Below are 230,686 nucleotides of genomic sequence, written 5' to 3'. Positions count from 1 at the left end.
CGACACACCCTGCGCCGCGAGCTTTTCACAAAGTGCCGGCAGCCCCTCTGGCGCCCAGGCTTCATTGGCATCAATCACCAGCTCGCACCCCGGTGCCGCACGGCGCACGGCGGCTACCCGTTCCAACACCAACTGGCGATCCAGTTTGAGCTTGAGCACCGACGCACCCGCGCTCTCGGCGGTGCGCGCGGCTTCCGCCATCGCCTCGGGTTCCGCGATCACCAGCGTCTGCACGGTAGGCAAGGACTCGGGACCGGTAAAACCTGCGCCACTTTTCTTCTGCAACCAATCTGCCAGCGCGCAGTCCACCGCGTTCCTTGCGGCGCCGGCAAGCATCAATTCCTGTAATTGACCGCGGGTAATTCCACGCTGTAGCGCTGGCAGAATCGAGTGTATTTCCGCCAGCACGGACTCCAGGCTTTCGCCGTAACGCGGATAGGGGGTGCACTCACCGATACCGGTCACACCACCAGCGAAGACCTCGACCACCACCACCCGTGCCTCGGTGCGTGCACCGCGGGATATCACAAATGCCGTGTTGAGTGGCCAGCTTTCCGCATAGCACCGCACTTCAAATCTGTGGGGCCCAACTGACGCCGCTTGACCTGTCATCCCTGCATCTCCGATCAGTTCCATTATTGCTTTGTGCGATACCGCGATAGTGCGTACCGACGGGTCAGCATTCAGTGTAGAAACTACTGGGGAATCAGCGGGTAAATCTCCGCATAAATCAATCGCGACATCGGCGTGATGGGGTCGGCTCCCCATAGCCAGAGCCGGCTACCGCGGAAGCATCGGTTAAATGGCGAGGAAAGGACGAAGAAAGCGGCGGGATAGAGGTAATCAGGAGATCGGTGAAACCGGGATGGCACAGGGCGCACCCTGCTCACAGCGCAAAAACTGGGGCGCAAACGCGCGATTGCCGCGGTGGAAATGACTATACAAACGCACCACTGCCGCGCCCGCACCCAACCCCAAAAATGCACCAGCAATCGCCAATGGCTCAGAGCCCAGGGTCTGCCCCGCCAGGGCACCCAGCACCAGCGCTATCAGCGGCACCAGATACACCACAAGCGAGCTGGTTGCCAATACCCGCTCGCCGATACCGATAACCACCGTGTCGTGCAATTGCAGCGCTTCCGCCTCGGCCGGAGAAACCTGAACGCGCACACGGGACGCGTTGGCCCAGAAGTCGCCCAGCAGCCCAGTGCCACAACCAGGCTTGGCCGCACAGCTGTGGCACCCACTGCGTTGCACAGTCTCCACCCACACTGCGGATTTCTCGATGGCGACGATCTTGCCACGCTCTTCAATCATGATTGGACACTTCCGCTTACTGTTTTTCGGTAACCGCCTTGGCCACCAGCTGCGCAGTATTGTCCGGGATTTCCCCTACCACTGTCACGGTATAGCGGGCGCCATCCACGTCGAGGTGATCCATATACGCCACTGTTGCGCCGCGCACTGCCCGCCCCTTGTAATTCATATCCGGCAACTGCTGTACAAACACGGTGAACGCACTGAGACCATCACTGAACACCAGCATCTGACCATCTGCCAGAGCCTGAACCGCCACCGGTTTGAACCCCTCAGGGGCCCAACCCAAACGCCAGCGACTTTCCGCAGGGGTACAGGCGATCGCACCAGGCTCTTCGCGAACCGATGGTGAGCGCGGCTGCAACTCGCTATCGGTCACCGGCGTCAGATCCAGCTCCACAAACTGAAAGCGCTCCAGCACTCGCCCCGCAGGGGCGACCAGCATGGACTTGAGAGGCAACCCCGTTTCCTTGTCGACACTGATGACCATACCAAAGCGGTGCAGATCCCTTGGGCGCGCCTCCACGACAACCGCTTCGCGGTCGGCGATCCGCTCCTCTCCGCGAATCAGAAACACGTAGCTGGCCTGCACATCCCGCAGTCCCGCTGCGCTGTGCAGCCCGGGGCGCGTGAGCGGGTTGCCCTCGCGATGACACTGGCGGTCACCGCTGCGAGTGACCATTTCCCGCGGGCTACCGGTGAGATAGCGAATGCGCTCGACCTGCTCGCCATCGCGAATGCCGTGTACCACCTCCAGAGTTTCCATGGACCCCACATGCTCGAATGTCGCCAGACCGCGGTACTCCAGACTGGAGACAGCCTGAGCGAGTTTTGCCAGCAGTGTGCGGGTCACTTCCGCAGTTTCTCCGACAGCCTGCGGCACTGAGGGCTTTTGCCCCGTAGCGGACGGCGCAGCAGATACACCGCTGGGGGCCTCTCGCCGTGCCGCCTCGGTATCGTCGGGGTCGGTGCTTTGCGCACTTACACCGGGTACCGTAAATGGCGCAGCCAATAGTAAAAAAGCCAACAGCGAGCTGTTGGCTTTGCGGGTATTACGGGAGATAAATTTCGCCATATTCATGCTTAATTTCGTTATGCATCTATCTGCTACGCACCAGAGGCCGGTGCAAACACCGGCCATCACAATCACTCCGACGGACGCTCCCCATAGGTTGCACGCGCGTGGGGCACCATACCCTGACTGCCCACTCGGGCCGCCTGCTCAGAATGCTCCACCATTACCCGGTTGAGGTGTCGCATCAACTCCGGAGTTGGAACCATCTGCACCTGCGGTGCCGGGCCAACCCGTTGCTCGGGAACCAGCTGGGGTGCGGTACTCACCGCGCGGGTGTTCAGGGTCGGCGCCAGAAAACCGCTCGGCTGCGGCATGGACGCCACCGGCGCCTGCTGCGGACGCTCGGTTTCTGCTACCAGGTCGCCCTGAGTCTGCGGTGCCTGTATCTGCTGCACCCCCAGCACTGCCGCAAAGGCTACCGTCGCTGCCACAGCACCGCGAGAAAGCGGGCGCCACCAACGGCTGCGCGATGCGTTGTGATGGGTGTCATTGGCCGGTAAGGGTTCTGCAGATTGCAGCGGTGGCTCATCGGCAATGGCCGCGGAAATACTGGCGGCGAGACCGACATCCACCGGGGCCACCTTTTCACCGCGCATCACGCTGGCGGCCAGCTGATAGCGGGACCAGCGCGCATTCAGGTCACCGCCAGAAGCGCTGCCCGCGGCATCACTTTCTTTGAGCAGACGCTGAATTTCCAACTCATTGGCCTCACCATCCATCAAGGCGGACAGTGACTCATTCAGGCGCTGCTGATGATTCCCGTGAGACATACGGGTCAACCCTCTTTCAGTGCAATTCTTTGGGCGTGCATTACACCCTGTTTGTTAATACGTCAGACCGGGGCCTGTCGAAAAAGTTTTACCGGGCAGACAAAATTTGTGTGAATTCGTCGAATATTTTATCTGCCGTCCCGGTCACCGGGAAGATTTAGACCAGAAACCCCTCAACGGGTTCTGGCTTGAAACAGAACTGACTAAAGAATAGTCAGCGCCTTCTACTCGGTACATCGCCTCGGTACATCGCCACTTTCTAACCGCGCCCGTCTACCGGTTCCGGTTCGCCGGCCATGGTTGCCTGAACCGCGCGGTCAATGGATTCCCGGGCGCGGAAGATCCGCGAGCGCACAGTACCAACCGGGCACCCCATCACTTCGGCAATTTCCTCATAGCTCAGCCCTTCCATTTCCCGCAGCGTCACCGCGGAGCGCAGGTCTTCCGGCAGTTCTCGGATCGCGCGGTGCACGGCGGCCTCAAGCTGGTCGCGAAACAGTTGGTTTTCCGGGGTCTCGTTGTCACGTAGCAAATCCGCGCCGGAATAGAATTCGGCGTCGTCCAGATCCACATCGGATGACGGCGGGCGGCGGCTGCGGGATACCAGGTGGTTCTTGGCGGTATTGATCGCAATTCGGTACATCCAGGTGTAAAAGGCACTTTCTCCACGGAAATTGCCCAGTGCGCGGTACGCCTTGATAAAGGCCTCCTGCACCACATCGTGTACCTCGGCGTGGTCGTTGATATAGCGGCTGACCACCGCCATGATCTTATGTTGGTATTTGAGCACCAGCAGGTCGAAGGCCCGCTTGTCCCCTTTCTGTACCCGCTCTACCAGCTGGCGATCACTTGGTGACGCCTGTTGCCCTGTCATCCCCTACTCCAAACCGCGGCACGGGCGCCGGAATGCGCCATAGCCAAGCTTATTCTGTTGTGTTCAAGACACCGGATTTTGGTCATAAGTTCCTGACAAATCGGTAATTTTTGAAGATGGCGTATACTACGCGCCCCCTAATATGAATAAAACTCCATGAGAGAGAAGGCAAACGGACCTGTGACCCCGAACGAGAACCACTACGACGTCCTGGTAATTGGCAGTGGCGCCGCCGGCCTGACCCTGGCACTGCACCTTGCCGCGCGCCACCGCGTGGCCCTGCTATCCAAACAGCGCCTGCAGGACGGCTCCACCTGGTTTGCCCAGGGCGGCATCGCCGGCGTGCTGGACGAAACCGACTCGGTAGACGCACACATAGCCGATACATTAGATGCAGGAGCCGGACTCTGCCACCCGGAGGCGGTGCGCTTCACCGTAGAAAACAGCCGCGACGCCATTCACTGGTTGATCAATCAGGGCGTGGACTTCACCCGCGAAGACGACGGCGACTACCACCTGACCAAGGAAGGCGGCCACAGCCACCGGCGCATCATTCACAGCGCCGACGCCACCGGCCGCGCGGTGCACAGCACCCTGATTGAGCAGGTGCGCAACACCCCCAATATCGACTGCTTCGAACACCATATCGCCCTGGACCTGATTCGCCAGCCAGACGCCTCTACCGGGCGCTTCCGCTGTGCCGGATCCTACGTGTACAACAAGGAAACCGAAGAGGTTGAGGTGTTTCAGGGCAAGGCCGTGGTACTCGCCACCGGCGGGGCCGCCAAGGCATACTTGTACACGAGCAACCCGGACGGTGCCAGCGGCGACGGCATCGCTATGGCCTGGCGTGCCGGCTGCCGGGTGGCAAACATGGAATTCAACCAGTTCCACCCGACCTGCCTGTACCACCCAAAAGCCAAATCCATGCTGATCACCGAGGCGCTCCGTGGCGAGGGCGCCCTGCTGAAGCTGCCGAACGGCGAGCGTTTTATGCACCGCTTCGACAAGCGCGGCGAGCTGGCGCCGCGGGACATTGTCGCCCGCGCCATCGACCATGAGATGAAGCGCCTGGGTGCGGACTGTGTCTATCTGGACATCTCCCACAAGGACCCGGAATTTGTCCGCGAGCACTTCCCCACTGTGTATAAAAACTGCCTGAAGTACGGCATTGATATCACCCGTGAAGCCATCCCTGTGGTGCCAGCCGCCCACTACACCTGCGGCGGCGTGATGGTGGACCAGCACGGCCGCAGTGATCTGGATCAGCTGTACGCCATTGGAGAAACCACCTTTACCGGCCTGCACGGCGCCAACCGCCTGGCCAGCAACTCCCTGCTGGAATGCGTGGTATACGCGCGCTCCGCGGCCATGCATATCGACAGTACCATCGACCAGGTCGCGCCACCGAAGGCTGCCCTGGCCTGGGACGCCTCGCGGGTGACGGATTCCGATGAAGACGTGGTGATCTCGCACAACTGGGATGAGTTGCGCCGCTTTATGTGGGACTTCGTGGGGATTGTACGCACCCGCAAGCGCCTGTTACGGGCGGAGCATCGGGTGAAACTGCTGCAGCAGGAGATTCTGGAGTTCTACGCCAATTACCGCATTACCAGCGACCTGATCGAACTGCGCAACCTGGCGGTGGTATCCGAGCTGATTATCCGTTCCGCTCTGGACCGCCGCGAGAGTCGCGGCCTCCACTACTCACTGGACTACCCGGGGTTGCGGGAACTGGCGATGGACACCATCCTGGTGCCGGAAAATTTTGCCGATCAGCGGCACTTTATCGGTCCTTAAAGCGCCTCCTGAACCTGTGCCGGGAAAGTGGTCTAACGGGAGTGGCGCAGTGCGACCAGCAAACGCCGCCAGTCATCCGCACTGGCGGCGTCCCGTGCCAATACCAACCGCAATCGGCGCCCTTCGAGATCCCGGCCGTTGATCACGATCAGCCAACGCCACAGGGTCAACTCCCCCACCAGCTGAAACTCCCGCCGCGCTCCGCCCTTTACCTGCCAGTACCAGCGTCGCTCAGTGGTCGAAAGGCGCCCGACCGACACCGCCAGCCGACGCCATTCAGACACCCCATAAAGTACTATTACGGGAACCAGTGCGCACACAGCAATCCACGGGAGACGGGAAAGAAACAGCAGCAGAATCGACTGCAGGAGAACAAGCAGCAGGAAAATGCGCAGTAGCCGCGACGGTGCCAGATCACACACCAGCCGTGCACTGCGGTCTGCACGCTTCAGCCCCGCCGAGCGGGACTGAGCGGAATCGGAAGCAGGGAAACCGGAAGCGACTTTCGCTCCCGTATTATTCCTGCAGGCCGGTGTTGTCGCGGATAATCTGGACAATATGCTTCAACTCCGGATCCTGCGGATCTTCCCGACGCAGGAACCAGGCAAACAAGTCCTGATCCTGTTCATCCAGCAATTTGATATAGCGCTGCTTGTCTTCCTCGGGCAATGTCTCGTACACATTATCGAGAAAAGGCAGCAGCACCAGATCCAGCTCCAACATGCCGCGACGGCTGGCCCAAAACAGGCGGTTGCGATCCATACTTCGTACTCAAGCCATAATTCAAAGTGCGCGCAGTATAGCGGTAGTTGAAATCCCGCGGCAAAACCCCAATTTAGGTAGTCGACTCAGCGCGCCCGCCGGCGCAGTAAGAAACGTACAATTCAGGTAGTGAGCGCAACATGGACCAGCAGCAGTGGCAGGATTTTCTCAGCACCCAGGGCGCAAGCTGGCAGGGCGACAGCGCCCTCTTCCCCAAGACAGAGCCGGCCAGTGAAACTGAAGTCGGCGGAAAACTGCAGCTGATCGACCTCAGTCCCATGGGCGCCATCTCCGTAAAGGGTCCGGACAGCCAGAAGTTCCTGCAGGGCCAGCTGACCTGCGATCTGGTCAACCTGCCCGATGAGCAGCTCACCCTGGGCAGCCACTGCAACCCAAAAGGCCGGATGATCAGCGCCTTCTACGCACTGAAAATCGAGCAGACTGAATTCCTCCTGCTGATGCCCCGGGACCTGGTAGCTACCGCCCTCGCCGCACTGAAAAAGTATGCGGTGTTCTTCAAAGCCGAACTGAACGATGTCAGCGACAGCCATCGCTGGCTCGCCCTGTGCGGCCGCGACGCCTGCCGCACCGCCAGCCAGTTGCTCAGCCTGTCCAACAGCGAAGCCACCGACCTGCTCCCCCACCAGCTACGCCCCTTCGACCACAATGGTGAGCGGGCTCTGGCAGCGGGCTTGAGCGAGCGTAATGTAATACTGCAGATCCCTGCAGATCAGGCTGCAGATTTCTGGCAGAAACTCGCCAGCAATGACACAGAAGCCGCCAGCTACAGCCAATGGCTGTCACAGTTGGTGGAAGCCGGCACCCCGCTGGTATATCAGAGCACCAGTGAAGAATTTATTCCGCAGATGGTCAACCTGCACCTGCTCGGTGGCGTCAGCTTCAAGAAAGGATGTTATACCGGACAGGAGGTGGTCGCGCGCATGCAGTACCTGGGTGCTTCCAAACGCCGCATGTACCGGGCGCAGATCGACAATGGCGAACTGCCCGCACCGGGCGCAGAGATTTTCTCTGGCGAAGGTAAATCCAGTGTGGGAAATATCGTACTGGCCAGCCCGCAGAACGGTGAAACAGCCCTGCTGGCAGTGCTCACCAAAAGCAAGGTCGCGGATGGGGAAAGTCTGCAACTCGAGGACGGCCGCGTACTGGAAGTGCTTGAATTGCCCTACGACGCAGACGCCGATCCCCTCGCCTGATCAGATCTCTACCGCAACCCTACGCAGTGCTCCTGCTGCAGGCAGCGCCCATTCAATGGGCGCGACACCCCGGCTTTGTAGATAGCTATTCGCCTTAGAGAACGGCCGCGTGCCGAAAAATCCACGGTGCGCGGACAGCGGCGACGGATGCGGGCCGCGCAATACCAGATGCTTGCGCTGATCGATAAAGCCGCCCTTTTTCTGCGCGTAGCTTCCCCACAAAACGAACACCAATCCTTCCCGCTGCTCTGCCAGTGCGTGTACCGCGGCGTCGGTAAACTGCTCCCAGCCGCGTCCCTGGTGTGCACCCGCTTTACGCTCTTCCACGGTGAGTGTCGCATTCAGCAATAACACCCCCTGCTCCGCCCAGGGCTGCAGGCATCCGTGATCCGGCGCGACGATACCCAGATCCGACTCCATTTCCTTGTAAATGTTTCTCAGTGATGGCGGCACACGCACACCAGGCATGACCGAAAAACACAAGCCGTGGGCCTGGCCCGCGCCGTGGTAGGGATCCTGCCCGAGTATCACCACCTTTACCTGATCAAACGGTGTGGAGTTGAACGCGTTGAAGATCTGGCCGCCCGGGGGAAAGATGGTCTTGCCGGCCTGTTTTTCCTGCCGCAGGAATTCTCGCAGATCACCCATATAGGGTTTATGAAACTCCGGCTCGAGCACGGAGTACCAGGATGGGTGAATTCTAATATTTTCGGGAACCTGCATCGTCAACCTTTCAATACGCTCTGAACTTGCGCGCGCAATGCCGGCACCACCTCTTCCTCAAACCAGGGGCGGCGCTTCAGCCACAGGGTATTTCTCGGGCTCGGATGGGGAAGCGGAAAGAATCCGTGAGGCAACGCATCGGTAAAATGGCGCACGTTTTCCGTAATGCTGCCATACCAGTGGGGGAGATAGTAGCGCTGGGCATACTGGCCGATCAGCAGGGTCAGTTGAATATCCGGCATCTGATCCAGTATGCGCTGATGCCAGGTCGGTGCGCACTCCGGGCGCGGCGGCAGGTCGCCACCCTTGCCACGCCCAGGGTAACAGAAGCCCATGGGCATAATGGCAATCTGGGATTCATCGTAGAAGGCATCGCGATCCAGCTGCAGCCAGTCACGGAGGCGCTCGCCGGAAGGATCGTTCCAGGGAATACCGGTTTCATGCACCCGCGTACCGGGCGCCTGCCCCACAATCAACAGACGCGCAGAGCGAGCCGCGCTCACAACAGGCCGGGGGCCAAGGGGCAGATTGGCCTCGCATAAGCAGCAGGCGCGAACCTCTTTTAACAATATCGCCAGTGAAGAATCCGACAAACTCAAACTTCGCTAATTCGTTACGGCATCTCGATATGCGGCATTATCAGGGAATGCCAAGCGCAATAACAGGCCGCGATTATCTTCCGGGTCTGCCGCACGGGCCACACCATTGTTATCCAGTACTACATACATACCTTGATCATTGATCGCCAAACCCTCACCTTTGCCAAAGCGGGTTTCCTGATAAACGTACTCAGGCCCCTCTTCCACATCCCGGTATTGAACACACCACTCGGCACGGAGACTCTGGAGATCCCGCCGACAAACCGCAAATGCATTGCGCTCCAGGGTAAACAGCGCACCATCGAAAAAGGCCAATGCCGTCAGGTCCTCAGACCGGCCACGGAAATCCAGGTCAGGCACCTCTGGCAGGGAGTAAAACGCCCTACCCTCAGGCTCCCCAGGTGTTAGCCGGAGCAACCCCCTCGGCTGTCGCTCCAGCGCAACCCAGAAATCGTCTTTGGCCTTTACCAGTCCCTCGCTCTCCGCGTTGTCCACCTGCAGATACCCCTGTGCTTTTGCAGCTTCAGACCAGCGCTGAGGCAGCCAATGCGCCTGCTTGCTGGCAATATCCAATCGCGCGATACGATTGTGGCGCTCGCTCAACAGGTAAGTCGCACTGGCATCGCAGGTTACGCCCTCAAAGTCCATGCTTAGCGGCACACTCGCATAGTGGAGTGCACGCGCTTTTACTGTGACCGGCTGATCATCGGGTAACGAAGGGCGAGAAAACGATGCCCAGGTTTCCAGAGCGGTACTGGTCTGCCCCGGGTGCGGCTTGAGGCGATACACCCGTTCGGAAGACTTATCCGCAACCGCAAGCAGTTCACCATGGCAAAAGCCAAGGCCGGAAATATCCAGCCCTTCACTACCATCGATCCACCAGGCATCGAGCAGTTGCGCAGGCAAAACAGGAATTCGCTGTCCGGGCAGAGGTTTTCCCTGTGCACTCGATGCGACAAGTATCAGACACAGGCCTTTGAATAGGGTCGAGATCTTCAAGGGATTCTCCTCGTTGAGATCGCCACCCTCCAAGGAGCAATCTCCCAAATTTAATCGCGGAAGTTATTGAACTGCAGCGGCTGCTCCAGCTCCTTACCCCGCAACATGGCAATGACTTGCTGCAGGTCGTCGCGTTTCTTACCGGTAACCCGGACAGAGTCACCCTGAATCGCCGCCTGCACCTTCAGTTTCTCTTCCTTGATGATCTTAACGATCTTTTTTGACAGATCTTTGTCGAGACCATTTTTCAGGGTCACACCGACTTTCACCTGTTTGCCGGACTGCTCCTCTTCGCCCACCTCCATTGCCAGAGGATCAATATTGCACTTGATCAGCGCGGCGCGCAGCATATCGACCATCTGATTGACCTGCATATCGGACTCCGCCCTGAGTGTCAGAGAGAACTCGCTCATCTCTACTTCCGCATCCACTCCCTTGAAATCAAACCGGTTGGTAATGGTGCGGTTTACCTGATCCACCGCATTAGTCAGCTGGTGTTTATCGACTTCAGAAACTATGTCAAAAGAAGGCATCGTTATCTCCACTCAAAAAGTCCCGCGCCCCGCGGGATTGCTACATTATTTCCAGCGCTGAGGCTGGACCTCCACCGTGTGGTTCTCACTGGCCAGCCAAAGCTGCCCATCCTGGATAGTGGCGGTGAGCTCCATATTTCGCTCCGCCAAAGAAGCCAGTTCCGCGCACTGCTCTGCAGGTAAAAAGAATACCCGCAGGTTGTCAAAGCGCGCACTGGCTGCCTCCATCTTCTGCCACCACACCGGTGCCATACGCTGCCCGTAGGCGTAAATGGTTGCTCGCCGGGCCCGACCGCAAGCCTTGCGCACCCGCTCTTCTGCAGGGACTCCCACCTCAATCCAATGCTCAATTTCGCCACTCAGGCTGTGCTGCCACAAATCAGCCTCCTCATCACTGGAAAGCCCACGGGTAAAGGCCATTTGATCATTTCCATTCAGGGCAAACGCCAGTAGCCGAATCATCATGCGCTCATCGGTCTCTGATGGATGGCGCGCCAAAGTCAGGACGTGCTCGGCATAGTAGTCCCGATCCATATCAGCAATCTGTAACCGGGCCTTGAAGATAGTCGCTTTAAGTGCCATTACTACTCTCTATCGCTTCCTCCGGAAAGATCTTGCGCGGATCCACCGGATTGAAGACTATTATTGTCTGGTTCGAAACCCACAGGGATGGAAGGAATGAACGCACCTACAACAAGATTGCGCCAGAAAAATACCTCACATTCTGGCTCTCGCCCCTGGCAACTGCTGCTCACTATTCTGATTGCTTTCGGGCTGAGCGGCTGCGGTATCAATAACATTCCCACCTACGATGAAAATGTGAAAGCCAACTGGGCCCAGGTGCAGAACCAGTACCAGCGCCGGGCAGACCTGATTCCCAATCTGGTGAAAACAGTCAAGGCTTACGCCGCCCATGAAAAAGAGACGCTGGAGGCCGTCACCGAAGCACGCGCCAAGGTCAACTCCATGCAAGTCGACTCAAACATCATCAATGATCCGGCGAAGCTGCAACAGTTTGAGGCGGCCCAGTCACAGCTGAGTAGCGCCCTGTCCCGCCTGATGGTGGTGGTTGAGCGCTACCCGGACCTCAAAGCCAACCAGAACTTCCTGGCACTGCAGTCACAGCTGGAGGGCACCGAAAACCGCATCAGCGTAGCCCGCCGCGATTATATCGCCGCCGTAGAGCGCTACAACCGCGAGATTCGCACCTTTCCTGGGCGAATCTGGCATACCGTTCTGTACAGCGACATGCCCCTACGCGACACCTTTGAAGCCACCTCGGAAGGTGCCGACAAAGCACCGGAAGTCGACTTCCAGTAATCTCGACCACGGGGCCTGTTTATGACGATCCGGCGGATCGCCCTTCTACTACTCCTGTGCCCTACTCTGTTGTGGGCGGCAACTGCGGTGGCGAACATCCAGTTTCCGCCCCTGTCTGGCCGGGTAGTGGACAATGCGAACCTGCTTAGCCAAAGCACTCGATACCAGCTCACTGAGCGCCTGCAACAGCAGGAGAAAACCACCAGCAACCAGATAGTGGTGGTGACTTTGCCGGACCTACAGGGCCTGACCATCGAGGAATATGGCTACCAGTTAGGCCGTCACTGGAAGATTGGGCAAAAAGACAAGGATAACGGTGTACTGCTGATTGTGGCTCCGGCTGAGCGCAAAGTGCGTATCGAGGTGGGCTACGGTCTGGAAGGGGCCCTTACTGATGCCCTCTCCTCAAACATCATTCATACCAAAATTCTGCCTCAATTTCGCAATGGTAATTTTGATGGCGGAATTGTCGCTGGCGTCGACTCAATCATTGCAGCGATCAACAACGAATATGTTGCCGAAAGCACCGATTCCAACGACAACCGTCAGCTGGCACTGCTTGTCGGGGTATTTCTGCTGTTTGTGATGCTGCAGATCTTTGGATCTTCAGCATTGGGGGCACCCACCGGCAGCAACAGATACCGGCGCGGTCGCTACGGCGGCTATTACGGCGGTGGCGGTTTCGGAGGCTATGGCGGCGGAGGCTCGGGCGGTTTTGGTGGCGGCTTCGGTGGCGGAGGTGGCGGCTTCGGCGGTGGTGGCGCGTCCGGTGGCTGGTAAACTGCACCGGCACACCCGCAACCCCATACCTCGATTACAACGGGAATAATTCACGAGCGGCTATACACATGCTAAATGCGCAGGAAAGACGCCAGCTTGCAGACACCATCAAGGCTGTGGAATCCACGACGGATGCGGAGGTGGTAACGGTACTGGCACGCCAGTCCGATAACTACCTTTACATATCCACCCTGTGGGCGGCCTTTATCGCACTGCTCACTGCACCGCTCATGCAGTTTTTACCCTGGTGGATCGAGTACCAGCAGGCGTTTACCCTGCAATGGATACTGTTTATCGTCCTCGCGGTACTGTTTCGCTGGCGCCCCCTCACCATGTGGCTGGTTCCCAAGAAGGTTAAATTCTGGCGCGCCGCCAACCTCGCCCGCCGCCAGTTTCTGGAGCACGAGCTGCACAGCACCAAGGACCGTCTGGGTCTACTCATTTTCGTGTCGCAAGCGGAACACTACGTAGAAATTCTCGCCGACCGCGGGCTGGCCGAGCAGATCACCAATGAGACATGGCAGGAGATCGTGGAAAACTTTATCCACGAGGTCAAAAAAGGCAAAACTGGCGAAGCTTTTGTGCACTGTGTCGAGAAGTGTGGCGAGCTGTTGCAGGAAGCGGCACCCGCCACAGTAATCAAGAACGAGCTGCCCAACCATCTGGTACTTCTATAATCAGCTACACACGGCAAACTAGAAGTTCACGAGTGTCCCCATGCAGTCTAACGTTCACCCCCTTCACAGATACCGGGTCCCCGTCACAGTGGTACTGCTATTGATCATCGGCAGCGCAGCCACACACTGGCTCCCTCTCGGTGCCGATACCGAGGCCAGCGCGGACACTTCCACTCCCCCCTCAGAAAGTCCGCAAAGCGTGGAAACCCGCCTGGCGACTCTGGAGCGCACCCTGGATCAAACGCTGAAAATCCAGGGGCAACTTCTCGACCTGGTCAACGAGTTGAGCGCCAGACTCGATCCTGAGTCCGAGCCGCCACAGACCCGCCACGCGAGCGTGGTCATGGAAAGCGCCGATGTTCAGCCAGCCCCAGAACCCAACCGCTCGCAACGCATCAGAAATCGTTTCGAACGGCAACGACAAAATCAGGTGCAACAACTGGTGGACGCCGGCTTCAGTCACGGCCGGGCGACGGCTATTGTGGAAAAGCAGGAGCGCCTGCAATACGAGCAGATGCAGTACAGTTACGAGTATCACCATCTTCAGGATAAGCGCTCGGACCGCGCAAAAGAGCTGCAGGAAAAGCTTCAGACCTACAGCAATCCGCGCCGGGTTTTTGAGCAGGAATTGAGCACAGAAGAATTTGAGCAGTATCTCAATGCCTATGGCGGTCGTACGGAATTGGAAATTGGCGACCTTGTGGACTCGGCCCCGGCTTACGAGGCAGGACTAAGGCCGGGCGACAAAATAATCCGCTACAACAACAAGCGTGTATTTCATATGGGGGATCTGCGCACGCAGGTTTACCAGGCCAAACCGGGAGAGTCGGTGGCGGTCGAGGTTCAGCGTCAGGGCAGCTCGTCGACAGAAACGATTTACTTGCCCGCGGGGCCCCTGGGCATTCGCGGATAAGCGACCCGGACCACACAAAAAAGGGCGATGGCTGCGAAGCCATCGCCCTTTTTAATCCGCTTTGCTTCTATAAACCGTTATTCAGCGGACGCTTCCGGGCGCATATGCGGGAACAGCAGCACGTCGCGGATGGATGGCGAGTTGGTGAGCAGCATTACCAGGCGGTCAATACCAATACCCTCACCAGCGGTGGGCGGCAGGCCGTACTCCAGTGCGCGGATATAGTCGGCGTCGTAGTGCATGGCTTCGTCGTCACCGGCATCTTTCTCGGCCACCTGGGCCTTGAAGCGCTCGGCCTGGTCTTCGGCGTCATTCAGCTCGGAGAAGCCGTTGGCAATCTCGCGGCCACCGACGAAGAACTCGAAGCGGTCGGTGACGAACGGGTTGTCGTCGTTACGGCGCGCCAGCGGTGACACCTCGGTCGGGTATTCGGTGATAAATGTCGGCTGGTCCAGGCGATGCTCGACGGTTTTCTCGAAGATTTCGATCTGAATCTTGCCAAGACCCCAGATATCCTTCAGCGGAATATCCAGGCCTTCTGCTACTTTCTTCGCGCTTTCGATATTGTCGATATCGGACGCTTTCAGTTCCGGGTTGTACTTCAGGATGGAATCGAAAACGCTGATACGGTCGAACGGCTTGGCAAAGTCGTAGCTGCTGTCCTGATACTGAACGGTGGTGCTGCCCAGTACGTCGGTGCAGATGCCGCGAATCATGTTTTCGGTCAGGTCCATCAGGTCGTTGTAGTCCGCGTACGCCTGGTAGAACTCGAGCATGGTAAATTCGGGATTGTGACGGGTGGACAGACCTTCGTTACGGAAGTTGCGGTTGATCTCGTAGACGCGTTCGAAGCCACCGACCACCAGGCGCTTGAGGTACAGCTCCGGTGCGATGCGCAGGTACATGTCGATGTCGAGCGCATTGTGGTGGGTAACGAACGGACGCGCAGTGGCGCCGCCGGGAATGACCTGCAACATGGGGGTTTCCACTTCCATGAAGTGGTTGTTGTTGAGGTAGCTGCGGATGTAGCTGATGACTTCGGAGCGGATACGGAAGACGTCGCGGGACTCCGGGGTGGCAATCAGGTCTACGTAGCGCTGGCGGTAACGCATTTCCTGGTCGGCGATACCGTGGAATTTTTCCGGCAGTGGACGCAGAGCTTTGGTGAGCAGGCTGTACTCTTCGCAGTTGACGTAGAGGTCGCCTTTGCCGGATTTGTGCAGCGTGCCTTTGACGCCGACGATGTCGCCAATGTCCCAGGTGCCCCAGCGCTCTTTGATATCTTTCTGTGCGGTTTTGTCGGCGTACAGCTGGATGCGGTCGGAGACGTCCTGGATGACCATGAAAGGGCCGCGTTTGGCGAGGATACGGCCGGCGACGCAGGCGGTGTTGCCTTCGCTTTCCAATTCTTCCTTGGTCTTTTCACCAAACTCTTTTTGCAGGTCGGCGGCGAGGTGTTCGCGGCGAAAGCTGTTCGGGAAGGCGTTGCCCTTCTCGCGCATGGCACTCAGTTTGGCGCGGCGCTCGGCGATCAGTTTGTTTTCGTCTTGCTGAGTTGGTGTGTTGCTCATGATCTATCACATGTCTTTTGGGTGTGGTGCGCGCTTCGTAGCTTTTACTAAGCTCTGTCTAGGTACCGTGGCGGCTGAGCACCGGGTATCCCTTTTCGAAACCGCTGTGAATACATCCCTGTACGCTGCGTCGGCGACGTCCATGTCGCCGACGCTTTCGAAAAGGGATACCCGGCACTCCGCCTTCACTTTGAAGTGTTTTACTTCGTAAGCCGGTGGAGCCCGATGCTTGGGTTACAAGCCTGCTTTTAAGCTCGCTTCAATAAACTGGTCCAGGTCCCCATCCAACACTGCTTGGCAGTTGCTGGTCTGGACGCTGGTGCGCAGGTCTTTGATGCGCTGGTCGTCCAGTACGTAGGAGCGGATCTGGCTGCCCCAGCCGATGTCGGATTTGCTTTCTTCCATCGCCTGTTTTTCGGCGTTGCGCTTCTGCATTTCCTGTTCGTAGAGTTTGGCCCGCAGCATTTTCCACGCTTTATCGCGGTTTTGGTGCTGGGAGCGCTCGCTCTGACAGGCGACGACGATGCCGGATTCGATGTGGGTCAAACGTACGGCGGAGTCGGTTTTGTTGACGTGCTGACCACCGGCGCCGGAGGCGCGGTAGGTGTCTTCGCGCACCTGAGATTTGTCCACTTCGATTTCGATGTTGTCGTCGATCTCCGGGGAGACGAAGACGGAGGTGAACGAGGTGTGACGACGGTTGCCGGAGTCGAACGGGCTTTTGCGCACGAGGCGGTGCACGCCGGTTTCGGTGCGCAGCCAGCCGAAGGCGTATTCACCCTGGAAGTGGATGGTGGCACTTTTGATACCGGCGACTTCGCCAGCGGAGGCTTCTTCCAGGGTGGTTTTGAAGCCGTGGGCTTCGCCCCAGCGCAGGTACATGCGCAGCAGCATTTCGGCCCAGTCCTGGGCTTCGGTGCCGCCGGAGCCGGCCTGGATGTCCAGGTAGGCGTTGTTGGGGTCGGTCTGTCCGGAGAACATGCGGCGGAATTCGAGGGTTTCCAGTTGTTGCTGGAGGTTTTCGAGTTCGCTGGCGACTTCGGCGACGGAATCTTCATCGTCCTCTTCCACAGCCATATCGAGCAGCTCGCGGCTGTCGTTGATACCGGCGTCGAGGTCTTCGATGGTTTTTACGACGGCTTCCAGGGAGGAGCGTTCACGCCCCAGATCCTGGGCGCGGTCGGGGTCGTCCCAGACACTGGGCTCGGCCAGTTCCAGTTCAACTTCGGTCAGGCGTTCTTTCTTGCCAGCATAGTCAAAGATACCCCCTGAGAACGTCGGTGCGCTCTGCGAGGTCTTTCATCTGGTTGAGAAGCGGATTAATTTCCATAGATGCGTCGGCTTCTGTCGGTTAAATCGGGCGCGCATTCTACCTCAGGACGGGCCCGGAAATAAGGGGGCGCAGTGATAGATCCCGCTAGATGGGCGACGGTAGTTGGCTTGAGCGAAAACAACAAGTGGGGATAGAATGGCCTGACCAATAAAAACACACCATCAGGCCAATTTCATTCAGAGCGTTGAGAGATGCTATACCACCCTACCCAATACAAACCCACGCCTTCCGCACTGTGGACGTGGACGTGGACGGTATGTCGTACCGGGCAATCAAAGTGGCTAGCCAGTTTACTGAGCTTGCTTGCCCTGCTCAGCCTTTCCGCCTGCGCAAATGAGGCACGATTTGACGCAATGATAGGAATAGCGCCTTCGGAAATTTCGGCTGCACGCCGGTTTGACTCCCTTCAATCCGCTCTCGAGGCCGCTCCCGCAGATGGCGATACACCCTATTCCATTTTCCTGCCCGCCGGTATCTACAATGAAAAAGTGCTGGTGCGTAAACCCAATGTGCACCTGGTTGGCGCCGGTCGCGATGAGACGGTGATACGCTACGGTGACTATGCCGGGATGGCCGCTCCCGGATTTCCCGCGGATTCCGGTGAAAAGTTGGGCACCTTTGCCACGGCCACAGTAACCGTCGAGGCTACAGACTTTCGCGCGGAAAACCTGACCATCGAAAACAGCTTCGATTTCCTTACCACCGATGCCCTGCCGAAGGGTCACACGGACAAGGTCAGCGGCACCCAGGCGGTGGCTCTGGAAACCGGGTTGAACAGCGACCGCTCCGCCTTCCGCAACGTGCGTCTGCTGGGCTACCAGGACACCCTGTTTGTACAGGGAGGCCGTAGCTATTTTCTGGACAGCGTGATCGAGGGAAACGTGGATTTTATCTTCGGGGCGGGCCAGGCGCTGTTTGAGAACAGCGATATTGTCACTCGCCCCCGTGGTAGCAGGCGGGAAACCGTGGGCTACGTGACCGCACCGAGTACCGATATCGGGAATGAATATGGCCTAGTGTTCCTGAATTGCCGGCTTTTGAAAGCCGATGGTGTTCCGGCCAATTCGTCGCCGCTGGGTCGCCCCTGGCACCCTACCACCACCTTCGCCGACGGACGCTACGCGGACCCGAATGCCGTTGGTGCTGCGGTATTCATCCGTACCTTTATGGACGACCACATCACCGGCGATGGCTGGGCATCCATGCGCGGCACCAGCCGCGACGGCACCAAGTCCACGGTATTTCCCCCCGAGAGCGCACGCTTTTATGAATATCAGAGTCATGGCCCGGGCGCACAGGTCAATGAACGGCGGCGGCAGCTGACGGAGACCGAAGCAGAGCGTTATACCAGGGAGCGGATTCTCGCAGACTGGAAAGCGCCGTTCTAAGCAACGCCGTGAGTGAAGCGCCTTTTTCCAGTCGCACCAGGCCCACTACCGCTATGGATCACCTATGGATCGCATAAGGGCCAAGGGCGGGGGCATCAGTAGACTGAGGAGCCTCCGCCCGACGCCTCCTTCGGGCAATCGCCAAACTGGTAGGCGCCAGGCTTGACGGGGTCGAAACCCAGCTCCAGAGCCGCGTCGAGAAAGCTTGCAGGAATACGATGCACCAGCAGGTCACCGGTGGCACCGCCACAGACGCTGGGATACATGCGGTCGGTGCGGGTGGCACAGCGACTTTCCTGTACTTTGATGCCGTTTTGCACAAGTTGCGCCGCACTCGCTTCGAGCGTACGGCCACCACCCTCACACTGGCGATTGCCCCGGGGCTGCATCACCCAGAGGTTACTGTCGCCGGTAGCGGAATCGGGAGATACCGCGTCAGCACTACCTCCCTGCGCACTACCGGAAGGAGAATCCGGCTTGTCAGCGGGCATCTCTTTTACTTCCTCCGCCGGCGATGTATCGGCGCTTCCATCAGACTTGTTGTGCGAGGCGTCACAGCCTGCCATCACCACCGTCATTAGGGCCATACACAGCATGTGAATCCACGGCTGGCGCATTGTTGCACTCCTTTTCCTGTTGCCATTCAAAACGCTCTATCCCGTTCAGCTTAGCGCGAGCCAGCCCCCTACGCCCAACATCAGGGTACCGGCGATCCGGTTCATCAGCCTGACATTTTCTCCCCGATGCAGCAAGCGACTCAAAGTGCGCCCACCACTCGCGTAAATCAGCATGCAGATAAACTCCAGCAGCAGGATCACGCTGAGCAATACCGTCATTTGTGGCAGGAGCGGCTTGGCCTGATTGATAAACGGCGGCAACAGGGCAATAAAAAATGCCCAGCCTTTCGGATTGGCTACCGCGGTAACAAACCCCTGAGACGCCAGAGAGAATGCGGAGACGGGCGCGGGCGCCTCGCCGGAAGATTCCACCAACACCATCCGCCCCCGCGCGCGCCACATCTGTATGCCCAGATACGCCAGATAGATGGCACCGCAGTATTTGAAGATCTGAAAGGCCTGCGGGTATTTCAGCATAAACGCCGCAATACCCAGCACAGCGGCAATTGCTACCAGGGCGACGCCACACAGCTCGCCCAGCATCATCCACAGGGTGCGCTTTACCCCAAACGCCATCCCCATGGTCAGCGCCAGGGTCATACACATCCCCGGAGTAATGGATACGAAAAAGAAGGTCGGCACAAACAGCGCCAGTACGGAAAAGTCGACTACGCCCATATCAGCAGACTCAGTGATGCGTGCCGGCGTGAGCGCCGTAGCGACTCAGCAGCATACCCGCCAGCATCAGGCCGCAACCCAGTAGTTCGTGGCCGGTAAACACCTCGCTCAAAATCAACCAGCCGGCAATCAGTGCAAACACCGACTCCAGACTCATGATCACCGTAGCGTGAGAGGTGGCCGCGTGGCGAAGTCCCAGTAGCTGGAACGTAAACGCGATAGCGGTGGAGAAAATCATCATGTAGGCGATGGGCCAGGCAGCATCAATGGCCCCCTGCAACGTGGCCTGCTCGATCATCAACGATGCGACTGTCGAAAACAGCCCGCAGAAAATAAACTGGATGGCCGCCAGTCGCAGGGCGTGATAGCGCTTAACCAGGCGATCGGCGGTCAATACCTGCAGGGCGAACGCGAAGGCGCCGGAAAATACCAGCAGATCCCCGATCATCTGGGACTCTTGCGAGAAGTCGCCGAGGATATAGAGGCCAATCAAGGCCACACCGATCCCCGCCCAGGTCCAGCGGTTGGTCGCCACACCCAGGGACAGGCCAATCACCGAAACCAGCAGCATTTCCATGCCGGAAATAAACCCGGCGCGCCCGGCGCCCGTATACACCAGACCCCATTGCTGCAACGCAGCCCCCAGAAACAGCCAGAAACCGAGAATGGCCCCGCCGGGCAGACACTGGCGCCACCCCATTTTCACCGAGGCCCCCTCTTCCGGCGTGGCAATTTCCTTACGAGAAGACAGCCAGTACACCAGCGGAATTAGGATCAGTCCGCCCAGCAGAAAACGCCAGGCGTTGAAGGCCAGTGGTGGCAGGTGTTCCATGGCCATTTTCTGGGGTACAAAAGCGATCCCCCAGAAAAGCGCTGCCAGTAACAGCAAAAGTTCTGCGCGCGTTTGTTTTTGATGCATATAAATTCTAAGTTGTTAAAAGCTATAAGCCCGCAAGGGTTTAAAGTGGACTGATATGGCTGACCATCAGCTGCAGTGACTGGCGCCCGCGGAATTCGTTGATATCGAGTTTGTACGCCAGCTGGACTTTGTCCACCTGCGCAGGCCAGAAATCCGTATCGATATTGAAAGCGATGGCATCGATCGCCTGTTGCGGCGCGGCAACCGGTGCCACGGTCATTTTCAGATGGCGCTCGCCAACAATGCGCTGCTGCAGTATCAAAAACTCTCCGTCAAACTCCGGCTCGGGGAACGCCTGGCCCCAGGGCGCACAGGCGCGCAGCAGCGCGGCGGTTTCCATGGAAAATTCGTGAGGCCGCAATTCACCATCGGTCTCAATAATCGCCTGCAACTGGGATTCATTCAGGCGGCTGCGCACAGCCACTTCAAACGCGTCGGTGAATGCCGCGAGATTTTCTGCCGGCAGGCTGAGGCCAGCGGCCATGGCATGGCCGCCAAACTTGCTGATCAGATCCGGGTGCGCCGCTGCCACATCGCTGAGCGCATCACGAATATGCAAACCGGGGATAGAACGCGCGGACCCCTTCACCAGATTGTTATCGCCGTCGGCAAAGGCGATCACCGGGCGGTGAAACTTTTCCTTGATGCGACTGGCGAGAATGCCCACCACGCCCTGGTGCCAATCGCCATCGTACAGGCACAGACTCCAGGGCAATCCCTCTTCCGCCAGCTGCAGTTTTTCCAGGGCAGCCATGGCTTCCCGCTGCATACCCGCTTCAATGGCCTTGCGGTCGCGATTCAGGCCGTCGAGTTCCGCTGCCAGTTCCCGGGCTTCCAGCGGATCCTGGGTCAACAGACAGCGAATACCGGTACCAATATCGTCTAGGCGCCCGGCGGCGTTAATGCGCGGACCAAGGATAAAACCGATATCGGTGGTGGAAAGCCGGCTGCGATCGCGCCCGGCCACTTCCATCAGCGCCTGTATACCCACACGGCAGCGGCCCGCGCGAATACGCGCGATGCCCTGATGTACCAGTACGCGGTTGTTCTGATCCAGCGGCACCAGGTCGGCCACGGTGCCAAGGGCGACCAGATCCAGATATTCCGCCATATTGGGCGGTGTAACGCCGGTCTCTTCAAACCAGCCCTCCGCCTGCAGTGCACTTTTGACACGACTGAGGAGATAGAAAATTACCCCGACACCCGCCAGGTTCTTGCTCGGGAATTCGCAATTGGGCTGGTTGGGATTGACGATGGCGTCCGCCTCGGGAAGCACTTCGCCGGGCAGATGGTGGTCGGTGACAATGACTTTCAGGCCCGCTTCGCGCGCAGCCTTAACACCATCGATACTGCTGATGCCGTTGTCCACGGTAATCAGCAGATCCGGATCGTACTCCTTCGCCACCTCGACGATTTCCGGGGTCAGGCCGTAGCCGAATTCGAAGCGATTAGGCACGAGAAAATCCACGGGACCGGCGCCCAGTGCGCCGAGGGCGAGTACTGCGAGGGTACTGCTTGTCGCGCCATCCGCATCGAAGTCACCGATGATGAGGATTTTGTGTTGTGCGCGTATGGCGTCGGTAAGCAGCGCAACCGCCGCCTCCAGGCCACGCATGGACATTGGGCTGTGCAGGCGCGCCAGCTGGTGATCCAGCGCGTCGTCGCTGTGGACACCGCGGCCCAGCAATACGCGCTGGAGAATTTCGGGGGTGGAGGACGTAAAACGGCCAGCGGAAAAATCCACTGGCCGTCGTCGAATAATCGCGTTCATCGCATCCGGTCGCTTAGATTCCTAGGATACCGGTGTCGCACCGGCTTTCCCAACATTCTACCCGGACAGCGATGCCAAGGTTAACCCAGGGCGTGCGCGATAAAATCGTGTACCGCAGAAAGCTCGTTTGGCAGGACTTGTAACCGCTCCTCCCGCTCCAGCAGATCCTCCATATGGTGCGGCAACGGCACCTTGGTGCCAGGCAGTGCCTTGTCGACGGCCTCACTGAATTTGGCCGGGTGCGCGGTGGCCAGACAGACCATGGGCTCGGCACTGGACTTGCGCGCGCGGCGCGCCGCTTCCACACCAATGGCGGTATGGGGATCAAGCAGGTACTCCGTGGACTCGTACACATCGCGGATCACTTCCACGGTGCGCTCGTCACCGACACGCTCGGAGGCGAACAGGGTACGCGCTTTTTCCAGCACCTTTTCATCCAGCTTCAGCGGCGCACTGCGGTCCGCCAGCAGATCCGAGACCGCTGCGCCGTCGCGATCATACAGATCAAACAGCAGGCGTTCGAAGTTGCTGGATACCATGATGTCCATACTCGGCGACAGGCTGTGCACCAAAGGCTTGGGGGAGTGGTCGTTGGCACTGATACAACGGTGCAGAATATCGTTGGCGTTGGTGGCGATCACCAGTTGATTGATCGGCAACCCCATACTCTTCGCCAGGTAACCGGCAAAAATATCGCCGAAATTCCCCGTGGGCACGGAGAAATTCACCGCTCGATGCGGGCCGCCCAGGCTCAGGGAGGCATGGAAGTAGTAGACGATCTGGGCCATGATCCGCGCCCAGTTGATGGAGTTCACCGCGACCAGGCGGCGACCATCGGGCAGAAACGACTGGTCAGCGAAGCTCGCCTTCACCATATTCTGGCAATCGTCGAAATTACCTTCCAGGGCGATATTGAATACGTTGTCCGACAGTACCGAGGTCATCTGCTTGCGCTGCACTTCCGATACGCGGTTGTGCGGGTGCATGATGAAAATATCGATATTGTCGCAGTGGCGGCACCCCTCGATGGCGGCAGAGCCGGTATCGCCAGAGGTTGCACCCAGTACCACCACTTTTTCACCGCGTTTTTTCAGCAGCAGATCGAACAGCTGGCCAAGGAACTGCAGAGCAAAATCCTTGAACGCCAGGGTTGGCCCCTGAAACAGCTCCAACACCCACTCGTTGTGACCGGTCTGCACCAGCGGTGCGATGGCGCTGTGACGGAAGCTGCCGTAAGCACGATCAATGATCCCGCGCATTTCGTCTTCACTCAGATCCTCCGAGACAAACGGCCACATAATACGAAAGGCCAGCTCCTGATAACTCAGGCCAGCCATATCCGCGATTTCTTCGCGGGTAAAAGTGGGCAATTTTTCCGGTACGTACAGGCCACCGTCACTGGCAAGTCCGGTAAGAACGGTGTCGGCAAAACTCAAAGACGGCGCGCGGCCGCGGGTGCTGATAAATTTCACGGTAATTCGATATAGCGCAATTAATGAATTGAAATCTGGCGAGCGGGGATCGCTCGCCAGCTTAAAGGTTGTCCCGCAGGATGCGATCAGCCGAGCGATTCGACGCGAATACGTACTACCGGCCCCTGAATGCTATCCAGGGCTTCGATCTGATTTACCGCTTCCTGCAACTGTGCCTCGCGGGCACGGCTGGTGAGCAGAACCACAGGCACCAGCTCCTCGTCTTCCGCCGGCTCGTGCTGAATCAATGCCTCGATGCTGATGCCCTGCTCACTGCAGATGGTCGCCACCTTGGACATGACGCCGGGTTTGTCGAACGCCGAAATACGCATGTAGTAGCTGGTTTCCGCGTCGCTCATGGGCAGGACATCGTCCAGGTTACCCTGGCTGTCCTGAGTGACGCCCGCCAGCGGTACACGCTGGTCCGGACGCACGTTCAGAGTACGCGCCACATCGACGATATCCGCAATGACCGCAGAGGCGGTAGCCTCGGCACCGGCACCAGCACCGTAATAGAGGGTCGGACCCACGGCATCCCCATTAACCAGTACCGCGTTCATCACGCCGTTCACATTGGCAATCAGGCGACGCTGGGGAATCAGGGTCGGGTGTACCCGCAGTTCCACCCCATCGCTGGTACGGCGGGCAATGCCCAGATGTTTGATACGGTAGCCCAGCTCATCCGCATACTGGATGTCTTCCTTGGCCACACCGCTGATGCCTTCGGTATATACCTTGTCGAACGCCAACGGCATACCAAACGCCAGGGACGCCATGATCACCAGCTTGTGGGCCGCATCGATACCTTCCACGTCGAATGTGGGATCTGCTTCTGCATAACCCAGCGCCTGGGCCTGGGCCAGAGCTTCGTCAAAGCTGCGGCCCTTCTCACGCATCTCGGTGAGGATATAGTTGCCGGTTCCGTTGATGATACCGGCCAACCACTGAATGCGATTGCCGACCAGGCCTTCGCGCAGAGATTTGATAATGGGGATACCGCCCGCAACGGCGGCTTCATAGGCAATGGTCACGCCCCGCTCCGCCGCGGCCGCAAACAGTTCGTTGCCGTGCTCGGCGATCAGCGCCTTGTTGGCGGTCACTACGTGCTTGCCATTGGCAATGGCGGTCAGAACCAGTTCGCGGGCCACAGTGGTACCGCCAATCAGTTCCACCAGCACGTCTACGTCGGGATTATTAGCGACATCAAAAATATCGCGGGTGATAGTCATCTGACTGGTGTCGCAATCGGGGTTGTCCCGACGGGCACCGACCTGGACGATTTCGACCGGGCGGCCACAGCGCGCAGCGATCTCTTCGCAGTTGCGCGCCATTACATTGACCGTACCGCCACCTACGGTCCCGAGACCGCAAATGCCGATACGTACGGCAGGCGAACGGCCTGCTACTGATAACTTTTCTGAGACCTGAGTGGCTTCGTCGGCGAATGCGCTCACAACTTCCCTCCGCGCATGACTTGATGGTACACAGCGCAATAACTGGCGTAAAAATCGAAAAAAGGTCGACAACCTTACTGAGATACGGGGGAAAAAGTCAATTAAATTGCGCAGGCCGGTCATAAGTTCATCAAACCGGCCAGGCATTAATCCAATCCCGCCCAAATACCCTCGACAACACTGCCAGAAACAACAAGGGCCGGCAAAGCCGACCCTCGTTCATCGCAAACCGGACAATAATTCCGGATCAGATACCCAGCGCCTTGACAAGGGTATCCGGCGGCAGATAGCCGGGCACCACGGTGCCATCCTGCATCACTATCGTAGGCGTTCCGCGCACATCAATTGCTTCATTACCCAGCTTGTACTGGGCCGCGACTGGATTGTCTTTGCACACCTTAAGGGGCACGTTCTTGCGGTTCTTCAGGTCAGTCAGGGTCTTGTTGGGATCATCCGCACACCAGGCGGTAGCGACCTTGCGATACCCCACAGAATTGAGACCTGCCCGCGGGAAGGCGAGATAGCGCACCTCAATACCGCGACGATTCAGCTCAGGCACGTCATCGTGCAATTTGCGGCAGTAACCACAGTCCACATCGGTGAACACGTAGACGTGCGCTTTGGTCTCTCCCTTTGGCGAGAAGACAATCATGTCGTCCAGGCTCTGCTCGCTCATCACTTTCGCGCGACTCTTGCCGCGGCGTTGCTCGGACAGATTTACCACGCGCTGTGGAGTCACCTCGAACAGGTCGCCGGCAATAAAGTGCCCACCGTCTTTGGACACAAACAACACGTTACCGCCATTGATATCCACCTCGTAGATACCAGGCATGGCGCTTTCGCGAACCTCACCAAAACTGGCATTGGGGTTTCCCGCCGCCAGCTTGGCCTTGATCTGCTTCGCCACATTGTCGTCGACGGCTACGGCGGACTGCCCCAGCAACAGCGCAGTGGTGGCCACCAATGCGGCGAGAGGCTTGAGTGGCTTGGCTAGAAAATTCATTTTGGGAGTTACTCCGGTGTTATTCGTCACTGTTGACCCGTGAAAGTCGATACTCAGACCCTACCCGCGGGTGCCGGTTCCAGCCCAGTATGGCATCCGACCGTATCCACGGGATGGCATTGGCGCACGTTTGACGCGTTTTACTACACAATCATCGTAAACGCTAACCTGCATCACCCATAAAAAGCCCGGGTGATCCGAGACTGGCCGAACCAGCCACCATCAATAAGACGTCTCAGAGCCCCCTCCTCCAAACCACAGGCATAAAAAAACCGGAGCCAGGCTCCGGTTTTCTCGATCAATAAAAGCTTACTTGGCCAGCTTTTCTTTGATTCGTGCCGCTTTACCAGTCAGGCTGCGCAGGTAGTACAGCTTGGCCTGACGAACGTCACCGCGACGTTTCACAGTGATGCTGTCAACCAGCGGACTGTGAGTCTGGAAAGTACGCTCAACACCAACGCCGTGAGAGATTTTGCGCACGGTGAAGGAGGAGTTCAGGCCGCGGTTACGCTTGCCAATTACAACACCTTCAAACGCCTGCAGACGCTCGCGGTTACCTTCTTTTACTTTTACCTGAACAACGATGGTGTCGCCCGGAGCAAAGGCCGGCAGTTCCGCTTTCAGCTGTTCAGTTTCCAGCTGCTGAATGATTTTGTTGGTCATTTGGAGTTCTCCAAAAGGGTTTTATGTAGCCTCTCGGCTAGATGGCCGAATTACTCTCGCCTCACGGCGAATTCGACGTTATTTCTGTTCGCCGGATCCAGACTCCTGTCCAGTTTCCCGAAGGAACTCGTCCAACAGTTTCGTCTGCTCCGAGGACAGCGCTAGCGATTCCAGCAGATCCGGGCGGCGCTGCTGCGTCCGGCCCAGGGCCTGCTTGAGGCGCCAGCGGCGAATCTTCTCGTGGTTACCGGAAAGCAATACCTCCGGCACCGTCATGCCCGCAAATTCTTCCGGGCGAGTGTAGTGCGGGCAATCCAACAGTCCCTGGGCGAAGGAGTCCTCCACCGCAGACAGGTTGTGTCCGAGTGCACCGGGGATCAGACGGGTCACCGCATCCACCAGTACCATGGCAGCAAGTTCACCACCACTCAGTACGTAATCGCCTATCGACCACTCTTCATCGATCAGGGTATCGACGATACGCTCGTCAATCCCCTCATAACGGCCCGCCAGCAATACCAGATTGCCACTGCCGGAGAGCTGCTCAACGCCCTGCTGATCCAACTGCCGCCCCTGAGGGGACAGGTAGATAGATCTTGCGGGGCCGGTTTCTTCTGCCCAGTTACGCGCCTCACTCAAGGCCTGGGAAAGAGGCTCTGCCAGCATCACCATGCCGGGGCCACCGCCGTAAGGGCGGTCGTCCACGGTGCGGTGGCGGTCACTGGTGAAATCCCGAGGATTCCAGCAGCGCACTTCCAGCAAACCGTCTTTCACTGCCCGGCCACTGATACCGTAGTCGGTCAGTGCCGCGAACATCTCTGGAAAGATGCTCACCAGCGCAATGCGCTTGGCAGCCATCAGAACTCCGGATCCCAATCGACCGTGATCACACCAGTAGTGAGATCTACATTGGTGATGAATTCACCGGGAAGGTACGGAATCAGGCGCTCACGCCCGTCGCTCCCCCCACGCACCACCATCACATCGTTGGCACCGGTTTCCATCAGTCGCACCACTTCCCCGAAGGGAGTCTCACGACCTTCAAACACACTCACCACCTGCAGGCCCTGCAGCTGATGCCAGTAGTACTCACCCTCTTCCAGCTGGGGCATTTCACCACCGATAACGGCGATGTCCCGCTGGCAAAGCTGCGCGGCGATATCCCGATCGTCCACATCCTTGATATGAATGATCAAGCCCTTGCCGTGATGCTTACCAGCATCAATCTCCAGGGGCTGCCACTGGGAATCACCCTTAGCGGCGGGATTGTGCAGCCACCACTGGGAGTACTGCAGTATGTTTTCCATCGGTTCGGTATAGGAATGCACCTTGACCCAACCGCGTACGCCATACACCGAGGTAATGCGCCCTACCGTGACCAACGCTTCGCTAGTTACCGAACTTTCAGTCACAGGGACACCCCGGAATACAGCCAATCAGGGATCGAAGAATCAGGCAGATTCTTTCATCAGCTTGCTGACGCGATCAGACAGTTGCGCGCCCTGGCCTACCCAGAACTCAACGCGATCACGGTCGATGCGCAGACGCTCTTCCTGACCACGTGCAACCGGGTTGAAGAAGCCAACACGCTCAATGAAACGACCGTCGCGGGATTTGCGGCTGTCGGTCACAGTCAGGTGATAAAACGGGCGCTTCTTCGCACCGCCACGAGCCAAACGAATGGTTACCATGTAGCTATCCTGTAGTTTCAACACTAACCGGTCAGGGATTATGACCGGAACATCCCGCCTCTCGGCGGTATTTCAGACACCGCCGAGGCGGAAATCTGCTTTTAAATCAATGTTCAACGAGCCGGAGCTCGCTGAAAGGCGGCGTATTCTAATGCACGCAACCGGGTTTGTATAGCGGCGAATCCGCCGCCAGCGAGCAGATGCAACGCACCCGCTCCACTTACTTCTTCTTGAAGCCGGGAGGCAGGCCACCGGGCATCCCACCCATACCAGCACCACCCATACCACCACCCATTCCGGGCAGGCCGCCAAGGCCGCGCATCATCTTGCTCATACCACCGCCCTTGAGCTTCTTCATCATTTTGCCCATCTGCTTGTGCTGCTTGAGAAGACGATTCAGATCCTGAATCTGGGTGCCAGAGCCTGCGGTAATCCGACGTTTGCGGGAACCGCTGAGAATATCGGGATTGCGGCGCTCATCCGGCGTCATGGAGCTGATAATCGCATCCATACGGCGGAACTCCTTACCCATATCCGCCTGCTGTGCCGCCTGGGCCAGACCGCCCATACCCGGCATCTTGTCCATCAGCGCACCAAGACCGCCCATGTTCTGCATCTGTTGCAGCTGGTCGCGCAGATCTTCCAGGTCAAAACCCTTGCCCTTCTGTACCTTCTTGACGAGCTTTTCGGCCTTCGACTTATCGATGGTCTGCTCGGCCTGCTCGATCAGGGACAGGATGTCCCCCATACCGAGAATTCGGGAAGCAATACGGTCCGGATGGAAGGTTTCCAGAGCGTCGGTCTTCTCCCCGACACCGATAAACTTGATGGGTTTGCCGGTCACATGACGCACCGACAGCGCGGCACCACCACGGGCATCACCATCGGCCTTGGTCAATACCACGCCGGTCAGCGGCAAGGCATCATTAAAGGCACTGGCGGTATTCACCGCATCCTGACCGATCATGGCATCGATCACGAAGAGGGTTTCTGCGGGCTCGAGGAACTCGTGCAGCTCACGAATCTCCCCCATCAGCTCCTCGTCCACATGCAAACGACCGGCGGTATCCACGATCAGCACATCAGCAAATTGTTTGCGTGCCGCGTCCACCGCCTGGCGGGCGATCTCCACCGGCTTCTGGTCCGCCTCTGACGGCTGGAACAGTGCACCCACCTCACCGGCGAGGGTTTCCAGCTGCTTGATGGCCGCAGGGCGATACACGTCCGCACTGACCACCATCACTTTTTTCTTTTCCCGCTCCTGCAGATACTTGGCGAGCTTGGCCACGCTGGTCGTCTTACCCGCACCCTGCAGGCCAGCCATCAGGATCACTGCCGGCGGCTGCACCGCCAGGTTTAGCGGCGTAGCCGCCTCTCCCATTACCTTGACCAGTTCATCCTGTACGATTTTGACAAACTGCTGACCGGGGTTGAGCGCCTTGCTGACCTTCTGCCCCACCGCGGCGGTGCGTACCTGCTGCACAAAGGCTTTGACCACGGGCAGCGCCACGTCTGCCTCGAGCAGCGCTTTGCGCACTTCGCGCAGGGTGTCGCGGATATTGTCATCTGTCAGGCGGGCTTTACCTGTGACTTTCTTCAGTGCCGACGATAATCGGTCGCTCAGGTTATCGAACATATCACCTTCTCAAATCGTAAAAGCCGGGCTGGGGAATTCGAGCCCTATCCACACCCACTGTGGTGCCCGCCCCCAAAAACGCGGCAGTATAGCCCAGCCGGGCTTTCCAGCACAGGCGCGCTGTGACACACTGCCCGCCCGGATGAATAATGAAACTGTAAGACGGACACACCCCAATGGCGGCATTCGCCCACTGGATGGCTATCGCACTGTATATCGCTAGCACAGGTGTAGCGGCGGCTACCCTGTCGCGCCAATCGCAGTCCAACAGACAACCACTGCTGCTGGCCCTGTTTGCCTGCGCCCTGGCGGCCCACGCTATCTCCCTGAAATTCACCCTAATCACCGCAGGCGGCTTCCGCTTCGACCTGCTTGCGGTCATGTCACTGATTACCTGGTCCGTCGGCCTGCTTTTACTCTGCCTGTCACTGCGACACCGGCTGACGCTGCTGATTCTCGTCATGGCCCCTCTGGCCGCGCTGGCAGAGCTGGGGGCGATACACGCCTGGGGCGGCGCCACACCGCGCGACCAGATATCCCCGGGCATCGCCGCACACGCGTTTTTATCCATTGCGGCCTATTCGCTTCTGACTCTGGCCACGTTGCAGGCCATCTATCTGTACTGGCTCAACCAACAGTTGCACAACCACCGACCTGGTGGCATCAGCCGATTGCTTCCGCCGCTGCAAACCATGGAAAGCCTGCTGTTTGGCCTGGTGGCCTTTGGCCAGCTGTTGCTCACTGCTGCACTTGTTACCGGCACTCTGTTCATCGATGACCTTTTTGGGCAGCATCTGGTTCACAAAACTGCACTGTCGTTTCTGGCCTGGGTTCTGTACACCATTCTGCTTTGGGGACACTGGAAAAAAGGCTGGCGCGGCAATACCGCCGTACGCTGGACACTATCCGCCTTCGCCATTCTGATGCTGGCTTTTTTTGGCAGTAAGCTGGCTTTGGAAGTCATCTTTCCCAAACAGTAGCACGCGCGTATCAATGCACCGCTGGGCCGCAGCCAAATCACGAAAGTTGCGAGCTCAGCCGTTCTGATCCAATATCGCCCTATCCAAATAGAAAGAGCTCTCCCTTGAACGATCTGCCTCCCGGCCTGCTATTTGCGTTGATAGGCCTGCTGATAGTTATTTCTGCGTTTTTCTCCAGCTCCGAAACCAGCATGATGGCGCTGAACCGCTATCGCCTGCGCCACCAGGCCAAAACCGGCCACCGCGGTGCCAAGCGGGCCATGGAGCTGCTTGCGCGCCCAGACAAACTGATCGGCGTCATCCTGATTGGTAATAACATTGTCAACATCCTGGCCTCGGTGATTGCCGGAGCGGTGTTCACCCGACTCTATGGTGAGGCTGGAGTGTGGTACGCCACCGCGGCACTCACGCTTGTTGTACTGATTTTTGCGGAAATCACCCCAAAAACCATCGCCGCACTGCACCCGGAAAAAATCGCCTTTCCCGCCAGTGTGGTACTGCGCCCCTTACTGTGGCTACTTACCCCCTTTGTGCGACTGATCGGGGGTATCTCCAACGGCCTGGCGCGACTCGTCGGAGTACAGGCAGACAAGGAAGCTGAAGCGGAGCATCTGGCTCCGGAAGAGCTGCGCTCCGTTGTTTTTGAATCCGGTGCCCTGCTGCCGACCAAGCACAAAGGGATGCTGCTGAACGTACTGGACCTGGACCAGGCCACAGTGGAAGACATCATGATTCCGCGCAACGAGGTCATCGGCGTAGACCTGGACAACAGTGCCGAGGCGATTCTGCAGCAATTGGCAGAAAGCAGCTACACCCGGCTGCCGGTCTACCGCGGGGACATCAACCACGTCGTCGGTATATTACACCTGCGCCGCGCCGCACAAATCCTGCGCGACGGACCCGATACACTGACCGCCGAAACCCTGAAATCACACCTGAACGAACCCTACTTCGTCCCGGAAGCCACACCCTTGCCTACCCTGCTGATGAATTTTCAACAGAAGAAACGGCGCATGGGACTGGTGGTGGACGAGTACGGCGAGGTGATGGGGATTGTGACCCTGGAAGATCTGCTGGAAGAAATTGTCGGCGACTTTACCGCAAGCCCGGTACCCAGTGACGATGAAGAAATCATCGAGCAGGACAACGGCTGGTATCTGGTTGACGGTGGCACTTCCATTCGCGAGATCAACCGCACCCTGCACTGGGACCTGCCCACCGATGGCCCGAAAACATTTAACGGGCTGATCATGGAACACCTGGAAAGCATCCCGGAGGGTAATATCAGCCTGTATATCCAGGACTACCTGATCGAGATTGTGGAAGTCTCAGACAAGATGATTACCAGCGCCCGCGTGAAAAAAGCAGGTTAAACCGTGGTGGTCCGTGCGGACAGCTGCCAACTGCTTCCACGAGCCGCCAACACCACGTAGCGCTCTAGATCAGCGCCAGCTGCCGCTTTACTGGTGCGAAGCTCTTGCGGTGTACTGGGGTCGCCCCCAAACGCTCAAGCGCATCCATATGCGCCCTGGTGGGATACCCTTTATGTCCCGCCAAGCCATAGCCCGGATAGACAGCATCCAACGCGACCATTTCCCGATCCCGAGTGACCTTCGCCAGAATGGAGGCCGCCGCGATGGCGGCGACCCGATCATCACCTTTCACCACCGTATCGCATTCGTACCGCCACTGGGGCTTGCGATTGCCATCCACAAGCACAAACTCCGGCTGCACCGATAGCTGCTCTACCGCCCGCTTCATCGCCAGCAGGCTCGCATGAAGAATATTGAGCTGATCAATCTCCTCAACCGTGGCCCGAGCAATAGCAAAACTCAATGCTTTTGCCCGAATCTCATCAAACAGGATTTCGCGTTTTTTTTCACTGAGCTTTTTCGAATCCGCCAAACCTTCAATCGGGCTACCCGGGTCGAGAATTACCGCGGAGGCAACCACATCGCCAGCAAGAGGACCGCGGCCCACTTCATCAACCCCCGCCAGCAATGACCCGGTATAAGAACAGATATAGGGAGGCAATGACGACTTTGGCATATCAGATAAAAGATCAATTGATAGGTGGTAGAGGCTGGGAGTCGGGCTACCTGGACAGCAGCGCGCACACTGCGTCTGCGGCCTTGTCTGAAGCGTTGCGGCGCAGCTCCTGGTGCATCTCGCTGAACTCACGACGCAATTGGTCTCCCAGCAGCGGATCGTGGAAGTAATTCAGCAGCGCCGCACCGAGCGTTTCGGGGGTTGCATCGTCCTGAAGAATTTCCGGCACCAGCTCTTTTTGGGCGAGCAGGTTGGGTAGAGAAACCCAGGGTGTGTGCAGCATGCGCGAGAAAATAGCATAGGAAAGTGCCGCCATTTTGTACGCCACGACCATGGGCTTGTTCATCAACATGGTTTCCAGCGTGGCAGTCCCGGAGGCAATCAACACCGCATCCGCCGCTGCCAGGGCTTGCTGGGAGTTCCCATCCAGAATGGTCAGCGACAGCTCTTGCAGGGCTGGTGTCTGAGCGAGCTGCTGCTCCAGTTGATCCCGACGCTCGGGGCTCGCCGCCGGAAGGACAAACTTGAGCCCCGGCCGCCGCTGCTGACACCAGAGTGCCGCCTGCATGAACAAGGGCCCCAGCAAGCGCACCTCCCCACCACGACTACCGGGCAAGAGCGCGATAACCTCATCCTGCTGAGTCAATCCCAGGGCACGGCGAGCACCTGCGACGTCCACATCCAGCGGAATTTCATCGGCCAATGGATGGCCGACAAAGGTCACCGGCACCTGGTGCTCGCGATAAAAATCGGCCTCGAACGGCAACAGCGTCAGCATATGGTCCACCGCCCGGGCAATCTTCTTGATTCGCCCGCGGCGCCAAGCCCAGACCGAAGGGCTCACATAGTGCACCGTAGGAATTCCCGCAGAGCGCAGCGCCTCTTCCAAACCAAGATTAAAGTCGGGGGAGTCTATGCCGATAAAAACATCTGGCGGATTGGCAATAAAATGTTCGCGCAGAGTGCGACGAATTTTCAGCAGTTCAGGTAATCGCTTCAGCGGCTCGACCAGCCCCATGACGGAAAGGCGCTCCATGGGGAATAGCGATTCCGCACCCAGGGCAAGCATACGAGACCCGGCGATACCAACCACCTCAACGGTGCGAAATCGCTGTTGCAGGGCCTCAATCAGTCCGGCACCCAGGATGTCACCAGAGGCCTCGCCGGCCAACATGCCTACCCGTATGGTCCGGTTTGAATCCAGTGAAGTACCGCTCAACGCACGATTCCGCGTGTCGAGTTTTGCAGCGAATCAATCCACGGCTGGATGACCTCGGACTCCTGTCGCAATTGTGCCAGGGACTCCAGCGCTTCATCCGCGGTCAATCCGCGGCGATACACAATTTTGTAAGCCTTGTTGATCAGGGAAATTTCCTCGCGAGAAAAACCCCGACGGCGCAGCCCTTCCGCATTGATGGTTTTGGCTTCCGCCGGATTACCCGCCACCATCACATAGGCAGGGACATCCTTGCCGATCCCCGCCCCCATACCGGTAAAGGCGTGCTCGCCAATCGTGCAGTGCTGATGCACCAGGGTGTACCCGCTGAGTATTGCCCAGTCGCGCACGTAGACGTGGCCCGCCAGAGCGACGTTATTGACGAGAATGGTGTGATTACCAATGACACTGTCATGACCGATATGGGCATACGCCATCAGCAGATTATCGTTGCCGATGGTCGTCTCGCCCCGGTCCTGGACGGTGCCGCGGTGAATGGTGACCCCTTCACGGATCACATTGTCATCACCAATCACCAGCGTGGTGGGCTCCCCCTGATATTTTTTATCCGGGGTATCCTGACCAACGGTTGCGAACTGATAGATATGATTGTTCTTGCCGAGCTTGGTTGGCCCACTCAGCACCACATGAGACGCGATCTGGCACCCATCGCCAATTTCCACACCAGGCCCCACAATACTGTACGGGCCAATCTGCACCCCATCACCGATAACTGCCGAATCGTCGACAATCGCGGTCGGATGAATACTGGTCTGCATGCTGTGGCTATCTCCTCACCGGCTCGATGGTTGATCGGCTATCAGCGAGGTACCTCCTCGCCATGGCGCCAGAAACGACGACAATACTTTACCCGCGAATCGCGAATATAAAAAACAATTTGGTCACACTGACAGGAGGATGGGCCCCATCAGACCATGCAACCGGCACGCAACCGGTCTTAGATTTTCTTGACCGCACACAGGATGTCAGCAGAAGCGGCCAGACTCCCATCTACGGTTGCCTTTCCGGCAAACTTCCAGATGCCTCGACGCTCCGAAACAACTTCGGATTCCAATTGCAGGCAATCACCGGGAACTACCTGACGCTTGAAGCGCACATTGTCGATACCCGCAAACAAATACAGGTACCCGTCTTCCGGCTTTTGTCCCAGCGTCTTGAATCCAAGAATGCCCGACACCTGCGCCAGGGCCTCCACGATCATTACACCCGGAAAGATCGGCACTTCGGGAAAGTGGCCATTGAACACCTCTTCATTGATCGAGATATTCTTGTAACCCCTGATCGATTTGCCCTCTTCCAGCTCAACCACCCGATCCACCAAAAGGAAAGGATAGCGGTGTGGAAGGTATTGACGAATTTCCTGTACGTCCATCATGACGATTTGTCCCCAGAAACCACTTCGGGGCGTTGAACGCCCCGAACTTTCGATTAAATCTTGTATCTGCAATCAATGAAGCAGGTCTATCTATTCCGGTGCCTGCTGTTGCTTGAACGCAGACTCCAGCGCTTTGAGACGCCGGGCCATCTGATCCAGCTGGCCGTAACGCACGGCATTGCGGCGCCAGCTACGGCTCTCCATAAAGGGCACTCCGCTAGAGTAGGAGCCGGCCTCTTCGATGGATTTGGTAACCAGGGTACGCGCAGTGACATGGCTGCGATCTGCAATGGTGACGTGGCCAACAATGCCCGCACCGCCCGCAATGGTGCAGTGCCTGCCGATAACCGCACTACCCGCCACCGCAGAGCAGGCTGCCATGGCTGAGTAGTCACCAATCTGCACATTGTGCGCGATTTGCACCATATTGTCGATCTTCACCCCGCGTCCGATAACCGTATTGCCAAGTGCACCACGGTCAATACAGGTGCAGGAGCCGATCTCCACCTCGTCCCCAATCTCTACACCACCTAGCTGGTGGATTTTGGTCCACTGCCCCTGAGCCGGTGCAAAGCCAAACCCGTCGGCGCCAATGACCGTATTGCTATGTACCGTGCAATCCGCACCAATTGAGCAACCGTGGTAGACCACCACATTAGGGAACAGGCGGGTACGGGGGCCAATTTCACTGCCCTCTCCTACCACACAACCGGATCCGATAATGGCACCCTGCCCGACTCTGGCGTGCGCTTCAACCACAACCCCTGGGCCGACACTGGCATCCGCAGCGACATCTGCACTGGCATGGATTGTGGCTGAAGGATCAATCCCCGACGCCGGGGTCGGTGTGCGATCGTAAATAGCGGTTGCCTTGGCGAAGGCAAGATAGGGATTGGGAACGATCAGAGCTGTGCCGGGACAGGCTTCCACATCCTCAGCAGAAACCAATACCGCACATGCATTGGTTGCAGCCAGAAAGCGGCGATAATTCGCACTGGCGAGAAAGCTGACCTCGCTATTCACCGCATCCTGTAACGTATTGAGGCCAGTCGGCACCTGATCGCCGCTGGCCCCAACCGCAAGGCGCAACTCTGCACCCAGCTCTTCAGCCAACTGCGCCAGCGTTGGCTGTGCATTTTTCATCATGGTCGTGCTGTCGAAATTACTTGGCCGCGTTCAGGCGTTTGACCAGCTCTTCGGTCAGATTGGCCGTTTTACCCGCATAGACAGCAGCACTGGCATCCAACACCAGGTCGAGCTTCTGCTCCTTGATCACCTCTTCCAATGCGGCCTTGGCTTTCGGCAGCAGGTCTTTCTGCAGGTCTTGCACCGCCTGACCTTCCATCGCACGCAGCTTTTTAACCGTTGTTTCAAAGTCAGAGCGTTTAAAGTTGATCTTGCGCTGCTGCTCCGCCTTCTTCTCTTCAGACCAGGTCACGCCATTCTTCTGCGCGTCTTCGGCCATCTTCTGCACTTCCGCACGGATACTCTCGGCACTGTTCTGCAACTGGGAGTATTCGGAGCTGGTCTTCAGAGCATTGATCTTGGAGGTCGCCTTCTCAGTGCTCATAATCGCAGCCTGGATATTTACTACGGCCACCTTTGACTGTGCGCTCGCGGTTCCCGCAAACAGCAGGCCAGCCAGCAGAATCGCACTTACTTTCACAAATTTGAACACTTTTTATTCTCCGTATTTCTGTAAATTTACGGCCGCTTCCACAGAGGCCGCTTCATCTGGAAGGCCACCGCTCGCCGCTAGGAGTGAACCCTAAACAGTTGCGGCGGCAATTTCCAGTGGTCAGAAGCTATTACCCAGTGAGAACTGGAATACTTCGATCTCGTCGTCCTCATTTTCCTGCAGGGCTTTGGACAGGCTGAAGGTCAGCGGGCCAAACCCGGTAATCCAGGTCAGGCCGATGCCCGCGGAAACGTTGATATGATCGATATCGATGTCGTAACAATTGAGCTGGGAGACACCGCAATTGGTGCTGAAAACATTACCCGCATCGATAAAGAAGGCAGATTGCATGGACCGCTGATCCTTCACGAAAGGAATCGGGAAGATGATTTCTGCACTTCCCTCCACCAGGATATTGCCACCGAATGGATCGGGGCGGCGGCTGCTGACCGGTGTGGTTTCCAGCTCGCCCGTCGCGTCGTCCAGAACATAGCAGTATTCGGTGATGTCGCCTTCCGCATCCACCGCACAGGGCGTGGTGCGATAATTCACTGCCGGGGTTGAACGCGGGCCCAGTGTGTTTCGCTCGAAGCCGCGCACGGAGCCAAAGCCACCGGCGTAGAAGTTCTCGAAGAACGGCAGCTCGTCGGTTTCACCGTAGCCTTCGGCATAGCCCAAACGAGTGCGCAGACGCAGGGTCAAGTCTTTGGTCAATGGACGGAAATACTGCCCGGTATAAATAAATTTGTAATATTCGAGATCACCACCAGGCAGGGCAATCTCGATAGAGGCGCGCTGTGACGCACCGCGGGTGGCGAGAATGCCCCGGTTCAGAGTGGAACGGGCGTAAGAGGTCGTCAGGGACCAGGAATCAAATTCATCGCCATACAGATCAACGAAGCCATCCGGGTTAGTGTTCAGCAACCCGGTATCCACGGGCATACTGAGGTCCAGCGCAATACCGTCCTCGACAGCCATCTCAAGCTCTTCGAGAATATCCGCTTCGTCGTCGGAATTGATTTCTCCATTCACCCCACTGATCGGCACAGGGCTGTCTTTGATCTCCTGGACAGAGCTACTATGGGTGCTCAACTCCAGGTGATTGAAACCGATATTCAGACCGATGCGCGAAATTTCAGAAATCGGGTAACCAAAGCTCAACCCGGCACCGTAAGTGGTGGTGTTATAGCTGGACAGGTTGATCTCGGAATAATCGCGCTCCTGATAGAACACGTTGAAACCACGACTGACACCGTCTGGCGTGAAATACGGATCGGTATAGGAGAAGTTAAGTACCGTCTGATAGGTAGAGGTGTTGACCGCAAAACCCACAGACTTACCGGTGCCCAGCCAGTTATTTTCCTGCACGTTGGCACCCAGCACCAGGCCACTGCCCTGCGCGTAACCTACGGTACCACCGATGGTACCGGAAGGCTGCTCTTCTACGGTGTACTCCACATCGATCTGGTCGGATGTGCCGGGAACCTCAGTGGTTTCCACCTGCACTTCCTTGAAGTAACCCAGACGTTCCAGGCGCACCTTGGACTGTTCGATACGGGCGGAGGATGCGGAGGCGGATTCCATCTGACGCATCTCGCGACGCAACACGTCATCAGAGGTACGGGTATTGCCACGAAAATTGATCCGGCGCACGTAGGCGCGCTTACCAGGATCGATAAAGAAGGTCACCTTTACGGTTTTATCTTCCTCATTGGCCTCCGGAATGCCATTCACTTCAGCGAAGGTATAACCCTCGTTACCCAGGCGCTTGGTGATGTAATCGGACGTCGTGGTCATCAGTACCTGAGAGAAAGTCTGCCCCTTCCGCACCAGCAGCAGGCGACGGATTTCCTCTTCCGACACAACCGGGTCACCCGCAAGTTCCACTTCAGAAACGGAGTAAACATCGCCCTCACTGATATTGACCGTAATAAAAACGCTCTGCTTATCAGGGCTCAGAGAGACTTGCGTGGAATCGATTTTGAATTCGAGATAACCGCGGTCGAGGTAGTATGACTCGAGCCGCTCCAGGTCACCGGTCAGCTTCTCGCGGGAGTACTTGTCATCACTGTTAAGCCAGGACAACCAACCGGTGGTCTGCAGTTCAAATATTTCCGCCAGTTCATCATCGGAAAACGCCTGGTTGCCGACGATATTGATATGTTTGATGGCAGCAACAGAGCCTTCATCCACCACCACCTTCAGCTCCACCTGGTTGCGTGGCAGCTCTTTCACTTCGGTGGTGACACTGGCGCCATAGCGGCCCTGAGCCACATACTGGCGCTGCAACTCCTGCGCCAGACCTTCGAGGGTCGCGCGCTTGAAAATCTGCCCTTCCGCCAGACCGTTATCATTCATGCCCTTGAGCAGATCTTCGGTCTTGATAGCCTTGTTACCGGTAATCTCGATCTTGGAGATTGCCGGGCGCTCGCGTACCGTGATTACCAGGACGCCATTTTCACGGCCGATCTGAATATCCTGGAAATATCCGGTGCGGAACAGGGCGCGGGTAGCACTCTGAATTTCGACACTTTCAATCTGGTCGCCAACCCGAACAGGCAACGCGGCAAAAACCGAACCGGCGGAAACACGCTGAAGCCCCTCAACGCGAATATCGTTGACCACAAACGATTGCGCGTATGCGGCAATAGGCATTGCCAGACCGAGGCTCGCCGCCTTCAGGAAATCTTTCATCTACTAATTCCGAGTGTTTATTCGCAATTCCATCAGGGCAATATGCCCGACATCACAGAGGCGCAGGCCCCGTCGACCCCAACCGAGCAGGCCTGGCCAGCACGATCGAAGCAACCGCCGCCCTCGTTACAGAGCCCTCAATCAGGAACCCTTGATTTCAACAAAATGTAGGACAGAGAGCGCGGGTAAAAATTCATTAAAGGCGCAGAATATCGTTGTACAGCGCCAGTGCCATAATTCCCAGCACCATGGCCATACCCACCTGCAACCCAATCATCTGCACTTTTTCAGATACCGGGGAACCCTTTATCGCTTCAATACCGTAGTAAAGGAGATGACCGCCGTCGAGTACGGGAATTGGCAAGAGGTTCAACACACCAAGACTGATACTCAGGAGTGCCAGCAATGACAGGAATGACTGCCAGCCCGCATCCGCCGAAGTGCCGGCAACTTTAGCAATGGTGATAGGGCCACTCAAGTTGCGGGTCGAGATCTCTCCAAACAGCAGTTTTTTGAGGCTGTTAAGGGTAAATACCGTCTTGCTCCAGGTCTCTTCCAACCCCTTGCTGAAGGCGCCCATCACCCCGTAGTGATAGCGGCGCACCTTGTCCTCGGGCCAGGATGCAGCAACCGGCAGTACACCGATACGACCGATTTTCTCTCCGCTGTCGAGGGTTACCAGATCCGGGGTAATCGTGACCGACTGCTCCGCCCCATCCCGGAGTACGGTAACCTGCACGGCCTGGTCGGGATGCGCTTTGATATAGCTGGTCCACTGATCCCAGTCGCGGTAGTCGCGGCCATCGGTGGCGATGATTTCATCACCGGCCTTGAGACCACCTTTCGCTGCGGGACTGTCATCTACCACCTGAGCCAGCGTCATGCTGATCTTCGGGATCCACAGTTTGACACCAATCTCGTCCAGCGGATCAGGAACTTCCTGCCCCGCCAGCCAGCGGTCAATATCCGCGTACATATGGTATTCGAGGGTCGAGTCCGGGTATCGCACGGAAAATTTTATATGCCCTGTGTCCCCCAGTCGGTTGGCCAGGCGCCAGTTGAGCGCCTGCCAGGTGGGCGTGGGTTGATCGTCCACAGCAATGATTTCCTGCCCGGCCTCCAGGCCGGCATAGGCAGCAATACTGCGCGGCTCCACCTGATCCACGATAGGCACCGGGCCGGAGGTCCCCCCCATAAACACCCCCCAGAAAAGGGCGATGGCCAAAAGGAAATTGAATACTGGACCGGCAGCGGCGATTGCCATTCGCTGCCAGACATTTTTGCGGTTGAAGGCACCATCCAGCTCCTCTGGCGCTACAGTGCCTTCACGTTCATCGAGGAATTTGACGTAGCCACCGAGCGGAATAGCTGACACAGTAAACTCTGTGCCGTGGCGATCGTACCGGGATACCAGACGCTTGCCGAAACCGACGGAAAAGCGCAACACTTTCACTCCACACCAGCGCGCCACAATAAAGTGACCGAACTCATGGAAGCTCACCAGTACGCCGAGGGCAACCAGGGCCCAGGCTGCAGTTTGAAGAAAATCTAGCATGGGGTCAGTTTACATTGATCTCGTTTGCGGGCGCTGTCCGTCGTCACTGTTATCGCCGACGCCACCGTCGTGGACGCCGCACAGCTCACTCAGTACTTCTTGAGCCCGCGCACGCGCTTCCCGATCAGCCCGTTCGACTACCTCCAGATCCGCCAGTTCAACGCGATTGGTGGAATCCATGACCTTTTCGATCAGCCCGGCAATTCCGGTGAATGGCAGCCTACCCTCAAGAAATGCTGCGACGGCCACTTCATTGGCCGCATTGAGCACCGTGGGTGCACTGCCACCCTGCTCCATGGCTTCCCGCGCCAGGCGCAGGCAAGGAAACCGGGTCTCATCCGGCGCTTCAAAATCCAGGCGTCCGGCAGCGATCAAATCCAGGGCACTCACGCCACTATCAATTCGCTGAGGAAAAGCCAAAGCATGCGCGATTGGCGTCCGCATGTCCGGGTTCCCCATCTGCGCCAACAGGGAGCCATCCCGGTACTGCACCATGGAGTGCACGATGCTCTGCGGGTGGACCACCACTTGGATATCCGCAGGCGCCGCGTGAAAAAGGTAGCAAGCCTCGATAAATTCCAGCCCTTTATTCATCATGGTTGCGGAATCCACGGAGATTTTACGCCCCATGGACCAGTTGGGATGATTACACGCTTCATCCGGCGTTACGCGGTGTAAAGATTCCGGGTCTGCGGTGCGGAAAGGCCCCCCGGAACCGGTGAGCAGTATCCGCTCAACACCCGCTTCGACCAGGTTGTCACAAGGGTACGGCAGGCACTGGAAAATGGCATTGTGCTCGCTATCGATGGGCAACAGTGAAGCATCGCTTTGCGCCAGAGCCGACATAAATAACGGCCCAGCCATTACCAGCGACTCCTTGTTCGCCAACAGCACTTTTTTACCTGCCTGAACCGCCGCCAGCGTCGGTTTCAACCCGGCCGCTCCCACGATTGCAGCCATGACAATGCTTACCTCGGGGGCGGACGCCACCTGACAAAGCCCTTCGACACCACTCAAAACTTCAGTGACCAACCCCTCGGCGGCAAAGTCACGACGCAGCTGCGCTGCTTTCTCAGCCTCCAGAACCACAGCATAACGGGGCCTGAAGCGGCGACATTGCTGCGCAAGTTCTGCCACCCGCTCACGGGCGGTTAACGCAAATACGGAGTAATCCTGAGGGTGGCGGGCGAGTACATCCAAGGTACTCACCCCGATGGAACCGGTGGACCCGAGCACACAGACAGGTTGTGGGGTCATGGTTTGCATGAAATCGAAATACCTCTGCGCCCAAATCAACTAAAAGAGATTAAAGATATTTGGGCAATTCACTGGCAAGTGCCGCCATAGTAAATACCGGCAGCGCCGCAGTAAGACTGTCCAGGCGATCGAGAATACCGCCGTGGCCCGGCAAAATCCGGCTACTGTCTTTGATCCCACGGTGGCGCTTGAACATGCTCTCCACCAGGTCGCCAATCACCGATGCCAGGGCGGTCACCAGGACACCGATGGTAAACAGGATCGTATTTTTGGTGGGCAGATCAAACGCGGCAGACACACCCAGAGCCAGAACCAGACAAGCAGCCAGCCCACCGAAAAAACCCTCCCAGGACTTACCCGGGCTGACTTCCCGTGCCAGCTTGTGCTTGCCGAATTTGCGCCCGACAAAATAAGCGCCTACATCAGCGGCCACCACAACGGCGACCACAAACAGCACCAGCCAGGCGCCGTGTTCCTGCCCCTGCAGAATAACCACAGACAACCACGCGGGCACTAGAACCACCAGGCCAATCAACCCGCGCGCCCAACGATTCCCCCACAACATGGCACTGGCGGGATAGCCCTGCACCCACAGGAAGGCCAACGCCCACCATCCGCAGGCCACCGCGAGGATCTGACGTGCCCGATCGGTATCCGGAGAGGAAAAGTCAAAATTGAACACATAGCTGGCAGTGGCGATCAACGCGGTGCCCAGCGCGGCGAGAAATACAAAACGTAAAGCACGGTTCAGGTTGGAAAGGTTAGCCCACTCCCAACCACCCAGCAGAATGACCCCCGCAATCACGATGGAAAACCACTGAAGGGGCACGAAGAACAGCAACCCCAGGAAAAGAGCCACCAACACCAGCGCGGTAATTATTCTTTGTTTTAGCACCGTTAAACCCTTAAAAACCTTTAACTATTATCATTCGGTAATCTGTGCTCACCAGCCTGGCAGGTCTGGCATTTCAGGCCTGAGCCTCCAGGCCATCCTCTTTACGCCCACCGTAACGTCTATCGCGCAGCCGAAAAGCCTCCAGCGCCAGATCCAGCGCAGGCACATCAAAATCGGGCCACAGCGTATCCGTGAAATAGAATTCGCTATAGGCAGTCTGCCACAGAACAAAATTGCTGATTCGCTGCTCCCCACTGGAGCGAATCAGTAAATCCACCGGCGGCAGGTCTGCCAACTGAATATGCGCACCCAAAGCTTCCTCGTCGATGGAGTCCGCAGAGCGCAGGCCACTGGCCACCTCTTCTGCAACTGCGCGCGCAGCTTGCGCAATATCCCACCGGCCACCGTAATCGGCGGCAATCACCAGTGTCCCGTGTTGGCCATCGCGGGTCATGGCCTCAGCCTCAATAATGGCGCGCTGCACCCGCGAAGAGAATCGGTCGCGACGACCGATCACGCGCAACCGAACCCCCTGCTCCTGCATGCGCCGCGCTTCCCGGCGTAAATAGGAGTGGAACAGGCTCATCAACAGCTCCACCTCTTTGGGAGGTCGCTGCCAGTTCTCACTGGAGAAGGCGAAAAGAGTCAGAACCTCGATCTGGCGCTCCTTGCACGCTTCAATCAGATCTCTGATTCGCTCCACGCCCGCCTTGTGGCCGGCAGATGGTGACAGCCCACGACGCGCAGCCCAGCGTCCATTCCCATCCATAATGATGGCGACATGTCGCGGCCCCGCCTGCTTGTGCGCTGTCGCACCAGTACCGCCAGAAGACATCAGATTTCCATCAGGTCTTTTTCTTTTGCCGCCAGCGCCTTTTCCACCTCGGCAATGTATTTGTCGGTCAGTTTCTGGATCTCGTCCGCTGCACGACGCTCGTCGTCTTCGGAGATTTCCTTGTCCTTAACCAGCGCCTTCACTTCCGCCAGCGCATCGCGACGGTTGTTACGGATGGAGACCCGCGCACTTTCCGCTTCGCCTTTGGCCTGCTTGATGAAATTCTTACGGGTTTCCTCGGTCAGCATCGGCATCGGAATACGGATAACCGCGCCCGCTGTGCTGGGGTTGAGCCCCAGGTCGGATTTCATGATGGCCTTTTCGATTTCCGGCACCAGGTTTTTTTCCCAGGGGGAAACGGACAGGGTACGCGCATCTTCCACGGTCACATTCGCCACCTGAGACAGTGGCGTATCAGAACCGTAGTACGACACCTGAATACCATCCAGAATGCTCGGGTGGGCGCGGCCGGTACGGATTTTATTGAAGTTGGTGCCCAGCGCATCGATCGCTTTGCCCATGCGCGCTTCGGCTTGCTTTTTGATATCGTTAATCACGATTCACTTCCTCTTCGATCAGTGTGCCCTCTTCACCACCCACAACTATATTGAGTAGTGCGCCGGTCTTATCCATGCGGAATACCCGCACAGGCATATTGTGTTCGCGGCAGAGGCAGATTGCGGTTAAATCCATTACACCGAGTTTCTTGTCCAGAACCTCGTCGTAAGTAAGTTGGTCGTAGCGGGTGGCGTCAGGCACCAGTTTCGGGTCCGCGGAGTAAACGCCATCGACTTTGGTGGCCTTCAGCACCATTTCCGCCTCGATCTCGATACCGCGCAGACAGGCAGCGGAATCGGTGGTGAAGAAGGGGTTGCCGGTGCCGGCGGCAAAAATAAGCACTTCACCGCGCTCCAGGTAACGGATGGCGGCGCGGCGGTCGTAGTGGTCCACGATACCGCTCATCTGAATGGCAGACATGACGCGGGAGGAAATATTGGAGCGCTCCAGGGCATCACGCAGAGCCAGCGCGTTCATTACCGTAGCCAGCATACCCATATGGTCACCGGTTACCCGGTCGAGGCCTGCAGCGTTCAGCGCGGCGCCACGAAACAGGTTTCCGCCGCCGACCACCAGTCCAACCTGAACACCAATACCCACCAGCTGGCCGATCTCCAGGGCCATTTTGTCGAGCACTTTGGGGCTGATACCAAACCCCTGTTCGCCCATCAGCTCTTCGCCGCTGAGCTTTAACAGGATTCGCTTGTACTTGCGGTCTTTAATACCTGGCATCCCTTATTCCTCAACTGTTACGGGCTAAATTCTCTGTTGAGACGCAACCGGCGTTCCGGGTCGCGCCCGCCGAACATTACAACAAATTCGGCGCTTTACCTATGGCTATACCGATCTGGCCTGGTTCAAAGTGCGGGATAGCCTCACCCGCCCCCAATTTCGCTCAAATATCGAGCAGAAAATCCCTGGTGGCCCATGCGGAAAGTCCGGTAACTAAGGAGCACAGCCAAAGTATTCAGATCAAGGCGAGAGAGCGCAGGAATAGTGGTTCTATTTCAAGCTTTCTCAACGCAGAGCTGGACGCTTTGGTGAAGCGAACAGTTACACGACTTTCCGCATGGGCCACTAGGCGCCAGATACAACAGCGGGGCGCCCCGGACGTATTCTAATGAACACACCGGGTGCACCCCGCTGGCGCCGGCGACCGAATGGTCACCGGCTGATTCAGACATCAAGAGCTGGCTTTAACCTGAGCGGCCACTTCCGCTGCAAAGTCAACCTCTTCCTTCTCGATACCTTCACCCACCTCAAAACGCACGAAGCTGGCAACGTCGCCACCGGCATCTTTCACCAGCTTGCCAACGTTAACGTCCGGGTTCTTAACGAAAGGCTGTTCCACCAGGCTGTTTTCCTTCAGGAACTTCTTGATGCGGCCGCCCATCATCTTCTCAACGATCTCGGCGGGCTTGCCTTCCATATCCGGCTGCGCCTTGATGATGTCTTTTTCCTTCTCCAGCACGTCAGCCGGCATATCTTCTGGCTTAACGACCTGCGGGTTCACCGCAGTCACGTGCATAGCCACGTCCCGTGCGGTTTCAACATCACCGCCACTCAGAGCAACGATGGCAGCGATACGGTTGTTGGAGTGCACATAGGCACCAACTACCGGCGCTTCAACCAGCTGAATGCGACGAACACCGATGTTCTCACCGATTTTCTGTACCAGCGCTTCGCGCGCCTCTTCCAGCTCGCCTTCCATCAGTACAGCAACATCTTCCTGACGATCAGCAAATGCCTTGTCGACAACCTTGCCAACGAACGCTTTGAAGCCTTCGTCACGGGCAACGAAGTCGGTCTCGGAGTTCACTTCAACCAGAACACCGTAGCTGCCATCTTCAGCAACCTTGGCAGCAACAACACCGTCAGCAGCGGTACGACCAGCCTTCTTGGCCGCTTTCAGGCCGGAAGCTTTACGCAGATCTTCGATCGCTTTCTCGATGTCGCCATCTGCCTCGTTCAGTGCTTTTTTGCACTCCATCATCGGCAGGCCAGTGCGCTCACGCAGTTCTTTTACCATTGACGCGGTAATCGCCATGATTCAATCCTCGGGTTCAGATTCAAATTCTTTGTTGGATTTGAAAAAAAGGGGCCGGTTAAGTGGCCCCTTTTCCCTGCAGCGTAACCGAAAAATGTTACACCGCCAGTAGCCTGCGGCTATTACTCCGAATTAGGAGTCCGCAGCTTGCTGATCGTCTTCTGCTTCAACGTATTCGCTTTGAGCAGCAGCGCCACCAGCTTCGGCAGTGCCAGCCAGTACAGCGTCGGCTACCGCAGTGGTGTACAGCTTGATGGCACGGATCGCGTCATCGTTACCAGGGATGATGTAGTCAACACCTTCCGGGCTGCTGTTGGTATCGACGATACCGATGACAGGGATACCCAGTTTATTGGCTTCCTGGATCGCGATGCGCTCGTGCTCAACGTCGATCACGAACAGTACGTCCGGCAGACCACCCATGTCTTTGATACCACCGATGGAGCGCTCGAGCTTCTCCATGGTGCGGGTGCGCATCAGGGCTTCTTTCTTGGTCAGCTTCTCGAAGGTGCCGTCCTGAGACTGGGCTTCGAGATCGCGGAAACGCTTGATGGAAGCGCGGATGGTTTTGTAGTTGGTGAGCATACCACCCAGCCAGCGGTTGCTGACGTAGGGCTGACCTGCACGCTCGGCCTGCTCTTTGATGGACTTCTGCGCTGCGCGCTTGGTACCAACAAACAGAATCTTCTTCTTCTGGGCAGCCATACCTTTGATGACTTGCAGAGCTTCGTTGAAGGCCGGAACAGTGTGCTCCAGGTTGATGATGTGAATCTTGTTGCGAGCACCAAAGATGTATTCACCCATCTTCGGGTTCCAATAGCGAGTCTGGTGACCAAAGTGGACACCAGCCTGCAGCATATCGCGCATGCTGACTTGCGGCATAATAAACCTCAATAACAATAACGGAGGCAACCGACCGTAACTTGAAGGCCGAATGCTTCCCGGGTTTGATCCTCCATATACCCCATTCACCAATCCTCGGACTTCACCATCAGATGGGGAACCACAAAGACACCCAGGAGAATGTGCCGGTATATGTGCGGCGTTTGTTAAGTGCGGTGAAATTCACCACCCTTTGTTTAGTTTCACTTCGGGCACTGCCCAAAGCGGCGCGCTTTATACCATATTCCTCAGGAAGCGGGAAGCGTGACGGGCGCCACGAAAGCGGAATAATGGGATTTCGATAGCATGGGGACCAGCTGCGACAATCGGGTCACCTAATGCCCTGCCCCTGTAATTCCGCTACAATACCGCGCCGTTTCCGGGCCCCGCGGAACAGACTGCCAGCTCAGGGGCCGATTTACACCAAGTGTGCCGCCAGATCGCGCGCATTTACCAACGACACTCTGTCCAGAAATAGCCACGAACAGTCGGGAATATTCATGACCAACGCCGTAAAGACACCAGAACAGATCGCCAAAATGCGCACTGCCGGCCGCCTGGCCGCCGAAGTGCTGGAAATGATTGGCGAATACGTGGTTCCCGGTGTCACCACGGAAGAGCTTGACCGCCGCTGCCATGACTATATCGTCAATGTTCAGGAGGCGATCCCCGCCTGCCTGGGTTATCGCGGCTTTCCCAAATCAATCTGTACCTCGGTCAACGAGGTGATCTGCCACGGAATCCCCTCGGAATCCAAGGTGCTAAAGAAGGGTGACATCATCAATATTGACGTCACCGTTATCAAAGATGGCTGGTACGGCGACACCTCCAAAATGTATTTCGTTGGCAAGCCAGCGGCCCACGCCCAGCGCCTGGTCAAAGTGACCCAGGAATGCCTGTACAAGGCGATCGAAATCGTGCGCCCTGGCACCACCCTCGGCGACATCGGCCATGTGATCCAACAGCACGCGGAAAAGAACTATTACTCGGTGGTCAAGGACTTCTGTGGTCACGGCATTGGCGACGTTTTCCACGAGGACCCGCAAATCCTGCATTACGGTAAGCCGGGCACCGGCCAGGTTCTGGAAGAAGGCATGACCTTCACCATTGAACCGATGATCAATGCCGGCAAACCCGGCAGCCGTGTATTGCGCGATGGCTGGACCGCCGTCACCGTCGATCGCCGGCTCTCCGCCCAGTGGGAGCACACCATGGCGGTTACCAGTGACGGCGTCGAAATCCTTACCGCGCGCAAGGAAGAGTCTTTCTGATTTCAAGCCACTCCAAGACACTATTCAGCGCTCGCGCTGGCCGACAGGGTTAACCGGATTCCGCATCTATGAATTCCAAGCAGCTGGCGCAGTTACCGCATTTCGAAAAACCCCTGTTTTTCTTCGACCAGTCCCGGTTCCGGAGAGATCTGGCAGAGGGCGCCCGCCCGACCCTGGAAATCTTCAAGGATGCGGTGGGTGCCGCAGATACCCATATGGCGCGCCGCTTCAGCGAAGGTGAAGACGTCCGCACACTGGTCTATGAGCGCGCCCTGTTTGTGGATTGCCTGATGCACTATGCGTGGTACCAATTTCAGTGGCCGGACACCATCAGCCTGCTGGCGGTGGGCGGCTACGGTCGCGGCGAATTACATCCGAAATCCGATATCGACCTGCTGATTCTCACCACCGAAAAGCCCGATGAAACCGTCGTCGACAATATCGAGCGCCTGGTCGCCTTCCTGTGGGACCTGAAACTGGATATCGGCCACGCGGTACGTACCGTGGATCAGTGTGTGGAAATGGCGGAGGAAGACATCACTGTCGCCACCAACCTGATGGAATGCCGTACGGTGGTCGGCAACCCGGCCCTGTGCGAGACGCTTGCCGAACGAATGACGCCCGACAAACTGTGGCCAGCGGATGCGTTTTTCAGCGCGAAGTATGCAGAACAGGAGGCGCGCCACAGCAAACAGCAGGGTGCCGAATACAACCTGGAGCCCAATATCAAAAACGCCCCCGGCGGCCTGAGGGATATCCAGACCATTAATTGGGTGGCCAAACGCTACTTCCATGTGCGGACATTAAAACAGTTGCAGGGCAAGGGCTTCTTCACCGAGGAAGAATTTGCCATTCTCCAGTCCGGTGAAGACTTCCTGTGGCGGGTACGCTATGGCCTGCACCTGCTGGCCGGGCGCCCGGAAGAAAGACTGCTGTTCGATTACCAGCGGGAACTGGCACGGGATTTCGGCTACAAGGACAATGAGACCCACCTGGCGGTGGAACAGTTCATGCACACCTACTACCGTATCGTCATGGCGCTGCGAGAGTTGAACGATGTAATGCTGCAGTTCCTGGACGAGGTGATCCTGCAGCGTGGCAAGCACCTGCCCGTGACCCCCATCAATGAGCGTTTCCAGTTACGCGGTAACACCATTGAGGTCGCAGTCACCCGCACCTTTATCGAACACCCACCTGCCCTGCTGGAAATCTTCGTACTGATGGCCAGCAATCCGGAAATACACGGTGTCCGGGCCTCTACGATCCGGCTGTTGCGTGAGCACCGCCACTTGATCGACGATCAGTTCCGTGCCGACCCTGCCAACGCGCGGCTGTTTATGCAGTTGCTGCGCAGCCCCCGCGGCCTGTCCACTCAACTTACCCGCATGACTCGCTACGGCATCCTCGGCCGTTACCTGCCGGAATTTGGCCGCGTCACCGGGCAGATGCAACACGACCTATTCCATATCTATACCGTGGATGCGCACACCCTGCAGGTAGTGCGCAATATGCGCGGTTTTCGTAGCGAAGAGGCCTGGGAAAAATTCCCACTGGCTGCGGAAATTCTGTCACGGATGCGCAAGCCGGAACTGCTGTATATCGCCGGTCTCTACCACGATATTGCCAAGGGTCGCGGTGGCGACCACTCCAAGCTGGGCGTGATCGATGCAGACGCCTTCTGTCGACGCCACGGGCTTTCCGCCCGAGACCGCCGCCTGGTGTGCTGGCTGGTGGAAAAGCACCTGCTGATGAGTGCGGTATCGCAGAAGCAGGATATTACCGACCCCGAAGTAGTCCACGCGTTTGCCGCCGAAGTGGGCGACCGCGAACACCTGGACTACCTCTACGCCCTGACGGTGGCGGACATCAACGCCACCAATCCCGATCTGTGGAACAGCTGGCGCGCCAGCCTGATGCGCCAACTGTACCAATACACTCAGCGCGCCCTGCGCCGGGGCCTTGAGAACCCCATCGACCGCGACGAAATCTACCTGGAAACCCAGGCACAGGCGCGCAATATGCTGCGCGCTATGGGTGTACCCAGCAATGCGGTGGAAGACATCTGGTCGGAAATGGGTGAAGACTACTTTGTGCGCGAAAGTGCCGACAGCATCACCTGGCACACCGCCGCCATCTACCAGCTGCAGAAAGATCCGGCACGGGACGAGGACAGCGATTCCGTGGTGCTGACCCGCAACTCCGGCCCCGGCGAACACGATGGTGCCACCGAAGTGTTCGTCTACACCCCGGACAGACCCAACGTGTTTGCCGCAGTGGTCACCGGCCTCGATATGCTCAACCTGAACATTCACGACGCGCGCCTGTATAGCTCCGCTGGCGGTTATACCCTGGATACCTTCTACGTGCTGGATGAATCCGGCCAGCCACTCCTGGATGAGCCACACCGCCTGGAACAGATCCGCAATACCCTGCAAAAAGAACTCAAGCTGGTAGAGGATTACTCCAAGGTCATCAAGCGCCGCACTCCGCGCCGCCTGAAAATGTTTCACCTTCCCAGCCAGGCCCATATTTCCACTGAGCCCGGCGACACTTACAGTACCCTGGAAATTACCAGTGCAGACCGCCCCGGGTTACTCGCACGTATTGCGAGAATTTTCATCACCCACGATCTGCGATTGCACAATGCGAAGATTTCCACACTTGGGGAACGGGTCGAAGATATTTTCCATATTACCGACGGTGACGATCAACCGCTCACCAACGACAGCCTGATCGAACTGTTGGAACAGGCCATTTGTCAGGAACTGGACGCACACCAGGCAACGCTACCGCCGCAACCTTGAATGTCGCCGAAAAAATGCGCTAAAGCAGACAACAATATGAACCCAAATTTGCAACAGCTGCAGCCCTATCCCTTTGCCAAACTGGCAAAACTGAAAGAAGGCATCGACGCGCCGGAAGCGCTCGCACCGATCGCCCTGTCCATCGGTGAACCCAAACACACCCCGCCAGCGTTTGTGCGCGACGAGCTGATCGACAACCTGGAAAAGCTCGCCGCCTACCCGCTCACCAAAGGGCTGGACGCGCTACGTGACACCATCGCCAATTGGCTGTGTAGTCGGTTCAAGCTCTCGTCGCTGAGTCCGGAATCGGAAGTGATTCCGGTCAATGGCACTCGCGAAGCGCTGTTTGCCTTCGCACAGACCGTAGTGACGCCAGGGTCGAAGGTGGTGATGCCAAACCCCTTCTACCAGATCTACGAAGGCGCCGCGTTTCTTGCCGGCGCCACACCATTTTTTGTCAATTGCAGGGCGGAAAACGGCTTCAAGCCCGATTTTGCCTCAGTGCCGGAAAGCGTCTGGCAAGAGTGCAGCCTCCTGTATCTCTGCACCCCGGGAAACCCTACCGGCGCTCTGCTGGATACAGACGACCTGACGCAACTGATCGCGCTGGCCGACCAATACGATTTCATCATCGCCTCCGACGAGTGTTACTCGGAACTCTACTTCGATGAAGCCAATCCACCGACGGGTCTGCTACAGGCCTGCGCGGAGCTGGGGCGTGATGACTATCGCCGCTGCGTGGTATTTCATAGCCTCTCCAAGCGCTCCAATCTGCCCGGTCTGCGCTCCGGCTTTGTCGCCGGCGATGGTGAAATTCTGGAAAAATTTCTGCTGTACCGCACCTATCACGGCTGCGCCATGCCGGTACCTACCCAGTACGCGTCCATTGCGGCTTGGCAGGATGAGCAGCACGTGAAAGCTAACCGAGACCTGTACCGTCAGAAATTTGATGCCGTACTGGAAATCCTCGACGGGTGCCTCGAGGTGCAAAAGCCCGAAGCAAGTTTTTATCTGTGGCCGCGAGTGGGCGATGGCGAGACCTTTGCTCGCGAACTGTTCCGTCAGCAACACATTACTGTGCTGCCCGGCGCCTACCTGGCCCGCGAGGCCAATGGCGTAAACCCGGGCGCAGCGTATGTACGCATGGCCCTGGTCGCCACCCTGGAAGAATGTATCGAAGCAGCGAAGCGCATTCGCAGCTTCTACGGAAAGAGTCTGTCGTAGGAGCCTGCTTGCAGGCGAGCAGAATGACCGAAGAAATTACAGTGAAGAGAAACCTGCTCAAGCAGGAACGGGTAGATTACATCCTCCATCGACTGGAAGAGCTGTACCCGGAAACACCCGTGCCTCTGGATCACTTTGATGCCTACTCCCTGCTGGTGGCAGTGCTACTGTCTGCCCAATGCACCGACGAACGGGTAAACCAGATTACACCTGCACTGTGGGCACTCGCGGACAATCCCTACGACATGGCCAAGGTGCCGGTAGAGAAAATCCGCGAAGTGATCCGCCCCTGCGGCCTTTCGCCACAAAAATCCAAAGCGATCCAGAAGCTGTCCGAGATTCTGGTCAATGAATACCACGGCCAGGTACCGGAAAACATGGCTGCCCTGGAGACCCTGCCGGGTGTCGGCCACAAGACCGCAAGCGTGGTCATGGCACAGGCCTTCGGTCACCCAGCGTTTCCGGTGGACACCCACATCCACCGTCTGGCCCAACGCTGGGGGCTCACCTCCGGCAAAAATGTGGCGCAGACGGAGAAGGACTTAAAGCGGGTTTTCCCGCGGGAGAAATGGAACAAACTGCACTTGCAGATTATCTTCTACGGTCGTGAATACTGCTCCGCCCGCGGCTGCGATGGCACCGTGTGCGAGATTTGCACCACCTGCTACCCCGCGCGCAAAAATCCGAAGAAAACCAAAAAAGCCTGAGCCCACAGATTCAGGCCCGAAACAACTGGAAGATCGATGATTACCCTCTACGGCATCAAAAACTGCGACACCGTAAAAAAGGCCCGCAAGTGGCTGGAACAAAACGATGTGGAATACACCTTCCACGACTTCCGCGATGACGGCATGGACAGTGTACCGCTGACCCAGTGGCTGCAAGAGTTTGGCTGGGAGCAGGTATTGAACCGCCGTTCCACCAGTTGGCGCGCCCTGGATGAAGCGCAAAAAGACGGGATGGACAACGGCAGTGCAAAGGCGCTGGCCCTCGAGACCCCAACCCTAATCAAGCGCCCGGTGATGACCAAAGGCAACGACACCCTGTTCGGGTTCAAGGCCGATAGCTACGCCAGCTTCGTCAAATAAAGACCGGCAACTAACCCCGACAACAACACGTTAAAAAATTCAGACTCAGGAAAAGGAAACCATCATGAGCAACCTGTACAGCATTGGCTTCGGCGTCGGCACCTGCAACAGCAAGGGCGAGTGGCTGGAGGTTTACTTCCCGCAACCGCTGCTGAACCCGAGCGAAGAAGTCGCCAAGGCCGTGACCGGCACTCTCGATATCAATGGCGGCAACGTAGCCGTTGCTCTGGAAGAAGCACAATTGCAGCCGCTGGCAGACCAACTGGCCAGCGCTGGTGCCGAAGAGCAGGCAGCCATCCTGCGTCAGTTCGCCAGCAGTCAGCGCCCACTGGTGGCGGTAGTACTGCACAGTGATGACGCGCCGCAGTCTGTCCCGGAGGCTTACCTGAAGCTGCACCTGCTGTCCCACCGCCTGGTAAAACCTCACGGCACCAAGTTGGACGGTATCTTCGGCCAGTTGGCCAATGTAGCCTGGACCAACCAAGGCGCGATCGACCTGGCAGAACTGCCCCAGCGTCAGTTGGAAGCGCGCCTCAAGGGCGAACTGCTGGAAGTTTCCTGCGTGGACAAGTTCCCGAAAATGACCAACTACGTTGTGCCGACTGGCGTGCGTATTGCACACACTGCCCGCGTTCGTCTGGGTGCTTACCTGGGTGAAGGCACCACCATCATGCACGAAGGTTTCGTAAACTTTAATGCGGGCACCGAAGGCCCGGGCATGATCGAAGGTCGTATTTCTGCCGGTGTATTCGTTGGCGCCGGTTCCGATCTGGGCGGCGGCAGCTCCACCATGGGCACTCTGTCTGGCGGTGGCAATATCGTTATTTCCCTGGGCGAAGGCTGCCTGCTGGGCGCTAACTCTGGCACCGGTATTCCGCTGGGTGACCGCTGTACCGTTGAATCCGGCCTGTACATTACTTCCGGTACCAAAGTAGCCCTCCTGGATGACAAGGGAGAAGTCGCCGAATCCGTAAAAGCGCGCGACCTCGCTGGCAAGTCCGACCTGTTGTTCCGTCGCAACTCTGCCACTGGTGCGGTTGAGTGTTTGACCAACAAAAGTGCCGTAGAACTGAACGCGGAGCTACATAGCAATTAATTTGTAGCTTTCGCTTGCTGCGCTGCTACCGGGCCCACTTCAACCTCGCCCGGTGGCGGCAAAGCACCTGGTGGAAGGTTTCGGAATCGCTGTGAATACCCGCAAGCGGGGCCGGCCGCCAATCATAGATTGGCGTCGTTAGGCTGCTCGCGAAGCGTTGCTTCGCATACGTTTGCCTAACCCCTGTACGCTCCGTCGGTGCCATCCATGGCACCGACGGTTCCGAAACCTTCCACCAGGCACTTCGCCTTCAATCGAAGTTCAGTACTTCGTAGTGAATAACCGGGCAACCAGCTAAATACGTTAAGAACTGGATACTTCAATGCGCAGGCCCGGCTGGCGGGGACTCCTTGCGAGACCTTCCGCGAGAGGGACCTCGCGGAAGAGCCCCCATGGATGGGTTCACGGCGTGTCTCGCAAGGAGTCACCGCCAGCCGGGCCGCCACCAAACAGGAACAGTGCTCCCAAAACCACGGAGCCAAAAGACAATGACCCCGACAGTACAACTTACCTGCGACCTGATTAGTAAAAGATCCGTAACTCCTGAAGACGCAGGCTGTATGGAATTAATGCTCGAACGCCTGGAAAAGATCGGTTTTAAAACCGAGCACCTGCGTTTTGGCGATACCGATAACTTCTGGTCCGTGCGCGGCGAAGAAGGCCCCCTGTTTGCCTTCGCCGGCCACACCGACGTAGTGCCAACCGGCCCGGAAGCAAACTGGAAATACCCACCGTTCGAACCTCAAGTGGTCGACGGCATGCTGTATGGCCGCGGTGCAGCCGATATGAAAGGCTCGCTAGCTGCCATGGTGGTCGCCTGTGAAGAATTTGTCGCGGCACACCCAGACCACAAAGGCCGCATCGCTTTTCTGATCACCAGCGACGAAGAAGGTCCGGCCAAACACGGTACCGTGAAAGTCGTCGAGTGGCTGGAAGAGCGCAATGAAAAAATCGACTGGTGTCTGGTGGGCGAGCCGTCCAGTACTAGCCTCGCCGGCGATGTGATAAAGAATGGCCGTCGTGGCTCTCTCGGACTGGAGCTCACCGTATTCGGCATCCAGGGCCACGTCGCCTACCCGCACCTGGCTGAAAACCCCGTGCACAAACTGGCACCGGCCCTCGCCGAACTGGCTGCAGAAGAATGGGATCAGGGTAATGATTTCTTCCCGGCTACCAGCTTCCAGGTCTCCAATATCAACGGCGGCACCGGTGCCACCAACGTGATTCCTGGAGACGTGAAAGTGGTGTGCAACTGGCGCTTCTCCACGGAAACTACCGCGGAAGCACTGGAAAGCCGCGCCCGTGCCATTTTCGACAAACACGGCCTCAAATACGAAGCCAACTTTAACCTCAGCGGCCAACCCTTCCTGACCGCCGAAGGCCCGCTGGTAGAGTCTGCCCAGGCCGCCATTCGCAAAGTCACCGGGCGGGAAACCGAACTCTCCACCGCCGGCGGCACCTCTGATGGCCGCTTTATCGCACCGACAGGCGCGCAGGTGGTAGAGCTCGGCCCCGTAAATGCCACTATCCATAAAGTGGATGAATGCGTAAAAGCCGAAGATCTCGACCTGGTAAAGGATATGTACCGGGAGATACTGAAAGGCTTATTGGCGTAGCCACTCGCCACACTAAAAGCGAGACGTGCATCACTCAGATGCCGCCCGATCTGTTTTCCATTAGACTGGTGTTTTGAGGGTCGACGCTGTTCGGTCGTCAAATAATGGATACGGGCGGCCTTGTGCCCCAGGTGATGAACTGACCGGTACTCCGCCCCCCCGGAAGAATCTAAGAAGTACACGGAGTCACCATGCGTTTTATTTCCGCGTTGAGCATAGCCCTGTTGACAATGGTCAGCCCTCTTTTCGCCTCAGCCGCCACCGTTCCCCTCGAAGACCTGATCCGCCACCCGGAAGTGCACCAGGTTAAAATATCTCCCACTGGGTCTCATATGGCTGTTGCCCGTAGTTACGAGGGTGAGCGGGTTCTGGTGATAATGAGTTTATCCCCGCTGAAAATTACCGGTTCCCTGCGGTTTCGCGGTAAGGAAGAAGTCGGTGAATTTTACTGGGCGAATAACGAGCGGGTTGTTGCCGAAGTGATGAGCCGGCGCGCCGCGCTGGAATCCCCGGTCAACTATGGATCGCTGTTTGCGATCAACGCGGACGGTAGCCGCGGCAAAAACATTTTTGGCTACGCTGCCGGTGAGCAGCAATTGGGGAGTCGGATTAAAAAAGCGGAGGCCACTTACGCCCACGCAACTATTATTGACCCGCTGGTGGATGATAAAAATGAAATTCTTATCTCCACCTCTCCCTGGGCGCGAGATTTTGAAAGTCATGGCGATGTGTACCGGCTGAATATTTACACCGGGGTACGAAAAGAAGTCGTGGGCCTACCGCAAGTGGGCGGGCGGGCGTTTACTGATGGTAAGGGTAACCTGCTATTTGCCAACGGAACAAATCGCGACAACGAATACGAGCTGTACGCAAAAGCCGACAATGGCTGGACGCGGATTACCCACCCACTTCTGCGCCACGCCTACCCGGTCGGCTACGATCACGCACGCAGCTTGAGCTATCTGGTGGTGGACACCCCCAATACCACAGAAACTCTGGTGACCTGGGACGCCGAAAACAAAACCCTCGAAAAGGTACTGCAACATGATATTGCCGATATCAGCAATGTCATCCACCACCCACGTACCCGAAAACCCCTGGGCGCTTACCTCAACCCCGACTATCCCACAGCGCAGTTTTTCGATGAGGGCGAAGGCTTTGCGCCCTTCTACCGGGGCTTAAAAAAGGCGTTTGAGGGTTACCACATCGACTTCACCAGTTTTACCCGAGACGGTAAAAAGGGCGTGCTGCAGGTATCGGGTGACCGTTTGCCCAGCGATTATTTTCTCGTCGATCTGGAGTCAAAAAAGGTCGACTTCCTGCTTTCATCCGCCGACTGGCTGGACCCGCAAACCCTGAATCCGATGCGCGCAGAGTCCTTCGAAGCATCCGATGGGCTGCGAATCAGTACTTATCTCACCTTCCCCGCCGGTGGCGAAGCATCCGGCAAACTGCCCATGGTGGTGGTACCCCACGGTGGTCCCCACGCCCGCGACTTCTGGGGGTTCACCCGGGACGCTCAGATTCTTTCCCAGAATGGCTATCTGGTACTACAGGTAAACTTCCGCGGATCTACCGGCTTCGGCAACCACTTCCTTGATGCCGGTAAAAATGAATGGGGCGGTGCCATTCAGCGGGACATCGCTGAAGCCGTGCACTGGGCTGTGGACCAAGGCTACGCGGATGCCGATCGGGTGTGTATTTACGGGGCCAGCTTCGGTGGCTACTCCGCTTTAATGAACCCTATCCGCTACCCGGAACTGTACCAGTGTGCAGCGGGCTACGTGGGTGTTTACGATCTGGAGCTATTGTACAAAAAGGGCGATATTCGCCGGCGAGACCGGGGTGTCGCCTACCTCGGTGAAACCATTGGCCAGGACCCAGAAGTCATGCGCGCGAATTCCCCGCTGTATCACACGGACAAGCTGGACTTGCCGCTGTTTATCATTCACGGAGAAGAAGATGAGCGGGCGCCAGTGGCCCACGCAGAAGCGATGCTCGAAGAGCTGGAGAAAAATGGCAAGCCGGCCCAGTCCCTTATCGTCAAACACGAAGGGCACGGATTTTACAACGAAGACAATCGGCGTCTGATGTACACCCAGTTACTCAGTTTCCTGGATGCCCATATCGGAATCGGATCTGCTGAGCGGTAATATCGGCAAGAAAAGCCCGGTAAGCTCTTTATACTGTTCAATTAACGTTGCTGAGGGCGAAGGTGACGATACCGGGTGCGGTCTTGTGGACCTTCACCGCCAGGGATGGCGAGCACCAGGGGTGGGTTTACGGCCGTTTAATGCAGCCGACCGTGCCGTACCAAAGGTTCTGAGGGGGTGTGTCCGTCATAACCGTGGGCCATGACAAAGTAGTAGAGTACCTGCTCTTCCCCATCGGCTTCGGCCACCAGATCGAAAATCACTTCGTCCTTTTCACCGGGTGTCATGCGCACGGAGCTGACCAGATCAGGCTCCAGGAACACCTCACCAATCAGGCGTTTACCGCGCACCAACTGGACCAGCAGTGTGCGTGGATTTTCCTGGGTAAAACGCCAGTGGAAATCATCGTCATCGTACAGAATGGAATCCGGAGTACCGGCGCGGAGAATACAGTTACAGTGATCGGCGAGCCAGGGCCAGAAGTCCTGTAATCCCATGGAGGCAGTATGCATTTCCGTTTGCGTCATGGCCGGTTCAGTCCTCGAGTACCGCGACGCTAGCCGCACCGCCTTCCAGGCCCAGTTCCTCAGCAATCTGCTGACACCACTCATTCAGGCGTGCACAGGTCATTTCCTCCTGCTGATCCTCATCAATTGCCAGCCCCACAAACAGGTTCTGCCCGGTAATTTCCGCTTTTGACGCTTCGAACTCATATCCCGCAGTCGACCAGTGGCCGACGATGGTGGCGCCATTGGCGACGATCACATCGTGCAGCATCCCCATCGCATCGAGGAAATAGTCTCCATAGCCAAACTGGTCACCAAGACCGAATAACGCCACCGTCTTGCCGGTGAAATCGATTTCCTGCACGTCTTCCCAGAAGTCTTCCCAGTCCGACTGGATCTGGCCGAAATCCCAGGTGGGAATGCCGAAGATCAGCTGTTCGTAATCGGCAATTTCCAACTGGGTAACGTCCGCAATATCGTGGACCTCAACCCGGTGTTCTCCCAGGCGCGCGGCGATGCGCTGGGCCACACCTTCGGTGTTACCTTCGTCGCTACCGTAAAACAGGCCGATCTTGCTCACTGTATATCCTCAACTGCCAATAACTGCCCTGAGCGACACGATACTGCTGACAGAAGCCGGTCGACGCTCATGGGGCGGGCATTTTCCCAACAATGGGCGGCTTCAGCAAGGCGCATGGTAGCCAGTGTGCATAACAAAAAAGCCCCTGCGGAGCAGGGGCGTAAGGGGGTGGACCCACCGGCGGTTGGGGTGGTTGCCGGCGAGTCCGCTGCCGCAGTTGCAGCAGGATGGTGTGACTGACTGATATCACATGGGTTTGCAGGTAGCGAGGTATCAGTAGCGCTTAGTCTGCCTGTTTTTCGGCCCGACGGGCTTTGCGCTCTTCAAAGCGCGCCTTGCGTTCTGCCTTCAGCTCCTGCAGCTTGGCCTTCTGCTCATCGGTCAGGATGGATTCGAACTGCTGGCGTTTCTCATGCATACGCTGCATTTTTGCGACTTCCAGCTTGCCCAGTTGCGCACCCAGACTATCCAGTGTTGCCTGATCGGCACCGGACTCAATCGCTTCGCGCAGCTGCTTGTGCAGATCACGCATCGCCTTACGGTCCGCCTTGTGCGCCTCTTTATCCGCTTCGCGATTGGCTTTCAGCTGCGCTTTCTGACCTTCCGTAAGGTCGAGTTCTTCCGCCAGACGCTCGAACATACGCCCCTTGTGATCACCGCGATGGTGTTCGCCTTTATGGTGCCGCGGACCGTGGTCGCCGTCGGGAAAGGCCATCACCATTCCTGAGGTGGTCAGTGCGCTGCCCAGGATCAGGGTGCCAGCGAGTGCTTTCCATTTGTTCATAGTCAGATGTTTCATGTTGTAATCCTCAATTGACGCTGTGCTGTAAGGCAAACCTCCTGGCCACACTGTGTATCTTGTGTGCCGTACCGAGGGTTTGCGTGTTTCCCGAGTCGGTATGTGCATACTAGGCTCGCGCACTGTAAATAGGGGCTAATGGCGGTAAACATTTGTTAAGAACGGTAAAACCCGCAAATCCTATTCCCGATTCCCCGGGCCACTGCGCATATAATTCTTCCAACCACTGAGCAGTAACCCTGCACCACCCGGAAATGAGAGTGCTATTTCATGAGTCATATCCTGCTGGTCGACGACGACACTGAGCTGACTGAATTACTGGAAGAGTTCCTGGTAGGGGAAGGTTTTGACGTAACCGTGGCCAACGACGGCGGCCGCGGACTGGAACTGGCGCGCAGCGTGCCCTTCGACGCCCTGGTGCTGGACGTCATGCTGCCGGTACACAACGGCTTTGATGTACTGCGCAAGTTACGTGAAGACGCGGCCAACCCCGGCCATTCTCTACCAGTCGTGATGCTCACCGCCAAGGGTGACACCGTTGACCGCATCGTCGGCCTGGAAATGGGTGCCGACGACTACCTCCCCAAACCCTGTAATCCGCGGGAGCTGGCGGCGCGCCTGCGCGCCATTTTGCGCCGCGGGCGCAATGAGACAGAAACCGGCAGTGACGAGCTGGTAAATGGCCCCCTGCGCCTGCTCCCCCGCGAACACCTGTGCCAATGGAACGGTCAGGCGGTCACCCTTACCGGCGCAGAATTTTCCGTGCTCAAAGTTCTGACCGAAGGGGCCGGGCAGGTAGTGAGCAAAGAAGTACTCACCCAGCAGGCGCTCGGGCGCAAACTGATGCCCTACGATCGCTCTATCGATGTGCATGTCAGTAATATCCGCAAGAAGCTCACGGAACAGGGCGCAAGCCGGGAACTGATCATCAATATCCGCGGCGCCGGCTATATGCTGACCCGCACACAAGGCTGATGCCATGAGCAGCCTGTTTGGACGCGTTTTCTTCGGCGCATGGCTTACCGCCATCATCATGGTTTTGGCCGCGGTGTATATCACGCACATACGCGAATTCGGCGATCCAGCCCAAAGGGATCGCTGGGAAGGGCCGGAACTGTTCCGTGAGATCACTCATAACCTGCGCATGGCCCGCCGCCACGGCGTCGAGCACTTCCAGCACTGGCTCGAACAGCAGCCAAAAGATGTGCAAAAACGCGTGTACGCCATCGACGGAGCCGGCCAGGAAATTCTGCAGCGCCCTATCCCCAAAGATATGGCCCCCCTGTTCGCCGGTCTGAATTTCCGCAACCGCGAGGCACGCGGGTTGGTAGACAGGAAGCCCAGTGTGGGGTTTTTTGTCCATCAGCGCGGCGGAGAGTCCCTGCGCGTAGTGTTTATTGCCGGTAAAAGCAAAGAAGAGTTGTTGCTGCGATTTATTCTGCGCAGCTTCTGGCCAATCCTGGTGCTCACCACCCTCGCTTCCGGCCTGGCCTGCTATCTGCTGGCACGCTACCTGAGCAAGCCCCTGGACAACCTGCGCGTCGCCACCCGGCGCGTGGCTGCGGGGGATCTCAGTTATCGGGTGACGCCGACCCTGCGCGGTCACGGCCGTGAACTGGGCGAGCTAGCGGCGGACTTTGACTCCATGACGGCGCAACTTCAGGAATCCATGGCGGAGCAGCGGCGCCTGATCAAGGACGTCTCACACGAGTTGCGATCTCCCCTCGCCCGTCTGCAGGTTGCATTGGGGATCGCGCGCCAGAAACAGGTGCAGGAGCTGGACCCCGAACTCGATAAGATCGGAAAGGCGGCGGACTATCTCGAAGACATCATTGCCGACATATTGTCCCTGCCGGTGAGTGGCGACGAAGAGCGCCCGTTGGACGATGTGGTGGAAATCAACAGCCTGCTGCAGGCTCTGAGTGATGAATTGACAGATGAGGCAGACCGCAAACAAGTAGCCGTATCGCTCCGTGGTGAGGGCAGCGAGCTGCTGGTCGCCACGCGCGGCAGCTCCCTTACCGCGGCGCTGGAAAACATTCTGCGCAACGCAATCAAGTACAGTCCCGAGGGCGGGCGCGTGACGGTCACGGTGGATACGGTGGCCTCCACCGCGGTCGACCCGGCCGGGTCCACCGATGCCGGACATTGCCAGATCCTGGTCACCGACTCCGGCCGCGGCGTACCCGAATCTGAATTGGAAGCGATCTTCCGCCCGTTCTACCGCACCGACGAGGCCCGTAGCCGCGAGAGTGGCGGCTTCGGCTTGGGTCTGGCCATCGCTCAGCGTACTGTGGCCCAGCATCGCGGGCAGATTGAAGCGTTCAACGCACCCTCAGCCGGTCTCGCGGTGCGCATTACACTGCCGATACTGGACACCCAGTTTTGATTTCACGCGGGCGGATGGGGAATCAGATTCTCGTGTCCGCCCGCTGGCGAAGCTGAAATTCTCCCAGTACACTTTCCTGCAGGCTTCGCTGGCCGGTGATTCCGCAGTTCCCCAGCGCCGCTAAAGCACCGTCTTTAACCTCAAACGGGGGTCCGCCATGCGCTGGATACTGTACATCCTGCTCTTTCTCGCCCTGCTGGTACTGGCCGGTTTTCTCTTCCCGCGGGTCGCCACTACCGAGCGCAGCGTCTACATTGCCGAGCCACCGGAAGTCGTCTTTCCCTATCTGAACAACTTCCGCAACTTCAACAAGTGGTCGCCGTGGTACCAGATTGATCCGAACACCGAATACACCTACGAGGGCTTCCCCGAGGGTAATGGTGCGATCATGAACTGGAAGAGTGATAACCCAAGCGTCGGTAACGGCTCCCAGACCATTACCGCAAGTGAACCCTACTCGCGCGTGGCCACAGATCTGGATTTTGGGTCTCAGGGGCAGGCCAAAGCGGAATTCACCCTGCAGCCGCAGGGCAGCGGCACCAACGTAACCTGGTCCTTTGAGTCGGAGATGGGAGGAAGCCCCATCGCCCGCTGGATGGGACTGATGGTTTCGCGAATGGTGGGTAAGTCCTTTGAGGACGGCCTGCAGAAGCTGAAAAACCTGGTGGAATCGGAAGCCAGCGCCGGTGCCCCACCAGTTTCTGCTGATGAGGCGGTCCCCTCCGACGGAGGGAACATTGAACCAGAGGTTACCGACCCGGGGATGGAAAACCAGATTATCGAAGGAGACGAGATTGAAATACCGGATTCCGACGGTGATGCCATCGAGGACTTCGAGCAGGAAGAGCAGCCCTGAGCGGCGACTGCGGCCCTTCCGTACCGGTACAAAAAAGGCAGCCTGAAGCTGCCTTTTTTATCCGCGCCCAATACTCATTGGCTTTTGCGCTTGGGTACACGCCCGCCCGCGGGTACCGGGGATTTGCGTAACTTGCGGCGCTGCCGTTGTAACACTTCTTTCTCAGCCTGGGTAAGTGCCCGCTGCCCCAGCTTGGGCAGACCGGCGGTGACGCACAGGTCGTCGATCTCCTTCGGCTCCATTTCAATCCACTGCCCCACACGAACATGCGAGGGAATAAAAACGCTGCCGTAGCGCACGCGCTTCAGACGACTGACCCGCACACCCTGAGACTCCCAAAGACGACGAACTTCCCGATTGCGTCCCTCCATGACCACACAGTAGAACCAGCGGTTGGTTCCTTCGCCGCCACTCTCCACAATATCGGTAAAGCGGGCATCGCCATCGTCCAGTGAAACCCCTTTGATCAGGCGCTTCTTCATGTCGTCGTCCACCTGCCCCTGGATCCGAACCAGATACTCGCGATCAATCACTGAGGAGGGGTGCATGAGCTTATTCGCCAGCTCACCGCTATTGGTAAACAGCAGCAGTCCGCTGGTATTGAAATCCAGCCGCCCGACCGAGATCCAGCGCCCGGTTTTCAGACGCGGCAAGCGATCGTAGACCGTAGGGCGGCCTTCCGGGTCGTGGCGCGAGCAGATTTCGCCAGTGGGCTTGTTGTAAAGGATCACGCGCACGCGGTTTTCATCACCGCCGGTGATACGCTTACCGTCGAATTCGATCTGGTCATCTTCGCTGACCCGCTCACCCAGCCCGGCTACTTCGCCGTTAACGGTGACGCGGCCAGCCTCAATGGCACGCTCCATTTCCCGGCGCGAGCCGAGACCGGCCCTGGCCAGTACTTTTTGCAGTTTTTCGCCCAATGGCGCTGCGTCATCACTCATGGGTGGAGATTTTCCGGGGATTGCTGTTCATCTTCATCCTGTTCGTCGCGCGGCTCATCATAGTCCGCAACGTCTTCTTCACCGGCTTCCACCGGTTCATTGGTTTGCTCCACTGACAGCTCGCGCTCTTGTGCCACAGGTGCCCCTTCAGGGTAGCCCTGGTCACCGCGACCGTGCGTGGTTTCTGTCGGTAGATCGTCAGGTTCGCCTGCGACCTCGCCTTCGCCCGGCTCCGCGAATGCCTGACCGAAGTCTCGTTCAGCGTCATCCTGCTCACCCGTTAACGGTTCACCCGCCTTGGCAGCTTCGTCGAATTCGTCGCCGCTAGCCTGTTCCTGATCCGCACTCTCTGCAGCTTCGGAATTCTCACCGGCTGCTTCATCCGTCGCTTCATCGGAGTCAGGGCCTGCGCCATCTGCGTCTTCACTGCCAGCGCTTGCACTGTCTGCCGGCGCCGGCGCGCCGTCACCCAGATCCAGCGCGGCATTGAGGCTTTCGATATCGCGGATTTCCGCCAGTGTCGGCAAGTCATCCAGGCTCTTCAGATTGAAGTAGTCGAGAAATTCGCGAGTTGTGGCATAGAGCGAGGGTTTGCCGGGTACATCCCGTTGGCCAACCACTTTGATCCAACCTCGTTCCGAAAGGCTCTTCACAATATGCGAGCTCACTGCGACACCGCGAATTTCCTCGATATCACCACGGGTTATCGGCTGGCGGTAAGCAATGATCGCCAGGGTCTCCAGGGTCGCGCGGGAATATTTCTGCGGCTTTTCCTCCCACAGCTTATTCACCCATGGGGCCAGGTCTTCTGGCACCTGAAAGCGCCAGCCGCTGGCGACCTGTTTCAATTCAAAACCGCGTTCGGCGCAGCTTTCTGCGATATCTTCCAGAGCCTGCTTGAGCTCGGCTTTCTCCGGGCGCTCGCCCTCGTCAATCAACGACAGAAGCTTGTCCTCCGACAGCGGTTGCGCCGCCGCCAGCAAGGCTCCTTCGACAATCCGGCGCAGTAGTTCCGGGGCGATACTCATCGTATTGGGTTCACTCACTCTTCACTGGACTCCGGTGCCGTACGCAGGGGTAGTCCGGTACTGATTTCCTGTTCGTCCTCCCGGCCCGCGGCAAACTCGCCACCGGAGGGAGACATCTCGCTTTCCTGCGCCAGTTCATCGCCATGGGTGACGCGCATTTCATTAGCCCCGGTCACCGCAGCCCCGGTCACCGCGTCTTCGGTGTCGCTAGTATCGTCGGTGTGGCGAAACGGCTCGACTTCACCACTTTCGCCTTCGCCCACCTCTTCAGGCGCCTCCGATACTTCGCCCCGGGCGCGCACGTGGATAGGCCCGAACGCGTCGTTCTGAACCAGCTCCAGAAGGGATTCTTTCACCAGTTCCATCACCGCCAGAAAAGTCACCACGACGCCAAGGCGCCCTTCCTCCGCCCGGAAAAGGCTTACAAAGGGCACGAACTGGCGGTGTTTGATCTTGTCGAGCACCTGGGTCATGCGCTCCCGGGTGGAGAGCTTTTCTTTTTCCACCTGGTGGCTTTCAAACATGTCCGCACGACGCAGCACATCCGCCAGGGCGACCAGCACTTCCTTCAGATCAACCTCGGGTTCAGGGCGGGTCAGCTTGCGATCCGGGCCGCTGGCACTAGCCTGGTGGATATCGCGGCCCACCCGGGGCAGCTCATCCATGTCCTCCGCAGCGGTTTTAAAGCGCTCGTATTCCTGCAGGCGACGAATCAGCGCCGCACGCGGATCTTCGCCCTCTTCTTCCTCGGCCTCAGGTGGTCGCGGCAGCAACATACGGGATTTGATTTCCGCCAGCATCGCCGCCATCACCAGGTACTCGGCCGCCAATTCAAAGCGCATGGAGGTCATCATCTCCACATAGGCCATGTACTGGCGAGTGATGTCCGCCACATTGATCTCGAGAATATCCAGATTCTGCCGGCGAATCAGATAAAGCAGTAGGTCGAGGGGGCCTTCGAAGGCCTCAAGAATCACCTCAAGTGCATCCGGGGGGATATACAGATCACTGGGAAGATCGGTGAATGCCTTGCCTTCGACCATGGCAAATGGCATTTCCCCCTGACGGGGACCTGCGGGCGCCGCCACCTGGCCTTCATCCGGCGTGCTGTCGCCGTGGCTGTCTGGCTCGCTTGCAACTTCTGCCGCCTCTTCGGACGCTTCGCCAGGCTCGCTCGCAGGGGCGCGCATTTCCGTTGCAGGAAGCTCATCGACCACTGGCCCAGCCTGTGCCACGTCGGAACCGGCTGCCACGACTTCTTCTAATTCTTCACTGGACACACAATCACCGGACATCTGAGGAAATGGGCGACCCCGCGGGACACGCCAAACGCGCGATTATACATCAGCGTCAGCCGAGAATTTCATCAATTGCACCACATCCCTGACGCACCAGTACTGGCTCGTCGCCGGTGAGATCGACCACGGTTGTGGCCTCAAGGCCACAAAAACCACCATCGATCACCAGCTCCACCTGGTGCTCCAGGGTGTCACGGATATCGTATGGGTCCGTGAGCGGTTGCTCGTCGCCGGGCAGGATCAGACTGCAACTCATCAGGGGTTCACCGAGGGCACTGATAATACCCTGCACGATGGGGTTGTCCGGCACACGCAGACCGATGGTTTTGCGCTTGGCATGGGCGAGACGGCGCGGCACCTCGGAGGTCGCCGGCATGATAAATGTATAGGGGCCCGGGGTGTGGTTCTTGAGCAGGCGGAACATCTGATTGTCCACCTTGGCGTAACTGGCCAGCTCCGAGAGATCGCGGCACATCAGGGTAAAATTGTGGTTTTTATCCAACTGACGCAGGGCGCGAATACGCTCAACCGCCATTTTTTCGCCCAGCCGACAGCCGACCGCGTAGGCAGAATCAGTGGGAAATACGATGACACCGCCCGATGCGACGATATCGGCGGCCTGACTGATCAGACGCGCTTGCGGATTTTCCGGATGTATCTGGAAGAATTGCGCCACGGCTACCCCCTTGCTCAGAAAGCGCAGTTAGCACCTGCGCGAATACTCTTAATTGGCGCCAGTTTGCCACAAACACCTCTGACGAGCAGCCACCGGAAACAGGCTACGATTGCCAAAGAGCCCAGACCGGCTCCGCGCCCACCGGCAGGTGCACGCTGCCGAGAGCCCGCCAGGGCTGCTCCGGCTGGTGAAAGTCACTGCCAACGGAGGCCAGAAGATTCGGCCTGTGCAGGCCTGCCTGAACACCGGCATCCGCCATCAGTGCCTGAATTTCCCGGGTTTGGACCGGGTTTTGCTGCCCACATACCACTTCTGCCGCATCCCCGCCCGCCGACTGAAAGTCCTTCAACAGTGCCAGAAGGCGGGTACGGGTGAGACCGTACTTCAGGGGATGGGCCAGAACCGCCGCCCCCTTGGCTGCGTGAATGGCGGCGACCGTTTCCGCGAGCGCCGGCCAGGGCACTGAAACATCCCCGATTTTGCCCTGCCCCAAATACCGCTTGAAAGCTTTCGCCGTATCGCTCACATACCCCTGTGCCACCATCCAGCGCGCGAAATGCGGGCGGCCGATTTCATCCCCGCCAGAGAAGCTCCTCGCGCCGTCGAACGCCCCCGTAAAGCCTCGCTTTTCCAGCCGTGCTGCGATTTCGCGGGCTCTCTGGCGCCGCAGCCGGGCACGCTCGGAAATGGCGTCGGTCAGCGCGTCGGACCCACGGTCAATATTGAGCCCAACCACGTGAATCACACGCCGTCCCCAGCGTGCGGTCAGCTCAATGCCGGGCATCAGGGTAACCCCTTGCTCCCTCGCCGTCGCCGCAGCTTCGTCAATCCCCGCTACAGTGTCGTGATCGGTAAGCGCCAATAGCGTCACACCAGCGGATTTCGCCCTCGACACCAGCGCCGCAGGGCTTAAAATACCGTCGGATGCAGTGCTGTGGCAGTGCAGATCAACCTGACCAGATAGTGTATCGCTGGTCACGGTAACGCGGGCAGTGTCCATATCACAGTCCATAACTCGTGCTAATTTGATTCGCATTGGGGCCAACCCGGGCGGCTCTCACACGGTACGCCGAACCAGTAAACCTGGCCAGCACACCCCGGTAGACGCCGAATGGAACCGTCTGCCACAGTAGCTGTCTCAGTAACTCGCAGGCTAAACCGCCCACGCAGCTGTTGCGATGGTGCGCGGCAGATGCCAGAAGCGCGGATCTGCCGTTTCAACCGGTTCACCGGTTTCAGGGATAAGGCCCCGCACGGGGGAAAGTAACTTCGCCACTGACAGCTGTAGGGTCAGCCAGCGGGCATTATCACCGGAACAGAAGATGACTGATAGCAACCAGACGAATTCGGGGGCAGCGACGTCCAGCAGCGCCGCGGAAACCTCCACCGACAAGCCCCACAAGGAAAGCCTGCTGGGCAACCTTCTCCTCAACATTGTCATCCCAACTTTGATCCTGACCAAGTTGTCTGGCGACGAGTGGCTCGGTACCAAGTGGGCCATCGTTGTGGCGCTGGCATTTCCGCTCATATATGGCCTGCGCGATCTGCAACGCTCCGGCAAGGTCAATTTCTTTTCAGCGCTGGGTGTTGTCAGTATTCTGCTGACCGGCGGCATGAGCCTGCTGGAACTGGATGCAAAATACATCGCCATCAAGGAAGCTGCCATTCCCGGCCTCCTTGGCGTGCTCACGATCGCCAGCCTGTACACCCGCTGGCCGCTGGTGCGGACCCTGATTTACAACGACCGAATTCTCGACACTGGCAAAATTGCCAACCGTCTCGCAGCCAAAAACAATGAGAGCGCGTTTAATCGCACCCTGCAGCAGGCTTCCTGGATGATTGCCGGGTCATTCTTTTTATCTTCGACCCTGAACTACATTCTCGCCGAAGTGCTGTTGCAAAGCCCTCCCGGCACCGCAGCGTTCAATGAAGAACTGGGAAAAATGACTGCGCTCAGTTTCCCGGTGATTGCACTGCCTGCCACCATCATTCTGATGCTGGTGCTGGTGTTCCTGTTTCGCCGTATTGGCAAACTGACCGGGCTGACCCTTGAAGAAATCATGGTACAGCAGTAACTCCATGCGGGCTGCACCGTACCTTTACATCGCCGAAAACAGATCGCAGAAAACGATAACGAATCAGGAATCCGATACGCACCATGTGGTATGCCATCATCAGCCAGGACGTCGAAAACAGCCTGCCGCTGCGCAAGACTGCGCGCCCTGAGCACATTGCTCGCCTCACTAGCCTGAAAGACGAGGGGCGCCTGTTGATCGCCGGTCCACACCCGGCCATCGACAGTGAAGATCCCGGCGAAGCCGGTTTCACCGGCAGCCTGGTGGTTGCCGAATTCGCCTCACTTGCAGACGCGCAGAAGTGGGCGGACCAAGACCCCTATATGGCGGCGGGGGTTTACGCCTCGGTCACCGTCAAACCCTACAAGCTGGTGCTGCCCTGAGGCAGCCTGTAGCACGATAAAAATGAGCCCCCCGACTCTCCAAGGCCGATTTTCCCAGACCATGAAGAAACTGATTTCCGCACTCACCGCCTCTCTGATTACCCTGGCCACCAGCCACAGCCAGGCAATCAGCTCCGATCGCTATATTACCGATGAACTGCACGTGCCTATGCGCTCCGGCCAGGGCAACGAATTCCGTATTCTGCATCGCGGCCTGCCCAGTGGCACCAAGTTGACACTTCTGCAAGACTCACCGGATACCGGCTGGGCGCAGGTACGTACGCCCGGGGGTGAGGAAGGCTGGGTACGCCGCCAATATCTGGAATCCGAACCTGTCGCCAAAATCAAACTGGCACAGGCAGAGCAGCGCCTGCAGCATATCGAAAGCATGCAGGGGGACCTTGGCGGAGAAGTACGACGCCTGGAAGAAGACAACACCAAACTCACCACCGCGTTAAAGATCGAGCGGGAGCGCGCCGAGGCTCTGGCGAAAGAACTGAAGGAACTGAAATCCCTGTCGGCGGATGCGGTCGCACTGAACCAGCGCCACCAGAAGCTGCTGAATCAGCACGAACTGCTGAAGCAGAAGCAGTCCATGAGCCAGGCGGAAATTCAACGCCTGTCTTCCAGTGAGTCCCAGAAATGGTATATGTACGGCGCCGTGTCTGTACTCCTAGGCGCAATACTGGCCATGGTGGCACCGCACTTCAAACCGCGCAAACGCAATTCCGAATGGGCCAACTGACAGCGCCGAATTTTCCCTATACCCAGTGCTGCGGTTAGAATTCCAAGGCCCGGTCACCGACCGGGCCTTTTTTGTGTTCGACATTTGTATTCACTACCGGAAAAGAAGATGAAATACCTCTCCAGCTGTCGTGCCCCACTCAACACTCTGCTCGCCTTTGTCCTGTTGAGTCTTTCCAGCCTCACACTGGCGGTAACCAACAACCCCCGTGTCGAACTGGAAACGGATCTCGGCACCATTGAGCTGGTGCTGTACGCGGACAAAGCGCCAGCCACGGTGGAAAATTTCCTGAACTATGTAGACAGTGGTTTCTACAACGGCACAATTTTTCACCGGGTAATTCCAGGCTTTATGGCTCAGGGGGGCGGCTTCACCTTCGATTTTCAAGAGAAACCGACGAACGACCCGGTCAAAAATGAATCGAATAATGGCTTGTCCAATCAGCGCGGCACCATAGCCATGGCGCGCACCAATAACCCGGACAGCGCTACCTCGCAGTTTTTTATCAACCTCGTGGACAACAGCCGTCTTGATGGCAGTGCCGACAAGCCCGGCTACACCGTATTCGGCAAGGTACTGTTAGGTATGAGCGTGGTACAGCAGATCGCTGCTGAGCCCCGCGGCCAGCACAAGGCCTTCCGCGACGCACCAAACATGTCAGTGCGTATACTGAAAGCCAGACGTAAAGACTCGGACAGTACTCCGTCTTCCGCCTCCCCCAGCCCAGTGGAGAACAAATCCAGTGATTGATCTCAGTGTCAACCTGAACAAAATTGCCCTGATTCGCAATTCCCGCGAAGGCAACTTTCCGGATGTGGTCGCCCACGGGCGCACTTGCCTGGATGCCGGCGCCAACGGTATTACCGTGCACCCGCGCCCGGATCAGCGGCATATTCGCCCGGGAGATGTGCGCGACCTCGCGGCACTCTGCTCCGCGCGGGGCGTTGAATTCAATGTGGAGGGCAACCCCTTTGCCGGCGCCCTGGGAAGCTATCCCGGGCTGCTGCCGCTGGTCATGGAAACCCGGCCCCAGCAGTGCACCCTGGTGCCCGACAGCAACGACCAGCTGACCTCCGACCACGGCTTTGACCTGACGCGCGACGGCACACGTCTTGAACCAATTATCCAGCAGCTTAAAGACGCGGGAATTCGTGTCAGCCTGTTTATGGATCCAGTCAAGGCACAGATCAGCCTGGCGAAAGAAGTCGGGGCCGATCGTATCGAACTGTATACCGGCCCCTTTGCCGAAGCGGTGACCAACCAGAGTGCCGACGTCGATCGCATTTTTGCCGAACACTGGGCGGCTGCAGAACACGCCCTGCACCTGGGGCTCGGAGTCAATGCGGGCCACGACCTGAATCTCATCAACCTGCGCCGCTACCGCACACTGCCCGGCTTGCAGGAAGTCTCCATCGGCCACGCGCTGACCGTAGATGCCATCAGTATGGGCCTGTCCAACGCGGTGGCCGCCTATGTTAGCTGCCTGGCAGGTGACTGATTGCGCACTCTGAACATCATTGGCGCTGGCAGACTGGGGCAGACCCTGGCCGCCCTGTGGCACCGGCGCGGTGTCTTCGCGATCGGTGGCATTCTCAATCGCCAGACCGCTAGCGCCACCCGAGCGCGGGCATTTATCGGCGCGGGCACGGTAATTGATACCTTACACGCAATGCCCCCCGCGGAGATCTGGCTACTGGCAGTGCCGGATGATCGAATCGAGGCAACAGCGACAGCACTCGCGCCGATTTTCCAAACACAGGCTGCACATCCATTGGTATTTCACTGCAGTGGTGCCCTGCCCGCCGCTGTGCTCACCCATTGCGGTGAGGCCAACCTGGCAAGCGCACACCCGGTACACAGTTTTGCCGACCCACGGCGCTCACTGACGGACCTGCCCGGTGCCACAGTCGCGCTGGAAGGCGCTCCGCAGGGCGTAAAGGTACTGGAAAGTGCGTTTCTCGCGCTGGATTGCCGCTGCATTCACCTCAGCCCCGAACAAAAAGTGCTGTACCACGCGGGCTCGGTGATGGCCTGTAACTACCTGACAGTGTTATTGGAGCAGAGCCTACAGCTGTTTGATGCAGCGGGTATTGATCGCGAGACCGCCATGCGATTACTGGAGCCGATTGTGCTGCAGACCGCGCGCAACAACTTCGCCCTCGGCCCGGAGCAGGCGCTCACGGGCCCACTGGTAAGGGGTGATCTCGCGACCGTCGCGCGACAGCTAAGCGCTCTACAGCATGCGAGCCCGGAAACAGAGCGACTCTATCGCACCTTAGGACTGGCAGCGTTACCGCTGGCGAAAAAGACCGGCTTGAGCGAAGATGCGCTCCGCCAACTGCAAACCATTCTTGACGAACCGCTATCGTGACCGACTCCCCCGAATACCTGAAAAAACGCGCCTTCTTCGACAGCCTCCTCACGATCTACGGGCGCAAACCGGTACTGGAGGCGCTGGAAGACAATTCGCTGCCGGTGCACAAGCTGCATCTGGCAGACAGCAACCGCAAGGATCAGCTGATTACCCGCATCGAGCAGCTAGCGCAGGAGCGGGGAATCGCGGTCGCCCACTGGGACCGCAAAGGCCTGTCGCGCATCTCCAAGAATGCCCGCCAGGATCAGGGGGTGGCACTGGATCTGGCCTTGCCGAAATACGGCAGCGCGGAGACTTTTCTGCAGGAAAATGACGGCACACACTTTGAGCTGTTGGCGCTTGACGGCATCACCAACCCCCAGAATCTCGGCATGATTATCCGCTCGGCATGCGCGGGCGGCATCGATGGCATCCTGCTGCCAAAGAAGGGCTGCGCGCAAATCGACCCACTGGTAATCAAAGCCAGCGTCGGCACACTGTTCAGGACCCGAATTCTGCGCTGTGACCAGCTGGGAAGCACCCTGCAAAAATTCAGTGATCGGGGGGCGCGTGTTTGCGCACTCTCCTCCCACGCAGAAGATACACTGGGCACTCTGGACTCAACGGCGGCAACCATTTTTGTTCTGGGCAATGAAACCCACGGTGTGAGCCCTGCGGTCGCGAAATCCTGCACCCATCGTATTCGCATTCCCATGCAGAATGATGTTGAAAGCCTGAATGTAGCCATCACCGCGGCCCTGATCAGTTTTCGACACCAGTTCTGATCCGCAGACGTTTCCCGCGCGATTTTTCTCACAGGACACTCCCTCGCCGGCCACAGACATCCGGGCGGACTCGCGCACCTGAAGTTCTGCGCAAGTCGTGGTTCATGATCAACACGTTAACTTTCCCGCCAATTATTGCCCTCCCCCTAGCACAGCACTGGCAAAGTCGCCGAGATCAACTAAAAGTAACGGGAAGAAGTAAAAGTGCCCAGAACAGCAACGAGCTTCTAATTTTTTTCTGACATGGAGTGCGTTCGATCTCAAGAGTTCTTAACGCGCGTACCATAAACCAACGCCTCTGACACCAGCGTAAAAAAACGATCTCTGCTAATGAAAATGCCAAGGAAGACTTCTATGCCTTTCAAATTCTTTACTCCCAAAACCTCCGCGGGGATCACGCTCGCCGCCGCACTGATTGCCAGCACACAGGTTGCCGCGCAGGAAACCAGCTATATCGACCTGATGGCGGTGGGTACCCGCGTAGATAAAGACCGCCACACCGAGCGCCAGGGCGCCGGTGCACGAGCCGCCTACGGCTGGCAGACCAGTGGCAACTGGTTCACCGAAGTGCAACTGTTTGGTGTGAAGTTGGATGAAGATGACAATCAGTTTCAACCTGAGCTCCAACCCACCGATAACCCCTACATTTTTACCGGTAACCTGACTCCGTCGGGGGATGTAGAGTTAGCGGGCCTGGGTATGGATGTGGTGTATCACTTCAACGGCCGCCAGGGGTATTCCCCCTTCCTGCTGGGCGGTGTCGGCGTATCTCACAACAACACCAAGTTCGACTATGGGATCCAGGAAACCAACGCCTTTTTCAACCTTGGTGCCGGTATTGTCAGCGGCCCGATCAGCGACAACGGCCTGAAGGTACGCGCGGAAGTACGCTACCTGCGCGACTTTTTCGCTGGTGATATGAACGATTACCAGTTCGGTATTGGCATTAGCATCCCACTGAACTGCCCGCCTCCACCCGCACCTACTGTGGCCTATGCGCCGCCTCCCAAAGAGGAACCCGTAGAGCAGATCAATCTGGATGACGATGGCGATGGCGTACTCAACCAGAACGACCGCTGCCCAAATACCCTGCCGGGTGCAGAGGTGGATGAGTTTGGTTGCGTGGTTGCGGATCAGACCATCACCCTGGAAAACATCCAGTTTGAATTTAACTCTGCCAAGCTGACCCCACGGGCGGAAACCGCGCTGGATATGGTGGTTCAGTCCCTGCGCAGCCAGCCGAACACCCTGGTGGAAGTTGCCGGACACACCGACAGCCAGGGCAACGATGGATATAACCTTCGCCTGTCCGGTCAACGTGCCGAATCGGTGCGTCGCTATCTGGTTTCCCGCGGGGTGAACACCTCGCGGATTACCGCCAAAGGCTACGGCGAGACCAAACCTGTCGCTTCCAATGCAACAGAAGCCGGGCGCGCGCAGAACCGCCGGGTGGAACTGAACTTCCGCTGATCTGACCAATTAGTTCAGAAACCCTCACTGCGGAACCTCCCCGGGGAGGGCACCCAGCTCCGTAGTACAAAAGCCGGCAAATTGCCGGCTTTTTTATTCACAATCCACAGAAACTGTGGATATGTCTGTGCGCAACATACGGGAAAACGCCGCCAGCCCGCATGACTCCGTTGTAACCACTTTGTGAAGAAAATTTAACCAAATTAAATTTTCATTACAAATCAGTCACTTACAAATGGTTTCAAATCAGACTTGACAAATTTCTGCTGTAACTAAACAACCTGATCCGTTCACCCTTCACTGTGGAAAGCTTTTTCGGGTAGCCCCAAAGAGCTATCGAATTTCAAGGTTTTTTTGCTACAGGAGGCGCCAGAGCGGTAACTGCCCGCGCAGCGGGCACAGATTGGCCAGCGGTCAGGCAACAGCACCAAGTGGTCACATATAATGTGTGAAATAGGCGCCGCAAAAGTGCTACCGGGCAAAGGCAGCCAGTGGATGGGTGGTGGTAATTGCCATTTGCACACGGGCTCCGGGCTCCGCCTGCACTTCGTGGCTGGTGCGCACCTTGAGTTGCACGCCGTCGGCGATCTGAACAGCAAACAGGCGCGAGCACCCCTCGTAACGGACCCAGTCCACTACCCCGTTGCCCATTTGTGAGGGAACCAGAGACAGATCATCCGGGCGCAACAACAAATCTACAGCACCACTGGCACCATGAATCGGAATGCCCGGTGCCGGTCCCAATGCAGTGGTTACCTGATGCCCGTCGAGCATTCCGGGGAGGAAACTGGCTTCACCGAGAAAGCGCGCCACAAACCGGCTCGCAGGCTCAGCAAAACATTTTTCCGGGGTATCCAGCTGCTCCAGCTTGCCACCGTTCAATATCCCCACCCGATCGCCCACGGAAAGCGCTTCTTCCTGATCGTGGGTGACCCAGATAGCGGGGATACCAGCGGCTTTAAGCGCTTCGCGGATTTCCCAGCGAAGACTGTCTTTTAAAGCGGCATCCAGATTGGAAAGTGGCTCGTCCAATAGAATAAATGCGGGCTGATGTGCAATGGTCCGCGCCAGGGCAACACGCTGTTTTTGCCCCCCCGACAGGCTTGCCGGTTTGGCCTGACGGAAATTTTCCAGCCCCAGCAGCTTCAGCCAGTGATCTGCCAGCGCGGTATCTTTGAGGCGAAAGCAGACGTTCTCCTGAACAGTAAGATGCGGGAACAGGGCAAAGTCCTGAAACACCATCCCCACATTGCGTTTTTCCGGTGGCACAGGTTGCTTTGCGGTGGATCGCCAGCTCCCCAGAGTGATCTCACCTTCTGATACTGGTATCAGTCCGGCCAGCGCCTGCAGGATGGTGGTCTTACCGCATCCTGTGGGGCCCACCAGCATCAATACCTCATCCTTTCCCAGGGCGAGATTGAGGTCGTCCACCACGCGAGTGGAACCGTAATCGATAGACAGGTGGCTTACGTTCAGCATTACCGCGGTTACTTTCCTGAAACTTCAAGTTCGGCCCGGCGCTCCCCGGACAACATCAGAGCCAACCCAAATGCCGACATCAACACCAGCAACAGCCCGGGGATGGCCGCGCGGCCAAAATACCCTGCTTCGTATACCCGCCACAAGTAGGTCGCCAGCGTTTCAAACCCGGTGGGGCCCAGCATCAGCGTGGCGGGCAGCTCGCGCATGGCCTCGAGAAACACCAGCGCCGCACCAGCAATCATGCCGCGCAGGGTCAATGGCAGGGTAATTCGCTGGAACGCCTCCCGCGGGCTGGCCCCCAGTACCCGAGCGGCTTTCACCAGACTGGAATCCAAGCCTTCCGCAGTAGACCGCACGGAGCCCACCGCCAGAGGTAGAAAACGCAATACGTAACACAGCACCAGCAAGCCCAGTGTCTGATACAGGAATGGCAGCTTGAGACCAACGTAAACCAGCGCAGTCCCCATTACGATTCCCGGAACACCAAAGCCAAAGTAAGTCACGCGCTCCATAATACGTCCTGCACGACCGGCTATCGCCGCATGCGCCACTGGTATCGCCAACACCACCGCGCACAATGCCGCCAGAAAGGATGCATGGGCCGAGTTCCAGGCGTATCTGGGATCGAATCCAGCACTGCCCTCGCGCACCAGCCAGACTGCGAAAATCGCCAGCGGCAATACCACCGCCAGCAATATGACCGGCGACACCGTCAATCCGATAAGCAACCGCTGGGCAGGACTTGGCCATAGGGTCAAATGTCGCCCCGGCTTTTCCCGACTGCCGCGAACCCGAGATTCGAGAAAGAGTACTAGGCCGACAATAACCAGCAACTGCAGGGAAAGCATCGCCGCCTGGCTCAGGCCGAACGCGTTGTATTCAACAAAAATTACACGGGTAAATGTATCCAGGCGCATGATCGCCGGGGTGCCAAAATCTGAAAGTGTATACAAGGCTACAAGTAACCCGCCGGCAGCAATACCGGTGGCAACCCGAGGCAGCACCACTTTCCAGAGGCTCATTCCCAGTGACATTCCAAGCGTGCGCGCCGCGTTTACCAGACTTGCATCCAGACTCAACAGCGAAGCCCGGGTGGTCAGCATGACAAACGGATAGGAATATAGAATCATCACCAATGACGCGCCGAGCAAGCCATCCATTGCAGGCAGCGGAATCCCCAGGAGATTATGAATTTCCCCACCCCGACCAAATGCCGCGTAAATGGTGAAGGCACCGATGTAGCTGGGAATTGCCAGCGGTGCCGCAAGAATCACCAGCCACAGTCGGCGCCAGGGAAACTGCACGTAGGCCGTCGCCAATGCCAGTGGTACGCCGATCAGCACGGAGCCCAGTACCGTAAACGCCATCAGTAACAGCGTATTGGAGAGCACGCGCAGGTTGTGAGCATCGAACAGCGCCGCCTCATCCGCGGCCAGGTCAATCAATACCCCAATAGGCAGAATGGCCAGTAGCGCAATCAGCGCCGCCAGTGGGTAGGAGCTGGGCCAGCGGGTCATAACACCCCGACACGGCGCATCAGATTGAGAGTGGGACGCAAGTCCGCCAGCTGGGTGAGATCAATCTTGGGAGGTGAAATGGTATTGAGTGGCGGCAGGCCTTGTGGCGGCTGCACACTGTTCACCAGGGGAATTTCATAGGCTTCGCTGGCCAGATAAGACTGCACTTCACGGGTCAGCAGGTAGCGAATGAAATTGATTGGCAGGTCGCCCTCGCTCAGTGCCAGTATTCCCGACGCATTGACCAGGCAGCCCGCGTCGTTCTTGGTGAATGCCAGATCCACGTTCGCATCTGGCTTACCGTTTTTCAGACGTAAGGTGTAGTAGTGATTGGCAAAGCCAAGATCCACTTCACCGCGCTCCACTCCCATAACGACGCCGAGTTCACCGGCGTAGCTTTTTGCCCGCTTGCTCACGCCCTTCAGCCAGTCAGTAGTAGCCTGCTCCCCTTCCAGCAGGCGCATCGCGGTCACAAAAGACTGGAAGGAAGCGTAGGCCGGCGCCCAGCCGATACTCAGATCACTGTCTGCCAGCGCCATAACGCTGTCGGGGATACGGTCGGGAGTCACCCGCTCCGTGTTGTACGGCAGTGTACGAATTCGGCCGGTAACCGGCGCCCACTGAGGATACTGGAAGCCGGGTTTCAACTGCGCAGTCACATCCGCAGGAAGTGGTCGCGCCAAGCCCGCATCCGCAACTAGGCCGATAGCACCGGAATCCACCGCCCAGAAAACATCGGCGCGACGTACTCCGGCCTTGGATTCAGCAACGATGGTATTGGCGAGCGCCGCAGTCACCCCACGGCGGATTTGCAGATTAAACCCTGGGTTTCGCTTGCGGATTGCCTCGAGAACATTCTCGTACAGTCCCCCTTCTCCGCGCCCCAGATAGAGAGTGAGGTCACCCTTCAACGGCGGAAGCTGATCCACAGATTGCGCCACGCTGTTTGACTCTGCCGCCAATGCGGAAACCGGCAGACACCCCATGGCGCCAGCCACGGCAAAACTATTTAAACAGGCACTACGTAAAAAAGCTCTGCGCTGCACGGATGGTCCTTATTCGAATCTCTCGGAGGCTTGGGCCGAAAGCCGCGCGGCGGCTTTCATCTTCAGGGCCCTTGGGTAAATGAATGCGCGCGCGTTAAAAAACGTCCTTGCGCTTTTTCTCGGCCGCCACCAGTAGCTCTTTGGCGCGGTTGATTTTTGCTTGCATGGATTCCACCACCTTACGCACGTCATCTACGCTGGTTTTTCCATTGAGCGCCTGTGGCAGGGTCACATTGAAATCTTTCTCGAGGTCTTCCACCAAAGCAGCGTCCTGCTCAATCAGCGCACCTTCCACACCCTCAAAACGATGCAGGTAGGTATCGTGGACAATTGTGGTTGCTGCTTCCGGTAGCTTTTCCGCGTATTTGGCGACGACCCGGTCCAGACGATGATTGATGTCATCCAGGGTCTCCGGCATGGTGGTAGGCTCGGATTCGGTTGTCTGAACCTTTGCCAGTAACCCTTTCTCCTGATATTGAGAGGCGAGCTTCACCGCACCCAGGGCCTGCCAGAAGGCTGCGTTCAGTTTATCCTGCTCGGCGCGCACTTCCGCCGCCGGCTTGCCGGCTTCAATGGCCTGCTTGATGCCGTAAATGCCCTGCCAGATGTTCGCGTAAACAGGGACGTAATTGGTTTCGATAGCGGAGTGGAAATCCACTTCTTCCCAGAAATCGATCAATTGCTGAGTCTCTACGGCCGCCTTACCCTTGGCCTCATAGGTATCGACCACACCGTCGTATTTGCCAACCAGCCAGCTCACTTCTTCCGAGTACTGCCCCAGATGGCCTTTCAGATCATTTACGTGGTCGCCGATTTCGCCATTGGCGGAAACCTGGGCCGTGGTCAACAACGCGGTAAGGCCGACTGCCAGCCCCAGGCCGCGATGCTTACGGAGAAAGGAATTAGCTTGCATGGTTCTATACTCTCTTTGCGTTAACTTCGCAAATGATACTCATTATCAAAAATGGAATAAAGCGTGTCCTGTGATAACAGGAAATGCGGAAAGTTCCCTTCTTCTACTGCGGTGCGCTCCCGGAAAGCCACTCGGATGATGGCGAATCACGCTAAATATCGCGACGGGATACTATCAGCACGGCTCTGTTTTTTCACCTGTCTCACCCTGCTATCCTCTCCTCCCGACGGAGGGCACCGCCTTTCATTCACGGCAATACCGAGAGTGAATAGCCAAGAGCTGGTATAGTTCTTAACCACAACACCCTTTTTCTCAGCCCTCCCCAAATTCACACGAGCACGCACTTGACCACCAAGACCAAATCGACAATGAAGCACGTTATTGCCGGTCTACAGGTGAATCTGGCTCGACTGCGCCCACGCCACGTCCCCATCGCTTTCAAATTGGCGTTGGCCATGACCCTGTTGCTGGTTCTGGGCATGACCACCCTCGGCCTGTTGATCAGTGACAAGCAAAATCACCTTATCCGCACCCAGCTCCACGATTTTGGCAGCGCCATGGCACTCCAGCTGGCAAGCCAGGCCAGCGAACCCATTCTTTCCGAGAACAGTCTGAGCCTGAGCCTACTGACGGCCAATCTGGGGCAGGAGGCGAAAGTGCTCGGCGCGGGAATCTATGCGCACAGCGGAGCGCTGCTGTCGGCATCCGGTATACAGCCTACCCTGCCAACCTCTACGCTGGCTTCCACCGAAGCAAGTGCACACCCCTGGTTTCACCAGGAAGCAGAAGCCGCTTCGGAGCGTGTGATCTCCTTTGTGGCGCCCGCTATGTACCAGGGCGTCCGCGTAGGCTCAGTGGTGGTGACGCTATCCGCGTCACTGATGGATCGCGCCGCCAGTGAGGCCCGCACTGCGGTCATCTACGCAACTCTTGCCATGATCCTTTTGGCCTCCCTGCTAGCCTACTGGCTGAGCCGCCGTTTATCGCTCCCGATTCATCACCTGATGGAGGCGACCGAGGCTATCGGCCGCGGCGACCTGGCCACGCGAATCGATGCGCAACGCAACGACGAAATCGGCTACCTGTTTGAAGGCTTTAACAATATGGCCGCCGGGCTGTTGAAAAAATCCCAGGTTGAGCAGGTGTTTTCCCGCTACGTCTCAAAAAGTGTTGCGGACAAGGTGCTCGCCAACCTGGATGAGGTGCGTCTGGTGGATCGGCCGATCGAGGCGACTGTGCTGTTTGCTGACATCACAGGCTTTACCGCCATGTCGGAAAAACTGGAACCCTGCCAGGTGTCCGAGCTGTTGAATGAGTACTTCTCATACATCTCTCGCGCCTGCGCACTCTATGGCGGCGTTGTCGACAAGTTTATTGGCGACTGTGCAATGCTGGTGTTCGGGGTGCTGGAAGATGATACCGACCACGCATTCAACGCGGTCAGTTGCGGCGTTCTGATTCAGCAGTTGGCGGCCAGACTGAACGAACAACGGCGCGCCGACGGACGTCCGGAAGTCCACTTCCGCATCGGCATTAACTGCGGTGCCATGCTGGCGGGAAACCTAGGCTCGGACGAGCGTATGGAATACACCGTGGTCGGCGACGCCGTAAACCTTGCTTCTCGTCTCTGCTGCGAGGCGGCTCCGAACCAGATCATAATCCGGGAGCAGCTATTCAGTATGCTGCAGCCGCGCATTGTCGCTCAAATGGAGCAGACCCTGTCGATACGCGGTAAATCGGTACCCGTGCAGGTCTATTCCGTGCGGGATATCCGCACGGATGCCCGTTTGACCCTGGAGGCCAACCTGAACCAGCTCCTGCAGAATGACATTCAGTCACCAGACCGAAGAGCGGTTGATCATGCCTGACCACAGGTGTACAAGCGCGTGGTATCTGACTGGTTTTTTACTGCTGTCGCTATTTCCCGGCTGCAGCCTGGTCCCCACGACGCCAGAAACACTACCGGGCTACTCGCGGGAGGCACTGGCTCAGGTTCGTCAGCAATCCGCGGATCTGAAACAGCTCCAGCAATACCCACAACCCTCTCCCACGCAACAGCAGCAGATCGCCCGGCTGGAGAAAGAGCTGCAACAGTTTGAGCGCGATGTGATCCGCGCAGCGGGCGCACTCCAAGTGCAAAATGACTGGCACGGTGCCATGCAATTACTCAAAGGCGCCGCCCGCCTGCGGCCCCACAGCCAATCACTCAGTAGCGCTCAACAACAACTGCGGGAACGCCGTCAACTCCATGAGGAGCGTGTGCGCATGGAAATGGCGATCCACCAGGGTGAACAACTGCTAAAAGATGCCCAAGCCTATCAGCGCCTGCAACAATTGCAGGGGCCCGGTGTGCTGAACTGGCTGGAACTAAAGAACTTTGATCGTAAACGCAATGCATCCGCACAATCACTGCTGGAATTCTCCCAGCGGGCTCTAGAGCGAGAGGAGAAAACCGACGACCAATTAGTACAGCGCGCGTTGAAAGTCGCCAGAGGGCTCTATGGCGAAGAGCTTCTGCTGCCGCAAAATGAACACCTTCGGAATGAGATTGAGCAAGAACTGGCTGCGGTAAACAACCGGCTCCGTCCACCACAACCGCGGCGCACACCACAGCCCCGTAAAAAAATTGAACGGCTGCCCATCGCAGAGCTTCAGCAGGCGTTAGCCAGCGGCGACCTGGTCAGCGCTCAGCAACATATAGACCGACTTCAACAAAAAGCGCCGCAACACCCTCAACTGACTCCATTAAAGTCGCAGTTCAACATGCAGTTGAACGCACGGGTAGACACTGCCCTCAAAACCGGCAATGACCTCTACAGCCAGGGACACATTGAAGAGGCGCTGACAGTATGGCGTGAAGCGGAAGCCATCGCCCCGGAAAATGTCGAGCTTCGAGCCAACATAGCCCGGGCTCAGAAATTGCTGGAAAACCTCAGAGCACTATCGGCCCCCTTCGGGAAAAAACACTAAGTGCTGCGCTTCCCCCACTGTCATAAAATTACCGGTGCCCAGGGTGAAGCACGCCATGTTCGGCAAGATTGCAATACTGCCCTTTAAAATACAGCAGTGGCTGGTCTACAGTACCCCCTTGCTGTGCCAGCGCTTTTACCTCTCCAATGACGATCAGGTGGTCACCGGCAGTGTGCTCGGCGTGTATTTCGCAATCCAGCCAGTGCAGACTACCCGTAATAATCGGGTTGCCGAGCGGTGACTCTTTCCGGTCGACGCCACGCCATTTGTCCGCGCCCCGCCGCGCAAACTGATTGGAAATTTCTACCTGAGCGCCAGACAGAATATTGACCGCGAATCGGCCGGCGCGACGTATTTTGGGATAACTACAAGAGCTCGACATCACACTGAACGAAACCAGGGGCGGGGCCATCGATACGCTATAAAACGACTGACAGGTAAAGCCTACCGGGTCGTTGTCCAGTTGCGATGTAATGACGGTAATACCGGAGGCATAGTGCCCCAGCGCCTGGCGAAAGTGCAGTGGCTCTATTGCCGCATTGTGAATTGACATGATTGGTTCCGAACTAGCTGGCCGAAAGCTCTGTGCGAATAATCTCGGCACCGGCATTCAGTGCTTGCAATTTACCCCTGGCCACCTCGCGGGATAGCGGCGCCATACCGCAGTTAGTGCAAGGGTAAAGCTTGTCGGCACCCACAAATTGCAGCGCTTTGCGCAGGGTTGTGGCAACCTCTTCCGGTGACTCGATACTATCCGTCGCCACATCAATGGCTCCCACCATCACTTTCTTTCCTCGAATCAGTTCCAGCAGATCCATTGGAACCCGGGAGTTATGGCACTCCAGAGAAATGATATCGATACTCGACTGCTGCAGCCTGGGGAAAACCTCCTCGTACTGCCGCCACTCGGAACCCAGCGTTTTCTTCCAATCCGTGTTGGCCTTGATACCATAGCCATAACAAATATGAACCGCTGTTTCACAGCGTAGACCTTCGACAGCTCTTTCCAGCGCCGCCACCCCCCAGTCATTTACCTCGTCAAAAAAAACATTGAAGGCGGGCTCATCGAACTGAATGATATCGACACCCGCCGCCTCGAGCTCCCGAGCCTCCTGATTAAGTATCCGGGCAAATTCCCAGGCCAGTTTTTCGCGACTCTTATAGTGACCGTCATATAGTGTGTCAATCATCGTCATGGGACCCGGCAGGGCCCATTTGATCAGCTTGCTGGTTTTCCGTCGCAAAAATCTGGCGTCCTCGACAAAAACTGATTTTGGTCGGGACACGGCTCCCACAACCGTCGGTACACTGGCATCATATCGATCACGAATTCGCACAGTCTCACGCTTATCAAAATCAACACCGCTGAGATGTTCAATAAACGTGGTTACAAAATGTTGCCGGGTCTGCTCACCGTCACTGACAATATCAATACCTGCCTGTTGCTGTTCCTGCAGCGCGAGGCTCAGTGCATCCCGCTTGCCCTCCGTTAATTGAGCAGCCTCCAGCTTCCAGGGAGACCAGAGTTTTTCCGGTTCGGCCAGCCATGACGGTTTGGGCAGACTGCCCGCGGTAGAGGTCGGCAATAATTTTTGCATAGTAAAAATCTTATTTTCCGGGTAATCAAACAGCGCAATTGGCTGCCCACTGATCGAGGATACGTTTATACGGCTTTATGAACCGCTCTTCGGTGAACTTCCCCTGCTTTAACGCCAACTGTTTACGCTCTTCCCGGTCGTACTGAACCTGGGTCAAAGAATAATCGGCATGCTTCAAGCTGGGCCGAAAGATTTTCCCTGCGGCTGAATTCGCGTTATATATTTCGGGCCGGTAGATTTTCTGAAAAGTTTCCATGGTGCTGATAGTGCTCACAAGCTCAAGATTTGAATAATTTTCCAGCAAATCACCAGCGAAATAAAACGCCAGGGGAGCAACACTACCCGGAGGCATAAAATAACGAACCCGCAATCCCATCTTTGCGAAGTATTCATCCGTTAATGAATACTCATCGTTCCTGTACTCAAAACCCAGCACCGGGTGCTGATTTTCTGTGCGGTAGTATGTCTTGCTGCTTGACACGCTCAGACAGATTACCGGTGGCTTTTTAAAACTTTCTTTATACGCATTGGATCCCAAGAAAGACTTGAATATTTTTCCGTGAAGATCACCATAGTTTTCCGGCAGGCTGAATTCCTGTTTCCCCTTATTGTGCTCCGACAGCAATACGCTGAAATCATAGTCCCGCACGTAAGACGAGAAATTGTTGCCCACGATACCTTCAATACGCCTGCCGGCTTTGCGATCGACAATATTCGTTTTCAGAATTTCTATCGTCGGAAAAGTCTCTCCATTACCTTCGACATCGATGTCCACAGAAATGATTTCCAGTGCCACGGAATAGCGATCCCCATTGGGATTATCCCAGTGCGCAAGTGCATTGAAGCGGTTGTCAATCATTCGCAAAGTATTGCGCAGATTCTCCTGCCGACGCTCCCCTCGGGCCAGATTGGCGAAGTTGGTTGTAATTCGTGAGCTGTCCGATGGACGATAGTGTTCATCGAAAGCAATACGCTTGATGGCGAATGTAAGCTCTTTACTCATAGCGGTCCGTATCCTGAGTCCACAATTAAGCCTGAATCAGACTCCCGTACTTCAGTATCTCACCCTGCACGGGAAGCCCTCTGGCATCCGGTTTTCCGGCCTGCCGTCAGTCGATGTGCGCATTCTATGCTGAGCCGATCTTGAATAAAATTGAAATAAAATCACAATAACTTTAGAAAAGCTCACCATTCGAATAGCCTTGGACGGGCAGATGTGGGGGCAATATCGGGTTTACAGATTGCCAATGGAGCGGGTTTAACACCGGGAAGCGGAATAGCGGTAGAGATCCCCTCCATCCGCGGCCAGGAGGCAGAGCCAGGGGGCCAGGGGTTGTAGAGAATCAATCTCTAGGATATGGTTGTTACTAACAACATAGGCAATGACATTCAGATGGAATCCAAGCTCAAGCGTGCAGAAGCCCTTTACGAAGCGGTCAACCAGCTGATCCGTGTGCATCAATTCCGTGATCGCGAAAGTATTTGCTGCCACAACGTGTCAGTCGCTCAATGCTATGCACTCGAAACCCTGGTAAAGCTTGGCCCCTTGAGACTGAAAGGCTTAGCGGACGAGATGTGTCTCGATAAAAGCACTACAAGCCGTGTAGTTGACGCCCTGCTTCGTAAAGGCTATGTGCTCAAGACCCCGGATCCGATGGATCAGCGTGCGGTTCAGCTGTCGCTGACTCCCGACGGCCGCGAGCTCTATCAAACCATACGCAAAAGTCTGATCGCAGAAGAGGCATTGATGATCACGGATATGCCTCCAGAAGCAGTCGATGCCGCGCTTGAGCTGTTGGAAAAACTTACCGTAGCGGCACGGGCTCGTCTCGGCACCTAAGCCTTTTTTTAACCACATTGTTGTTACTACCAACCTTTACTGGAGATATATGCATGACATCTAACGCAAAAGACTTACCGGTTGCAGTCATTGGTGCGGGCCCTATTGGTTTGAGTGCTGCAGCGAACCTGATTGATGTCGGTCTCACCCCCATTATTTTTGAGTCAGGCAATCGCGCTGGCGCAAACCTAGCGAACTGGGGCCATGTGCGTATGTTTTCACCCTGGTCATACAATATGGACCCTGTTGCAATGTCTCTTCTTGAGAATACGGACTGGGCCGCGCCAGCCCCGACAGAGTTTCCCACCGGACGACAGCTACTGGAGCGCTACGTACTTCCTCTAGCGTCCCATGAAGCGATTGCTCCCCACCTGCATTTGAATACCCGCGTTGAAGCTGTAAGCCGTCAATATCACGATATTCTCCGAAATGCAGAACGGCCTCTCGCGCCCTTCGTAATACGCACCTCCAACACCGAAGGCGAAGGCGACATTATTGTTCAGGCAGTAATCGACGCGTCCGGTACGTATCAGACCCCCAACTGGCTTGGTGCTCATGGTATTCCAGCAATTGGAGAGCTTGCGGCTTCCCAACAGATTACCTATGGAGTACCTGATATTTTGGGCGCCGCCAGTGAACGGTTCGCAGGCAGATCCGTACTTGTGGTCGGCGGCGGCCATTCGGCATTCAACGCCCTACAGGACTTAGTCAAACTTTCAGATCAATCTGAGGGCATGCGAATCCTGTGGGGAGTACGTGGCTCTTCAGTAACAAATATCGTACGCTCACCTGAAAATGACGAGCTGCAAGAGCGTCGGCGACTGGAAATCTACATTCAAAAGTTACTTACCGAGGGAAGAATCGAGGTATTTACCGATCTAGCAATCGAAAATATTAGAACTGAAAACGGCAAATTATTCGTACAAAGCCGTTCTGGGCAACTGCCGCCGGTGGATCAGCTCATTGCCGCAACCGGGTTTAGGCCGGATCTTGCTCTATTGTCTGAGTTGCGCACCTCGCTTGACCCGGCCACAGAAAGCCCGGCGGGCCTGGGCCCGCTTATTGACCCAACCTTACATACGTGTGGTTCGGTCCCGGAACATGGCTCTGCTGAGCTTTCACACCCTGAGTCCGGTCTTTATATTGTGGGAATCAAAAGCTACGGGCGCGCACCAACGTTTCTACTGAAAACTGGCTACCGGCAAGTGAAGTCAGTAACAACCGCCCTGGCGAATCCAAAAGACAATCACCTCCCTGCTGCCAAACGCACCACTCCTTGTGATGCCTTGGCGGTTAACGGAGCTTGCTCACAATAAGAACCCAGCCCTCTGCTTGAAGTTGTACCGTGGCCCACAATTTCAACCAGAGGACACCCTATCTGTCACTTTAAATATGGTGAGGTGCAGTGCCAAACTTGATTCAGCGTTTCCCGCTATTCCTTATTGTGTTCGCCCAACTATGTGGTACCTCACTTTGGTTCTCCGTAAATGGCGCGGGCCTGGCCCTGATTCACGATATAGGATTAACCGAAGCTGATCTTGGGTGGCTGACCCTGGCTGTGCAGGCCGGTTTTATTACCGGCACGCTCGCAATTGCCACTACCGGCCTAGCAGATCGATTGCCTGCCAGCCGCATATTCGCGATTTCGTGTCTGGCAGGTGCCCTGGCGAATGCCGGCTTTGCGCTGGTGGCGGCTTATCAGCCATTTGATCTGCTCCTCCGGTTTCTCACAGGTCTAAGCCTGGCGGGGATCTACCCCCTGGGTATGAAGTTGGTGATCAGCTGGACGCCTAAATATGTGGGGGCCGCGATGGCCTGGCTCGTTGGAATGCTAACGTTAGGCACTGCCCTGCCCCATTTACTGCGCGGCGCGACATTGGGACTCCCCTGGGAATGGACACTTCTGGGTGCTTCCGGATTAGCATTACTTGGCGGAGCGGCTATTTTCGCTCTGGGTGATGGTCCGCACTTACCGCCATCGAGTGGCAAAGCACAGCTGCGAGAAGGGTTTGCCGCTTTCCGGGAAAGGCGTTTCCGCGCCGTTGCCATTGGCTACTTTGGGCACAGCTGGGAGCTTTATGCGTTCTGGACACTTGTCCCATTTTTGGTGACACGCGAGATGCTCCGTCTCAACGCGCCGGATTCCTCAATTCCGTTATTGTCATTCGCCATCATTGCAATTGGGCTGCTGGGCTGTGTGGGCGGCGGGGTACTGAGCCGACACGTAGGAAGCCTGCCAGTGGCGCGCCTGGCCCTGGCGTCCTCCGGGCTAGTCTGTATGGCGTATCCATTTCTTGCGTTTTTGCCACCCATAACGGTCCTCGTTTTACTCGCCATCTGGGGGCTCACTGCAATTGCGGATTCTCCTCAGCTGTCGGCTCTGGCCGCGGAAACAGCTCCGAGAGAGCGAATCGGTTCAACCCTGGCCATGTTAAATACCGTGGGCTTTGCTTTGACTATCCCGTCCATTGCAGTAACTACAGCACTGTGGCAATGGCAAGGGGTTTGGGTAACCTGGTGGTTACTTCCGGGGCCAGTGTTCGGGCTCTGGGCAATGCGCAGGCTGGGTCGACAAAAACCCGGCATAGATGTCTGCGGCACCTCCTTTCATCTGCCTCCGGAGAGGTAAATCACCAAGCTTTACCCTGCCAATCACTGCTGGAAACCACGCGCTTTAAACACAAAAAAGCCCATGAAAACATGGGCTTTTTTGTCATTTCTTGCTGGTTAGGAACAGCAGCTACCAAATGAGTACTTATTCCCACTCAATCGTAGCCGGTGGCTTACTGGAGACGTCGTAAGCCACCCGCGAAATGTGCTCGATCTCATTGATGATGCGGTTGGAAACCTTCTCAATCAATTCGTAGGGGAGATGTGCCCAGCGCGCGGTCATAAAGTCCACAGTTTCCACGGCACGCAGCGCCACTACGTACTCGTAGCGACGGCCGTCGCCGACAACACCCACGGATTTCACCGGCAGGAACACCACGAACGCCTGACTGGTCTTGTGGTACCAGTCCGCGTTGTGCAGCTCTTCGATAAAGATGGCGTCCGCTTCGCGCAGGATATCCGCGTACTCTTTTTTCACTTCCCCGAGAATGCGCACGCCCAGACCCGGGCCCGGGAAGGGGTGACGGTAAACCATGTCATAGGGCAGACCCAGCTCGAGGCCGATCTTGCGCACTTCGTCCTTGAACAGTTCGCGCAACGGTTCCACCAGTTCAAACGCCATATCCTCCGGCAGCCCGCCCACATTGTGGTGGGACTTGATCACGTGGGCCTTGCCGGTTTTTGCCGCAGCGGACTCGATCACGTCCGGATAGATAGTGCCCTGGGCCAGGAACTTCACATCCTTCAGTTTGGTCGCTTCCTGGTCGAAGATCTCGATAAAGGTATTACCGATAATCTTGCGCTTGGCTTCCGGCTCATCCACCCCAGCGAGACGGGACAGGAACTCCTCCTCTGCGTCAGCGCGGATCACCCGTACACCCATATTGTCGGCAAACATCTGCATGACCTGATCGCCTTCGTTCTTGCGCAACAGGCCGTTGTCAACGAACACACAGGTCAGCTGATCACCGATGGCCTTGTGCAACAGCGCGGCTACCACGGAACTGTCGACACCACCGGACAGGCCCAACAGGACTTTCTGATCCCCCACCTGTGCACGCACCTTGGCAATGGAATCTTCGATAATATTTTCCGGTGTCCACAACTTCTCACAGCCACACAGCTGAATGACAAAATGTTCGTAGATACGAGTGCCCTGCAGGGTATGGGTCACTTCCGGGTGGAACTGTACACCGAAGAAATTCTTTTCCGCGTTGTACATACCGGCAATCGGGCAGGACGGGGTGGAAGCCATCAACTCGAAGCCTTCTGGCATTTTCACCACTTTGTCACCGTGGCTCATCCACACGTCCAGCAGTGCATTGCCGGCGTCATCCAGGTGATCCTTGATGTCGTGCAGCAGTGCGGATTCACCTTCCACTTTCACCTGCGCGTAGCCAAATTCACGCACGTTACTGCCCTCTACAGCGCCGCCCAGCTGGTGTGCCATGGTCTGCATGCCGTAACAGATACCCAGTACCGGCACGCCCAGATCAAACACCGCCTGCGGCGCGCGCGGGGAGCCGGCTTCCGGTACAGATTCCGGGCCACCGGCGAGAATAATACCTTGGGGGTTGTACTCGCGGATCTCTTCGTCGCTCATGTCGAACGCACGGATTTCGGAGAATACACCCAGCTCACGCACGCGACGGGCAATCAGCTGGGTGTACTGGGAGCCGAAGTCGAGGATCAGGATTCGGCTGGAATGAATGTCTTGGCTCATGGCTTACTCGTAGGGGTTAATAAACGGCAAACGGACCCTGAGAGGTCCGTTTGCGGTTCACTTTAATAGTGCACTTCTATTTTTCGGAAAACATTCTGCGCGGCTTTGATTCGCGAATGGAACGTTACGCAAATGAAAATTAACGACCACCCACCGGGTAGTTCGGCGCTTCCTTGGTGATCTGCACGTCGTGAACGTGAGACTCGCCCATGCCAGCGGCGGTAACACGCACAAACTGAGGCTTGGTACGCATGGTTTCCATGTCGACGCTGCCGGTATAGCCCATGGCTGAACGCAGGCCACCCATCATCTGGTGAACAATGGCTGAGATCGGGCCTTTGTACGGCACGCGACCCTCGATACCTTCCGGCACCAGTTTCTCGGCGCCCTTACTGGCGTCCTGGAAGTAACGGTCGGAGGAGCCCTGGGTACGGGACATGGCGCCCAGAGAACCCATGCCACGATAGGACTTGTAGGTTCGGCCCTGATACAGCTCGACTTCGCCGGGGGCTTCTTCGGTGCCCGCCAGCATGGAGCCCATCATTACCGAGTAGGCACCCGCAACGATGGCTTTGGAAATATCACCGGAGAAGCGAATACCGCCATCGGCAATCAGCGGCACACCGGTACCTTCCAGCGCCTTGGCCACTTCCGCGATCGCGGAAATCTGCGGTACACCGATACCGGTCACGATACGGGTAGTACAGATAGAGCCGGGACCGATACCGACTTTTACTGCGTCAGCACCCGCTTCCATCAGCGCGGTGGCCGCCTCACCAGTGGCAATGTTGCCTCCGATCACGTCGACCTGCGGGTGCATTTCCTTGATTCGGCGCACTCGCTCGATCACATTCTTGCTATGACCGTGAGCAGTATCCACTACCAGCACGTCGACGCCGGCCTCAACCAGCGCGGCAACGCGGTCGTCGGTGTCCGGACTAGTACCGACGGAAGCACCGACACGCAGTCGGCCATCGGCGTCCTTACAGGAGTTGGGGTACTGCTCTGCCTTGTTGTAATCCTTGACGGTGATCAGGCCGCGCAGCTCGAACTTGTCATTGACGACAAGCACTTTCTCGATACGGTGCTTGTGCAGCAACTCACGCACTTCCTGGGGGGAGGCGCCTTCGTCACAGGTTACCAGACGCTCTTTCGGCGTCATGATCTTGGCAACAGGAATATCCAGGTTGGTCTGGAAACGCACGTCACGGCTGGTAACGATGCCGACCAGGTCACCCTTCTCCATCACCGGTACACCGGAAATGTTGTGGTGGCCCGTGAGCGCGATCAGCTCGCGTACGGTAGCGTCCGATTCGATGGTAATCGGGTCTTTTACAACACCCGCTTCGAATTTCTTGACCGCGCGTACCGCAAGCGCCTGCTCTTCAATAGACATGCTCTTGTGGATGATGCCGATACCGCCTTCCTGAGCCAGGGCAATGGCCAGGCGCGATTCGGTCACGGTATCCATCGCGGCGGACACCAGCGGAATATTCAGGGTGATATTGCGAGACAGTTTTGTCTTCAGGGAAACGTCTTTGGCCGTGACCTCGGAATAACCGGGCACAAGGAGGACGTCGTCAAAAGTGAGGGCTTCGCGTGCAATACGCAGAGATTCAGACATGGACACTCAAACCTCTAGGGAGCGGGATTGGGTATCGGCGCGATTATAGCCGCAACCCGCCCCGAAACAAAAGCCTATTTCTACAGGAATGGCAAAACTCTTTACGTGAACCCTCATCCTTGCAATATTGCCCGCCCAAGCCAGCCCAGTTGAGACGTAAATGCTAAATACTCCCCCCGGCACACCCAATCCACTCCCCACCGACGGCCGTCCGGTCATGACCGTCAGCGAACTGAATCGGGAAGTGAAACAGCTGTTAGAGGGAAATGTGCCGCTGTTATGGGTCGGAGGCGAGATTTCCAACTTTGCCGCCCCCAGCTCCGGACACTGGTACTTCACCCTCAAAGACGCCCGCGCCCAGGTGCGCTGTGCCATGTTCCGTGGGCGCAACCGCAGCGTGCGCTTCCAGCCCGGTAACGGTCGCGAGGTCCTGGCGCGGGCACGGGTGAGCCTGTACGAGGGGCGCGGCGAATTCCAGCTGATCATCGAACACCTGGAAGAAGCGGGCTTCGGGGCCCTGATGCGCCAGCTGGAGATGCTGAAGGCGAAATTGCAGGCCGATGGACTGTTCGATCTCGAGCGCAAGAAACCCCTGCCCTACCTGCCCGCCACCATCGGCATCATTACCTCTCCCACCGGTGCCGCTGTGCGGGACATGATCCAAGTATTGGGGCGGCGCTACCCGGCCGCGAAGATAGAACTCATTCCCGTGTCGGTACAGGGTCAAGGGTCGGCCCAGCAGATCGCTGACGCCATTCACATGGCCGGACGGCTGCAGCGCCACGACCTGTTGATCGTGGGTCGCGGCGGAGGGTCACTGGAGGACCTGTGGTCCTTTAACGAAGAGATCGTGGCACGCGCACTGGCGGCGTGTCCGATTCCAACAATTTCCGCGGTGGGACACGAAACGGATACCACCATTGCCGACCTGGTAGCGGATGTACGCGCACCGACACCGTCCGCGGCGGCAGAGATCGCCAGCGCCAATGCAGCCGCACTGTGTGAGGAAGTCGAGGGGTATCGCTGGCGCTTGACCCGCGCCATGGAAATTCAGCTGCGCCATCAGCGGCAGCAAATCCAGCTGGTAAGTAATCGTATCCGCCACCCCAGGGAGCAGCTGCAAAATCACGCGCAGCGATTGGACCACCTGGAAATGCGCCTGAAGGCCGCGGTGCGCACCCGCTCCCAGTCTCATGCCCAGCGACTGACACAGTTGGAACGCGCCCTGAATCAGGTACACCCCCGCCAGAGAATTGCGGTTGCGCACAGCCAGCTGGCCCATCAGACCCAACGCCTGCACAAATCGGTAGAGGCACTGCTACAACACAAGAAGGAGCAGGCAGCCTATACCGGCCAGTTGCTGAACAGTGTCAGCCCCCTGGCGGTGCTCGATCGCGGCTATGCCATTCTGCTTGATGAAAACCAACGGGTCATTCGACAGCCAGACGATGTAAAGTCAGGGCAGAAGATCACCGCGAAACTGAGCCGTGGACAAATCGCCGCACGGGTCGAGTAACAGTGACTTTCTCCTATTTCTTTTATCACCTCCTACTGCCCGGCAGATTGGAAACACCATTTCCGCTGTCGGGACATTAGCATTGCGGGCTATGCGATTCTGGAATTGCGGAGCTGCCCATGCGAATGCAACCCCACACTACAAGCTTCTACACCTACCTCCTGCACCTGACTCTGCTGTGTGCAGTGGCGGTGAGCGGCTGTCATAAGGACCCGACAGATCCCCAGGCAGATTCTCAGGTAGACGCCAAATCAGAGAGCCAACCGGAAAAACAACCACCCACAGAGCGCAAGTTTCACAAAGGCCCGTTTGAAAACTATATCGAGAAAGGTGACCTGGATGCCCTGGAGAAACGCGGTTCCATACGCTTTGTAAATCTCGTTACAGGTTTCGACACCATGCTGCCCCGCGCCACCATCGTCACACAACTGTACTTTGATCTCTCTGCAGATCTGGCCAAACGACTTGGTCTGGAGCCTTACTGGGTGACCGCTACAACCCCGGAAGAGGCGCTACAGATGCTGAATGATGGCCGTGCCGATGTGGTCGCCGCCAACCTCACCCGGACAGACGAGCGTGAAGAACGTTACGATCTCAGTGAAAATATCTACCGCGTTCGGCAACAGCTGATCACCGGAAAAGATGGCCCGAATATCAGTTCAGTGGAGGCATTAAAAGGCATCACGATTATCGCGCTCGCCGATAGCACTTACATGGATACCGCCAAACAACTGGTGGACAAGATCCCCGATGCCAAACTGGAAACCCTGGTTTTACAGGTCGGTGAACCCCTCGACCGCGTGTTCGATAAAATGAAGGCAAGAAAAAATGCGGTTATGATCCTGGACAGCAATATCGTCGAGGGATTTCTGTCGTATCGAGACGACCTGAAAGCTGGCGCTATGGTCAGCGGTGATCAGGATATTGTATGGGCCATGCGCAAAGACTCCTCTGAATTGCGTCTTCGCATCAATAATTTTCTCACAAAAAAACTGATCAAGGCCCCGGTCGAACGCACCGCGGATTGGGAAGCCATCAAGAAATCGGATATTATCCGCTTTCTTACTTACAACGGTCCTACCAGTTACTTTATGTGGAAAGGCGAACTGATGGGCTTCGACTACGATCTCGCCAAGGCTTTTGCGAAAAAGCACGACCTCGAGCTGCAATTGATCGCCGTCCCGCCCGAGGAGTCCCTGATTGAATGGCTGAAAAAAGGCCGTGGTGACTTCGCCGGTGCGTCCATGACCATCACGCCTGAGCGCAAGGCGCAGGGTGTAGCCTTCACCACACCCTACTTCGAAACCGCTCAGCAGATTCTCAGCAACAACGCCAAACCGGAGATCAAGACCCTTGATGATCTCAACGGGCGCACCCTCACACTGCGCCCGACAACCGCCTTTGTCGAAACCGCAAAAACGCTGCAGAAACGCGGCATCAAACTGAAGATCGAATTCACCCCACCGGAAATCAGCTATGAATCCATCATGAATATGGTGGCCAATGGTGAGGCGGATGTGACCATCGTCGATGCGCACGCCGCCAAAATACAGTCCATGCTCCGCGATACGTTGTCCGCAGGCCCGCTGGTCAGCGATCCGCTACCGCAGGGCTGGATGGTAGAGAAAAAGAGCCACGCGCTGCTGAAAAAACTGGATGCGTTTCTGTCCGATTATGTGAAAAGCGAGAGTTACGCCAAAAAAATCAAAACGTATTTCGAGCCTGACCGCACCGCAACCGCCAAACTATTGGAAAGCCTGACCCCGGACGGGGATCTCTCCCCCTTCGACAAACTGGTGAAGCGCTCGGCACGCAAGCACGAGTTCGATTGGCGCCTTATCGTTGCGCAGATGTGGCAGGAAAGCAGTTTTAACCCCAAGGCAGAATCACCGGTGGGCGCTCAGGGACTACTGCAGGTAATGCCGCGCACCGCTGATGAGGTCGGTTATCCTCACCCGCTTTTCGAACCCAAGCGCGGGATCGAGGCCGGTGTCAAATATCTCAACTGGGTACGCGATCGATTTGACGAGGACCTGACACTGGAAAACAAACTCTGGTTCTCACTGGCATCCTACAACGCCGGAATTGGCCACCTGTACGACGCCCAGCGGCTGGCGGAAGAACTGGGATTGGATCCAAACGTGTGGTTCGATAACGTGGAAAAAGCGATGCTCAAGCTTTCCGAGCCGCGCTATTTCAAAAAAGCCCGCTACGGCTATGTGCGCGGTGCGGAACCCGTGCATTACGTGCAGAATATCAGCAACATCTACAAAGCCTACACCGATCTGAAACCCGGTGATGTGGGTCATATCCGGCTTCAGGAACTGCCCACCGTTGCCAATCTCTCTGCACGGCTGGAGCATCTGTTGCAACAAGTGAAGATATCCCTCAATTCACCAGCACTATCTTGCCAATACTCTCACCAGATTCCATTTTCCGGTGGGCATCGGCTACCGATTGCAGCGGATATGTGGCCGTCACATGTGGACGGATCTTGCCAGCGGCAATCAGCGGCCACACATGCTGCTCCAGGTCCCGGGCGATTGCTTCCTTCACCTCGGGCGGCTGGGGGCGCAGGGTTGAACCGGTCAGCGTCAGGCGCTTCAGCATCACTGGTAGCATATTGACCTCCACTTTCGCGCCATTGAGGAAAGCGATATTGACGATGCGACCATCGCGAGCGGCACACTGGATATTGCGATCGACATAGGCGCCGCCCACCATATCCAGAATCACATTGGCACCATTGCCGCCGGTGGCCGAGAGTACAGTCTCCACGAAATCCTGCTCGCGATAATTGATTGCCTGTTCTGCGCCGAGCTGCTCGCATACTGCACATTTGCGATCACTGCCTGCGGTGGTGAACACACGCACACCTAAATTGGCCGCAATCTGGATCGCGGTGGTGCCGATTCCGGAGGAACCGCCGTGCACCAACAACACTTCACCGGACTGTAGGTGCGCGCGGTGCATCAGATTGCTCCATACCGTGAAGAACGTCTCCGGTAGCGCCGCGGCTTCGATGTCACCCAGTCCCTCGGGAATCGGCAGGCACTGCCCTTGGGGCGCAACCGCATATTCGGCGTAACCACCACCGTTGGTCAATGCGCACACCCGGTCACCGATCTTCCAGCGCTGCACACCACCACCGACTGCGGCAACCTCACCTGCCACTTCCAGCCCCATTACCGGAGATGCACCCGGTGGCGGCGGGTAATATCCGGCACGCTGCACAATATCCGGGCGGTTGACACCAGCCGCAGCTACACGAATCAACACCTCGCCAGCGCCAGCCTTTGGCAACTCGCCTTCGGCGACCACCATTTTTTCCGGACCACCGTGCTCTGGCAGGTCAATATATCGCATGTGATAACTCCGTTTTCCTGATACCTGAGCCCTAGTACGAAAAAGCCCGGCAGTGCCGGGCTCATAAAAACGAACGGTTATAGCTCGTAAGTTAATTCGAGGCCCCACACCCGCCCCTTATTCAGCGGGGTAAAGCTCGCACCGGGCCCACCCAATGTCGAGGGTAGTTGCGTGTTGTTGCCTTCGGTGACCTCATTAAGCATATTTTTCCCGAACAGTGCGAGACGATAGTTGCCGGAGTCGGGCACAAATCCGAGACTTACATCGAGCATATCCGCTTCCGACAGCATGCCTACATTATTGTCGGTATAGGGCGCCGCGTCACGGTGATTGAAGTTCAGCCGCGAGGTCAACACACCCAGACTACCCATCTGCAGATCATGCACCACGCCGACTCCGTAAGTCCAGGGCGCGAGACGCGGTATATCAAGGGCAAGATCCTGTTCATCAACCATCCCGTCGCCGCTGATGTCACCACGAACGCTATCGTAAGCACCATCAACATATCCCACGTTTGCAGTGAACAGCAGATTCTCGCTAGCCACTGCCATCAATTCGAACTCCGCCCCCTGAATGGTGGCATCCGCGGTATTGCGAATATACTGAACAACCGAAAATACGGGATCCGTCAGGTTTTCCTCACGCTGCATATCGTCAATGGTGTTGTGGAACAGGGCTACGTTGGTGCGCAGCCGCCCATCCAGCCACTCCGCTTTTCCGCCGATCTCAAACGATGTCTGCTCCTCCTGATCCGTGGGGCCAGGTTCATGTAACAGCCCGGTATTCCGCATGTTGTATCCGCCACTGCGGAACCCTTTGGTCCAGTAGCTGTAGATCTGTGCGGTGTCCGATAGATTCCACTGAAGGCCTACTTTGGGCGTAAACGCATTCCAGCGCGCACTGTCGTCGAAATCATAAAATGCACAGCCTTCCAGATCGCATAGGGTCGACGCCGTCACCACAGGATTAATGGTGGCAACTTTTGCGGATTTTTCTTCGGTGGAATAACGCCCGCCCAGAGTCAGTACCCAGGCTTCGTTCAGGTCGATATCCGCCTGGGCGAACACACCCAGCGCCTCATGTTCCTGCAAACCGCCACCGGTAATATCAAGACCATTGAGGGGCAACTGGCGATTTTCAAAGTAGGCCAGGTCCTGGCTGAACCAGTACAACCCGGTGGTCACGGCGGCCGCACCGAAACGGCCGGCGTAGCGCAACTCATTACTCAACTGGCTCTGGTCGATACTGGTATGGGCGTGAAACGCGGTAATAGGCAAAGAGTCGATATCACCCAGGCCAATCGCCGCATATTCACGCCAGGCCAGAATATTGGTAATGGTACCGTCACCAAAGGCGACATCCTGATTGAACTCGGTAATCACCTGCGACCATTCGTCGTTTTGATAGCCCGGTTCGTTCTGGGCAATTTCAAACGAGCCTTCGCCGTTATCCCAATCAGAGACATCGACTCCAAATAGTGGGTAGGCCGGGAAATTAGCGGCCAGTGCGCCGCGGTTCTGCGCCACCACGCCGGCGGCGTCCATGCGTCCGTGCTCCATCCGCACCAACAATTCAGCTGACTCACTCAGGGCGATACTCAGGCTCGGCCGCACAAACCAGGTATCCGAGGCACCGGCCTGGTCATCACCAGTGTATACATTCTCGAACCAGCCCTGATCATCATTGTAATAGGCAGTGATTCGACCATTAACCCGCTCGGAAATAGCACCGTTTACGGTGGCCGCAGCAACGGTATCGAGATTGTCCGTCGTTGAGAGTTTGAACTTGCTGGAGAACTCTTCGGATGGACGCGCGGTTTTTATCACCACAGCACCACCAGTCACATTGCGGCCAAACAACAGTCCCTGCGGCCCGCGCAGCACCTCGATACCTTCCAGGTCAAACATGTCGGTGACAACCCCGGCATTCACCCCCATGTACATTCCGTCGACAAACACTCCTACAGTAGGATCAATGGAGGGAATCGAGCTGTTTACTCCCAGACCGCGCACGGTAAAGTTGGCCGTATTCTTGACGGTACCGATATCCTCCAGTTGCACGTTTGGCATCTTGAAAGAGAGACTTTGCAGATCTCGCGTCTGTAGTGCCTCCAGTTGGTCCCCGGAATAGGCAGTAGCAGCCACGGGCACTTGCTGCAGCTGTTCAGCCTCCGCGCGCTTGCGCGCAGTAACCTGAACCTCTTCCATCAAAGTATTGACAGAACTCTCCACTGCGCGCGCATCACCGGAACCACACACAACCGAAAGTACAAATACAGAACAGGCCGAAGCCAGGGTCAGGCTCGCGCTTTTCTTTCGTTCACAGGTGGAATTAAAGGGGGTAATAGGCGTATTGAAAGCATTGGAATCGCTTCCCATAATCTCTCTCCATTGCACTGAGTTATTTTTATGTAATTTCCAGCAACAGATTCACTATGACCGGTATTGCTTGTCGCCAATACCTCTGACAACCCGATCTGAAACCGCGCTGTTTTTGCCGACACTCTCCAATGCCGGCAATCAAAGACTACAAGAGCTGTCCGAGTTTCAAAAGTTTATTTTTAGATATTCACTCAGGCTATTGCACACTCGTCCAACCATAGCTTTCAGGGATAACCATAGCTTTCAGGGATAATAGCAGCGAGGCGGATCAGGGGCTCAGCCGTTCCAGCTGCCATTCCCCACTCTGCATGGTGCGATAGACGAAACGATCGTGTAGCCGGGACGCCCTGCCCTGCCAGAACTCGATGGCGTGAGGCACAACCCGATAACCACCCCAGAAGTCCGGGCGCGGCACCGCGGAGTCTGCAAACTTTTTCGCGCAGGCCGCGAACTGATCCTCCAATACCTGACGCGACACTATGGCATCACTCTGATGCGATGCCCAGGCGGCAATCTGGCTCTCTCTGGGGCGCGTACTGAAATACGCGTCCGCCTCGCTATCGGCCACCTGCTCAGCGACGCCGCGCACGATGACCTGGCGCTCGAGAAAATGCCAGGGAAATAATAGGGATACCTGCGGATTCGCGGCGATATCCCAGGCCTTCTGGCTTTTCAGGTTGGTATAGAAAACAAAGCCCGCCTCGTCAAACCCTTTCAACAACACGATACGTTGTGATGGCTGACCGCTGGCATCGGCGGTACCCAGGCACATGGCGCTGGGGTCCGAGATATTCGTTTTGACCACCTCTTCCAGCCAACTGCGAAACTGGCTGATCGGATCATCCGCCAGGTCTTCCCGCTGCAGGCCACCTTGCAGGTAATCTCTACGCCACTGATCAATTTCCATCGCTGTCATTTCCTTTACAACTCATTACATACAGCTCAACTTAACCATTGAAGACCAATCTATCGCAACACCGGGTCCAGTGGTCGCCATCGGCTTCGACATCGCCCGCAAGTGTACGCAGTTTGGTCTCCGATCCCCAATCTGTATACCACACCGGAGGGCTACTTCTGCCGGCGCAGATGTTCCTCACGGCTTTTTCGATAATTGATCACGTGCGTGCCGCTGAGGCGGTCGTGCATCAGGTTGCCGCCGAGGAAACAATTGATAAACCAGCCAATCTTGTAGGTAACCAGGGTGAGAGTGAAGCTGAGAGTGCGCCAAAGACCGCGCCCGTACCCCAGCCGTTGAAAATTTTTGTTGGTGACCTTGTACCCCATCACCCATTTCCCCGGTGTGGTCTGCCATCGGGAGCACTCGCACAGCCAAGAACCCACCAAATAGAGTCCACCGGTCACAACGATACCGAGGACGGTCGCATCGGACTCCGCCCGGCCGGAGACTTTCATGATGATTGCCGTAGCCATGACCCCCATCATCAGGTGCACCAGCATCATGTCCAGTAACACGGCAACGGAGCGCCCCAGCAGTGAACCAAAAAAGTATTGGCCCAGCTGCTCTTCGGCCACCTTGGGCTTCTCGCGAACCAGCTTGCTACCACCCCGGATTGCCGTCGTTGGGTCACGCTCTGTGTCAATCGGCTGCATGGCATCAAACAGGGTATCCGCGAGCGCTTCGTCAAACTGCTGGTAATAGGCCGGCGCATTGCCAGACCAGCCAAATAACTGATCACAGTAAGCCAGTACATTCCCGGTGACATGGGTATTGTGTTTGCCCCCGTGCTTTGCGGCATCCTGATTGAAGCGCGCAAAACGCTCAAACACCGCCAGCCCGAGATTCCAGTTGTACTCTTCTTCCAGCATATAGCGGGATTCAGCGAGGAAGTGCCAGCGCTCCTCACGGTGAATACGCAGGGGGTCTTCAAGCACCTGCTCCACCAGAACAAGCACACGGCGGTATTCTTCGATGCGCAATTGCCGGGCCGCGTCCTCTTCCGCTTCAGACCCGATCTCTACCCCAGCCTCTTCCGGTTCCAATGGAGCGGACTGCTCTACCGGAGATACCTGCGGAGACGACTCGATCAGCGGTGGTACCGCTTCCCGAGCCGGCTCGACAACAGATTCCGTCGCTGCCCCGGCAGGCTCCTCGATAAGGACCTCTGTAAGCTCCTCGGCCACCGGCGCACTGCGCCGGGCCTGAGCCTGAGCCAGCTTCAGTGCCATTTTGTACGCACTGTGCAGCTGTTGAAATTCTTCCGGTTTTTCGTCGGGACGGTTGAGCTTCAGCTTGGCCGCATAGGCTCGCTTGACCGCACGGGGGTCATCACAGGGCTCGATGCCAAGGTGTGCCCAGGGGTTCATCAGATCCAGTCCTCGCCGTCGAAGCGGTCGAGAAACGCCTGCAGCCCCGCCTGCGCTTTTTTGATTTCCGCCGGGTTTTGTCCGTTCAGCACCCGGTCGAATTCCCCCAGTGCATGGGAAATGGCATCCCGCTGCGGACCGAGACTGGCTTCGTACAGACGCTCTCCGCGGGCAATCAGTGCGCGGTTGACTTCGTCCTCCCGCGGGTGGAATTTCAGAGCAGCCAGTTTTTCCAGTGCCGCCGCTTTCGCTTTGTCATCCAGTGCACCGGGAGTAAATTCAATCAGCTTGTTGTAGGTGTTTCCGGTGGAGACCACAGTGACATCCACTTCCAGCAAGCCGTTCATATCGTAGCTGTAGCGAATATCCACCGCCTCTTTGCCCCGCGGCCCTTTGGGCACCGGCACACTCATCTCACCAAGAAATACGTTTTTCTTTACCAGGCGGTTTTCCCCCTGGTAGACATCGATACGCAGTTCGGTCTGGTTGTCGCTGGCCGTGCACACCTGCCGCACCACGCTGACCGGCACTACCGTATTGCGTTCGATAATTGGCAGGAAGTAACTGCCCTGATCCGGGCTGTCTTCATTCACAATGCCGGTGCCCAGGGTGTAGGGGCAGACGTCGGTAAGCACGATATCGTCCAGCGCAGCATTGCGGGATTTCAGTCCACCCTGAATCGCCGCGCCGATGGCAACCACGGTGTCCGGATCCAGATGGCAGGACGGCAGGCGCCCGAACATACGCCCCACCATGGAGCGGAACAGGGCCATGCGGGTGGAGCCCCCCACCAGTACCACTTCATCGATAGATTGCGGCGGCATGTCCGCGTCGCGCATGGCGCGCTCGATCGGACGTTTGGCGCGCAGTAATAGCGGAGTCGCCACTTTTTCAAACCATTCACTGGTAGCGGCCCACTGGAATTTTTGTTTGCCCAGGTCCAGCTCCAGGGGTTGGGAGGCCTGCTGGCCAATCCGGCGCTTGACGCTCTCCATCTGCATATACAGATTCTGCTGCTGCCGGGCAGTCAGTGCAGACTTCTCCAGGTCGAGCTCTTTCAGCACGCTGTCGATCATCGCCTCGACAAAATCCTCACCGCCGAGAAAATTGTCACCGGCGCTGGCATGCACTTCCATAATGCCGTCAAAAAACTCGAGGATAGACACATCAAAGGTGCCGCCCCCCATATCGAGAATCAGGAAGTTTCCTTCGCGTTTGTCATGCAGTCCGTAGGCCACGGCTGCAGCGGTGGGTTCGTTGATAAGGCGCTCAACCTTGAGCCCGGCCAGCTCGCCCGCCAGCTTGGTGGCGTGACGCTGGTTGTCGTTGAAATAGGCAGGCACGCTGATTACCGCTTCGCTAACCGGCTCGCCCAGATGCGCTTCGGCGTCTTCTTTCAGAGAGCGCAATACCAGCGCAGAAAGCTCCGTGGCGCTGTACAACTGACGTCCCAGCTTGACCTTGTGATCGGTGCCCATGAGGCGCTTGAATGCGGCGACGGTACGATCACTGTGATTGATCAGGCGCTCCTTTGCCGTGCGCCCGACTACCAGCTCGCCAGCGTCATCCAGCCCCACTACCGAGGGCGTAAGTAATTCCCCCAACCGGTTCGGGATCAGGGTGACAGCCTCATCCGTCAAAATTCCGCATGCACTGTTGGTCGTACCCAGATCAATCCCGACAATGGCCATTGTTCCCCCTGAACATAAAACCGGCTGAAATGTTTTTATCGTTGTGCGCCATTGAACCATATTTCAGGCGCCAGGCACTATTTGACGAGCCGCCCTGCGAGGACACTATCTCACCCCCAACCTGCAACCCCGGCAGGATTCACAAATATCCTGCCGCCAAGGCAGCCCTATCTTAATTTTCCTGCGTTTAATCCCGCAGGGATGCAGACTCTGCGGACGCTTGCAGCCCCCGCGGCGCAAGACTAGGCTCCGTTGCATACCCGCTTGCGCAGGCAAGCCAACACAAGAAAGAACAGGCAGGAACAAGGCATGTCTTCCGCAACTTCTCAAACCCCACAGAATACCGGAGCACCAAGCTGCGCACAGGTACTGATGCACCTGTTAAAAGGTTACGGTGTGGATACCGTATTTGGCATCCCCGGGGTACACACTATCGAACTGTACCGCGGTCTACCGGGCAGCGGCCTGACCCACATCACGCCGCGCCATGAACAGGGTGCAGCGTTTATGGCGGATGGCTACGCCCGTGCCAGCGGCAAACCCGGTGTGTGTTTTCTGATCACCGGACCCGGTGTAACCAATGCCGCTACGGCCATGGCCCAGGCCTATTCCGACTCTATTCCGATGCTGGTGATCAGTGCGGTCAACCGCCGTGAAGATCTCGGCAGTGGTCGCGGTCGCCTGCACGAACTGCCGCGGCAACAGGATGTCACCCGCGGTTTCTGCGTGTGGCAACACGCCCTGACCAGTGCCGAGCAACTGCCGGAAACCCTGGCCCGCGCCTTCCAGGTGATGCACGCGCCGCGGCCGGGTCCCGTGCATATCGAAATTCCCATCGATCTTTTTCCCGCGGCCATGTCCCACGGGATAGCGGACTATCGGGCAGTGGCGCCCACCGCCCTGCCTGCCGCACCGGCAGACACCATTGACCGCGCGGCGAAACTGTTAGCGAAAGCGGAGCGGCCAGTGATTCTGCTGGGGGGCGGCGCGCAGCAGGCTGGCGCAGAGGCCACCGCGCTGGCGGAAAAAATTGCCGCACCGGTATTTGAATCCCTCGCCGCAAAAGGCATCGTCGACGAACGCCACCCGCTGTGCGGCGGCGCCAACCTGAGTTTTTCCAATGTGCGCGAGCGGATTGAAAACGCGGACGTGGTACTGGCAGTGGCGACGGAACTGGCAGAAACCGACCGCAACCTGGTGCGTGACAATTATCATTTCAAAGGCAAGCTGATTCGCGTAGATCTGGACCCGGCGCAACTGGTCTGTAACGCCAATCCGGACCTGGCAATCTGTGCCGATGCCAAAGCCGCCCTGCAACAGCTGGTCGATGCAATGGCTGCGGTCGACAGAACTGCGCAAGCGAAACATGCCGCCGACGAAGTCGCGCAATTGCTGCGCGAATGCCGCAGCGAATGGTGGCCGGGTTCCGAAGATCGCTACCCCTGGGTGCAGGCTCTGCGCGACGCGCTGCCGGATGACGGCATCCTCGTGACAGACTCCACCCAGCTGGCCTACAACACCAACCATGCATTACGTCTGTTTCAGGCGCGCAGCCACATTACCTGCACCACCGGCTACGGCACCCTGGGCTTCGCCCTGCCCGCCGCCATCGGCGCCGCACTGGCGAGCCGGCGCCCGGTAATCGGCCTGATTGGCGATGGCGGCATCATGTTTACCCTGGGTGAACTGGCCGCCGCTGTGGAGCAGAAGCTCGCGCTGCCAATACTGGTTTGGAACAACAGCGGTTACGGCGAGATTCGCGATTTCATGGACGAGGCGGCGGTGGAGCAAGAAGGTGTCAATCTGCATGCGCCGGACTTTGTCGCACTCGCCCGCGCCTTCGGTGCCGAGGGCTGCCGCATCGAGCAACCGGAGCAACTGGGCGAAGCGGTGGCACAAGCCTTCGGCCGCCAGGGCCCGACCCTGATTGAAATTACTGCGCCCTGAACGGACGCGCTGCTGGAGCCTGCCGGCAGGCGAAATAGTCAGAGCTCTGTAGCGGTTCCCATGGCGGCAAGCTCCTACAGAAGAAACACAGAGAAATTTGGAATTAATTCATGACAACAATCAGTCAACTGCCCACGAAAAAACTGTACATCAACGGTGAATGGCGCGATTCAAAAGGCGGCAGCCTGCACCCGGTGATCAACCCTGCCACCGAAGAAGCCCTGTGCGAAGTCATTCAGGGCTCCATGGAAGATGTGGACGACGCCGTAGCGGCTGCCAAGGTGGCGTTCAAAGAGTGGCGCCACACCCGCGCTGCCAAACGCCAGGCTCTGATGCACACTATTGCCGACGGTATGGAAGCGCGCAAGCAGGACCTGATCGACGCCGTATCCCAGGCGCTCGGTTGTCCCGCGCATATCACTGAATGGTTGCATATCGATGGCCCCATCTACGCCATGCGCTACTACGCCGACCGCGCCGCGCTGATGGAAGAAACCGAAAAGGCCGGGCACTCTGTCGTGCTCAGGGAACCGGTGGGCGTGTGTGGATTTATCACCCCGTGGAATTACCCGTTGCACCAGTTTGTCGGCAAGGTCGCCCCCGCCCTCGCCGCCGGCTGCACCATGATCCAGAAACCCTCGGAGATGACCCCGCTACAGGATTACGTGATGGCGGAAATCATCGACGCCGCCGGCCTCCCCGCCGGTGTATTCAACCTGGTTCCCGGCGCCGGCCCCATTGTCGGTGCGGCGCTTTCCAGCCACGTGGACATCGACATGGTGTCCTTCACCGGCTCTACCCGCGCCGGTATCGAGGTGGCCAAGTCCGCGGCGCCCACGGTCAAACGTGTGTGCCAGGAGCTGGGCGGTAAATCCCCGTTTATCATCACCCCCGACGCCGACCTCGAAGCCGCCGTACGCTGGGGCTGTGAAGACGTGTTCATCAACAGCGGACAAACCTGCACCGCACTGACCCGCATGCTGGTACCGGCCGAGCGCTACGAAGAAGCGGTGAACATTGCCAAACGCGTGGCCGAAGAAGTGGCCATGGGCACCGGTGCCGACGACTTTATGGGCCCCCTTTCCTCCGCCCGCCAGCGCGACATCGTGCGCGGCTACATCGATAAAGGCATCGCCGAAGGCGCACGCCTGGTTGCCGGCGGCAGCGAAATTCCCGAAGGCTTCGCCAAAGGCTTCTACGTCAAGCCCACCGTCTTTGCCGACGTCACCAACGACATGACCATCGCCCGCGAAGAGATCTTCGGTCCGGTCACCTGCATGATTCCGTACAAGGATATGGACGAAGCCATCGCCATCGCCAACGACACCGAATACGGCCTCTCCAGCGGTGTCTGGGCTAAAGACGCAGAATCCGCAATGCACGTCGTGCGCCGTATCGAAGCCGGCCTGTGCTTCGTCAACGGCGGCGAGTTCAATTACGACGCCCCATTCGGCGGTGTAAAGCGTTCCGGCAATGGGCGCGAATTTGGCGCCGCCGGCCTGGACGAGTTTATTGAACTGAAATCCGTGCAACTTCCGGCATAAAACTCTGACGCGCCGTCGCCCGCGGCGGCGCTGTTGACTGGCTGTTCCGCCATCGCTATCTTTGCCCCCGACATCAAGAGAGTGGCTGACGCCAACGCCAACCTGCCTACCGGGGCAAGGTGGTTTCTCGTCACGGAACGTACCAGCGTACGGCCCGTGTAGAGGATGGGGCTCTCGCTGAACCGCATTGGTTACAGCGTTGCAATCCTACCGGGATGCGATTTTTTTAACTGACGAATCGCCTCTTCCGCCGTCAGCCCTCCAGAATTTTTGGAGGGAACATGTCCGAATTACAGCTATCCAGCACCGACGTTATCGAAATCCAGATCGCGCCCCAGCGCGCCCGAACCGCCGTCCGGGCAGTGAAACGCAGCGATCGGCAACTGCTGTGGCAACTACTGTTCGACACAACGGAAGACGCGCTGGCCTTCGCTACCCACTGCCGCGCCAGCGACGCACCGGTCACGGCTCACAAGGCCTGTGAACTGGTGGGATGACACTACACTAGGCACGGATTGAAAAAGTGGATATACAGACTCTTTCCACTTTACTGGATTGATAACCTATAGGGTTGCCGATAAGGCTGCGATAGCGGGTATAGCCTTGTGAGACCTTCAAAAACAGGATGTTTTTGCAGAGCCCCCAGGGATGGGTTCACGGCGTGTCTCACAAGGCTATACCCGCTAGCGCTGCCGCCACAGATCGCGAACAAGCGGTACCACCGACGCCTGAAATAGTCCTACTGCCAAAAGCACTGACAGGAGCCAATAACAACGCCATGTCCAAGCCCGAGCAATTTTTCCAGCACCTGCGCGACGAACTGAAACAGATCGAGGCCGATGGCCTCTACAAGCGCGAGCGCATCATTACCTCGCAGCAGAGTGCAGAGATCCAGGTCAATAACGAAGACCAGGTCCTCAACTTCTGCGCCAACAACTACCTCGGGCTCGCCAACCACCCGGACTTGATCGAAGCCGCCAAAGAAGGCCTCGACCAGTACGGCTTCGGCATGGCCTCCGTGCGCTTTATCTGCGGCACCCAGGACATCCACAAAGCCCTGGAATTCCAGCTGTCTGAATTTTTACAGACCGAAGACACCATCCTTTACACCTCCTGTTTCGACGCCAACGGCGGCCTCTTCGAAACATTACTGGGCCCAGACGATGCCATCATCTCCGACGCCCTCAACCACGCCTCCATCATCGACGGCGTGCGCCTGTGTAAAGCCAAACGCTTCCGCTACGCCAACAACGACCTGGCCGATCTCGAAGCGCAACTGCAGGCCGCTGACGCCGCCGGCGCCAAAACCAAACTGATCGCCACCGACGGCGTCTTCTCCATGGACGGCGTCATCGCCAACCTCAAAGGCATCTGCGACCTGGCGGACAAATACAATGCACTGGTAATGGTCGACGACTCCCACGCCGTCGGCTTCCTTGGCCAACACGGCCGCGGTACTCACGAATACTGCGACGTGGTCGAGCGCGTCGACATCATCACCGGCACCCTCGGCAAAGCCCTCGGCGGCGCCTCCGGCGGATTCACCTCCGGCCGCAAGGAAATCATCGACCTGCTGCGCCAGCGCTCGCGCCCCTACCTGTTCTCCAACTCCGTCGCGCCCGCCATCGTCACCGCGTCGTTGAAGGTGCTGGACATGCTGGTGGAAGGTGGCGAACTGCGCGACCAGCTGCAGGAAAACTCCCAGTACTTCCGCAAGCGCATGACCGACGCCGGCTTCACCCTCGCCGGTGCGGACCACGCGATTATTCCGGTAATGATCGGTGACGCCGCCCTGGCACAGAAAATGGCCGACAAGATGCTGGAGAAAGGCATTTACGTGGTGGGCTTCTTCTACCCGGTGGTCCCCAAAGGTCAGGCCCGCATCCGCACCCAGATGTCCGCCGCGCACACCCGCGAACAGCTGGATCGCTGCATCGATGCATTTATTGAAGTCGGTAAAGAACTCGAGATTATCTAAGCAGTATTTATGAAAGCATTATCCAAATTAAAGTCCGAACCCGGCATCTGGATGACCGACGTTGAGGTACCGGAACCGGGCCACAACGACCTGCTGATCAAGATCCGTAAAACCGCGATCTGCGGCACCGACATGCACATTTACCACTGGGACGAATGGTCGCAGAAAACCATTCCCGTCCCCATGGTGGTGGGCCACGAGTATGTGGGTGAAGTTGTTGGCATGGGCCAGGAAGTCGCCGGTTTCAAGATCGGTGACAGAGTGAGTGGCGAAGGCCATATCACCTGTGGCCACTGCCGCAACTGCCGCGCCGGCCGCCGCCACCTGTGCCGCAATACCTACGGTGTGGGCGTAGACCGCCAGGGCGCGTTTGCGGAATACCTGGTAATCCCGGCTCTCAACGCCTTCAAGATTCCGGACAATATTTCCGATGAGCTCGCCTCCATCTTCGATCCGTTTGGCAATGCGGTGCACACGGCACTGTCGTTTGATCTCGTCGGTGAAGACGTTCTGATTACCGGTGCCGGCCCCATCGGGATCATGGCCGCGGCCGTCGCCCGCCACGTCGGTGCACGCCATGTGGTGATTACCGATATCAACGACTACCGTCTGGAACTGGCAAAGAAAATGGGCGCGACGCGCACCGTCAATGTCAGCAGGGAAAAACTGTCGGATGTAATGAAAGACATCGGCATGACCGAAGGCTTTGACGTGGGCCTGGAAATGTCCGGCGTCGCCGTCGCCTTCCGCGATATGCTCTCCGCCATGAACCACGGCGGCAAGATTGCCATGCTGGGGATTCCCCCGGGCGAAATGGCCATCGACTGGAGTCAGGTGATCTTTAAAGGCCTGATTCTCAAGGGTATCTACGGACGGGAAATGTTCGAGACCTGGTACAAAATGGCCAGCCTGATCCAATCCGGCCTCGACCTCTCCCCCATAATCACCCACCAATTTTCCGTGGACGAATTCCAGCAGGGTTTTGACACCATGGGTTCCGGGGAATCAGGCAAGGTTATTCTGAATTGGGCGTCCTAAATGCCCTGGCTATCTACCTGACCACCTACGGGCAGCGATATCGCTGCCCGTATTCAAAGCCCCAGTTTATTGATCAATCGCGTACTGGTTGTCCCCTGTATCAGTAACGAAAACAACACCACGCCAAATACCATCGACTGCACCGTCCACCAGTACGGCAGTTCCGTGGGCAGTGACAGCACCAGCGCCACCGCTATTACACCCCGCAAACCGCCCCAGCTCAAAATCAAACGCCAGCTGTTTGGAATCGGCGGCCCCACAAAACGCGCAAAGGGCGCCACCAGAAACACCGCCAGTGCCCGCGCTCCGATTGCAGCAACAATCGCAATAATCATCGCCAGCCATTGATGGGTGAACATCTCGAAGGTGATCACCAGCCCCATGATCACGAAGATCAACGCATTGAAAAATAACCCCAGCCACTCCCAGGTCGGTGCCGCATGGGCCAGGTAGGTTTCCTGCTGCTCGCGCAGACAGGCGCGAGCCACAATGGCGCAGATCATGACCGACAGGATTCCTGAGACCCCGACCACGTGCTCCGCCAGATAAAAGCTGCCGAAGGCCGCCAGCACCAGAACCATCAGCGCAGCGCCCGCCGAGCCGAGAAACAGAATCACGATAGCGGTAACCAGCCCACAGATGGTGCCCACCGCAAGGCCACCAAAAAATACCGCCGCAAAATACAGCGCAAAACCGCCCACGCCACTGATCGCCTCGCCGGTGGCCACACTGCCTTCCATCGCACTGTGACTGGCAATACCCAGCGCAAAAGCAAACAGCACAATTGCGACCGCATCGTTAAACAGGCTTTCCCCTTCCACCAGGGTTAACAACTCTTCATTTGCGCGACTCTGGCGCAAACGCGCCACCACCGCCACCGGATCGGTGGCGGCCAGTATGGCGCCAGTGAGAAACGCGGCCAGCCAGGGAAAACCGGTGGGATGGTGAATACCGTAGAAGACAAGCAGCGCCGTAATCAGACAACAGATCAACACGCCGAGGGTCGCCAGCAGCAGTACCGGCCCCAGCCAGCGAAACAGGATATCCGGATCAATCTTCCACGCGGACTGAAAAATCAGTACCGGCAGGATGACGAAAAATACCAGCTGATGCAGGTTTTCCGCGCGCAGCCCGGTGTCGTAGTCGAATACCGGTAACAGCATCCCGGCCAGCACGCCTGCGATCAGACAACCAAGGGTGTTATCGCGCTTCAGAACACGGGCGATACCGAGACCGACCACTGCGGCCACCGCCATATACAGCCCCTGCCCAACCAGTGTGGTGACGCCTTCCATGCTCGCGGTCTCTCTGTTGTGCGTATGTATGTTGTGCCTATGTAGAGCGTAACGCGGCTCAGATCTGATCGCGATCGCTGGCGATCACCGCCTTGGGCCTACCTTCCGGCGCCAGGGTGGTCAGCGGTACCGGCACACCGCGTTCGTTGATGACCTCAACGTGTGCGCGACGCAACTGGCGCGGTTCCGGTACGCCACAGGAGTGCGCGATGGTTCCCACCTCGTATTCCATATTGTGCGCGTAGTGATAGACACGCTCCGCTTTGTCCATGGGGTCCAGCCCCTGCTGTAAATCCGGGTTGTGTGTAGTGACGCCGGTCGGGCAGGTGTTTTTGTTGCACTGCATGGCCTGAATACAGCCGAGGGCGAACATAAATCCCCGCGCGCAGTTGACGAAGTCGGCCCCCATGGCGAGCGCCCAGGCCACCATCGACGGAGTGAGCAGTTTGCCCGCACAAATGATTTTAATGCGGTCGCGCAGACCGTATTCGGCAATCAGATCCACCACCAGGGGCAGGCTGCGATTCAGTGGCAGACCCATGTAGTCCATCAGGCTCTGCGGCGCGGCACCGCTGCCGCCATCGGCACTGTCGATGGTGATGAAGTCCGGCGCGCTCTCGGCGCCGCGGCGCAAAATGGCCTCACACAGTTCGTGCAGCCAGTCGCTATTGCCGATCACACATTTGAACCCGGTGGGCTTGCCGGTGACTTCGCGAATATGATTGAGCATATCCAGCAGCCCCTCGACGTCCTTGATTTCCGGGTGGCCGTTGGGGCTGATTGAATCTTCTCCCACCGGTATGCCGCGCACATGGGCAATCTCCGGTGTCACCTTCACCCCCGGCAGGATACCGCCCTTACCGGGTTTTGCCCCTTGCGAGAGTTTCAGCTCGAACATTTTCACCTGCTCGTGCCCGGCAACCTCGCGCAGCTTTGCATCGGACAGATTGCCCTCGGCATCGCGCACGCCGTATTTGGCTGTGCCAATCTGAAACACGATGTCACAACCACCGGCCAGATGATGGGAAGACAGGCCCCCTTCCCCGGTGTTCAGCCAGATACCGGCTTTCGCCGCGCCTTTGGAAAGCGCAGTCACCGCCGGTACCGACAGGGCGCCAAAGCTCATTCCGGAAATATTGAAAATCGAGCGGGTGGTATAGGGTCTGCGTGCAACACCCTCCCCCAGAGTGACCTCCCGCGCTGGTACTGCATCCTTGGCCAGAGTGGGAAACGGATGATTGAGAAATACTATATCGCCGGGCTGATTCAGGGGGCGGGTGGAACCAAAGGCCAGGGTGGAATCCACATTCTTCGCTGCCCGATACACCCAGCTGCGCTGGGCGCGATTGAACGGCATCTCCTCCCGGTCGAGGGCAAAGAAATACTGGCGGAAGAACTCGCCCAGGTGCTCGAACTGATAGCGGAAACGCCCCAGTACCGGAAAATTGCGGCGGATCGCCTGTTTGGTCTGGCTGATATCCGACAGATACAGATACACCACATACAGCACCAGCACCACCAGCCCGAAAGCAAACAGCATGGCGAATATCTGGAGCACCTTGACCGCAAACGCATAAATAGCGGCGACAGATTGAAGATCCATTCCCTAGTTCCTGATGGCTGGTTTTTAGCGCGTACTGGTCGGTCATTGTAAGTGCTGGGGAACGCTCTTGCACCGTCTGCGGCCTGGCAATAAACTGTACAAACATACAGCCAAGCACCGAATACCCACCGTGGCCAATGACGCTCCCGACAACCCCACCCAATCCCTCAAGGGCCGCGGAGCCACCAGTAACCTGGCGGGACGCTTTGTAGATCAGGTTAGCAGCCGCGAGAGTGACGGCTGGGAGACCCTGCTGGAACCTCAGGAGCGGATCGAGACGGTAGCGATTGAGGAGAAGGCGAAATCGATCATCGCCACCAATAACTCACCGGATATTCCCTTCACCCAGTCGATCAACGCCTACCGGGGCTGTGAGCATGGCTGTGTTTATTGCTACGCCCGTCCGGCCCACGCTTATATGGACCTGTCGCCCGGGCTCGATTTTGAAACCCGGCTGTTCTACAAGCCCAATGCGGTGGAACTGCTGGAATCGGCACTGCGCAAAAAGAGCTACCGGTGCAGCCCCATCGCCATGGGTACCAATACCGACCCCTACCAGCCGCTCGAGAAAGACAAACAGATCACCCGCCGGATACTGGAAACCCTGCAGCGCTATCGCCACCCGGTCACCCTCGTCACCAAGAGCCAGCTGATCCTGCGTGACCTGCCAATACTGGCGGAAATGGCCCGGGACAATCTGGTACACGTGGGCATCAGCGTAACCACACTGGACCACGAACTGAAACGCAGGCTGGAGCCACGCACCGCGGGACCGGCGGCGCGCCTGCGCACCATTGAAGCGCTGGCCAATGCCGGCATTCCCGCCGCTGTGATGGCCGCGCCGATGATTCCCGCCCTCAACGATTCGGAACTGGAGCAGATACTCACTCAAGCCCACGGGGCGGGTGCCATCCACGCCGCCTATATTCTGCTGCGGCTGCCCTACGAGGTGGCGCCGCTGTTCCGCCAGTGGCTAGCGGAACACTATCCGGAGCGCGCGCAGCATGTGATGAGCCTGGTGCAACAGAGCCGCGGCGGTAAGGACAACCAGACGGAATTTGGCCAGCGCCAGCGCGGTACCGGCGTATTTGCCCAGTTACTGCAGCAGCGATTTCGGATAACCTGTCGCAAACTGGGGCTGAATGCACGCAAGCTGGACCTGGACTGCAGCCAGTTCACCCTGCCACCCCAGTCCGGGGATCAGCAGAGTCTGTTTTAATAGCTTTTTATCGACGGTAGTGTTTTGTCCGACTGGTTTATTTACCTGATTCGCACCAACAATGGGTCGCTCTACACCGGCATTACCCGGGATGTGGCGCGGCGCTTCGAAGAACACAACAGTAGTGGCCCAAAAGCGGCAAAGGCACTGCGTGGGCGCGGCCCTCTGACCCTGGAATTCCAGCAGGGTGTCGACAGCCATTCCGAAGCGCTCAAACTGGAGCTGCAGATTAAAAAATGGAGCAAGGCACGCAAAGAGGCGCTGATCGCCGGTGCACTCAGTCTGCCGACGCAAACGCTGAACTCGCCTTCCGAAACCCCCTAACCCGACTTACCCAAGAAGTACCCGATGGAAATCACCCTGACCCTGCTGTTGATCCTGTTTGCCGTGGCCATGCTGGCTGGCTGGGTGGATACCCTGGCCGGCGGCGGCGGCCTGCTGACGGTACCCGCCTTACTACTCGCCGGCGTACCGCCGGTGGCCGCTCTGGCCACCAACAAGAGCCAGGCCATTCTGGGAACCTTTACCGCTACCGCCACCCTGTATTCCAAGGGGCACTTACGCGAGCGCTCATTGATCTTCCCCATAATTACCGCCGGGATTGGCGCGGGCGTGGGTGCCTGGCTGATTCAGCGGGTGGATACCAGCTGGCTCAACTGGGTTATCCCCCTGTTGCTGCTGAGCGTCGCGCTGTACGTGTGGTTCACTCCCAACATGGGCAATAGCGAGCGCGAGGGGAAAATGAGTGAAAAACAGTGGGCGCTGACCTGTGTCCCTGCAGTGGGAGTGTACGACGGGGCCTTTGGTCCGGGAACCGGCACCTTCTTCGCCGCCTCCGGGGTCGCATTTCGCGGGCAGACCCTGCTCACCGCCACTATCCGCGCAAAGCTGTTCAACCTCACCACCAACATGGTTTCCCTCGCGCTGTTTGCCGCCGGTGGCAAGGTGATCTGGACCATTGGCGGTGCCATGATGGTCGGACAGATGCTGGGTGCCTTTATCGGCAGTCACACCATGCTCGCCGGCGGTACCCGCCTGATTCGCCCCCTGGTGATCACCATGTGCATATTGATGTCGCTGGGGCAGATCGCTCAGTATCTGGGTGTTATTCCTCAACCTTGAGCAAAGTGGACACTGGTAACTTTGGTCTTCCCTGTGGCGCCTCCGTCACCCGCCGCTGCCACCTGTCTTCCAGCGCCTGCTTAAACTGCTTGCTACCCAGTGCCAGCCCTTTGTTCACGGATTTCCGAATTTCATCTATCAGCTCTCCGTCAAGCTGGCTACGAAATAGAGACCGATAACGCTCACACCGCTGCTCCGTGTCACGACCAAGAGCCAGATACTCCGCATGCGGTGTAACGACAGAAGACTGTTTACCCAATCCGTTGCAGGAATAGCTGGACCAATAATAATCTGCCGGGTCCTCCACCATATTTGCCCGAACTGGATTGAGCTCGATATACCGGTAGCATTGCAACAGATACTCTTTCGATTGCACCAGGCAGGATTTATACCTTCCTTCCCACAGAGTCCCAGAGCGGCGATATTCTCGGTTGAAATATCGCACATAAATTCTTCCGATGGCCTGCATCATCCGGCTAACAGCATTTTCTCGCTGCGGTGTAACCAGCAAGTGCACATGATTGGTCATAAACACCCAAGCATGTACCTGAACACCAAACTCTTTAGAGTACTCTTTCAGCCAGCCCGCGTATGCAATCAAATCCTGCTCAGATAAAAAGCATGCTTGGCGATTATTTCCGCGCTGGATAACATGCTGTGGAATTCCTACCGGGTTTAGGCGAGGTAATCTGGCCATCATAAAGTCCTTTTTCTGATGTCCAGATTCTAACCGGCTAGGGGTGGTGAGATGTTAGATCAAGTGTCAGAAATTTGATCTGACCCCATTTATTGACCCCATTTATTTAAAGCATGCCTGGCGATTATTTCCGCGCTGGATAATATGCTGTGGAATTCCTACCGGGTTTAGGCGAGGAAATCTGGCCATCATAAAGTCCTTTTTCTGACGTCCAGATTCTAACCGGCTAGGGGTGGTGAGATGTTAGATCAAGTGTCAGAAATTTGATCTGACCCCATTTATTGGGACTTTCTTCGCTGCATCCGGGGTCGCGTTTCGCGGGCAAACCCTGCTGACCGCCACTATTCGCGCAAAGCTGTTCAACCTCACCACCAACGTGGTTTCCCTCGCCCTGTTTGCCGCGGGCGGCAAAGTAATCTGGGTAATCGGCGGTGCCATGATGGTCGGACAGATGCTGGGAGCCTTTATCGGCAGTCACACCATGCTCGCAGGCGGTACCCGCCTGATTCGCCCACTGGTGATCACAATGTGCATACTGATGTCGCTGGGGCAGATCGCTCAGCACCTGGGGTTTATTCCTCAGCCTTGAATAACTTGCTAACGGAATTTTCACGCTGCGGTATAACCAGCAAGTGCACATGATTGGTCATAAACACCCCAGCATGCACCTGAACACCAAACTCTTTAGAGTACCCTTTCAGCAAGCGCACGTATGCAATCAAATCCTGCTCAGATAAAAAGCATGCCTGGCGATTATGTCCACGCTGGATAACATGCTGTGGAATTCCTACCGGGTTTAGTCGGGGCAATCTGGCCATCATAAAGTCCTTTTTCTGATGTCCAGATACTAACCAGCTAGGGGTGGTGAGATGTTAGATCAAGTGTCAGAATGTTGATCTGACCTCATTTATTTTATTCCGGACGCGCCAGCGTCCGGAGGGGCATTGCTGGCTAGGGCATCAAGCATTCCACTAGCGGCCTAGCCTGCTCGTAGCAGATCAACGCCGCCTGCACAGGTTCATAACAGAACCAACCCAACATGGCGCCGGCCAGTATCGACATTGGCAGGTGGGCGATAATCCGTTCCCGCGGAGGGTTGTCACCGCCATCGCTCCAATTGAAGAACCGCCGAACCTGGCGGTAGCCCAGATACAAGGCGCCAGTTATCACCGCACCAGCTGCTGCGTACAAATACACCATATTTCATCTCCTGTTGGATCTTTGCGTTTTGCCCGACCGGGCAAGCCCATTCTGCCGCTTTTTCTCTCGCCCCATGCTCGCGAGCGCCAGCGCTCAGCCCCCTTCTCAGTTCTTTTTAGCTGCCCTGCGGGGGGCAGCAGCACGAGGTGGGCAGGCTTTGGCTGGCAGTTTCCACGCTGTACGCCCTGGCGCAGTGACTGCACATCGGCATTGACGAGCTGCTTAGCAACGAGAGTAAGACCGCCGGCAAGCGCGGCCCCACTTCCAGGCTACAGCAACACATGGAGCAGATCAGTCAACTGCCCAGAAGTCGGCAGAAACTGATTTCGGAGATGCTGGACGGGGTGATCGGGCAGCGGACGTCGGCCTGATTGCCTGCCTCCCGAACGACAAAGCCCCAGCAGACCACTCTGCCGGGGTATTGTTTAAAAGGGCATCAAAATTTTGAACTGACCCCATTTATTTTTGCATTTATTGAATGACCCCATTTAATGCAAATGTTGATCTGACCCCATTTATTCATATGCTGTGGAATTCCTACCGGGTTTAGGCGAGGAAATCTGGCCATCATAAAGTCCTTTTTCTGATGCCCAGATTCTAACCGGCCACGGGTGGTGAGAGGTTAGGTCAAGTGTCAAAATGTTGATCTGACCCCATTTATTATCAAAATGTTGATCTTATTAACCCCATTTATTAAGTGTCAAAATGTTGATCTGACCCTATTTATTCCATTTATTCATCTCTTATTGATTCGACCTTATTTCATCTTGCTCGAGAAACATACCCTGAAGATCGCCATTAATCAGAGTGCCACGAGAATGCTCTTGCGATAGACAGAAGTCCGACTCCTGTCCCTCCAACCAAGAAACACCATCTAAAACAGCAAAAATATGTGAAACTGTATCAACCGAAACCTGCCGCATCATTTGCAACAGCACTTCCTTATCATCTGAACTTAGACCTTGATAAAAGCAAATTGCCTTTCTTCCAAATTCATCGGATGCTCGTTCCGGATTAGCTTTCTCATACATCTCTCGATATTGAGAAACACTATTTTCCACTAATTCTGCATAAACTTTAGAGACAAATTCCTGACCTTTCATATCACTCACTTTCTAAATGGATCTGGATACATAGTTTTGTTCATTTGTATTAATTTTTGTAATTGACTGTTAGGGGGAGAATATACACGACGTAATTCTCTAATATCCCGTGCGAGAACTTGTCGAGCATTGGTTAGGCCTGTAGTGCTTCGAGAGACAATCCCCCTCTCAACATCTCTACGCGTGTGGCCCACGCGAGGGACTAAGATTGCAGGGGCTGAGTTTCGATCATATCCGTCGATAAATTGTCTCATCAATGCCGCTTGACCAACATGATGAGAGTCGTGGCCGGCTAACGTACCTTTAAGCTCTCTATGCAAACCAACATCGAAAACTCTGGCTGCTGACTTCTCTATTCCAGCGGGGCTTCTAGCAACCAGCCCAAACACTATCGAAGCCGGCAAAGCCATGTCATGGCCAAGCTGTGCTTCTGGAGAAACTGGTGCTTCAAATGGAGACTCATAATCCGCCCCCTCTAAATTTGCAGGTGACAACTCCCCAGGGTAAAGCTCAACAAAAGGATTAGGTGAGTCATACCAAGCCGCAGAAGCAAAGAGATCGAAAATACCTTTCGCAAAACCACTACCGAAGCCATCCGAACTGTTATTACTCTGCCCAGTAACACTGATCTCATAAATGGCCCCCTGCTGCCCCGGCATATCAGATCGGTTGCTTATCTGACTAATTTCTGATGCAACAGTCTGCCCAAGATTTACTCCACTTGCAGAATTTCCCTTACCATTATTTAGTTTATTTCGCTCAGTGGGTCCATCTTCGCCACTACTGAATTGATTCCAATTATCATTCCATGGCTTATTCCAATTATCAAAACATGTTGTAGTCGCACAGGCCACATATCCACTGGGATCCCTCCCCGCCAATGGATTGTTCATGATATAGCTATACGGATTCAGACTCTGGCTATTTCCAGGCTCTTGGATAAACGGATCGACGGACAAAAACCGGCCCAGATTGTAATCATAAGCCCGCCCATTCATATGAATCAGCTCAACATCATCCAGATGCTCATGATCCGTAAACCCGCGAGTGGTCAGAGTGCTCTCCAGCCTCGCCACCGCCTTGTCCATGATATTGCCAAGCCGCGGTTTGCCAAACGGGTCGAAGCTGTGGGTTTCCAACAGGTTACCCGATTCGTCCCCAATCGCCACGGTAGAACCCAGGCGGTCTCGGTGAGTGAAACCAATTTTATGAGTGAGATCCGTACCGTTGTCGGTGGTGGTTACTACTGCAATATCGTCAATAAAGTGACGATATTGCGTATCGCCACCACCGCTAATATGCTCAAAGAGTTTGTCAATATAGATCGTGGTTTTGCCTGCGGCCTGATTGACCTGCTTGTAGCGCATCTGATCCGCGCCATAGGAGAAATACAGGTCCGCACCATTGCGACTGATCCGGATCGGCTTGTTGAAGGCGTTGTACCAGACCTGCTGGCTCCCGCCCTCATGGGTACGGTTGCCATTGTCGTCGTAACCATAGCTGAGTGTGCCTCCACCCACCAATGTGACGCTTTTGACCGCACTCGGTCCACCGGTAGTGCCACCGGTATACTCATAACTACTAGCGAAATCATCCTTCTTAAGCAGGTTTCCGATAGCGTCATAGTCATAGTCGATGGCCGGTCCATCAGTTCTGGTAGTGTAGTCGAGGCGATTCAGCGCGTCGTAGAAGTGATTCTCCACGTTCATGGACGGACTTTCGCTGGGCACACTGACGGTGGCCTGCTCTAAATTGCCAAAGCTATCGTAGCTGTCATACGACAACATCTGATGTTGCAGGACCAGGCTATCGAAGGCTGTTCCCAGCATCTGGCCAGTTTCCGCATGGAATGCACGCCCGATTACGTAGTTGTCCGCGGCAACATTGGCGAACTCCCATTCACCCCAGGCGTCCATATGAGTGATTTCGCGGTAGGTATAACCACTGGCGGCATTACTGGTTCGGAACTGATAGCCGGCATCATTATAGCCATACTGGACCGTTAACCCGGACGGATAGCTCAACCCCTTGAGGCGTCCATAGCTACTATCAAAGTGGCTAACTGTGACAAAGTCTTGGCCATCAATCGTTGTAGTAACTTGATCGGGGCGACCCAAGGCATCATAGCGGTAACTACGGCTGTAATTCGCATCACTACGGTGCTCGCTGGACAGTAGCCCCTTACCGTTCGGCACTGCGTCATATACCCAATTGGCCTCTTCCACTCCATTGACGCTACGGCTTTCCATTCGCCCGAGGCGGTCATAGGTGAGACTCACAATATCCAGATTGCCATCGGTTTCCGTCTCGACCTCGCCGAACCCGTTATAGGTGAAAGACTTGACTCCCATATTGGGGTCATTTACCCAGTCTTTCTGGCCCAGCGCGTTGTATTTGGCAATGATACGATTTGTCGCAGCATCCTGGAGCACGATCGGGTTACCGGCACCATCGTAGGCATACTTGGTGCTACCACTTAGCGCGTCAACGGTTTCCGTTAATTGCTGTAAGCCGTTATAGGTGCGGCTCATAGTGCGGCCATTCACCAAGATACTGGTGGTGAAGCCTGTACCCTGCTCGTGGGTATAGTCGACATCCAAAATCTGGCTATTGGTTTGATCCACGGTTTTGCCCAATACACGACCGAGCGTATCGTAGTCTTCGTACCGCGTACCGTAGCTATTGGGGCTGCTGGCGTAATACGGCACCGACTCAAAGGTCACTTGCCCCAGCTCATTGAACTCAGTTTTTCGAACCACCCAGTCAGTGCCATCAAATGCCTGCACTTCCGTGCGGATAACACGACCGAACTGATCGTGATAGCTAAGTGTGGTGGGCGTCCCGGCCTGTTGTTGCACTATTTTGTAAACAGCTCCCGGTGCGGTGACACAGCTGGCATTACACCACTCCATGGCAGTATTAGCTTCCGGCGCCAGCCGCAGACCCAGTGCCGACGGCGCGGAGACAGTGATTAAGCGACCAAAAGCATCGTACTCGTAGTTTGTGGTCAAGCCATTGACGTCGCTCACAGAGTCCGGCTTACCATGCTTGGGATTGGTAATGGTGGTTACCGTGTGACCCAGTGCATTCTTGACCGTTTTCGGGAAATAACCGTCGCCGCTGAATTCTGTGGTTTCCACAAAACGGGAAGTTGCTACACCTTCATCGTTTTCCTCTCCCTCTGCGGTTGTGACAACCTTCTCTGGTAGCCCGTAATCTGAATAGCTCGTTTCCACTCTGCTCCATTTTCCGGTGGAGGGGTCGGTGAGAACACTAGTCGGTTTACGGGCGTCGCTATCCCAGGATTCATAGGAGACTTCTATCTGTTGTTGCAGGTCAGTATTCGGTTCTATTGCTACACCACTACGGCTCTGAATTGGGAGCTTGGTGACCGTCTGCTTTTCCAATTTATTGAGCCACCAGATGGTCTCGTCCGCAGGGGCGTATTTCGTACTCGTGCTGCTCCTAACAATATGAGAGCTTCCCACCTCTTCATATCGGTTGGTGGCGAGCAATATGTTACCCCATTCATCGAAGCTACTGCTTTGGGTCTGCTTATAAAGGAAGGAGCGCGCACCGTTCAAGGTACGGTACGTTGTACTCTGCTCCTTCGGACCCACGAAATATGGGTCATTAGCAGCAACGGAAGAGCTATCCGTCAAGTCTTCCACCACAATTGGGGAGCCGTGCCCACCCGCTGGCCAGAATTGCCACGAAAAGTCGGAATCGATAAAAGCTTGCGTAATATCGGTGTCTGAGTCCCGATCATTCAACTCCCATTTTCGTTGTCGATGCAACTTACCCGCAAGTGGGAATATCTGGTGGAAATCGGATTGGGTCTCGATATTAGCCGCTTCATCCTCTTCGATGATAGTGTGAAAGCCTTGAAATCCTCGGCCGCGGCTATTAAACACGGCACCTTTATAGCGGTACTGCTTTGTATTCAGGCCGCCGATACCATTCGACTGTCGGTGCTCTGCGACAACGTACATACTAGATGTAAATTCAAGGTGATCAGCTCGCACTGCCTCAGCGAGGCTATTAAGATATCCGCCACGCTCATAAAAGGGCTTGTCTTGCGTATGATAACGGTCGTCGCGAGAGGACAAAGGGCGATAGTCCCATTCGTGCTCTACACCAAAACCGCTTTTAACCCCGACTAATACATCGATTGGAGCGTATCGTTCACCCTCAGTTGCGGATCCCCGGTTTCGATTAATATAAACACCGGTAGATTTCCCATCCATAACACCACTTGTGCTGTGGTAAGAACAGCCAGCGGTTCGGCAACCATAGGTAAACACCAAATCTTGTAATCCATTACCAAAACCATCAAATGACGCAGTTTGGGTAGCGGAGCCGTACAAATCTGTCGCCACGAGACTTGCGGAAATATTCCCAGAAGCATCTTCACTGAACCGAATAGCTTGGTATTTGTAAACACTGTCATCGTGATTATCCACATCAATGGATTTCCCTTCGAGTGGATGCCCGCCATTGGTAGGGTCCAGCAATTTGCTGTACAAGCCATCTCCACAAATGGTCAAACTTTGCACTGTGGATCCCTGCTCGAAGCTCGATTCAATATGGCAACCTATTGCCACCCTAATACCGGGAACGAGAATCTCTGCGCGCCCGTCAGCATCAAGGTCCATTTGCCTGTAGTTACTCGCGTATTTTGCGTAGACCGCACGCCGCCACTCGGAACTGCTTTGATGGTAATACGGGAAAGGGCGAGTTTCGATTAGCCCACTACTATTCTCTATGACTCTCCAGCCGCCAAAAATCCCGCTACCTTTATTCATGCTTACCAGCAGATCAGCATCATTATCCCAACTAACCCAATCCTGAAGTCCGTCTCCATTGATATCTATAAAATAATGGAAGAAGTAAGTTCCATTACCAGAATCTGGATTTGCGTGTAGGGAGAGATTTACTTCGTTAAATGTGACCTGAGAGGGGGAACTACTCTCGGCCAAGTGCAATCTGTACGGCATTGGCTGGCGAGATAAGTTACTGCCATTATTAATGGGTAAGTCGTTGGTAAACTCCATGAAATCTGGCAAACCATTCCCATCCATATCACCCATAAACTGAATAGAGGTATAACGGTAGTTACTTTCACCGTCATACTGATACAGGTGTTTTCCGTTATTTACAAAGGGCGCAGAATCGTTGCCCGTATGGAGATAAAGATAGATATCTCCACTACTGTCAGTACCTCGCTCTATGACAATATCCGGGCGTCCGTCGCGATTGTAGTCGTCGATGTTGGCAACTATCTGCTTAGGGTAATGGCCTTCATTCATTGGAATTCCGGTCGAAACCCAGCTTCCCGGCTCATAGGAAACTTGTAAAACGTTATTGTGGGACCGCCAACTATCTGTAGCACCGTCCCCATTGAAATCCCCAGAGATGCAATAAGGTTTGTGGGTAATGAAACTGATTTCGCAAGTTTGCAAAGGCACTAAACCTGTCTCGCGCACTTCACCTTCCGCATCATGCTGCCAAGTAGGCCAATCTAGTACACCATCTGCATTCGCGTCACCCTGGGGGCTCACATCTACAATATGCCGCTTGCTTTGCAACATAGGGACAAGCGAATCATTTTCTCGGTAGCCGACCTTCTCCAACTCGAATTGGGGCTCCGCATCCTGCCACGTCAACAACGTAGGCGCCTGACATATGTGGATTGTGCCTTCGTAGCCACATAGCTCTATGCTTTCCAACAAGCTCCTACCGGATGCATCGCTTTGCTTGTAATGAGTGTTGTATTCAAGTATTTCTTCTGAGGCAACGTATGTAATCAACTTATCCAAACGCTTGGTCTGCCGCGTTAGACCACCAGCTATGTACTTAGAGCTGACATCATCTCTGGATTCATAAACAAAGTTAACTCGACGATTGCCTTTGGTAGTACCAACCCCGCTGTAATAAATATCAGTTAGTAGATATTCGCCCCAACCGACATGCTGGTACTGGTAGTCAATTGAATTCTTATTCGTCGTTCGGTCTTCTTCTCGGCTTATCGCCCAGCTCAGCACTCCTGATGCACCTTGCGGAGTATGCCGACTATCAGATGTTCCACCATAATAGCGAATCCGCCCATTCTTAAGCTCTGCGGTAAAGGAACTACCAGAGGAATTGATAGCGCCGGACTGCGTGATTCTTGTAAACTCATCTATCTCGGTCCGATAAACTGCCCCAGAACTTCCGTAAGTACCACTTACTAGAATCAACCGCTTTCCGTCTAGGCACAACCTGTCGTGAGTAGCGTCATACTGCACTGTTCGGTAAATACCGTCATGGGCTAGTGTCTTACCACAACGACTAATCGCTGAGCTCGAGCTGAGTGACCAACCCATACCGAGAATTCCATTCCCGCTTTGACTGGAGTAGTTAAAGCTGAGGTTTGGCTGGACATTACCTCTTCCCGGTGGAACTTGAATCTGTAAGCGATAACTCGCTTGTCCACCAGCCACACCACCCTCAGAGGGCAGTGCGCCTACGCTTCCGTCATGATCGGGAGCCCCTCCCGGAGAAATTAAATGGTCATCTGCCGGCACAAAGTCAGCGCTCGCCCAATCAGGGGCCGGAACGACTTCTACCGAAACAGATGCCTCGCTATAATCACTGCATGACCAGTCGAACTTGTTACACGCTCTGACTGAGAATTGCCAATCAGCTTCAGTCAGCCCCCGCACAGTAGTATCATTTTTATCAATTTTACCAAGTCCTGACGGGATCCAATCTCCATCGACTTCACGCTTATTCAGTTCGTAATAGATATTATTTCCTGGGGCAACTCCCCATTGCACATAGACGGCTCCATTACTCGAATCCGCATGCGTCGGTGCATCGGGGCGACCAGGGATATGAGCAACATTAAATGAAACTGGTGCGCTAGGATTAGAACAGCCAGCCGGGTTACACGCGACAACAGTGTAAGTGTAAGTACCATCTGCAAGCTCTGCTGGCCCATATTCATGTGGTGTGGTCGGTGCTTTTCTATTACCGGACGAGTTTTCGACAGCGTACTTCGGAGACTGCCCACCGTTTTCATAGATCTTGTACAATCCTGCAAATTCAGGTGTCAGATCTTGCCATTCGATATTAATGAGTCCATCAACACTATTTTCTATCTCGTTAACGACCGGATCGGACGGCGGATCTATTTTCCATACTTCAACTTCTACGGTATCGCTCCAACTCGAGCTACACCCTTCGGAGTTACAGTTTTTGCTACGAAATTCGTAATTGCCATCCGGAATTTGGGTAACTTCAAATACTGAAGTCGTAGCCGTCTGGGATTGAGCTGGCCAAGACTGCCCGGTTAACCTCTTCTGCCAAAGGACCTGATCAATTGGGCCCGTACTTTCGGAGCTAATAGTTAGATTTCCACTATACGATGTAGCCTCTCCGCTACCAGTATCAATACCCAATTGCGGTACGCTGGGCTTGATTATCACATTGGCAGAGACCGGTCCACGGACACCGGTAAGATCCTTATCGACACACCCGCCGTCAGTATCTTCCTGGTGACATGTCCAGCCTTGTAATGAGTATACATAGGTGCCACTTACAGTCCGCGTGTCAGAATACGCTTTCCCCTGTCCGTTATAGCTCCAACCTGAGTCATAAATATCGACTCCATCCCTGAGAAGGACTACACGATCAACCGCCCAGTTCTTCCAAAATAAATTGACTTCCCCACTGTCAATAGAGTCAATCCGAATTTCAGGAAGCGTAACTATTGTCGACTGAGCTGAAACCCAGCCGCTACAAGCGGTAACACCTTCATAAACGCTACAGGCCTTCACCTGATAGGTGTAGGTCCCGTCAATTGTTTTCGAAAACGACTTAATAATTCCCGACTGGGTCCAGCTATTAGCGGTAGCACCGCTCTCATTCAGGATATAATGCTCTGCAGCCGAGACTGCCCCCCAACTTACCGAATAGCCGCCATTGGAAGTAGCTGGCACGGAGAAATTCGAGGGCTTTGCCGGCGCCCGTGAAACGATGACATTACCCGACGTTTTATAGTTGCCTGTCACCCCATTTTCGACCGCCGCAACCCGATAGCGATATATACCATTATCACGATCAGTTACTGTTTCCTGGACAGCTGCTCCTTCGTAAACTTCCACCCAGTTACCACTATTTTTTTGCTCCTGCAAAATATAGCTATCTGCGCCGCTAACACTCCCCCAGGACACGGCGACGGAACCATTTGTACTAGAGGCCGGCACGTCGATTGATCCAGGCGTCAACACAACCGTAACTGTCGCGGTATTCGAGTAGAGGCTGCACCCACTAAAACACGCTCTGACCCGATAACTGTATACGCCGGTAGTCCGCGAGGACCGAGTCAGTGATGTAGAAGAAACCCCATGCACATCACTTGACCAAGCACCATTATCTTTTTTCTCTTGAACTTCATAACGGCTAGGGGAGCCAGTTGCCGCAACCCAACTTACCGGGAAACTACCCGTTTTGTTGGTGGATGCAAGAGTGATCGCGCCCGTGGTGGGAATATCGACGACCACAGTGTGTTGCCCCTGCAAGGTCAAGAACCCTGGTTCTACACAATTTCCCTGAGTGCCATATTGGAGGCATTCATCGCCTGAATAGTGCTTGTATTCCCAAGTCCCCGTATCAGCACCGCCTACGTTGAAAGTGCCACCTGCAGTACTCACTGTAGGATCTCCGTATAGGGATCCGCCTTTATAGACTTTCAACTGAGCATCTGGACCCGCAACACTCGCATAGGTTAGAGCGTATGCACCTGTATTACTTGTCGTGGGACCGGTGATCGATGGGACATCAACCTGGACGGATTTCTTTGAGGTCCAACCGCCACATGACGTAACCCCTCCGTAGACATTACAAGCCCTAACCCGGTAAGAAAAACTGCCGTCACTGGACTTTGTGAATTGCTTACTGGTACCGCTTTGTGTCCATGATCCGCCAGCATCCCCACTTTGTTCAATTTTGTAATTTTCTGCACCAGACACTTGCCCCCAACTGACCGTATAAGTGCCAGTCGTTGAGGATGAAGGTACAACCAGACCGGAGGGTACTCCCGGCGCTCGAGAAACAGTGACATTCGCGGAGTTTTTGTAACCTCCAGTATAACTACTGATGACAGCCGCAACGCGATAGCTGTAGGTTCCGGTACCCCGACCGCTCAATGAGGTGCTTGTTGAAGACCCGGTGTAAACGTCCGACCAGCTGCCACTATCTTTCTTTTCTTGCAACTTATAGCTGGATGCTGCAGATACGGAGCTCCAAGATATTGCGATGGTGCCATTGGTACTGCTTGACGGTACTGAAATAGATGCAGGAGGTAGCGCAACAACGACAGTACTTTTAGCAGTATAGCCACTGCACGCTTTTACCTCTGAGTAAATACTGCAAGCTCGAACTCGGTATGAATAACTACCACTGGCTGTCTTTGTGAGGCTTTTTTGAGTACTGGTTTGTATCCAGCTTGCAGTGCTCGCATTACTCTCTTCGAGTTGATACTCGCTTGCATTAGTAACACTGCTCCAACTGACAGTGTAAGCACCATTACCGGACCCCGATGGCACCGTAATGGCTGAAGGGGCCGCCGGCGCTCGAGACACGATCACATCTGAAGAGGTTCGGTACCCGCCCGAAATACTATTCTCGACCGCTGCAACCCGATAACGATAAGTTCCAGTTCCGCGTCCAGTTAAAGATTTCGACGTGGCCGTGCCACTATATTTTGTTGACCAAGAGCCGCCGTTTTTTTGTTCCTGGAGTACATAGCTAGCAGCTCCGGAAACTGACGCCCATGAGATAGCAACTGAGCCATTGGTACTGGACGCAGGCGTTGAAATTGAACCAGGTGTACGAATTACTGTAATAGATTTTGTAGACGTATAGGTACTGCATCCGCTGTAGCAGGCCCTCACTCGGTAAGAGTACACTCCAGTGGACTTACCCGAGAGGGATTTGGAGCGCGAAGCTCCACTATGTATAGTTGACCAGCTCCCTCCATCCTTCTGTTCCTGCAGCTCATACCGGCTTGGGCTACCTGAGGCGGCACCCCAACTGACGCTATAGTCGCCACTCGTATTACTTGAGGAAAGTGAAATAGCTCCCGGTGATGGGATTGTCACCGTAACCTTGTGCTCACCTTTATAACTAAGAAACCCTGGCTCCGTACAGCGCCCTTGGGCGTTATATTGCAAACATTCTGTTCCGGCATAGTGCTTATACACCCAACTAGCGGTATCTGCTCCACCGACGACAAAAGTACCACCCGATATATTTACACCAGATGTACCGTAGTGGGAACCATTGCGGTAAACGCGAACCTCAGCATCATCCCCTGAGGCAGACGAGTACGATAACGAATAACTGCCAGTCGAACTCGTACTCGGTCCGGAGATAGAGGCATGGGCGTAGTTGGCCGAAATCGACAAGATTGAGGCCAGAAAAAAGAATAGGCCACGATATTTTAATGTTGAAAGCACTCTATTTCCTTCAGAATAACGCTTAATGGTCAACCCGGAAGAATAGCTGCTACACGTAATTACGCGCCATTAAAATTACGAGACGTAAATCACTATATGGTTAATAAAAAGATAAATATAACTGTAGATTGTTACTAACCTGCCAATTGCGCACTTTCCCATTTGACCTTAACCCGAGTTTTGCACCTGGGACTTTTAAATGTTTGGCAATAGTGAAAGTACCTACACAAGCCCGCCGCCGAGCACATTTTAATTTCCGAGAAATGCAGCATGTGGCGAATCAACTCTTTTTGACCGCCATGCGATGCTAATGTCTTGACCCGGACCATTGACGAATATGGCTCCTCCAATTGGACCGCAGGACTTCCTTGGTACTACGGCCCCTGAGCCTGCGCTTCACGCTCTTACGTACTTTTTCTCCATACTGAGTGCGCATGTCTTCCGCTAGTACCGCGAGTTCTATGTGCTCCTCGCTGGCCATACAGGAACGCAAAGTCACCATATGGAGCGATTGTTGCTATAAATTGGCTGCCGCTTAGAGAGCCTGATTTCAGCAAGGTGTGTAAACAAACCCGATTTCCATTTGTGGACTGGATGAACACGGTTTTGAGTTAAAGCAGCAGCGGTGACTTCCCCAATCGTATCCGCCTACTATCTCCATCGACGCTCGCTCAACCAAACAATACCCGTTGCTGGCCCACTCCCGCACACCAACAACCGAATGCGGTTTCATGCGGCCGCAATCGGCAAGCTTCCTAAAATATGAACAATCTGAGTCAAACAGCAGCGATACCTCCTACGGACGCACCTTTCTCGACTCCCAGCAAAACAAAGGCATAACCAGTAATTCTGGTTGAATAATTAAAAAGTGGATCTTAGTAGAATCGGACAAGATTTAAGCATCTGAACTGCCGGTACAAGACGGGAAATGGACTGGGGTGGTTTGAGAAGGATGGGACTGAACAGCCGGAGAGTAGAATAGCGATGCCCCTGTACTATTTCCCAGGGAGATACGCGACCACACGAGACCCATTCTCTCGAGAATCGATCAGCAATCAACCAAACTTTCGATAAAGCAGTAAAGGCTATTCAGCATTTTACATGACGCCCGACCTAACCGCATGTTATCAGGTACCTGTGAGTGTTTCAGAACGCAGGGCTATTGGAAACTCGTTAAAGCCAGTGGCACAAACTAGATGATGTAACTATCTAGCAGGTTCTAATGAGTATCAGAATGTTAATCTAACCCAATTAATTAAAATTATGTATTGATGGCCAGCGCTTAACTGGCAAAGAAATTTGAATTTTTAGAGCAAGTGTCGGATTAACGATCGGACCCCATATATTTTCTCTTTCAACCAACCTGCGTATGCGATCAAGTCCTGCTCGGATAAAAGGCATACTTGTCGATTAATTCCGTGCAGAACAACATGCTGCGGGATACCTATTGGGTTTAGACGAGGTAGTTTGACCATCATAAAATCCTTTTTATGATGGCCAAAGTCTAACCGGCGAGATGAAACGAGATGTTAGATCAAGTGTCAAAATGTTGATCTAACCTCATTTATTCAGAGTTTTGAACCCACTCAAAATCTAGCTTGGACTTTAGCCTCTTGAGACAAACATGAAGCTCTGAACTCTCTCAAAAATTACAGTGATAAATATTAAATTTATCGACTTCAGTGCTTCTCTATTTTTAATGAACGCTGAACCGTAGAAACTTGGTTTTCTCACCTTTATCCTTACCACTTACTTCTAACATAAGCACTGTTTTGATTTGATCAGAAACCGTAACCTCAAGTAAATTATTACTTGAGGTATCAAAGCATTCTATTACTGCTAGCAAATCATCCTCCCCAGCCAACAGCACCTTCAGCTTGGTAGTGTTCGGATCAAACATCTCGGAGTCAATTTTTACACTGACCTTTAAGTTGCCCGACCACCCATCAGAATCCATTTTCTTCACTGCTGCACCAATACCCAAGGCGGCCAGATCTTTTGAATCTATATCTTCCACCAGGTAAGCATCTTCATTTGTGACAATCTCATATGAATAACACGAAGCTGTAAAATAACAAAAAGAGAGAAAGAAAAATAAAGTTTTGGATTTCATTGTCTTGACCTTCTTATAGCTTCGAATTCTCTTTTCTTCATTTTAGGACCATGATCAATATTATTTCTATGGCCTGTTTCATGTGCAATAACGGCTAGCACACTCTCTGCTCCTGTCAGTTCTGTATACTTTGGACGTCTTAATGCAAAAGCCTTATAGAGCTCTCGGGAACCCGCCGGGTAGGAGAAATTTCTACTTACAGTGGCTGCCGGATAGACTGTTATAGATCCGGCGAATTCTGTACCTAAAAGTAGACCGTAATCTGGGTTATTATTTAGGAACTCAATCGCTTCCATTTTTGAGGACCGATACTGTATTGTATTAATGGTACAAGTCTCGGGGCAAAATGCATGCCTAGGATCAAAACTCAATAAACCGTTTGCTTCTAACCATGTTTGTTTCTCGGCTAAACTTTGACCTTCCTTGAAAACCTCCTCCGAATTTTCAGGCAAACTGTTTAACGTATTAACACTCTCCTCAACAGAGGTAGTTTCATTTCTGTTAATAACGCTTCCCGCCCTGCTTGTGTTTGACCACCCTTCACCCGCACTAATAATCGGTTTCTGGCCAGAAAACTGCGTAACGGACAGCAAAGTATTTCCATTACCATCAACAAGCGCAACTTGCTCCCCTTTACGTTCGATTCGACTACCCGGAATCTTTTGTTTTACTACACCTCTCTTGATTTGGATACGCTGCGCTTGTTGCCCTTCTGCAGTGTAAAACGGCGTACCTTCCACAGCAGCATCCGGCACCTGTCCAGTATCCCCACCTTGCGAGGCGTACCCTGTAGGATCCGTCCCTGCCAGCGGATTGTTCATAATGTAGCTATAGGCATTCAAGCTTTGGCTGTTCTGCGGATCCTGAATAATAGGATCCGGCGACAGGAACCGGCCTAACTGGTAGTCGTACACCCGACCGCGCATATGAATCAGCTTCTGGTCATTCAGGTGCCGGTGACCGGTAAACCCCTGATCCGTAGTGGTAAACGAACTCAGGTGATCCTGCCCCTGGAAATCCCGGCTCTGGCCGAAGGGATCGTAACTGCGGAACTGCCGCACAAAGCCCGTTTCACCCGGCTGTTTATTGGCATCCACAATTGTGGTGACACTGCCCAGGCGGTCCATTAGCAGAACGCTCTGCTCGGTAGCGCCACCTTCTCTTGCGATGACAAAGTAACCGCCGAAGGTCAGACGCGTGTTGGTCGCGCCATCGCTGGTCGATATCTGCTCGAAATTGCCGATATACAGGGTGGTTGTGCTGCTGGTGCCTTCGGTTTCCGTCTTCTTGTAGGCATCAATACCTGTACCGTATTTGTACTCGGTGACAATGCCATTGCGCTCGATGCGGTTGGCCTGGTTGTAATTGTCGTAGCCGACGATAAGGCCGTTGATACCGGTGATGAGGTTGCCCGCGTTGTCGTAAACCAGGTTATGGCTCTGGCCATCCAGAGTGGTGACCTGACGCACGGCATGTGGGCCGGCATTGCCGCCGGCGGTGCGCGTCGGATTCCCATACTGCAGGGCGGTAGCGTAATCACTCTTCTCAATCAGGTTACCGACGGCATCGTAGTCGTAGTCCACTGAGCGGTTGAACTGCGGGTAGCTACTGGAACTGACGGTCTGGGTGTCCAGACGGTGCAGGTTGTCGTGGGTGTAGGCGTAATCTAGCCCGTTGTGTTGATGCCCCTCACCCACCACGCTACCCCAAGCATTGTGCCGGTAGCCGATGGACTGCACCGTATCGGATTGCAGGCAATTGATACCGCCAGCACAGATGTCGTCAATAATATCACTGCCGGCATAGCGGTTAATCTTCTGCTCAATGCCCCCCATAAACCGCTGCAATACCGGCGCACCATTGGCGGTCGCGTTATCCAGAGTCCAGGTACTCACCCAACTCTGGTCCGACTGATAGTGCTGATGCTGGTACTCATAACCGCGGGCGTTGTAACGGCTGCGGAAAATATCGCCGCTTGCGGCCAAAGTGACGGTGGGTCGGTGATATTGGTTATCCCAGGCGGTTTTTTCTTCAAAGACCTTATCGCCATCGATCACCGTGAACGTGGCACTGGGGTGCAGGCTACCCGGTTTGTAATCGAACAGGCGAATATAGTCCTCGTTGCGCGCTTCGGTAGTAAGCAGGCCGTAGAGGCCGTTCTGATCATAGTACTTTGCGGTAGCATCGGTGCCGCTGACAGTACCGGTGACGCGGCCCAGTTTGTCATAGAAGGTATCAATGACCTTGTTGTTGCCGTCGGTACTGACATCCCGCTCACCAAAAGCGTTATAGCTAAAGCTGGAGCGCCCAGCATTGGGGTCGTCCACCGCAGTCAGCTCGCCGAAGCCGTTATATTCGTATGTGGTGTCATTGGTGGCAGCATCCACCAGTGAAACCAAGCGCCCGGCCCCATCGTAGCGATAGTACGTTTTGCCACCCATGGCATCCTGGGTATAGACAAGCTTTTTATTCGCGGCAAAGGCCTTGAACATAGACAGGCTGCTGCCATCACCATTGACCACACTCACGGAAACACCACTGCCACTGTAGCCATAGGTGGTGGTGAAACTGAGCGGGTTGCTATAGCGCTGGTGCTCACCGGCGCGACCCAGGTCGTCGAAGTTGGACCAGGTTTCGTAGGCAACCGTACTGCCGTCATAGTGGGGGCGCTCCGTACGTGTCAGGTGGCCACGGGCATTGTAAGTCTTGTTACTTACTACCAGGCGGCCATCAAAGCCTTCGGTCTCACTGCGGACAACACGGTCCAGGCTGTCCATAAACGCGGTCACCGGCGCACTGCCTTCGCTCCAGCTCACGGCCTTGCGCACCGCAAATTGCGGACACCCGGCATCACACCAAGTCCGGCGACTGTGTGTGGTCGGTGCCGCATCTGAGGTTGCGGTCAGTGGCTGGCCGAAATCGTTGAGGCTCGTACTCACTTCCCGGCTATTGGGGTCAATTGCTGACACTACGGTTCCGAACCAAGGATCTGTGGTCTGGTAGCTGCGCACGCTATTGCCCCACTCATTATTGTATGTGGCCTCAACGAAATACCCTTCCGGATCAAAGATATTGGTTGCTACACGATCAGCGTCGGCACCACCCTGCTGAGTGCTACTGAGTACATTGCCGTACTGATCGAAGGTAACTATGGCGACCTTGGGATGCTCTCCTCCTAAGGCACTCTGCTCGGTTCGCTTGGGTGCACAGCTTTCGAAATCCGAATAATCGGTGCGTACAAATTGCTCAGAGCTGCTCAGGACACCTGCGCCAATATCAAAATTGTCACGTTGAACACGTACTTCCGAGTAGGCCGGCGTGCTGCGACAACCTCCTGCTGTGTCAAATTCCGCCACGGTAGTCTTTGTTGTCTCTCCGTAACTGTCCAGCTCGACTGATGTACCGCTGATCTGGTTACCAAGCGCATCGAACCCCGCCCCGGTCGTGACCGTAGATAGCAGTGTGCTGTCGGTTATTTCATATTCTTTGGTCTCATCGGCCGTGACCCGCGGCAAGAATGTGCCTGCGGGCTGCCCGAAGTTATGGTTTTGACCCGTTACCCGATAATCAAAGAAGAGTACATCGTCACCAGTGTACTGCTGACGACTTTCTAACATTCCGCCATAGGGGAATGTTTGCAGAAAGTTCGTAATATCTCGATTGCCAGTGACCATTTCTTCACGGGTGATACGCCGGAAGCCGGCAAAACCTCTGCCCTCCAGATTCGCCACAGCACCCTCGTAGCGGTAACGCTCCTCATTAAATCCGCCAACCCCGTTGTCGGACTCCACGCTCTTGACCACACGCATGCCATTCACAAAGTTGGTATACGGGTATGCCCTCGGCTCGGCATTGGGCGTATAGATACGCTGGCCATCAGCGTGTTGTTCGGCGAGGCCTGCATAGTGGAAGCGATACCGCTCAAGCCGCTCGTCAGCCAGCTCAATACCAGCGACAAGATCGTCATGGTCGCGATTACCCAGGTAGATATAGACCCCCGGAGTTGGCCCGCGATAGGTATAGGTCAGACCATTTGCACCGAGAAAGGAGCCATAGTCCATCACGCCATCGCCATTCACATCTGCTTGCCAGAGCGTTTCTTGATGGGACTGAATACCCAGGGGCTTCTCCGTATACTGCAGCCCATTCTCATCAAACTTGGCGATGTACGCGGACCACTCGTATACATCGTACTGAACCGGAGCACCCTCTAAGTCTGTATCGATATTGCAGGGGTTATTCTGGTAACTGCCATTTTCGCAAGAAGCCTTATAGGCGATACCGCTAGGCGCCATCAAATCTTCAATACCGTCGTGGTTGATATCGACAGCGAACGCGAGGTGGTTCCAGGCAAAAGCACCCATGGATGTCGTCTGCCCAACTCCGGCAGTTGCTTGCGTGCGGAACAATGCAAACTCTGGCAAGCCTGTCTGGCTGAAAGTGGTGAATGTACCGTCACCTCTGTTCAGGGCGTAATACCACTCATACTCCAGCCCGCTCGGGACACCGAGAGACAGCAGGTCCTGCAGACCATCGCCATTAACGTCCGCCCACTTTATGGTGCCACGGCCATCCATATACGGGTCACCCGGGAGCCCTGAAAGCGCGATGGTTTTCTCGGCGCTGATCGACCAGGCATCGCCATTTACGGTGACTTTGTACCAATGCAACAGTTTATCGCTGCGCACCTGCGAGGCATTAATCAGGACGTCTTTGGTACCGTCGCCGTCAATATCTCGCATACTGATGGCACCAAAGGCGCCCGCCTCAAACTGTGCCTTGCTAACTAATGTGCCGTTTACGTTTTTATAGAGGTGATAGCGGTAAACAAAGTCACTAACTTTCTCGTAAGGCATCAGTACATCAATAGCACCATCGCCATCAATATCAGATGCCGCACTCTCGCAAAAATTCGCCTTGGCTACAGCGGAGGGGTGACTGGGGATTGCAACTGCAAAATCACACAGGGATATGATTCCGGTATAGACGTAGGCAAATTTCCCGGCAGCAGAATCCCAAGTAGCGTACTTCAGCTTTTTATCACTGGTAGTGAATAGCAAGTCATCCCGGCCGTCCAGATTGATATCAATCCGCGACTCGTCAAACTGATTGGCGAGACTCGTCAGGTCGTTGATCTCGGGATCCACAACCCACTGCTGCAGCGACGACAGATATATTCCCTGGTCCCTTGCCCAGACATCGAACAAACCATCACCGTCGAAATCCCGGCCGCCTACAGCGCGTGTATATAGCCCATCATCCGAATGTGCCAGAATATCGACCGCGGGGACATTTGAACCAATAAGCCCTTCGGTATCCCCCCAATTGATGGTATTGGTCGTACAACTGTTGCTCGCCGGGCAATAGCTCAAGCTTTCCAAGCGATCAATATTCTCATCGCTTAGATAATTGAAGCGATATTCATGACCGGTTGTGCCATTGATCGAAATGACAAGTTTCTGCAACCGGCTGGTGCTTAGAGTTTCGCCGCCGTGGAGATATTGGCGTCGATAGCGATTTGCCGACTCGTACACGAAATCCACTACCCTGCTGCCCGCTGTCCCCTGATAGCCGGTGTAGTAAATCTTGTTCAGACGATGCTCGCCCGCAGCAGTCTCGTATTCCCAAAGAATATTGTTTCCGAAGGAATCCTCCTGCTTCGACTGTTTCCAGCTAAGGGGCGATCCGGCGCCTGTGGGAGTGAGTACCGCACCCGCAGACTGACCGAATACAAGGAGCTGGTTAGTCTTGGTTTCCACCTCAAAGTAAGCGGATGAAGAACTGAATGCCCCCCCCTTCTGGGTGACCTTGCTACCATCGTAAGTCTCTGTCGCATACACAGCACCAGACTGGCCATAACTACCGGAAACCAGGATCAGGCGCTGACCATTCAGGCACAAGGCATCAGAATTATCGAAATTAACTGGTCGCGACTCTCCATCAATGGCGAAGATTTTCTGACATCGACTGATTGATCCTCCGCTGCTTATAGACCATCCAAAACCAAGATTTCCGTAGCCAGACTGGCTACTGTAACTGGCACTCAGCGAAGGCCGCACTCCTTTACGACCGGGAGGCAACGCAATAGGGAATGCGTAATTTATCGCGCCGCCATTAATAGACAGGTCTCCCTCCCAAATAATCACCGACTCATCGACTGGTAAAGTGAAAGAGAGGTCTTCTGTTGGCGCCGCCAAGCCGGAAATGTTTTGAACCGAAGCACTACTACTTAGCGAGTGAGAAGTCTGCCCCCCGGAAAACTCAGAGCAATACTCCATAGCAGAAAGACATGCGGCGATCCGGTACTCCTGCCTACCAGCTGAAACGTTGGGAACCGTGTAGCTATTTCCGGTCAGTTCTCCCGGGTCCGAAAAGTTCGGATCTGTAGGACTTACCAGAGTAAAATAATCTGCATCTCCACCAGACTCCACCCAACGTAAATCCACCTCGCCATCTTCACCTATGTGATCGGCATATAGTTCTGGGGGTAACGGCTTATCGTAGGTTTCTGTACGAGCTTCGCTCCAGGGGCCGGGGCCAGAGTCGTTCACGGCACGAACCCGAAAGTTGTAGACCCCTTTATCGTTAAGGGTAAGGTCTCCTTCAATTAGTGGATTCCAGGAACCACCAGATGAAAACTCCAGTTCATAGGTGTCGACATGGACACTCGATAGCGGCGTATAGCTAACGACCACCTGATCATTAACCCAGTTATGCGCACTACTGACACTGAGCGGTACTGTGCCAGGCTGAGGCAACAGAACATCGACACTCACTGTACCAACGGTGAACCACTGGAGCTGGCTACCATCTCCTGACACATCGACCTGTTGCTCGATTACATAGTGATAAGTGCCATTTTTGGTTTTTTCATAGGCCTTACTCTGCGTATATTTGTTAAAAGATTCCTCGAAAACGGTACTGCCGAAAGTCTCAGTCACACGATAACTCACGCCATTGTCCGCATCGTAATTAGCCCATGTGAGCGTGTAGCTACCATCGGACGGAGTTGGTTCGACTATTACAGTGCTGGCTACCACTGTCACGGCATTTGATACGCCACCACAACCGGAAGCATTGCAGGCCGAAATTCGGTATTGGTAGGACCCAACACCGGAAACGTCGAGAACCTCGGAAGTTTTACTTGAGTCGACCGTTAACGGGTTCCCCCAGCCCTCACCGGCGAAATTTTCTTCGATTTTGTAATGCGCGATGGTTCCACTGGCAGCGCTCCACTGAAGCGTAAATCTAGCCGTGGTTTGTGAAACGTTTGACACCAAGCCAGTTACGGGTGTCGGTTTATAGAGCACCTCCACATCAGCACTTTGTGCCGAGCCACTACACCCCGTTGCATTACACGCTTTTACTTCATAACGGTATACTGCTTCGTCTTGGGAATTTACTTCCTTAAAAAGTACTGTTCCTTCAGACTGCCAAGCGCCCCAATTACCATTGACACTTTCTCTAAGCTCATAGCGATCGACGGTCTCTCCAGACTGAGCCCAACTCACTGTATACTCTCCAGAGGAGTTGTAACCTGGCGGGACGGTAATGGTCGCCGGAGTAGTGGGGCGCTTCAGTACATTGAAGTAGCCACTTGTCTTAGCTCCGCCACAGCCAGAGTCATTGCACGACCGTGCCTGATAGCGATATAAACCGTCTTCCTGATTGGAAAACGGTTCTGAGTTATCTTTTTCTTTATTTTTCCACGCACCCCAAGAGCCATTCTTTTCTTCACGATATTCAAAGTAATCCGTATAGCCAGAACCTGCGCCCCAGCTAACATCGTACTCTCCGGAGGCCACGGTTCCCGTCGGAACGGTGATGACATTCATCGTACCCGGTTTCGGGATAGTGACAGTGACGTCGATTGAGCCCACTGTAAACCACTGAAAAGTTGTACCTTCGCCACTTACATCGATATTTTGCTCGATCTGGTAGCTGTATGTACCGTTCTGGTATTTTTGATAGCTATGACTCCGAGCGTTCTTACTAAAAGTCTGCTCGGTAGTTTCTCCTTCAAATACCTCTGTGACGCGAAAATTCCACCCTTCGTTAGAGGTGTCGTACTTTGTCCATCGCAATGTATAGCTGCCATCAGAAGGAGATGGTTCGACCATAACCGTTGATGCAGTTAGTGTTACCGTATTCGAGACGCTGCCACAAGCGGCTGCATTACAGGCAGATATGCGATACTGATACTGTCCAGGATTGTCGACACTGAGATTCGCAGTCGTAGACCCACTACTAACCGTTACCTTGTCAGCCCAACTATTACTCTCATATTTTTCTTCGATTTTATATGAGCTGATCACGCCACTCGCTGCGGACCAGCTCAGGTCGAAATCAGAGATTGTCTGCGCCACCGAAGCTACTAAGCCTGAAGTACCACTCGGTGCGAATAGAACTGTAAAAGTCCCACTTGTTCTGGCACTTCCGCACCCTGACGTGTTACATGCGCGCACCTGATAAGCGTAATCCGCCTCGACATGACCACCGATGGTTTTTGAGCGAGAGGCACCATTGGAAGCCCAAGATCCCCAAGAGCCATTCTTTTGCTGGCGGTACTCATACCGGTCGACACTCCCGGATGATACCCCCCAACTGATAGAAGCACTTGCACTCGAATGGTAGTCCGTAGGTACAGAGATCGAAGCCGGTATTCCTGGCTTTTTCAATACATTGAAAGTGCCGCTAGTCCTCACTCCGCCACAGCCAGAGTCATTACAGGCACGGGCTTGGTATTGATACGTACCATCCCCCTTACCGCTGAGCTGTTCAGATCGACTTGTTCCGTTACCAACCCAATCTCCCCAATTGCCACTTACCGACTCTCGAAATTCATAGCGATCGACGACACCCGAAGACGTACCCCAACTAATCGTGAAAGAACCATCGGTATTTGTTGAGGTCGGCACAGTAATTGAAGCAGGAGTACCCGGTTTATTGAGCACATCGAATGTGCTACTCGTTCGGCTGCCACTACAACCGGTCGCATTGCACGCTTTCACTTGATACTGATAAGTACCATCAGTTCGCCCACTTAGCGGCTTTGAACGGCTTGTGCCGTGACTGAGCCAGCTACCCCAGGAGCCATTCTTGGACTCCCGGTATTCATACCTCGCAACCGTGCCAGTTGAAGCTCCCCAGCCAATTGTGTAGCTACCATCTCCATCGGTACCTGTGGGAACTGTAATGGAGGAAGGGGTTCCAGGGGCTTTTAGGACATCGAAATAGCCGCTTGTTTTCGCACTGCCACAACCAGAGTCATTGCAACCTCGGGCCTGATAGCGATATGTTCCGTCGCCTCTTCCGCTGTATGTCTTCGACCGACCGGTGCCGGTACTTACCCAACCTCCCCAGCTACCGTTTTTCGATTCTCGAACCTCGTATCGCGTCACGATGCCGCTAGAAGAACCCCAACTTACAGTGAATATTCCATCCGTATCAGTGGAACCCGGTACCGAAATAGATGCTGGAGTACCTGGCTTTGGCACCGTGACTGTCACCACTGCCGAACCCGCTGAATAATCTTTGGGGAAATATTCGCCTATCTGTGCGTTGTAGTACTCGCCCCTAGCGATAATTTCATACGCATAAGAACCATTTTCGGTCTTAGTGAAGCTTTTGGAGCGGGTACCAACACTAACCGAGTATGTGGTACTTGACCCGCCGTAAGTTTCAACAACTTTATAGCCAAATCTGACTGAGGGATGGGCGTCCCAACTTACGGTAAAGCTGCCGGTAGAAGGGCTGGGGGAAATACTCACCGCTGCTTTCAGCTGCAAAGCGTATACCGTCGAAAAAACGAACAGCAGCAGAGCAAAATATCGTCTCATTTGAAATTTTCCCCAAGAACGTCTTGTTATTATTAAAAATGCTGGGGAATCTACCAAACTAGAATTAGCTACAAAAGCAGAAAGGAATTATCACGCCAAAAACGCGAGGCACATCACAAACCGAAAGCTATATCTATATCGAAACGAATAGAGCACTCAAATTTCAACTGAATCGACAGTGATTTACCAGGGAATTTCCGAGCCGTCGTAATTGAAGAAACAACCGCTGTCTTCCGGTGTCGCGTTCAGCAGTAGATGCTTCAGTCCTTGCACGCTTTGCTGAGTGGAAATCAATGCGTTGGGACCACCCATTTCCGTTTGCACCCAACCGGGGTGAAACGCGAGCGCCCGGATGCCCTGTTCCGCCAGGTCGATGGACAGGCTCTTAACAACCTGATTGACCGCCGTTTTGGAAGAGCGGTACAGGTAACCACCGCCGGAACCATTGTCATCGATACTGCCTACCTTGCTGCTCAGCACACCGAACACTTTGCGCTTGCCGGCGGCCAGGTGGGGAGCAAATGCTTCCACCAGTTTGTAGGGTGCGATGGTGTTGACCTCCAGCACCTTGCGCCACTCTTCCACGTCCACACTGCCAAAGGTCACCCCTTTCGGGCCGTAATAGCCCGCGTTGCTGACCAGTACATCCAGCGGAAGCTCTTCTAAACTGTGCGCGAGTTCCTCGAGCTGCTGATAATCGGTCACGTCCAGCCCGTGTACCTGCAGATTTTCATGGGACTCCGCCAGTTCGCTCAATTCCCAGGCGGCGGAGGGGTTACGGCAGGTAGCGATCACTTTCCAACCATCCGCGGCAAATTGGCGGGCCATTTCCAGTCCGATGCCGCGGTTGCAGCCAGTGATGAGAATCGTGCCAGACATGTATCCTCCTGTGGTGGTATTCTTGCGCGGTTCGATGATAGCAACTGCAACGCTTATGTATTACTCGCTCGGCGACCTCTTCTGGATTTCTCTCCTGGCACTGCCCGCCTGGTATTTCTGGGCCGGTATGGCGGCCAAGGATCGGGTGCGGCGCATTGTAAAAGATCACTGTGCAAAAACCGGTGTGCAGTTGCTGGACGATACGGTGATGCTGAACCGCACCCGCCTGAAGCGCGACCGGCGCGGTCATGTGCGACTGCAGCGGCAGTACGAATTTGAATTCACCTCTACCGGCGAACGCCGCTACAGTGGCATTGCCGTGCTGCACGGACAGCGTATTACCCAGATTCAGCTCTCTCCTTTTCATATGGACTAAACCACGTGAGTTCTATGCAAGCCCCACAAAAAGGTATCTACCGGCACTACAAAGGCAACCTGTATCACCTGATGGAAATTGCCACCCACAGCGAGACCGGGGAACAACTGGCGATCTACCGCGCTCTGTATGATGAGTTCGGTGTGTGGGCACGCCCCCTCACCATGTTTATGGAAACCATCGAGAAAGACGGCGAGACGATCGCGCGCTTTGCCCTGGAACGCCCACTCGACTGATACCGGGCTTCGCCCAAAAAAGACAATAAGGACACTCGGTGAACAACTCGGATAACAAAAAGCACATCCTGATTTACGGCGCCTACGGGTATACCGGCGAGCTGATTGCCCGCAAAGCCGTGGCCAGGGGCCTGAAGCCCATATTGTCCGGTCGCAGTGCAGCCAAGTTGCAGCCGCTGGCCACAGAGCTTGGCCTGCCCGCCATTGCCGTTTCTCTGGACGATGAAGACGCGCTCGCACATACCCTGAGGGATGTGGCGGCGGTGATTCACTGTGCGGGACCATTCTCCAGCACCGCCGAACCGATGATCCGCGCCTGTATTGCCAGCGGCACTCACTACCAGGACATCACCGGGGAAATGTCGGTGTACCAACTGGCCCACGGCCTGGATGCGGAAGCCCGCGCCGCCGGCGTGGTACTGTGCCCGGGCACCGGCTTTGATGTGATTCCTACAGACTGCCTGGCGGCCGCTCTGCACAAGGAAATGTACAGCGCTACGCACCTGACCCTGGGATTCGATTCGGATTCCGGCCTCAGCCCCGGTACCGCCAAGACCTCGATCGAAAGCCTCGGCGTGGGTGGAGCGGTGCGTCGCAACGGCAAGATCGAGGTGACTCCCCACGCCGAGCTGACCCGCAAGATCAATTTCGGCCGCGGTGAAAAGTTCGCCGTCGCCATTCCCTGGGGTGACGTCGCCACCGCCTACTACTCCACCGAGATTCCCAATATCGAGGTGTACATCCCCATGAGCCCGCGCCGGGCTAAAAAAATGCAGAAGCTGAACGCCTTCCGCTGGCTGTTGCGCATGAAATGGGTGCAGAACTGGCTCAAGGGCAAGGTCGACAACAAGGTCCGCGGCCCCAGCGAAAACCAGCGCGCAGAGCAGCAAACCTGGGTGTGGGGCGAAGTGCGCAATGACCGCCGCGGCGAGCGCCGGGTGGGACGTGTGGTTACCGCCAACGGCTACGATGTGACCGTGCACGGCTCCCTGGCGGTGGTGGAGTTCCTGCTCGACTATCAGGGGGAAGGCGGTTATTTCACCCCTTCAAAACTGTGTGGTCACGAGCTGGTGGAAAAACTGCCCGGCTCCGGGGTCATCAAAATCGGCATCGACTGATCACATTTCGGCGGCGCGCGGCCACGGTTTTACGTGGCTTATCGCGCCGCCGCCCCTCTCCGCACCTCTCCGCCCCTGTAAAAGGGGCAGATTTCACAGACCTGACATATTTTGTTCAAGTCTGCGCAACATAGGCTTCGTACTTTTACCGTATGCGAAGCTTACCTATCACACTGAAAACCGTCGACGTGTCGCTGGTGCTGCGAATGGCAGAACGGGCAACACGGCCGGCATCCCGCAGAAACTATCTGCTGCTGTCCCGCTCGGCGGATGGCTGGCTCTACCTGCTGTCACCACTGGTGGTGGCGGCCATGAGCCTGAGTGCCGCACTGCAGTTCTTCACCGTGTGCGGTGCTGCGTTTGCCATCGAGCGCTCCCTCTACTGGACCATCAAGAACACCACCCGCCGCAACCGGCCGCCGGAATCCATTCCGGGACTGCGCTCCATCGTGGTGGCCAACGACCGCTTCAGCCTGCCCTCGGGCCACACCTCCGGCGCCTTCCTGTTTGTGACCATGCTCGCCCAGTGCCTTAACCCATTGTGGGCACTTGGTTACTTGTGGGCCGCGGGTGTGGGCACTTCCCGTGTAGGTCTCGGCGTGCACTTCCCCACGGATGTGTTTGCCGGTGCGCTACTTGGCACCAGTGTTGGCTTCGCGGTGAGCGGCGTACTGCTATAACTATTGCGCAGCACCACCCTGCTCCAGAAATAGACAATCCTCGCATTCCTCCCGGAGAAGCAACTTGAAAATTTTGTACGGTGTTCAAGGTACTGGTAACGGTCATATCTCCCGCGCCCGCGCCATGGCGGAAGCCTTTCAGCAATTCCCCGATCTCGAAGTACAGTGGCTTTTCTCCGGTCGCCCGCCGGAAAAACTTTTCGCCATGGAAGCCTTCGGTGACTACTGGTGGCGAGAAGGCCTGACCTTTGTGCACAAGGAAGGCAAGATCGACAAATTGGCGACCGCCAGACAACTGGATCTGCGCAAGCTGCTGAAAGATATTCGCGATCTGCCGGTGAACGATTTTGACCTGGTCATCAGCGATTTCGAGCCGGTTACCGCCTGGGCGGCGAAAAAGCGCAAATGTCCGAGTCTCGGGCTGGGCCACCAGTATGCATTCAACTTCGCCATTCCGACCCCGGCCTTCGGCTGGGTTGCGCGCAGCATCATGAAAGCCTTCGCGCCGGTCCCGGTAAGCCTGGGCATGCACTGGTATCACTTTGGCCACCCGATCCTGCCCCCCATCGCCCACGCGCACGAAGAACCGGCCCCGGCGGAACAGGACCATATCCTGGTGTACCTGCCGTTTGAGCATGCAGCACCACTGCTGCAACACCTGGCACAACTGCCACAGCAATTTATCGTCTACGGCCTACCCACAGACCTGCCCAAAGCGGACAATATCACTCTGAAAGCGCCATCGGTGGAAGGCTTCCGTCACGACGTAGCCACCGCCCGTGCAGTCATTTGCAATAGCGGTTTTGAACTGATTGCCGAAACCCTGACCCTGGGCAAGCCCATTCTGACCCGCCCGCTGAAGGGACAGTTCGAGCAGGAAGCGAATGGAATGGCATTAAAGGAGCTGCAACTGGCCAAAGTGGTCGAGCATATTGATGCACTGACCATTGGTCGCTGGCTCGAAGAGCAGCCGAGAGGCGTGCGCATCGCCTGGCCGGATGTGGCGCACGCGATCGTGCAGTGGATCGCAGACGGTCGCAGCGAGTCGCCACAAGCCCTCGCAGACACATTGTGGCAGGGTGTCGTTCCAGGTCAGCGCCGCGCGGAGCAGGCCAGTACCAATATTCCGCTGGAAACCGCGGAGGAAATTGAAGGCGCCAAGGGAAGCGAAAGCTCCTGAGCGCCGCCGGATAGACCTTCCATCGGTCTACGCCCTGTGGGCGTAGACCGATGGAAGGTCAGCGGTTTTGTCGCAATTGCTCTTTCTTCAGATGCGCTACCGCCTCGCGCATGGTGGCCACCCAGTAGCGACCCGGATGCGCCGCCAGGTGCGCCAATAGCGCCTGATGGTCTTCCTCCGATACGGTTATGTAATCCCCACCCACACCGTGGAACATAAAGCCCACCAGGCTGTTGTTTTGTCGCGCGGCTTCCACCACCGCGATCAATTCATCCGCGCTTTTCTCAGCGCCATCAAATGATGCCACCCGGTAAAAATCCCTGTCATCGGGATGATGTTGGCCATCAGCGGAAAACAGTCGCGCCGCCGGTACCAGTTTTTTCAGTTCCGGCACCACATCCTGCCCGCCGGCCACCATATCGCCGCAGGGATAAGCGAAAGTCCGTTGCTGCTGACCATCGATGGCCTCAAGCATGCTGTTGGTGGCCTGCACTTCGTCAATAAACTGCTCCAGGGTGTATTTATCCAGGTCCTGCCAGGGCTTTACCCAGCTGCGATTGGCGACGGATTTTCGGCAAGGATGGTAAAGCATGTGGTTGCCGAGCTCGTGGCCGGACTGGGCGGCCCGGCGCCACTCGTGCAAGCGCATACGGATTGAGGGGCGCGCGCCACTCAAATAGAAGGTGCCCGGGAGTTTATGCTCGTTTAGCTGGGGGATGGCCACATCCAGATGGGAATCCAGTGCGTCATCATAGGTCAGTACCACTGCGACTTCGGCACCACCAGGCCAGGGTGAAGATACCTCAGTGGCAGACGCCGATGCGGCGATAGAACCGGCCATCAGCAACGCAGCGGTCAAGCTGCGCGACGACCTCTTGAGTGATCGGAAAAACATACCAACTCCATTTGCTTGTTATTTCTTTTTTAAAGGGCGACGCGCAGGGTAAGTCCCCCAAGATCCACGTCCCCGAAGTACTCATCATCCCGTTGGGCAGGAGGTACTATGCCTATAGTACCGTGGTAACTTTCCACAATATCCACCACCACCGCAAGCCCGATCCCCTGCCCCTGCTGTTTCTGGTCCGCGCGCACACCGCGCTGGATTACCTGCTGCCACTGGGACTCGGACAGGCCGGGGCCGTTGTCGCTGACAATAATTTCGAGCCCGCGACGACCCTCGGTATTTCGGATTTTTGCCACAAGTTTGCCACCACCGTACTTGTATCCGTTATCCAAAAGATTGCCGAGCATTTCCATCAGATCCCCCTCGTCGCCATAAAACAGCACAGAGTCATCACATAGCAATTCCGCGTCGACCGTTTTATGGCGATAGGCCTTGTCCAGGGCCGAGAGAATTTTTTCCGCGAGGGGCTTCACCGGCACACCGCGCAAGATCGACTTGGGTGAAGACGTAACCGCCCGTTTCAGCTGGTAGCTGATAATACTGTCCATCCGCTCTACCTGCTCTGCCAGAGCGCGCTGCGCACCCTCTGGATCGGCCGCCACGTCCATGCCCTTCAATACCGCCAGAGGTGTTTTCAGGCTGTGCGCCAGATCACCGAGAGTGTGCCGGGTCTTTTCCCGCTGGCGGCGCTCATTCTCGATCAGCAGGTTCAGGTTATCGGTAAGCGGAACCAGCTCCTGGGGAAAGTGGCCCTGCAGGCGATCGGCGCCGCCGTGCTGCATGTTTTTCAGCGCGCGGGTCAGCCCGCGCAACGGCGCCAGCCCCCATTGCAGCACCAGCAATTGCACTGCGATCAACGCCAGAGAACCAACCCCCAGCCAACGCCACAGAGTGGTATTGAACTGCTTGAGCTGGGCATACAACGGCGCCGCGTCTTCCAGTACCACAAAGGTAAATTGCAGCTCGTTATCCAGTCCCCAGGCGATGCCCTGGCGAAAACTGGTGTATGGCTGATTCAGGTCTGGCATCTGCACTTCGGCAAATACCTGCTGGCCCTGGCGTAATGGCAGGGGAAGAGGAAGGGCAGAAAAATTCGGCAGACTGAGTGCCGAGGGGGAGCGCCAGATTACCCGACCACGGGCATCCATCACCGCGCCGATCAGGCCCGAGTCCGGTTGGTTGAAGCGGGGCTCTGGAAGGCTCAGAGGCAACTGCAGGGTATCACCATCGGGCTCCGCCACCGCCAGCAGGGTGTAAACATGCAGCTGCAGCTCCCGCGCCTTGGCTTCGTCCAGAGAGGTACGGAACGCGCGTTCCAACACCCCGGAAAATACCGCCAGGAAGACCAGCAGCACCAGTGTCGCCATCAGAGAAAGACGGCCGGACAAAGAGTGTACCCAACGGAATAGCAGCTGCCGCGGGCGGTGCAGCCGCCTCAACCAGTCCATCAGCCCGCCGGACTAAAGCGGTAACCGCGCCCGCGCAGGGTTTCGATCGGTTTTACGCCGCCGGCGGCATCCAGCTTTTTTCGCAGGCGGCCAATAAACACTTCGATGACATTGCTGTCGCGGTCACAGTCCTGCTCGTAGATATGTTCGGTAAGGGTGGTCTTGGATACCACTTCATCCGGGTGCAGCATCAGGTATTCAAGTACCTTGTATTCGAACGAAGTGAGTTCCAGCTCACTGCCGGAGACCTTTACCCGCTGGGCGCTGGTATCCAGCTCGATGGGGCCCGCATTGATGGTAGGCGAGGAAAATCCTGCAGAGCGGCGCACCAGTGCGTTGAGTCGGGCCAGCAGTTCTTCGGTGTGAAAGGGTTTGGTGAGATAGTCATCACCACCGGCTTCCAGTCCGCGCACCCGTTCCTGCCAGTGGCCGCGAGCCGTAAGGATCAGAATCGGGAAATGACGGGACTCCTTGCGCAGGGTCTCGATCACCTGGATACCGTCCACCTTGGGCAGCCCCAAGTCCATCACCGCGACGTCGTAGGGAAATTCTCGCCCCAGATACAGGGCTTCTTCCCCGTCTGGCGCTTCGTCAACAGTGTACCCCCCCTTGCGCAGGGAGGTCGCCAATTGTTCACGCAAGGCGTGCTCATCTTCCACCAGCAGTGCGCGCATGGTTGTTCCTCGGTCAATTCTATTCGGCAGTTGTTCTGCGGGCGAGTGGTCGTTTAACGGGAGATACGCCCACTCTGTTTATCGACGAATACGACATAGACCTGACTCTGGTCAGAAAGTCCCTTAACCCGGTAGGCAGCTTTGCCTTTTCGCTGGACCTCACTGATCGCCAGAATCTTGCCGCCGAACTGCCGCTTTACGATCGCGGCGGCCTCATTTTTGGAAATGCCCTTGTTCTGCACCCGAAAACTGGCCAGAGGCTGCATATGCAGTTTGTGAACGCTGGCGATCCGAGGGGCAGGTGTATCCACCTGATACCGCGAGGATGCGGAAACCGGCGCGGCAACCAGAATGGCCACCCACAGACAAACCAATGCAACTTTCACTAATCTGCTCCTGTCAATTCCACTTCGCCGCTGAATGGACACTTTTTGGTCACAATACCGGCGTGACGTCTACGCGAACCCGAATTCTATCGCCAGGATGGTGGTCAGTGCGAATCAGATATTCCTGGCCGTTGTAACGGTAGTTCACGTCGTAGCCGATCAGTTCCCGGCGGGTGCTCACTTCTTCCACTACCTGGCAGCGTTGCTCGGTGCCGTATTGCACCGGCGCCTGATGGCGGCTGATGGCACTGCCAATAATCGCGCCCACCGCAGCGCCCGCTACCATACCCGCGCCCTTGTTGGCGCGGTGGTGGTGGCGATAGTGATGGCGGCCGTAATGACGATAGTTTCGATGCTTGTGCCCCTTCACCACATTGCGGCCCACAGCCGCGCCCACAAGGCCGCCAATAATGGCGCCGGCGGGTGAAGGTTGCTGGTAGGTGACGGTCTGGTCCCAGCATTGGGTTCTGGGTTCAACTACGCGGATATCATTGTAAATGGGGGTAACGCCCGTAACCGTGGCATAGTGATAGCCCTGCTGGCCCACGTACTGGCCTTCATACGGCTCGGGATAGCCGCTTTCACCGGCGGTAGCCGAAACACTGACGCCCACCAGAGCGGCGGTGAGACCGGCAAATGCCAACTGCTGTAACCAATTGTTTACTGTCGCCATATTCAGTACTCCCAGAGACCCGGACTCTGGCGCCCTGGCGTGACCATGAGCTGCATTTAGTCGCTACCGGGTGCCTCGTTGTGGCCACAAGCGGCCGATGGGAGCACTTTACGAGGGACAGGCTGAATCGAAACTGAACTCTGCGGAAAAATTGCGCGGGGCTATGCCTCCGGCCATTGAGCGCTTTGCCGCGGGAGCACTATCGGCAGTAGCCCTTAAGCGGTCAATCACTCGACTCCTTGCGCTGGCGGCGCGCCCGAAATCGCTGGCGCTGTTCCGGGGTCATATTCTGCCAGCGCTCACGCAGGCGCCGCTGCCGCTCCGGTGACAGTTGACGAAAGCGCTGGCGGGCCTCTCGGATTTTCTGCCGCTGCTCCAGCGGCAGGGCCTTGAAGCGTCGGTAGGCGTCACGCAGTTTCTCCCGTTGTTCAGGGGTAAGCCGCTGCCATTTGCCAAACTCCTGGCGCGCCCGCTGGCGCTGCTCCGGGGTCATGGAGGTCCAGCGCTCCGCCCCCTGGCGCAGGCGTGCCTGCTGCTCCGGAGTGAATTCATTCCAGCGGTTCTCGAATCGTTGCAGCAGCTGACGCTCACTCTCGCTCAATTGCTGCCAGGTCACGGGATCTGCCCAGGTCAGACTACTCATCGCCGTCAAAACCAGCGCTAGCAGCAAGGGAAATCCGAAACCGCGGCGCAACTCTTTTCGTACCCTCTGTACTTTCATTCGCATTGTGGCGTTACTCATCTGGCTCACCTTGCTTGTTCTGCTCTCCCTGTTCGGCGTCTGCCGCTTGCTGGGATGGTGCCTGCGGCGATTGGGGTTCCGCGTATACGGATGCACCGGCCCAACTTTCGTCCATGTCGCTGGGCGAAACAAACTCGCCGGTATCATCGGTCCAGTCGGACAGGAACAGTAAAAAATCTTCATCCAGTGATTCGTTGGCAAATGCCGCGGGAAACGCCAACAGCGTCCAGGCCAAAACCAGGCGCGATAGCCGCGGCTTGCCCAGGCGCTTTTGAAAGTAGCGGCCAGCACGATTAGCCATCCAGCTCTTCCTCTGCCAGCCACTGGTAAAACTCCACATCTTCGATCAGTTCCAATTCCGCCTCCTCATCCAGAATCCAAGCGTCCGCAAGAAAATCCACCTCCTTTGCCTGAGAAGCGTGATATTGCTCCAGCAGTAATACCACTGCCACTGCAGCCGCCGTAGATGCCAGGCTTGCGGGTAACCACAGACCTGTGCGTGGACGCAAGCCGGGTCTGGCGTCTAGCGCAGCCGAGCGCGCGCGGCGCAGGCGGGACAGGGTTTCCCCGTCGATAGATTCATCACGGCGGCTCATCACCTCACGGGTTCCGGCAATCAGTTTCCCCTGGTCACTGTGACCGTTTGCTCGATCTTTTGACGAGCTCATCGCACTTCCTCCAATTGTGTACGCAGGGCGGCGAGCGCCCGTGAAAGGTGGGTTTTTACACTACCGGCACTGCACGCCATGACGCTAGCCGTTTCGGTGATATCGAAGCCCTCCACGCAGCGCAGTAAAAACGCCTGTTGTTGACGAGGTGGCAAACGACCGACCGCCGCTTCAATCGCGTCGAGGGTGTATTGGGAAAAAACGCCCTGCTCCGGTCTCGGACCAGCGGTGTCTTCGAGAATGCCCGGATCAAAGCCGTCTTCGTCACCATCATCACCGGCAAACTTTTCTCGCAACAGTTGCCAGCGGGAAACCATTTTGTGGCGGCGGTGCCAGTCGGTGATGCGGTTATTGAGAATGGTAAAAAACAGCGGGCGCCATTGCTCCCGCTGTTTGTGGCTGTATCGGCGCACCAGAGCAAACATCGCATCCTGTACGATGTCCAATGCATCTTCGCGGTTTCCTACCGCCATGGCTGCCATGGAATAGGCTCGCTTTTCCACCGAGGCAAGAAATTGATCCATGCAGTGCGCGGCACCCTTTTCCGAGAGGTGTCTTGTGAGCATCAATGTGATTGTTTCAATCAGGACAAGCGCTGGTTTCTTAGCACCGCCCTGAACGCGGTGATTATTTTTTCACGCGCTGACTGCGACGGTCCATACGCCGGTCAATACCTTGTCCCTTGCGGTCGAGGCGACGGTCAATACGATCGCCCTTGCGATCCAGGCGATTGTCGATTTTGTCGCCCTTGCGGTCCAAACGTCGATCAATACGGTCGCCCTTTTTGTCCAGATAGGTGGCCCGCTTATCGTTGCCGTTGGCTTCGGCGCGTTCCGAGGCCCGGTCCAGCCGGTTATCGATCCGGTCGCCCTTGTTGTCGAGCCGGTTGTCGATGCGATCACCTTTATTATCCAGACGGCTATCGATGCGATCACCGCGGCGGTCCAGACGATTTTCTATACGGTCGCCCTTGTTATCCAGGTGCTTCGACAGCGCCTCGCCATCTTCGGCCAGTGCGGCGCCGGAAAACAGCATGGTTGCAGTGAAAAAGAGAGTCGATTTATTGATCAGTTTCATCGGTGGTTTCCTTGTTGTATTCCCCGCTGTACGGGTGAGAACTGCTCTGTTCTCTTATCAAAACGCACGGGTGCGCTATTGGTTGACACAACGATGAAAAAATTTTGGATTAACTGGCTTCGCTCGCTTCTTCTCTGCCGTGGTCATCGCCACCGCTGCTTTCACCCGTACTATCACCCAGCCAGCGCTGAGTCAGGGTGCCGGCAGTCATGGCACCATTCACATTGAGCGCGGTGCGCGCCATATCAATCAGCGGCTCCACAGAAATCAGCAGCGCGGCTATCTGTACCGGCAGCCCCATGGCAGGCAGCACCACAAGAGCCGCAAAGGTTGCGCCGCCGCCGACGCCGGCAATACCAAAAGAGCTGATCACAATGACGGCAATAAGAGAGGCCAACCAGACCGGGTCAAACACATTGATCCCTAATGGTACCGCCACCATTACCGCCAGCATCGCAGGATAAATACCTGCACAACCATTCTGGCCGATGGTTGCCCCAAAGGAGGCAGAAAAGTTAGCAATGGCCGGGGAGTTTTTCAGCTCGTCGATCTGGGTTTCCACGTTCAACGGAATCGTCGCTGCACTGGAACGGGAGCTGAAGGCAAACACCAGCACCGGCCATACCTTGGCGAAATAGTGCAAAGGGCTAATGCCGTTCACCAGTAGGAGCACCGCGTGCACCACAAACATCAGCGCAATGGCGACAAATGAGGCCAACACGAAATTGAACAGGTTGAAGATATCCGCCCAGCTGGATTTGGCCACCAGCGCCGTGACCAGCGCCATTACGCCGTACGGGGTAAACGCCATAATCAGGCGCACCAGCTTCATTACCCAGGCTTGAGCCACGGAAACGAAATGTTCGATAGCCGCGCCCTGCTCCGGGTTTTCCCTACGCACCGCCAGTGCCGCCAGCCCCAGCAATACCGCAAAGACCACCACGGCAATCACCGAAGTGTCCCGCTGGCCCGCGAGGTCGGCAAAAATATTGCGCGGGATAAATGAAGTCAGAATTTCCGGAATACTGAGGTCGCTGACACGACCGATGCGCTCGTTGAGCACTTCCGCTCGTGCCGCTTCCCGCGCGCCTTCCACCAGCCCCTCGGCAGAAAGGCCAAACAGGTGGGCGATCATTACGCCGATCAATGCGGCGATGGCAGTGGTACCGAGTAGAACTGCCAGCACGGATACGCTGATCTTGCCCAGCGAGCGGGTATTACTGACCTTTACCACCGCTCCCAGAATCGAAATCAGCACCAGCGGCATCACCAGCAAATGCAAAAGGTTTACATAGCCGTCACCAATCAGCCCCACCCAGTCCAACACCCAGGGCACATCCACGCCCCAGCCTTCCGCCAGGTGCATAAAGCCACCCAGCAATACGCCCAGCAACAAGCCGGCAAATACCGCCGGAGCCAGGGAGTCGCGACTGCGGTGCCAGCGCGCCAGAGGCCAGAGAAGGAACAGGTAAAACGCCAGCAGTAGAAATGCACCCAATTGCATTGAATTTGAGTCCCAGTTTGCGTGTTCGAGGTTAAAAAATCGCAGACATCCTAACAGCTGGCGCAGTTTTCCCTAAAAGACGCTTTGGTTATACCGGTAGAAGCAAGCGCGGCGGCTGATTGCGCGGCGACCTACTGCTCCAGATAAGGACGGATTGCTTCCTGCAGCGAGGTGGCCGTCTGCGGCCCTACCAGGGTACGCCGCCACTGGCCATTGCGATCAATAATGAAGGTAGATGGCAGAACCTGAGGAACCGCCTGCCCCCAGCGACCTTCCGGTGCCGCGGCGAGCAGCGGGAAGGCGATGCCAAACTTTTCTGCCTGGCGTTGTACTTCCTCCGCGGGCGGCTGATCAAAATTGATCCCCAGCACCAGTACCTGCTCACCATGCTCGCGATAAAAATCATTGAGCTCGGGTATTTCCTCTCGACACGGGGCACACCACTCGGCCCAGTAATTCACCAGCAGCACCTTGCCGCCGGTCTCCAGTCGGTCGCCATTCAGTGCGGTAAGCCCGCCACTACGGGATTCGCAACCGCCAATTGCCAGCGCGATCAGCAACAGTAGCGCGGCAACCGGGTTAAGATTTGGCCGTTTTGCTGGACGACTTGCTACTACGGGCATTGCGGCTGCTTCCCTTGTTGGCAGATTTGCTAGCGCTGGATTTGTTGTCGACGGAATCGTCCACCGTTTCCACCGAAGCAGGCAGCTTGGCCGGTTCCAGATTGCCGGTATCCACGGTTTTCTCCAGCATCTCCTTGGACATGGACTCCCGGAACAGGTCCCCAAGGCTCTGCGACAGATGCTCGCGGGAGAACTCCCGCGCCTCGCGGAAACGGGTTTCCACGTCTCGGTACCAGGGGCGCACCTGCAACTCGCGGTGACCGCTCTCCGGTACCGGCGCCGGGTGCAGCCAGTCCAGCATCTGCTGCAGAGTGACTGAATCCAGATCCCGCACCAGAACGTAATCGTTGCGGTCTGTCTGCCCGATCACCTTGTTGTTCTGCAAAACTTCCCGGATACGGCGCCACTGGGCGGGGCGTATCCCTACGCGGGAAATATCCTGATCGCTGATGGTCTGGCCCTGCTGATACTTGCTGAAAAACTTCCACAGGATGGAAAGCGTCGCCACCAGATCGGAGTAATTTCGCCCCTGGGCCGCCGCGTGATAGGCCGACAGAGTCCGCACCAGCACACAACCCGCCAACACAATCATCCACATCAGGTAGATCCAGATCAGGAACATGGGCACAAAGGCGAAGGCACCGTAAATCGCCTGTACCGAGCTGCGCGCGACAATGGCACCAAACAGATACTTGGCCGCCTCAAAGGCAAACGCGGTAATCACCCCCCCGGCGAGACCGTGGCGCAACGGCACCCGGCAGTTGGGAACCGCAACAAACAACAGCGTGAACGCGATGGCGGTAAATACCCAGGGCAATACCCGCAACACTATCGGCAGTAGTCCGAGGCTGTCGTTCTGGGCGAGTACTTTTTGAGAGAAGAGATAAGTGGTGGCAGCCATACCGGCACCGAGCAGAATCGGCCCCAGGCTCAGGATCGCCCAGTACAGCAGGAAGCTGGAGACACCCCGGCGCCCCTTGGGAATATCCCAGATGGCATTAAAGGTGTTCTCGATATTCTTCAGCATAAAACCCGCGGTCAGTAGCAGCAGGCCGATACCCACCCCGGTAAGGCGCTGGGCCTGGGTGGAAAAACTGTTGATGTACTCCTGCACCTCGCGCCCGCTTTCCGGCACAAAGTGGGAAAAGATCTGGTGCTGAATCTTGCTCTCGAGCCCCGCGAAATCCGGAAACAGTGACAGCATGGCATAGCTCACCGTTACCAGTGGCACTATGGCGAACAGCGTCATATAAGTGAGCGCCGCCGCATTCTGTCTGCAGTTCTTTTCGTTGAATACGGTCCACAGGGAAGTAAAAAAGCGCCGCCAGCGGTGCACCATTTCAGTCATGGGTCTTCTCAGTTTGTTATACGGCTTGCCAAACCATTTTTTCAAAGAGGAGCTGTCCGCCATTTTCCGGTGAATCTGGCGGGTAAATCCGTGTATTTTGTCTAAAAAGTACGCCATACCTCAGCGTAGACGACTAACAGAGTGCTGTTAGAATACGCCAAACCTTAACAGGATACGCTTTCGATGTGGACGATCTACCATAACCCCCGCTGTTCAAAATCTCGCCAGACCCTGCAACTGCTGCAGGAAAACAATATCGAGCCGGAAATCGTGCTCTACCTGGAAACCCCGCCAGACGCTGAAGCGCTGAAAGACATCCTCGGCAAATTGGGCATTGCCCCGCGGGACCTGCTACGCAAAGGGGAAGACGCCTACAAAGAGCTCAACCTCAAAGACGCCGCCCACAGCGACGCGGCTCTGATCGACGCCATGGTAAGTCACCCCAAACTGATCGAGCGCCCCATCGTCATCAAGGGCAATAAAGCCGTACTCGGCCGCCCGCCGGAAAATGTGCTGGAGCTGATCTAGTGGCTTCCGCACCAACTGCACCGTACATCCTTGTTCTTTATTACAGCCGTAACGGAGCCACCGCCAAAATGGCCGCGGAACTCGGTCGCGGTATTGAAGAAACCGGACTGGAAGCCCGCCTGCGCACCGTGCCCGCGGTTTCCCCCAACACCGAAGCCAGCGAACCGCCGGTACCCGACAGCGGCGCCCCCTTTTGCACCGCCGACGACCTACGTAAATGCGCGGGCCTGCTCATGGGCAGCCCCACCCGCTTCGGCAATATGGCCTCGCCCCTGCGCTACTTCCTGGATCAGACCAGCGACATGTGGCTCGACGGCAGCCTAAGCGGCAAACCCGCCGCCGTATTCACCTCCACCGGCAGCCTCCATGGCGGCCAGGAGACCACCCTGCTCTCCATGATGCTGCCGCTCATGCATCACGGCATGATCATCGCCGGCATTCCCTACTCCGAAGGCGCCCTCATGCACACCACCACCGGCGGCACCCCCTACGGTGCCTCCCACTGGGCCGGCGGCAATGAAGGCGAACTGAGCCACGACGAAACCACCCTGTGCCGCGCCCTCGGCAAACGCATTGCCACCCTCGCCGAAAAACTGGGAGACCACCGTGGCTAAACAGAAAAAACAGCGCACACCCATCGACCCCACCAGCCTCACCCGCAAACTGGACGTCGCGCGCAAGCTCAACTGGTTCTGCTACGGCGGCCTTCTGCTACTGTTCGCGGTATGGAACCTGTTCCTCGACGGCTCACTCAAGTGGTGGATACTACAGACCTTCCCCCTGCTGCTGGTATTGCCGGGCCTGCTCAAACAGCACCAACGCGCCTATCTATGGCTATGTTTTATCCTGCTGCTCTATATCACCGCCGGTATCGTCGACGTAATGATGCCTACACGCGGCTGGCAGCATGGCGCGCTAACCGCTTTGAGCCTTATTCTGTTTGTATCTGCAATGATGACCAGCCGTTGGCAGGTGCAGTTGCAAAACAACCAAGCAAGTAACAACACGAACACTTGAGCACTTATTAATCGCACTGAAAGTCAGTGCGAAGGCGCTGATACCGGGTACAGCCTTGTGAGACCTTCCGCGAGAAGGACCTCGCGGAAGAGCCCCCATGGATGGGTTGAGGGGGGGCGCCTAGCCCGTGTCTCGCGAGGCTATACCCGGCAGTAGTGACGCCACAGTGCTAATTAAGAACTTCCAAGGGCCACAAGAAAGAAGCCCCATAGACCGAACAACAAGGAGTTTCAGGTTTGACCGAATCAACACGACGTCGCGGCCTTATTCGTCGCTTTTTTGGCGCCATTGGTGGAGCCATCACCTGGCTGCGCCGGGTATTCACCAACATCCTCTTCCTTCTTTTGCTCCTGTTTATCGGCATGGCCATCTTCGGCGGTGAAGAGCGCATCACCGTACCCCAGGGCGGCGCCCTCAAAGTTGCCCCCGGCGGCTTCCTCGTCGACGAAGTCAGCCAACCCAGTGGCGTTCCCAGTTTCCTGGGCGGCCCCGCCTCACCACCGGAAACCCGCGTAAAAGACCTCGTCGACGCCATCGACGCCGCCGCCAACGACAACCGTATCAGCGCACTCGTGCTCGAACTCGATCACCTCGCCGGCGCCAGCCTCAGCAAACTCGAAGAAGTCGGCGAAGCCGTACAGCGCTTCAAAGCCAGTGAAAAACCGGTCTACGCCATCGGCGACAACTACACCCAGGGGCAGTACTTCCTCGCCAGCCACGCCGACAAGGTCTACATGAACCCCATGGGCTCCCTACTGCTCACCGGCTTCGGCAGCTACCGCAACTACTACAAAAGCGCCCTGGATAAGCTGAAAATCAACTTCCACGTGTTCCGTGTGGGCGATTACAAAGACTTTATCGAACCCTACACCCGCGACGACATGTCTCCCGCCTCCCGGGAAAACAACGCCCGCTGGTTGCACCAGCTGTGGAACGAGTACACCGAACAGGTCACCGGCCTGCGCAACCTGCCGCCCAACGCCATCGACAGCTACATTGCCGACCTGCCGCAAAACCTACGCGCAGAAGGCGGAAGCTGGGCCAAGGCCGCACTGGCCAACAAGTTTGTCGACAAGCTGCTCACCCGCCGCGCCGCCATCGAAGAGCTGCAGGAAGTGGTTGGCGTCGCCAACGACGACAAATCCCAGTACAGCGGCATCTACGCCCACGATTACCTGCGTCAGGTCAAACTCACCAACCTGCCGGACCCCCGTCTGCAGAAAGATAAAATTGGCCTGATCAGTGCCGCCGGCGCCATCATCGATGGCGAAGCGCCTGCGGGACAGATCGGTAGTACCACGCTCGGTAAACTGATTGCCGAGGCCCGCGAGAAAAACGTCAAGGCGCTGGTACTGCGTATTGACAGCCCCGGCGGCTCCGCCTTCGCTTCCGAGGCCATTCGCCAGGAGCTACTCGCTACCCGCGAAGCCGGTATTCCCGTAGTGATCTCCATGGGCAGCGTCGCCGCCTCCGGTGGCTACTGGATTTCTGCCGGCGGCGATCGCATCTGGGCATCCCCCTCCACCATTACCGGCTCCATTGGTGTGTTTGGCGCCTTCCCCACTTTCGAAGACTCCCTGGAACACCTGGGCATCTACAACGACGGCGTGGGCACCACCGAACTAGCGGGCACCATGCGCCTCGACCGCGCCCTGCCAGAGGCCGCCGCAAACATCCTGCAACAGGGCGTGGAGCACACCTACGCGCAATTCCTGCAGTTGGTCGCGGAAGCGCGCAACAGTACGCCGGAGGAAATTCATAAAATCGCCCAGGGCCAGGTCTGGACCGGCCGCGCCGCCCACGAACTGGGTCTGGTAGATGAACTGGGCAACCTCAACGATGCCATCGCCGATGCCGCGCAGCTGGCCGAGCTGGAAAAGTATGAAGTGATGGAAATTCAGCGCGAGCTGACCCCGAGCGAAAAAATCATGCGCGCCCTGGCGGAAAATGTGGACGCCCATGTCTCTGCCAGCGTGGAGCGCAACCTGCCGCTGGGTGCCTGGCTGAACAGCGTTCGTCCGGCGGTACAGCCCCTGGCGGAACTGCAAACCTTTAAAGATCCCCGCGCACTCTATGCGCGCTGCCTGGGGTGCTCCGCGCCCTGATCGCCTTTTAAAGCCTCACCGGCTGTGCCGGTGGGGCTTTCCCTCCCTCCTGCGCGCACCACTGCGGTGCAATCATAAAATTAGCCTGCAGTGTGCTCACCAATACGATGCAGGTTCCGCACATTTCTGGCCCGACAAATCCGAACTAAAAGATTCTGACGCCAATCCACTGCTCTGAACCGGTGCAATGGCTCGTTTTCCTCTGACTGGCACTATTTTTGGATTACCTAATTAGCGCACGCATTTTTTCGTGCCGACGCCAGGCCAGAAAAAGAAGCCAGAAAAACGGAATCGAATGACGACAATAGCGAGCCCGAAAACCCAATGGCTAATCGCCAGTGATCTGGACGGCACTCTGCTGGATCATTTCAGCTACTCCCACCAGCCTGCCGATGCCACCCTGCAACAGCTGGAATCCGCCGGTATACCGGTGATCCTCAACAGCAGTAAAACCCGCGATGAAATGCTGGCCCTGCGGGATGCGCTGCAGAACCAGCACCCGTTTATTGTTGAAAACGGATCGGCGATTTTTATACCCGCGGGATATTTTCCGAATAAGCCGGAGTTGGCACGGGAAGAGGATGGTTACTGGGTGCTGGAGCCAGGCGCACAGCGCCAGAGCATTGTGGACTTTCTGCACAACGACGGCGAAAGCCACGGTGTGCCCTACCTGAGTTTTTCCTCCGCCAGCAATGAGGAAATCGTCGCAGCTACGGGCCTGAACGCCAGTGAAGCGGAACAGGCCAACCGCCGCGGCTATTCCGAGCCGCTGTTATGGCGCGGTAACGAACAAGAAAAAGCTGCCTTTGCCGCCCGTGCCAATGCCGCCGGCTTCGCCACTCTCCAGGGCGGACGTTTCCTGCATGTGTTGGGACAAACCGACAAAGGCCAGGCGACAAAGTTGCTGAAGAAGACCTACCAGCACTACACCGACCGTTCGTGCAAGCTGATCGCCAGTGGCGACGGGCCCAATGATCTGGACATGCTGAAGATTGCCGACGTCGCTGTTATCGTGCGCTCGCCCTCCCACGCGCCCCCCGAATTACCTCATCATCCTGAACTGATCGTTACCCAGGAAACTGGCCCGTTGGGCTGGGCACTGGCCATTCAGGACATTCTCGCCACCGAACTTCTACCCTTGTAAAAACTTCTACCGTCGTAAAACAGGAAGCAAACCGTGACCGATTTTTTTCAGAATGGTGACATCACGACCCTGCACAATCTTTCCAACCGCAGCCTGGAGGATATGGAAGCGGACCTGATTCGCTTCTCTAAACACCGCCCTATGTCCCTGCTGCTTCCCTCTCTTTATTCAGAGCTCGAAGGCGAGGCGCTACCCAAGATTCTCGAAATACTGGCAGAAGTACCTTACCTTTCAGAAATTGTGATCGGGCTGGACCGCGCCAATGAAGACCAGTATCGGGATGCACTAAAGCAATTCAAAATCCTGCCGCAGCACGTACGGGTATTGTGGAATGATGGCCCGCGCCTGCGCGAACTGGATGCACAGCTACAGCGAGACGGCCTCGCTCCCCAAGATGCGGGGAAAGGTCGAAACGTGTGGTACTGCCTGGGTTATATTCTCGCATCCCGTCGTGGCGAGGCCATTGCGCTACATGACTGTGACATCGTCACATATAACCGCATGATGCTCGCACGCCTGTTTTATCCAGTGGCCAATCCACAATTCAGTTACGAATTCTGCAAGGGTTATTACTCCCGCGTCGCCAACGGCAAAATCAACGGCCGCGTGTGCCGTCTCCTTGTCACTCCGCTGATCCGCACATTAAAGAAAATATACGGCCACACCAAATATCTGGAGTACATGGACAGCTTCCGCTATTCGCTCGCTGGTGAATTTTCCTTCCGCCGCGATGTTATCAACGACCTGCGCATCCCCAGTGACTGGGGCCTGGAAATCGGTGTGCTATCTGAAATGCACCGGAACTACTCCACCAACCGACTGTGCCAAGTAGATATTGCCCACGCCTACGACCACAAGCACCAGGATGTATCCTTTGACGACGAACATTGCGGCCTATCAAAAATGTCCATTGATATAGCCAAATCGTTTTTCCGCAAGTTGGCCACCCAGGGCACCGTCTTTTCCTCGGAAACCTTCCGCAGCATCAAGGCTACCTACTTCCGTATTGCGCTGGATTTCGTGGAAACCTATCGCAATGATGCCCTCATAAACGGCCTCAATTTCGACATTCACAAAGAAGAGCAGACCGTCGAATTGTTTGCCAGCAATCTGGTAAAAGCCGGACAGGCATTTCTGGACAATCCAATGGAAACACCTTTTATACCAAGCTGGAACCGTATCACCAGTGCCGAACCCGGATTCCTGAAGCAACTGAAACAGGCCGTGGAAGCGGACTACGAAGAATACAACGCATAACAAAAAACAACGGCAAGACCAGCATCACAATGCAACGGGGGACACAGTGAATCAACCGACGGCGAACTTACCAATCGAGGAAGTTTTACATCAGAAGGTGGTGGATCACCTGGCATTTATCTATCCGGAACTCGAGGTCGAACCCATTGCTCAGGAACTGATTCGGACCATGCGTCTGGACGAAGACTGCCAGAGTCCCATCGCCCATAAGAATCTCTGGGACCAGACAGATATCGCGGTGATAACCTACGGGAACAGTATCCTGAACGATAACCAGCCACCGCTGAAAACCCTGCACCACTTCCTGCAGGCGCATTTTCCAATGCTGATCAACACGGTGCATATATTACCGTTCTTCCCCTATTCCAGTGACGACGGCTTTGCGGTGTCCGCCTATAAGCAGGTAGACCCAAGCCTCGGTGACTGGAGCGATATCCTGCGGATCAGTACCGACTTCCACCTGATGGCCGATCTGGTCATCAATCACTGCTCCGCCCAGCATGAATGGTTCTTGAATTATCAGGAAGGTATTGATCCAGGTAGCGACTTTTTTGTTGAGGCGGACCCGAAAGAAGACCTCACGAAAGTAGTGCGCCCGAGGGTTACCCCCCTACTGCGCGCCACCGATACGCCACGGGGTACCCGGCATGTGTGGTGTACATTTGGTCACGACCAGGTTGACCTGAATTTTGCCAACCCCAAAGTCCTGGCCAAGATCGTGGATATTATCCGCATGTATCTGGATATGGGGGTACGGGTATTCCGCCTGGATGCGGTTGCCTTTATCTGGAAAACTCTTGGCACCAACTGTCTGAATCTCGCAGAAACCCACGAAATCGTACGGTTATTGCGGACACTGATTGAACATGCCAACCCCAACGCGGTAATCATTACCGAGACCAATATTCCCAATCAGGAGAACCTGTCGTACTTCGGCAATGCCAACGAAGCACATTGCATCTACAACTTCTCCCTGCCCCCGCTACTGGTCAACACCCTGGTGACCGGAAACTGCCGCTATCTGAAAAACTGGCTGATGAGCATGCCACCGGCCCAGAACGGTACAACCTATTTCAATTTTATCGCCTCTCACGACGGTATCGGATTGAGGCCAGTAGAAGGTCTGCTGGATGACAGCGAGCAGGAAGCCCTGATTCAGACCATGGAGAATTTTGGCGGGCAGATTTCCTGGCGTGCACTGGATGACGGCAGCAATAAACCCTACGAGATCAACATTTCCCTATTTGACGCGTTAAAGGGAACTACCGAGGGGGAAGATAGCTGGCAACTGAACCGATTTATTTGCGCCCATGCGATTATGCTGGCACTTGAGGGCATTCCGGCGTTTTACCTGCACAGTCTTGTGGGCACCACCAATGACTATGAGCGCATGAAGGAACACGGCCACAACCGCGCCATCAATCGTCGTCAGTGGCAGGAACAGGAGTTGAATGAACGTCTGGCCAATCCGGAGACCCATCACCACCAGGTGTTTCACAAACTGCGCCGGCTGATCCAGTTGCGCCGTGAACAGCCGGCGTTCCACCCGAACGCGACCCAGTTTACCCTGCACCTTGGTGATCAGGTGTTTGCGTTCTGGCGCCAGAGTCTGGATCGCCGGCAGAGTATTTTCTGCCTGAACAATATTTCCGATCAGCCCCACACCATTCATCTGAACGCCATCAACCTGATTGGCACAGACCAATGGAAAGATTTGATCAGTGATGCGATATTCGACGATATGCTGGCGACAGTGACGCTGGATCCGTATCAGACCATGTGGATCAGCAACCGCTGGTAGTGACGTCTATTAAGCACAGGCAGTGCGACGGACCTCCGTCATTCGGGGTGTTCGTCGTCCACACTATCGCGGGATTTTACCCAGTGCCCGCCCTTCAGCTGCACTTCGAAGCGCGCCCACTGACGAAACTCCTCACGCAGGCAGATACCGGTATCGTAGGCGCCTTCCCCGGCGAGGACTTTATAAATGACGCGGTCCTTGGTCGGCGGTGGTTCCTGAGATTCGTCCACCACCTGCCGCACACTCCACAGTTTGCCCAACTTGCCATTACTGTAACAACGCCCGCCCACAATCTCCTGTGGGTGAACCACGTTGCGCTCCGCATGCTGCTTGGCCAATTCCAGTAATTCGGTAAGCCCTTCGGCTGTGATGTCCACGTAAGAATCCTGTTCCTGAATCGCCGCGGCAAAATCTTCCTGGGTAATTTCGGTTTCACGAGATTCAGGCTCCGCAGTAACGGGAGATTTTCGCCGCCGCCCGAGATGCACCGGGTAACGGCGCCAGTGAAACAGGCTGTTAAACGCAACCGCCACGGCGAGGATCAACAGGGCATTGGTCAAAATCGGTACCAGCAGAAAATCAAACCCCAATTGATACACCGCTTCACCGCCGGTAACGGCTGTCAGGGCCGTGGCACCGCCAGGTGGGTGGATACAACGGAGGTAGTACATGGCCGCAACCGCAACCCCTACCGCCATGGCCGCCGCCAGCAGCTCGACACCAATCCAGCGGTGACAGAGAACACCCACCAGGGCCGAGACCAGATGCCCACCCACCAGCGACCACGGCTGGGAAAGTGCGCCATGGGGAACCGCAAACAGCAATACGGCACTGGCCCCCATGGAAGCAATGATGAAATAGCTGGTGGAGATATCGATGACACCCGCAGACAGCGCCCGCTGAGTCACCCAGAACACCCCGAGAATTGCCAGTGCCGCTCCCAGGGCCGAAATCAGTTTTTCGCGATGGCTGGTGTTGTTTTTTTCAATACCCAGATAGGCGCGCAGCTCGCTGATCAGACGCAAAGTAACCCCCGTTGGTCAAAATGGCGCTATGAATTGATGTGGACGTTAAGGTTTCGGATTATCGTAGGAGCGGACGTTCAAGTGGCGCAGTGCGCCGCTTAGCCAGACCAGCACAAAGGCAAGCAGGCTGAAGATTCCCGCCCACCACAATGTGGCCAGTGGCGCGGTAAATTCACTTATGATACCTGCAGCAAGCGCACCGATGGCGGCAGAACCAAACAGGGAAAACTGATAAATGGAAATAATTCGGCTGCGCACCTGTTCCGGTGCCAGTAGTTGGACAATGGATTTACCAAGCGCCGCGGAGGCCGCCGCCACCGCACCCCAGCAGGCACACAACAGCATCAGACCAAGTGCGGTGGGGCCAAAACTGATGGCAATCAGTAATGCCGCGCTGTACAGCAGGCACATCAGAACACCGCGCCCCGGTTGGTCCCCCTGTCCCCGCCGTAACATAGTGATGGTGGCCAATACAGTACCCACCACAAAGGCAATCTGCAGCGACGCGTAGTAGCTGGCGCCGCGGCCGTAACTTTCAGCCATCAATGGCAACACCACCAAAAACACACCGATATGTACCAGGCCGTTAAAGCCCACCAGCAACACCAGTTCAAAAATGGCGCGACTCTTACGCACTTCCGCAAACCCTTCCAGCAACGCAGACGGTAATTTTTTCGCAGACACTTGCTTAGCCGGATCATTTTCGCGCAGGCAATAGAACAATACCGCTGCCCCAATCAGCACACCCACCTGGACCATCAGCAGCGGTTCTGCCCCCCAGTGATCGAAGCGGCTGGCCAGAAGCATCCCCATTGCCTGACCGCCGTATTGAGCCATCATCATCCAGGTCACCAGATGTTGCACATGACTCTCCTGAAGCGGCGTACCCACGTCCGGCTTGCGGGCTCCGCGCTGTACCAGGTTTTCCCGTGCAGGCTGCAGAAAAGCGGTGAAAAAACCGAGGCTGACTCCGTACGCCAGCAGTAACGTCAAACTGGGTATGGAATCCACAAGAAAAAATGCCAGCGCCCCATGACACAGAGCCAACCCGAGGCAAGATAACGCGGCGACACGCGCAGCATCGAAGCGATCCGCCAGGGCGCCACCAAATAGAAGAAAAATCAGATTGGGAAGTAAAACGGATGCCTGCACCCAGCTCAATTGCAAAGCGGGCAACTCCACTACCGACACGGCAATCCACGGCAGCAATATCACCTGCAGGCCAGTAGCCAGAGAGGTGCCGCTGAAGCCGAGCAGGAAGGTGCGTAGTCGAGCCGCCAGTGCGGGAAAAGCCATTGCAGAATCCGGAAAATCAATCACTCACCGCGGCCGCCCCTGAGCTTTGCCAGCAGTTGCAAAAATGGGGCGCTATTGTCCCACACTTTTACCCGGTGTTTTTACCTCGTACGCGCTCCAGCTCAACTTACCGATCAACGTGCCGACGTCGGTAGAGAATTGGTGGAAATACCAGAGCGCGCGGAAAGCCGCAGCGGCCAGAAGACTCGCACCAGACGCCGCAGCTGTTTGAGTGCTCCAGTGTCATCGGCGAAAGCGGCCTTCTCATAGGCGAGGGTGATACGTAGAACCATGAGACCAAGTGCCGGCCATTCCCGTTCGACCCTCCGTGCGTAATCTCCCGGGGCCTCACCGGGGTTGCGCGGCAATCCTGCACGCGCCATGCGCTTGCAAAAGCGCAGGTACACCCGGTCCGCCGGCGCTAGCGCGGGACCACGACTGGACAGTTTCAGCCAGATCAGCAATGCCACCAGAGCGATTGCCATCGGAGTCCCCAGGAAGATCGCCACACGCAAGGGGGATATTTCTCCCAGAAGGCGACGCAACAGGCCTTCCTGGCGCTCGGCATCGAAGCTCACCACCGTGCGATACCAACGGTAATTGATCATGTCCCACTGCAGCCGCAGGCGCGTAACAAAGGGAATTTTATGCAGTGGCAAAAACGCATCCTGCATGAATTCTTCGGCCGCGGCACTCTGCAGGCCGTCGCGAATTCGCTGGGGCGCTACGGAAGCGGTGGGATCCACACGTACCCAGCCGCGCTCCGGCAGCCAGATTTCCGCCCAGGCGTGCGCGTCGTACTGGCGCACCAGCAGATATTCCTGCTGCTCTACCCACTCGCCTCCCTGATAGCCCGCCACCACCCGAGCAGGCACGCCGGCGGCGCGCATGGTAAATACGTAGCTGTTGGCGAAATGTTCACAGAATCCCTGCCGGGTACCGAACAGAAACTCGTCCACCGTGTTGGCGCCCAAGGCAGGTGGCTGCAGGGTGTAGGTAAAACTGCGGTTATACATGGTCAGCAGTGCCTGGGAAATGGCTTCCGCATCCATTCCCTCTTGCCGCCGCGCGACTGCCCAGGCCCGGGCCTCTGGGTTTCCAGAATCCGGCAGCTGCAGATGGCGGCGCAGCTCAGCCGCGCTCAATTGAGACTGTGCGGGAATACTGTCCCGGGGCCAGGAGCGCACATCGTAGGCCAGCCGGCTACCCACCGGATTCCGATATATCAGGGTATCTTCGTCAGTGGTACGCACCCCCCGGGTACCGGAATGGGGGGTTGCCATGGCAAACAGCCAGGGATTGTGACTGGCTTCCTGAATGACCTGATAACGATAGCGTGGCCCTACCGCGGGCAGACTTTGTTCGCCCTCACCCCGCACACGGGAACGGCGACCGGCCCAGCGATTACCGGTAATCCCCGGTTCACTCCAGCGGCGGCCGTCAAAGTGGGTGTACACCAACCCACGCCAGTAGCGCTGCTCCGGCGGCGGTACCGGGCCGTCGAAAGAGATGCGCAGTGCGGGCTTGTCGGATTTGGACAGGCGGCTGAAATCCCCCGGGCTCATGGAGTCACTGATTCCGGTGGAAGCAGCGGAGGTATTTTGCGGTACCGCCCACAGAGGCCCGAGGCGGGGCATGACCACAAACAGCACCAGCATTACCGGCACCGCCTGCGCAAGTAGCTTTGCAGACAGCCCCAAAGCCCGACCGGCACGCGCACTACCACTGCCCTGCTGCGCTACCAGGGCGGCGGTGATCACCAGCAGGCTGAACACACCATAGAGCGCATAGGGAATCGTCTGATCGAATACAAACAGGGTCGCGGCAAGAAAGTAGGCCAACATCAGGCTGAGCATTGCATCTCGCCGACTCAGGAGTTCGATATTTTTTAGAGTGAAAGACACCGCCAGCAGCGCCACCATGGGCTCAAGCGCAAACCAGCGCCGATACGTCATCGCCAAACCCGCCACCGCCAGACTGACCGCCACCAGTTTGACCACACGCCCGGGAATTTCCCGCCGCCCGCGAAACACTTCAAGGCGCCAGTAAACGGCGATACACCAGGCAAATACTAACCAGATGGGAAGATGAGCGAAGTGCGGCAACAGCACCACCAGTTGCGCGGCGAAGACCCAGAGCAGGCTCTCTCGCGGCAACAATGTCTGTAATTGCCCACTATGCACACTCATCCGACAACGCCTTTTACCGGAAACAGCGCCAACGCACTCAGCACTTTGTGCCGATGGGCGCTACCCAGTGCAGGTTCCACCGTCAGGCCGGGAAGCCGCAATCCATAGGCTACCTGAGCACGCTCCGCCTCCAGCACCCAGGCACACAGATTGCTCAGGCGGACCTCGGGCTCGCGCCCTGCCAGAAGATCCCAGTCCAGCCACAGGCGGGCATCACTGCCGGAGGCGTATTCCTTGCTGTACAGGTCACGTCCCCCGGCAAACTGTTTCCACGCGACGTGCCGCAGTGAGTCACCCGGCTGATAATTTTTCAGGCCGGCGAAATCATCGCCGCCGGCAGAAAAGCTTTTCTCCTGCTCCCCCTCGCCCACACTGACGCCCCAGGGCAGTGGGCCCGATGACTTCGGTTGTGGGTACGCCAGAAATTCCACATCCAGGTCCACCCAGCTCCAGCACTTGAACAACCCCAGGGGAAAGCGGCTCTCTACCCGAATACGCGGAGCGCGCACCTTGCCACGCCGGACCAGCGGCAGGTCCAGGCGGACTTCGACAGGCTCACCACCACTAACATCCACCAATCCTCCCTCTTCCGGTGGCCAGTTCAGGCGCACTCTTTCGTGTGTGCGCTTGCCGGTTTTTTCCACTGCGATTTTCGCAATGCCGAAATCCCCGGCAAAGGCGGGATCAACGTCCTGCAGGCGCAGTTTAAGACCGGAAAGATTGGCAAAGGTGTGCACCGGCAAGACGACCATCAACCCCACCAACAGGAATACCAGTGCAAGCACCAGATTATTTTCATAATTGGTGCCGAGTAGCCACAACAGCAAAATCAGTAACAGGAAACCCATGCCCGCGGCAGTGGGCAGAACGAACAGTTTGCGATGGTTGAGCGTGACACTGGGCGCCGCCGGCAGGCGCCGGTCCAGCCAGCGGAGCCAACGCCGGTTTAGAGCACCAGCACTCAAAGAGCCAGAGGGTTCGCTGGCAGAGGCTTCAAAAGAGACTTTATCGAGCACGTGTGCGAAAACCCCATTTGCCTCAGGCGGCGATGATGTCTACCTGGTGCATCATACGCTCCACCAATTGGGTACCATCGGTACCGTCACTCTGCAATCGATGGCCGGCGACAGATGGTAGCACCGCCTGCAGATCCTCCGGCAGCAGGTGGCTGCGGTTGTGAATCAATGCCCAGGCGCGCGCGGCGTGCAGTAGTGCCAGCGCACCCCGCGGAGATAGGCCGACACCACATTCTGCACTCTGACGCGTGTGCTGTACCAGACGCTCCAGATAATCCAGCAGGGAGTCGGAGGCCTTGACCTGGTTCACCAGGCTCTGAAGTTTGCGCAACCCATCGGTATTGATACGTGGCTTGATCTGCGCCAGCTGCGCGCGTGGATCAACGCCTTTGAACAGGGCGCGTTCGGCTTCGCGGGTGGGGTAACCGAGGCTGATGCGCATCAGGAATCGGTCGAGCTGGGATTCCGGCAGAACAAACGTACCGGACTGCTGTAGCGGGTTCTGGGTAGCAATCACGAAGAACGGCTCGGGCAGCGGGCGGGTTTCACCATCGACACTGACCTGGCGTTCCTCCATCGCTTCCAGCAACGCACTCTGGGTTTTCGGCGAGCTGCGGTTGATTTCGTCGGCGAGCAGCACCTGGCTGAACACCGGGCCCTCGTGGAAACGGAACTGACCGGATTCCCGCTCAAAAATACTGACACCGATAATATCCGCAGGGAGCATATCGCTGGTGAACTGGACACGCTTGTAGCTGAGCCCCAGCACCTGAGCGAGTGCGTGCGCCAGGGTGGTCTTGCCCATACCCGGCAGGTCTTCGATCAACAGGTGGCCGCGGGCCAGCAGACAGGCCAGCGCCAACTTCACCTGATGTTCTTTTCCTAACAGGACCTTGCCGATGTCATCGACAATAGCGGAGATGATTTTTTGCACGGCAAATCCATTACTGCTCGGTTTTTCTTCAGTAAATGATAGGCCCCGGGATAAACGGGGCCATATATCATGTCACATTCCGCGCCATTGTGACTCTTTTACGCGAGTGCCGACAAGCCTCGCGCCAGATCGGCTTTCAGGTCTTCGACATTTTCCAGCCCGACGGAGACGCGGATCAGGTTCTCGGTAATACCTGCCTTCTCTTTATCCTCATCGCTCAAACGGCCGTGAGTGGTGGTGGCCGGGTGCACGATGGTGCTTTTGGCGTCACCCAGGTTAGCGGTTACCGAGAAGATCTTGCAGGCATCGATCACCTTCCAGGCTTCCTCACGACTACCGGCAACGGTGAAACTGAATACCGCGCCAAAGCCACTCTGCTGCGCCGCCGCAAGCTGGTGGTTGGGATGGCTGGGCAGGCCGACGTAATTGACCTTCTCCACCGCCCCCTGCTCCTTCAGCCACCAGGCGATATCCAGTGCGCTGGTACAGTGGGCGCGCATCCGCAGGTTTAGCGTTTCCAGACCTTTCAAGAAGACCCAGGCATTGAATGGGCTCAGGCTGGGGCCACAGGTGCGCAGGAATATGACGACTTCGTCCATTACCTCTTTCTTGCCCACAACTACACCGCCCAGACAACGGCCCTGGCCGTCGAGGAATTTGGTGGCGGAGTGCACAACAATGTCGGCGCCCAGCTCCAGCGGGCGCTGCAGTGCGGGGGTACAGAAGCAGTTATCAACCACCAGTTGCGCACCTGCGCTGTGGGCAAGATCCGCCATGGCGCGGATATCGGCGACTTCGCACAGAGGGTTGGACGGCGTTTCCATAAACAGCAGTTTGGTATCGCCATCCAGCGCGTCTTTCCAGGCCTGGAAGTCGGTCAGTTCCACGAAGCTGACTTTCACCCCGAATTTGATCATGTAGCGGGTAAACAGCGCGGTGGTGGTACCGAATACGCTGCGGGAACAGATCACCTTGTCGCCGCTTTTCAGGGTGGCCATACAGAGGCTCAAGATCGCCGCCATACCGCTCGAAGTCGCCACTGCCGCCTCCCCGCCTTCCATCGCGGCGATACGCTCTTCAAACATACGCACGGTGGGGTTTGTGTAGCGCGAGTAGACATTGCCGGGAGAATCCCCGGAGAAACGCGCGGCGGCTTCTGCCGCGGAGGGAAAGACGTAACTGGAGGTGGTGTAGATAGGCTCGGCGTGCTCGCCTTCCGCCGACCGGCTCTGGCCTGCCCGTACCGCCAGAGTTTCCAGTGCGTAGCCGTCGTCTTCAAACATGGATTAACCGTCCCGGGTTAGAAATTGCTGAGCCGGTAATCTTAACCCATGAAGGCGACTTAGGCAGGTCGAATCACCAAAGCTACGAAGTAAATAGATTTAATGCGAAGACAGAGTAGCGGGGATCCGTTTTCAAAAGCGTCGGCGACAGGGACGTCGCCGACGCAGCCTACATGGGTGAGGCAAGTGTTTGCGAAGCACTGCTTCGCACGCAGCCGAACGACGCCCATCTGCGATTGGCGGCCGGGCCCGCTTGCGGGTATTCACAGCGGTTTTGAAAACGGATCCCCGCTGCTCTGTCGCCAATACTGGCAAAAACGAAGCTCTTTTTACCACCGCGGTATGGAGAGCTACGTAGGTAGTGCACTGGCGGCACTGCTGCCGGGAGTTGTTTGCGAGACACGCCGTGAACCCATCCATGGGGGCTCTTCCGCGAGGTCCCTCTCGCGGAAGGTCTCGCAAACAACTCCCGGCATCAGCGCCTTAGCGATTGGCAAATACGCTTCGGCCCACCGATGGGTGGGCCGAAATATAAAAAGAGAAAGCTTTATTAGAGCTTACAGCGAACTCTCGTTGCCTTTCCCTTTCGCGTTGTCGTTACGCGCCGCATGCAGGCTGTCCAGGTACTCTTCGGTAACATCGCCGGTGATGTACTTGCCATCGAAAACCGCGCAATCGAATTCCTTGATTTCGGTATTACCGTCAGCAGAAGAAACAATCAGCTCATCGAGGTCCTGATAAATCAGCCAGTCTGCACCGATCTCTTCACACACTTCTTCGGTGGTGCGGTTGTGGGCAACCAGCTCGGTGGCAGAAGGCATATCGATGCCGTACACGTTCGGGTATTTCACCGCCGGAGCGGCAGAGGCGAAATACACCTTGTTGGCACCCGCATCGCGCGCCATCTGGATGATCTGCTTACAGGTAGTCCCGCGCACGATGGAATCGTCCACCAGCAATACATTCTTACCGCGGAATTCCAGCTCGATCGGGTTCAACTTCTGGCGAACAGACTTTTTACGCTGCTTCTGACCCGGCATGATAAAGGTACGGCCGATATAGCGGTTCTTCACCATGCCTTCCCGGAATTTCACGCCCAGACGGTGCGCCACCATCTGGCCCGCGGAGCGGGAGGAATCCGGGATCGGGATCACTACATCAATATCGTGGTCCGGGCGCTCACGCAGGATTTTCTCGGCCAGGTGCTCACCCTGACGCAGGCGCGCCTTGTGTACGGAAACGCCGTCCATGATGGAGTCCGGGCGGGCAAAGTATACGTGTTCGAAAATACACGGACGCAGTTGCGGGTTTTCCGCACACTGCTCGGAGTGCACAGTGCCGTCCAGCTCGATGTAGATACATTCACCCGGCGCAACGTCGCGCACCAGGGTGTAGCCGAGCACGTCCAGCGCTACGGATTCCGAGGCCACCATATATTCGGTGCCCTTATCGGTCTCGCGCTTGCCGTACACCAGCGGACGGATGCCGTTGGGGTCGCGGAAGGCCACTACGCCGTAGCCAACAATCATCGCCACACAGGCGTAGCCACCGCGTACACGTTTGTGCACGGCACGCATGGCGGTGAAGATGTCTTCGGCTTTGGGTTGGAGTTTGTGCTGCTTGTGCAGCTCGTGGGCAAATACGTTGAGCAGGACTTCGGAGTCGGAATCGGTGTTAATGTGGCGCAGGTCCTGCTGGAAGATCTGATCCTTCACCTCGTTGACGTTGGTGAGGTTGCCATTGTGGGCCATGGCGATGCCGTAGGGGGAGTTGACGTAGAACGGCTGGGCCAGTGCCGGGCCGGAGCTTCCGGCGGTTGGGTAGCGCACATGACCGATACCGAAGTTGCCGGTCAGGCGCTGCATATGGCGCGCGCGGAAGACGTCGCGCACCAGGCCATTGGCCTTTTGCTGATTCAGGCGGTCGCCATCACAGGTGACGATGCCGGCGGCGTCCTGGCCACGGTGCTGCAACAGAGTGAGCGCGTCGTACAACTGCAGATTGACGTCACTCTTACCGACGATTCCAACGATGCCACACATACTTCAGATAACCCCAGTCAATTCGAAATGGTCATGGTGATCCCGCGCCGCCTCCCGCAGCCCATCGATCAGTCAATTTGCCCTGCGAAGAAATCCTTGATCGCGCCTGCCGCTTCGCGCGCGCGGTCCTCAAATTCGAGAAAATGCGGTATGAACGTCGATTGCTGCCACCAGCCGTCCTGATCCACCGGCGCCAGCGCCGGAGCAAAGATCAGCAACGCCATCACGATGATGCAGCCGCGAAACAGACCAAACACCATACCCAACACCCGGTCAGTGCCCGACAGGCCGGTAGCCTCTACGAACGCAGACAGAGTCATATTCAGGCCGGCTCCTGCCAGCAGGGTAAAGATGAACAGTATGGAAAAGGCGGCAATGGCCTGTAGTGAAGGCGTATCGACGAGGTTGGAGAGCAATGGCGCCAGCTGGTCGCGAAACATCATCGCCACTACGAATGCCGCCACCCAGGTGAGCAGCGACAGTACTTCGCGCACGAAGCCTCGGCTCAAGCCGATCAGCGTGGAGATGGCGACGATTGCCAGAATGGTCCAGTCAGCCCAGTTCATTCAACCCTACCTGCTACGCGGCGGCTGCCGCGAAGAGCGCGCATTCTAACTTACCGACCGGGACCAGTGAAGCAGTTCACCAAATCCATTGGCCGAATTCACTGACAGGTACTGGAAAAGACCCGGCAAAAGGAGTGCATGGTAAGGTCACGCATCAGCGGGTGGTATCAGGCCCGGTATCGCAGTATCAGGGTCTCGGTCTTGAGTAGTTTGTCCAGCTTCTGCTTTTCCGACTGAGCGTCCACCCTGCTCAACTTGGGCCCCACAAATACCCGCACAAAACGCCCCTTGGGTGTATCCACGGCGCGGGTATAGGCACGGAACCCCGCATCCATCAGTTTCGTGCGCATACGGTCTGCACTGGTCGCTTCTTTATAGGCCGCCACCTGAATAACCCAACCTTCCGGTAACCCCTGCTCATCCAGCTGGGTTTCCTCTGCCGGCAATTGCAATTGCGCAGTGGTCTGCGCGGCTGATGGCTCAGCGGGGGCTGGTTCAGCATGCGTCACGGGTTCCGGCTCGGCAGGCACCTCTGGCTCAAGCGAAACCGCTTCCGGATCCGGTGCTGGACCCGCCTGCTCTACGAAATCGGGCTGGAATACCTCATTCACTGGCGGCGCCGGCTCGATATCTGCGACCGGCTGCGGCTCGGCAATGGAGATCGGCTTGATATCGGGGGGGGGCGGAATCTGGCTGGTGACATCGATATAGCGCGCCCCTTCCCGATCGAACAGCGTCGGCAGGAAAATCACCGCAAGCGCCGCAAGCACCAGCGCGCCGACAATACGCTGCTTGACCCCGTCGTTTAGCCGACGCGGCGTGCCGCCATGGCGTTGTTGCGTGTTGGAATAGGAATCGCTGTCCCGGCCGGCCATGTGTCTGCTCTCTTGGGCTGTTGGAGGGGCTATAGAAGAACTATCGGGCTCCACCGAGCCGCTCTATTTCCGACAATACCTCCGCAACGGTAAAGAAAGAACCAAAGACAAGCAACCTGTCTGCTTCACCTATTGCTCCCAATGCCACCGGCAACTGTTCCGCCACCGGCGCGCAGCGATCGGAAACCCGCTCCCCGGCAACTCCCACGGCAGCGAGCCCCTGCAGAATCTGCTGCGCACCCGCCGCGCGCGGGTTGTCCGGCAACAGTGCCGGAAACCAGTAATCCACAGTGTCTTTTAGCGGTTCAACCAATCCACCCAGATTCTTGTCCGCCATCACCGCCACCAGTGCCACCGTGCGCCCAGACACCGGATGACGCTCCAGCCAATCCGCCAGATATCCAGCCGCCGCCGGGTTGTGTCCCACATCCAGCAACAGATTGCGATCCTGCCAGTGCACCGCCTGACAACGCCCCGGCATCCGCAGTGTTTCCAACACCTCGCACACCTGCTCCGCCCCCGGTAACTCACCCGCGATCGCCAACGCCGTCACCGCCGCCGCCACACTGGCCGGCGGCAACTGCAGTTCCGGCACACCAAAACGCAACGCCGGCTCCGCCTGCAACGCATACTCCCCATCGCGCAGGGAAAACTCATGTCCAATAAAAAAGCTCTCACAGCCAAGCTTGCCGGAAATATCAATGACCGAAGCCGGCGGCTGCGGGTCCGCACACACAAATGTCTTACCCGCACGCAAAATCCCCGCCTTCTCCCGGCCAATCACCTCCCGGTCACTCCCCAACCAGGCCTCGTGATCCACCGCCACACTGGTAATGATCGAAATATCCGGATCGACGATGTTGACCGCATCCAGGCGACCACCCAGCCCCACCTCCAGCAAGGCAAAGTCGACCCCTGCCTGCTTGAACAGCCAGAACGCCGCCAGCGTGGTGAACTCGAAATACGTAAGGCTCACATCCCCACGGGCCTGATCCACCGCCTCAAATGCCGCGATCAATTGCTCGTCCGCAACCTCCTCGCCGTCGATGCGAATACGCTCGTTGAAGCGAAGCAAATGTGGCGAACTGTAGGCGCCCACGGTGTGATCCCCGGCGCGCAACAGTGCCTCCATGGTGCGCACACAACTCCCCTTGCCGTTGGTGCCACCCACGGTAATCACCCGGCGCGCCGGCGTTTCCACACCCAGCACACGCGCAACGGAGGACACACGCTCCAGGCCGAGTTCAATTTCTGTGGGGTGGAGTTTTTCCAGGCGAGAGAGCCAAGATTGAAGGTCGCGCATTAGGTCACCGGTGATTTGGTCAGGTGAAAAGATTTTAGCTAGGAAGAACAACTAGAGGGAGTTGATTCGAAGTGAAGAAGCCGAAGCGAAGGGAGCGCTGCCGGGTGGGCCTTTGTGAGACCTTCGAAAACATGGATGTTTTCGCAGAGCCCCCAGGGATGGGTTCACGGCGTGTCTCACAAAGGCCCACCCGGCAGCGGTCCCGCCACTGAGTTTGATCAGCGCGGGACCTAGGAAAAATCAGTTGTTGGATAGCTTGCCCAGAATCCGGCTAACCGTATTCCGCATGTCTTTGCGCGGAATAATCATATCGATCGCACCGTGCTCCAGCAGGAACTCCGCGCGCTGGAAACCTTTCGGCAGTTTCTGACGAATGGTCTGCTCAATGATATTCGGCCCGGCAAAACCCGCACGCGCACCCGGCTCCGCCGCATTGATATCCCCCAGCAACGCCAGAGAAGCAGAAACACCACCGTACACCGGATCCGTCATGATCGAAATGTAAGGCACACCCGCCATACGCAGCTTTTCCAGCACCGCAGAAGTCTTCGCCATCTGCATCAGCGAGATCAACGCCTCCTGCATCCGCGCACCACCGGTGGCCGAAAAACAGACCAGCGGAATATTTTCTTCCAGCGCGCGCTGGGCCGCACGAGTGAACTTCTCACCCACCACGTAGCCCATGGATCCACCGTGGAAGGCGAACTCAAATGCCACCGCAACTACCGGCTTGCCCTCCAGCAAACCCTGCATCGCCACCAGCGCATCTTTCTCGCCGGTCGCCTTCTGCGCCTGGGTCAGACGGTCCTTGTACTTCTTCACGTCTTTGAACTTCAGACGATCCACCGGCTCCACATCCGTCGCCAGCTCCTCGCGATGCTCCGCATCGAGAAACATATCCAGACGGCGGCGGGCGCCAATACGGAAGTGGTGTTCGCACTTCGGACATACATCCAGATTGCGCTCCAGCTCCGGCAGGTACAAAGTAGAATCGCACTTGACGCACTTCTTCCACACACCTTCCGGCACCTTGCTGGCGCCAGTGCGGCGCTCAGTGCGAATCACAGACGGAACAATTTTTTCTAACCAGCTCATTCTGTTACCAAATCCAATGCTTGCCATTAAGCACCACGGCCAACCCGAAGCGCCCTGAATTCGTGTACTGCCGGCAAAGCTCCCAATTTAACAGGGAACCCCGCTATTTCCCGGGCCCAGCCTATATGACCGGCAATTCTAAAACCGCGAATTAAACCACTTTCAAAAAAATTGCACTTGGCCAGATAAGCCGCAAAATCGGGCTTTCTGGCCAAAAAGCATTGCGTGCCAGCTGGCGCTTGATTTATCGCCGGATGAGCACGCTCAGCCGTCGAGGGCGGAACGCATCTCCGCTACGATACCGCCAATGCGGTCCTTGGCTGCAGCACCATCGGCGGAGTCGCCCACCGCGGCAACCAGCACACTGCCCACCACCGCACCGTCGCCGTCCGCACTCACCGCTTTCGCGGAAGCACCGTCTTTGATGCCGAAGCCCACACACAGAGGCAGATTCGTATGACAGCGGATGCGTGCGAGGTTATCGCGCACGGAATCCAGATCCAGGTGGCCCGCGCCAGTGACGCCCTTCAGGGATACATAGTAGACAAAGCCACTGGCCAGCTTAGTGATCTGTGCAATGCGCTCGTCGCTGGTGGTGGGGGTCAACAGGAAAATGTTGCGCAACTCGCGGGCATTCAACAGATCGTTCAGCGGGCCAGCCTCTTCCGCCGGCAGGTCCACCGTCAGGGCGCCATCACCACCGGCTTCCTTCAACGCATCGGCAAAGGCTTCCGCGCCCATTTTCTCGATAGGGTTGGCGTACCCCATCAGAATGACCGGCGTCTCCTCATCCCTGCTGCGGAACTCCTTCAGCAATTCCAGGCATTTGCGCAGAGAAGCCTTCTGCTCCAGCGCGCGCTCGTGCCCCTTCTGGATTACCGGCCCTTCCGCCATCGGGTCGGAAAACGGTACGCCCAGCTCAATCAGGTCGGAGCCGCTGGCTACCAGCTGGTGCATCAGCTCCACGGTGTTTTCCAGACCACCGTCACCGGCAACGATATAAGTCACCAGCGCTTTGCGCCCTTCACTGCGCAATTTGGCGAATCGGCGATCAATTCGATTATTCAGTTCGCTCACCATCCCGCTCCTTACACTTCGATGCCGTCGATGGCGGCTACGGTGAAAATATCCTTGTCACCACGACCGGACAGGTTCACCACAATATTCTGATCCGGGCGCATGGTGGCCGCGAGCTTGAGGCCGTATGCCACCGCGTGACTGGATTCCAGTGCAGGAATGATGCCTTCCTTACGGGTCAGGGTGCGGAACGCAGTCAGCGCTTCATCGTCATTGGCAGTGACATAATCCACACGACCAATATCGTGCAACCAGGCGTGCTCGGGGCCCACACCCGGATAATCGAGACCGGCTGACACCGAGTGCGTCTCAATGATCTGACCGTCCTCATCTTCCATCAGGTAGGTGCGGTTGCCGTGCAGAATACCGGGTACGCCGTCATTCAGCGGTGCTGCATGGCGGCCGGTTTCCAGGCCGTCGCCGCCGGCCTCAACGCCGTACATTTTCACGGACTCGTCACCGAGGAACGGGTGGAACAGGCCGATGGCGTTGGAGCCGCCGCCGACGCAGGCAACCAGTGCGTCGGGCAACTGGCCAAACTGCTCCAGGCTCTGACGGCGCGCTTCGCGGCCGATGATGGAATTGAAGTCGCGCACCAGCTGCGGGTACGGATGCGGGCCGGCCACGGTGCCGATAATGTAGAAGGTATCGTCTACATTGGTCACCCAGTCGCGCATGGCTTCGTTCATGGCGTCTTTCAGGGTCTTGGAACCGGACTCTACCGGGATCACTTCCGCCCCCAGCAACTTCATGCGGTACACATTGGGGGACTGACGTTTGACGTCTTCCGCACCCATGTACACCGCGCATTTCAGGCCCAGGCGCGCGGCAACGGTCGCTGTGGCCACACCGTGTTGGCCTGCCCCGGTTTCCGCAATTACGCGTTTTTTGCCACTGTGCTTGGCCAGCAGCGCCTGGCCCACGGTGTTGTTCACCTTGTGTGCGCCGGTATGGTTCAGATCTTCCCGCTTGAGCCAGATTTTTGCCCCGCCCGCGGATTCCGTCAGCCGCTCCGCCAGATAAAGCGGCGAAGGGCGTCCCACATAGTGGGCCAGGTCATAGTCGAAGGCTGCCTGGAAATCCGCGTCGTTTTTCAGCCGCTGGTACATTTCCTGCAGTTCATCGAGGGCACTGATCAGGGTCTCGGAGACGAAGCGTCCACCGAACTCGCCGAAATGCCCGCGGGCATCCGGATAGGCCCCGAAATCGATGGGCGAACTGGGTTTAGTCACTGCTCAAACTCCTTGGGTCAATGCGTTACTGCGCGCGCCGCTGCCTGCGGCGTTACGGGCGGCACGAATAAATGCGCGCACTTTATGGGGATCTTTGCGGCCCGGGGCGGCTTCCACACCGCCGCTGACATCCACACCGTGAGGGTTCGCCGCAGCAATGGCCTCGGCCACATTCTCGAGGTTGAGGCCACCGGCCAGAATGATGTGGCGGTCACTGCCCTGCGGTACGCGCTGCCAGTCAAAAGTGTCTCCGGTACCACCGGGGACTCCCTTGCGATAGGCATCCAGCAGGATGCCACGGGCATCGGGATAGGCGGCCATGGCTTCCACCGGATCCAGTCCGGGCTTCATGCGCAGGGCCTTCATGTACGGGCGGTGGAACTGACGGCAATAGGGCGCGTTCTCATCGCCGTGAAATTGCAGCAAATTCAGCGGCACCAGTTTCAGGATATCTTCCACGTCCTGCGGATGCGCATCCACGAACAGACCGGTCAGTACCGCAAACGGAGATACCGCACTGGCAATTTCTGCCGCACGTTCAGCGGTTACATGGCGGGGGCTAGGCGGATAGAACACCAGCCCCAACGCGTCCGCACCGGCATCCACCGCCAGGCGAGCGTCTTCGACACTGGTAATTCCGCAGATCTTTACGCGCATAATCCATTAATCGTCTGTGTGGAATGACACACCTGTACCGCCAGACCGACGCGATACGTCGAACTTCCCGGACGCTGGCAGCATAAGAATTTGGAGAGCAGGCGATACTAGCAGATCGGCGGGCGCGACGAAACGCGCAGGTCAGTGCTCCCTCCCGTTCGCCAGGATTACTCCGCGCTGCCGATGGTACCCAAAGGTTGCGGTACCAACAGCGGACCAGGTGGCATGGCCGGAAGTGAAAATTCCGACGGGTACTGTACGTCGACCAGATACAGACCGTGGGGTGCGGCGGTGACACCGGCAGCAGTGCGATCTCGCGCGGCAAGCACCTCGCTCACCCACCCTGGCGCGCGATCGCCGCGCCCGACCGCCATCAATACCCCGGTAATATTGCGCACCATGTGGTGCAGAAACGCCGTGGCACTCACCTCCAATACAATCAACTGCCCTACCCGGCCAATATCCAGCCGGGTAAGCCGCCGCACCGGGGATTTCGCCTGGCACTGAGCCGCACGAAAACTACTGAAATCGTGCTCGCCAATCAGATGTTGGGCACCTTCGCGCATCGCCTGAATGTCCAGTGTGCGCTCGGTCCAGGTCACCTCGCTCGCGGCCTGCGCCGCGCGCGTCGGCGCGCTGTGTATCAGATAGCGGTAAGTGCGGTTACGCGCGGAAAAACGCGCATGAAATTGCGCTGGCACCTCTGTGGCCCAGTGCACCCGCACATCGAATGGCATCTGGGTATTTACCCCCTGGATCCACGCCTTGGTGGGGCGTACAGCGGTGGTATCGAAATGGATCACCTGGCCGGTGGCATGTACCCCTGCGTCGGTACGGCCGGCACACACCAGAGTGACGGGCTCAGCCGCCACTCTAGATAACGCATTTTCCAGCGTCTCCTGCACGGTCTGGGGGTCGTGCTTTTGCTTTTGAAAGCCGCGCAGTCGGGTGCCACAGTACTCCACACCCAACGCGATGCGGCGCAATCCTTCCGGCAGTGACTCCCCCTCCGGCACTTCACCGTTGGGTTTGTAGTGGTAAATCTTGTTCATCATGGGCGAATTTTACACGGACCCGAAAACCTGGCGCGCAAAAAAGAAGACCCCGCACAGGCGGGGTCAAAGTGTTGTTGCTGTAGACAGCGTGAATAACTATGTAGAAATGGGCGACCTGATGCGCTTAGCTCATGCGCTCCAGCATATCCTTGGCACGCTGCTGATGTTCACCCGCAGCCTCTTCCACAACTTCTCCGAGGATTTCGCGGGCGCCGTCTTTGTCACCCATATCCAGGTAAGCCTGTGCCAATTCCAGCTTGGTACTGACTTCGTCACTGCCTTCCAGCAGATTGAGCTCAGAATCCAGGTCACCCTCCAGGTCAAAACTCAGGTCACCCAACTCCGAGGAAGACTCCTGAGCGGGCTGACTGCTGGAGGAACTGCTCGGCGCTGCCGGCTGTTCCATGACCGCGAGATCCAGATCCTGCTCACTGGCCACTTCGGACTGCGCTGCAGATGATGGAACCTGCGCAGCGGCCGAGGATTCGGCTTCCCCTTCCAACTCAAATTCACCAAGATCGATACTGTCGAGGTCCAGGCTTCCGAGGTCATCACCGAAGCTCTCTTCCAGGTCGCCATCCAGCTCACCGTCAAACGTGCCGAGTTCCGGTTCGCCCTGGGGGGGCTCAACTTCCGCGGACGCAGCACTGTCGTCAGCAACCGCTGACTCATCAGTGTCGTCCATCGGCGTCAGATCAAGATCGAACTCCAGACCACCGTCATCCACTTCTGCGTCGGCAGGTGCTGTGGCGCCCTCACTAGACAAGTCCAAGTCGCCATCAAGATCCAGGCTTTCCAGACTCTCCAGGTCGAGTTCGCCATCGGCCATCAGGTCATCAAGGTTGAAATCGTCGGCTTCCTGAGAAGTTTCTGCAGCCTGTTGTGCAGCCGGTTTGTCTGCCTCCAGCTCCAGATCGGAACCCAGGTCCAGGGTGAAATCGTCCTCCGCTGGTTGCGCACTTGCCGCGGGCGTTTCCTCGACGCCATCCAGGGACAGGTCATCGCCGAGGTCCAGATCAAGCGAGAACTCGTCGTCGGAAGGTGCCGTCGCGGCATCTTCACTGCCAAGCTCCAGGGAAAGGTCATCCAGTGAGTCAAGGTCACTGTTCTGAGCGCCCGAACTGTCGCTTTTCCCAGTGGCTGAGAACTCATCGAGGTCGTCAAAGCTCGCTTCAATGTTATCGAAGTCTGCGCCCATATCGTCCAACTGGGCGGCTTCCAGTGACTCACTGGAAAAGTCGTTTTCCGGCGCAACAAACGCGCCGATACCGGCGATAGTTTCCCGCAGACGTGCGGCGCGGTCCGCCGCCGGGCCGTCACTGTAACTCAGCAATTGACGGTAGTGATCATCAAACTGGTCGGCATTCTGCTGGTGGGCGTACACCTCCAACAGCATCAGACGCGCGTCGACATTTTCCGGTGCAGACTTGAGGCCCGCGAGCAGCTTTGCTTCCGCCTCCTGATACTGATCCAGCGACAGGTGAATTTCCGCTTCCGCTACCGGATCATCGGTTTCCACTTCGCTCAGTTGATCGAGATCGAAGTTGTCGTTCGCTTCAAACTCTTCAACAGCCACCAGGGTGTCGTCTTCATAGGGTTCTTCCGGAGCTTCTTCTTGCGCACGCTCCGCAGCCATTTCCGCCTCAACCTGGCGGATGGCTTCCTCTTCTTCCTGGCGGCGGCGCCAGCTCATAAACCCAAACAGACCGGCCAGCAGTGCGCCCGCGCCTATACCGATGGGCACAATGTTATCCATGATGCGCTCAACCAGTGTCGGCTCGGGGCGAGTCTGGACGACCACGCGATTGCGGCCCGTCTCTTCCTCGACTTCCGGTTCCGCTTCCGCGGTCTCGGTTACTTCCGCTTCTGTGGCATCGACAGCGTCACTGGCCTCCGCACCTGCACCATCGAGTGCGGCAGTGTCGTTGGCAGTCTCACCGGACACGTCCGGCTCCAGTTCAGACTCGGACTCGGACTCGGATTCGAAACCGTCGACTTCGGTTTCAGACTCCAGTGCCTCGTTGGTCTGCTCCGCCGCAGCCTGCACCGCCTGCAGCTCTTCATTGGAGACCTCGACCAACTGCTCCATGGTGTCGATCTGCTCATTGAGCTCACCAATGCGCTCCTGCAGTTCGGCACTTTCGAGGCGAGACTTATCCAGCTCCTCTTCGGTAACCGCGAGCTCACCTTCGAGCGCCTCGCTTTCGCTGGAGCCACTGCCGGAACCGGACAACACAGATTCGTTGTCACCCGGCGCAGCCAGGGAAACGCGACCTTCCAGCACATCACTTTCAACGGTCTCTTCGACGGTGGCACGGGCATCCAGCGGTGCACCAGTCACATCCGCATCGCCCACACGTTCGCGCCAGGCATCATTCTGAGTTGCAACCTGGGACACCGCTTCGGTCAGAGAAAGGTTGCGCACCTCATCTGCAGTGGGCAGGCGCAGTACCGCGCCTTTCTTCAGCAGATTGATATTGTTGTTGATAAACGCTTCAGGGTTAAGGCGCTGAATTGCCAGCATGGTCTGCTGTACAGACAGGTCTCGAGATTCACGACTATCGCGGGCAATTTCCCAAAGAGTTTTGTTGGCCTCAACCGGGCCATAGACGCGGCTGCCAGAGTCGGTAGCGGTCTGCGGCTCGCTGTATGTTTCCGTTGGCTCCTCGTACACGGGCTGCTGCGGCTGTTCGGCAGCGCTCTCTTGAGGAGCGGCGTACTCTTCTGGTGCAGGCTGCTCAACCGGTGCCTGCACGGGCTCGGGAGCTCGCTGCACCGTCGGCTGAATCGGTTTTTGCACGGGGGTGCTGCGTTGCACTTGCTGACGCTCGCGTTCAGCGGCGCGCACCGGCTGCGATGCGGTATTGGTCGAGAAGGCCGGCAGGTCCATCAGCAGGGTGTATTCACGCAGCAGACGACCACTGGGCCAACGGGTTTCCACCAGGAAATTCAGGAACGGCTCGCGAATTGGGGTGCGACTGGTGATACGAACAACCGGTTGACCGCTGGAGTAGTCCACATCGAAGCGGATGCCGTCGAGGGCGTAACCTCGGTCGACACCAGCACGCTCGAAGTCTTCGGTGCTCGCCAGGCGAACTTTGATTTCATTTTCGCCCAGGCCGCGGGTTTGCAGCAGTTTGATCTCTGCATCGAGTGGCTGGTTGAGGGTAGAATTCAGTTTGATTTCACCCAGACCGAGTGCCAGAGCCCCATTTCCACCCAGTGCGCTGACCAGACCCACCGCAAGTGCCAGCTTTTGCACACGCATATCCGATTCCCTTTATTGTTAGAATCACGCCGGCAACTGCTCAAAAATCACTCAGCCTTATCCCAAGCAACCAACAGTTTCCGACTTGTGCCACTTTCAGTGCACAAAAATTACTCAAAAGAACCGGCGCTGAGACACCAGGCTCTACTCTCCGGCGAAACTTTCTTCGATTGACCAGCAACCGCTAGCGAAAGAGTCACCCCCCGAAAAAGACGCAGCCTATCCGAATTATCACCTAACCCGACCTGCGGCACCCCCAAGTGTCGCCATGCCCCAAAATGATCAATCACAGGGCCAATCATTGGTCCAAAGTTAAGAAGAAACCTTCAGAAAGGCCGCTAAGTATTAAATATCAATGGATTTTTAGCAACAAGTGGACAATCTGTACACAGTTAATTGCGACGTCTTTACGCAAATTGTCGGATGCCGCACAAAAAACAACCTGGCGCGGATTGATCAACCCGGTGCGCAGGCGCCCCACTAGCGTATTCTCACTGCCGACGGCATCCTGAGCCGACGGGCGCTCGCGCATTTCCAGCCGCGCACCATTGGTCAGCAAACCACGCACAGTTTCTAGCGCCTGCTGGTCTTTCAACTGCACACTGACATTCGCCAGCTGACCGTGAAACACAGAGGCGGTATTGATACTCGCATCCAGCGCCACCTCGTCACCCAGCAGACGACGCAGCTCCAGTACCAGCGCCAATTCACTGAAATTATGACCACTTTCGAGCAGAGCCTCGGCAGAGCTCAGATGATTGAACGCGAGGCGCTGACCGGTTGTCTCGTCCACATCCGGCTCCTGGCCGTTAAATAGGCGCGCGGTCTGTGCCGCCGCGGCATCCACGCTGCTTTTGCCCAGCGCGGACACCGGCTGGTTCAGTACAACTTCAACGGCTTGCAATTGCGATTTCAGCGGAAACAGCGCCTCCGCCAGCATCGCGGCACCCGCACCCGGCACGGCGATCACTTTGCGATCACTCTCATCCCGCTGATTGAGTTCCGCACTGTTCAGCAGCGGATGGATCAACGCCACACTTTCGTCGCCGCGGGTAATGCCCGCTGCATCCACCACCCAGGCGCCGGCCTGTTCGGCCTGTGCGAGCACGGCAGTCGCGGTATCACCAGCGGTAAGCAGCAGCACGACCTGCTCCGGGGTAAAGGCAAACTCTTTCAGCGGAGTAACCGGCACACTGCGATTGGCGAACACCTGCGGATCGACCTCGGCTTCATCATCAATCACCAGCTTGAGCTGGCCCGGGGTCACGGTCTTGCGCTCTTCCAGGATCTCCAGCAGCGCATCAAAAGGCGCACTGCCAACACCAACGATCACCAGTTCCCGGGTGGATTCGGTCATATTTGTACTCACGTGTATTTTCGAATGCTTTTCAGCCAGGTCGACCACTAAAGCAGCAGCCTAAAATTGCGGGGGATTATACTCGTGGAGAGTCAGGGGGGAAGCGGCACCAGCGAAACAGGCGGCCTTTTAAGTAAAAGATGTGGTCGATGTGAAGGTGCTGATGCCGGGTGCAGCCTTGGGAGACGTTGATTCGGGCCGAGCCCCTCACCCTTCGGGCGCCTAGGGGCGTCCAAAGCTAACGCTTTGTCCGCGAGAGGGACCTCGCGGAAGAGCCCCCAGGGCAGATTTTTGCTCCTGCAAAATCTGCATTTCCGCCATCCATGGCGGTCAGATGGGAGCGTTCACGGCGTGTCTCCCAAGGCTGCACCCGGCAGCAGCACCGCCACGAGGGCGGGGAATACTACTTATAACTTGCCGAGAAGAATCAGCAGTACACGACGCAGCGGTTCGGCAGCGCCCCACAACAGCTGATCACCAACGGTGAAAGCATTCAGGTATTCACCACCCATGCTGAGCTTGCGCAGACGGCCAACCGGGATGTCCAGTTTGCCGGTAACCGCAGTCGGGGTCAGCTCTTTCAGGGTCACTTCGCGGTCGTTGGGTACCACTTTCACCCAGTCGTTGGCGGAGCCGATGATTTTCTCGATCTCTGCCAGCGGCAGATCTTTCTTCAGCTTCACGGTGAACGCCTGGCTGTGGCAGCGCATGGCACCGATACGCACGCAGGTACCGTCCACGGGCACGGTGCTGTCGGTGGCCAGGATCTTGTTGGCTTCCACCTGAGCTTTCCACTCTTCGCGGCTCTGGCCGGTTTCCAGCTGGGTGTCGATCCACGGCAGCAGGCTGCCGGCCAGCGGCGCCCCGAACTCGCTGGTGGGGAAATCGCCGCTGCGCATGTTCTCGGCCACCTTGCGGTCGATCTCGAGGATCGCGCTGGACGGATCGGCCAGCTCTTCGGCAACGCCGTCGCGGATGCTGCCCATCTGGGAGATCAGCTCGCGCATATTCTTGGCACCGGCACCACTGGCTGCTTGATAAGTCTGGGCAGTAACCCACTCCACCAGACCTTCCTTGAACAGGCCGCCCAGGCCCATCAGCATCAGGCTCACGGTGCAGTTACCGCCGATATAATTTTTCACACCGGACTCGATACCTTTATCGATCACGTCGCGGTTGACCGGGTCCAGTACGATGATGGCGTCGTCTTTCATACGCAGACTGGAAGCCGCGTCGATCCAGTAGCCGTTCCAGCCCTGCTCGCGCAGCTTGCCGAATACTTCTTTGGTGTAGTCGCCGCCCTGACAGCTGACGATGGCGTCCAGCTCGGCCAGCGCGTCCAGGTCGTAGGCGTCTTTGAGGGGCGCGACTTCTTTGCCAACTTCCGGGGCTTTGCCACCGGCATTGGATGTGGAGAAAAATACCGGCTCGGCGATATGTGCGAAGTCGTTTTCTTCCAGCATGCGGCCCATCAAAACGGAGCCGACCATACCGCGCCAGCCTACGAATCCTACCTTGTTCATTTCTTTACCCTGTTGAATTGGTTTGTTTCTGGATCCCGGAGCGGCTGCGCCGCATAAAAAGACCGGGATGACACTGAATGGGAGGCGTGTCTACTAGAAAGCGGCCACCACTGCTGCGCCCATTTCCGCGGTGGAGATTTTTTTACAGCCATCCGTGTAAATATCCGCGGTGCGCAGTCCCTGATCCAGAACCTTGCTCACCGCCGCCTCGATCGCATCGGCTGCTTCACCCATATCCAGGGAGTAGCGCAGCATCATCGCGGCGGAAAGAATGGTGGCCAGTGGGTTGGCGATGCCCTGCCCTGCAATATCCGGCGCACTGCCGTGACACGGCTCGTACAGACCGAAGCCGGTTTCGTTCATGGACGCAGACGGCAGCATACCGATGGAGCCGGTAAGCATGGCGGCGGCGTCGGACAGGATGTCACCGAACATATTGCCGGTTACCATCACGTCGAACTGCTTGGGCGCACGCACCAGCTGCATGGCCGCGTTATCCACATACATGTGCGACAGCTCCACATCCGGGTATTCCGGAGCCAGGCGGTCCAGCACTTCGCGCCACAGCACGGTCACTTCGAGTACGTTGGCCTTGTCCACGGAGCACAGCTTGCCACCGCGCTTCTGTGCAGCTTCGAATGCGGTGCGACCGATACGCTCGATTTCGGATTCGGTGTAAACATAGGTGTTGAAACCCTGCTTCTCACCGTTTTCCAATGTCTTGATACCGCGGGGCTCGCCAAAATAAATACCGCCAGTCAGCTCGCGCACGATCAGAATATCCAGGCCGGAAACCACTTCCGGTTTCAGGGAAGAGGCATCGGCCAGCTGCGGATACAGTATCGCCGGGCGCAGGTTGGCGTACAGGCCCAGGCCGCTGCGAATTTTCAGCAGGCCTTTTTCCGGGCGAATCGCGCGGTCCAATGTATCCCACTGGGGGCCGCCTACGGCGCCCAGCAGTACCGCGTCGCAGTCGCCGGCGTTTTTCAGTTCCGCATCGGTGAGCGGTTCGCCGTGGGCATCGATGGAAGCACCGCCGATCAGGCCTTCGGTGAATTCCAGGTTCAGGCCGAACTTTTTATCGGCGGTTTTCAATACCGCAACTGCCTGCTCGATAATTTCCGGGCCGATTCCGTCGCCCGGTAGGATCATGATTTTTTTGCTCATCGTTCTTCCAGTTATTCTTTCTTTTTACTTGACCGCATCAAACAGCCACGGCGCCTGCTCGCGGCGCTTGGCTTCGTAAGCGCGGATATCGTCCGCATCTTCGAGGGTCAGGCCGATATCGTCGAGACCGTTCAGCAGACAGTGCTTGCGGAACTCGTCTACTTCAAACCCGTGGGTCTCGCCATTGGGCTTGATCACCACCTGGGCTTCGAGGTCAATTTCCAGCTCATACCCCTCGTCCGCATACATTTCCTGGAACAACTGCTCGACAATTTCTTCTTCCAGAACGATTGGCAAAAGACCGTTCTTGAAACAGTTGTTAAAGAAAATATCCGCAAAGCTCGGCGCAATAATCGCGCGGAAGCCATGGTCATCCAGCGCCCAGGGCGCGTGCTCACGGCTGGAGCCACAACCGAAATTCTTGCGCGCCAGCAACACGGAAGCACCTTGATAACGCGGGTGGTTCAGCGGAAAATCCGGATTCACCGGGCGCTTGCTGTGATCCTGCCCAGGCTGCCCTTCGTCCAGATAGCGCAGCTCGTCAAACAGGTTCGGGCCAAAGCCGGAGCGCTTGATGGATTTCAGGAACTGCTTGGGAATAATCAGATCCGTATCCACATTGGCGCGATCCATGGGCGCCGCCACACCTTTATGCTTGGTAAATGCCTTCATACTATTTTTCCCCTCCGCTCACGGCTGTCCTCTTCTGCATTTCACGCACGTCAACGAAGTGGCCGGCAATCGCCGCCGCTGCCGCCATGCTCGGGCTCACCAGATGGGTGCGACCACCGTAGCCCTGGCGACCTTCAAAGTTGCGGTTGGACGTCGACGCACAGTGTTCACCGGCACCCAGCTTGTCCGCGTTCATCGCCAGACACATGGAGCAGGAGGGCTCGCGCCACTCGAAGCCCGCTTCGATAAACACCTTGTCCAGACCTTCTTTTTCCGCCTGCGCTTTCACAGATTGGGAACCCGGAACCACCAGCACCTGCTTCACGCTGTCGGCTTTCTTGTGACCCTTTGCTACTGCGGCGGCCGCGCGCAAGTCTTCGATGCGGGAGTTGGTGCAGGAGCCGATAAATACCCGGTCGAGGTTGATATCGGTAATTTTCTGCCCGGCGGTCAACCCCATATACTCCAGCGCACGCTCGATACCAGCCTTTTTGGTGGCATCGCTTTCATCCGCCGGGCTCGGTACTACCGCGCTGACCGGTACCACCATTTCCGGTGAGGTTCCCCAACTTACTTGCGGCTCGATTTCTTCCGCCTTCAGCTCGACGATTTCATCGAAGTGCGCGCCGTCGTCGGAGTGCAGGCGGCTCCAGTTTTCCACCGCCTTGTCCCACTGCTCGCCCTTGGGCGCGTAGGGTTTCCCCTTGACGTATTCCAGGGTGATGTCGTCCACCGCCACCATACCCGCGCGGGCACCGGCCTCGATCGCCATATTGCAGATGGTCATGCGCCCCTCCATGGACATGGAGCGGATCGCGGAACCACCAAACTCAATGGCATAGCCGGTACCACCGGCGGTTCCGATTTTGCCGATGATGGCCAGCACCACGTCTTTTGCGGTCACACCCGGGCCGAGTTCACCGTCCACACGCACCAGCATGTTCTTCATCTTTTTCTGAATCAGACACTGGGTGGCCATCACGTGCTCCACCTCAGAGGTGCCAATACCGTGGGCCAGTGCGCCCAGTGCGCCGTGGGTGGACGTGTGGGAGTCACCGCACACCACGGTCATACCCGGCAGGGTCGCGCCGGTTTCCGGCCCGATCACATGCACGATACCCTGACCCGGATCGTTGATGCCGAACTCGACAATACCGAAGTCTTTACAGTTCTCATCCAGGGTCTGTACCTGAATACGGGACACCTCGTCCTGGATCCCGGCAATACCCCCGGCGCGCTCTGCTGCGTCAGACGGCACATTGTGATCCGGCGTGGCCACCACGGAATCCGTGCGCCACGGCTTGCGTCCGGCCAGACGTAGACCTTCAAAGGCCTGAGGAGAGGTGACTTCGTGAATCAGGTGACGATCGATGTAGATCAGTGCGGTGCCGTCGTCGCGGCTTTTGACCAAATGGTCTTCCCAGAGCTTGTCGTACAACGTCTGCTTTTTGTTTTCAGGATGGCCCATAGCCCCATCTCCTCTATGGATAACATGGCGAAGTCTAGGGGGGGCATTGAATAACATCAATTTATATTTATTATATGGCGCATTCGCTTTTGGAATACTCAAGGGCAACCACCGAGAATCACCATGGAAATCCAATGGCTTAGGGCCTTCCTCGCGATCGCCGAGCAAAATTCCGTCTCAGAAGCCGCCGAACAACTGCACCTGACCCAGCCCGCGGTGAGCAAACGCCTGGCGTCACTTGAGGCACAGCTGGGTGCACCGCTGTTTGACCGCATTGGCCGAAAACTCCAGCTCACCAACGCCGGCCGCGCCCTGCTGCCCCGCGCCCGCCACATATTGAATGAGGTGAGCGATGCCGAGCACGAGCTGCGCAGCCTGGGCGAAACCATCGGCGGCAGCCTGCGCATTGCCACCAGTCACCATGTGGGACTGCACCATCTGCCACCGGTTTTGCGTGAGTTCAGCAATCTGTACCCCGATGTTTCCCTGGATATTGATTTTTTGGATTCCGAGCAGGCCTACGAGGCACTGATGGCCGGTGAATACGAGCTTGCCGTGGTCACCCTGGCACTGAAGGACTACCCCAACCTCAATGCCCAGATTATCTGGCCGGACCCCTGTGTGGTGGTGGCGGCGCCGGATCACCCCCTGGCGCAGATGCCGGAACTGGACTTGCCGGCACTGGCCCGATACCCGGCGATCCTGCCGGATATGAACACCTACACCGGGCGACTGATCAAACGCGAATTCGACGCCCACGGACTCAAGCTGACCGCAAAACTGGCGACCAACTTTCTGGAAACCATCAAGATGATGGCCGGCGTCGGCCTGGGCTGGAGTGTGCTGCCAAAAACCCTGATCGACGATAGCCTCGCGGAGCTGCCCATGCCGCAGCTGAGTATCGTGCGCAATCTGGGCATCATCTATCACCGCAACCGGACGCTCAGCAATGCGGCCAACGCCCTGCAACAGCTGCTTTTTAAAGAGGCACGGGGCCTTTGATCGACCGGACAGGCTCAGTGGGTTCTATCTGAACACCAAATAGCACACAAAATCGTGCCGAAATATCGCGGAGTGGAATGCGGTTCAGGGAAACTTCATCAAAACGCTGTAGAATCCGCCTCAGAATTCAACGGGAGAGACTCCAAATGAAAAAAATAACCTTGGCCATCTGCGCAGCGCTGGCCTCCGCTTCTGCCAGCGCAGATACCATCCTCGGCTTTGACGCGACACTGGGTGCGTGGAAACCCGCCTACAGCGGCACCATCGGCGTCGACGATTTCAACGTGGATGAGTTTGCCCTCGCCGAAGACAATGTGACCTTTATTCAGGCGGCTCTGGAACACCCGATCCCCCTGATCCCGAATATTCTGGTGGCTCACAGCAAGATCGAGACCAATGGCGCGACCACCCTCGATGAGAACGTAACCTTCGGCGACGAAACCTTTGTTGCGGGCTCAGAGCTCAGCGCGAATATGTCCCTGAGCCATACCGATGCCACCCTGTATTACGAGATCCTCGATAACTGGGTTAACCTGGATCTCGGTCTCACCGCCCGTATGTACGACGGCGAGTTCCAGGGCGACGGCGTGATCGGATTGGTCTGCATCCCGGAATCCGGCCCCTGCCCGTCGGTTGAGCAATCGGAAACGATCGAGCTCTCAGGGGTTCTTCCCATGGTATACGGCGTAGCCCGCTTCGACCTGCCCTTTACCGGCTGGTCCATTATTGCCCAGGGCAACGGCACCAGCTACAACGGTGATCGCCACACCGATCTGACCGCCAAGATCCGCTGGGACTTCGTACCGGCGCTGGATTTCGCCATCGAAGCCGGTTACCGCTCCATGACCCTGGATGTCAAAGAGCTGGATGCACTGCAAAGCGATCTGGAAATCAAGGGACCCTACCTGGGGCTAAACCTGCACCTGTAATTTCGATTACCGACAGATCAGGTACAAAAAAAGGCGGAGCGTTTCAGACGCTCCGCCTTTTTTATTGTTCGAGCCCGACCAATTCTCAGGCCGGCTCACCCGCCGGGATTTTCAGGCCAAACTCCACATCCCCATTCTGCGCCCGCTGACGCATGATATGGTCAATCAACACCAGCGCCATCATCGCTTCTGCAATGGGTGTCGCGCGAATGCCAACGCAAGGATCGTGACGTCCCTTGGTCACCACTTCGATCGGGTGACCGTTGGTGTCGAGGCTTTTGCCCGGGATACGCAGACTGGATGTGGGCTTCAGGGCAATATGCGCAATCAGCTCCTGGCCGCTGGAAATACCACCGAGCACACCGCCCGCATTATTGGACTGAAAGCCTTGCTCGGTAATTTCGTCGCGGTGCTCGGTACCCTTCTGCTCAACAGAGGCAAACCCGGCTCCGATCTCCACACCTTTAACCGCATTGATGCTCATTAGCGCATGGGCCAGATCCGCGTCCAGACGATCGAAAATCGGTTCGCCAAGGCCCGCTGGCACACCACTCGCATGCACGGAAATGCGCGCACCAATGGAGTTGCCCTCCTTGATCAGCGCCTGCATGTACTCCTCCATTGCCGACACCTTGTCGGCATCGGGGCAAAAGAAGGGATTCTCGCTGACCTGGGACCAGTCCAGCTTGTCGATTTTGATCGGGCCCAACTGGGACAGGTAACCACGCACCTCAATACCAAACTGCTGCTTGAGCCACTTTTTGGCAATCGCGCCGGCGGCGACGCGCATGGCGGTTTCCCGCGCGGAAGAACGGCCACCGCCGCGGTAATCCCGCAGACCGTACTTGGCCCAGTAGGTGTAATCGGCGTGCGCCGGGCGGATCTGCTCGGCGATGTTGGCGTAGTCTTTGGAGCGCTGATCGGTGTTTTCGATCAGCAGGCCGATGGGGGTCCCGGTGGTTTTACCCTCGAATACCCCCGAAAGAATCTTTACTTCGTCCGCTTCGCGGCGCTGGGTCGTGTAGCGGGAGGTACCGGGCTTGCGGCGGTCCAGCTCCAGCTGGATTTCTTCCGCGGAAATTTCCAGTCCCGGGGGGCAGCCGTCCACAATACAACCCAACGCAGGGCCGTGGCTTTCGCCAAAGGTGGTGACACAGAACAACTTGCCAAATGTATTGCCCGACATACCCGGTTTTCCCTACCCCAGTGAATTATTCGATGAAAGGCGTGCATTATAGAGGAAACCTTGGCCGATGGCGCGCTTGCCCGCGATGGTGGATGCGCTGCGCTTATCCACCCTACAGGGTTGGCAGATTCCGTAGGGCGGATAAGCCGACGGCGCATCCGCCGCTGGAGGTTAGCTCCGCGCTCCAGTTTCAAACATGGACCGGCAGGCCAGCAGCTCTTCTCGGGTCAGTACAAAAACACCATGCCCACCATCTTCCAGCTCGGGCCAGAAAAACGGTACGCGCGGATAGGCTTCTTCCAACGCGACCCAGCTGTTACCCACTTCGCATACCAGAATACCTTCCGACTGCAGGTAGTCCGGCGCTTGCAATAACAGGCGCCGGGTGAAATCCAGGCCGTCATCACCAGAGCCCAGTGCCAGCCCCGGCTCCGCATGATACTCCTGTGGCATCTCTGCCAGATCACGGGCGTCCACGTATGGGGGGTTGCTTACAATCAGGTCGTAACTGCAGCCCTTGAGGCCAGCGAACAGGTCCGACTGCACCGCACGCACCTCGTCATTCAGATGGTGCCGATTGATGTTGATCTGGGCCACTTCAATCGCGTCGGCGGAAATATCGCTGAGATCCACCCGCGCCTCCGGAAACGCGTCCGCGCAGGCAATACCGATACAGCCGCTGCCACAGCAGAGATCAAGGATCGCGAGGGGCTCCTGCTGTAGCCACGGCTCGAATCGATTGCGAATCAGCTCAGCAATGGGGGATCTGGGTACCAGCACCCGCTCGTCCACGTAAAACGGCAGATCGCAGAACCAGGCCTCCCTGGTGAGATAAGGGGCAGGTAAGCGTTCATTAACCCGCTTTTCCAGCACCTCCATCACCTCGGCGCGCTCCGCCATGGTAAGGCGCGCGGAGAGAATCTCCGGCTTGCTATTCACCGGCAGGTGCAATGTGTGGGTGACCAGTAGGACAGCTTCATCCCACGCGTTGTCTGTACCGTGGCCAAACCACAGCTGCGCCGCATTAAAGCGACTGGCGCCCCAGCGGATATAGTCCAGCACGGTACACAATTCGTGCAGATTGGACTCCCGATTCTCTATCATTGGCGATATTCCTCAATGTTTGGCGCTTTACTACCGTGTGACAAAGGCTTAGGGTAGCGCACCCTCTGATACCCGCCGATACACCGGTGATCGAACGCCCGTTCATTTGCGTATTGATGGCAGAACAACCCCGCGGGCGAGACGTTGGAAGCATACTGATGAAAGAACACTACGCACACATTATCGAAGCCATTGGTGAAGACCTGGAGCGCCCGGGACTGAAAGACACCCCACAGCGCGCGGCCAAGGCCATGCAGTACCTGACCCGGGGCTACCATCAGACCGTGGAAGAGATCGTCAATGACGCCCTCTTCCCGTCCGACTGCAGTGAAATGGTGCTGGTGAAAGATATCGAGCTCTACTCCATGTGCGAACATCATATGCTGCCGTTTATTGGCAAGGCGCACGTTGCCTACATTCCCGACGGCAAGGTCCTGGGCCTGTCCAAGGTGGCGCGCATTGTAGACATGTTTGCACGCCGCTTGCAGATACAGGAACAGTTAACCGTGCAGGTAGCGCAGACCATCCAGCAGGTAACCGGTGCTGCAGGGGTGGGTGTGATTATCGAAGCCAAGCATATGTGCATGATGATGCGCGGCGTCGAAAAGCAGAACTCGGTGATGAAAACCTCTGCAATGCTGGGCTCTTTCCGCAGCCAGCAGGCCACTCGCAACGAGTTTCTGTCGCTGATTCGCTAACGCGTTCCGCCCCTTACTGATCAGAGGAGAGTCCGGTAATGCCCCATCTGGTGATCGAATATTCGCAAAAACTGGAAGACAGCATTTCCATTCCTGCACTGGTCAGTAATGGCCAGCAGGCGATGAGCGAAACCGGGCTGTTCAATGCCAGCGCGATCAAAACCCGCGCCCTGCCCTATCGGGATTTTGTACTCGGCAAGAGCCACGAAGGCTCCAGCAATCTGTTTATTCACGCGGAAGTGCGCATTCTTGAAGGGCGCACTACAGAACAGAAAGAAGCACTGAGTGCGGCCATTTTCAACTACCTATGCGAGGCCGCGCCGGAAGTGCCAGAAATTTCTGTGGAAGTGCGGGATATGCACAAGGCCAGCTACGCCAAACGTATTCCCTTTTAGCATTCCGGTTCACCCGCAAAGGGTTTAGGCCTGCGCTTGCCCAGCAGCAAGAAATGGTAAAAACCATTTCGCAATCTCTTCCGCGCGATCCTCCATATGCAGATGGTGGCCACCGCAAAACTCTTTCAACTCGATATTCGGCACCTGCTCTGCCAGGGGCCGGATACGCTCGATCATCCCCTGAATCCCTTCTGTGCCCAGCGCCAGCCGAATTGGCATTGTGGCCCGCGCCAAGAACGCGCGCACCTGCGGTTCATTCATTTTTGCCAGGGAGCTTGCCATCAGTTGTGGGTCATTGCTCCAGGTATACCCCCCCTCACAGGGGCGCACACCCCGCTGCACCAGCGCACGGGCAGCCTCGTCGCTCAATTTGAACAGGCCGTTTTTGCGCGCGGTCACAGCAATCTCAAGAGATTCAAATACCCGGCTCCTGCGATCGCGGTAGCGCGCGCGCTGTTCGATCCCCTTGCGCAGAGTTTCCGGCGCCTCCGCGTCGGTGGTCGGTGGCGGAACCAGGCCGTCGATCAGCGCCAGACGCAATACCCTTTCGGGAAAGGTAGCTGCGGCAATCGTGCCGATAACCGCCCCGCGCGAGTGTGCCAGTACGGAAAATTGCGCCCAGCCTAGCGCATCGGCAATAGCCAATACGTCTTCGATTTCCGTCCAGAGGGTGTAATTCGCGTCCCGGTGGCGATGATAACTCTGACCGTGACCGGCGAGATCCACGGCAATCAGGTTGAGTTCAGCCAGGAAAGGCGCCATTTTGTCGAAACTGGCACAGTTATCCAGCCAGCCGTGCAGTGCGAGTACTGGAATACCCGCGGGGCTCCCCCACTGCCGGGCGGCAATCACATTGCCCTGTACGTCCAGGGTAATCTCGCGGGGGGCATTGAGTGCAGGAGAGGAATGACGCATGGATAGTAACTGTACCGCTGCCGAAACACACATACTGACAGCACTACGGCAGCGCCACAATGGCAACAGAATTCAGCGGCTTTGACCGATCAGGTACACGGGCCAGCGCCGGCCCGCTCAAGGTTTATGCTGCAACCACTCGAGCTCAGCGCAATCCCGCGCCCATATCTCACTGGAAAGGCAGGCCAGGCTCGAGGTCGCCATTGGATGCTCATCACCACTACCGCAGAGCCCGTTCACCAGGTTGCCTACCAGTGGCTGATGACTGACCAGCAGTAGCGGGAAAACCTTTTCATCCGCCGAGACCAGCGCCTCCAACACCAGCTCCACCGGTGTGTCACTGGTGAGAAACTCCTGCACCTCCACCGGCAGATCAAATGTCTCTGCAACGATTTTGGCGGTTTGGCGGGTCCGCACAAAGGGGCTGGCCCAGATGGTCTTCACCTGCGCCAGCTCCGAGGCACGTTGCTTGCAGACCGACGCCACTTCCGCACGCCCCTCCTCGGTCAGTGCGCGGGTCTCATCGCTTTTACGGAACGGTTCGGCATGGCCATGACGCATTACAAACAACAGCACAGGGCTCTCCCGTTTCAAGTGACCGCCAGAGTCGGGTTGCAGAGATTACTTTTTCTCTTCGGAAGCTTTGTCGCCACTATCTGCTTCCGTGGTTTCCGCAGAGTCCGCCCCGAGCTCGATGACGGTTTCTTCCTCGTCATCGGCCTTGCCGGCTTTTGCAGACTTCTTGGGCTTGGCAGGTTTCTCCGATTTTTCAGCGGTAGCCGCCTTAGTGGAGGCTTCAGGCTTTACGTCATCATCGACGCCCTCACCCATTACCTCGTCAATTTCCGCTTCGACTTCGTCGAGGTCTGTCTCAAGCGCGTCGACGTCGTCAATCACCTCTCCGTCCACTTCTTCCGCACTTTCGTAACTGGACAGGTCTTCCTCTTCGGACTCCGGCCATTCGGAAAACGGAAACGGCTTTTCTTCGGTGTTGTAAATCAGGAACTGCAGCGTCTGATAGATATAGGAGGAAATCTGGTCCCCCAGACGGCGCAGGTTGTCGTTAGCTCCGCCGGTAAAAATGGCAAACAGGAATTGGGCGATAATCACCGCCAGCATGACAAAGCCGGCGATTTCCAGCAGCACCGCAAACAGCACCATATACACAAGGCGCAGCCATTGGTTCGTGGAGGTCAGATTCTGTTTCAGTTCTTCATTGCTCATGGGGCGATCACCAGTCCGTTGTTGGGCACCACAAATGGGGAAAGGCCAGCCATTGGGCCGGCCGCGGTTCAATTATTCAGAAATTCAGGAACACTCAATATAGTCCGGTTTCGTTTCAGATTTGGTTTTGGGGACGTCATTGCACCCCCATCACCGGTGCGGCGCTCAGGACTCCGGCCACTCGGAAAACGGAAACGGCTTTTCTTCAGTGTTGTAGATCAGGAATTGCAGGGTCTGATAGATGTAGGAAGCAATCTGGTTCCCCATCTGGCGCAGGTTCTCGTTTGGACCACCGGAGACGATGGCGAACAGGAACTGCAAGACAATAGTCGCCAGCATCACGACACCCGCAACCTCCAGCAGAATGACAAACAGCACCATAAACAACAGACGGGTCCAATGGTCCGCCGAGGTCAGGTTCTGCTTCAGTTGTGCGTTATTCATATCAGCCTCACAGCTGTTAATTATTGATCAGGGTTTGGCCGAATAGGCCACATCAAAGGTTTGCGCCCCAGACATCAGCTCGCGAATGACCGTGGGAATCGGGGTACCTTCAAATAATATGGCGTGTATCGCGGAAACCAAGGGCATGTAGACGCCCAATTCATCGGCTTTGGCCTTAATCAGGCGAACCGTATTCACCCCTTCCGCCACCTGGCCGATTTCGGATACCGCGTCTTCGAGCTTCTTACCTTTGCCCACCAAGTAGCCCACCCGGTAGTTGCGGCTGAGATCGGAAGAACAGGTCAGGATCAGATCACCCACCCCGGCAAGGCCGATAAACGTCATCGGGTCTGCGCCGATGGCTTCGGCAAAGCGCATCATTTCCGCCAGTGCCCGGGTAATCAGCAGGCTGGTGGTGTTCTGCCCGCGCCCCAGGGCAACGGCCATTCCGGTGACGATGGCGTAGATATTTTTCAGCGCGCCGGCCAGCTCCACACCAAACACATCATTACTGGAATAAACACGGAACGTCTCCGAGTGCAGCACCTTCTGGATGGTAGTGCACAGGGAATCGTCTTCACTGGCAATCACCGTGGCGGTGTAGTGCCCGGCGACAACCTCTTTTGCGAAATTGGGCCCACTCAGCACCCCCACGCGCATACCCTCGGTCTCTTCCCGCAGGATATCGCTCATCAAGTGGAAACTGTCATGCTCCACCCCCTTGGTCAGAGAGATCAGCATGGTGCCCGGGTCCAGCACCGGTGCCGCGCGGTGCACCACCTCGCGGAAAGATTTACTGGGAATCGCGACAAACACCACCTGGCAACCACTCACCGCCTTCTCGAGGTCTGCGGTGATATTGAGATTCGGGTGCAGTGCCACCCCGGGGAGATAGTGGCGGTTTTCCCGCTCATTCATACAGGCGGCGGCGCGCTCAGGGTCGCGCATCCACTGACGGGTGTCGTGACCGTTGCCAGCCACAATATTGGCGATTGCCGTGCCAAAGCTTCCACCGCCGAGCACGGCAATGGACATTGTGGATTCCGGGGCGCTTGGGGATACGTCTTGCTGGGTCATAACGCTCTGTAGTATTTACTGTGCAGCAGGAGATTATACGGAGCCAGCTGCCGGCACCCAATGGGCGCCTGGGAAATTGATCATTTTTGCCAAGTTCACCAATAATTGCTGCCTAATCACGACCAATTCGTGCAAAAAACCGGCAGGCACAATATAGCTCAGTCTGCTCCGGGCGGGTCAGCGGTGGGCCGACTTTTACGGTGGAACGGCTCCAACAAAAAAGCCGGCGAAATATTCGCCGGCTTTTCGAAGGAGCCCCTGCCAAGTACTAGCGGTTTAGCTCCAGCAGCAAAGTGTTCAGACGGCGCACATAGTCCGCCGGATCCGCCAGCTGGTTGCCCGCCGCCAGATTGGCCTGGTCCATCAGGATATTGGTGAGGTCCGCAAAGCGATCTTCATCCTGCTCCTGATCCAGACGCTGCACCAGCGGGTGGCTCGGATTTACCTCGAACACCGGCTTGGCTTCCGGCAGGGACTGACCCGCCTGCTCCAGAATACGGCGCATCTGCAGCCCCATATCGTTGTCGCTGGCCACCAGACACGCGGGGGAATCCACCAGGCGGGTGGTTGCGCGCACGTCTTCCACGCGCTCTTTCAGCACCTCCTTGATGCGCTCCACCAGCGCGCCGGCTTCTTTCTCCGCCTTTTCCCGCTCGGCCTTGTCGTCTTCGTTCTCCGCCTCACCCAGATCCAGCGCGCCCTTGGCTACGTCCTGGAACGGCTTGCCGTCGAATTCCTGCATATGGCCAACGAACCACTCGTCCACCTGGTCAGTGAGCAGCAGCACTTCGATGCCTTTCTTGCGGAAGACTTCCAGGTACGGGGAAGACTTGGCTGTGGCAAAGTTGTCTGCGCACACGTAATAGATATTCTTCTGACCGTCTTTCATACGGCCAACGTAGTCTTCCAGGGACTGATCCTGCTTGGCGTCGTCGGTGTGGGTGGTGGAGAAACGCAGCAGCTTGGCGATTTTTTCTTTGTTGGAGAAATCTTCCGCCGGGCCTTCTTTCATTACCGACCCGAACAGATCCCAGAATTTCTGGTACTGATCTGCGTCTTTCTTCGCCAGCTTGTCGAGCATGTCCAGTACACGCTTGGTCAGGGCACTCTTGATGGCATCGGTATTCTGGTCTTTCTGCAGGATCTCGCGGGAGACGTTCAGCGGCAGATCGTTGGAGTCCAGCACACCTTTGACGAAGCGAAGGTACAGGGGAAGGAACTGCTCGGCATCATCCATGATGAAGGTGCGCTGTACATACAGCTTGAGACCGCGGGCGGCATCGCGCTGATACAGGTCAAACGGGGCGCGCGCCGGGATATACAGCAGGCTGGTGTAGTCCAGCTTGCCTTCCACACGGTTGTGGCTCCAGGTCAGCGGGTCGTCAAAGTCGTGGGAGATATGCTTGTAGAACTCTTTGTACTCCTCACTTTTCACCTCGGAGCGCGGGCGGGTCCACAGAGCCTGGGCGGCATTGACCGCTTCAAACTCCGGCGCCTTGTCTTCCTTGCTCTCCTCGTCATCACCCGAGGGCACTTCCTGCTTCAGCATCTCCACTGGTATGGCGATGTGATCGGAGTATTTCTTGATGATGGAGCGCAGGCGCCAGTCATCGGCAAATTCTTTGGCTTCGTCTTTCAGGTGCAGTACCACGCGGGTACCGCGGTGCGGCCACTCGACGTTTTCTACGGAGTACTCGGCCTCGCCACTGCACTCCCAGTGCACACCCTGGCTGGCATCGGCGCCGGCGCGACGGGTGAATACGTCGACCTTGTCGGCAACGATAAAGGCGGAGTAGAAGCCCACACCGAACTGGCCGATCAGGTGCGCGTCCTTCTTCTGGTCGCCGGTGAGGTTCTGCATAAAGTTGGCAGTACCGGAGCGGGCGATGGTACCGAGGTTCTCGATCACCTCATCGCGGCTCATGCCAATGCCATTATCGGAAATGGTCAGGGTACCGGCGTCCTTATCGAACTCGATGCGGATGCGCAGATCCGGGTCTTCTGCCAGTAATTCGGAATTGGAGAGCGCTTCGAATCGCAGCTTGTCGGCGGCGTCGGATGCGTTGGATACCAGCTCGCGCAGGAAGATCTCCTTGTTGGAGTACAGCGAGTGGATCATCAGGTGCAGTAACTGCTTGGCCTCTGTCTGGAAACCGTGGCTTTCTTTATGCGCCGCAACAGTCATGAATGGTATCTCCCCTATCTAAAACAACGTCGGTCCGCGCATCGGCAGACAATTCAAACTCAGGGGAAGCAATATTGGGACGGTCACGCGCAATTCAAGCGCGCGACCGGTTCAGAGAGAGGAGGGTATATACAGGGCCGTCTATTTCTTGGATGCCGCCGCAATGGCCTGCACCAGTTTGCCGTTGCCGGTGATGTCCGCGATAAAATTGCCGGTCAGGTCAGAGATCACGCGGGACTCTGCATTCATGAGAATGACAATCCCCACCTTGCGCTTTTCCGAATAGGCAATGGCCGCTCGAAACCCCGCCACCCAGCCACCGTGGAAAACGATACGATCATCCCCCACCGTATATAGGCGCCAGCCAAGTCCGTAACCGGCGTGGTCGATATAGTCACGCCAGATCCGGTGGCGCAGGTGGCGGCGGGTTTCGACCCGCTCGGTGGTGAGATCGTTGATGACCTCGTGTGACAGAACATCCGGGTAATAGCCCATCTGTGCCTTCAGCCACTGGGCCATATCACTGATACTGGCATTCACCCCGGCCGCCGGTGCCGCCAGGTAATACTCTTTCTCCACCTTTACCGGACGCCAGCCTTTGCCGGTCTGCACATGGGGCGCGGCGCGGTTGCTCGCCGCCATAAAGCTTTCCCAGCCGAGCGACGCATCTTCCATCTTCAACGGAGTGAAGAAACGCTCTTTCAACTGGCGACCGTAGGGCACGCCGGTGGCCTTCTGGATGACGTCTTCGATCAGGCTGAACAGAACGTTCTGGTAGCCATAACACTTACCGGGGGCACAGTGGGGGTCAATGGAGGCGAACTTCGGCAGAATCTTGGACAGGGGCCGATTGTCTTCCAGGTAGTTGTCGTAGGCGTTTGGAGTAAGGCCTGACGAGTGACTAAGCAGGTGCTGTACCTGCAGCTGCATGGAGAGCGCCGGGGTTTTGAAACTGAGCTGGGGCACGTAGCGCACCACCTTGTCGCCCCAGTTGAACTTGTGTTCGTGCTCCAGCACCGCCGCCATACTGGAGGCAAATGTCTTGGACACCGAGGCGAGCCGGAATACGGTGTGCGTAGTCACCTTCTGGTGCTTGCCTTTCATCCGCACCCCGTAGGTGTCCATGGCCACCACCTTGTCGCGATCTACGATCACATAAGCAGCACCGGGAATCCCCTGCTGCTTTAGCAGTTGGCGGAAGTATCGATCAAACTCCTGGGCGCTAGCTTCCACACTTTTCGCAACGGACTTGTTGCCGGTGCGCGCGCTGGCGGATTTGTCGCCGCGGCCGGTATCGGCAACCGCTTGCCCCATTGCGCCGGTCAGCGCAAAGGCGACCAAAAACGGCAACCACGCGCCACGCAGACCTCTGTAGATTCTGTGGAAAATGCCCTGAAACACCTTGAATTACACCGTGTGCGTTACTGCGATACACCGAGGCCCACCCTGTGGCCGATCCGCTGTGCCCTCTCAATAGAACAGGCAAAGCAACCCGCCGGGTCAGACTGTGTCAGCTAATGTGTGGAAGTCTGAATATAAGACTAGCAGCCCGGCCAATAATTCTTTACCCGGAAACCCCCGGTCACGGTATTCCCGACCGGGTGCATTGTAATAAAACTGGAACAGGCGCGCATGTTAACGCACTTTCTACTCCTTCCGGCCACCTCTATTAGCGCAGGAGCGCTTTCATCAGGCACAAAAAAACCGCCTTGCGGCGGTTTTTCGAGCACGGGAAGGCCATCGGCCCTCCCCCACCTCGGACAGCTTACAGCTTGCCGGAGTTCTCGCTCAGGTACGCAGCAACGCCTTCTGGAGAAGCATTCATGCCTTTGTCGCCTTCCTGCCAGCCAGCCGGGCACACTTCGCCGTGCTCCTGGTGGAATGCCAGCGCATCGACCATACGCAGCATCTCGTCTACGTTACGGCCCAGCGGCAGATCGTTCACTACCTGGTGACGTACAACACCTTCTTCGTCGATCAGGAAGGAACCGCGGAAAGCTACGCCACCTTCAGATTCAACGTCATAGGCCTGACAGATTTCGTGCTTCACGTCGGCAACCAGTGCGTATTTCACTTGACCGATACCACCATCGTTGATGGCGGTGTTACGCCAGGCGTTGTGAGAGAACTGAGAGTCGATGGAAACACCGATCACCTCAACACCACGCTTCTGAAACTCCTCAAAGCGGTGGTCGAAGGCGATCAGCTCGGACGGGCACACAAAGGTGAAGTCCAGCGGGTAGAAGAAGATTACAGCCTTCTTGCCCTTGATGGTTTCTGCCAGGTTGAACTCGTCAACGATTTCGCCGTTACCCAGTACTGCTGCCGCGGTGAAATCCGGTGCGGGCTTACCTACTAATACAGCCATGAGAACCTCCTCAATGAGATAGATAATGGATTGTAGAAATGGTCAATTTATAACCAACAGCTATAAAAAGACAAAAGATCGATAGGGGGCCGCTATGATACACAGGGGCCTATGGCAGTCCCATTAAATTTTTATATAACGCCAATAGCAGCCGTCTCCGCCTGGGTTGCCACTCCTAAACCACCTGACTAATTGGTCACATTTCTAACTACTGCCTGCAACACGACCAACTAGAATACATACTGAACGGTCGAAAAATCTTATTGACACTTATTCTCATTACCAATAAGATCCAACCTCCGTTGAATAGAAGACTGTATTTGCGCCAGGTTTACCGCGATGTATGTATGTATCTGCAAAGGCATCACCGACAGCCAGATCAAAGAGGCTGTGTACGATGGTTCCACCTCGGTAAAGGCACTGCGCCGTCATCTCGGGGTTTCTTCTCAGTGTGGCCGCTGCGCCGAACTGACTCAGGAAATTATCGATGAGACCATGACCGCCGGTATGCTCACCAACACCAATAGTGCCCTCTTTTATTCCGCCGGCTGATACTCTCCGGGCGGGCTCGCTGTCCGCCCCGGCATCCGATTCCCTTCCCCGCTGTTCCACGCCCCCCACTTGCGCCCTCTGACCTAGGCTTAAAAGCACTGCCACACTGCTTTAACCGTGCCAGGAGTCCGTGCGGGCCGATGAAACAACAATTACTGCACCTTGCCGAGCGACTGCGCGCCAGCTTCTGGGTAATTCCGGCCATCATGATGGCCGCTGCGATACTGCTCGCCCAGGGATTTCTCGCGGTTGACCAACACTGGAACGTCGAGCAACTACCGGGGCTGGGATGGCTGCAGCTGCGCGACCCCGACAGCGCCCGCGCGCTGCTCTCCGCCGTTGCCGGCTCCACGATCACCGTGGCCGGTACCGTCTTCTCCATCACCACCGTGGCCCTGACCCTTGCATCCAACCAGTTTGGCCCCCGCCTGGTACGCAATTTCATTCGCGACCGAGGCACCCAGGTATCCCTGGGCATCTTCCTGTCGACCTTCGTCTATGCGTTGCTGGTCATGCGCGGCATTGATGCCAGTGGTCCGAGACACCACCATACCCTCGCCGTCAGTTTTGCCCTGCTGATGGCACTGGCCTGCATCGCCTATCTGATTTATTTCATTCACAACGTCGCGCAATCGATCCAGATCGACAACATCACCTTTCAGATCAACCGGGAATTCCGCAGCGCCCTCGAATCCATTTACCCTGCCGAAGACTGTCGCGACTCACGATCCTGCAGACAAGATTTACGGGATCTCAAACTGGGAGAGGACCGCCTGCGGGTACGCGCAAATAAAGAAGGCTATATCCAGCGCATCGACACCCGCGGACTGATCGCGTGGGCATGTGAAAACCAGTGCACCGTACGCCTGGAAATTCACCCGGGCGCGTTTCTTTATCACTGGGGCTGCGTCGCCACCATCTACAACCCGCCGCGGGATATCGACAGCCAGGCTATCGCCGAAGCCATTCGCGGTGCCGTGACCCTCGGTGCCCAGCCCACTGCCGAGCAGGATGTCATTTTCTCCATCCGGCAACTGGCGCAAATCGCAGTACGCGCCCTATCCCCGGGGATCAACGACCCCTTTACGGCATACACCTGTATTGACCGCCTGGTTGACGGTATTGGCATCATTTTGCAGCGCCCCGCGCTACCCAACTGTTTTTACGACGATCGTGAACAGCTGCGTCTGATCACCACGGAACTCAGCTTTGCCGATGTGCTGGCAGCGGCCCTGGATGAGATCCGCGAATATGGCCGGGACAGCGGCGTGGTCATGCGGCATCTGTGCAGCGCATTGATTGAGCTTGCTGAGATCTGTTCGCGCCGGGAAGATCGGCAGGCGCTGAATAATCTGATCCAACGGCTGCAGGAAGATTGCGAAATCAGCCTCAACGATAAATTTGATGTCGCCGCGATTCAAAAACAGCTGGCAAGAATGCGCAGCGAACTCAAATAAGCCCGCGCGCGACCCAAACAATCTAAACAGCAATCGTTCTCAGTGTACTTTTCGGCCTTTTTCCCGTTAATTTTCTGGCTTTTTTCCTGCACGTTCGCCGACATTCCACGCTTGACTTGTCCATTTCTGCAACGCAAACTCCACACAATCTTGCGCTGCGGACTCTACAATCTTGATGGTGAAGGACAGATTATTTCCGTCTCCTTTCACCATCGTTTCAGAAAGTCAGCGCCCACGTTTTCGATAAATAATTGCCGCCACAGGACATTGCGACCCGGCTCAAGGAGAACACCATGAAAGGCGATCCCAAAGTCATCGAACATTTGAACAAGGCACTGGGAAATGAGCTGATTGCCATCAACCAGTATTTTCTGCACTCCCGCATGTTCAAGGACTGGGGGCTGAAAGAACTGGCCGACAAGGAATACCACGAGTCCATCGACGAAATGAAGCATGCCGATTGGCTGATCGAGCGGATTCTGTTTCTGGAAGGTATTCCAAACCTGCAGCATCTGGGCAAGCTGCTGATTGGTGAAAACACCGAAGAAATGCTGAAGTGCGACCTGAAGCTGGAGCAGAAAGCCATTCCCGATCTGCGCGATGGCATTGCCTACTGTGAATCGGTTCGCGATTACGGCAGCCGCGAGTTACTGCAACGTATCCTTGATTCCGAGGAAGAGCATGTGGACTGGCTGGAAACTCAGCTGAGCCTGATCGACAAGGTCGGCCTGCAGAATTACCTGCAGACGCAGATGGTCTCCGCCTCCGAGGAATAACGCTCCGCCCGGGCACAAAAAAACCGCGAAATCTCGCGGTTTTTTTGTGCCCGAGTTTTCACTCAGAAACTCAGCAGCACTTACTCGCCCTGCTCCGCGTCCTTCGCCGCCTCCTCGATCAGGGTCTTCAGCTCGCCGCTCTCATGCATTTCCATAATGATGTCGCAGCCACCGACCAGTTCCTGCTTGACCCACAACTGCGGGAAGGTCGGCCAGTTGGCGTATTTCGGCAATTCCTGACGGATATCCGGGTTGGACAGCACGTCCACATAGGCAAAACGCTTGCCACAGGCCATCACAGCCTGGGAGGCACGCATGGAGAAGCCGCACTGCGGGGCGTTGGGGCTGCCTTTCATATAAAGCAGAATGTCGTTGTCGGCGATCTGCTTTTTGATGTTTTCCAGAGTATCCATAGTGGAAGCTAACCTCGGCTTGAAAGTCGGTTGGTAATTCGGTGGATAGTAGAGTGACCCGGCACCGCGGGCATCTAACCGTAACAGAAAGCGCGCATTGTACCCGATTCCAACCCGATTCCCACGGAAGCCCCGCAATTGCCCACGAGTGGGCACGGGCTGCTGGCTCCGGGCCATGGCTGTGCTAGTATTGCCGGTTCCCCGGGGAAATTGCGGTCAAGATACGCCGAAGGCGTATTTTCTGCGGTTTCCCTTTTGCTTTGGGCCTCCCTCTTTCCATAGAAATGCCCAACAACAGAGACCCACCCACAGAGGAGATATACGGTGGCTACTCCCGCACTGATGCAGAACTACGGTAACAGAACCCTGACCCTGGTCAGAGGTGAAGGTAACTACGTGTGGGACGATAATGGCCGACGATATCTCGACGCCCTCTCCGGGATCGCCGTGTGCGGCCTCGGCCACTGCCACCCGGCAATTACCCTGGCGATCCAGGAGCAGGCCAATACCCTGCTGCATGTGTCGAACCTGTACAACATTCCGCCCCAGGAGCAACTGGCCGATAAGCTGGTGACGCTGTCTGGAATGGAGAACGTGTTCTTCTCCAATTCCGGTGCCGAAGCCAACGAGGCAGCCATCAAGCTGGCGCGCAAACTCGGCAACGAGCGCGGCCTCGCCTGCCCGAAGATCGTGGTGACCGAAGGCGCATTTCACGGGCGCACCCTGGCCACCCTGACCGCCACCGGCAACCCCAAGGTGCAGCAAGGGTTTGCCCCACTACCGGAAGGTTTTTTGCGGGTGCCCTATAACGATGTGGCAGCCATTGAAGCACTGGCCAATGCGCACGACGACATCGTGGCCATTCTGGTGGAGCCGGTACAGGGTGAAGGCGGCATCCGCATTCCCGATAGTGACTACCTGCCGCGCCTGCGCGCACTGTGCGACAACCGGGACTGGCTGCTGATGCTGGATGAAATCCAGACTGCCAACGGCCGCAGTGGCAAGCTGTTTGCCTACCAGCACAGCGACGGCCTGCTGCCGGACGTGGTCACCACCGCCAAGGGTCTTGGCAACGGCGTCCCCATTGGCGCCTGCCTGGCTCGCGGCAAGGCGGCCGAACTGTTTACCGCCGGCGCCCACGGTTCCACCTTTGGTGGCAACCCCCTGGCGTGCCGCGCTGGGCTCGCGGTACTGGACACTCTGGAAAGCGAGTGGCTGATAGAAAAGGCAGCGAGCCTCGGCACACAACTGCTGGATCAGCTCAAATCCGAGCTGGCTGGCTGCGCCCACGTCCGGGACATCCGCGGCCTCGGCCTGCTGATCGGCATCGAACTGGATCGCCCATGCGCCGAGCTCGTAGAACTGGCCCGCACACAGGGATTACTGATCAACGTCACCGCAGGCAATGTGGTGCGCCTGTTGCCGCCGCTCACCCTGAACGATGCGGAATGCCAGCAGATCGCCACCAGTGTCGCCGCACTGGTACGGGACTTCGCGCAACAGGCCGCCTGACGACAACGGAATTAAGAGGATATCAATATGGCAGTCAGACACTTTCTCACCCTGCCCGACCTGAGCCGGGAAGAGCTGCGCGCAGTCATTGAGCGCGCCATCGAACTCAAGGCCCTGCGCAACCAGGGCATCGCCAGCGAGCCGTTTCGCAACAAGGTGCTGGGAATGATTTTTGAAAAATCGTCCACCCGCACCCGGGTTTCCTTCGAGGCCGGCATGGCACAGATGGGCGGCAGCGCCCTGTTTCTGTCCCCCCGCGATACCCAGCTGGGCCGCGGCGAGCCCATCGAAGACAGCGCGCGGGTTATCTCACGCATGGTGGACATGGTGATGATCCGCACCTTCGGACACAACGTGCTGGAGCGCTTCGCAGAATACAGTAAGGTGCCGGTCATCAACGCCCTGTCCGACAGCTACCACCCCTGCCAGTTGCTGGCGGACCTGCAGACCTATGTGGAGCACCGCGGCAGCCCGGAAGGCAAGGCTGTGGCCTGGGTGGGTGATGGCAACAATATGTGCCACTCCTATATCAACGCCGCGCTGATGTACGACTTTGAACTGCGCATCGCCTGCCCGGAGGGCTATGACCCGGACGAGACCATCCTCGCCCGTGCCAAAGACCGGGTAAAAGTCGTGCGTACCCCGAAAGAGGCGGTCACCGGTGCCGATTGGGTTGCCACCGATGTGTGGGCCTCCATGGGCCAGGAGACCGAACAGCAGATCCGCCTCAAAGCCTTCGACGGTTATCTGGTGGACCACGAGCTGATGAGCCATGCCAACCAGGACGCCATCTTTATGCACTGCCTCCCCGCACACCGCGGCGAGGAAGTCAGCGGCGAACTGCTGGAAGATGAGAAAATCTCCGTGGTCTGGGACGAGGCGGAAAACCGCCTGCACGCGCAGAAGGCGCTGATGGAATTCCTGCTGGACAACAGCAACTGACTCCCTCAGCCCCTCCACCGTTGAGCGCCAGCCTCTCAGCCCCGAGAGGCTGGCGCCACTTCCTCTGACAAGGACAAAAGAACGCAACTTGTCCACAGGCTGCACGCTGTCCAACCTCACATGCCACAGCAACGGCGCACAATCGCGCTGTAACCCAACAGCAATAATTCCCCACATGATCGAAAATGGCCTGACGCCCAAATCGACCTACTGGTGCCGGTTTGATCAGGGAATACACAACTGGGAATTGTTATTGCCGGGCTTAATTTGAGACGGGTTTACTATTAAAAAATATTCTTAAATTGTGGATAGCACGCCATCCACTGTTTACTTTTTATACCCAGCCAGTAATGGCGGGCGCTGCCGGGGAATAGAATTCAACCTCGCACCGTCTACCCACAAATTATCCACAAGTAACTCCGTAGTTATCCGCCTTGAATTACCCCCCCAACCGCATTATCTTGTTGCTCATTCGAGATCGGACCCCAATATATTGGGTTTAAGCACTTGGCAGCCCCCAGATGTAGCCTAGGCGACATCGGGGAAAATGGCGCAATGTGACTTTCTGCGCCAGCAGATCAACCACAACATATAGTGTCTGTACTCTATCGCATCAACTAGCTGGCTTGGCAGGTTATCCACTTTTCGCTCCTTCAGCGCGAAAGTGACGCCTGGAGCAAACGCCCAAGCCAAACGCAGTATCAAAGCAGTACCCCACAAGAGTTATCCGAGCGAAGCCACGGCTTCGCCGCCGCTACTTGTGCCTGTGGAATCATTACGATTCGCATAAAAACTGTGCTGAGTGGCGAAAGATCGATCGCGAGAAAATTTAAGGCCACAAGCCGACACACTGAAGAATCAGAGCAAAAACCCAGGCAGTCGACCCCGACACGCACGAAAACTTACGGAGAAATTCATGCACACAGAGACAGGGCGTTCCCAGTCTGTGCCAAATGGCACTACCAAGGATTCGGTAACAGACCAGGCCAGCAGCAACACCTCACTGGCTGCCACCGCCCCCGGTCAGATTCGCGTCATCAAGCGCAACGGCACCGTGGTGCCCTACGCCGACAGCAAAATCTCCGTCGCTGTTACCAAAGCATTCCTCGCCGTCGAAGGCGGTACCGCTGCAGCCTCCAGCCGCATCCACGAGCGCGTGGCCGACCTGGTTGCCCAGATCAGCGCCACCTTCAAGCGCCGTATGCCTTCCGGCGGCACCATCCATATCGAAGAGATTCAGGACCAGGTCGAGCTGGAACTGATGCGCGCCGGCGAGCACAAGATCGCTCGCGACTACGTTCTCTATCGCGAAGAGCACGCCCGCCTACGCGCTGAAAAAGAGAAAGAAAAAGCCACCGCTGTGGCCCAGTCCACCGATACCCATCCGAGTATCCGCGTAAAGATGGAAGACGGTTCACTGGTCCCGCTGGACATGGAGCGTCTGCGCACCATCGTCAGCGAAGCCTGCGAAGGCCTGACCGATGTGGACGCCGGCCTGATCCTGAACGAAGCGCTGAAAAACCTCTACGACGGCGTTTCCGAAACTGACATCAATACCGCACTGGTGATCACCGCGCGCACTCTGGTTGAGCAAGAGCCCAACTACACCTACGCTACCGCTTTCCTGCTGCTGGACAAACTGCGCAGTGAAGCCCTGCGTTTCCTGGACGTGGCCGAGTCCGCCACCCAGAAAGAAATGGAAAGCCTGTACAAGCCTGCCCTGGCCGCCTACGTGGCCAAAGGTATCGAGCTGGAACTGCTGGACCCGGCGCTGGCCAACTTCGACCTGGAAAAACTCGGCGATGCGATCAAGCCCGAGTGCGATCACCAGTTCACCTACCTCGGCTTGCAGACCCTGTACGACCGCTACTTCCTGCACTCCAACGAAGTGCGTTTCGAACTGCCGCAGCTGTTCTTCATGCGCGTTGCCATGGGCCTCGCCATCAATGAAGACAAGCCGAACGAGCGCGCCATCGAGTTCTACGAACTGCTGAGCTCCTTCGACTACATGAGCTCCACCCCGACGCTGTTCAACGCCGGTACCCTGCGTCCGCAGCTGTCCTCCTGCTATCTGACCACCGTGCCAGACGACCTGCACGGCATCTATGGTGCCATCCAGGACAACGCCATGCTGTCCAAGTGGGCAGGCGGCCTGGGTAACGACTGGACGCCAGTGCGCTCTCTCGGTTCCTACATCAAAGGCACCAACGGCAAATCCCAGGGTGTTGTGCCCTTCCTGAAAGTGGCCAACGACACCGCAGTGGCAGTCAACCAGGGCGGTAAGCGCAAGGGCGCCGTGTGCGCGTACCTGGAAACCTGGCACCTGGACATCGAAGAATTCCTTGAGCTGCGCAAGAACACCGGTGACGACCGTCGCCGTACCCACGACATGAACACCGCCAACTGGGTACCGGACCTGTTCATGAAGCGCGTATTCGAAGACAAGGAGTGGACCCTCTTCTCCCCGGCGGATACCCCGGACCTGCACGACCTGTTCGGTGACAAGTTTGAAGAGCGTTACAACCACTACGAGCAACTGGTGGCCGAAGGCAAACTGAAGCTGCACAAGAAAGTGCGCGCGGTGGACCTGTGGCGCAAGATGCTGGGCATGCTGTTTGAAACCGGCCACCCCTGGATCACCTTCAAGGACGCCTGTAACCTGCGCAGCCCGCAGCAGCACGCCGGTGTGGTACACAGTTCCAACCTGTGCACCGAGATCACCCTGAACACCAAGGCCAACGACGAGATCGCGGTATGTAACCTGGGCTCCGTAAACCTGTCCCAGCACATCGCTGAAGACGGCACCCTCGACATGGGTAAGCTGGAAAGCACCGTGAAGACCGCCGTGCGCATGCTCGATAACGTTATCGACATCAACTACTACTCCGTGGAAACCGCGCGCCAGTCCAACATGCGTCACCGCCCGGTGGGCCTGGGCCTGATGGGCTTCCAGGACGCGCTGTACAAGGCCGGTATCTCCTACTCCAGTGATGAAGCCGTCGCCTTCGCCGACACCACCATGGAAGCGATCAGCTACTACGCCATCTCCACCTCCAGTGACCTGGCGGCAGAGCGCGGTACCTATGGCAGCTACGAGGGCTCTCTGTGGAGCCAGGGCATCCTGCCGATCGACTCCATTGAAATCCTGGCCAAGAACCGCGGCGAGCAGTTTATCGACCAGGACACCAGCAGCACCCTGAACTGGGATCTGGTGCGCGAAAAAGTCGCGAGCCAGGGCATGCGTAACTCCAACGTGATGGCCATCGCCCCGACCGCCACCATCGCCAACATTACCGGCGTATCCCAGTCCATCGAGCCCACGTACCAGAACCTGTACGTGAAGTCGAACCTGTCTGGCGAATTCACCGTAGTGAACCCCTACCTGGTACACGACCTGAAAGCCCGCGGCCTGTGGGACAAGGTGATGGTCAACGATCTCAAGTACTACGAAGGTTCCGTGCAAAAGATCGACCGCGTACCGGCCGATCTGAAAGCCAAATACGCCACCGCGTTTGAAGTAGAGCCGCGCTGGATCGTGGACGCCGCCAGCCGCCGTCAGAAGTGGATCGATCAGGCCCAGTCCCTGAACCTCTACATCGCCGGCGCCAACGGCAAGAAGCTGGACCTGACCTACCGCATGGCCTGGTACCGCGGTCTGAAGACCACCTACTACCTGCGCGCACTGGCCGCCACCACCACGGAAAAATCCACCGTGAACAGTGGCACCCTGAACGCAGTAAGCGCCGGCGGCGCCTCCGCTGCCAGCGCCGCACCGGCAGCGCCACAGGCAGAGCCAGCACCAGCAGCCGTACCCGCAGCCTGCTCCCTGGACGACCCGGACTGCGAAGCCTGCCAGTAAGCGCTGGTTACAAGCTGACGTTACAAGCTAAAAAGACTCTCGGGGGAGAGCACCGCGTGGAGCCGCTGGCAGCAGCGGCCTCCACGCAACCAAGACCATAAGCGCCGCCCCGGCATCGGGCAAAAACTCAACAAAAGAGTCAAACCCGGGCCGGGTGCAGGTCGCACACGAAACATACTTTGGATGCCCCATTACCAATGGGGCATCGCACGGAAAAAGATAAGGGGAAGTCATGCTGAGCTGGGACGATATCGACACACAAGCCAAGCCAGAGCCCAAGAAAGCCGAACCGCAACCGGTGCCGGGTGCACTGCAATCCGAGCAGCAGGCAGTCACCGAACCCAGCGCTAACTACCAGGTAGAGAGCGCCAGCAGTGCCCCGGCATCGACCGCGGCCCAAGCCAATTCCACGTCCACCGCAGCGCCCTCTTCTGCCGTAGAAGCCGCGCGCGCCGCCGTAAATGACCTGGATCCGGCCCCGGGCCTCGAAGAACTGGAAATGGGCGCTGCTCGTATCCAGGTAGACGAAAAGCGCATCATCAACTGCCGCGCCGACCTGAACCAGCTGGTACCGTTCAAGTACGACTGGGCCTGGCAAAAATACCTCGACGGCTGTGCCAACCACTGGATGCCGCAGGAAGTAAACATGAACAAAGACGTGTCCATGTGGAAAGACCCCAACGGTCTGACCGAGGACGAGCGTCGCATCGTGGAATACTCTCTGGGTTACTTCTCCACCGCCGACTCTCTGGTAGCCAACAACCTGGTGCTGGCCATCTACCGCCACATCACCAACCCCGAATGCCGCCAGTACATTCTGCGTCAGTCCTTTGAAGAAGCCATCCACACCCACGCCTACCAGTACTGTGTAGAGTCTCTGGGCATGGACGAAGGCGAAGTCTTCAACATGTACCGCGAAGTACCCAGCGTCGCCAAGAAAGCCGCCTGGAGCCTCGCGCACACCGGCTCCATCAGCGACCCCAACTTCAAGACCGGCACCGCAGAAACCGACCAGGAACTGCTGCGCAACCTGATCGCCTTCTACGCGGTGACCGAAGGCATCTTCTTCTACTGCGGTTTCACCCAGATCCTGTCCATGGGCCGCCGCAACAAGATGACCGGCGTTGCCGAGCAGTTCCAGTACATCCTGCGCGACGAGTCCATGCACCTGAACTTCGGCATCGACGTCATCAACCAGATCAAACTGGAAAACCCGCACCTGTGGACCGAAAAGTTCCAGCAGGAAGTCACCCAGATGATCCTGGAAGGTATGGAACTGGAAGTGGCCTACGCCCGCGACACCATGCCCCGCGGCGTACTCGGCATGAACGCGGCCATGATGGAGGAATATCTCCACTTCATCGCCAACCGTCGCCTATCACAACTGGGCCTGAAAGAACAATTCCCGGGCGCCCAGAACCCCTTCCCGTGGATGTCCGAGATCATGGACCTGCGCAAGGAGAAGAACTTCTTCGAAACGCGGGTTATCGAATACCAGACCGGTGGTGCGCTGCAGTGGTAACGCACTGAGAACACATCGACTGTAGAAAAGGATTTACTACAAGAAAGAGTCGCTCACAGGATGAGAGGTATTGAAGCGGGCGAAAGCCCGCTTTTTTTATTCTAGGTGCACAGGTAACTTGCTCCGAGCCATTGATCTGTTTGAGTTAAAGCGAGGGCCAGGGAAGTCATATCTGGTCAGGGATAGCAGAAAAAGCAGGAAGAATTAAGAGAGGGTATTGGCGCCGAGCAAATCCATTACGCGCCCTTTGAGCCAATAATGATTCGTTATTTTATCGCCACCCTATTGTTATTAATCGCATCGAACGCCAATGCGTGCAGCCCTATCGTTCCATGGAAATTGATTGAGGAGGGGTTAACCCTGGAAGAGGCAGAGATAACGTCGGCCGATGTGGTGTTCCATGGCTTCCTGATGGAGTCCAGAACAAGCGCGTTATCGGATGACGAAATGGAAGGCGAAAGGCATTATATTTTTCACGTTATCGAACCATTTAAAGGTGGCATTCACGCTCATCAAAAGATAGAGGTTGTTCAGCAACGAGCGTACTGCAGCTTCCCCCTGAAATTTGATCAGGAATTCTTGGTCTATCTGGAGCGAGAACAGGATGGACGATATCGATTGGCCAATATGAAAACATCGAGGTTACGCGCGAGGACGCTGGACCTGAGTGTGACAGACGACAAGAAAGCGTATGAATTGCTGCAATCCACAGGGAATATAGCGGCGTACGAGGTGTCGTCGACCTTCGATGACGGCACTCCCAAGAGCCTTACTCTCACCAAAGAAAAACAGCTTGAAATAATTCGGGCTACTGCAGAAAGACTTCGATGAAAGCAGTGTTCAGTATAATGTATTAACACCGAAACCGTCTTTATCTTGAGACCTCCTATTGCCCTAACCCCTTATCGTCGACCCACTGCTATGCGCCCGCTACTACCTCCGGCGCCACTCCACTTGATATACAGTTCAAAAACAAACAGAAAAGGCATGCAGTCTGGCAGGAACTGCAGCCCCTCAAATTTCCATCAGGCTGCGCGGTTCAGCACCGATTCAGCTAGCACCGGTACCATTGTGCCATCCTCAAAACCAACCTCGCCCGTCGACTCGCGGACGCGGTTTGCTGTGATGGCATCGATGTACCCCAATGAAAAGAAGACTACTGCTGCCCTATTCCCTTACGATCCTCACAATGGCCGGTTGCAGTATGGCCCCCGATCAGACGTCGTCGGAAGACACCGCCAGCACCTCACATAACCCCGCCAACGAACGCCTGCAGCCCGCGAAACCATCCAAGTCCAAGCCTACCCCCTCACCGACTGATTTGCTCACGGAAAGCCTGTACCAGCAGCATCAGGAGTGGAAGGGTATCCCTTATCGATTGGGGGGCATGAGCAGGCGTGGGATCGACTGCTCGGCACTGGTCTACCTTATCTACCGCGACCATATGGGGATTGAACTGCCGCGCACTACCCGGTATCAGGCGATGGCTGGAGAGGCCATCAATCAGGGCCAGTTGCGCCCGGGCGACCTGGTATTCTTCAGGACGGGCCGCAGGGGACGACACGTGGGGATCTACATCGAGAATGGCAAGTTTTTGCACGCCTCCGTGTCCAAAGGCGTCACCATCTCGCACATGCAGGATTACTACTGGAAAAATCGCTACTGGCGGGCGCGCAGGCTGGCACTCGAATTCGATGATGACCCCTGATCGCGCACGGCAACGTATTGGCCCCTATCGGAAATCACGTCGCCTGCCTGTACAATAATCCCCCACCTCGGCATACAAAGAACACTTTTCTGCATGCAGCCTTTCAAAAAACAATTCACCCTATCAAGGGATTACCTGGCCGAATGTTTTGATCAGTCCCTCCCCTATGGAAAAGGTGCCAAGCCCAACTACCTGTTCCCGGCCCTGATGCTGGCTGCAGGTGCAGGATCACTGATTTTTACCGATCAGCCCCGGGTATTGGGCTATATGCTCATCGCTTTTGCGATTCTGGAGCTTCTGCATATCCGCTTCCGACGCGCCTGGTGGCTGGCGCGGCAGATGTGGGGCAAAAGCGCGGGTAGTGAAGTGACCGTCATTGTCGACGAACGCGGGATAACGACTCAGAGCGAGCACACACAGACTGCACTGCCATGGTCAGATATCGAGGATGTCATTGAGACAGATTTGGGGTTGATCATTGCGGCGAAATCCGGTGGCAGGCACTACTTGTCCAAATCCTTGTTTACTGAAGATCTGATCGGTGAGATTGTCGCCAGATCCAAGAGTTAATACGAATTCGCTCCAGCGTTAGAAGCATTGCAAAAACAGCCATGTAGGAGCTACCTTCTGGCGACCAGGCTTAACATCTACTGAATCGCGCCGAATGCCATACATACTTGCCACTCTAGCCATCACCGCTCTGATCGCGGGCCCGCAACTATGGGTGCGCTATGTGTTATGGCGACACTCCACTGAGGTCGGAGATATGCCGGGCTCCGGCGCGGAATTGGCCGAACACCTGATCGAGCGATTTCAACTCGAGGGAGTAAAGGTCATTGAGGCCGGCAAGGATCAGAACTACTACTCGCCGTCGGAGAGGGTTGTGGCCCTCAGCCCGGATGTGTACCACGGCAAATCGGTAACGGCAGTGGCGGTGGCCGCTCATGAGGTCGGCCATGCGATGCAGTTCTGCCGCGAGGAGCCCATCTCCAAGCTGCGGGACAAATACCTGGGTCGGGCCGGGCAGATCCAGAAGATCGGCGGCACCATCCTGATCGCCGCCCCTATTCTTACACTGCTGATCAAATCACTGGTCGTCTTTCTGTGGATAGGTGTGATCGCGGTGATCACCATGCTGGCTTCAGTATTGATGTACGTGGCGATACTGCCGGAAGAGTACGATGCGAGCTTCAATAAGGCCCTGCCCATATTGCGGGAAGGCTACCTGCCGGCGCACCTGATGGGCAAAGCCCACAGCGTACTGAAAGCCTGTGCCTTCACCTATGTGGCGGGGGCTCTGCTGGACATATTGCGCCTTTGGCGCTGGGTACGATTTATTCGCTAGCTCAGCCGGGGATTCGTTGCTGGCGACTATCCCATTCCTTCTTGCTCTATTAACCGCGAGGACCCAGAAAACAGTACCGACGTTTACTACACTTCACCCAAAGAGGTACCGTCGATGCTGAACCTGAAACTCCTACCTGTATGTTACAGCCTGCTGTTCTCGGCCCTGATCTTCGCGACCCTGACACAGCCCACCGAAGCCTGCACCCGAGTGCTCTGGAATGACAACGGCCTGGCCGTGGTTGTTGGCCGCACAATGGACTGGCCGGAGTCGACCGAGCCGGTTTTGACGGTGTTGCCTCGGGGAATGGCGCGTGATGGTGGCCGCACCGGAGATACTGTGACGGTAAAAGACAACCCAGCCCAGTGGACCTCAAAATACGGCAGTTTGGTGACGACGATCTATGGCATTGGCACCGCGGACGGCCTGAATGAGAAAGGCCTGAGTGGTCACCTGCTGTACCTCAATGCCACCGACTTCGGACCACGGGACCCCAAGCGTCCGGGTGTACAGGCCGGACTCTGGTTGCAATATTTGCTAGATAACGCGGCCAGCGTCGAGGAAGCACTGGCGCTGATGGAACAGATCCAGATCGTGATGACGGAAGCCCAGGGACACAAAGCCACGGTGCACCTGGCGATCGAAGATGCCAGTGGCGACTCCGCGGTGCTTGAATTTATCGACGGCAAACTGCTGGTTCATCACGGCAAGCAGTATCGGGTGATGACCAACGATCCGACCTATGACGAGCAACTGGCGCTGCTGAAAAAACAGGACTACTCCAACCCCAGCAGTGACACGCCGCTGCCAGGAAATGTAAATCCCGTCGATCGTTTCCAGCGCGCCAGCTACTATTCCGCAATATTGCCAAAGCCAGCCAATGAACGAGAGGCCATTGCCGCAATCCTCGCCATCGCACGCAATGTCTCGGTTCCCTTCGGGGCCCCCTACAAGGGATTCGGTATTTATAACACCGAGTACCGCACGGCAATCAATCTGACCGACCGACGGTACTTCTTTGAACTGACCACCAGCCCAAATGTTATCTGGGCGGATCTGAACAACTTCGAACTGGCCCCCGGCTCACCGGTTATGCTGCTAGACCCGGACAACATAGCGCTGTCAGGTGATGTGAGCGACAAGTTTCACGCGGCCAGCAAGCCTCCCTTTTGAATGCACGAAACCGGCAACAGAAACATTCCACCCGAGACTTACACGCGCTGCCCGGTCACCAAATCCGCTGAATCACTGACCACCAAGGCCACGAGTCCCGCTGGTAATCAGTGCCGATCTACCCACCTGTTTCTCCTAAGCTCGTCAACACTGAAACCAGCCTAGCCAGAAGACTGTCGCTGATACACATATCAACTCCGATACCATTAATGTCAGGCAATTCTCGCTGAACTGGAGGCCCTACAGAGCCAGTTCCCACCTCAGGAATCAGACGTTCACGAAATCCTGCGAGTGGATATGCCGAGCCGCTTCGCTTCTACGGTGGTGCTGCCCCTTCTACTAGGATGGCTGGTTCGTGTAAGTGTCCTAACAGACGGGAACTGATTTTCCGCCATGGTATTCCACAGACTCTCCATGATCTCCAGCAGTATTAACTCATTGATTATTCGAAAAAAATTGGTAATCGACCGGCAACATTCGAATACCGGAAAGTGGAGAGGTTTACCAGCAACCCATGCCCAGCGCACTTGCAGTCAATACCACAGGCCGGTATCTCGCCAATTGATTGGCTGGCCTGGGTATTGCACAGCTACCAAAGATCGGTATTGTGGAACACCTAAACAGCGGAGCGCTGATACCCGTTCTCACCGAATAACCTGCTGAACCGATGCCAGTATCACTGCTCTACCCGACCCATCGTCAGCTGTCGAAACGACTCTCGCTATTTATGGAATGGCTCCAATCAACGGTTAAAAAAGTTGAGCAGCAGAATGCCTCACCACCAGCGCCGAAGGAAATGGAAAACTATGCGCACCCTTAAAAAAATCGTCATCGGTTATGTACTCTTCAACCTGTTACTCGCCGGACTGTTCTTTTCCGCTGGCGGACTTCAGATGCTCGAAAAGCCACAAATACCGCAAGTTGAATCCCCTGGGTCACTGGCCTCAGATCTGGAGTACTTCAAGCAAGTCGTCCTCGCCAACGAAAAAGACATCACCCCAGAGCAGGCCGCAGAGTTCAATCAGATCGTAGAGTCCGCCCCCGCGCCGCAGTCGGAAGATGACCTCACCTTACTTGTATTACAGGCCCTCTCTGTCTTCGAGAACGCCCACACCACCGCACTGACCACGAAAATGCACCGGCTTCCGGTACGCTTTCACTGGACCTCTGACGGGCTCATCATCGTAAAAGCACGCGCGGACCACAGCGCCTTACTCGGGCAACGCGTGCTATCCCTCGGCGGAAAAACCCCGGAAGAACTACTACCCAGCACAATGGTTCTCACCGGTGGTGGCACCGAGAGCTGGCGGAAGTATCGCAGTGAGTTTCTCTATTCTGCACCCAGCGCACTGTCATTAATCGGCGCTACAGTAACCAAAGGATCCGTAGAAATACGCACATTGAGCCCCGATAACGTCGAATCGCGCGTACAACTCACAGCTGAGAACGAAACCAAGCCCGGCGACCCCTTCTGGGAATTCCGAAACGCATTTCCCGAAGATGAAAGCTTCGCCACCAAAGGCTGGACATCCGTACTACGCAAAGGTGATCACCTCCCCCTATACCTCCAGGAAAGCGACAAGCTGTATCTGCTACGCGAGCTGCCTGAGCACGATGCAATCTACGTTCGAATGAATGCGAGCTTTGCCGACAAAACAGAAACTCTCGATGAATTTGAGCAGCGAATTTTAGAGCTTGGTACTAAGTCGCAGGCTCAACATTACATCGTGGATTTCCGCTTTAACCGTGGAGGTGACTACACGAAAGTCCTCCCAATTGTCCGAACCATAGCCGATGCCACACAGGAAAATGGCCGCATATACCTGATCGTAGGGCCTAACACCTTTTCTGCAGGTATTATCGCGGCAAGTCAATTTAAACACCTCACCCCACAAAACCTTGTAATTGTAGGAAGCCAGGTTGGCGATAAACTACGATTCCGCGCGGAAGGTTTCTACCCCAAATTGCCCGTTTCAGGAATTCAACTGTATCTAACCAAAGGCTGGACTGACTTGGCAGACGGGTGTGGTTGGTTCGATGATTGCTGGCCACCGAACAAAATATTACTTAACGGAATAGGTAAACTCGAAATTGACATTCCCGCTGAGAACACCTGGACCTCATATTTGTCAGGGATAGATTTGGTCATTGACGCTGTATTTGAGGATATCAAACGTGAATCCACTGAAATTTCGTCAATGAAGAGTGGGTAAGTTGGCAGGAGGAAAATCAATGTCGCGGTTTAAACTTGATACTAGACTATTGACCAGAAAATGAAAAAGTTCAAATTGCCTCACATGCCATAACGAGCCTGTAGAAAAACAACTCCCGGCAGTCGTCGCTTCAAGGCTCTTTTCTCGTATACATACTGACTGCCATTTAACCACACTAATTTCACTTACTCACGCATGCGCGTATTTTCACCATATCGCCCCAAAATTAATGCAGAAGCCCCTAGGAATTAATGTACTGCGCCGTATCGCATCAACTTTTCGATATTATGCACCAAACAGAACATCTGCCACTGCCCCTGCACCTTGTGTTTTCCACGCAACGAGAAGCGACTCAGTCGCTTGTTTGTGCCAATATTACCGAAGACTGGCTCGACCACCGACATGCGATGACTGTAAATTGTCTTGCCTTCCACGCTATCGACCCGTCTTTTCATCCAGTCCGTTGCTGTTTTACCATTCGTCCAAGTAAAAGAGACTTGTCGTCCGTGGCCATCCCGGGTATCCGCCGATTCGGGATTGCGCATACATTGGCTTTTTAGCGGGCAGTGTCGACAGTCTGTGAGTCGCCCTTCAAAGTGAAGTTTTTGCTTCCCCTCGCTGACGCGCTCATCTCGGTAGAGCAACATTTCATTGCCGGCGGGGCAGATACAGGTCTTACTTCTTTTATTGAGTCTGAACTCGCTAGCGGGCAGAACCTGCTTAACGCCCTTTACCGTATCTTGGTGACGCTTACCGTGTTTTTCTTTTTGCTTGGCAAACGCCTTGTCGCGGGAACGGAACTGGTTGTCGGGAATGAAGGCATTGACACCTTCACTTCTCAGCATCTCGTTATTAGATTCACTTGAGAATCCGGTATCTGCGGTAACAATGACCTGGTCCGAAAGAATATCCTCGGCGATACCTGCGTTCCGATAACGCGTGTTAATGCCGTCAAGAATCGGCTTTAAGGTATGCGCTTCCTGCCCTTCCCCGAAGGCTTGCGCCTCCACGACAATCTGATGTTTCTTGTCGACCGCCGCAATTCCGTTATAGCCCTGGATGGTGCCTTTACTAGTCTTCATCTTGGCCGACTCGTTGTCGGTGATGTTACTTTTTACTTCTTTCGGTTTCTTGCCCTGCCCCATCCTTGGGGCTTGCGTCTTTAGGAAGTTGTCGATCTTTTCAAAGTGCTTCTCCAAGGTCTTCTGCGCCTGCTCGAGCCGCTGCTTTCGCTCCCGTTCGGCGGGCTTCCTTCCATCCAGCTTCTTATGCTCGGAGAGACAATGACGGATCTTCTTGCGGATCTTCGCCTGCTTTTGCTCGAGCTCTTTAAAAGTTCCAGAGTGTGACTTGCTGGCATTCGACGACATCTTGCAGCCATCAATGGCAAAGAGTTCATTACCCAAAAGACCTTCCTGGTCGCAAACCATCAGCACCTGCTCAAAGACAGACTGTATGGCATCGGGATAACTACTGACAAAGCTGGCAATGCTGGTGAAGTGCGGCACGCTGTCACAGGACAGAGCTTTGAACAGTATATTATGCTCACACTGCCATTGGATCTCCCGGCTAGACGTGATGCCTTTGGAGTAAGCGAACAGGATAATCTTCAAGAGAATAGCCGGATCGTATGCAGACCGCCCACCACCTTCATTCTTGTACTTGTCGTAGAAAGCGGAAAGATTGATACGGTTATCGATCAGGTGATGCAGCGTGTACTCGAAGGTATTCGGCTGCAATTGATCTTCGAAATTGATTACAACCATTGTGTCCTGGCTGTAATTATAGGGCTTGAAGTTGGGCATGACGGGATCTCGGAACCGGGCCCGCAGATTTTATCAAAATCTACTAGGTTTTTAGAGTTTTTCTACAGCCTGAACGCCCAGCGCAGGCGCAGCCAGCGCGGAGCGCATTTTGTGTTAATGTTTGAGCGACAGCGAGTAACACAAAAGGTGCGTAGCGTTGGCTGTCGCTCTGCCGCTGTTTGTTATGTGCTACGGGCTACCGGCCTGGCTGCCACTCTGGGTGCGCGTGAATATGCTCACCGTACTCCAACCAAGAAACCTCATGAGATTTCCAGATACCAAACTCGGCTTTAACCCCAGGATCATCATCTAACGTAGCCACACGAAGAACGTAATTTGGACTACCTTCTTTCTCAGCGATTAGCTGAGATCCACAATTTGAGCAAAAGTACCGAACTTTTCCAGGCGAAGATTCATAACCTGAAATTTTATCCTCACCCTTTTCCCACTTAAAATTCTTCTTTGAAACTGCAGCAGCTGTATTAAATGCAGCTGAATGTGCCTTTCTACAGGTTTTGCAGGAGCAGTGTTGAATTGGGCTTTCTAGCTTTTCTATTTGATACTGAACCTGACCACACAAACAGCTTCCTTTCATACAAATAATGTTCCTTCAGTGCTCTGGCACATAACGCCCGCAGCAGGGGCGACCAATGCTATGCACATTTTGTGCGAAACTGGGAGCGCAGCGACCCGCACATAATGTGCATAGCGTTGGGCGTCCCGTGGAGGCCCGTAGGGCCGGAGCAAACTGCCTGCGTTTGTTAAGTCCGAAAATGGCTAATCTTTGTTCATTAGTGGTTCAAATTTATATATTAATTCGTGCTCGAATAACATTCGATCACGCTCGCCGGCTAAGAACCATACTGCAATACATGTAGGTGCTGATGGACGAACAGTGACTGACTCTCCTGAGTCCAGCCTCTCGTTTACATCGAGTAATCCAGAATCAAAATGTCTTTTGAAATACTCACCAATGACACTCTCTTTGGAACACCAGTGAGTTCTTAGCCTATTATTAAGCTCGCCTGATCTTCCGACATATATTGGGTTTACGCTTGCAAATGATGAAAAGAAGTAGCTATCAAATATGAAGTAACAGCCTCCTCGCTCTTGAATTCCGGTAAATGGATAGCTATCACCAGCTTGTTCTCTTGCTCTATGATCGAGAACTTCTCCAGGAATCAGCATATCCGGAAGCTCTACTTCGTTTTCATCAAAATAATCAATCATAAATTGATCAAGCAACGTATATCCCATGATTTTGACTTTCTGGACTTAACGCCCAGCGCAGGCGCAGCCAGCGCGGAGCACCTTTTTGTTAATGTTTGAGCGCCAGCGAGTAACAAAAAAGGTGCGTAGCGTTGGCTGTCGCTCTGCCGCTGCTTGTTATGCGTGCCGGGTGAGGTTCACGCGAATTACGTCTTTGTGGACGCCGTAGACCAGTACAATACCGAGCTTTTCATTGAAGTAGTGAGCCATAATTCCGTTACTCAACCTCAGCTCCCAATCCCCTAGGTTTCCGTATCTTGCAAGGTATAGTTTTAACTTTCTTGCCTTTCCTTTAGCCCAAAGCCTACCAATTGGATCGTTGTGCCAAACCGAAGAAATTACACCACTTTTCTCATAAATTGCGATATCAAATTTATCAGTATTTACACGATACGAGATTTCACTATCAGAACTCTCTTCGACTGGAGATTCCAGTTTCGAAATAATCTGGATACCATCATTAATAGATTGTCCGAGATCAATTTTTGGGCTTAATAGTTTCTTTGGCCAAATTGAGTTAATCATGTCCTATCGCATAACGCCCAGCGCAGGCGCAGCCATCGCGGAGCGCATTTTGTGTTAATGTTTGAGCGTCAGCGAGTAACACAAAATGTGCGTAGCGTTGGCTGTCGCTCTGCCGCTGATTGTTATGCATGGTGCAGCTCTTGAAGCCTTTCAAGGACTGGATCCAGACTCCTATTTTTAAGAATTTGCTCCCAAGATCCATCACAAAACCTTTCAGACCTTGCCGCGGCAGTTAAGGCCCACTTAATCTCTTTTGTGTTTGCGTTTTCTATTGACGCTAGAATCCCGCTAATTTCTTTTGGCTGATATTCATATGCAACCCAAGGGGGAGACTCTAACAATTTCATGAAATTTGAAATTTCTTCCGGATAAATAGGGTATCCATCACTACGAGAGATCTCATGAACCACTGAAACTGCTGTTTGATAGCTCAACAACAATTTCCATATTTCCTCAATTTTCATTATCTCAGCATTCCTTTGCATAACGAGCCTGTAGAAAAACAACTCCCAGCAGTCGTCGCCTCAAGGCTCTTTTCTCGTTTACATACTGACCGCCATTTAACCACACTAATTTCACTTACTCACGCATGCGCGTATTTTCACCATATCGCCCCAAAATTAATGCAGAAGCCCCTAGGAATTAATGTACTGCGCCGTATCGCATCAACTTTTCGATATTATGCACCAAGCAGAACATCTGCCACTGTCCCTGCACCTTGTGTTTTCCACGCAACGAGAAGCGACTCAGTCGCTTGTTTGTGCCAATATTACCGAAGACTGGCTCGACCACCGACATGCGATGACTGTAAATTGTCTTGCCTTCCACGCTATCGACCCGTCTTTTCATCCAGTCCGTTGCTGTTTTACCATTCGTCCAAGTAAAAGAGACTTGTCGTCCGTGGCCATCCCGGGTATCCGCCGATTCGGGATTGCGCATACATTGGCTTTTTAGCGGGCAGTGTCGACAGTCTGTGAGTCGCCCTTCAAAGTGAAGTTTTTGCTTCCCCTCGCTGACGCGCTCATCTCGGTAGAGCAACATTTCATTGCCGGCGGGGCAGATACAGGTCTTACTTCTTTTATTGAGTCTGAACTCGCTAGCGGGCAGAACCTGCTTAACGCCCTTTACCGTATCTTGGTGACGCTTACCGTGTTTTTCTTTTTGCTTGGCAAACGCCTTGTCGCGGGAACGGAACTGGTTGTCGGGAATGAAGGCATTGACACCTTCACTTCTCAGCATCTCGTTATTAGATTCACTTGAGAATCCGGTATCTGCGGTAACAATGACCTGGTCCGAAAGAATATCCTCGGCGATACCTGCGTTCCGATAACGCGTGTTAATGCCGTCAAGAATCGGCTTTAAGGTATGCGCTTCCTGCCCTTCCCCGAAGGCTTGCGCCTCCACGACAATCTGATGTTTCTTGTCGACCGCCGCAATTCCGTTATAGCCCTGGATGGTGCCTTTACTAGTCTTCATCTTGGCCGACTCGTTGTCGGTGATGTTACTTTTTACTTCTTTCGGTTTCTTGCCCTGCCCCATCCTTGGGGCTTGCGTCTTTAGGAAGTTGTCGATCTTTTCAAAGTGCTTCTCCAAGGTCTTCTGCGCCTGCTCGAGACGCTGCTTTCGCTCCCGTTCGGCGGGCTTCCTTCCATCCAGCTTCTTATGCTCTGAGAGACAATGACGGATCTTCTTGCGGATCTTCGCCTGCTTTTGCTCGAGCTCTTTAAAAGTTCCAGAGTGTGACTTGCTGGCATTCGACGACATCTTGCAGCCATCAATGGCAAAGAGTTCATTACCCAAAAGACCTTCCTGGTCGCAAACCATCAGCACCTGCTCAAAGACAGACTGTATGGCATCGGGATAACTACTGACAAAGCTGGCAATGCTGGTGAAGTGCGGCACGCTGTCACAGGACAGAGCTTTGAACAGTATATTATGCTCACACTGCCATTGGATCTCCCGGCTAGACGTGATGCCTTTGGAGTAAGCGAACAGGATAATCTTCAAGAGAATAGCCGGATCGTATGCAGACCGCCCACCACCTTCATTCTTGTACTTGTCGTAGAAAGCGGAAAGATTGATACGGTTATCGATCAGGTGATGCAGCGTGTACTCGAAGGTATTCGGCTGCAATTGATCTTCGAAATTGATTACAACCATTGTGTCCTGGCTGTAATTATAGGGCTTGAAGTTGGGCATGACGGGATCTCGGAACCGGGCCCGCAGATTTTATCAAAATCTACTAGGTTTTTAGAGTTTTTCTACAGCCTGAACGCCGACAACAGGGGCGGCCAATGCTATGCACCTTTTGTGCGAAAACGGACGCGCAGCGGCCAGCACAAAAGGTGCATAGCGTTGGACGTCCCGCGGAGGGCCGTAGGCCCGGAGCAAACTGCTTGGCCTTGTATGGTCAAATTCCCCATATCTTCGATAAAGTGAGGCCGTAACTTGCCTCCACAAGTTACCGGTGTGGCAGCTCGATGCCTGGCAGGAGCAGGTTCTACCTAGCCCGTTAACAAGCGTGTAGCGCCACACCGACCCTATGTATAACCCGAACAGTCGAATGGGCCTCATGAGCCCGAATGTAGCAAGGATGGGATGATCTCACAATGCGCGAAATAGCTACAAAAGGGGTAAACGTCGGTGCAGATATTGGAAAGGCTTTTCTTGATATCTACATCCACGAGCGAGACCGGTATTGGCAGATTGATAACACCAAAACCGAGATCAATAAATGGATCAAGGCGATACGCCGGTTCAAGGTCGAAAGGGTCGTGCTAGAAGCGACTGGCCGGTATGAGCGCTTATTTTACGAGCAGTTGGCTGAGGCCGGTATTCCCGTCGTCATAGTCAACCCTTTAAAGGTCCGACGCTATGCAGGAGCTGCCGGCATCCTCGCCAAAACCGATAAAGTCGATGCCAAGCTGATTGCCGAATTTGGTGCGGTAATGCAGCCAGAGGTGATGCCTCCGGAGTCAAAAATTCAGCGTCAAATCAAAGACTTACTGGTTAGGCGGCGGCAGCTTATGACGATGCGAACGATGGAGAAGAACAGAGGCAAGATAATGCCGAAGTGCCTCCAAGCTGATTACCGCCGCCACATTAAATTCCTCGAAAAGGAAACTGAGAGAATCGACGAAAAGCTCGATAAAGCAATTAAAGCGGAGGAGCTTTGGCGCGCCAAGCGCGAGCAGCTCGAATCGGTTCCTGGGGTAGGCAAATTACTGGCTACTACGCTAATAGCGGAACTGCCGGAGCTGGGTAACCTGAGCCCCAAGGAGATCGCAGCACTCGTCGGCGTAGCACCATTTAATAGAGACAGCGGATCACTCAGGGGGAAGCGTCGAATAAGAGGTGGCAGAGCATCTGTTCGAACGATTCTCTATATGGCGACCCTTTCATCGACGATTCACAATCCGATGATCCGAGAGTTTTATAAACGGCTCGTGAACCAGGGCAAACATAAAAAAGTCGCCCTCACGGCCTGCATGCGGAAGATGATCGTAATACTAAATGCCATGGTGAGAGACGGAACTTACTGGGGAGAAAGCGACCTCAAGTTGGCAGCTTGACATCACAGTCGCTTGTTAGGCCGTGACTTTAGCACTGGCTCTCTCAGCCTGGACAGCTAAAACTGCACCAGACATAAAATCTACTGCAGTAAGCCAGTGAGGCTCAGCCGTTTGGTTTGGCTCGACCATAATGATACCATCAGCCCAATCTTCATCTACCCAATAGCCAAACGAGTTAACACAGTCATCTTCGGTAAAGGGTACTTCTGAATCCCGAGGCATGAAACGGAACTCACTTACTTCTTTGAACTCAACGGCTAATGCCTTTGGAGTATCTGGGCTGACCCAATCTCCATTTGAGCGCTGCCAATTCAATACTAACTTTCGGTACTCAACAGAATAATCCAGATTCGTGAAATCGAAGTTATTGTGCAAATCAAGCTCGTACCCTTCCAGCACAAGATATATTCCATCAACGATTTTAAAGTTCCGATTCATAGATTGCTCATGGGCCTAACGCCCACGGCAGGGGCGGATTACCTTATGCGCGTTTTGCGCAAAAATGGGAGCGAA

197 protein-coding genes, 2 pseudogenes and 1 riboswitch (1 of these 200 cut by a window edge) are annotated in these 230,686 nt (G+C 56.4%); of the genes and pseudogenes, 74 read left to right on the top strand and 125 right to left on the bottom strand.

The window, feature by feature from the left end; genetic code table 11:
* The 5 genes from ycjG to rpoE form a co-directional block, all read right to left on the bottom strand.
* Positions 1–612: the 5' portion of an L-Ala-D/L-Glu epimerase gene (gene ycjG, locus AU11_RS00995; protein ID WP_051687036.1), read on the bottom strand. It extends 369 nt beyond the left edge of the window; the window shows 612 of its 981 coding nt (coding positions 1–612); it begins with the start codon at positions 610–612; its stop codon lies beyond the left edge, outside the window.
* 231 nt (positions 613–843) lie between these two features.
* Positions 844–1,317 (bottom strand): SoxR reducing system RseC family protein, encoded by a 474-nt coding sequence (locus AU11_RS00990; protein WP_043315773.1) that lies wholly within the window; start codon positions 1,315–1,317, stop codon positions 844–846.
* A gap of 16 nt (positions 1,318–1,333) precedes the next feature.
* Positions 1,334–2,398: a MucB/RseB C-terminal domain-containing protein gene (locus AU11_RS00985; RefSeq protein ID WP_043315771.1), complete on the bottom strand. Its 1,065-nt coding sequence runs from the start codon at positions 2,396–2,398 to the stop codon at positions 1,334–1,336.
* A gap of 65 nt (positions 2,399–2,463) precedes the next feature.
* Entirely contained in the window at positions 2,464–3,162 is a 699-nt protein-coding gene (locus AU11_RS00980; protein WP_081847862.1) for a sigma-E factor negative regulatory protein, read from the bottom strand.
* A gap of 259 nt (positions 3,163–3,421) precedes the next feature.
* Positions 3,422–4,036, bottom strand: a complete 615-nt coding sequence (gene rpoE / locus AU11_RS00975; protein ID WP_043315769.1) for an RNA polymerase sigma factor RpoE — start codon at positions 4,034–4,036, stop codon at positions 3,422–3,424.
* A gap of 156 nt (positions 4,037–4,192) precedes the next feature.
* Between rpoE and nadB the strand changes: the two genes are divergently transcribed.
* Positions 4,193–5,836: an L-aspartate oxidase gene (nadB, locus tag AU11_RS00970; protein ID WP_043315767.1), complete on the top strand. Its 1,644-nt coding sequence runs from the start codon at positions 4,193–4,195 to the stop codon at positions 5,834–5,836.
* A gap of 32 nt (positions 5,837–5,868) precedes the next feature.
* On the opposite strand, the gene AU11_RS00965 is transcribed toward nadB, so the two are convergent.
* Entirely contained in the window at positions 5,869–6,393 is a 525-nt protein-coding gene (locus AU11_RS00965; RefSeq protein WP_197023733.1) for a protein YgfX, read from the bottom strand.
* The gene (locus AU11_RS00960) at positions 6,353–6,598 is read right to left on the bottom strand and encodes a succinate dehydrogenase assembly factor 2 (RefSeq protein WP_043315763.1); all 246 of its coding nucleotides are present in this window, start codon (positions 6,596–6,598) and stop codon (positions 6,353–6,355) included. The genes AU11_RS00965 and AU11_RS00960 overlap by 41 nt, the downstream gene beginning before the upstream one ends.
* Positions 6,599–6,738: 140 nt before the next feature.
* On the opposite strand from AU11_RS00960, the gene AU11_RS00955 reads away from it, so the two are divergent.
* Positions 6,739–7,812, top strand: coding sequence for a folate-binding protein YgfZ (locus AU11_RS00955; protein WP_051686837.1), 1,074 nt, complete (start codon positions 6,739–6,741; stop codon positions 7,810–7,812).
* On the opposite strand, the gene ung is transcribed toward AU11_RS00955, so the two are convergent.
* From ung to AU11_RS00930, 5 genes are all read right to left on the bottom strand, one after another.
* Complete coding sequence (gene ung, locus AU11_RS00950) at positions 7,813–8,535, bottom strand: uracil-DNA glycosylase (protein WP_043315760.1); 723 nt, start codon at positions 8,533–8,535, stop codon at positions 7,813–7,815.
* A 2-nt stretch (positions 8,536–8,537) separates the two neighbouring features.
* On the bottom strand, positions 8,538–9,038 hold the full coding sequence (locus AU11_RS00945; RefSeq protein WP_231491394.1) for a uracil-DNA glycosylase family protein: 501 nt from the start codon (positions 9,036–9,038) through the stop codon (positions 8,538–8,540).
* A gap of 102 nt (positions 9,039–9,140) precedes the next feature.
* Positions 9,141–10,133: a hypothetical protein gene (locus AU11_RS00940; RefSeq protein ID WP_156035062.1), complete on the bottom strand. Its 993-nt coding sequence runs from the start codon at positions 10,131–10,133 to the stop codon at positions 9,141–9,143.
* 50 nt (positions 10,134–10,183) lie between these two features.
* Complete coding sequence (locus AU11_RS00935; RefSeq protein ID WP_043315755.1) at positions 10,184–10,666, bottom strand: YajQ family cyclic di-GMP-binding protein; 483 nt, start codon at positions 10,664–10,666, stop codon at positions 10,184–10,186.
* A gap of 45 nt (positions 10,667–10,711) precedes the next feature.
* A complete protein-coding gene (locus AU11_RS00930; RefSeq protein WP_043315753.1) occupies positions 10,712–11,248 on the bottom strand; it encodes a YaeQ family protein in 537 nt (178 codons plus the stop codon).
* Between the two features lie 96 nt (positions 11,249–11,344).
* Here AU11_RS00930 and AU11_RS00925 point away from each other — a divergent pair, with 96 nt between their 5' ends.
* From AU11_RS00925 to AU11_RS00910, 4 genes are all read left to right on the top strand, one after another.
* A complete protein-coding gene (locus tag AU11_RS00925) occupies positions 11,345–11,986 on the top strand; it encodes a LemA family protein (protein ID WP_051686836.1) in 642 nt (213 codons plus the stop codon).
* 21 nt (positions 11,987–12,007) lie between these two features.
* On the top strand, positions 12,008–12,766 hold the full coding sequence (locus AU11_RS00920; protein WP_043315750.1) for a YgcG family protein: 759 nt from the start codon (positions 12,008–12,010) through the stop codon (positions 12,764–12,766).
* Between the two features lie 68 nt (positions 12,767–12,834).
* Positions 12,835–13,443, top strand: coding sequence for a TPM domain-containing protein (locus AU11_RS00915; RefSeq protein WP_051686835.1), 609 nt, complete (start codon positions 12,835–12,837; stop codon positions 13,441–13,443).
* Between the two features lie 40 nt (positions 13,444–13,483).
* On the top strand, positions 13,484–14,356 hold the full coding sequence (locus AU11_RS00910) for a PDZ domain-containing protein (RefSeq protein WP_081847861.1): 873 nt from the start codon (positions 13,484–13,486) through the stop codon (positions 14,354–14,356).
* Positions 14,357–14,433: 77 nt separating this feature from the next.
* On the opposite strand, the gene lysS is transcribed toward AU11_RS00910, so the two are convergent.
* Together lysS and prfB are read right to left on the bottom strand one after the other, a co-directional pair.
* Positions 14,434–15,927 carry a lysine--tRNA ligase gene (lysS, locus tag AU11_RS00905; protein WP_043315743.1) on the bottom strand — a complete coding sequence of 498 codons (1,494 nt, stop codon included), beginning with the start codon at positions 15,925–15,927 and terminating at the stop codon, positions 14,434–14,436.
* A gap of 234 nt (positions 15,928–16,161) precedes the next feature.
* Positions 16,162–17,257, bottom strand: a protein-coding gene (gene prfB / locus AU11_RS00900; protein WP_156035060.1) for a peptide chain release factor 2 whose coding sequence is annotated in 2 segments (ribosomal slippage) — positions 16,162–17,184 and positions 17,186–17,257 — 1,095 coding nt in all. Because the reading frame shifts where the segments join, the coding sequence is not laid out codon by codon here.
* 356 nt (positions 17,258–17,613) lie between these two features.
* On the opposite strand from prfB, the gene AU11_RS00895 reads away from it, so the two are divergent.
* Positions 17,614–18,648 (top strand): pectinesterase family protein, encoded by a 1,035-nt coding sequence (locus AU11_RS00895; protein WP_051686832.1) that lies wholly within the window; start codon positions 17,614–17,616, stop codon positions 18,646–18,648.
* A gap of 95 nt (positions 18,649–18,743) precedes the next feature.
* Here the strand turns inward: AU11_RS00895 and AU11_RS17585 are convergent, their stop codons facing one another.
* From AU11_RS17585 to ffh, 12 genes are all read right to left on the bottom strand, one after another.
* On the bottom strand, positions 18,744–19,265 hold the full coding sequence (locus tag AU11_RS17585) for a hypothetical protein (protein WP_051686831.1): 522 nt from the start codon (positions 19,263–19,265) through the stop codon (positions 18,744–18,746).
* Positions 19,266–19,310: 45 nt separating this feature from the next.
* A complete protein-coding gene (locus tag AU11_RS00885; RefSeq protein ID WP_043315739.1) occupies positions 19,311–19,943 on the bottom strand; it encodes a LysE family translocator in 633 nt (210 codons plus the stop codon).
* Positions 19,944–19,953: 10 nt separating this feature from the next.
* Positions 19,954–20,862, bottom strand: a complete 909-nt coding sequence (locus AU11_RS00880; protein WP_043315736.1) for a DMT family transporter — start codon at positions 20,860–20,862, stop codon at positions 19,954–19,956.
* Between the two features lie 40 nt (positions 20,863–20,902).
* Positions 20,903–22,633 (bottom strand): single-stranded-DNA-specific exonuclease RecJ, encoded by a 1,731-nt coding sequence (gene recJ, locus AU11_RS00875; RefSeq protein WP_043315734.1) that lies wholly within the window; start codon positions 22,631–22,633, stop codon positions 20,903–20,905.
* 80 nt (positions 22,634–22,713) lie between these two features.
* On the bottom strand, positions 22,714–24,105 hold the full coding sequence (gene thrC / locus AU11_RS00870; RefSeq protein WP_043315732.1) for a threonine synthase: 1,392 nt from the start codon (positions 24,103–24,105) through the stop codon (positions 22,714–22,716).
* 86 nt (positions 24,106–24,191) lie between these two features.
* Positions 24,192–25,436 carry a homoserine dehydrogenase gene (locus AU11_RS00865; RefSeq protein ID WP_369797797.1) on the bottom strand — a complete coding sequence of 415 codons (1,245 nt, stop codon included), beginning with the start codon at positions 25,434–25,436 and terminating at the stop codon, positions 24,192–24,194.
* 370 nt (positions 25,437–25,806) lie between these two features.
* Positions 25,807–26,562 (bottom strand): DsbC family protein, encoded by a 756-nt coding sequence (locus AU11_RS00860; RefSeq protein ID WP_043315730.1) that lies wholly within the window; start codon positions 26,560–26,562, stop codon positions 25,807–25,809.
* 309 nt (positions 26,563–26,871) lie between these two features.
* Positions 26,872–27,225 carry a 50S ribosomal protein L19 gene (gene rplS, locus AU11_RS00855; RefSeq protein ID WP_043315728.1) on the bottom strand — a complete coding sequence of 118 codons (354 nt, stop codon included), beginning with the start codon at positions 27,223–27,225 and terminating at the stop codon, positions 26,872–26,874.
* 78 nt (positions 27,226–27,303) lie between these two features.
* A complete protein-coding gene (gene trmD, locus AU11_RS00850) occupies positions 27,304–28,083 on the bottom strand; it encodes a tRNA (guanosine(37)-N1)-methyltransferase TrmD (protein ID WP_043315727.1) in 780 nt (259 codons plus the stop codon).
* Positions 28,083–28,637, bottom strand: a complete 555-nt coding sequence (rimM, locus tag AU11_RS00845) for a ribosome maturation factor RimM (protein ID WP_043315724.1) — start codon at positions 28,635–28,637, stop codon at positions 28,083–28,085. Before rimM ends, trmD begins: the two co-directional genes overlap by 1 nt.
* 39 nt (positions 28,638–28,676) lie before the next feature.
* Positions 28,677–28,916, bottom strand: coding sequence for a 30S ribosomal protein S16 (gene rpsP, locus AU11_RS00840; protein WP_043315722.1), 240 nt, complete (start codon positions 28,914–28,916; stop codon positions 28,677–28,679).
* Positions 28,917–29,136: 220 nt separating this feature from the next.
* On the bottom strand, positions 29,137–30,552 hold the full coding sequence (ffh, locus tag AU11_RS00835; protein ID WP_043315719.1) for a signal recognition particle protein: 1,416 nt from the start codon (positions 30,550–30,552) through the stop codon (positions 29,137–29,139).
* 176 nt (positions 30,553–30,728) lie between these two features.
* Between ffh and AU11_RS00830 the strand changes: the two genes are divergently transcribed.
* A complete protein-coding gene (locus AU11_RS00830) occupies positions 30,729–31,532 on the top strand; it encodes an inner membrane protein YpjD (RefSeq protein ID WP_043315716.1) in 804 nt (267 codons plus the stop codon).
* 104 nt (positions 31,533–31,636) lie between these two features.
* Positions 31,637–32,905 (top strand): HlyC/CorC family transporter, encoded by a 1,269-nt coding sequence (locus tag AU11_RS00825; protein WP_043315713.1) that lies wholly within the window; start codon positions 31,637–31,639, stop codon positions 32,903–32,905.
* Positions 32,906–32,969: 64 nt separating this feature from the next.
* On the opposite strand, the gene rnhB is transcribed toward AU11_RS00825, so the two are convergent.
* The 15 genes from rnhB to rpsB all read right to left on the bottom strand — a co-directional run bounded on the left by rnhB (position 32,970) and on the right by rpsB (position 48,594).
* Entirely contained in the window at positions 32,970–33,581 is a 612-nt protein-coding gene (gene rnhB / locus AU11_RS00820) for a ribonuclease HII (protein ID WP_043315711.1), read from the bottom strand.
* A gap of 46 nt (positions 33,582–33,627) precedes the next feature.
* Positions 33,628–34,755 (bottom strand): lipid-A-disaccharide synthase, encoded by a 1,128-nt coding sequence (lpxB, locus tag AU11_RS00815; protein WP_043315709.1) that lies wholly within the window; start codon positions 34,753–34,755, stop codon positions 33,628–33,630.
* Between the two features lie 41 nt (positions 34,756–34,796).
* Positions 34,797–35,576: an acyl-ACP--UDP-N-acetylglucosamine O-acyltransferase gene (gene lpxA, locus AU11_RS00810; protein ID WP_043315706.1), complete on the bottom strand. Its 780-nt coding sequence runs from the start codon at positions 35,574–35,576 to the stop codon at positions 34,797–34,799.
* A gap of 179 nt (positions 35,577–35,755) precedes the next feature.
* The gene (gene fabZ / locus AU11_RS00805) at positions 35,756–36,193 is read right to left on the bottom strand and encodes a 3-hydroxyacyl-ACP dehydratase FabZ (protein ID WP_043315703.1); all 438 of its coding nucleotides are present in this window, start codon (positions 36,191–36,193) and stop codon (positions 35,756–35,758) included.
* Between the two features lie 90 nt (positions 36,194–36,283).
* Positions 36,284–37,339: a UDP-3-O-(3-hydroxymyristoyl)glucosamine N-acyltransferase gene (gene lpxD / locus AU11_RS00800; protein WP_231491393.1), complete on the bottom strand. Its 1,056-nt coding sequence runs from the start codon at positions 37,337–37,339 to the stop codon at positions 36,284–36,286.
* 16 nt (positions 37,340–37,355) lie between these two features.
* Positions 37,356–37,871: an OmpH family outer membrane protein gene (locus tag AU11_RS00795; protein WP_043315699.1), complete on the bottom strand. Its 516-nt coding sequence runs from the start codon at positions 37,869–37,871 to the stop codon at positions 37,356–37,358.
* Positions 37,872–37,991: 120 nt separating this feature from the next.
* The gene (gene bamA, locus AU11_RS00790; RefSeq protein ID WP_043315696.1) at positions 37,992–40,565 is read right to left on the bottom strand and encodes an outer membrane protein assembly factor BamA; all 2,574 of its coding nucleotides are present in this window, start codon (positions 40,563–40,565) and stop codon (positions 37,992–37,994) included.
* 196 nt (positions 40,566–40,761) lie between these two features.
* A complete protein-coding gene (rseP, locus tag AU11_RS00785) occupies positions 40,762–42,120 on the bottom strand; it encodes an RIP metalloprotease RseP (RefSeq protein WP_043315693.1) in 1,359 nt (452 codons plus the stop codon).
* Between the two features lie 9 nt (positions 42,121–42,129).
* Positions 42,130–43,386, bottom strand: coding sequence for a 1-deoxy-D-xylulose-5-phosphate reductoisomerase (ispC, locus tag AU11_RS00780; protein WP_197023732.1), 1,257 nt, complete (start codon positions 43,384–43,386; stop codon positions 42,130–42,132).
* 40 nt (positions 43,387–43,426) lie between these two features.
* Positions 43,427–44,272, bottom strand: coding sequence for a phosphatidate cytidylyltransferase (locus AU11_RS00775; protein WP_043315690.1), 846 nt, complete (start codon positions 44,270–44,272; stop codon positions 43,427–43,429).
* Between the two features lie 73 nt (positions 44,273–44,345).
* Positions 44,346–45,107, bottom strand: a complete 762-nt coding sequence (uppS, locus tag AU11_RS00770) for a polyprenyl diphosphate synthase (protein WP_043315689.1) — start codon at positions 45,105–45,107, stop codon at positions 44,346–44,348.
* Entirely contained in the window at positions 45,107–45,664 is a 558-nt protein-coding gene (frr, locus tag AU11_RS00765) for a ribosome recycling factor (RefSeq protein WP_043315686.1), read from the bottom strand. The genes uppS and frr overlap by 1 nt, the downstream gene beginning before the upstream one ends.
* Positions 45,657–46,397: a UMP kinase gene (gene pyrH, locus AU11_RS00760; protein ID WP_043315683.1), complete on the bottom strand. Its 741-nt coding sequence runs from the start codon at positions 46,395–46,397 to the stop codon at positions 45,657–45,659. Before pyrH ends, frr begins: the two co-directional genes overlap by 8 nt.
* 451 nt (positions 46,398–46,848) lie before the next feature.
* Positions 46,849–47,712, bottom strand: coding sequence for a translation elongation factor Ts (gene tsf, locus AU11_RS00755; RefSeq protein ID WP_043315680.1), 864 nt, complete (start codon positions 47,710–47,712; stop codon positions 46,849–46,851).
* 132 nt (positions 47,713–47,844) lie between these two features.
* Positions 47,845–48,594 (bottom strand): 30S ribosomal protein S2, encoded by a 750-nt coding sequence (gene rpsB / locus AU11_RS00750; RefSeq protein ID WP_043315677.1) that lies wholly within the window; start codon positions 48,592–48,594, stop codon positions 47,845–47,847.
* A gap of 500 nt (positions 48,595–49,094) precedes the next feature.
* On the opposite strand from rpsB, the gene map reads away from it, so the two are divergent.
* From map to AU11_RS00710, 8 genes are all read left to right on the top strand, one after another.
* Entirely contained in the window at positions 49,095–49,865 is a 771-nt protein-coding gene (map, locus tag AU11_RS00745; protein ID WP_043315676.1) for a type I methionyl aminopeptidase, read from the top strand.
* A 68-nt stretch (positions 49,866–49,933) separates the two neighbouring features.
* The gene (locus AU11_RS00740) at positions 49,934–52,669 is read left to right on the top strand and encodes a [protein-PII] uridylyltransferase (RefSeq protein WP_043315673.1); all 2,736 of its coding nucleotides are present in this window, start codon (positions 49,934–49,936) and stop codon (positions 52,667–52,669) included.
* A gap of 36 nt (positions 52,670–52,705) precedes the next feature.
* Entirely contained in the window at positions 52,706–53,893 is a 1,188-nt protein-coding gene (gene dapC / locus AU11_RS00735; RefSeq protein ID WP_043317800.1) for a succinyldiaminopimelate transaminase, read from the top strand.
* A 53-nt stretch (positions 53,894–53,946) separates the two neighbouring features.
* Positions 53,947–54,600 carry an endonuclease III gene (nth, locus tag AU11_RS00730; RefSeq protein ID WP_043317799.1) on the top strand — a complete coding sequence of 218 codons (654 nt, stop codon included), beginning with the start codon at positions 53,947–53,949 and terminating at the stop codon, positions 54,598–54,600.
* 36 nt (positions 54,601–54,636) lie between these two features.
* Positions 54,637–54,981, top strand: a complete 345-nt coding sequence (locus AU11_RS00725; protein ID WP_043315671.1) for an ArsC family reductase — start codon at positions 54,637–54,639, stop codon at positions 54,979–54,981.
* A gap of 64 nt (positions 54,982–55,045) precedes the next feature.
* Positions 55,046–56,077: a 2,3,4,5-tetrahydropyridine-2,6-dicarboxylate N-succinyltransferase gene (gene dapD, locus AU11_RS00720; protein ID WP_043315669.1), complete on the top strand. Its 1,032-nt coding sequence runs from the start codon at positions 55,046–55,048 to the stop codon at positions 56,075–56,077.
* 488 nt (positions 56,078–56,565) lie between these two features.
* Positions 56,566–57,693 carry a succinyl-diaminopimelate desuccinylase gene (dapE, locus tag AU11_RS00715; protein ID WP_043315667.1) on the top strand — a complete coding sequence of 376 codons (1,128 nt, stop codon included), beginning with the start codon at positions 56,566–56,568 and terminating at the stop codon, positions 57,691–57,693.
* Between the two features lie 191 nt (positions 57,694–57,884).
* Complete coding sequence (locus tag AU11_RS00710) at positions 57,885–59,846, top strand: S9 family peptidase (protein WP_043315665.1); 1,962 nt, start codon at positions 57,885–57,887, stop codon at positions 59,844–59,846.
* A 137-nt stretch (positions 59,847–59,983) separates the two neighbouring features.
* Here AU11_RS00710 and AU11_RS00705 read toward each other — a convergent pair whose 3' ends face one another.
* The 3 genes from AU11_RS00705 to AU11_RS00695 all read right to left on the bottom strand — a co-directional run bounded on the left by AU11_RS00705 (position 59,984) and on the right by AU11_RS00695 (position 61,731).
* Positions 59,984–60,373: a hypothetical protein gene (locus AU11_RS00705; RefSeq protein WP_051686828.1), complete on the bottom strand. Its 390-nt coding sequence runs from the start codon at positions 60,371–60,373 to the stop codon at positions 59,984–59,986.
* Positions 60,374–60,380: 7 nt separating this feature from the next.
* A complete protein-coding gene (locus AU11_RS00700; protein ID WP_043315659.1) occupies positions 60,381–60,932 on the bottom strand; it encodes a flavodoxin in 552 nt (183 codons plus the stop codon).
* Positions 60,933–61,215: 283 nt separating this feature from the next.
* Complete coding sequence (locus AU11_RS00695) at positions 61,216–61,731, bottom strand: Spy/CpxP family protein refolding chaperone (protein WP_051686827.1); 516 nt, start codon at positions 61,729–61,731, stop codon at positions 61,216–61,218.
* A 270-nt stretch (positions 61,732–62,001) separates the two neighbouring features.
* Here AU11_RS00695 and AU11_RS00690 point away from each other — a divergent pair, with 270 nt between their 5' ends.
* From AU11_RS00690 to AU11_RS00680, 3 genes are all read left to right on the top strand, one after another.
* Positions 62,002–62,706: a response regulator transcription factor gene (locus AU11_RS00690; RefSeq protein WP_043315656.1), complete on the top strand. Its 705-nt coding sequence runs from the start codon at positions 62,002–62,004 to the stop codon at positions 62,704–62,706.
* A gap of 4 nt (positions 62,707–62,710) precedes the next feature.
* Complete coding sequence (locus tag AU11_RS00685) at positions 62,711–64,120, top strand: ATP-binding protein (RefSeq protein WP_043315652.1); 1,410 nt, start codon at positions 62,711–62,713, stop codon at positions 64,118–64,120.
* A gap of 157 nt (positions 64,121–64,277) precedes the next feature.
* Complete coding sequence (locus AU11_RS00680; protein ID WP_051686826.1) at positions 64,278–64,976, top strand: SRPBCC family protein; 699 nt, start codon at positions 64,278–64,280, stop codon at positions 64,974–64,976.
* Between the two features lie 74 nt (positions 64,977–65,050).
* Here the strand turns inward: AU11_RS00680 and rluB are convergent, their stop codons facing one another.
* From rluB to AU11_RS00655, 5 genes and pseudogenes are all read right to left on the bottom strand, one after another.
* The gene (gene rluB, locus AU11_RS00675) at positions 65,051–65,920 is read right to left on the bottom strand and encodes a 23S rRNA pseudouridine(2605) synthase RluB (protein ID WP_043315650.1); all 870 of its coding nucleotides are present in this window, start codon (positions 65,918–65,920) and stop codon (positions 65,051–65,053) included.
* Positions 65,917–66,966, bottom strand: coding sequence for an SMC-Scp complex subunit ScpB (gene scpB / locus AU11_RS17940; protein WP_231491389.1), 1,050 nt, complete (start codon positions 66,964–66,966; stop codon positions 65,917–65,919). The genes rluB and scpB overlap by 4 nt, the downstream gene beginning before the upstream one ends.
* Positions 66,967–67,232: 266 nt before the next feature.
* Positions 67,233–68,138, bottom strand: a pseudogene (locus AU11_RS00665) (ScpA family protein); the annotation flags it as partial.
* A 160-nt stretch (positions 68,139–68,298) separates the two neighbouring features.
* On the bottom strand, positions 68,299–68,922 hold the full coding sequence (locus AU11_RS00660; protein ID WP_043315648.1) for an L-threonylcarbamoyladenylate synthase: 624 nt from the start codon (positions 68,920–68,922) through the stop codon (positions 68,299–68,301).
* Between the two features lie 103 nt (positions 68,923–69,025).
* Complete coding sequence (locus AU11_RS00655; RefSeq protein ID WP_051687035.1) at positions 69,026–69,922, bottom strand: PHP domain-containing protein; 897 nt, start codon at positions 69,920–69,922, stop codon at positions 69,026–69,028.
* Between the two features lie 322 nt (positions 69,923–70,244).
* Here AU11_RS00655 and AU11_RS00650 point away from each other — a divergent pair, with 322 nt between their 5' ends.
* From AU11_RS00650 to AU11_RS00615, 8 genes are all read left to right on the top strand, one after another.
* Positions 70,245–70,997 (top strand): VC0807 family protein, encoded by a 753-nt coding sequence (locus AU11_RS00650; RefSeq protein ID WP_043315644.1) that lies wholly within the window; start codon positions 70,245–70,247, stop codon positions 70,995–70,997.
* Positions 70,998–71,080: 83 nt separating this feature from the next.
* Positions 71,081–71,380 (top strand): YciI family protein, encoded by a 300-nt coding sequence (locus AU11_RS00645; RefSeq protein ID WP_043315642.1) that lies wholly within the window; start codon positions 71,081–71,083, stop codon positions 71,378–71,380.
* A gap of 61 nt (positions 71,381–71,441) precedes the next feature.
* A complete protein-coding gene (locus AU11_RS00640; RefSeq protein WP_043315640.1) occupies positions 71,442–72,125 on the top strand; it encodes a TIGR04211 family SH3 domain-containing protein in 684 nt (227 codons plus the stop codon).
* A gap of 108 nt (positions 72,126–72,233) precedes the next feature.
* A complete protein-coding gene (locus AU11_RS00635) occupies positions 72,234–72,875 on the top strand; it encodes a peptidylprolyl isomerase (protein WP_051686825.1) in 642 nt (213 codons plus the stop codon).
* Complete coding sequence (locus AU11_RS00630; RefSeq protein WP_043315637.1) at positions 72,868–73,623, top strand: pyridoxine 5'-phosphate synthase; 756 nt, start codon at positions 72,868–72,870, stop codon at positions 73,621–73,623. Before AU11_RS00635 ends, AU11_RS00630 begins: the two co-directional genes overlap by 8 nt.
* Entirely contained in the window at positions 73,624–74,496 is an 873-nt protein-coding gene (locus AU11_RS00625; RefSeq protein ID WP_043315634.1) for a Rossmann-like and DUF2520 domain-containing protein, read from the top strand.
* Positions 74,493–75,263, top strand: coding sequence for an RNA methyltransferase (locus tag AU11_RS00620; RefSeq protein WP_043315631.1), 771 nt, complete (start codon positions 74,493–74,495; stop codon positions 75,261–75,263). Before AU11_RS00625 ends, AU11_RS00620 begins: the two co-directional genes overlap by 4 nt.
* Positions 75,264–75,617: 354 nt before the next feature.
* A complete protein-coding gene (locus AU11_RS00615; protein WP_051686824.1) occupies positions 75,618–76,733 on the top strand; it encodes an OmpA family protein in 1,116 nt (371 codons plus the stop codon).
* A 471-nt stretch (positions 76,734–77,204) separates the two neighbouring features.
* Here AU11_RS00615 and AU11_RS00610 read toward each other — a convergent pair whose 3' ends face one another.
* The 4 genes from AU11_RS00610 to AU11_RS00595 all read right to left on the bottom strand — a co-directional run bounded on the left by AU11_RS00610 (position 77,205) and on the right by AU11_RS00595 (position 81,691).
* Positions 77,205–78,212, bottom strand: a complete 1,008-nt coding sequence (locus AU11_RS00610) for an ABC transporter ATP-binding protein (RefSeq protein ID WP_043315629.1) — start codon at positions 78,210–78,212, stop codon at positions 77,205–77,207.
* Between the two features lie 8 nt (positions 78,213–78,220).
* Positions 78,221–79,732 carry an iron ABC transporter permease gene (locus tag AU11_RS00605; RefSeq protein WP_043315625.1) on the bottom strand — a complete coding sequence of 504 codons (1,512 nt, stop codon included), beginning with the start codon at positions 79,730–79,732 and terminating at the stop codon, positions 78,221–78,223.
* On the bottom strand, positions 79,729–80,694 hold the full coding sequence (locus AU11_RS00600) for a substrate-binding domain-containing protein (protein WP_231491377.1): 966 nt from the start codon (positions 80,692–80,694) through the stop codon (positions 79,729–79,731). Before AU11_RS00600 ends, AU11_RS00605 begins: the two co-directional genes overlap by 4 nt.
* Before the next feature lie 178 nt (positions 80,695–80,872).
* Positions 80,873–81,691 carry a hypothetical protein gene (locus tag AU11_RS00595; RefSeq protein ID WP_043315620.1) on the bottom strand — a complete coding sequence of 273 codons (819 nt, stop codon included), beginning with the start codon at positions 81,689–81,691 and terminating at the stop codon, positions 80,873–80,875.
* Between the two features lie 344 nt (positions 81,692–82,035).
* Between AU11_RS00595 and AU11_RS00590 the strand changes: the two genes are divergently transcribed.
* Both AU11_RS00590 and AU11_RS00585 read left to right on the top strand, forming a co-directional pair.
* Complete coding sequence (locus tag AU11_RS00590; RefSeq protein ID WP_156035058.1) at positions 82,036–83,559, top strand: adenylate/guanylate cyclase domain-containing protein; 1,524 nt, start codon at positions 82,036–82,038, stop codon at positions 83,557–83,559.
* On the top strand, positions 83,552–84,661 hold the full coding sequence (locus AU11_RS00585; RefSeq protein WP_043315616.1) for a tetratricopeptide repeat protein: 1,110 nt from the start codon (positions 83,552–83,554) through the stop codon (positions 84,659–84,661). Before AU11_RS00590 ends, AU11_RS00585 begins: the two co-directional genes overlap by 8 nt.
* Positions 84,662–84,689: 28 nt before the next feature.
* Here AU11_RS00585 and AU11_RS00580 read toward each other — a convergent pair whose 3' ends face one another.
* The 3 genes from AU11_RS00580 to AU11_RS00570 are packed head-to-tail and all read right to left on the bottom strand — an operon-like array spanning position 84,690 to position 87,262.
* Positions 84,690–85,214 carry a flavin reductase family protein gene (locus tag AU11_RS00580; protein WP_043315614.1) on the bottom strand — a complete coding sequence of 175 codons (525 nt, stop codon included), beginning with the start codon at positions 85,212–85,214 and terminating at the stop codon, positions 84,690–84,692.
* A 13-nt stretch (positions 85,215–85,227) separates the two neighbouring features.
* Complete coding sequence (locus AU11_RS00575) at positions 85,228–86,259, bottom strand: methionine synthase (protein ID WP_043315612.1); 1,032 nt, start codon at positions 86,257–86,259, stop codon at positions 85,228–85,230.
* Between the two features lie 25 nt (positions 86,260–86,284).
* Complete coding sequence (locus AU11_RS00570; protein ID WP_043315610.1) at positions 86,285–87,262, bottom strand: DUF1852 domain-containing protein; 978 nt, start codon at positions 87,260–87,262, stop codon at positions 86,285–86,287.
* A 390-nt stretch (positions 87,263–87,652) separates the two neighbouring features.
* Here AU11_RS00570 and AU11_RS00565 point away from each other — a divergent pair, with 390 nt between their 5' ends.
* The 3 genes from AU11_RS00565 to AU11_RS00555 all read left to right on the top strand — a co-directional run bounded on the left by AU11_RS00565 (position 87,653) and on the right by AU11_RS00555 (position 90,728).
* Positions 87,653–88,099 (top strand): MarR family winged helix-turn-helix transcriptional regulator, encoded by a 447-nt coding sequence (locus tag AU11_RS00565; protein WP_043317783.1) that lies wholly within the window; start codon positions 87,653–87,655, stop codon positions 88,097–88,099.
* Between the two features lie 53 nt (positions 88,100–88,152).
* Positions 88,153–89,415: an NAD(P)-binding domain-containing protein gene (locus tag AU11_RS00560; protein ID WP_081847854.1), complete on the top strand. Its 1,263-nt coding sequence runs from the start codon at positions 88,153–88,155 to the stop codon at positions 89,413–89,415.
* Positions 89,416–89,513: 98 nt separating this feature from the next.
* Complete coding sequence (locus tag AU11_RS00555) at positions 89,514–90,728, top strand: MFS transporter (protein ID WP_197023731.1); 1,215 nt, start codon at positions 89,514–89,516, stop codon at positions 90,726–90,728.
* A gap of 126 nt (positions 90,729–90,854) precedes the next feature.
* Here the strand turns inward: AU11_RS00555 and guaA are convergent, their stop codons facing one another.
* Together guaA and guaB are read right to left on the bottom strand one after the other, a co-directional pair.
* Positions 90,855–92,432 (bottom strand): glutamine-hydrolyzing GMP synthase, encoded by a 1,578-nt coding sequence (guaA, locus tag AU11_RS00550; RefSeq protein WP_043315608.1) that lies wholly within the window; start codon positions 92,430–92,432, stop codon positions 90,855–90,857.
* A gap of 139 nt (positions 92,433–92,571) precedes the next feature.
* Entirely contained in the window at positions 92,572–94,056 is a 1,485-nt protein-coding gene (gene guaB / locus AU11_RS00545) for an IMP dehydrogenase (protein ID WP_043315606.1), read from the bottom strand.
* 160 nt (positions 94,057–94,216) lie between these two features.
* Between guaB and xseA the strand changes: the two genes are divergently transcribed.
* Together xseA and AU11_RS00535 are read left to right on the top strand one after the other, a co-directional pair.
* Entirely contained in the window at positions 94,217–95,572 is a 1,356-nt protein-coding gene (gene xseA / locus AU11_RS00540; protein WP_043315604.1) for an exodeoxyribonuclease VII large subunit, read from the top strand.
* A 119-nt stretch (positions 95,573–95,691) separates the two neighbouring features.
* Positions 95,692–97,680, top strand: a pseudogene (locus AU11_RS00535) (transporter substrate-binding domain-containing protein); the annotation flags it as partial.
* A gap of 280 nt (positions 97,681–97,960) precedes the next feature.
* On the opposite strand, the gene AU11_RS18510 reads toward AU11_RS00535, so the two are convergent.
* The 5 genes from AU11_RS18510 to AU11_RS00510 form a co-directional block, all read right to left on the bottom strand.
* Positions 97,961–98,938, bottom strand: a complete 978-nt coding sequence (locus AU11_RS18510) for an NAD(P)H-quinone oxidoreductase (protein ID WP_081847852.1) — start codon at positions 98,936–98,938, stop codon at positions 97,961–97,963.
* A 77-nt stretch (positions 98,939–99,015) separates the two neighbouring features.
* Positions 99,016–101,316 carry a TonB-dependent receptor gene (locus AU11_RS00525; RefSeq protein WP_081847851.1) on the bottom strand — a complete coding sequence of 767 codons (2,301 nt, stop codon included), beginning with the start codon at positions 101,314–101,316 and terminating at the stop codon, positions 99,016–99,018.
* Positions 101,317–101,587: 271 nt separating this feature from the next.
* Positions 101,588–102,226, bottom strand: coding sequence for a pyridoxamine 5'-phosphate oxidase (gene pdxH, locus AU11_RS00520; protein WP_043315598.1), 639 nt, complete (start codon positions 102,224–102,226; stop codon positions 101,588–101,590).
* A 161-nt stretch (positions 102,227–102,387) separates the two neighbouring features.
* A complete protein-coding gene (locus AU11_RS00515; RefSeq protein WP_043315596.1) occupies positions 102,388–103,644 on the bottom strand; it encodes an RDD family protein in 1,257 nt (418 codons plus the stop codon).
* Positions 103,644–105,335 (bottom strand): molecular chaperone HscC, encoded by a 1,692-nt coding sequence (locus AU11_RS00510; protein ID WP_043315593.1) that lies wholly within the window; start codon positions 105,333–105,335, stop codon positions 103,644–103,646. The genes AU11_RS00515 and AU11_RS00510 overlap by 1 nt, the downstream gene beginning before the upstream one ends.
* Before the next feature lie 309 nt (positions 105,336–105,644).
* On the opposite strand from AU11_RS00510, the gene AU11_RS00505 reads away from it, so the two are divergent.
* The 5 genes from AU11_RS00505 to tdh all read left to right on the top strand — a co-directional run bounded on the left by AU11_RS00505 (position 105,645) and on the right by tdh (position 111,842).
* Positions 105,645–107,282 carry a 5-guanidino-2-oxopentanoate decarboxylase gene (locus tag AU11_RS00505; RefSeq protein ID WP_081847850.1) on the top strand — a complete coding sequence of 546 codons (1,638 nt, stop codon included), beginning with the start codon at positions 105,645–105,647 and terminating at the stop codon, positions 107,280–107,282.
* 110 nt (positions 107,283–107,392) lie between these two features.
* Positions 107,393–108,826, top strand: coding sequence for an aldehyde dehydrogenase family protein (locus AU11_RS00500; RefSeq protein WP_043315591.1), 1,434 nt, complete (start codon positions 107,393–107,395; stop codon positions 108,824–108,826).
* A 65-nt stretch (positions 108,827–108,891) separates the two neighbouring features.
* Positions 108,892–109,045, top strand: a riboswitch (SAM-I-IV-variant riboswitch).
* A gap of 62 nt (positions 109,046–109,107) precedes the next feature.
* The gene (locus AU11_RS00495; RefSeq protein WP_043315589.1) at positions 109,108–109,323 is read left to right on the top strand and encodes a hypothetical protein; all 216 of its coding nucleotides are present in this window, start codon (positions 109,108–109,110) and stop codon (positions 109,321–109,323) included.
* A 281-nt stretch (positions 109,324–109,604) separates the two neighbouring features.
* Positions 109,605–110,804: a glycine C-acetyltransferase gene (locus AU11_RS00490; protein ID WP_043315587.1), complete on the top strand. Its 1,200-nt coding sequence runs from the start codon at positions 109,605–109,607 to the stop codon at positions 110,802–110,804.
* Positions 110,805–110,813: 9 nt separating this feature from the next.
* Positions 110,814–111,842 carry an L-threonine 3-dehydrogenase gene (gene tdh / locus AU11_RS00485; RefSeq protein WP_043315585.1) on the top strand — a complete coding sequence of 343 codons (1,029 nt, stop codon included), beginning with the start codon at positions 110,814–110,816 and terminating at the stop codon, positions 111,840–111,842.
* Between the two features lie 53 nt (positions 111,843–111,895).
* Here tdh and AU11_RS00480 read toward each other — a convergent pair whose 3' ends face one another.
* Positions 111,896–113,137, bottom strand: a complete 1,242-nt coding sequence (locus AU11_RS00480; RefSeq protein WP_043315583.1) for a sodium:proton antiporter — start codon at positions 113,135–113,137, stop codon at positions 111,896–111,898.
* 58 nt (positions 113,138–113,195) lie between these two features.
* Positions 113,196–114,740 carry an FMN-binding glutamate synthase family protein gene (locus AU11_RS00475; RefSeq protein ID WP_043315581.1) on the bottom strand — a complete coding sequence of 515 codons (1,545 nt, stop codon included), beginning with the start codon at positions 114,738–114,740 and terminating at the stop codon, positions 113,196–113,198.
* 130 nt (positions 114,741–114,870) lie between these two features.
* Between AU11_RS00475 and AU11_RS00470 the strand changes: the two genes are divergently transcribed.
* The 3 genes from AU11_RS00470 to AU11_RS00460 are packed head-to-tail and all read left to right on the top strand — an operon-like array spanning position 114,871 to position 117,081.
* Positions 114,871–115,959, top strand: coding sequence for a PA0069 family radical SAM protein (locus tag AU11_RS00470; RefSeq protein ID WP_043317773.1), 1,089 nt, complete (start codon positions 114,871–114,873; stop codon positions 115,957–115,959).
* 24 nt (positions 115,960–115,983) lie between these two features.
* A complete protein-coding gene (locus AU11_RS00465; RefSeq protein WP_043315578.1) occupies positions 115,984–116,283 on the top strand; it encodes a GIY-YIG nuclease family protein in 300 nt (99 codons plus the stop codon).
* A gap of 24 nt (positions 116,284–116,307) precedes the next feature.
* Positions 116,308–117,081 carry a TSUP family transporter gene (locus AU11_RS00460; protein WP_043315576.1) on the top strand — a complete coding sequence of 258 codons (774 nt, stop codon included), beginning with the start codon at positions 116,308–116,310 and terminating at the stop codon, positions 117,079–117,081.
* Here the strand turns inward: AU11_RS00460 and AU11_RS00455 are convergent.
* Positions 117,065–117,781, bottom strand: a complete 717-nt coding sequence (locus tag AU11_RS00455) for a transposase (RefSeq protein WP_231491375.1) — start codon at positions 117,779–117,781, stop codon at positions 117,065–117,067. The genes AU11_RS00460 and AU11_RS00455 overlap by 17 nt on opposite strands.
* A gap of 244 nt (positions 117,782–118,025) precedes the next feature.
* Between AU11_RS00455 and AU11_RS18635 the strand changes: the two genes are divergently transcribed.
* Entirely contained in the window at positions 118,026–118,367 is a 342-nt protein-coding gene (locus AU11_RS18635) for a TSUP family transporter (protein WP_369797796.1), read from the top strand.
* Here the strand turns inward: AU11_RS18635 and AU11_RS00445 are convergent.
* From AU11_RS00445 to AU11_RS00405, 7 genes are all read right to left on the bottom strand, one after another.
* On the bottom strand, positions 118,351–118,599 hold the full coding sequence (locus tag AU11_RS00445; protein WP_051686821.1) for a transposase: 249 nt from the start codon (positions 118,597–118,599) through the stop codon (positions 118,351–118,353). The genes AU11_RS18635 and AU11_RS00445 overlap by 17 nt on opposite strands.
* A gap of 130 nt (positions 118,600–118,729) precedes the next feature.
* Positions 118,730–118,978 carry a hypothetical protein gene (locus AU11_RS00440; protein ID WP_043315573.1) on the bottom strand — a complete coding sequence of 83 codons (249 nt, stop codon included), beginning with the start codon at positions 118,976–118,978 and terminating at the stop codon, positions 118,730–118,732.
* Between the two features lie 743 nt (positions 118,979–119,721).
* Complete coding sequence (locus tag AU11_RS00435) at positions 119,722–120,081, bottom strand: hypothetical protein (RefSeq protein WP_051686820.1); 360 nt, start codon at positions 120,079–120,081, stop codon at positions 119,722–119,724.
* Positions 120,082–120,086: 5 nt separating this feature from the next.
* The gene (locus tag AU11_RS17930; RefSeq protein ID WP_156035054.1) at positions 120,087–128,777 is read right to left on the bottom strand and encodes an RHS repeat-associated core domain-containing protein; all 8,691 of its coding nucleotides are present in this window, start codon (positions 128,775–128,777) and stop codon (positions 120,087–120,089) included.
* A gap of 3,502 nt (positions 128,778–132,279) precedes the next feature.
* Complete coding sequence (locus AU11_RS00420; protein ID WP_043315566.1) at positions 132,280–132,696, bottom strand: hypothetical protein; 417 nt, start codon at positions 132,694–132,696, stop codon at positions 132,280–132,282.
* The gene (locus tag AU11_RS17925) at positions 132,693–142,535 is read right to left on the bottom strand and encodes an RHS repeat-associated core domain-containing protein (protein ID WP_081847848.1); all 9,843 of its coding nucleotides are present in this window, start codon (positions 142,533–142,535) and stop codon (positions 132,693–132,695) included. The genes AU11_RS00420 and AU11_RS17925 overlap by 4 nt, the downstream gene beginning before the upstream one ends.
* Positions 142,536–142,718: 183 nt before the next feature.
* Positions 142,719–143,414 carry an SDR family oxidoreductase gene (locus AU11_RS00405; RefSeq protein WP_043315559.1) on the bottom strand — a complete coding sequence of 232 codons (696 nt, stop codon included), beginning with the start codon at positions 143,412–143,414 and terminating at the stop codon, positions 142,719–142,721.
* Positions 143,415–143,469: 55 nt separating this feature from the next.
* On the opposite strand from AU11_RS00405, the gene AU11_RS00400 reads away from it, so the two are divergent.
* The 5 genes from AU11_RS00400 to AU11_RS00380 all read left to right on the top strand — a co-directional run bounded on the left by AU11_RS00400 (position 143,470) and on the right by AU11_RS00380 (position 147,004).
* Positions 143,470–143,790, top strand: a complete 321-nt coding sequence (locus tag AU11_RS00400) for a DUF3301 domain-containing protein (RefSeq protein WP_043315558.1) — start codon at positions 143,470–143,472, stop codon at positions 143,788–143,790.
* Between the two features lie 14 nt (positions 143,791–143,804).
* Positions 143,805–144,026: a DUF1653 domain-containing protein gene (locus AU11_RS00395; RefSeq protein ID WP_043315557.1), complete on the top strand. Its 222-nt coding sequence runs from the start codon at positions 143,805–143,807 to the stop codon at positions 144,024–144,026.
* A 38-nt stretch (positions 144,027–144,064) separates the two neighbouring features.
* Positions 144,065–145,144 (top strand): trans-acting enoyl reductase family protein, encoded by a 1,080-nt coding sequence (locus AU11_RS00390; RefSeq protein WP_043315553.1) that lies wholly within the window; start codon positions 144,065–144,067, stop codon positions 145,142–145,144.
* Positions 145,145–145,350: 206 nt separating this feature from the next.
* Positions 145,351–145,824 carry a phosphatase PAP2 family protein gene (locus AU11_RS00385; protein ID WP_231491373.1) on the top strand — a complete coding sequence of 158 codons (474 nt, stop codon included), beginning with the start codon at positions 145,351–145,353 and terminating at the stop codon, positions 145,822–145,824.
* A gap of 64 nt (positions 145,825–145,888) precedes the next feature.
* A complete protein-coding gene (locus AU11_RS00380) occupies positions 145,889–147,004 on the top strand; it encodes an MJ1255/VC2487 family glycosyltransferase (protein ID WP_043315549.1) in 1,116 nt (371 codons plus the stop codon).
* Between the two features lie 58 nt (positions 147,005–147,062).
* On the opposite strand, the gene AU11_RS00375 is transcribed toward AU11_RS00380, so the two are convergent.
* The 13 genes from AU11_RS00375 to AU11_RS00315 form a co-directional block, all read right to left on the bottom strand.
* On the bottom strand, positions 147,063–147,899 hold the full coding sequence (locus AU11_RS00375; RefSeq protein WP_043315546.1) for a polysaccharide deacetylase family protein: 837 nt from the start codon (positions 147,897–147,899) through the stop codon (positions 147,063–147,065).
* A 29-nt stretch (positions 147,900–147,928) separates the two neighbouring features.
* The gene (locus AU11_RS00370) at positions 147,929–149,296 is read right to left on the bottom strand and encodes an ATP-binding protein (protein WP_231491371.1); all 1,368 of its coding nucleotides are present in this window, start codon (positions 149,294–149,296) and stop codon (positions 147,929–147,931) included.
* Positions 149,297–149,355: 59 nt separating this feature from the next.
* Complete coding sequence (locus AU11_RS00365; RefSeq protein ID WP_043315544.1) at positions 149,356–150,030, bottom strand: response regulator transcription factor; 675 nt, start codon at positions 150,028–150,030, stop codon at positions 149,356–149,358.
* Positions 150,031–150,083: 53 nt separating this feature from the next.
* Positions 150,084–150,416 (bottom strand): PepSY domain-containing protein, encoded by a 333-nt coding sequence (locus AU11_RS00360; protein WP_043315542.1) that lies wholly within the window; start codon positions 150,414–150,416, stop codon positions 150,084–150,086.
* Positions 150,417–150,465: 49 nt separating this feature from the next.
* Positions 150,466–151,089 (bottom strand): glycine zipper 2TM domain-containing protein, encoded by a 624-nt coding sequence (locus tag AU11_RS00355; protein ID WP_043315540.1) that lies wholly within the window; start codon positions 151,087–151,089, stop codon positions 150,466–150,468.
* Positions 151,090–151,312: 223 nt separating this feature from the next.
* Positions 151,313–151,831 (bottom strand): DUF3106 domain-containing protein, encoded by a 519-nt coding sequence (locus tag AU11_RS00350; protein WP_051686817.1) that lies wholly within the window; start codon positions 151,829–151,831, stop codon positions 151,313–151,315.
* A complete protein-coding gene (locus tag AU11_RS18415) occupies positions 151,824–152,132 on the bottom strand; it encodes a hypothetical protein (RefSeq protein ID WP_043315537.1) in 309 nt (102 codons plus the stop codon). The genes AU11_RS00350 and AU11_RS18415 overlap by 8 nt, the downstream gene beginning before the upstream one ends.
* Positions 152,125–152,499 (bottom strand): hypothetical protein, encoded by a 375-nt coding sequence (locus AU11_RS00340; protein WP_043315534.1) that lies wholly within the window; start codon positions 152,497–152,499, stop codon positions 152,125–152,127. Before AU11_RS00340 ends, AU11_RS18415 begins: the two co-directional genes overlap by 8 nt.
* A complete protein-coding gene (locus tag AU11_RS00335; RefSeq protein ID WP_043315532.1) occupies positions 152,496–153,023 on the bottom strand; it encodes an RNA polymerase sigma factor in 528 nt (175 codons plus the stop codon). Before AU11_RS00335 ends, AU11_RS00340 begins: the two co-directional genes overlap by 4 nt.
* A gap of 103 nt (positions 153,024–153,126) precedes the next feature.
* Positions 153,127–153,576 carry a hypothetical protein gene (locus tag AU11_RS00330; protein ID WP_051686816.1) on the bottom strand — a complete coding sequence of 150 codons (450 nt, stop codon included), beginning with the start codon at positions 153,574–153,576 and terminating at the stop codon, positions 153,127–153,129.
* Between the two features lie 109 nt (positions 153,577–153,685).
* Complete coding sequence (locus AU11_RS00325; RefSeq protein ID WP_043315530.1) at positions 153,686–155,080, bottom strand: L-cystine transporter; 1,395 nt, start codon at positions 155,078–155,080, stop codon at positions 153,686–153,688.
* Between the two features lie 131 nt (positions 155,081–155,211).
* A complete protein-coding gene (locus AU11_RS00320) occupies positions 155,212–155,703 on the bottom strand; it encodes a TlpA disulfide reductase family protein (RefSeq protein ID WP_081847846.1) in 492 nt (163 codons plus the stop codon).
* Positions 155,660–157,051, bottom strand: a complete 1,392-nt coding sequence (locus AU11_RS00315; protein ID WP_043317754.1) for a YihY family inner membrane protein — start codon at positions 157,049–157,051, stop codon at positions 155,660–155,662. The genes AU11_RS00320 and AU11_RS00315 overlap by 44 nt, the downstream gene beginning before the upstream one ends.
* Before the next feature lie 183 nt (positions 157,052–157,234).
* Here AU11_RS00315 and arsC point away from each other — a divergent pair, with 183 nt between their 5' ends.
* From arsC to AU11_RS00280, 7 genes are all read left to right on the top strand, one after another.
* Positions 157,235–157,579 (top strand): arsenate reductase (glutaredoxin), encoded by a 345-nt coding sequence (gene arsC, locus AU11_RS00310; RefSeq protein ID WP_043315528.1) that lies wholly within the window; start codon positions 157,235–157,237, stop codon positions 157,577–157,579.
* Positions 157,579–158,193 carry an NAD(P)H:quinone oxidoreductase gene (wrbA, locus tag AU11_RS00305; RefSeq protein WP_043315525.1) on the top strand — a complete coding sequence of 205 codons (615 nt, stop codon included), beginning with the start codon at positions 157,579–157,581 and terminating at the stop codon, positions 158,191–158,193. The genes arsC and wrbA overlap by 1 nt, the downstream gene beginning before the upstream one ends.
* On the top strand, positions 158,186–158,596 hold the full coding sequence (locus AU11_RS00300) for a DUF2069 domain-containing protein (protein WP_043315524.1): 411 nt from the start codon (positions 158,186–158,188) through the stop codon (positions 158,594–158,596). Before wrbA ends, AU11_RS00300 begins: the two co-directional genes overlap by 8 nt.
* A gap of 236 nt (positions 158,597–158,832) precedes the next feature.
* Positions 158,833–160,701, top strand: coding sequence for a signal peptide peptidase SppA (sppA, locus tag AU11_RS00295; protein ID WP_051686814.1), 1,869 nt, complete (start codon positions 158,833–158,835; stop codon positions 160,699–160,701).
* Between the two features lie 295 nt (positions 160,702–160,996).
* On the top strand, positions 160,997–161,845 hold the full coding sequence (locus AU11_RS00290; protein WP_043315523.1) for a mannosyl-3-phosphoglycerate phosphatase: 849 nt from the start codon (positions 160,997–160,999) through the stop codon (positions 161,843–161,845).
* A 33-nt stretch (positions 161,846–161,878) separates the two neighbouring features.
* Positions 161,879–163,102, top strand: coding sequence for a glycosyl transferase (locus AU11_RS00285; RefSeq protein WP_043315520.1), 1,224 nt, complete (start codon positions 161,879–161,881; stop codon positions 163,100–163,102).
* A gap of 46 nt (positions 163,103–163,148) precedes the next feature.
* Positions 163,149–164,903 (top strand): alpha-amylase family glycosyl hydrolase, encoded by a 1,755-nt coding sequence (locus AU11_RS00280; protein ID WP_043315517.1) that lies wholly within the window; start codon positions 163,149–163,151, stop codon positions 164,901–164,903.
* Between the two features lie 38 nt (positions 164,904–164,941).
* On the opposite strand, the gene AU11_RS00275 is transcribed toward AU11_RS00280, so the two are convergent.
* The 21 genes from AU11_RS00275 to leuC all read right to left on the bottom strand — a co-directional run bounded on the left by AU11_RS00275 (position 164,942) and on the right by leuC (position 192,003).
* Positions 164,942–165,928 (bottom strand): HPP family protein, encoded by a 987-nt coding sequence (locus AU11_RS00275; RefSeq protein ID WP_043315514.1) that lies wholly within the window; start codon positions 165,926–165,928, stop codon positions 164,942–164,944.
* Positions 165,929–165,973: 45 nt separating this feature from the next.
* Positions 165,974–167,224: an MFS transporter gene (locus AU11_RS00270; protein WP_043317749.1), complete on the bottom strand. Its 1,251-nt coding sequence runs from the start codon at positions 167,222–167,224 to the stop codon at positions 165,974–165,976.
* 134 nt (positions 167,225–167,358) lie between these two features.
* Positions 167,359–169,413, bottom strand: a complete 2,055-nt coding sequence (locus AU11_RS00265; protein WP_043315512.1) for a DUF3488 and transglutaminase-like domain-containing protein — start codon at positions 169,411–169,413, stop codon at positions 167,359–167,361.
* Entirely contained in the window at positions 169,410–170,429 is a 1,020-nt protein-coding gene (locus tag AU11_RS00260) for a DUF58 domain-containing protein (protein ID WP_051686813.1), read from the bottom strand. Before AU11_RS00260 ends, AU11_RS00265 begins: the two co-directional genes overlap by 4 nt.
* Before the next feature lie 22 nt (positions 170,430–170,451).
* A complete protein-coding gene (locus AU11_RS00255) occupies positions 170,452–171,363 on the bottom strand; it encodes a MoxR family ATPase (protein WP_043315510.1) in 912 nt (303 codons plus the stop codon).
* 98 nt (positions 171,364–171,461) lie between these two features.
* On the bottom strand, positions 171,462–172,646 hold the full coding sequence (locus AU11_RS00250) for an O-succinylhomoserine sulfhydrylase (RefSeq protein WP_043315508.1): 1,185 nt from the start codon (positions 172,644–172,646) through the stop codon (positions 171,462–171,464).
* A 557-nt stretch (positions 172,647–173,203) separates the two neighbouring features.
* The gene (gene purF, locus AU11_RS00245) at positions 173,204–174,688 is read right to left on the bottom strand and encodes an amidophosphoribosyltransferase (RefSeq protein WP_043315506.1); all 1,485 of its coding nucleotides are present in this window, start codon (positions 174,686–174,688) and stop codon (positions 173,204–173,206) included.
* A 68-nt stretch (positions 174,689–174,756) separates the two neighbouring features.
* Positions 174,757–175,254: a CvpA family protein gene (locus AU11_RS00240; RefSeq protein ID WP_043315503.1), complete on the bottom strand. Its 498-nt coding sequence runs from the start codon at positions 175,252–175,254 to the stop codon at positions 174,757–174,759.
* A gap of 167 nt (positions 175,255–175,421) precedes the next feature.
* The gene (locus AU11_RS17580; protein WP_051686812.1) at positions 175,422–176,129 is read right to left on the bottom strand and encodes an SPOR domain-containing protein; all 708 of its coding nucleotides are present in this window, start codon (positions 176,127–176,129) and stop codon (positions 175,422–175,424) included.
* 40 nt (positions 176,130–176,169) lie between these two features.
* A complete protein-coding gene (gene folC / locus AU11_RS00230; RefSeq protein WP_043315501.1) occupies positions 176,170–177,432 on the bottom strand; it encodes a bifunctional tetrahydrofolate synthase/dihydrofolate synthase in 1,263 nt (420 codons plus the stop codon).
* Positions 177,433–177,672: 240 nt separating this feature from the next.
* A complete protein-coding gene (gene accD, locus AU11_RS00225; protein ID WP_043315499.1) occupies positions 177,673–178,527 on the bottom strand; it encodes an acetyl-CoA carboxylase, carboxyltransferase subunit beta in 855 nt (284 codons plus the stop codon).
* Between the two features lie 264 nt (positions 178,528–178,791).
* Positions 178,792–179,604, bottom strand: coding sequence for a tryptophan synthase subunit alpha (trpA, locus tag AU11_RS00220; protein ID WP_231491368.1), 813 nt, complete (start codon positions 179,602–179,604; stop codon positions 178,792–178,794).
* 11 nt (positions 179,605–179,615) lie between these two features.
* Complete coding sequence (trpB, locus tag AU11_RS00215) at positions 179,616–180,836, bottom strand: tryptophan synthase subunit beta (RefSeq protein ID WP_043315493.1); 1,221 nt, start codon at positions 180,834–180,836, stop codon at positions 179,616–179,618.
* Between the two features lie 3 nt (positions 180,837–180,839).
* The gene (locus tag AU11_RS00210) at positions 180,840–181,493 is read right to left on the bottom strand and encodes a phosphoribosylanthranilate isomerase (RefSeq protein ID WP_043315492.1); all 654 of its coding nucleotides are present in this window, start codon (positions 181,491–181,493) and stop codon (positions 180,840–180,842) included.
* 167 nt (positions 181,494–181,660) lie between these two features.
* Complete coding sequence (gene truA / locus AU11_RS00205) at positions 181,661–182,548, bottom strand: tRNA pseudouridine(38-40) synthase TruA (protein ID WP_043315489.1); 888 nt, start codon at positions 182,546–182,548, stop codon at positions 181,661–181,663.
* A gap of 124 nt (positions 182,549–182,672) precedes the next feature.
* Positions 182,673–185,816, bottom strand: coding sequence for a FimV/HubP family polar landmark protein (locus AU11_RS00200; protein WP_043315486.1), 3,144 nt, complete (start codon positions 185,814–185,816; stop codon positions 182,673–182,675).
* Positions 185,817–186,168: 352 nt separating this feature from the next.
* Complete coding sequence (locus tag AU11_RS00195; RefSeq protein WP_043315484.1) at positions 186,169–187,173, bottom strand: Asd/ArgC dimerization domain-containing protein; 1,005 nt, start codon at positions 187,171–187,173, stop codon at positions 186,169–186,171.
* A gap of 407 nt (positions 187,174–187,580) precedes the next feature.
* Positions 187,581–188,696, bottom strand: a complete 1,116-nt coding sequence (gene asd, locus AU11_RS00190; protein WP_043315483.1) for an aspartate-semialdehyde dehydrogenase — start codon at positions 188,694–188,696, stop codon at positions 187,581–187,583.
* A 93-nt stretch (positions 188,697–188,789) separates the two neighbouring features.
* Positions 188,790–189,863: a 3-isopropylmalate dehydrogenase gene (gene leuB / locus AU11_RS00185; protein ID WP_043315482.1), complete on the bottom strand. Its 1,074-nt coding sequence runs from the start codon at positions 189,861–189,863 to the stop codon at positions 188,790–188,792.
* A gap of 24 nt (positions 189,864–189,887) precedes the next feature.
* A complete protein-coding gene (leuD, locus tag AU11_RS00180; RefSeq protein WP_043315480.1) occupies positions 189,888–190,535 on the bottom strand; it encodes a 3-isopropylmalate dehydratase small subunit in 648 nt (215 codons plus the stop codon).
* A 1-nt stretch (position 190,536) separates the two neighbouring features.
* The gene (gene leuC / locus AU11_RS00175) at positions 190,537–192,003 is read right to left on the bottom strand and encodes a 3-isopropylmalate dehydratase large subunit (protein ID WP_043315479.1); all 1,467 of its coding nucleotides are present in this window, start codon (positions 192,001–192,003) and stop codon (positions 190,537–190,539) included.
* Between the two features lie 123 nt (positions 192,004–192,126).
* On the opposite strand from leuC, the gene AU11_RS00170 reads away from it, so the two are divergent.
* A complete protein-coding gene (locus AU11_RS00170; protein WP_043315478.1) occupies positions 192,127–193,005 on the top strand; it encodes a LysR family transcriptional regulator in 879 nt (292 codons plus the stop codon).
* A 146-nt stretch (positions 193,006–193,151) separates the two neighbouring features.
* Positions 193,152–193,934: a TIGR04219 family outer membrane beta-barrel protein gene (locus AU11_RS00165; RefSeq protein ID WP_043315477.1), complete on the top strand. Its 783-nt coding sequence runs from the start codon at positions 193,152–193,154 to the stop codon at positions 193,932–193,934.
* Positions 193,935–194,019: 85 nt separating this feature from the next.
* Here the strand turns inward: AU11_RS00165 and aroC are convergent, their stop codons facing one another.
* Both aroC and prmB read right to left on the bottom strand, forming a co-directional pair.
* The gene (gene aroC, locus AU11_RS00160) at positions 194,020–195,120 is read right to left on the bottom strand and encodes a chorismate synthase (protein WP_043315476.1); all 1,101 of its coding nucleotides are present in this window, start codon (positions 195,118–195,120) and stop codon (positions 194,020–194,022) included.
* 171 nt (positions 195,121–195,291) lie between these two features.
* Positions 195,292–196,224 carry a 50S ribosomal protein L3 N(5)-glutamine methyltransferase gene (prmB, locus tag AU11_RS00155; RefSeq protein WP_043315474.1) on the bottom strand — a complete coding sequence of 311 codons (933 nt, stop codon included), beginning with the start codon at positions 196,222–196,224 and terminating at the stop codon, positions 195,292–195,294.
* Positions 196,225–196,382: 158 nt separating this feature from the next.
* On the opposite strand from prmB, the gene folE reads away from it, so the two are divergent.
* Positions 196,383–196,922 (top strand): GTP cyclohydrolase I FolE, encoded by a 540-nt coding sequence (gene folE / locus AU11_RS00150; protein WP_043315472.1) that lies wholly within the window; start codon positions 196,383–196,385, stop codon positions 196,920–196,922.
* Between the two features lie 38 nt (positions 196,923–196,960).
* Positions 196,961–197,317 carry a 5-carboxymethyl-2-hydroxymuconate Delta-isomerase gene (locus AU11_RS00145; RefSeq protein WP_043315471.1) on the top strand — a complete coding sequence of 119 codons (357 nt, stop codon included), beginning with the start codon at positions 196,961–196,963 and terminating at the stop codon, positions 197,315–197,317.
* Between the two features lie 24 nt (positions 197,318–197,341).
* On the opposite strand, the gene AU11_RS00140 is transcribed toward AU11_RS00145, so the two are convergent.
* The 8 genes from AU11_RS00140 to AU11_RS00105 form a co-directional block, all read right to left on the bottom strand.
* Positions 197,342–198,232 (bottom strand): alpha/beta fold hydrolase, encoded by an 891-nt coding sequence (locus AU11_RS00140; protein ID WP_051686811.1) that lies wholly within the window; start codon positions 198,230–198,232, stop codon positions 197,342–197,344.
* 117 nt (positions 198,233–198,349) lie between these two features.
* The gene (sixA, locus tag AU11_RS00135; protein ID WP_043315469.1) at positions 198,350–198,808 is read right to left on the bottom strand and encodes a phosphohistidine phosphatase SixA; all 459 of its coding nucleotides are present in this window, start codon (positions 198,806–198,808) and stop codon (positions 198,350–198,352) included.
* A 45-nt stretch (positions 198,809–198,853) separates the two neighbouring features.
* Positions 198,854–199,456: a DUF4389 domain-containing protein gene (locus AU11_RS00130; RefSeq protein WP_043315466.1), complete on the bottom strand. Its 603-nt coding sequence runs from the start codon at positions 199,454–199,456 to the stop codon at positions 198,854–198,856.
* Positions 199,457–199,621: 165 nt separating this feature from the next.
* A complete protein-coding gene (locus AU11_RS00125; protein WP_043315464.1) occupies positions 199,622–199,900 on the bottom strand; it encodes a DUF4389 domain-containing protein in 279 nt (92 codons plus the stop codon).
* Positions 199,901–199,927: 27 nt separating this feature from the next.
* Positions 199,928–200,977, bottom strand: a complete 1,050-nt coding sequence (locus AU11_RS00120) for an NAD(P)H-dependent glycerol-3-phosphate dehydrogenase (RefSeq protein WP_051686810.1) — start codon at positions 200,975–200,977, stop codon at positions 199,928–199,930.
* Positions 200,978–201,245: 268 nt separating this feature from the next.
* Positions 201,246–203,162 carry a molecular chaperone HtpG gene (htpG, locus tag AU11_RS00115; protein WP_043315461.1) on the bottom strand — a complete coding sequence of 639 codons (1,917 nt, stop codon included), beginning with the start codon at positions 203,160–203,162 and terminating at the stop codon, positions 201,246–201,248.
* A gap of 141 nt (positions 203,163–203,303) precedes the next feature.
* Positions 203,304–204,563: a serine hydrolase gene (locus AU11_RS00110; protein WP_231491366.1), complete on the bottom strand. Its 1,260-nt coding sequence runs from the start codon at positions 204,561–204,563 to the stop codon at positions 203,304–203,306.
* Between the two features lie 364 nt (positions 204,564–204,927).
* Complete coding sequence (locus AU11_RS00105) at positions 204,928–205,530, bottom strand: peroxiredoxin (protein WP_043315460.1); 603 nt, start codon at positions 205,528–205,530, stop codon at positions 204,928–204,930.
* Between the two features lie 339 nt (positions 205,531–205,869).
* Between AU11_RS00105 and AU11_RS00100 the strand changes: the two genes are divergently transcribed.
* The 3 genes from AU11_RS00100 (at position 205,870) to bfr (ending at position 208,315) form a co-directional block, all read left to right on the top strand.
* On the top strand, positions 205,870–206,082 hold the full coding sequence (locus tag AU11_RS00100; protein ID WP_043315459.1) for a bacterioferritin-associated ferredoxin: 213 nt from the start codon (positions 205,870–205,872) through the stop codon (positions 206,080–206,082).
* A 140-nt stretch (positions 206,083–206,222) separates the two neighbouring features.
* Positions 206,223–207,539: a DUF2254 domain-containing protein gene (locus tag AU11_RS00095; protein WP_051686809.1), complete on the top strand. Its 1,317-nt coding sequence runs from the start codon at positions 206,223–206,225 to the stop codon at positions 207,537–207,539.
* Positions 207,540–207,832: 293 nt separating this feature from the next.
* Entirely contained in the window at positions 207,833–208,315 is a 483-nt protein-coding gene (gene bfr / locus AU11_RS00090; protein ID WP_043315457.1) for a bacterioferritin, read from the top strand.
* Between the two features lie 80 nt (positions 208,316–208,395).
* Here the strand turns inward: bfr and grxD are convergent, their stop codons facing one another.
* The gene (gene grxD / locus AU11_RS00085) at positions 208,396–208,728 is read right to left on the bottom strand and encodes a Grx4 family monothiol glutaredoxin (RefSeq protein WP_043315455.1); all 333 of its coding nucleotides are present in this window, start codon (positions 208,726–208,728) and stop codon (positions 208,396–208,398) included.
* A gap of 324 nt (positions 208,729–209,052) precedes the next feature.
* Between grxD and AU11_RS00080 the strand changes: the two genes are divergently transcribed.
* From AU11_RS00080 to AU11_RS00035, 10 genes are all read left to right on the top strand, one after another.
* Complete coding sequence (locus tag AU11_RS00080; RefSeq protein ID WP_197023730.1) at positions 209,053–210,240, top strand: aspartate aminotransferase family protein; 1,188 nt, start codon at positions 209,053–209,055, stop codon at positions 210,238–210,240.
* A gap of 27 nt (positions 210,241–210,267) precedes the next feature.
* Positions 210,268–211,182 carry an ornithine carbamoyltransferase gene (gene argF, locus AU11_RS00075; RefSeq protein ID WP_043315452.1) on the top strand — a complete coding sequence of 305 codons (915 nt, stop codon included), beginning with the start codon at positions 210,268–210,270 and terminating at the stop codon, positions 211,180–211,182.
* 916 nt (positions 211,183–212,098) lie between these two features.
* A complete protein-coding gene (locus tag AU11_RS00070) occupies positions 212,099–215,041 on the top strand; it encodes a ribonucleoside-diphosphate reductase subunit alpha (RefSeq protein ID WP_043315450.1) in 2,943 nt (980 codons plus the stop codon).
* A gap of 232 nt (positions 215,042–215,273) precedes the next feature.
* A complete protein-coding gene (locus AU11_RS00065) occupies positions 215,274–216,563 on the top strand; it encodes a ribonucleotide-diphosphate reductase subunit beta (RefSeq protein ID WP_043315448.1) in 1,290 nt (429 codons plus the stop codon).
* 258 nt (positions 216,564–216,821) lie between these two features.
* Positions 216,822–217,394, top strand: a complete 573-nt coding sequence (locus tag AU11_RS00060) for a hypothetical protein (protein ID WP_043315446.1) — start codon at positions 216,822–216,824, stop codon at positions 217,392–217,394.
* A gap of 313 nt (positions 217,395–217,707) precedes the next feature.
* Positions 217,708–218,271 (top strand): NlpC/P60 family protein, encoded by a 564-nt coding sequence (locus tag AU11_RS00055; RefSeq protein ID WP_043315443.1) that lies wholly within the window; start codon positions 217,708–217,710, stop codon positions 218,269–218,271.
* Between the two features lie 93 nt (positions 218,272–218,364).
* Positions 218,365–218,841, top strand: coding sequence for a YcxB family protein (locus AU11_RS00050; RefSeq protein WP_043315441.1), 477 nt, complete (start codon positions 218,365–218,367; stop codon positions 218,839–218,841).
* Positions 218,842–218,935: 94 nt separating this feature from the next.
* Complete coding sequence (locus AU11_RS00045) at positions 218,936–219,616, top strand: zinc metallopeptidase (RefSeq protein ID WP_043315439.1); 681 nt, start codon at positions 218,936–218,938, stop codon at positions 219,614–219,616.
* Positions 219,617–219,730: 114 nt separating this feature from the next.
* Complete coding sequence (locus AU11_RS00040) at positions 219,731–220,789, top strand: linear amide C-N hydrolase (protein ID WP_043315436.1); 1,059 nt, start codon at positions 219,731–219,733, stop codon at positions 220,787–220,789.
* A gap of 806 nt (positions 220,790–221,595) precedes the next feature.
* Complete coding sequence (locus tag AU11_RS00035; protein ID WP_043315434.1) at positions 221,596–223,002, top strand: hypothetical protein; 1,407 nt, start codon at positions 221,596–221,598, stop codon at positions 223,000–223,002.
* 248 nt (positions 223,003–223,250) lie between these two features.
* Here AU11_RS00035 and AU11_RS00030 read toward each other — a convergent pair whose 3' ends face one another.
* The 6 genes from AU11_RS00030 to AU11_RS00015 all read right to left on the bottom strand — a co-directional run bounded on the left by AU11_RS00030 (position 223,251) and on the right by AU11_RS00015 (position 228,800).
* On the bottom strand, positions 223,251–224,807 hold the full coding sequence (locus AU11_RS00030; RefSeq protein ID WP_043315428.1) for an IS1182 family transposase: 1,557 nt from the start codon (positions 224,805–224,807) through the stop codon (positions 223,251–223,253).
* A 196-nt stretch (positions 224,808–225,003) separates the two neighbouring features.
* Entirely contained in the window at positions 225,004–225,402 is a 399-nt protein-coding gene (locus AU11_RS17920; RefSeq protein ID WP_081847845.1) for a GFA family protein, read from the bottom strand.
* Positions 225,403–225,584: 182 nt separating this feature from the next.
* The gene (locus AU11_RS18200; protein WP_156035050.1) at positions 225,585–226,064 is read right to left on the bottom strand and encodes a hypothetical protein; all 480 of its coding nucleotides are present in this window, start codon (positions 226,062–226,064) and stop codon (positions 225,585–225,587) included.
* A gap of 129 nt (positions 226,065–226,193) precedes the next feature.
* Positions 226,194–226,601 (bottom strand): hypothetical protein, encoded by a 408-nt coding sequence (locus AU11_RS00025; protein WP_043315432.1) that lies wholly within the window; start codon positions 226,599–226,601, stop codon positions 226,194–226,196.
* Between the two features lie 122 nt (positions 226,602–226,723).
* Positions 226,724–227,065, bottom strand: a complete 342-nt coding sequence (locus AU11_RS00020; protein WP_156035048.1) for a DUF6508 domain-containing protein — start codon at positions 227,063–227,065, stop codon at positions 226,724–226,726.
* Positions 227,066–227,243: 178 nt separating this feature from the next.
* The gene (locus AU11_RS00015; RefSeq protein ID WP_043315428.1) at positions 227,244–228,800 is read right to left on the bottom strand and encodes an IS1182 family transposase; all 1,557 of its coding nucleotides are present in this window, start codon (positions 228,798–228,800) and stop codon (positions 227,244–227,246) included.
* A 410-nt stretch (positions 228,801–229,210) separates the two neighbouring features.
* Here AU11_RS00015 and AU11_RS00010 point away from each other — a divergent pair, with 410 nt between their 5' ends.
* The gene (locus AU11_RS00010; protein ID WP_081847844.1) at positions 229,211–230,173 is read left to right on the top strand and encodes an IS110 family transposase; all 963 of its coding nucleotides are present in this window, start codon (positions 229,211–229,213) and stop codon (positions 230,171–230,173) included.
* Between the two features lie 15 nt (positions 230,174–230,188).
* On the opposite strand, the gene AU11_RS00005 is transcribed toward AU11_RS00010, so the two are convergent.
* Entirely contained in the window at positions 230,189–230,611 is a 423-nt protein-coding gene (locus AU11_RS00005; RefSeq protein WP_043315426.1) for a hypothetical protein, read from the bottom strand.
* Between the last annotated feature and the right edge of the window lie 75 nt (positions 230,612–230,686).

The sequence above is a fragment of the Microbulbifer sp. HZ11 genome, from assembly GCF_000708675.1.
Classification (GTDB): domain Bacteria; phylum Pseudomonadota; class Gammaproteobacteria; order Pseudomonadales; family Cellvibrionaceae; genus Microbulbifer.
The sequence above is the reverse complement of the archived record's forward strand: the minus strand, read 5'-3'. Positions and strand labels throughout refer to the sequence as shown.

Coding starts and splice junctions, on each gene's coding strand:
- AU11_RS00315 (WP_043317754.1), bottom strand. CDS start 157,051: ATGACTGAAATGGTGCACCGCTGGCGGCGCTTTTTTACTTCCCTGTGG.
- AU11_RS00635 (WP_051686825.1), top strand. CDS start 72,234: ATGAAATACCTCTCCAGCTGTCGTGCCCCACTCAACACTCTGCTCGCC.
- AU11_RS00385 (WP_231491373.1), top strand. CDS start 145,351: ATGGCAGAACGGGCAACACGGCCGGCATCCCGCAGAAACTATCTGCTG.
- AU11_RS00645 (WP_043315642.1), top strand. CDS start 71,081: ATGTGGTATGCCATCATCAGCCAGGACGTCGAAAACAGCCTGCCGCTG.
- AU11_RS00740 (WP_043315673.1), top strand. CDS start 49,934: ATGAATTCCAAGCAGCTGGCGCAGTTACCGCATTTCGAAAAACCCCTG.
- rnhB (WP_043315711.1), bottom strand. CDS start 33,581: ATGCCAAAGTCGTCATTGCCTCCCTATATCTGTTCTTATACCGGGTCA.
- map (WP_043315676.1), top strand. CDS start 49,095: ATGACCAACGCCGTAAAGACACCAGAACAGATCGCCAAAATGCGCACT.
- AU11_RS00020 (WP_156035048.1), bottom strand. CDS start 227,065: ATGAAAATTGAGGAAATATGGAAATTGTTGTTGAGCTATCAAACAGCA.
- AU11_RS00030 (WP_043315428.1), bottom strand. CDS start 224,807: ATGCCCAACTTCAAGCCCTATAATTACAGCCAGGACACAATGGTTGTA.
- AU11_RS18200 (WP_156035050.1), bottom strand. CDS start 226,064: ATGGGATATACGTTGCTTGATCAATTTATGATTGATTATTTTGATGAA.
- lysS (WP_043315743.1), bottom strand. CDS start 15,927: ATGAGCAACACACCAACTCAGCAAGACGAAAACAAACTGATCGCCGAG.
- AU11_RS00105 (WP_043315460.1), bottom strand. CDS start 205,530: ATGGCTGTATTAGTAGGTAAGCCCGCACCGGATTTCACCGCGGCAGCA.
- AU11_RS00050 (WP_043315441.1), top strand. CDS start 218,365: ATGCAGCCTTTCAAAAAACAATTCACCCTATCAAGGGATTACCTGGCC.
- leuB (WP_043315482.1), bottom strand. CDS start 189,863: ATGAGCAAAAAAATCATGATCCTACCGGGCGACGGAATCGGCCCGGAA.
- AU11_RS00350 (WP_051686817.1), bottom strand. CDS start 151,831: ATGAGTAACGCCACAATGCGAATGAAAGTACAGAGGGTACGAAAAGAG.
- AU11_RS00685 (WP_043315652.1), top strand. CDS start 62,711: ATGAGCAGCCTGTTTGGACGCGTTTTCTTCGGCGCATGGCTTACCGCC.
- AU11_RS00705 (WP_051686828.1), bottom strand. CDS start 60,373: ATGACGCAAACGGAAATGCATACTGCCTCCATGGGATTACAGGACTTC.
- AU11_RS00210 (WP_043315492.1), bottom strand. CDS start 181,493: ATGCGCGTAAAGATCTGCGGAATTACCAGTGTCGAAGACGCTCGCCTG.
- AU11_RS00200 (WP_043315486.1), bottom strand. CDS start 185,816: ATGCGTGTGCAAAAGCTGGCACTTGCGGTGGGTCTGGTCAGCGCACTG.
- AU11_RS00490 (WP_043315587.1), top strand. CDS start 109,605: ATGTCCAAGCCCGAGCAATTTTTCCAGCACCTGCGCGACGAACTGAAA.
- AU11_RS00040 (WP_043315436.1), top strand. CDS start 219,731: ATGCTGAACCTGAAACTCCTACCTGTATGTTACAGCCTGCTGTTCTCG.
- AU11_RS00505 (WP_081847850.1), top strand. CDS start 105,645: ATGTCTTCCGCAACTTCTCAAACCCCACAGAATACCGGAGCACCAAGC.
- grxD (WP_043315455.1), bottom strand. CDS start 208,728: ATGGATACTCTGGAAAACATCAAAAAGCAGATCGCCGACAACGACATT.
- AU11_RS00435 (WP_051686820.1), bottom strand. CDS start 120,081: ATGAAAGGTCAGGAATTTGTCTCTAAAGTTTATGCAGAATTAGTGGAA.
- AU11_RS00895 (WP_051686832.1), top strand. CDS start 17,614: ATGATAGGAATAGCGCCTTCGGAAATTTCGGCTGCACGCCGGTTTGAC.
- rplS (WP_043315728.1), bottom strand. CDS start 27,225: ATGACCAACAAAATCATTCAGCAGCTGGAAACTGAACAGCTGAAAGCG.
- AU11_RS00655 (WP_051687035.1), bottom strand. CDS start 69,922: ATGGACACTGCCCGCGTTACCGTGACCAGCGATACACTATCTGGTCAG.
- AU11_RS00580 (WP_043315614.1), bottom strand. CDS start 85,214: ATGTCAATTCACAATGCGGCAATAGAGCCACTGCACTTTCGCCAGGCG.
- AU11_RS00920 (WP_043315750.1), top strand. CDS start 12,008: ATGACGATCCGGCGGATCGCCCTTCTACTACTCCTGTGCCCTACTCTG.
- AU11_RS00060 (WP_043315446.1), top strand. CDS start 216,822: ATGATTCGTTATTTTATCGCCACCCTATTGTTATTAATCGCATCGAAC.
- AU11_RS00120 (WP_051686810.1), bottom strand. CDS start 200,977: ATGACCCAGCAAGACGTATCCCCAAGCGCCCCGGAATCCACAATGTCC.
- AU11_RS00880 (WP_043315736.1), bottom strand. CDS start 20,862: ATGCATCAAAAACAAACGCGCGCAGAACTTTTGCTGTTACTGGCAGCG.
- AU11_RS00145 (WP_043315471.1), top strand. CDS start 196,961: ATGCCCCATCTGGTGATCGAATATTCGCAAAAACTGGAAGACAGCATT.
- AU11_RS00330 (WP_051686816.1), bottom strand. CDS start 153,576: ATGAAACTGATCAATAAATCGACTCTCTTTTTCACTGCAACCATGCTG.
- rpoE (WP_043315769.1), bottom strand. CDS start 4,036: ATGACAGGGCAACAGGCGTCACCAAGTGATCGCCAGCTGGTAGAGCGG.
- arsC (WP_043315528.1), top strand. CDS start 157,235: ATGTGGACGATCTACCATAACCCCCGCTGTTCAAAATCTCGCCAGACC.
- AU11_RS00005 (WP_043315426.1), bottom strand. CDS start 230,611: ATGAATCGGAACTTTAAAATCGTTGATGGAATATATCTTGTGCTGGAA.
- dapE (WP_043315667.1), top strand. CDS start 56,566: ATGACCCCGACAGTACAACTTACCTGCGACCTGATTAGTAAAAGATCC.
- AU11_RS00290 (WP_043315523.1), top strand. CDS start 160,997: ATGACGACAATAGCGAGCCCGAAAACCCAATGGCTAATCGCCAGTGAT.
- lpxD (WP_231491393.1), bottom strand. CDS start 37,339: ATGATGAAAAATGCACAGCCAACGCTGGCGCAGTTGGCTGAAGAGCTG.
- AU11_RS00885 (WP_043315739.1), bottom strand. CDS start 19,943: ATGGGCGTAGTCGACTTTTCCGTACTGGCGCTGTTTGTGCCGACCTTC.
- AU11_RS00525 (WP_081847851.1), bottom strand. CDS start 101,316: ATGGGAAGCGATTCCAATGCTTTCAATACGCCTATTACCCCCTTTAAT.
- recJ (WP_043315734.1), bottom strand. CDS start 22,633: ATGAACGCGATTATTCGACGACGGCCAGTGGATTTTTCCGCTGGCCGT.
- AU11_RS00035 (WP_043315434.1), top strand. CDS start 221,596: ATGCGCACCCTTAAAAAAATCGTCATCGGTTATGTACTCTTCAACCTG.
- AU11_RS00570 (WP_043315610.1), bottom strand. CDS start 87,262: ATGAGTAAAGAGCTTACATTCGCCATCAAGCGTATTGCTTTCGATGAA.
- rpsB (WP_043315677.1), bottom strand. CDS start 48,594: ATGCCGCAAGTCAGCATGCGCGATATGCTGCAGGCTGGTGTCCACTTT.
- AU11_RS00365 (WP_043315544.1), bottom strand. CDS start 150,030: ATGCGCGCACTGCTGGTGGAAGATGAGCACGCCTTGCGTGAACAATTG.
- AU11_RS00560 (WP_081847854.1), top strand. CDS start 88,153: ATGACATCTAACGCAAAAGACTTACCGGTTGCAGTCATTGGTGCGGGC.
- purF (WP_043315506.1), bottom strand. CDS start 174,688: ATGTGTGGCATCGTTGGAATCGTCGGTAAGAGTGACGTCAATCTGCAG.
- AU11_RS00355 (WP_043315540.1), bottom strand. CDS start 151,089: ATGGCGACAGTAAACAATTGGTTACAGCAGTTGGCATTTGCCGGTCTC.
- AU11_RS00010 (WP_081847844.1), top strand. CDS start 229,211: ATGCGCGAAATAGCTACAAAAGGGGTAAACGTCGGTGCAGATATTGGA.
- AU11_RS00610 (WP_043315629.1), bottom strand. CDS start 78,212: ATGCTGAACGTAAGCCACCTGTCTATCGATTACGGTTCCACTCGCGTG.
- AU11_RS00445 (WP_051686821.1), bottom strand. CDS start 118,599: ATGATGGCCAGATTGCCCCGACTAAACCCGGTAGGAATTCCACAGCAT.
- AU11_RS00925 (WP_051686836.1), top strand. CDS start 11,345: ATGAACGCACCTACAACAAGATTGCGCCAGAAAAATACCTCACATTCT.
- AU11_RS17925 (WP_081847848.1), bottom strand. CDS start 142,535: ATGAGACGATATTTTGCTCTGCTGCTGTTCGTTTTTTCGACGGTATAC.
- folC (WP_043315501.1), bottom strand. CDS start 177,432: ATGCGCGACCTTCAATCTTGGCTCTCTCGCCTGGAAAAACTCCACCCC.
- uppS (WP_043315689.1), bottom strand. CDS start 45,107: ATGTCTTCTGGCGGTACTGGTGCGACAGCGCACAAGCAGGCGGGGCCG.
- AU11_RS00400 (WP_043315558.1), top strand. CDS start 143,470: ATGTATTACTCGCTCGGCGACCTCTTCTGGATTTCTCTCCTGGCACTG.
- argF (WP_043315452.1), top strand. CDS start 210,268: ATGGCAGTCAGACACTTTCTCACCCTGCCCGACCTGAGCCGGGAAGAG.
- AU11_RS00955 (WP_051686837.1), top strand. CDS start 6,739: ATGGACCAGCAGCAGTGGCAGGATTTTCTCAGCACCCAGGGCGCAAGC.
- AU11_RS00935 (WP_043315755.1), bottom strand. CDS start 10,666: ATGCCTTCTTTTGACATAGTTTCTGAAGTCGATAAACACCAGCTGACT.
- AU11_RS00980 (WP_081847862.1), bottom strand. CDS start 3,162: ATGTCTCACGGGAATCATCAGCAGCGCCTGAATGAGTCACTGTCCGCC.
- AU11_RS00585 (WP_043315616.1), top strand. CDS start 83,552: ATGCCTGACCACAGGTGTACAAGCGCGTGGTATCTGACTGGTTTTTTA.
- AU11_RS00650 (WP_043315644.1), top strand. CDS start 70,245: ATGACTGATAGCAACCAGACGAATTCGGGGGCAGCGACGTCCAGCAGC.
- dapC (WP_043317800.1), top strand. CDS start 52,706: ATGAACCCAAATTTGCAACAGCTGCAGCCCTATCCCTTTGCCAAACTG.
- AU11_RS00095 (WP_051686809.1), top strand. CDS start 206,223: ATGAAACAACAATTACTGCACCTTGCCGAGCGACTGCGCGCCAGCTTC.
- AU11_RS00025 (WP_043315432.1), bottom strand. CDS start 226,601: ATGATTAACTCAATTTGGCCAAAGAAACTATTAAGCCCAAAAATTGAT.
- rpsP (WP_043315722.1), bottom strand. CDS start 28,916: ATGGTAACCATTCGTTTGGCTCGTGGCGGTGCGAAGAAGCGCCCGTTT.
- trmD (WP_043315727.1), bottom strand. CDS start 28,083: ATGGCTGCCAAGCGCATTGCGCTGGTGAGCATCTTTCCAGAGATGTTC.
- AU11_RS17920 (WP_081847845.1), bottom strand. CDS start 225,402: ATGAAAGGAAGCTGTTTGTGTGGTCAGGTTCAGTATCAAATAGAAAAG.
- AU11_RS00165 (WP_043315477.1), top strand. CDS start 193,152: ATGAAAAAAATAACCTTGGCCATCTGCGCAGCGCTGGCCTCCGCTTCT.
- asd (WP_043315483.1), bottom strand. CDS start 188,696: ATGAACAAGGTAGGATTCGTAGGCTGGCGCGGTATGGTCGGCTCCGTT.
- AU11_RS18415 (WP_043315537.1), bottom strand. CDS start 152,132: ATGGCTAATCGTGCTGGCCGCTACTTTCAAAAGCGCCTGGGCAAGCCG.
- AU11_RS00510 (WP_043315593.1), bottom strand. CDS start 105,335: ATGGCCATTGTCGGGATTGATCTGGGTACGACCAACAGTGCATGCGGA.
- AU11_RS00605 (WP_043315625.1), bottom strand. CDS start 79,732: ATGACCCGCTGGCCCAGCTCCTACCCACTGGCGGCGCTGATTGCGCTA.
- AU11_RS00860 (WP_043315730.1), bottom strand. CDS start 26,562: ATGAATTTTCTAGCCAAGCCACTCAAGCCTCTCGCCGCATTGGTGGCC.
- fabZ (WP_043315703.1), bottom strand. CDS start 36,193: ATGATGGACGTACAGGAAATTCGTCAATACCTTCCACACCGCTATCCT.
- AU11_RS00055 (WP_043315443.1), top strand. CDS start 217,708: ATGAAAAGAAGACTACTGCTGCCCTATTCCCTTACGATCCTCACAATG.
- rluB (WP_043315650.1), bottom strand. CDS start 65,920: ATGAGTGATGACGCAGCGCCATTGGGCGAAAAACTGCAAAAAGTACTG.
- AU11_RS00930 (WP_043315753.1), bottom strand. CDS start 11,248: ATGGCACTTAAAGCGACTATCTTCAAGGCCCGGTTACAGATTGCTGAT.
- htpG (WP_043315461.1), bottom strand. CDS start 203,162: ATGACTGTTGCGGCGCATAAAGAAAGCCACGGTTTCCAGACAGAGGCC.
- AU11_RS00640 (WP_043315640.1), top strand. CDS start 71,442: ATGAAGAAACTGATTTCCGCACTCACCGCCTCTCTGATTACCCTGGCC.
- AU11_RS00320 (WP_081847846.1), bottom strand. CDS start 155,703: ATGCCCGTAGTAGCAAGTCGTCCAGCAAAACGGCCAAATCTTAACCCG.
- AU11_RS00990 (WP_043315773.1), bottom strand. CDS start 1,317: ATGATTGAAGAGCGTGGCAAGATCGTCGCCATCGAGAAATCCGCAGTG.
- AU11_RS00615 (WP_051686824.1), top strand. CDS start 75,618: ATGCCTTTCAAATTCTTTACTCCCAAAACCTCCGCGGGGATCACGCTC.
- AU11_RS00250 (WP_043315508.1), bottom strand. CDS start 172,646: ATGTTTGAAGACGACGGCTACGCACTGGAAACTCTGGCGGTACGGGCA.
- AU11_RS00565 (WP_043317783.1), top strand. CDS start 87,653: ATGGAATCCAAGCTCAAGCGTGCAGAAGCCCTTTACGAAGCGGTCAAC.
- truA (WP_043315489.1), bottom strand. CDS start 182,548: ATGATGAACAAGATTTACCACTACAAACCCAACGGTGAAGTGCCGGAG.
- AU11_RS00100 (WP_043315459.1), top strand. CDS start 205,870: ATGTATGTATGTATCTGCAAAGGCATCACCGACAGCCAGATCAAAGAG.
- AU11_RS00575 (WP_043315612.1), bottom strand. CDS start 86,259: ATGCAAAAATTATTGCCGACCTCTACCGCGGGCAGTCTGCCCAAACCG.
- AU11_RS00985 (WP_043315771.1), bottom strand. CDS start 2,398: ATGAATATGGCGAAATTTATCTCCCGTAATACCCGCAAAGCCAACAGC.
- pdxH (WP_043315598.1), bottom strand. CDS start 102,226: ATGGAAATTGATCAGTGGCGTAGAGATTACCTGCAAGGTGGCCTGCAG.
- AU11_RS17585 (WP_051686831.1), bottom strand. CDS start 19,265: ATGCGCCAGCCGTGGATTCACATGCTGTGTATGGCCCTAATGACGGTG.
- leuD (WP_043315480.1), bottom strand. CDS start 190,535: ATGAAGGCATTTACCAAGCATAAAGGTGTGGCGGCGCCCATGGATCGC.
- AU11_RS00725 (WP_043315671.1), top strand. CDS start 54,637: ATGATTACCCTCTACGGCATCAAAAACTGCGACACCGTAAAAAAGGCC.
- AU11_RS00405 (WP_043315559.1), bottom strand. CDS start 143,414: ATGTCTGGCACGATTCTCATCACTGGCTGCAACCGCGGCATCGGACTG.
- AU11_RS00515 (WP_043315596.1), bottom strand. CDS start 103,644: ATGAACCCCTGGGCACACCTTGGCATCGAGCCCTGTGATGACCCCCGT.
- ung (WP_043315760.1), bottom strand. CDS start 8,535: ATGCAGGTTCCCGAAAATATTAGAATTCACCCATCCTGGTACTCCGTG.
- AU11_RS00395 (WP_043315557.1), top strand. CDS start 143,805: ATGCAAGCCCCACAAAAAGGTATCTACCGGCACTACAAAGGCAACCTG.
- pyrH (WP_043315683.1), bottom strand. CDS start 46,397: ATGCCAGGTATTAAAGACCGCAAGTACAAGCGAATCCTGTTAAAGCTC.
- AU11_RS18510 (WP_081847852.1), bottom strand. CDS start 98,938: ATGCGATATATTGACCTGCCAGAGCACGGTGGTCCGGAAAAAATGGTG.
- AU11_RS00335 (WP_043315532.1), bottom strand. CDS start 153,023: ATGGATCAATTTCTTGCCTCGGTGGAAAAGCGAGCCTATTCCATGGCA.
- AU11_RS00910 (WP_081847861.1), top strand. CDS start 13,484: ATGCAGTCTAACGTTCACCCCCTTCACAGATACCGGGTCCCCGTCACA.
- AU11_RS00695 (WP_051686827.1), bottom strand. CDS start 61,731: ATGAAACATCTGACTATGAACAAATGGAAAGCACTCGCTGGCACCCTG.
- AU11_RS00680 (WP_051686826.1), top strand. CDS start 64,278: ATGCGCTGGATACTGTACATCCTGCTCTTTCTCGCCCTGCTGGTACTG.
- AU11_RS00015 (WP_043315428.1), bottom strand. CDS start 228,800: ATGCCCAACTTCAAGCCCTATAATTACAGCCAGGACACAATGGTTGTA.
- AU11_RS00340 (WP_043315534.1), bottom strand. CDS start 152,499: ATGAGCTCGTCAAAAGATCGAGCAAACGGTCACAGTGACCAGGGGAAA.
- AU11_RS00455 (WP_231491375.1), bottom strand. CDS start 117,781: ATGATGGCCAGATTACCTCGCCTAAACCCGGTAGGAATTCCACAGCAT.
- bfr (WP_043315457.1), top strand. CDS start 207,833: ATGAAAGGCGATCCCAAAGTCATCGAACATTTGAACAAGGCACTGGGA.
- AU11_RS00130 (WP_043315466.1), bottom strand. CDS start 199,456: ATGAGCAATGAAGAACTGAAACAGAATCTGACCTCCACGAACCAATGG.
- AU11_RS00500 (WP_043315591.1), top strand. CDS start 107,393: ATGACAACAATCAGTCAACTGCCCACGAAAAAACTGTACATCAACGGT.
- AU11_RS00915 (WP_051686835.1), top strand. CDS start 12,835: ATGCTAAATGCGCAGGAAAGACGCCAGCTTGCAGACACCATCAAGGCT.
- tdh (WP_043315585.1), top strand. CDS start 110,814: ATGAAAGCATTATCCAAATTAAAGTCCGAACCCGGCATCTGGATGACC.
- AU11_RS00495 (WP_043315589.1), top strand. CDS start 109,108: ATGTCCGAATTACAGCTATCCAGCACCGACGTTATCGAAATCCAGATC.
- guaB (WP_043315606.1), bottom strand. CDS start 94,056: ATGTCTGAATCTCTGCGTATTGCACGCGAAGCCCTCACTTTTGACGAC.
- AU11_RS00070 (WP_043315450.1), top strand. CDS start 212,099: ATGCACACAGAGACAGGGCGTTCCCAGTCTGTGCCAAATGGCACTACC.
- lpxA (WP_043315706.1), bottom strand. CDS start 35,576: ATGCAGACCAGTATTCATCCGACCGCGATTGTCGACGATTCGGCAGTT.
- AU11_RS00480 (WP_043315583.1), bottom strand. CDS start 113,137: ATGGAAGGCGTCACCACACTGGTTGGGCAGGGGCTGTATATGGCGGTG.
- AU11_RS00065 (WP_043315448.1), top strand. CDS start 215,274: ATGCTGAGCTGGGACGATATCGACACACAAGCCAAGCCAGAGCCCAAG.
- lpxB (WP_043315709.1), bottom strand. CDS start 34,755: ATGTTGGCCGGCGAGGCCTCTGGTGACATCCTGGGTGCCGGACTGATT.
- AU11_RS00125 (WP_043315464.1), bottom strand. CDS start 199,900: ATGAATAACGCACAACTGAAGCAGAACCTGACCTCGGCGGACCATTGG.
- folE (WP_043315472.1), top strand. CDS start 196,383: ATGAAAGAACACTACGCACACATTATCGAAGCCATTGGTGAAGACCTG.
- AU11_RS00420 (WP_043315566.1), bottom strand. CDS start 132,696: ATGAAATCCAAAACTTTATTTTTCTTTCTCTCTTTTTGTTATTTTACA.
- AU11_RS00270 (WP_043317749.1), bottom strand. CDS start 167,224: ATGGCTTTTCCCGCACTGGCGGCTCGACTACGCACCTTCCTGCTCGGC.
- AU11_RS00240 (WP_043315503.1), bottom strand. CDS start 175,254: ATGAACTGGGCTGACTGGACCATTCTGGCAATCGTCGCCATCTCCACG.
- accD (WP_043315499.1), bottom strand. CDS start 178,527: ATGAGCTGGTTAGAAAAAATTGTTCCGTCTGTGATTCGCACTGAGCGC.
- AU11_RS00595 (WP_043315620.1), bottom strand. CDS start 81,691: ATGCAAGCTAATTCCTTTCTCCGTAAGCATCGCGGCCTGGGGCTGGCA.
- AU11_RS00440 (WP_043315573.1), bottom strand. CDS start 118,978: ATGGTGTATTTGTACGCAGCAGCTGGTGCGGTGATAACTGGCGCCTTG.
- AU11_RS00195 (WP_043315484.1), bottom strand. CDS start 187,173: ATGACCGAATCCACCCGGGAACTGGTGATCGTTGGTGTTGGCAGTGCG.
- prmB (WP_043315474.1), bottom strand. CDS start 196,224: ATGATAGAGAATCGGGAGTCCAATCTGCACGAATTGTGTACCGTGCTG.
- bamA (WP_043315696.1), bottom strand. CDS start 40,565: ATGAAAGATTTCCTGAAGGCGGCGAGCCTCGGTCTGGCAATGCCTATT.
- AU11_RS00325 (WP_043315530.1), bottom strand. CDS start 155,080: ATGCAATTGGGTGCATTTCTACTGCTGGCGTTTTACCTGTTCCTTCTC.
- AU11_RS00690 (WP_043315656.1), top strand. CDS start 62,002: ATGAGTCATATCCTGCTGGTCGACGACGACACTGAGCTGACTGAATTA.
- AU11_RS00475 (WP_043315581.1), bottom strand. CDS start 114,740: ATGGATCTTCAATCTGTCGCCGCTATTTATGCGTTTGCGGTCAAGGTG.
- AU11_RS00375 (WP_043315546.1), bottom strand. CDS start 147,899: ATGTTTTTCCGATCACTCAAGAGGTCGTCGCGCAGCTTGACCGCTGCG.
- leuC (WP_043315479.1), bottom strand. CDS start 192,003: ATGGGCCATCCTGAAAACAAAAAGCAGACGTTGTACGACAAGCTCTGG.
- ffh (WP_043315719.1), bottom strand. CDS start 30,552: ATGTTCGATAACCTGAGCGACCGATTATCGTCGGCACTGAAGAAAGTC.
- AU11_RS00460 (WP_043315576.1), top strand. CDS start 116,308: ATGGAAATCACCCTGACCCTGCTGTTGATCCTGTTTGCCGTGGCCATG.
- AU11_RS17580 (WP_051686812.1), bottom strand. CDS start 176,129: ATGGCCGGCCGGGACAGCGATTCCTATTCCAACACGCAACAACGCCAT.
- dapD (WP_043315669.1), top strand. CDS start 55,046: ATGAGCAACCTGTACAGCATTGGCTTCGGCGTCGGCACCTGCAACAGC.
- AU11_RS00265 (WP_043315512.1), bottom strand. CDS start 169,413: ATGAGTGTGCATAGTGGGCAATTACAGACATTGTTGCCGCGAGAGAGC.
- AU11_RS00710 (WP_043315665.1), top strand. CDS start 57,885: ATGCGTTTTATTTCCGCGTTGAGCATAGCCCTGTTGACAATGGTCAGC.
- guaA (WP_043315608.1), bottom strand. CDS start 92,432: ATGAGCCAAGACATTCATTCCAGCCGAATCCTGATCCTCGACTTCGGC.
- AU11_RS00865 (WP_369797797.1), bottom strand. CDS start 25,436: ATGGCGCGCAACTGCGAAGAGATCGCTGCGCGCTGTGGCCGCCCGGTC.
- nadB (WP_043315767.1), top strand. CDS start 4,193: ATGAGAGAGAAGGCAAACGGACCTGTGACCCCGAACGAGAACCACTAC.
- AU11_RS00045 (WP_043315439.1), top strand. CDS start 218,936: ATGCCATACATACTTGCCACTCTAGCCATCACCGCTCTGATCGCGGGC.
- xseA (WP_043315604.1), top strand. CDS start 94,217: ATGCTAAATACTCCCCCCGGCACACCCAATCCACTCCCCACCGACGGC.
- ispC (WP_197023732.1), bottom strand. CDS start 43,386: ATGCAAACCATGACCCCACAACCTGTCTGTGTGCTCGGGTCCACCGGT.
- rseP (WP_043315693.1), bottom strand. CDS start 42,120: ATGCTAGATTTTCTTCAAACTGCAGCCTGGGCCCTGGTTGCCCTCGGC.
- tsf (WP_043315680.1), bottom strand. CDS start 47,712: ATGGCGATTACCGCGTCAATGGTAAAAGAACTGCGTGAGCGCACTGGC.
- aroC (WP_043315476.1), bottom strand. CDS start 195,120: ATGTCGGGCAATACATTTGGCAAGTTGTTCTGTGTCACCACCTTTGGC.
- AU11_RS00140 (WP_051686811.1), bottom strand. CDS start 198,232: ATGCGTCATTCCTCTCCTGCACTCAATGCCCCCCGCGAGATTACCCTG.
- AU11_RS00170 (WP_043315478.1), top strand. CDS start 192,127: ATGGAAATCCAATGGCTTAGGGCCTTCCTCGCGATCGCCGAGCAAAAT.
- AU11_RS00830 (WP_043315716.1), top strand. CDS start 30,729: ATGGCGGCATTCGCCCACTGGATGGCTATCGCACTGTATATCGCTAGC.
- AU11_RS00960 (WP_043315763.1), bottom strand. CDS start 6,598: ATGGATCGCAACCGCCTGTTTTGGGCCAGCCGTCGCGGCATGTTGGAG.